Origin of the sequence: Streptomyces sp. KM273126, from assembly GCF_004337435.2 — a bacterium.
Taxonomy (GTDB): Bacteria; Actinomycetota; Actinomycetes; order Streptomycetales; family Streptomycetaceae; genus Streptomyces; species Streptomyces acidicola.
This window is the reverse complement of record NZ_SJXB02000001.1, coordinates 3210515-3438593: the sequence shown is the minus strand read 5'-3', so window position 1 is coordinate 3438593 and position 228079 is coordinate 3210515. Positions and strand designations below refer to the sequence as shown.

198 protein-coding genes and 11 pseudogenes (1 of these 209 only partly in view) are annotated in these 228079 nt (G+C 70.3%); 96 read left to right on the top strand and 113 right to left on the bottom strand.

All coding sequences use genetic code 11. The features are described 5' to 3' along the window. Nucleotides 1-9: 9 nt before the first annotated feature. A complete protein-coding gene (locus tag E0500_RS14870) occupies nucleotides 10-756 on the top strand; it encodes a TetR/AcrR family transcriptional regulator (protein WP_131560560.1) in 747 nt (248 codons plus the stop codon). A 12-nt stretch (nucleotides 757-768) separates the two neighbouring features. After that, on the top strand, nucleotides 769-1491 hold the full coding sequence (locus E0500_RS14865) for a Mut7-C RNAse domain-containing protein (RefSeq protein ID WP_181587004.1): 723 nt from the start codon (nucleotides 769-771) through the stop codon (nucleotides 1489-1491). 30 nt (nucleotides 1492-1521) lie between these two features. On the opposite strand, the gene E0500_RS14860 is transcribed toward E0500_RS14865, so the two are convergent. The 14 genes from E0500_RS14860 to E0500_RS14795 all read right to left on the bottom strand — a co-directional run bounded on the left by E0500_RS14860 (nucleotide 1522) and on the right by E0500_RS14795 (nucleotide 20775). Next, complete coding sequence (locus E0500_RS14860; RefSeq protein ID WP_181587003.1) at nucleotides 1522-3924, bottom strand: galactose oxidase-like domain-containing protein; 2403 nt, start codon at nucleotides 3922-3924, stop codon at nucleotides 1522-1524. A gap of 44 nt (nucleotides 3925-3968) precedes the next feature. After that, nucleotides 3969-5171 carry a glycosyltransferase gene (locus tag E0500_RS14855; protein ID WP_131560564.1) on the bottom strand — a complete coding sequence of 401 codons (1203 nt, stop codon included), beginning with the start codon at nucleotides 5169-5171 and terminating at the stop codon, nucleotides 3969-3971. Beyond that, nucleotides 5168-6811: a phospholipid carrier-dependent glycosyltransferase gene (locus E0500_RS14850; protein ID WP_131560566.1), complete on the bottom strand. Its 1644-nt coding sequence runs from the start codon at nucleotides 6809-6811 to the stop codon at nucleotides 5168-5170. Before E0500_RS14850 ends, E0500_RS14855 begins: the two co-directional genes overlap by 4 nt. Beyond that, nucleotides 6808-8070 carry a glycosyltransferase gene (locus E0500_RS14845; protein WP_131560567.1) on the bottom strand — a complete coding sequence of 421 codons (1263 nt, stop codon included), beginning with the start codon at nucleotides 8068-8070 and terminating at the stop codon, nucleotides 6808-6810. Before E0500_RS14845 ends, E0500_RS14850 begins: the two co-directional genes overlap by 4 nt. Before the next feature lie 220 nt (nucleotides 8071-8290). Further along, nucleotides 8291-10324: a thioredoxin domain-containing protein gene (locus tag E0500_RS14840; protein WP_131560569.1), complete on the bottom strand. Its 2034-nt coding sequence runs from the start codon at nucleotides 10322-10324 to the stop codon at nucleotides 8291-8293. A gap of 124 nt (nucleotides 10325-10448) precedes the next feature. Further along, nucleotides 10449-11879 carry a hypothetical protein gene (locus E0500_RS14835; RefSeq protein ID WP_131560571.1) on the bottom strand — a complete coding sequence of 477 codons (1431 nt, stop codon included), beginning with the start codon at nucleotides 11877-11879 and terminating at the stop codon, nucleotides 10449-10451. 67 nt (nucleotides 11880-11946) lie between these two features. Further along, on the bottom strand, nucleotides 11947-13260 hold the full coding sequence (locus E0500_RS14830; RefSeq protein WP_131560573.1) for an MFS transporter: 1314 nt from the start codon (nucleotides 13258-13260) through the stop codon (nucleotides 11947-11949). 7 nt (nucleotides 13261-13267) lie between these two features. Beyond that, complete coding sequence (locus E0500_RS14825; protein WP_131560575.1) at nucleotides 13268-14359, bottom strand: ThiF family adenylyltransferase; 1092 nt, start codon at nucleotides 14357-14359, stop codon at nucleotides 13268-13270. Next, entirely contained in the window at nucleotides 14352-16286 is a 1935-nt protein-coding gene (locus E0500_RS14820; protein ID WP_131560577.1) for a radical SAM protein, read from the bottom strand. Before E0500_RS14820 ends, E0500_RS14825 begins: the two co-directional genes overlap by 8 nt. Next, the gene (locus tag E0500_RS14815) at nucleotides 16283-17041 is read right to left on the bottom strand and encodes a 2OG-Fe(II) oxygenase (protein WP_165934897.1); all 759 of its coding nucleotides are present in this window, start codon (nucleotides 17039-17041) and stop codon (nucleotides 16283-16285) included. The genes E0500_RS14820 and E0500_RS14815 overlap by 4 nt, the downstream gene beginning before the upstream one ends. Before the next feature lie 110 nt (nucleotides 17042-17151). After that, entirely contained in the window at nucleotides 17152-18561 is a 1410-nt protein-coding gene (locus E0500_RS14810; RefSeq protein WP_131560581.1) for an ABC transporter substrate-binding protein, read from the bottom strand. Nucleotides 18562-18793: 232 nt separating this feature from the next. Further along, nucleotides 18794-18931, bottom strand: a complete 138-nt coding sequence (locus E0500_RS14805) for a hypothetical protein (protein ID WP_165934898.1) — start codon at nucleotides 18929-18931, stop codon at nucleotides 18794-18796. A 350-nt stretch (nucleotides 18932-19281) separates the two neighbouring features. Continuing rightward, nucleotides 19282-20286, bottom strand: a complete 1005-nt coding sequence (locus tag E0500_RS14800; protein WP_309505061.1) for a LuxR C-terminal-related transcriptional regulator — start codon at nucleotides 20284-20286, stop codon at nucleotides 19282-19284. A gap of 318 nt (nucleotides 20287-20604) precedes the next feature. Further along, nucleotides 20605-20775 carry a hypothetical protein gene (locus tag E0500_RS14795; protein WP_165934899.1) on the bottom strand — a complete coding sequence of 57 codons (171 nt, stop codon included), beginning with the start codon at nucleotides 20773-20775 and terminating at the stop codon, nucleotides 20605-20607. A gap of 283 nt (nucleotides 20776-21058) precedes the next feature. Between E0500_RS14795 and E0500_RS14790 the strand changes: the two genes are divergently transcribed. Together E0500_RS14790 and E0500_RS14785 are read left to right on the top strand one after the other, a co-directional pair. Beyond that, nucleotides 21059-21250 carry a hypothetical protein gene (locus E0500_RS14790; RefSeq protein WP_131560583.1) on the top strand — a complete coding sequence of 64 codons (192 nt, stop codon included), beginning with the start codon at nucleotides 21059-21061 and terminating at the stop codon, nucleotides 21248-21250. 315 nt (nucleotides 21251-21565) lie between these two features. Further along, nucleotides 21566-24772: a tetratricopeptide repeat protein gene (locus E0500_RS14785; RefSeq protein WP_131560585.1), complete on the top strand. Its 3207-nt coding sequence runs from the start codon at nucleotides 21566-21568 to the stop codon at nucleotides 24770-24772. A 174-nt stretch (nucleotides 24773-24946) separates the two neighbouring features. Here the strand turns inward: E0500_RS14785 and E0500_RS14780 are convergent, their stop codons facing one another. Continuing rightward, the gene (locus E0500_RS14780; protein ID WP_181587002.1) at nucleotides 24947-25216 is read right to left on the bottom strand and encodes a hypothetical protein; all 270 of its coding nucleotides are present in this window, start codon (nucleotides 25214-25216) and stop codon (nucleotides 24947-24949) included. Further along, complete coding sequence (gene mca / locus E0500_RS14775) at nucleotides 25209-26090, bottom strand: mycothiol conjugate amidase Mca (RefSeq protein WP_131560588.1); 882 nt, start codon at nucleotides 26088-26090, stop codon at nucleotides 25209-25211. The genes E0500_RS14780 and mca overlap by 8 nt, the downstream gene beginning before the upstream one ends. 201 nt (nucleotides 26091-26291) lie before the next feature. Here mca and E0500_RS14770 point away from each other — a divergent pair, with 201 nt between their 5' ends. Beyond that, entirely contained in the window at nucleotides 26292-26690 is a 399-nt protein-coding gene (locus tag E0500_RS14770; RefSeq protein WP_131560590.1) for a DUF4307 domain-containing protein, read from the top strand. Nucleotides 26691-26855: 165 nt separating this feature from the next. Then, complete coding sequence (gene greA / locus E0500_RS14765) at nucleotides 26856-27353, top strand: transcription elongation factor GreA (protein ID WP_131560592.1); 498 nt, start codon at nucleotides 26856-26858, stop codon at nucleotides 27351-27353. Between the two features lie 134 nt (nucleotides 27354-27487). Here greA and ilvA read toward each other — a convergent pair whose 3' ends face one another. After that, entirely contained in the window at nucleotides 27488-28717 is a 1230-nt protein-coding gene (ilvA, locus tag E0500_RS14760) for a threonine ammonia-lyase (protein ID WP_131560594.1), read from the bottom strand. 163 nt (nucleotides 28718-28880) lie between these two features. Between ilvA and E0500_RS14755 the strand changes: the two genes are divergently transcribed. From E0500_RS14755 to E0500_RS14745, 3 genes are all read left to right on the top strand, one after another. Next, on the top strand, nucleotides 28881-29387 hold the full coding sequence (locus tag E0500_RS14755; RefSeq protein WP_181587234.1) for a MarR family winged helix-turn-helix transcriptional regulator: 507 nt from the start codon (nucleotides 28881-28883) through the stop codon (nucleotides 29385-29387). A 260-nt stretch (nucleotides 29388-29647) separates the two neighbouring features. Next, nucleotides 29648-30142: a sigma factor-like helix-turn-helix DNA-binding protein gene (locus tag E0500_RS14750; protein WP_131560596.1), complete on the top strand. Its 495-nt coding sequence runs from the start codon at nucleotides 29648-29650 to the stop codon at nucleotides 30140-30142. 19 nt (nucleotides 30143-30161) lie between these two features. Further along, nucleotides 30162-30410, top strand: coding sequence for a hypothetical protein (locus E0500_RS14745; protein WP_131560598.1), 249 nt, complete (start codon nucleotides 30162-30164; stop codon nucleotides 30408-30410). Here E0500_RS14745 and E0500_RS14740 read toward each other — a convergent pair whose 3' ends face one another. Continuing rightward, entirely contained in the window at nucleotides 30411-31565 is a 1155-nt protein-coding gene (locus E0500_RS14740) for a cystathionine gamma-synthase (RefSeq protein WP_131560600.1), read from the bottom strand. A gap of 399 nt (nucleotides 31566-31964) precedes the next feature. On the opposite strand from E0500_RS14740, the gene E0500_RS14735 reads away from it, so the two are divergent. From E0500_RS14735 to E0500_RS14725, 3 genes are all read left to right on the top strand, one after another. Continuing rightward, nucleotides 31965-33083 (top strand): hypothetical protein, encoded by a 1119-nt coding sequence (locus tag E0500_RS14735; RefSeq protein ID WP_131563240.1) that lies wholly within the window; start codon nucleotides 31965-31967, stop codon nucleotides 33081-33083. Nucleotides 33084-33278: 195 nt separating this feature from the next. After that, nucleotides 33279-34907 (top strand): M48 family metalloprotease, encoded by a 1629-nt coding sequence (locus E0500_RS14730; RefSeq protein ID WP_131563239.1) that lies wholly within the window; start codon nucleotides 33279-33281, stop codon nucleotides 34905-34907. Continuing rightward, nucleotides 34904-36022, top strand: coding sequence for a hypothetical protein (locus tag E0500_RS14725; RefSeq protein WP_131563238.1), 1119 nt, complete (start codon nucleotides 34904-34906; stop codon nucleotides 36020-36022). The genes E0500_RS14730 and E0500_RS14725 overlap by 4 nt, the downstream gene beginning before the upstream one ends. Before the next feature lie 135 nt (nucleotides 36023-36157). On the opposite strand, the gene msrA (E0500_RS14720) is transcribed toward E0500_RS14725, so the two are convergent. Continuing rightward, nucleotides 36158-36670, bottom strand: coding sequence for a peptide-methionine (S)-S-oxide reductase MsrA (gene msrA / locus E0500_RS14720; protein WP_033323708.1), 513 nt, complete (start codon nucleotides 36668-36670; stop codon nucleotides 36158-36160). A 301-nt stretch (nucleotides 36671-36971) separates the two neighbouring features. Here msrA (E0500_RS14720) and E0500_RS14715 point away from each other — a divergent pair. After that, a protein-coding gene (locus tag E0500_RS14715) for an IS5 family transposase (protein WP_131563245.1) occupies nucleotides 36972-37846 on the top strand; the annotation gives its coding sequence in 2 pieces (ribosomal slippage) (nucleotides 36972-37329 and nucleotides 37329-37846; 876 coding nt in all). 12 nt (nucleotides 37847-37858) lie between these two features. Here the strand turns inward: E0500_RS14715 and E0500_RS14710 are convergent. Then, nucleotides 37859-38365 (bottom strand): DinB family protein, encoded by a 507-nt coding sequence (locus E0500_RS14710; protein ID WP_131563237.1) that lies wholly within the window; start codon nucleotides 38363-38365, stop codon nucleotides 37859-37861. Nucleotides 38366-38605: 240 nt separating this feature from the next. On the opposite strand from E0500_RS14710, the gene E0500_RS14705 reads away from it, so the two are divergent. Beyond that, nucleotides 38606-39199 (top strand): DUF4291 domain-containing protein, encoded by a 594-nt coding sequence (locus tag E0500_RS14705; protein WP_131563236.1) that lies wholly within the window; start codon nucleotides 38606-38608, stop codon nucleotides 39197-39199. A 534-nt stretch (nucleotides 39200-39733) separates the two neighbouring features. Then, nucleotides 39734-39877: a hypothetical protein gene (locus tag E0500_RS43835; protein ID WP_258572779.1), complete on the top strand. Its 144-nt coding sequence runs from the start codon at nucleotides 39734-39736 to the stop codon at nucleotides 39875-39877. 243 nt (nucleotides 39878-40120) lie between these two features. Here the strand turns inward: E0500_RS43835 and E0500_RS14695 are convergent, their stop codons facing one another. Together E0500_RS14695 and E0500_RS14690 are read right to left on the bottom strand one after the other, a co-directional pair. Then, entirely contained in the window at nucleotides 40121-40780 is a 660-nt protein-coding gene (locus E0500_RS14695) for a hypothetical protein (RefSeq protein WP_131563235.1), read from the bottom strand. A 509-nt stretch (nucleotides 40781-41289) separates the two neighbouring features. Beyond that, complete coding sequence (locus tag E0500_RS14690) at nucleotides 41290-42513, bottom strand: RNA-guided endonuclease TnpB family protein (protein ID WP_131563234.1); 1224 nt, start codon at nucleotides 42511-42513, stop codon at nucleotides 41290-41292. Nucleotides 42514-42538: 25 nt separating this feature from the next. On the opposite strand from E0500_RS14690, the gene tnpA reads away from it, so the two are divergent. Both tnpA and E0500_RS14680 read left to right on the top strand, forming a co-directional pair. Beyond that, a complete protein-coding gene (tnpA, locus tag E0500_RS14685) occupies nucleotides 42539-42955 on the top strand; it encodes an IS200/IS605 family transposase (protein WP_131563233.1) in 417 nt (138 codons plus the stop codon). Nucleotides 42956-43334: 379 nt separating this feature from the next. Then, on the top strand, nucleotides 43335-45152 hold the full coding sequence (locus E0500_RS14680) for a glycoside hydrolase family 15 protein (RefSeq protein WP_131563244.1): 1818 nt from the start codon (nucleotides 43335-43337) through the stop codon (nucleotides 45150-45152). A 137-nt stretch (nucleotides 45153-45289) separates the two neighbouring features. Here the strand turns inward: E0500_RS14680 and E0500_RS14675 are convergent, their stop codons facing one another. Further along, nucleotides 45290-46129, bottom strand: coding sequence for an SDR family oxidoreductase (locus E0500_RS14675; protein ID WP_309505060.1), 840 nt, complete (start codon nucleotides 46127-46129; stop codon nucleotides 45290-45292). Between the two features lie 652 nt (nucleotides 46130-46781). Between E0500_RS14675 and E0500_RS14670 the strand changes: the two genes are divergently transcribed. From E0500_RS14670 to E0500_RS14660, 3 genes are read left to right on the top strand one after another with little or no spacing between them, the layout of a single operon-like run. Next, entirely contained in the window at nucleotides 46782-47009 is a 228-nt protein-coding gene (locus tag E0500_RS14670) for a ferredoxin (RefSeq protein ID WP_131563232.1), read from the top strand. Then, a complete protein-coding gene (locus E0500_RS14665; RefSeq protein ID WP_131563231.1) occupies nucleotides 47006-48397 on the top strand; it encodes an NAD(P)/FAD-dependent oxidoreductase in 1392 nt (463 codons plus the stop codon). The genes E0500_RS14670 and E0500_RS14665 overlap by 4 nt, the downstream gene beginning before the upstream one ends. Nucleotides 48398-48424: 27 nt before the next feature. After that, the gene (locus E0500_RS14660) at nucleotides 48425-49645 is read left to right on the top strand and encodes a cytochrome P450 (protein ID WP_131563230.1); all 1221 of its coding nucleotides are present in this window, start codon (nucleotides 48425-48427) and stop codon (nucleotides 49643-49645) included. 19 nt (nucleotides 49646-49664) lie between these two features. Here the strand turns inward: E0500_RS14660 and E0500_RS14655 are convergent, their stop codons facing one another. Further along, nucleotides 49665-50207, bottom strand: a complete 543-nt coding sequence (locus E0500_RS14655; RefSeq protein WP_131563229.1) for a GAP family protein — start codon at nucleotides 50205-50207, stop codon at nucleotides 49665-49667. On the opposite strand from E0500_RS14655, the gene E0500_RS14650 reads away from it, so the two are divergent. The 5 genes from E0500_RS14650 to E0500_RS14630 all read left to right on the top strand — a co-directional run bounded on the left by E0500_RS14650 (nucleotide 50206) and on the right by E0500_RS14630 (nucleotide 53801). Further along, a complete protein-coding gene (locus E0500_RS14650; RefSeq protein ID WP_131563228.1) occupies nucleotides 50206-50658 on the top strand; it encodes an SRPBCC domain-containing protein in 453 nt (150 codons plus the stop codon). The genes E0500_RS14655 and E0500_RS14650 overlap by 2 nt on opposite strands. A 285-nt stretch (nucleotides 50659-50943) precedes the next feature. Continuing rightward, a complete protein-coding gene (locus E0500_RS14645) occupies nucleotides 50944-52143 on the top strand; it encodes an alginate lyase family protein (RefSeq protein ID WP_131563227.1) in 1200 nt (399 codons plus the stop codon). A 213-nt stretch (nucleotides 52144-52356) separates the two neighbouring features. Continuing rightward, the gene (gene msrA / locus E0500_RS14640; RefSeq protein WP_220140512.1) at nucleotides 52357-52977 is read left to right on the top strand and encodes a peptide-methionine (S)-S-oxide reductase MsrA; all 621 of its coding nucleotides are present in this window, start codon (nucleotides 52357-52359) and stop codon (nucleotides 52975-52977) included. A 102-nt stretch (nucleotides 52978-53079) separates the two neighbouring features. Beyond that, nucleotides 53080-53577: a DUF2975 domain-containing protein gene (locus E0500_RS14635; RefSeq protein ID WP_131563225.1), complete on the top strand. Its 498-nt coding sequence runs from the start codon at nucleotides 53080-53082 to the stop codon at nucleotides 53575-53577. Next, nucleotides 53577-53801, top strand: coding sequence for a helix-turn-helix transcriptional regulator (locus E0500_RS14630; RefSeq protein ID WP_131563224.1), 225 nt, complete (start codon nucleotides 53577-53579; stop codon nucleotides 53799-53801). The genes E0500_RS14635 and E0500_RS14630 overlap by 1 nt, the downstream gene beginning before the upstream one ends. A 155-nt stretch (nucleotides 53802-53956) precedes the next feature. On the opposite strand, the gene E0500_RS14625 is transcribed toward E0500_RS14630, so the two are convergent. After that, entirely contained in the window at nucleotides 53957-54340 is a 384-nt protein-coding gene (locus E0500_RS14625) for a VOC family protein (RefSeq protein WP_131563223.1), read from the bottom strand. A 205-nt stretch (nucleotides 54341-54545) separates the two neighbouring features. Between E0500_RS14625 and E0500_RS14620 the strand changes: the two are divergent. Further along, nucleotides 54546-54776: pseudogene (locus tag E0500_RS14620) on the top strand (IS30 family transposase); the annotation flags it as partial. An 85-nt stretch (nucleotides 54777-54861) separates the two neighbouring features. On the opposite strand, the gene E0500_RS14615 reads toward E0500_RS14620, so the two are convergent. Beyond that, nucleotides 54862-55905 (bottom strand): NAD(P)-dependent alcohol dehydrogenase, encoded by a 1044-nt coding sequence (locus E0500_RS14615; RefSeq protein ID WP_131563222.1) that lies wholly within the window; start codon nucleotides 55903-55905, stop codon nucleotides 54862-54864. Nucleotides 55906-56094: 189 nt separating this feature from the next. Here E0500_RS14615 and E0500_RS14610 point away from each other — a divergent pair, with 189 nt between their 5' ends. Beyond that, nucleotides 56095-57057 (top strand): helix-turn-helix domain-containing protein, encoded by a 963-nt coding sequence (locus E0500_RS14610; RefSeq protein ID WP_131563221.1) that lies wholly within the window; start codon nucleotides 56095-56097, stop codon nucleotides 57055-57057. Nucleotides 57058-57097: 40 nt separating this feature from the next. Here the strand turns inward: E0500_RS14610 and E0500_RS43830 are convergent. From E0500_RS43830 to E0500_RS14595, 3 genes and pseudogenes are all read right to left on the bottom strand, one after another. Beyond that, a pseudogene (locus E0500_RS43830) lies at nucleotides 57098-57412 on the bottom strand (putative quinol monooxygenase); the annotation flags it as partial. A gap of 29 nt (nucleotides 57413-57441) precedes the next feature. Further along, the gene (locus E0500_RS14600) at nucleotides 57442-57735 is read right to left on the bottom strand and encodes a DUF397 domain-containing protein (RefSeq protein WP_131563220.1); all 294 of its coding nucleotides are present in this window, start codon (nucleotides 57733-57735) and stop codon (nucleotides 57442-57444) included. Then, nucleotides 57707-58570, bottom strand: coding sequence for a helix-turn-helix transcriptional regulator (locus E0500_RS14595; protein ID WP_181587001.1), 864 nt, complete (start codon nucleotides 58568-58570; stop codon nucleotides 57707-57709). The genes E0500_RS14600 and E0500_RS14595 overlap by 29 nt, the downstream gene beginning before the upstream one ends. A 176-nt stretch (nucleotides 58571-58746) precedes the next feature. Between E0500_RS14595 and E0500_RS14590 the strand changes: the two genes are divergently transcribed. Both E0500_RS14590 and E0500_RS14585 read left to right on the top strand, forming a co-directional pair. After that, complete coding sequence (locus E0500_RS14590; RefSeq protein ID WP_131563219.1) at nucleotides 58747-58950, top strand: hypothetical protein; 204 nt, start codon at nucleotides 58747-58749, stop codon at nucleotides 58948-58950. Beyond that, nucleotides 58947-59336: an ATP-binding protein gene (locus tag E0500_RS14585; RefSeq protein WP_131563218.1), complete on the top strand. Its 390-nt coding sequence runs from the start codon at nucleotides 58947-58949 to the stop codon at nucleotides 59334-59336. Before E0500_RS14590 ends, E0500_RS14585 begins: the two co-directional genes overlap by 4 nt. Nucleotides 59337-59633: 297 nt before the next feature. Here E0500_RS14585 and E0500_RS14580 read toward each other — a convergent pair whose 3' ends face one another. From E0500_RS14580 to E0500_RS14560, 5 genes are all read right to left on the bottom strand, one after another. Beyond that, nucleotides 59634-62954, bottom strand: coding sequence for a S8 family peptidase (locus tag E0500_RS14580; protein ID WP_131563217.1), 3321 nt, complete (start codon nucleotides 62952-62954; stop codon nucleotides 59634-59636). 228 nt (nucleotides 62955-63182) lie between these two features. After that, nucleotides 63183-63878 (bottom strand): ABC transporter ATP-binding protein, encoded by a 696-nt coding sequence (locus E0500_RS14575; RefSeq protein WP_131563216.1) that lies wholly within the window; start codon nucleotides 63876-63878, stop codon nucleotides 63183-63185. A gap of 39 nt (nucleotides 63879-63917) precedes the next feature. Beyond that, on the bottom strand, nucleotides 63918-65402 hold the full coding sequence (locus tag E0500_RS14570) for an ABC transporter permease (RefSeq protein ID WP_131563215.1): 1485 nt from the start codon (nucleotides 65400-65402) through the stop codon (nucleotides 63918-63920). 219 nt (nucleotides 65403-65621) lie between these two features. Further along, nucleotides 65622-66875 carry an Ig-like domain-containing protein gene (locus tag E0500_RS14565; RefSeq protein WP_131563214.1) on the bottom strand — a complete coding sequence of 418 codons (1254 nt, stop codon included), beginning with the start codon at nucleotides 66873-66875 and terminating at the stop codon, nucleotides 65622-65624. 282 nt (nucleotides 66876-67157) lie between these two features. After that, the gene (locus E0500_RS14560) at nucleotides 67158-67502 is read right to left on the bottom strand and encodes a hypothetical protein (RefSeq protein ID WP_131563213.1); all 345 of its coding nucleotides are present in this window, start codon (nucleotides 67500-67502) and stop codon (nucleotides 67158-67160) included. A 109-nt stretch (nucleotides 67503-67611) separates the two neighbouring features. On the opposite strand from E0500_RS14560, the gene E0500_RS14555 reads away from it, so the two are divergent. Next, entirely contained in the window at nucleotides 67612-67995 is a 384-nt protein-coding gene (locus E0500_RS14555; RefSeq protein ID WP_131563212.1) for a hypothetical protein, read from the top strand. A 113-nt stretch (nucleotides 67996-68108) separates the two neighbouring features. Here the strand turns inward: E0500_RS14555 and hutH are convergent, their stop codons facing one another. The 3 genes from hutH to E0500_RS14540 all read right to left on the bottom strand — a co-directional run bounded on the left by hutH (nucleotide 68109) and on the right by E0500_RS14540 (nucleotide 71817). Continuing rightward, nucleotides 68109-69662 (bottom strand): histidine ammonia-lyase, encoded by a 1554-nt coding sequence (gene hutH / locus E0500_RS14550; RefSeq protein ID WP_165934980.1) that lies wholly within the window; start codon nucleotides 69660-69662, stop codon nucleotides 68109-68111. A gap of 140 nt (nucleotides 69663-69802) precedes the next feature. Beyond that, entirely contained in the window at nucleotides 69803-70951 is a 1149-nt protein-coding gene (locus tag E0500_RS14545; RefSeq protein WP_131563211.1) for a GGDEF domain-containing protein, read from the bottom strand. A 59-nt stretch (nucleotides 70952-71010) separates the two neighbouring features. Further along, nucleotides 71011-71817 (bottom strand): enoyl-CoA hydratase/isomerase family protein, encoded by an 807-nt coding sequence (locus E0500_RS14540; protein WP_131563210.1) that lies wholly within the window; start codon nucleotides 71815-71817, stop codon nucleotides 71011-71013. Between the two features lie 195 nt (nucleotides 71818-72012). Between E0500_RS14540 and E0500_RS14535 the strand changes: the two genes are divergently transcribed. Then, nucleotides 72013-72705: a hypothetical protein gene (locus E0500_RS14535; protein ID WP_181586999.1), complete on the top strand. Its 693-nt coding sequence runs from the start codon at nucleotides 72013-72015 to the stop codon at nucleotides 72703-72705. Between the two features lie 20 nt (nucleotides 72706-72725). On the opposite strand, the gene E0500_RS14530 is transcribed toward E0500_RS14535, so the two are convergent. Further along, complete coding sequence (locus E0500_RS14530; RefSeq protein WP_131570663.1) at nucleotides 72726-73928, bottom strand: adenylate/guanylate cyclase domain-containing protein; 1203 nt, start codon at nucleotides 73926-73928, stop codon at nucleotides 72726-72728. A gap of 344 nt (nucleotides 73929-74272) precedes the next feature. Further along, entirely contained in the window at nucleotides 74273-75181 is a 909-nt protein-coding gene (locus E0500_RS14525; protein WP_131570662.1) for a biotin--[acetyl-CoA-carboxylase] ligase, read from the bottom strand. Between the two features lie 161 nt (nucleotides 75182-75342). On the opposite strand from E0500_RS14525, the gene E0500_RS14520 reads away from it, so the two are divergent. The 4 genes from E0500_RS14520 (at nucleotide 75343) to E0500_RS14510 (ending at nucleotide 78155) form a co-directional block, all read left to right on the top strand. Continuing rightward, on the top strand, nucleotides 75343-76959 hold the full coding sequence (locus E0500_RS14520; RefSeq protein WP_131570660.1) for an acyl-CoA carboxylase subunit beta: 1617 nt from the start codon (nucleotides 75343-75345) through the stop codon (nucleotides 76957-76959). Nucleotides 76960-77037: 78 nt separating this feature from the next. Further along, on the top strand, nucleotides 77038-77253 hold the full coding sequence (locus tag E0500_RS14515) for an acyl-CoA carboxylase subunit epsilon (protein ID WP_131570658.1): 216 nt from the start codon (nucleotides 77038-77040) through the stop codon (nucleotides 77251-77253). A gap of 104 nt (nucleotides 77254-77357) precedes the next feature. Beyond that, nucleotides 77358-77486, top strand: a complete 129-nt coding sequence (mmpB, locus tag E0500_RS43825) for a morphogenic membrane protein MmpB (protein ID WP_131570656.1) — start codon at nucleotides 77358-77360, stop codon at nucleotides 77484-77486. Nucleotides 77487-77534: 48 nt separating this feature from the next. Further along, nucleotides 77535-78155, top strand: coding sequence for a nucleoside triphosphate pyrophosphatase (locus E0500_RS14510; protein ID WP_131570654.1), 621 nt, complete (start codon nucleotides 77535-77537; stop codon nucleotides 78153-78155). Here E0500_RS14510 and E0500_RS14505 read toward each other — a convergent pair. Next, the gene (locus E0500_RS14505) at nucleotides 78124-78564 is read right to left on the bottom strand and encodes a hypothetical protein (RefSeq protein ID WP_181586998.1); all 441 of its coding nucleotides are present in this window, start codon (nucleotides 78562-78564) and stop codon (nucleotides 78124-78126) included. The two genes, E0500_RS14510 and E0500_RS14505, sit on opposite strands and share 32 nt — an antisense overlap. Before the next feature lie 386 nt (nucleotides 78565-78950). Here E0500_RS14505 and E0500_RS14500 point away from each other — a divergent pair, with 386 nt between their 5' ends. Further along, a complete protein-coding gene (locus E0500_RS14500) occupies nucleotides 78951-80726 on the top strand; it encodes a biotin carboxylase N-terminal domain-containing protein (RefSeq protein ID WP_131570652.1) in 1776 nt (591 codons plus the stop codon). 304 nt (nucleotides 80727-81030) lie between these two features. Then, nucleotides 81031-81588 carry a TetR/AcrR family transcriptional regulator gene (locus E0500_RS14495; RefSeq protein ID WP_181587233.1) on the top strand — a complete coding sequence of 186 codons (558 nt, stop codon included), beginning with the start codon at nucleotides 81031-81033 and terminating at the stop codon, nucleotides 81586-81588. Nucleotides 81589-81651: 63 nt separating this feature from the next. Here E0500_RS14495 and E0500_RS14490 read toward each other — a convergent pair whose 3' ends face one another. After that, a complete protein-coding gene (locus E0500_RS14490; RefSeq protein WP_131570648.1) occupies nucleotides 81652-82608 on the bottom strand; it encodes a DeoR/GlpR family DNA-binding transcription regulator in 957 nt (318 codons plus the stop codon). A gap of 169 nt (nucleotides 82609-82777) precedes the next feature. Then, nucleotides 82778-82927 (bottom strand): annotated as a pseudogene (locus tag E0500_RS14485) (NAD(P)H-quinone dehydrogenase); the annotation flags it as partial. Nucleotides 82928-83277: 350 nt separating this feature from the next. Between E0500_RS14485 and E0500_RS14480 the strand changes: the two are divergent. Further along, the gene (locus E0500_RS14480; protein ID WP_131572229.1) at nucleotides 83278-83940 is read left to right on the top strand and encodes a hypothetical protein; all 663 of its coding nucleotides are present in this window, start codon (nucleotides 83278-83280) and stop codon (nucleotides 83938-83940) included. A gap of 129 nt (nucleotides 83941-84069) precedes the next feature. Further along, nucleotides 84070-85968, top strand: a complete 1899-nt coding sequence (locus E0500_RS14475; RefSeq protein WP_181586997.1) for a hypothetical protein — start codon at nucleotides 84070-84072, stop codon at nucleotides 85966-85968. Nucleotides 85969-86026: 58 nt separating this feature from the next. On the opposite strand, the gene E0500_RS14470 is transcribed toward E0500_RS14475, so the two are convergent. Beyond that, nucleotides 86027-87475 carry an NAD(P)H-quinone dehydrogenase gene (locus E0500_RS14470; protein ID WP_181586996.1) on the bottom strand — a complete coding sequence of 483 codons (1449 nt, stop codon included), beginning with the start codon at nucleotides 87473-87475 and terminating at the stop codon, nucleotides 86027-86029. Between the two features lie 94 nt (nucleotides 87476-87569). Here E0500_RS14470 and E0500_RS14465 point away from each other — a divergent pair, with 94 nt between their 5' ends. From E0500_RS14465 to E0500_RS14450, 4 genes and pseudogenes are all read left to right on the top strand, one after another. After that, nucleotides 87570-88007: a gamma-glutamylcyclotransferase gene (locus tag E0500_RS14465; protein WP_131572228.1), complete on the top strand. Its 438-nt coding sequence runs from the start codon at nucleotides 87570-87572 to the stop codon at nucleotides 88005-88007. A 52-nt stretch (nucleotides 88008-88059) separates the two neighbouring features. After that, on the top strand, nucleotides 88060-88341 hold the full coding sequence (locus tag E0500_RS14460) for a type II toxin-antitoxin system RelE/ParE family toxin (RefSeq protein ID WP_131572227.1): 282 nt from the start codon (nucleotides 88060-88062) through the stop codon (nucleotides 88339-88341). A gap of 104 nt (nucleotides 88342-88445) precedes the next feature. Then, entirely contained in the window at nucleotides 88446-89270 is an 825-nt protein-coding gene (locus E0500_RS14455) for a purine-nucleoside phosphorylase (RefSeq protein ID WP_131572226.1), read from the top strand. Between the two features lie 477 nt (nucleotides 89271-89747). Further along, nucleotides 89748-91398, top strand: a pseudogene (locus E0500_RS14450) (phospho-sugar mutase). A gap of 118 nt (nucleotides 91399-91516) precedes the next feature. Here the strand turns inward: E0500_RS14450 and E0500_RS14445 are convergent. Beyond that, nucleotides 91517-92290, bottom strand: a complete 774-nt coding sequence (locus E0500_RS14445) for a PH domain-containing protein (protein ID WP_131572300.1) — start codon at nucleotides 92288-92290, stop codon at nucleotides 91517-91519. 208 nt (nucleotides 92291-92498) lie between these two features. Between E0500_RS14445 and deoC the strand changes: the two genes are divergently transcribed. The 3 genes from deoC to E0500_RS14430 all read left to right on the top strand — a co-directional run bounded on the left by deoC (nucleotide 92499) and on the right by E0500_RS14430 (nucleotide 95957). Further along, complete coding sequence (deoC, locus tag E0500_RS14440) at nucleotides 92499-93458, top strand: deoxyribose-phosphate aldolase (RefSeq protein ID WP_131572090.1); 960 nt, start codon at nucleotides 92499-92501, stop codon at nucleotides 93456-93458. Between the two features lie 92 nt (nucleotides 93459-93550). Continuing rightward, nucleotides 93551-94996 carry an aldehyde dehydrogenase family protein gene (locus tag E0500_RS14435; protein ID WP_131572091.1) on the top strand — a complete coding sequence of 482 codons (1446 nt, stop codon included), beginning with the start codon at nucleotides 93551-93553 and terminating at the stop codon, nucleotides 94994-94996. Next, nucleotides 94989-95957, top strand: a complete 969-nt coding sequence (locus E0500_RS14430) for an aldehyde dehydrogenase family protein (protein WP_131572087.1) — start codon at nucleotides 94989-94991, stop codon at nucleotides 95955-95957. Before E0500_RS14435 ends, E0500_RS14430 begins: the two co-directional genes overlap by 8 nt. A 59-nt stretch (nucleotides 95958-96016) precedes the next feature. On the opposite strand, the gene E0500_RS14425 is transcribed toward E0500_RS14430, so the two are convergent. Then, entirely contained in the window at nucleotides 96017-96421 is a 405-nt protein-coding gene (locus tag E0500_RS14425) for a hypothetical protein (RefSeq protein ID WP_131572088.1), read from the bottom strand. A 127-nt stretch (nucleotides 96422-96548) separates the two neighbouring features. Between E0500_RS14425 and E0500_RS14420 the strand changes: the two genes are divergently transcribed. Next, nucleotides 96549-97184 (top strand): uridine kinase, encoded by a 636-nt coding sequence (locus E0500_RS14420; RefSeq protein WP_131572089.1) that lies wholly within the window; start codon nucleotides 96549-96551, stop codon nucleotides 97182-97184. Nucleotides 97185-97459: 275 nt separating this feature from the next. On the opposite strand, the pseudogene E0500_RS14415 reads toward E0500_RS14420, so the two are convergent. Then, nucleotides 97460-98219: pseudogene (locus E0500_RS14415) on the bottom strand (SigE family RNA polymerase sigma factor). A gap of 344 nt (nucleotides 98220-98563) precedes the next feature. Between E0500_RS14415 and afsQ1 the strand changes: the two are divergent. The 5 genes from afsQ1 to E0500_RS14390 all read left to right on the top strand — a co-directional run bounded on the left by afsQ1 (nucleotide 98564) and on the right by E0500_RS14390 (nucleotide 102406). Then, a complete protein-coding gene (gene afsQ1, locus E0500_RS14410) occupies nucleotides 98564-99241 on the top strand; it encodes a two-component system response regulator AfsQ1 (protein WP_181586995.1) in 678 nt (225 codons plus the stop codon). Further along, nucleotides 99139-100806, top strand: a complete 1668-nt coding sequence (locus tag E0500_RS14405; protein ID WP_131570965.1) for a HAMP domain-containing sensor histidine kinase — start codon at nucleotides 99139-99141, stop codon at nucleotides 100804-100806. The genes afsQ1 and E0500_RS14405 overlap by 103 nt, the downstream gene beginning before the upstream one ends. Further along, nucleotides 100803-101438, top strand: a complete 636-nt coding sequence (locus E0500_RS14400; RefSeq protein ID WP_258572778.1) for a hypothetical protein — start codon at nucleotides 100803-100805, stop codon at nucleotides 101436-101438. Before E0500_RS14405 ends, E0500_RS14400 begins: the two co-directional genes overlap by 4 nt. A gap of 113 nt (nucleotides 101439-101551) precedes the next feature. Continuing rightward, nucleotides 101552-102103, top strand: coding sequence for a VanZ family protein (locus E0500_RS14395; protein ID WP_131570968.1), 552 nt, complete (start codon nucleotides 101552-101554; stop codon nucleotides 102101-102103). Nucleotides 102104-102205: 102 nt separating this feature from the next. Beyond that, nucleotides 102206-102406 (top strand): PspC domain-containing protein, encoded by a 201-nt coding sequence (locus tag E0500_RS14390; RefSeq protein ID WP_131570971.1) that lies wholly within the window; start codon nucleotides 102206-102208, stop codon nucleotides 102404-102406. Nucleotides 102407-102536: 130 nt separating this feature from the next. Here the strand turns inward: E0500_RS14390 and E0500_RS14385 are convergent, their stop codons facing one another. Further along, nucleotides 102537-102899, bottom strand: coding sequence for an ATP-binding protein (locus tag E0500_RS14385; protein WP_131570974.1), 363 nt, complete (start codon nucleotides 102897-102899; stop codon nucleotides 102537-102539). A 133-nt stretch (nucleotides 102900-103032) separates the two neighbouring features. Next, nucleotides 103033-104199, bottom strand: a complete 1167-nt coding sequence (locus tag E0500_RS14380; protein ID WP_131570977.1) for an adenosine deaminase — start codon at nucleotides 104197-104199, stop codon at nucleotides 103033-103035. A gap of 115 nt (nucleotides 104200-104314) precedes the next feature. On the opposite strand from E0500_RS14380, the gene E0500_RS14375 reads away from it, so the two are divergent. Beyond that, nucleotides 104315-105085 (top strand): prolyl oligopeptidase family serine peptidase, encoded by a 771-nt coding sequence (locus tag E0500_RS14375; RefSeq protein ID WP_131570980.1) that lies wholly within the window; start codon nucleotides 104315-104317, stop codon nucleotides 105083-105085. A gap of 75 nt (nucleotides 105086-105160) precedes the next feature. Here E0500_RS14375 and E0500_RS14370 read toward each other — a convergent pair whose 3' ends face one another. After that, nucleotides 105161-106114 (bottom strand): LysR family transcriptional regulator, encoded by a 954-nt coding sequence (locus E0500_RS14370; protein WP_131570983.1) that lies wholly within the window; start codon nucleotides 106112-106114, stop codon nucleotides 105161-105163. Between the two features lie 63 nt (nucleotides 106115-106177). Here E0500_RS14370 and E0500_RS14365 point away from each other — a divergent pair, with 63 nt between their 5' ends. Both E0500_RS14365 and E0500_RS14360 read left to right on the top strand, forming a co-directional pair. After that, on the top strand, nucleotides 106178-107509 hold the full coding sequence (locus E0500_RS14365; protein ID WP_181586994.1) for an MFS transporter: 1332 nt from the start codon (nucleotides 106178-106180) through the stop codon (nucleotides 107507-107509). A gap of 782 nt (nucleotides 107510-108291) precedes the next feature. Continuing rightward, on the top strand, nucleotides 108292-109299 hold the full coding sequence (locus E0500_RS14360) for a sigma-70 family RNA polymerase sigma factor (RefSeq protein WP_131564539.1): 1008 nt from the start codon (nucleotides 108292-108294) through the stop codon (nucleotides 109297-109299). On the opposite strand, the gene E0500_RS14355 is transcribed toward E0500_RS14360, so the two are convergent. Continuing rightward, on the bottom strand, nucleotides 109192-109545 hold the full coding sequence (locus tag E0500_RS14355; RefSeq protein WP_399119163.1) for an STAS domain-containing protein: 354 nt from the start codon (nucleotides 109543-109545) through the stop codon (nucleotides 109192-109194). The two genes, E0500_RS14360 and E0500_RS14355, sit on opposite strands and share 108 nt — an antisense overlap. Before the next feature lie 193 nt (nucleotides 109546-109738). Between E0500_RS14355 and E0500_RS14350 the strand changes: the two genes are divergently transcribed. Beyond that, entirely contained in the window at nucleotides 109739-110659 is a 921-nt protein-coding gene (locus tag E0500_RS14350; RefSeq protein ID WP_131564535.1) for an AEC family transporter, read from the top strand. 160 nt (nucleotides 110660-110819) lie between these two features. Here E0500_RS14350 and E0500_RS14345 read toward each other — a convergent pair whose 3' ends face one another. The 10 genes and pseudogenes from E0500_RS14345 to E0500_RS14300 form a co-directional block, all read right to left on the bottom strand. After that, nucleotides 110820-112103 carry a thymidine phosphorylase gene (locus E0500_RS14345; protein WP_131564533.1) on the bottom strand — a complete coding sequence of 428 codons (1284 nt, stop codon included), beginning with the start codon at nucleotides 112101-112103 and terminating at the stop codon, nucleotides 110820-110822. A gap of 94 nt (nucleotides 112104-112197) precedes the next feature. After that, the gene (locus tag E0500_RS14340; protein ID WP_131564531.1) at nucleotides 112198-112608 is read right to left on the bottom strand and encodes a cytidine deaminase; all 411 of its coding nucleotides are present in this window, start codon (nucleotides 112606-112608) and stop codon (nucleotides 112198-112200) included. Continuing rightward, nucleotides 112605-113870, bottom strand: coding sequence for an ABC transporter permease (locus tag E0500_RS43820; RefSeq protein ID WP_131564529.1), 1266 nt, complete (start codon nucleotides 113868-113870; stop codon nucleotides 112605-112607). The genes E0500_RS14340 and E0500_RS43820 overlap by 4 nt, the downstream gene beginning before the upstream one ends. After that, nucleotides 113867-115006, bottom strand: coding sequence for an ABC transporter permease (locus E0500_RS14330; RefSeq protein ID WP_131564527.1), 1140 nt, complete (start codon nucleotides 115004-115006; stop codon nucleotides 113867-113869). The genes E0500_RS43820 and E0500_RS14330 overlap by 4 nt, the downstream gene beginning before the upstream one ends. Nucleotides 115007-115302: 296 nt before the next feature. Next, nucleotides 115303-116889 (bottom strand): annotated as a pseudogene (locus E0500_RS14325) (ABC transporter ATP-binding protein); the annotation flags it as partial. 180 nt (nucleotides 116890-117069) lie between these two features. Continuing rightward, nucleotides 117070-118122 (bottom strand): BMP family protein, encoded by a 1053-nt coding sequence (locus tag E0500_RS14320; RefSeq protein ID WP_131564525.1) that lies wholly within the window; start codon nucleotides 118120-118122, stop codon nucleotides 117070-117072. 345 nt (nucleotides 118123-118467) lie between these two features. After that, entirely contained in the window at nucleotides 118468-119523 is a 1056-nt protein-coding gene (locus E0500_RS14315) for a BMP family protein (RefSeq protein WP_131564523.1), read from the bottom strand. A gap of 341 nt (nucleotides 119524-119864) precedes the next feature. Then, entirely contained in the window at nucleotides 119865-121085 is a 1221-nt protein-coding gene (locus tag E0500_RS14310; RefSeq protein WP_131564521.1) for an amidohydrolase, read from the bottom strand. Nucleotides 121086-121506: 421 nt separating this feature from the next. Then, nucleotides 121507-122271, bottom strand: coding sequence for a Uma2 family endonuclease (locus tag E0500_RS14305; protein ID WP_258572776.1), 765 nt, complete (start codon nucleotides 122269-122271; stop codon nucleotides 121507-121509). Nucleotides 122272-122288: 17 nt separating this feature from the next. Beyond that, nucleotides 122289-122810, bottom strand: a complete 522-nt coding sequence (locus E0500_RS14300; protein ID WP_131564519.1) for an ATP-binding protein — start codon at nucleotides 122808-122810, stop codon at nucleotides 122289-122291. 188 nt (nucleotides 122811-122998) lie between these two features. Between E0500_RS14300 and E0500_RS14295 the strand changes: the two genes are divergently transcribed. Both E0500_RS14295 and E0500_RS14290 read left to right on the top strand, forming a co-directional pair. Beyond that, nucleotides 122999-123850 (top strand): helix-turn-helix transcriptional regulator, encoded by an 852-nt coding sequence (locus E0500_RS14295; protein ID WP_131564517.1) that lies wholly within the window; start codon nucleotides 122999-123001, stop codon nucleotides 123848-123850. A gap of 9 nt (nucleotides 123851-123859) precedes the next feature. Beyond that, nucleotides 123860-124063: a DUF397 domain-containing protein gene (locus tag E0500_RS14290; RefSeq protein WP_131564515.1), complete on the top strand. Its 204-nt coding sequence runs from the start codon at nucleotides 123860-123862 to the stop codon at nucleotides 124061-124063. 87 nt (nucleotides 124064-124150) lie between these two features. On the opposite strand, the gene E0500_RS14285 is transcribed toward E0500_RS14290, so the two are convergent. Both E0500_RS14285 and E0500_RS14280 read right to left on the bottom strand, forming a co-directional pair. After that, entirely contained in the window at nucleotides 124151-124531 is a 381-nt protein-coding gene (locus E0500_RS14285) for a peptidase inhibitor family I36 protein (protein WP_131564513.1), read from the bottom strand. 174 nt (nucleotides 124532-124705) lie between these two features. Then, nucleotides 124706-125800, bottom strand: a complete 1095-nt coding sequence (locus E0500_RS14280) for a hypothetical protein (protein WP_131564541.1) — start codon at nucleotides 125798-125800, stop codon at nucleotides 124706-124708. 225 nt (nucleotides 125801-126025) lie between these two features. Between E0500_RS14280 and E0500_RS44970 the strand changes: the two genes are divergently transcribed. Together E0500_RS44970 and E0500_RS14270 are read left to right on the top strand one after the other, a co-directional pair. After that, nucleotides 126026-126490 carry an effector-associated constant component EACC1 gene (locus E0500_RS44970; protein ID WP_131564511.1) on the top strand — a complete coding sequence of 155 codons (465 nt, stop codon included), beginning with the start codon at nucleotides 126026-126028 and terminating at the stop codon, nucleotides 126488-126490. Next, entirely contained in the window at nucleotides 126487-128520 is a 2034-nt protein-coding gene (locus E0500_RS14270; protein WP_131564509.1) for a caspase, EACC1-associated type, read from the top strand. The genes E0500_RS44970 and E0500_RS14270 overlap by 4 nt, the downstream gene beginning before the upstream one ends. Before the next feature lie 37 nt (nucleotides 128521-128557). On the opposite strand, the gene E0500_RS14265 is transcribed toward E0500_RS14270, so the two are convergent. From E0500_RS14265 to E0500_RS14250, 4 genes are read right to left on the bottom strand one after another with little or no spacing between them, the layout of a single operon-like run. Further along, the gene (locus E0500_RS14265; RefSeq protein WP_131564507.1) at nucleotides 128558-129652 is read right to left on the bottom strand and encodes a hypothetical protein; all 1095 of its coding nucleotides are present in this window, start codon (nucleotides 129650-129652) and stop codon (nucleotides 128558-128560) included. 43 nt (nucleotides 129653-129695) lie between these two features. Further along, the gene (locus E0500_RS14260; protein ID WP_131564505.1) at nucleotides 129696-130634 is read right to left on the bottom strand and encodes an N-acetylneuraminate synthase family protein; all 939 of its coding nucleotides are present in this window, start codon (nucleotides 130632-130634) and stop codon (nucleotides 129696-129698) included. A gap of 12 nt (nucleotides 130635-130646) precedes the next feature. Continuing rightward, entirely contained in the window at nucleotides 130647-131954 is a 1308-nt protein-coding gene (locus E0500_RS14255) for an N-acylneuraminate cytidylyltransferase (RefSeq protein WP_131564503.1), read from the bottom strand. 44 nt (nucleotides 131955-131998) lie between these two features. Beyond that, the gene (locus E0500_RS14250; protein WP_131564501.1) at nucleotides 131999-133321 is read right to left on the bottom strand and encodes a DUF6716 putative glycosyltransferase; all 1323 of its coding nucleotides are present in this window, start codon (nucleotides 133319-133321) and stop codon (nucleotides 131999-132001) included. Nucleotides 133322-133519: 198 nt separating this feature from the next. Between E0500_RS14250 and E0500_RS14245 the strand changes: the two genes are divergently transcribed. The 4 genes from E0500_RS14245 to E0500_RS14230 all read left to right on the top strand — a co-directional run bounded on the left by E0500_RS14245 (nucleotide 133520) and on the right by E0500_RS14230 (nucleotide 138275). Next, nucleotides 133520-134497 (top strand): glycosyltransferase family 2 protein, encoded by a 978-nt coding sequence (locus tag E0500_RS14245; protein ID WP_131564499.1) that lies wholly within the window; start codon nucleotides 133520-133522, stop codon nucleotides 134495-134497. After that, nucleotides 134494-135828, top strand: a complete 1335-nt coding sequence (locus E0500_RS14240; RefSeq protein WP_131564497.1) for an alpha-2,8-polysialyltransferase family protein — start codon at nucleotides 134494-134496, stop codon at nucleotides 135826-135828. The genes E0500_RS14245 and E0500_RS14240 overlap by 4 nt, the downstream gene beginning before the upstream one ends. A gap of 4 nt (nucleotides 135829-135832) precedes the next feature. Next, on the top strand, nucleotides 135833-137044 hold the full coding sequence (locus E0500_RS14235) for an acyltransferase (protein WP_131564495.1): 1212 nt from the start codon (nucleotides 135833-135835) through the stop codon (nucleotides 137042-137044). A 268-nt stretch (nucleotides 137045-137312) separates the two neighbouring features. Then, nucleotides 137313-138275 carry a class I SAM-dependent methyltransferase gene (locus E0500_RS14230; RefSeq protein ID WP_181586993.1) on the top strand — a complete coding sequence of 321 codons (963 nt, stop codon included), beginning with the start codon at nucleotides 137313-137315 and terminating at the stop codon, nucleotides 138273-138275. A 40-nt stretch (nucleotides 138276-138315) separates the two neighbouring features. Here E0500_RS14230 and E0500_RS14225 read toward each other — a convergent pair whose 3' ends face one another. Continuing rightward, on the bottom strand, nucleotides 138316-139896 hold the full coding sequence (locus tag E0500_RS14225; protein WP_131563899.1) for a methylmalonyl-CoA mutase: 1581 nt from the start codon (nucleotides 139894-139896) through the stop codon (nucleotides 138316-138318). Nucleotides 139897-140150: 254 nt separating this feature from the next. Between E0500_RS14225 and E0500_RS14220 the strand changes: the two genes are divergently transcribed. Beyond that, a complete protein-coding gene (locus E0500_RS14220; RefSeq protein WP_181586992.1) occupies nucleotides 140151-141107 on the top strand; it encodes a L,D-transpeptidase family protein in 957 nt (318 codons plus the stop codon). Nucleotides 141108-141410: 303 nt separating this feature from the next. On the opposite strand, the gene E0500_RS14215 is transcribed toward E0500_RS14220, so the two are convergent. From E0500_RS14215 to E0500_RS14200, 4 genes are all read right to left on the bottom strand, one after another. Beyond that, nucleotides 141411-142421 (bottom strand): hypothetical protein, encoded by a 1011-nt coding sequence (locus tag E0500_RS14215; RefSeq protein ID WP_258572772.1) that lies wholly within the window; start codon nucleotides 142419-142421, stop codon nucleotides 141411-141413. Then, nucleotides 142421-143083: an RNA polymerase sigma factor gene (locus E0500_RS14210; protein WP_131563900.1), complete on the bottom strand. Its 663-nt coding sequence runs from the start codon at nucleotides 143081-143083 to the stop codon at nucleotides 142421-142423. The genes E0500_RS14215 and E0500_RS14210 overlap by 1 nt, the downstream gene beginning before the upstream one ends. A 524-nt stretch (nucleotides 143084-143607) precedes the next feature. Continuing rightward, nucleotides 143608-144549 (bottom strand): hypothetical protein, encoded by a 942-nt coding sequence (locus E0500_RS14205; protein WP_165935009.1) that lies wholly within the window; start codon nucleotides 144547-144549, stop codon nucleotides 143608-143610. Beyond that, on the bottom strand, nucleotides 144546-145163 hold the full coding sequence (locus tag E0500_RS14200; protein WP_165935010.1) for an RNA polymerase sigma factor: 618 nt from the start codon (nucleotides 145161-145163) through the stop codon (nucleotides 144546-144548). Before E0500_RS14200 ends, E0500_RS14205 begins: the two co-directional genes overlap by 4 nt. Before the next feature lie 347 nt (nucleotides 145164-145510). Here E0500_RS14200 and E0500_RS14195 point away from each other — a divergent pair, with 347 nt between their 5' ends. Beyond that, nucleotides 145511-146914: an FG-GAP-like repeat-containing protein gene (locus E0500_RS14195; RefSeq protein ID WP_258572771.1), complete on the top strand. Its 1404-nt coding sequence runs from the start codon at nucleotides 145511-145513 to the stop codon at nucleotides 146912-146914. Between the two features lie 61 nt (nucleotides 146915-146975). On the opposite strand, the gene E0500_RS14190 is transcribed toward E0500_RS14195, so the two are convergent. From E0500_RS14190 to E0500_RS14170, 5 genes are all read right to left on the bottom strand, one after another. Then, entirely contained in the window at nucleotides 146976-147326 is a 351-nt protein-coding gene (locus E0500_RS14190) for a hypothetical protein (protein ID WP_131563920.1), read from the bottom strand. A gap of 274 nt (nucleotides 147327-147600) precedes the next feature. Continuing rightward, nucleotides 147601-148215 carry a hypothetical protein gene (locus E0500_RS14185; RefSeq protein WP_131563903.1) on the bottom strand — a complete coding sequence of 205 codons (615 nt, stop codon included), beginning with the start codon at nucleotides 148213-148215 and terminating at the stop codon, nucleotides 147601-147603. Nucleotides 148216-148310: 95 nt separating this feature from the next. Next, the gene (locus E0500_RS14180; RefSeq protein WP_131563904.1) at nucleotides 148311-148829 is read right to left on the bottom strand and encodes a hypothetical protein; all 519 of its coding nucleotides are present in this window, start codon (nucleotides 148827-148829) and stop codon (nucleotides 148311-148313) included. Nucleotides 148830-148931: 102 nt separating this feature from the next. Then, a complete protein-coding gene (locus E0500_RS14175; protein ID WP_131563905.1) occupies nucleotides 148932-149702 on the bottom strand; it encodes a DUF4328 domain-containing protein in 771 nt (256 codons plus the stop codon). A gap of 175 nt (nucleotides 149703-149877) precedes the next feature. Further along, nucleotides 149878-151485 carry a glycoside hydrolase family 20 protein gene (locus tag E0500_RS14170; protein ID WP_309505057.1) on the bottom strand — a complete coding sequence of 536 codons (1608 nt, stop codon included), beginning with the start codon at nucleotides 151483-151485 and terminating at the stop codon, nucleotides 149878-149880. Nucleotides 151486-151709: 224 nt separating this feature from the next. Between E0500_RS14170 and E0500_RS14165 the strand changes: the two genes are divergently transcribed. From E0500_RS14165 to E0500_RS14145, 5 genes are all read left to right on the top strand, one after another. Next, on the top strand, nucleotides 151710-152345 hold the full coding sequence (locus E0500_RS14165; protein ID WP_181586991.1) for a 2-oxo-4-hydroxy-4-carboxy-5-ureidoimidazoline decarboxylase: 636 nt from the start codon (nucleotides 151710-151712) through the stop codon (nucleotides 152343-152345). A 289-nt stretch (nucleotides 152346-152634) separates the two neighbouring features. Continuing rightward, complete coding sequence (gene sdhC, locus E0500_RS14160) at nucleotides 152635-153015, top strand: succinate dehydrogenase, cytochrome b556 subunit (protein ID WP_131563907.1); 381 nt, start codon at nucleotides 152635-152637, stop codon at nucleotides 153013-153015. 5 nt (nucleotides 153016-153020) lie between these two features. Continuing rightward, nucleotides 153021-153512 carry a succinate dehydrogenase hydrophobic membrane anchor subunit gene (locus tag E0500_RS14155; protein WP_131563908.1) on the top strand — a complete coding sequence of 164 codons (492 nt, stop codon included), beginning with the start codon at nucleotides 153021-153023 and terminating at the stop codon, nucleotides 153510-153512. 23 nt (nucleotides 153513-153535) lie between these two features. After that, on the top strand, nucleotides 153536-155290 hold the full coding sequence (sdhA, locus tag E0500_RS14150; RefSeq protein ID WP_131563909.1) for a succinate dehydrogenase flavoprotein subunit: 1755 nt from the start codon (nucleotides 153536-153538) through the stop codon (nucleotides 155288-155290). Beyond that, nucleotides 155290-156060, top strand: a complete 771-nt coding sequence (locus E0500_RS14145) for a succinate dehydrogenase iron-sulfur subunit (protein ID WP_131563910.1) — start codon at nucleotides 155290-155292, stop codon at nucleotides 156058-156060. Before sdhA ends, E0500_RS14145 begins: the two co-directional genes overlap by 1 nt. A gap of 103 nt (nucleotides 156061-156163) precedes the next feature. Here E0500_RS14145 and E0500_RS14140 read toward each other — a convergent pair whose 3' ends face one another. Beyond that, nucleotides 156164-156619 (bottom strand): ATP-binding protein, encoded by a 456-nt coding sequence (locus tag E0500_RS14140; RefSeq protein ID WP_131563911.1) that lies wholly within the window; start codon nucleotides 156617-156619, stop codon nucleotides 156164-156166. Between the two features lie 241 nt (nucleotides 156620-156860). Between E0500_RS14140 and E0500_RS14135 the strand changes: the two genes are divergently transcribed. After that, nucleotides 156861-157712 carry a helix-turn-helix transcriptional regulator gene (locus E0500_RS14135; protein ID WP_131563912.1) on the top strand — a complete coding sequence of 284 codons (852 nt, stop codon included), beginning with the start codon at nucleotides 156861-156863 and terminating at the stop codon, nucleotides 157710-157712. A gap of 10 nt (nucleotides 157713-157722) precedes the next feature. Further along, nucleotides 157723-157923 (top strand): DUF397 domain-containing protein, encoded by a 201-nt coding sequence (locus E0500_RS14130; protein WP_131563913.1) that lies wholly within the window; start codon nucleotides 157723-157725, stop codon nucleotides 157921-157923. A gap of 24 nt (nucleotides 157924-157947) precedes the next feature. Here E0500_RS14130 and E0500_RS14125 read toward each other — a convergent pair whose 3' ends face one another. The 4 genes from E0500_RS14125 to E0500_RS14110 all read right to left on the bottom strand — a co-directional run bounded on the left by E0500_RS14125 (nucleotide 157948) and on the right by E0500_RS14110 (nucleotide 167058). Next, nucleotides 157948-158670, bottom strand: coding sequence for a DUF4253 domain-containing protein (locus tag E0500_RS14125; RefSeq protein WP_165935011.1), 723 nt, complete (start codon nucleotides 158668-158670; stop codon nucleotides 157948-157950). 529 nt (nucleotides 158671-159199) lie between these two features. Then, a complete protein-coding gene (locus E0500_RS14120) occupies nucleotides 159200-159430 on the bottom strand; it encodes a bacteriocin immunity protein (RefSeq protein WP_258572770.1) in 231 nt (76 codons plus the stop codon). A gap of 94 nt (nucleotides 159431-159524) precedes the next feature. Beyond that, a complete protein-coding gene (locus tag E0500_RS14115; RefSeq protein ID WP_131563915.1) occupies nucleotides 159525-159938 on the bottom strand; it encodes a hypothetical protein in 414 nt (137 codons plus the stop codon). Further along, on the bottom strand, nucleotides 159892-167058 hold the full coding sequence (locus tag E0500_RS14110; RefSeq protein WP_309505056.1) for a polymorphic toxin-type HINT domain-containing protein: 7167 nt from the start codon (nucleotides 167056-167058) through the stop codon (nucleotides 159892-159894). Before E0500_RS14110 ends, E0500_RS14115 begins: the two co-directional genes overlap by 47 nt. A gap of 553 nt (nucleotides 167059-167611) precedes the next feature. On the opposite strand from E0500_RS14110, the gene E0500_RS14105 reads away from it, so the two are divergent. Next, nucleotides 167612-171103: a DNRLRE domain-containing protein gene (locus E0500_RS14105; RefSeq protein WP_131563917.1), complete on the top strand. Its 3492-nt coding sequence runs from the start codon at nucleotides 167612-167614 to the stop codon at nucleotides 171101-171103. A 54-nt stretch (nucleotides 171104-171157) separates the two neighbouring features. On the opposite strand, the pseudogene E0500_RS14100 reads toward E0500_RS14105, so the two are convergent. Continuing rightward, a pseudogene (locus E0500_RS14100) lies at nucleotides 171158-171713 on the bottom strand (Uma2 family endonuclease); the annotation flags it as partial. Between the two features lie 127 nt (nucleotides 171714-171840). On the opposite strand from E0500_RS14100, the gene E0500_RS14095 reads away from it, so the two are divergent. The 5 genes from E0500_RS14095 to E0500_RS14075 all read left to right on the top strand — a co-directional run bounded on the left by E0500_RS14095 (nucleotide 171841) and on the right by E0500_RS14075 (nucleotide 174900). Further along, complete coding sequence (locus E0500_RS14095; RefSeq protein WP_131563918.1) at nucleotides 171841-172248, top strand: VOC family protein; 408 nt, start codon at nucleotides 171841-171843, stop codon at nucleotides 172246-172248. A 158-nt stretch (nucleotides 172249-172406) separates the two neighbouring features. Further along, the gene (locus E0500_RS14090; RefSeq protein ID WP_131571100.1) at nucleotides 172407-172814 is read left to right on the top strand and encodes a hypothetical protein; all 408 of its coding nucleotides are present in this window, start codon (nucleotides 172407-172409) and stop codon (nucleotides 172812-172814) included. A gap of 18 nt (nucleotides 172815-172832) precedes the next feature. Then, entirely contained in the window at nucleotides 172833-173354 is a 522-nt protein-coding gene (locus E0500_RS14085; protein ID WP_131571103.1) for a thiol-disulfide oxidoreductase DCC family protein, read from the top strand. A gap of 10 nt (nucleotides 173355-173364) precedes the next feature. Beyond that, nucleotides 173365-174201, top strand: a complete 837-nt coding sequence (locus tag E0500_RS14080; RefSeq protein ID WP_309505055.1) for a TetR family transcriptional regulator — start codon at nucleotides 173365-173367, stop codon at nucleotides 174199-174201. A gap of 90 nt (nucleotides 174202-174291) precedes the next feature. After that, complete coding sequence (locus tag E0500_RS14075; RefSeq protein ID WP_131571097.1) at nucleotides 174292-174900, top strand: Uma2 family endonuclease; 609 nt, start codon at nucleotides 174292-174294, stop codon at nucleotides 174898-174900. Here E0500_RS14075 and E0500_RS14070 read toward each other — a convergent pair. After that, nucleotides 174893-177315: pseudogene (locus tag E0500_RS14070) on the bottom strand (MMPL family transporter). The gene E0500_RS14075 and the pseudogene E0500_RS14070 sit on opposite strands and share 8 nt — an antisense overlap. A 252-nt stretch (nucleotides 177316-177567) precedes the next feature. Between E0500_RS14070 and E0500_RS14065 the strand changes: the two are divergent. Beyond that, nucleotides 177568-177763: pseudogene (locus tag E0500_RS14065) on the top strand (response regulator); the annotation flags it as partial. A 53-nt stretch (nucleotides 177764-177816) separates the two neighbouring features. Next, complete coding sequence (locus E0500_RS14060) at nucleotides 177817-178056, top strand: hypothetical protein (protein ID WP_165935225.1); 240 nt, start codon at nucleotides 177817-177819, stop codon at nucleotides 178054-178056. A 210-nt stretch (nucleotides 178057-178266) separates the two neighbouring features. Here the strand turns inward: E0500_RS14060 and E0500_RS14055 are convergent. Together E0500_RS14055 and E0500_RS14050 are read right to left on the bottom strand one after the other, a co-directional pair. After that, nucleotides 178267-179597, bottom strand: a pseudogene (locus tag E0500_RS14055) (metallophosphoesterase). Nucleotides 179598-179613: 16 nt separating this feature from the next. Beyond that, complete coding sequence (locus tag E0500_RS14050) at nucleotides 179614-179856, bottom strand: SCO4848 family membrane protein (protein ID WP_131571092.1); 243 nt, start codon at nucleotides 179854-179856, stop codon at nucleotides 179614-179616. Nucleotides 179857-179947: 91 nt separating this feature from the next. Between E0500_RS14050 and E0500_RS14045 the strand changes: the two genes are divergently transcribed. Then, nucleotides 179948-181228, top strand: a complete 1281-nt coding sequence (locus E0500_RS14045; protein WP_399119145.1) for a D-alanyl-D-alanine carboxypeptidase family protein — start codon at nucleotides 179948-179950, stop codon at nucleotides 181226-181228. Between the two features lie 219 nt (nucleotides 181229-181447). Here the strand turns inward: E0500_RS14045 and E0500_RS14040 are convergent, their stop codons facing one another. The 3 genes from E0500_RS14040 to E0500_RS14030 form a co-directional block, all read right to left on the bottom strand. Continuing rightward, on the bottom strand, nucleotides 181448-182521 hold the full coding sequence (locus tag E0500_RS14040) for a YihY/virulence factor BrkB family protein (protein WP_131572305.1): 1074 nt from the start codon (nucleotides 182519-182521) through the stop codon (nucleotides 181448-181450). Between the two features lie 108 nt (nucleotides 182522-182629). Further along, nucleotides 182630-183571, bottom strand: a complete 942-nt coding sequence (locus E0500_RS14035) for a decaprenyl-phosphate phosphoribosyltransferase (RefSeq protein ID WP_181586990.1) — start codon at nucleotides 183569-183571, stop codon at nucleotides 182630-182632. After that, entirely contained in the window at nucleotides 183564-184130 is a 567-nt protein-coding gene (locus E0500_RS14030) for a phosphatase PAP2 family protein (protein WP_131572350.1), read from the bottom strand. The genes E0500_RS14035 and E0500_RS14030 overlap by 8 nt, the downstream gene beginning before the upstream one ends. A 144-nt stretch (nucleotides 184131-184274) precedes the next feature. Between E0500_RS14030 and E0500_RS14025 the strand changes: the two genes are divergently transcribed. Together E0500_RS14025 and E0500_RS14020 are read left to right on the top strand one after the other, a co-directional pair. Beyond that, nucleotides 184275-185741 carry an FAD-binding oxidoreductase gene (locus tag E0500_RS14025; protein ID WP_181586989.1) on the top strand — a complete coding sequence of 489 codons (1467 nt, stop codon included), beginning with the start codon at nucleotides 184275-184277 and terminating at the stop codon, nucleotides 185739-185741. A gap of 173 nt (nucleotides 185742-185914) precedes the next feature. Beyond that, nucleotides 185915-186670 carry a decaprenylphospho-beta-D-erythro-pentofuranosid-2-ulose 2-reductase gene (locus E0500_RS14020; protein ID WP_131572241.1) on the top strand — a complete coding sequence of 252 codons (756 nt, stop codon included), beginning with the start codon at nucleotides 185915-185917 and terminating at the stop codon, nucleotides 186668-186670. A gap of 41 nt (nucleotides 186671-186711) precedes the next feature. Here the strand turns inward: E0500_RS14020 and E0500_RS14015 are convergent, their stop codons facing one another. The 3 genes from E0500_RS14015 to trpS form a co-directional block, all read right to left on the bottom strand. Next, nucleotides 186712-187920, bottom strand: coding sequence for a hypothetical protein (locus tag E0500_RS14015; RefSeq protein ID WP_131572240.1), 1209 nt, complete (start codon nucleotides 187918-187920; stop codon nucleotides 186712-186714). 51 nt (nucleotides 187921-187971) lie between these two features. Then, on the bottom strand, nucleotides 187972-188556 hold the full coding sequence (locus E0500_RS14010; RefSeq protein WP_131565452.1) for a 2'-5' RNA ligase family protein: 585 nt from the start codon (nucleotides 188554-188556) through the stop codon (nucleotides 187972-187974). 225 nt (nucleotides 188557-188781) lie between these two features. Further along, complete coding sequence (gene trpS, locus E0500_RS14005; RefSeq protein ID WP_131565454.1) at nucleotides 188782-189795, bottom strand: tryptophan--tRNA ligase; 1014 nt, start codon at nucleotides 189793-189795, stop codon at nucleotides 188782-188784. Nucleotides 189796-189895: 100 nt separating this feature from the next. On the opposite strand from trpS, the gene E0500_RS14000 reads away from it, so the two are divergent. The 3 genes from E0500_RS14000 to E0500_RS13990 all read left to right on the top strand — a co-directional run bounded on the left by E0500_RS14000 (nucleotide 189896) and on the right by E0500_RS13990 (nucleotide 192497). After that, entirely contained in the window at nucleotides 189896-190498 is a 603-nt protein-coding gene (locus E0500_RS14000) for an RNA polymerase sigma factor (protein WP_181586988.1), read from the top strand. Beyond that, nucleotides 190491-191606 (top strand): hypothetical protein, encoded by a 1116-nt coding sequence (locus E0500_RS13995; protein ID WP_309505054.1) that lies wholly within the window; start codon nucleotides 190491-190493, stop codon nucleotides 191604-191606. The genes E0500_RS14000 and E0500_RS13995 overlap by 8 nt, the downstream gene beginning before the upstream one ends. A gap of 246 nt (nucleotides 191607-191852) precedes the next feature. Beyond that, on the top strand, nucleotides 191853-192497 hold the full coding sequence (locus tag E0500_RS13990) for a hypothetical protein (RefSeq protein WP_131565458.1): 645 nt from the start codon (nucleotides 191853-191855) through the stop codon (nucleotides 192495-192497). Between the two features lie 141 nt (nucleotides 192498-192638). Here E0500_RS13990 and E0500_RS13985 read toward each other — a convergent pair whose 3' ends face one another. The 4 genes from E0500_RS13985 to E0500_RS13970 all read right to left on the bottom strand — a co-directional run bounded on the left by E0500_RS13985 (nucleotide 192639) and on the right by E0500_RS13970 (nucleotide 197639). Further along, entirely contained in the window at nucleotides 192639-194093 is a 1455-nt protein-coding gene (locus tag E0500_RS13985) for a glycine hydroxymethyltransferase (protein ID WP_131565461.1), read from the bottom strand. A 292-nt stretch (nucleotides 194094-194385) separates the two neighbouring features. Next, nucleotides 194386-195591, bottom strand: a complete 1206-nt coding sequence (locus tag E0500_RS13980; protein WP_131565463.1) for a glutathionylspermidine synthase family protein — start codon at nucleotides 195589-195591, stop codon at nucleotides 194386-194388. 30 nt (nucleotides 195592-195621) lie between these two features. Next, on the bottom strand, nucleotides 195622-195981 hold the full coding sequence (locus tag E0500_RS13975) for a hypothetical protein (RefSeq protein WP_131565465.1): 360 nt from the start codon (nucleotides 195979-195981) through the stop codon (nucleotides 195622-195624). 209 nt (nucleotides 195982-196190) lie between these two features. Next, a complete protein-coding gene (locus E0500_RS13970) occupies nucleotides 196191-197639 on the bottom strand; it encodes a PLP-dependent aminotransferase family protein (protein WP_181586987.1) in 1449 nt (482 codons plus the stop codon). 47 nt (nucleotides 197640-197686) lie between these two features. Between E0500_RS13970 and E0500_RS13965 the strand changes: the two genes are divergently transcribed. The 3 genes from E0500_RS13965 to E0500_RS13955 are packed head-to-tail and all read left to right on the top strand — an operon-like array spanning nucleotide 197687 to nucleotide 199436. Further along, nucleotides 197687-198235: a carboxymuconolactone decarboxylase family protein gene (locus E0500_RS13965; RefSeq protein ID WP_131565469.1), complete on the top strand. Its 549-nt coding sequence runs from the start codon at nucleotides 197687-197689 to the stop codon at nucleotides 198233-198235. Beyond that, nucleotides 198232-198708, top strand: a complete 477-nt coding sequence (locus tag E0500_RS13960) for a carboxymuconolactone decarboxylase family protein (RefSeq protein ID WP_131565471.1) — start codon at nucleotides 198232-198234, stop codon at nucleotides 198706-198708. The genes E0500_RS13965 and E0500_RS13960 overlap by 4 nt, the downstream gene beginning before the upstream one ends. Continuing rightward, nucleotides 198705-199436, top strand: a complete 732-nt coding sequence (locus tag E0500_RS13955) for an isocitrate lyase/phosphoenolpyruvate mutase family protein (RefSeq protein ID WP_131565473.1) — start codon at nucleotides 198705-198707, stop codon at nucleotides 199434-199436. The genes E0500_RS13960 and E0500_RS13955 overlap by 4 nt, the downstream gene beginning before the upstream one ends. An 87-nt stretch (nucleotides 199437-199523) precedes the next feature. Here E0500_RS13955 and E0500_RS13950 read toward each other — a convergent pair whose 3' ends face one another. The 9 genes from E0500_RS13950 to E0500_RS13910 form a co-directional block, all read right to left on the bottom strand. Continuing rightward, complete coding sequence (locus E0500_RS13950; RefSeq protein WP_131565475.1) at nucleotides 199524-200513, bottom strand: ABC transporter substrate-binding protein; 990 nt, start codon at nucleotides 200511-200513, stop codon at nucleotides 199524-199526. Nucleotide 200514: 1 nt separating this feature from the next. Continuing rightward, nucleotides 200515-202476, bottom strand: coding sequence for a proline/glycine betaine ABC transporter permease (locus E0500_RS13945; protein ID WP_131565477.1), 1962 nt, complete (start codon nucleotides 202474-202476; stop codon nucleotides 200515-200517). Continuing rightward, the gene (locus E0500_RS13940; protein ID WP_258572768.1) at nucleotides 202476-203666 is read right to left on the bottom strand and encodes a glycine betaine/L-proline ABC transporter ATP-binding protein; all 1191 of its coding nucleotides are present in this window, start codon (nucleotides 203664-203666) and stop codon (nucleotides 202476-202478) included. The genes E0500_RS13945 and E0500_RS13940 overlap by 1 nt, the downstream gene beginning before the upstream one ends. Further along, entirely contained in the window at nucleotides 203666-205333 is a 1668-nt protein-coding gene (locus E0500_RS13935) for a GMC family oxidoreductase (RefSeq protein ID WP_258572767.1), read from the bottom strand. The genes E0500_RS13940 and E0500_RS13935 overlap by 1 nt, the downstream gene beginning before the upstream one ends. 142 nt (nucleotides 205334-205475) lie before the next feature. Then, complete coding sequence (locus tag E0500_RS13930; protein WP_131565479.1) at nucleotides 205476-206987, bottom strand: aldehyde dehydrogenase family protein; 1512 nt, start codon at nucleotides 206985-206987, stop codon at nucleotides 205476-205478. Nucleotides 206988-207228: 241 nt separating this feature from the next. Continuing rightward, nucleotides 207229-208212: a hypothetical protein gene (locus E0500_RS13925; RefSeq protein WP_131565481.1), complete on the bottom strand. Its 984-nt coding sequence runs from the start codon at nucleotides 208210-208212 to the stop codon at nucleotides 207229-207231. A 10-nt stretch (nucleotides 208213-208222) separates the two neighbouring features. Then, complete coding sequence (locus tag E0500_RS13920) at nucleotides 208223-208588, bottom strand: hypothetical protein (RefSeq protein ID WP_131565484.1); 366 nt, start codon at nucleotides 208586-208588, stop codon at nucleotides 208223-208225. Then, the gene (locus E0500_RS13915) at nucleotides 208575-210458 is read right to left on the bottom strand and encodes a hypothetical protein (RefSeq protein ID WP_399119135.1); all 1884 of its coding nucleotides are present in this window, start codon (nucleotides 210456-210458) and stop codon (nucleotides 208575-208577) included. The genes E0500_RS13920 and E0500_RS13915 overlap by 14 nt, the downstream gene beginning before the upstream one ends. A gap of 106 nt (nucleotides 210459-210564) precedes the next feature. Beyond that, nucleotides 210565-211116 carry an NUDIX hydrolase gene (locus tag E0500_RS13910; protein WP_131565486.1) on the bottom strand — a complete coding sequence of 184 codons (552 nt, stop codon included), beginning with the start codon at nucleotides 211114-211116 and terminating at the stop codon, nucleotides 210565-210567. Between the two features lie 60 nt (nucleotides 211117-211176). Here E0500_RS13910 and E0500_RS13905 point away from each other — a divergent pair, with 60 nt between their 5' ends. Continuing rightward, on the top strand, nucleotides 211177-212112 hold the full coding sequence (locus E0500_RS13905) for a helix-turn-helix domain-containing GNAT family N-acetyltransferase (RefSeq protein ID WP_131565488.1): 936 nt from the start codon (nucleotides 211177-211179) through the stop codon (nucleotides 212110-212112). Here E0500_RS13905 and E0500_RS13900 read toward each other — a convergent pair. The 5 genes from E0500_RS13900 to E0500_RS13880 all read right to left on the bottom strand — a co-directional run bounded on the left by E0500_RS13900 (nucleotide 212109) and on the right by E0500_RS13880 (nucleotide 218083). After that, nucleotides 212109-212501, bottom strand: a complete 393-nt coding sequence (locus E0500_RS13900) for a hypothetical protein (RefSeq protein WP_131565490.1) — start codon at nucleotides 212499-212501, stop codon at nucleotides 212109-212111. The genes E0500_RS13905 and E0500_RS13900 overlap by 4 nt on opposite strands. Nucleotides 212502-212701: 200 nt before the next feature. Further along, nucleotides 212702-213691 (bottom strand): malate dehydrogenase, encoded by a 990-nt coding sequence (locus E0500_RS13895; RefSeq protein ID WP_131565493.1) that lies wholly within the window; start codon nucleotides 213689-213691, stop codon nucleotides 212702-212704. A gap of 819 nt (nucleotides 213692-214510) precedes the next feature. Next, nucleotides 214511-215779, bottom strand: a complete 1269-nt coding sequence (locus E0500_RS13890) for an XRE family transcriptional regulator (protein ID WP_181586986.1) — start codon at nucleotides 215777-215779, stop codon at nucleotides 214511-214513. Nucleotides 215780-216648: 869 nt separating this feature from the next. Next, a complete protein-coding gene (locus E0500_RS13885; RefSeq protein ID WP_399119132.1) occupies nucleotides 216649-217239 on the bottom strand; it encodes a DUF3017 domain-containing protein in 591 nt (196 codons plus the stop codon). Next, complete coding sequence (locus E0500_RS13880) at nucleotides 217229-218083, bottom strand: bifunctional methylenetetrahydrofolate dehydrogenase/methenyltetrahydrofolate cyclohydrolase (protein WP_131571940.1); 855 nt, start codon at nucleotides 218081-218083, stop codon at nucleotides 217229-217231. The genes E0500_RS13885 and E0500_RS13880 overlap by 11 nt, the downstream gene beginning before the upstream one ends. 266 nt (nucleotides 218084-218349) lie before the next feature. Between E0500_RS13880 and E0500_RS13875 the strand changes: the two genes are divergently transcribed. From E0500_RS13875 to E0500_RS13865, 3 genes are all read left to right on the top strand, one after another. After that, nucleotides 218350-219063, top strand: coding sequence for an RDD family protein (locus tag E0500_RS13875; protein WP_131571939.1), 714 nt, complete (start codon nucleotides 218350-218352; stop codon nucleotides 219061-219063). Between the two features lie 155 nt (nucleotides 219064-219218). After that, entirely contained in the window at nucleotides 219219-220031 is an 813-nt protein-coding gene (locus tag E0500_RS13870; protein WP_131571938.1) for an FHA domain-containing protein, read from the top strand. After that, nucleotides 220028-221665, top strand: a complete 1638-nt coding sequence (locus E0500_RS13865; RefSeq protein WP_181586985.1) for a protein kinase domain-containing protein — start codon at nucleotides 220028-220030, stop codon at nucleotides 221663-221665. The genes E0500_RS13870 and E0500_RS13865 overlap by 4 nt, the downstream gene beginning before the upstream one ends. 134 nt (nucleotides 221666-221799) lie before the next feature. Here the strand turns inward: E0500_RS13865 and purH are convergent, their stop codons facing one another. Continuing rightward, nucleotides 221800-223422 (bottom strand): bifunctional phosphoribosylaminoimidazolecarboxamide formyltransferase/IMP cyclohydrolase, encoded by a 1623-nt coding sequence (gene purH / locus E0500_RS13860; protein WP_131564455.1) that lies wholly within the window; start codon nucleotides 223420-223422, stop codon nucleotides 221800-221802. Continuing rightward, nucleotides 223419-224057, bottom strand: coding sequence for a phosphoribosylglycinamide formyltransferase (purN, locus tag E0500_RS13855; protein WP_131564457.1), 639 nt, complete (start codon nucleotides 224055-224057; stop codon nucleotides 223419-223421). The genes purH and purN overlap by 4 nt, the downstream gene beginning before the upstream one ends. Nucleotides 224058-224441: 384 nt before the next feature. Here purN and E0500_RS13850 point away from each other — a divergent pair, with 384 nt between their 5' ends. After that, nucleotides 224442-225206, top strand: coding sequence for a hypothetical protein (locus E0500_RS13850; protein WP_131564459.1), 765 nt, complete (start codon nucleotides 224442-224444; stop codon nucleotides 225204-225206). A 32-nt stretch (nucleotides 225207-225238) separates the two neighbouring features. On the opposite strand, the gene E0500_RS13845 is transcribed toward E0500_RS13850, so the two are convergent. Then, nucleotides 225239-225430, bottom strand: coding sequence for a hypothetical protein (locus E0500_RS13845; protein ID WP_181586984.1), 192 nt, complete (start codon nucleotides 225428-225430; stop codon nucleotides 225239-225241). A gap of 440 nt (nucleotides 225431-225870) precedes the next feature. Next, a pseudogene (locus E0500_RS43095) lies at nucleotides 225871-226914 on the bottom strand (DUF6350 family protein); the annotation flags it as partial. Nucleotides 226915-227314: 400 nt separating this feature from the next. On the opposite strand from E0500_RS43095, the gene E0500_RS13835 reads away from it, so the two are divergent. Continuing rightward, a protein-coding gene (locus tag E0500_RS13835) for an RNA polymerase subunit sigma-70 (RefSeq protein WP_309505053.1) crosses the window boundary here: on the top strand, nucleotides 227315-228079 show its 5' portion. The gene runs 237 nt beyond the window's last position; the window shows 765 of its 1002 coding nt (coding positions 1-765); the start codon lies at nucleotides 227315-227317; its stop codon lies off the right edge, out of view.

The following is a 228079-nucleotide window of genomic DNA, read 5'->3' as shown; positions in this document are numbered from 1 at the left end:
ATGAAGGACATGACCACGGCACGAACCCCTGTTCCGGACACGGCCCGGCGGCTCCCGGAGGCGGAGCGCCGGCTGAGCCTGCGGGAGCGGAAGAAGCTCAAGACACGCACCGCGATCCGGGACGCCACCTACCGGCTCATCAAGGAACAGGGGTACGAGGCGACGACCGTCGAGCAGATCGCCGACGAGGCCGAGGTCTCTCCCAGCACCGTCTTCCGGTACTTCCCCACCAAGGAGGACATCATCATCACGGACGAGTACGACGTCCTGGTGGAGGAGATGCTGCGGTCGCGCCCCGCGGACGAGCCGGTGCTGGAGTCGGTGCGGTGGGCGATCCGGCAGTCGATGGCCATGCAGGTCGCCGACACCCCGGGCTACGAAGAGGAGGACTTGAAGCTCCGTTCGGGGCTGATCGTGTCGGTGCCCGCGGTGCGCTCCCGCGCCATGGAGAGCATGTCCGTCACGGGCCGCCTGCTGTGCCGGGCGATCGCGGACCGCACCGGACGCGACCCGGACGACCTGGAGGTACGGGTCTACGCGATGGGGCTGATGTCCGCCCTCTTCGAAGCGGTGATCTACTGGGCCGAACGCGACTACCGGGACGACGTGGTCGACCTGGTCGACCGCACCCTCAGCACCTTCAGGGACCTGGCCCGCCGGCCACCGGACGATGGCCCGGACCATGGCCCGGGCGTTGCCCCCGTCGAGGCCCCGAAGGCCTCCGAAATGCACGGGCCTGCCGCACCGCAGCCATGACATCCTGACCGGGTGAACGGACCGGAGATCCACGTCGAGTTCGCCCCCGAGCTGGGGCTCTTCCTCCCGCAGGGGCGACGGAGGGGCGCCACGAAGGTCGTCACCGACGGCGTCTCGACGCTCGGCCACGTCATCGAGTCACTGGGCGCCCCCCTGACCGAGGTCGGCGCGCTGGTGGTCGACGGCCGTGAGGTACCGGTCTCCCACGTCCCCGGGCCGGGCGAGACCGTGGAGGTGCGGCCCGTCCCCCGCCCCCAGCGCGTCCCCGGCGCCCCGCTCCGCTTCCTCCTCGACGTCCACCTCGGCACCCTCGCCCGCCGGCTGCGCCTCCTCGGCGTCGACGCGGCCTACGAGTCCACCGACATCGGCGACCCCGCCCTCGCTGCGCGCTCCGCCGCCGAGCGACGGGTCATGCTCAGCCGGGACCGGGGGCTGCTGCGGCGCCGCGAACTGTGGGCAGGGGCGTTCGTGTACAGCACGCGCCCGGATGAGCAACTCCGGGACGTACTGGACCGGTTCGCACCCGAGCTACGGCCCTGGACGCGGTGCACCGCCTGCAACGGGCTCCTCAAGGAGGCGGCGAAGGACGACGTCGTGGACCAGCTGGAGGGCGGGACGCGGCGGTCGTACGACGTGTTCGCGCAGTGCGGGGAGTGCGGGCGGGCGTACTGGAAGGGCGCGCACCACGATCAGCTGGAGACGATCGTGGTGCGCGCCGTCGAGGAATTCGGGTAGCGGAGACAGAGCCAGCCCCCTGCCGGGACGCTATCGCTTCCGCACATCCGCCTTTCCGCACGCCAGCCCGTCCCCGTTCGGGTCCAGCCCCAGGGGATCATCCTTTCCGTTCACCTTCAGGCGCCCGTAGTCGTGCTCCTTAAGCCATGTACAACGCGCCTTCGTCGTGTCCTTGACCTCCGGCGGGAAGGCCGTCGGCACACACACGTTGGCGGAGCCGTAGTGGCGGTCGCAGCCGGAGATCGTGGTGCTGACCTTCTGGGACGTGCGCTTCTTGCCGGGGCCCGTGACCTTGCCCGTCAGGGAGTCGGCGAAGGAGTGGATGTGGGCGTCGGGCGTGGTGGCCGCGGCCAGCGCCGACGGTCCCTGGAGGTGGACCCACTTCGCCACCGACGGCACGCCGTTCGCGTCGACGGCGAAGAGCATGTACCAGCCGGGCGGGGCCAGGTTGGGGTTGCTCGTCACGTTCAGGTCGACGTTGTTGCCGTCCACCGACAGGGGCAGGTCCACGAAGCGCTGGTTCGGGTCGGAGGAGTGCGTCACCGCGGCCGGACGGATCAGCTCCGCCTTGGCGATGGGACGGTCGACCGTGATGCGCTGCGTGTCGCCGTACTGCCATTCGGTGTCGATGACCGAGGTGATCGTCGGGCGGGGTCCCTTCAGCAGGTACGGCGGCGTGTAGAGCGACACGTCGTGGTTCCATGTGCCGTTGCCCGGGTTGTCGCCCGTCGCCATCACCCGGCCGTCGGGCAGCAGGAACGCGGACGAATGGTAGCCACGGGCCTCGGGATCGGCGGCCACCGGGTCGAAGGTGTTCGTGGCCGGGTCGTAGACCGACGACTCGTACACCGGATCGGCCCGGTTGTGCAGCGCGCCGCCCGTCTCCAGGACCTTGCCGTCCGGCAGGAGTACGGCGGAGACGTACATCTTGCCCTGGTCGCCGGTCTGCGGGACGGGACCGGCACCGACGTCGACGGTGCCCTGCGGCAGCGGCGGGCCCGCGACGTACGAGGGGTTCGCGGCCTTCAGGTCGATGACGTCGGTGAGGCGGTTCGCCTCGGGGTTGGAGTCGATGTTGCCACCGCCGATCGTGAGGACCTTCTGGTCCTGGGCCGGGGGCAGCAGCACGCTCGCGGACTGGTCGCGCTCGTCCTTGTTCTGCAGGCCGGGGATCTGGGTGACCGTGTTCGCGTCGTAGTCGTACACCGCCGAGCCCGTGCCGGGAATGTTGTTGCCGAAGACGTGGCTGCCCGAGTAGAAGAGCCGCCCGTCCTGCATGAGGATCATCGACGGGTACAGGCCCCAGAACGACCAGGTCTGGTTGACCTTCCACAGCGGCTGCCACTGCTGCTCGGCGTCCGACCACAGCTCGGTGGTCACCGAACCGGAGGAGTCCTCGCGCAGCCCGCCGAACGAGATGACGTCACCGTTGCCGAGTGCGGTGGCCGACGGGTACCAGTGGCCGTCGTTCATGTCGTTGGTCTTGCTGTAGGCCTCGGTGACCGGGTCGAAGACGTACGAGTCCTTGTAGCCCTCGTAGCCGTGCCCGCCCGCGACCGGGTACGCCTTGTTGCCGCTCATCACGAGCACACGCCCGTCGTCGAGCTGGACGTGCCCGGCGCAGAACATGTCCTTGGGCGTGGGGATGACCTTGTACGTGCCGGCCACCGGGTCGTAGACAGCCGAGGTGAACGTGCCCGCCTCGAACATCGTCTCGCTGTTGCCCGAGCCCGCGATCAGCAGCACCTTGCCGTTCCTGAGGACGACCGAGTGCATGGAGCGGACGGGGTTCTGCGTGGGCAGGACGTCCCACCTGCCGTTCGCGCACTCCTCGGCCGTGCCCGTGCAGGTCGGCTCGGGGACGGGGTCGGCGACCTGTTCCATCGTGTAGTCGTCGGTGGTCACGGACCCGGTGCCGTACACCGAGACGCCCCAGGTGATGCGGTCGGTGCCGGCCGGGACGGCCGGCGTGCGCACCGAGGCCCGGGTCCAGGTGCCCGCCTGCTCCAGCGTCTTGAGGTCGGTCCAGTACTGCCAGCCCGCCGTGGCGTCGTGCCGGAAGAGGGTGACCGCGGTGTCGGGGGTGGTCGACTTGTACCAGAGCGACAGGTCGTACTGCCTGCCCACCGAGACCACCGGTGCGCACTCGGTCGACTCGGTGATCAGCACCTTGCGGTCGCCGTCGACGCGCCGGGGCAGCTCGACCTTCATGGCCCTGGAGCCGGAGTGGGCGTCGGCGACGGTGGAGTAGGTGACGTCGTTGTCGCCCCAGCCGGACTTCTCCCAGCAGTAGGGCATGTCACCGGTGCCTGCGGTCTCGAAGCCGGGGTTCTTCACCAGGTTGGCGGCGGACGCGGGCTGGGGCACGGCGAGCAGCAGGCCCGCGGCCAGGGCGCCCACGCCCAGCAACGATGTTCTCCGCGTCGGTCTCATCCGGAGTTCGGGTCTCATCCGGGGTGTCGGTCCGATCCGAACTCTCATGCGGTTCTCCTCGGTGTGCGGCTCCCGCGCCCGGCCTTGTTCCTGCGCGGCAGATAGACCAGCGCTTCGGTGCCGGCGAAGCGCAGGACGAACGTCGTCACCAGCGCGAGCGCGGTGGCGGGCAGCACGCCCATCCCGGACCGGCCGACCAGCAGCGCGATCAGCGGGATGCGCAGCACGAGATCGGCATTGGCGAGCAGGGCGAAGCGGCCGACACGGTCCCAGCGGGCCCGGTGCCGGCGCCGTTCTCTGAACAGCAGGTGCTCGACGAGGCAGAAGTTCCAGGCCACCCCCAGCTGGTTGGCGAGGATCTCGGCCGGTAAGTAGTGCATGCCGAGCGCGGTGAGCGCGTACAGGCCGAGCAGGTTCGGTACGAAGCCGGTGGCGCCGATCAGACCGAAGGCCACCATGCGGGCGACGGGCGAGGCGGTGCGCAGCCCGGCGAGGTGGCGCAGGAACCGCAGGCCCTCCCGCGCGGTCGACTTGGACTCCCCCGCGAACCGGTCCTGGAAGACGAACGGCACCTCGGTGACCTGGCGCGGACGGCTGCGCACGGCCAGTTCCAGGAGGATCTTGTAGCCGAGCGGCTGGAGGATCGCGGCCGTGACGGCACTGCGGCGGATGGCGAAGAAGCCGCTCATAGGGTCGCTGATGCCGTGCAGCCGGCGCGGGAAGAGGGACTTGGTCAGCCAGGTCGCCGCGCGTGAGACGGCGACGCGGTAGCTGCCCGCGAGCCCGGCGCGGCTGCCGCCCTTGATGTAACGGGAGGCGACGACCAGTCCGGCGGCGGCCCGCTCACCCGTCGCCACCAGCTCCGGCACCAGGGACGGTGGGTGCTGGAGGTCGCCGTCCATGACGACGATCCAGTCGGACGTGGCCGCCTTCATGCCCTCGACGACCGCCCCGCCGAGCCCGCCCACCGGTTCGTCGCGGTGCAGCACGGTGACGGGGAACGGGCAGTCCTGCGCGGCCTTGGCGATCACCTCGGGCGTGTCGTCGGTGGAGTCGTCGACGAAGACGACCTCGCAGGGCAGCCTGCCGGGCACCGACTCGGTGATCCGGTGCAGCAGTTCCCGTACGTTGGCGGACTCGTTGAAGGTGGGGACGACGATGGTGACGGCACCGGGCTCGGGGACCTCGGCGCCGCGTACGGCCGGATCGCCCAGCTCGTCGGGGACGGTGGACTCGTAGCCGGTCATCGGTCGCCTCCCGCGGCCTGGATCTGACGGATCTCGATACGTTCCTCGCCGGTGCCGAAGGTGGCGACCGGCGTCGAATGCTCCATCGCGGCCTTGACGGTGGGCAGGTCGACGGCGTCGCGCCGTACCGTCGGCGAGGCGACCACGTAGTCGAGGTCGCGCCAGCCGCGCGGCATCGTCTTCGTCACCGCGGGGTCGAGGTCGGCCTTGTAGAACCAGATGACGCCGAGGCCCGGCTTGTAGCCCTCGTGCACGAGGTCGAGCCAGAGCGCGTCGTCGACGAGCACCCGGGCCTTCCCCGGGTTGTCCACCTCGCTGCCCAGCCACTCGGCGGCAGCCCGGTAGGGGGCGTTGGCGTCGGCGGTCACCGCGGTGCGGTTGCCGTCGTACCAGCGCGGGACGACGTACGCGGCCGAGGCGCCCACGAGCGCCGCCGCGACCGCGTACCGCCCCCAGGTGAGGTACGTGCGCTCGCCCGTGCGCCGCCCACGGCGCAGTACCGCGTGGGCGACGCTCGCGGTGCCGCCCGCGAGGACCAGGGCGAGGAACGGCAGCGCCTGGATGACGTACATCGCGGGCAGGTAGCCGGGGCGCATCGCCATCCCGGCGAGGATCGCCACGGCGAGCGCTGGTCCGGCGAGCGCCCGCGCGGTCACCGACCAGCGCCAGGTGACCAGGAGCAGCAGCGCGGCGGCGAGCCCGCCGACGGGCAGCACCCGGTCGTAGTACAGCCACGACTGGAACACCGCGTACGAGCCGGAGCCCGGGTCGAGGATGAAGCCCGAGCCGGGCCGGGTCATCTGGTACTCGATCCCGTCCCAGAGCGAGACGTGTCCCGGGCCCGGGAACAGCTCTCCCTTGAGCAGGGCGAGCAGCGGGTACGAGACACCGATGAGCGCGCACGCGGTGATGGCGCCGGTGAGGGCGAACTTCCTGGTGTCGGGGTGGCTGTGCCGCCACATGGTGACCATCACCGCGGGCAGCACGATGAGCATCGTCTCCTTGGTGAGGACCGCCGTCGCGGCCGCGATCCCGGCGCCGAAGTGGTGCCAGAGGTGGCGGCTCGGCGAGGCGGCCAGGCAGAACGCGAGCAGCGTCCACATCACCGCGAGGTTGTCGAGGAAGATCTCCCGCTGGAGGACCACTGACAGCGGGGAGAGCCCGAACAGGACCATGCCGAGGCCCGCGGCCCAGCGCGGCAGCGACAGGCGGCGCGCGAGGACGTAGACGAGGACGGCGCTGACCGCACTGATCACCAGCATCGTCGCCCGCATCGAGCCGACGGTCATCGACCCGGGGGCGAAGTGCGCCGGGATCCAGGTCAGCACGGCTATCTGGATCCAGCCGAGCGGCGGGTGGTCGTACCAGTACGTGTAGTGGGCGAGGCCCCGGCCCTCCTGGACGGCCCAGGCCTGGGCGAGGTAGGTGCCCTCGTCGTCGCTGAGGGTCGGGTAGTCGGCGATGTTCCAGCCCTGGACGACGAGGATCGCCACCAGGAGGACAGCGCACAGGACGAGGTCGGGGCGCGAGCCGCGCAGGCGCTCCGGCGATGTTGTCCGACGGGTCGAACCGGGTGGTGGCGCAGCTGTCCGCTGCGCGGGGACCGTGGCTCCGGTCACCGCGGGAAGGGTGGAGGTCACGCAGGAACGTCCTCTCGGTTCACGTGCGCGAGATGTGCGCCGACGTGGCTGGTCAACTCCCAGTCGGTGCGGCCGCGTTGCTCACGCCATACGGCGCGGACGGCGGCCCCGGCGAGGAGCACCTGGTAGAAGGGCCCGCCCACGATGAGCTTGAGGTAGTGCACGAAGCGGACACGCAGGCCGTACTGCTTGCCGAAGTCGTGCAGTCCGACGATCTCGAAGACGAAGGTGACGAGAGCGGTGACGGCCGGCAGGAAGGTGACGAAGGCGATGCCCACCGGCACGTCGAGGAAGAGCGCGATGGCCACGTTGAGCGGGATGACCACACCCGAGACCGCCTGAAGGTAGGGCGTCATGAGGGTGTAGCGGGCGAGCAACCGCTGGCCGAAGCCGGGCAGTTGCTTCCAGTCCCGCTTCCGGTAGACCTGGAGGAAGCCCTGGTTCCAGCGGGTGCGCTGCTTCATCAGCGACATCAGGCTGCCGGGGGTCTCCTCGCGGGTGACCATCTCGGAGTCGTACGCGACGACGACCTTTCTGCCGGCGCTGGACAGCCGGACGCCCAGGTCGCAGTCCTCGGCCAGGCAGTGGGGATCCCACCCGCCGGCGTCGCGCAGGACGCCGGTCCGTACGAAGACGGTGTTGCCGCCGAGCGGAATGAACCCTTTCTGCGCGTGCAGATGGAGCCGCGACCGGAACCAGAAGAAGTACTCCAGGCAGTTGCGCAGGCTGTACCAGCTGGAGTGGAAGTTGATGAGCTGCACGCCGCCCTGGACGACGTCCGCGCCGGTGGAGCGGAACGCGTGGTCGACATGGGCCAGCAGCTCCGGGTGGACCTGGTCCTCGGCGTCGAAGACCCCGACGACGTCGCCGCGGCAGTGCGGCAGCGCCGTGTTCATGGCCTTCGGCTTGTTCTTCTTCTCGTGGGTGTCGACGACGACGCGGACGCGCGGGTCGCGGTCCGCCGCCTTCCGGGCCACCTCGGTGGTCTCCGGGTCGTCGTGCCCGACGATGACGATGATCTCGAAGTCCGTGTGTGTGGATTCCAGCAGGCGCTGGACCGTGTGGTCGAGCACGGCCTGCTCGTGTCTCGCCGGCAGCAACAGCGAGAAGGAGACGTGCTCGTCCCCGTCCGGTCTGCTGAACCGGGTGGAGGCCAGCACCTCGGGCGTGCGCCACGCGTGCATCTGCCACCACAAGGTGAACGCCGCCATCCAGAACAGGGCGAACGAAACGACAGCGATGAAGACAGACGTCAGCAAAGATCCCCCCAGATCTCCGAAACCCCCTGTCGCGACAGGGGCGTCACTCGACCAGTGCGAGCCACTCCCGTCGCGTCCCCGTGCAGAGACTAGGGGGAAACTGTGAAACCCAAGGGCACTTCCGATAAATAGACTGTTTCGGATCGGTCACCCGTGTAGTCCGAAGTATCCGAACACACGCCCATTCGGCCTGGTTCTGCAACCGCTTTCGCCCCGTGTTTCAGCCGCTCAGCGCCGCCCGAAGGCGGTCCGCGTCGGTCGTCGGGGCGTCGCAGGCGAAGTTACGGCAGACGTACGCGGTCGGTTCTCCGTCGATGAGCGTACGGCCGGCCAGCAGCGGCAGTTCGTCACTGTCCGGAGCCCCCGCGGCGACGACCGCGCCGGGCGCCGTGCCCAGAAGTGCCGTGCGGTGCAGGGCCTTTGTGCCCGGATGGCCGGCGGCCGGACCCACGACGGCGACCTCCCGCGGTCCGTCGAGCAGCGCCTCGGCCGTCGCGAGCCCCCACCCGATGAAGCGAGGCGCACGCGGCCCGAGGGCCTTCACCACACCCAACGCCCGCTCGGCGGCGGTGCGATGGCGTTCGGAGCCGGTGTGGGCGGCATACCCGAGCAGGGCTCCGGCGGCCGCGCACCAGCCGGACGGGGTGGCGTTGTCGGTGGGGTCCTGGGGCCGCCGGATGAGCTGTTCCGCGTCAACCGCCGTGTCGTACAGGGCGCCCGACTCCTCGTCGGTGAACGAGGTCAGCACGTGGTCGAGCAGGAACCCGGCGAATTCGAGCCAGACGCCCTCTCCGGTGACGGAAGCGAGCGCGAGGAACCCTTCGGCGACATCCGCGTAGTCCTCCAACACGCCTGCGTTGCCGCCGACCTGCCCGTCCTTGCTGGTCCGGGAGAGCCGTGCGTGGTCGTCGAGGTGCAGCCGTACGAGGAGGTCGGCGGCCGCGAGCGCCGCCTCGACGAGGTCGGGGCGCTCGAAGTACGCACCGGTCTCGGCCAGCGCGGCCACGGCGAGCCCGTTCCAGGCGGCGACCACCTTGTCGTCGCGGCCGGGAGCGGGGCGCGTGGAGCGCGCGTCGAGGAGCCGCCGCCTGATGGACTCGATCCGGTCGGCGTCGAACACACCCTCGTGCTGCGGAAGCTGCAGGACGGACTGCCCGTGCTCGAAGGTACCCTCTTCGGTGACGCCGAAATGGTGCGCGGCGAGTTGCGCGTCGTCGTCCCCGAGGACCTCGGCGAGCCGGTCCGGGGTCCACACGTAGTAGGCGCCCTCGACATGCCTGCCGCTGCCGTCCTCACTGTCGGCGTCGAGCGCGGAGGCGAACCCTCCCTCGTTCGTCCGCAGCTCGCGCACCATGAAGTCGGCGGTCTCCAGGGCGACCCGCCGGGCGAGCTCGGAGCCGGTGGCGCGCCAGAGATGGGCATAGGCGCGACACAAAAGAGCATTGTCGTAGAGCATCTTCTCAAAGTGGGGCACAACCCAGTCCCGGTCGACCGAGTACCGCGCGAACCCGCCCCCGAGCTGGTCGTAGATGCCACCGCGGGCCATGCGCTCGCACGTGTCCCGCGCCATCTGCAGGGCACCCTCGGAGCCGGTCCGGGCGTGGTGCCGCAGCAGGAACTCGATGACCATGGAGGGCGGGAACTTGGGCGCCCCGCCGAACCCGCCGCGGGAGGCGTCGTACTCCCGGGTGAGCCCCAGCAGCGCCTGCGCGATCTCCTCCTCGCCCGGCACGTCCATCGGGCCGTACTTCAGCTCCCGCGCGGCCAGGTCCCGCACGATCTTCCCGGCGACCTCGGCGACCTCGTCCCTCCGGTCGGCCCACGCGGCCCGTACGCCTTCCAGGACCTGACGGAAGGAGGGCATGCCGTGACGGGGGGCGGTCGGGAAGTAAGTTCCAAAGTAGAAGGGCTCGGCGTCCGGGGTCAGGAAGACGGTCATGGGCCAGCCGCCCTGCCCGGTGGCGGCCTGCACGGCCTCCATGTAGACGGCGTCCACGTCGGGGCGCTCTTCGCGGTCGACCTTCACGCTCACGAAGTGCTCGTTCAGATACGCGGCCGTCGCCTCGTCCTCGAAGGACTCGTCAGCCATGACGTGACACCAGTGACAACTCGAGTAGCCGACGCTGAGCAGCACCGGCGCGCCTCGCTTGCGCGCCTCGTCGAAAGCCCTGGATGACCAGGGCCACCAGTCGACGGGGTTGTCGGCGTGCTGGAGGAGGTACGGGGACGTCTCGTGAGCCAGTCGGTTCGGCATACGTCAATCCTCGCGCACGCGGCGAAGCCCCGCAGACACGGCTCACGGGGCACCGGCGTGGCCCCACCGCCCAGCACTGTCCGGCCGCTTCAGGCCGGATCCCGTGCGGCACCCCCGGCAGGCCCTAGGCGGGAGCCACCGGCATTTCCAGCAAGGGGCCCAGGCCCGTCCCCCACAGCCTCTCCGACAGGCCGAAGCCACTGGCCGCGCGGGCGGCCAGGCGGCGTTCCTCTCCGAGGAGCGACGGGCTGGGGATCATGATGACGATGCTGCCGGTGTGGAGCGGGTCCTGCACCAGGCAGGCGTCGCTCTGCTCGTCCTTGCGGCTGAGGCGCAGTCCGTCGCCGTCCGCGGTGAGCCAACGGGCGCGCCCGGGGGTCGTGCAGGGCGTGGCGGAGTGCAGGGCGACGGCCGCTCCGCGCCGTTGCTCGACGGCGCCCAGCAGGACGCGTTCGACCTCGTGGGCGGGGATGCCCAGGTCGTGGCCGCCTGCGACAGCGCCTTGGAGCAGGCCCCAGGGCAGACCCGGGGTGGCGGTGGACATGACACGGTGGGCGGTGTTGCCGCGTGGCAGCAGGTCGAGCGGGACGAAGCCGTTCGCGGTCTGCACGCCACCGATGCTGAAGGCCCCCCGGAATCCGGTCTCGCGGTGCATCAGCGCAGCCACCCTCCGGGCCAGGTCCCGCATCCGGTCGTGGACGGTCGGCGGGGGGTCGAAGTACGTGGAGCAGCCCGCGTAGACCAACTGCGAGTGCTCCGGGCCACGCAGCACCAGTTCCTCGAACGGACGCAGTACGACGACGCCGTCGGCCAGGACGAACCCGTTGATGCCGCACGGCGTTCCGGCGAGGAACGGTGTGACCTTCACCTGCAGACACTCCCGTGCGACGGCCGTCGTGGCTTCGGCGAGGCCCGCGGCGTCGCGCACCCAACGGGCCTGTTCGAAGGTGACCTGGACCCCGCTGTTCATGTCGCGGTACCAGACGGTGCCCTGACCGAGGTCGAGCCGCTGGTGCGCCGCGTGCAGCGCCTCGGGTGTCGCGGGGACGACCTCGGAAGGCAACCGGTCGACGTTCAGCTCATCCCAGATCCGCTCCAGTTTGATCTTGTCCTCCAGCTCGGCCCAGGCAGGCGGGCGGCCGTCGGCGACCTGCCTGCCGTCCATCTCGTTGCGCGTGACGTTGGACTCCGCGAGGACGATCGCGGTGCGGTCCGGATCGTACGCGTCGAGGGCTCGACGCACGTTCGGGGGCGGGTCGGCGAGCAGCCGGTCGGTGGCGCGGGCGGTGTCGGTGAAGCTGACGGTGCCCAGTTCGACAGTGGTCCAGTCGGCCACGCCCGCCGGGATGTCACCGTGTCCCGCGCCGTTGCCGATGATGAACGGCGCCTGGGAGCCCATCGCCGCCAGCGCCTGCACCCGCAGCCGGTACTGGGGCACCTCGCGCCCGAGCAGCACCACTTTGCGGCCGCGGTAGAAGCGGGCCACGGCCTCGGTCAGTTCCGCCCATTCAGGGGTGGGGGTGGCCGGTTGCTTGCTGGCTTCCTGGCTGTTCACGCCGTTTCCTTTCCTGGGTGGGTTTCTCTGTGCTGCAGCAGGTGTCGTGTCCTGAGTGGACGTGCGGTCACTGCGCTCGTGCACCGGTCACCGGGTCCGTGCCGTCCGGGGCGTCGGTGCCGTCGATGTCGCTGTCCTGGTCGCTCCCGGGCAGCGTGCGCAACTTCCGCGCGGGGCCCACGAGCGGCCACAGGGCCGAGGCGAGCACCCCGAGCCCGGACAGCACAAGCGTCGTCCGCAGCCCGAGCAGCCCGGCGCCGAGCGCACCGGCCAGGAGGGCGCCGAAGGGCTCGACTCCCCAGCTGATGAAGCGCACCGAGCCCGTGATCCGGCCCAGCATGTGATCGGGGACCAGGGCCTGCTTTATGGTCTCGCTGAGGATCAGGTTGACCACGACGGCCAGCACCCAGCCGAACTGGGAGAACCCGACCAGCACCAGGGCTGCGGCCTTCCCCTGCCCCTCGGCGAGCGGTACCAGCAGGCCCGCGGCGCCGGGTGCCGCGTAGGCGAGGGCGAGCGGGACGCCGTAGCCGAAGCGCTCGCTGATGCGGGCCGCGGTGGCCGAACCGAGGAGAGCCCCCACCCCCCCGGCCGCGCTCAGGACGCCGAGCAGGGCGGGGCTCAGCCCCAGGGTCTTTACGACGTACAGGGTGTACAGGGTGTAGAACATCGCGCTGAAGAAGTTGAAGTGCGCGGCGGCCAGGGCCAGGGAGCGCTGGACGGGGTCGCGCATCAGCAGTTTGAGGCCGGTCAGGGCGGCCCTCAGGTGCTTCTCACGGGGGCCGTCGGGGGCGCTGGGCTCGGCTCGCGGCAGCCCACGCAGGGCCAGTGCGCTGGCCGCGTAGCTGGCGGCGTCGACCGCGATCGCCAGCGGGGCGCCGAGGAACTGCACCAGCACGCCTGCAGCGCCCGGCCCCGCGACCTCGCCGACGGCTGAACTTCCCTCCATCCACGCGTTCGCGGGGCCCAGCTGCTTCTTGCCGACGAGCCGCGGCAGATACGCGGACATGGCGCTGTCGAACAGCAGACTGAGCGCCCCCACAGTGAAGGTGACGGCGAGCAGCACCCAGATGGTCAGCGCGTCCAGCAGCCACAGCACCGGGATCACGGCGAGGGCCAGGCCGCGCACCAGGTTGGCGAACTGCAAGAGCCTTCGGCGTTCGAAGGAGTCCGCCCACACTCCGGCAGACAGGCCGAACAAGAGGGTCGCGGCCGATCCCGCGGCTGCCAGCAGACCCATCTCCCAGCTGCCCGCGTCAAGGACGAGGACGGCGATGAGCGGCGTAGCGAAGTAGGTGATCTGGGAGCCGGCGAGGGAGAGGGTCTCTCCGGTCCAGAGCCGGAAGAAGCCGGCCTTCCGCAGCTCGGGGGAGATGGGCATGGAATCCTCAGCAATCAGTGGAGCGGTCGTCGGCGCGGCAACGGCAACTGTCGGGGCCCGCGTGCCGTGTCAGGCGCCCGGTGTCGAAGGCCATCAGTCCCCGGGCGCCCAGAGTCAGAGCGGTCCCCGAGGCCAGCCAGCGCAGGGCGTCGTGGGCGAGAAGGGCGGCGATGGCGGAGTTCGACGGCCCGAAGGAGTACGGGGTGGGTGTCGTGTCCGCATCCTCCAGCCGCAGTTCGTCGGGGCCACAGCGGCCGCGCCGCGCCTCCTCGAAGCAGCGCAGACAGTGGCCGAGCGCCGGGTCGAGCAGCGGACCCCAGTAGCCGCTGTCCAGTCCGACTGCGGCGGACGTTATCGCACTGCCCCGGGCAGCCGCCCAGGTCCAGCACACCTCGGTGATCCCTGCGGGCGTGTCGGCGCCGAGGACCAGCAGGTCGATGCCGTCCGGCAGGATGTCGAGGTCCTCGGGGGTGAGGACGCGCCGAACATTGCCGGTGACACGCACGTCGGGTGCCAGGGCGCGCAGCCGGGCCGCGGCGGCGTTCACCTTGGGCGTGCCCACGTCGTCGAGGGTGTACAGGTGCTGCCGGTTGAGGTTGTGCGTCTCCACCCGGTCGGGGTCGATCAGCCAGAGCTCGCGCAGCCCGGCGGCGACGAACTCGCGGGCGGCGAGGGCCCCGATGCCGCCGATGCCGACGACGGCGACGCGTGCGGTGTCGAGACGGCGCTGCATACGTACGGGTTCCGGGCCGAAGAGCTCCAGGTAGCCGAGCTGCCGCTGGTGTGGAAGCCCGTCGTACGCGGCGGGGGGCGGGGCGGGCTCGGTGGTGATCCAGCCCATCCGGCCGAGCTCGCCGACGAGCCGCCCGAGTGCGCTGCCCGCCGCCGGTTGTGCCGTGCCGGCGCGCAGTTGTTCCAAGGCTCCGGCCAGCCACGCCTGCGGGCCACGCACTTTCAGGGCCTGTCGGCCCCGGCTGAGCAGTACTCCGTCGCCGAGGCCCACGACATCGACGGTGGCCGGCAGCCGCACCGGGGTGCGGCTCTGCCGTGACGCTGTCTGCCGTCGCTCGGGGGCGTGCTCCGCGTGTGTCTCAGCCACGGCCGGCCTCGGCGAGCAGTCCGGAGCGGCGCAGGTTGGTCACGAGGACGTCGGCGACCCGCTCACCGTGGACCGCCGCCAGCTCGCGCGGGGTGAAGGGGCGGCCGTCGAGCAGGTGGGTGAGCCGGGCACGGGCAGCGGGGGGCAGGGTGATGCGTTCCTTGGTCCGCAGGTTGACCAGGTACAGACGACCGTCGGCGGTGCCGCCCGCGGTTCTCGTCCCGGTCCGGCCGGCCGGCACGCCGTCCTGGTCGGCCGTGTACAGGTCCAGTTCCTCGACAGGGATGCGCAGGGCAGCGTCAGGTGTGATCCGCACGTCGCGAACGACCCGGTCCTGGGCGCCGTTGACACGGTCCGCGAAGGAGACGTAGCGGCGGTGGACGTCGGCCCGCTGCTCGGGCGTCATGGCGGGATCGCTGTTGGGGAGGTGGTTGAGGGCGTACTGGGACTGCCAGTTGCCCTCCTGTGATCCGGTCACGACGAGGCCGAAGGCTTCGGGGTCGCGGCCGACGCGGGAGGAGCGGGTCGCCTCGAAGGGGAACACGGACACGGACTGGACGCAGTGCGCGAGTTCCTCGACGTCGGCGAGGGCTTGGAGTGCCTCCTCGTAGGTGGTGGAGGGCAGGTCCGGGATGAGGTTCACGACAAGCCGCACGCCCGCCGCGTGGGCATCGCGCAGGAAGCGCAGATTCTCCTCGCGGTCCGCGGACTTGTGCACGAGCTTCAGGACGCGCGTGATGGTGGTCTCCATCCCGACGACCAGGAACTCGCAGCCGGCCTCCGCCATCAGCGCCAGCAGGTCCCGGTCGAAGCGTCGGTCGACCATCACGAACGACGACCAGGTGATGTCCATGCTCCGTTCGATCAGGAGCCTGCTCATCCGGCGGGCGAAGGCCGGAGGGATGGACTCGGTGACGAAGCTGAAACGACGGGTGCCGTGCTCCCTTGCCAGGTGGTGCAGTTCGTCCAGGAATGCCTCGGGGCGGCGGCCCCGGAAGGAGGGCGACCCATCGTACAGTTCGACGAAGTCGCAGTAGTCGCACTTGCCCCAGTAGCAGCCGCGTGCCTGGGTCACACCGAGGACCGGGTCGGACAGCCGCGCCATGGCCTCGGCGGGAAAGACCGGGTGCGGCAACGTGTTGAGGTTGGGGCCCGGGGCCGGGTCCTTGGTGTGCGGGGTGCCGTCGGCCAGCAGGCAGGAGACTCCGGGCACCCGCTCGGGTTCCCAGTCCCCTGCCTCGGCCTGGCGGGCGAGCGACAGCAGCGGGAACTCGCCGTCGAAGCGGACGACCGCGTCCACCTCGGGGAAGTCGATGAGCAGTCGCTCCAGTTCGGGCAGCAGCATCAGGCTGAGCGCGGGACCACCGAGCACCACCCGCAGGGCCGGACGCATCGCCTTGAGCCGCAGGGCGAGCAGCAGCGTCGGTACGAGCTGGGGGCCCATCGGCACGGAGATGCCGACCAGACTGGTGCCCGCGAGGGGGGTGCGGCCGCCGTCATCGCTCACCCATTGGTCGTAGAACCGCCCGAACACGCCGTCGGCGGCCCGCTCGACGGCCTCGCGCCGCAGCGTCGCCTCGTCGGGGTCGATACGGAACGGGACTGCCAGGGTCTCCACGATCCGCCCCGTGTGCCGCCCTGCCCCGAACAGGTGCCGGCCGTCGGCACCGACCATCATGTCGGGCTCGCGCAAGGCCCAGCGGGCCGCTGACGCGGTGTACGAGTCGTACGCCACCCCGGGCACCCGGCCCGCGGCGAGCGGCGTCAGCTCCGCCGGGCCGAGCAGGAACTCGGCGAATTCCTCGTTGAGGTCGCGTTGCCACACGTCCAGGCCGCGGTTGTCGAGGAAGCCGGCGAGGACCGCGGTGGACGGGTAGAAACTGCCGAAGTTGGACTCGACGAGGGGCGGGAAGACCAGGCCGATCACTCGCCCTCCTCCCACCGCACTTCGTGCGGCCGGCCCAGGAGATGCTGGCCGATGCTGACGGTGTACCGGCCGGTGCCCTCGCCGGAGAACGGCTCGACCCAGTGCCAGCACTCCTCACGGACCGGAATCATCGAGAAGGTGTTGAACAGCGGGTCCACCAGTTCGTCGGTGCTGGCCTCGTTGCGGAAGCCGAGCCGTCCACCGGTGCCCGGCCGGTAGGTGGCGTCGAGGTAGAAGTTGACGGCCATCACCCGCCCCGGGAACAGGTCCTGGTGGCGCCGGATGCGGTCGCCCTGCCCGTAGGCGGCCAGTTCGACGCTGGTGCGGGGCTCCAGCGGGAAGCCGACGCCGGCGGCGATGAAATCCCTCAGCGTGTCGGTCAGCACGCAGAAGGCGAGGAACTGCTCGATGGTCCTGCGGTGTTCGTCGACGACGATGCCGTTCTGCAGAGCCTCGCCGAGCGGTCGGGCGACGAAGTGGCGGGCGGCCCGGTGCGGGTGGTCCGTCCACTCTTCCTCGGGGATCTCCGCGCTGTCGCGGGAGTTGGTGTAGACGGTGGCGCAGCGCGACCACACCGGAAGAGCACGCATCGCTGCGTCCATGGCCTCGGCCCACTCGGGCCGCAGGAAGTTCCGCAGGACGAACGGGCGGCCCGGCTCGGCGGTGTACCACTCGCGCATCTCCCGCCACACGGCCGGTGTCAGATGGCGCTCGTCGACGAAGCGGCGGGCGCGGGCGAGAGAGGATTCGGACATGGCGGGAGCAGCGGAAACAGTCATGTCGCCTTCGCAATCGGTTTCGGTGGGTGCGCGGGTGGCGGTCGTGGTCCGGGTGGCGGGTGACGGCTGGCCTTGTGGAGGGTTCCTCAGCGGCGTACAGCCGGCCGGGCCGACAGGCCCTGCGGCGGGACGAGTCCGCTCGGGGTCAGCCCCGCCGCACGCACCCGAGGGCTCGCCAGGTAGTGGGCGCGGACCCTCAGCAGCGGTACGCGCGGCATCAGGTACAGCCACCGCTGCTCGGCCTCCAGCCAGGCCTCTGGCCCGTCCGTACCGGTGGTGGCCCGAGCGGCAGCGAACAACCGGTCGAAGGCGGCGTCCGTGAAGCCGGTGGTCCGGCCGTACGTCCCGCCCGCCGCCCAGGGACCGAGGAGAGCGGCCGGGTGCGGGAAGTCGGCGGTGGTGAGGGTGTAGAGGAGGGCGTGGTTGCCGGTCAGTGCGGCGCGTACGTACGCGCCGTACGACAGTGCCCGCGGCCGGACGTCGAGACCGAGGGTTTCGCGCAGCCGGGCGCAGATCCCCTCCACGACTGTCCCGTTGGGCACGAAGTCCGCGTAGGCCACCTCCATCGGGCCCGCTCCCGCGTACGCGGCGCGGACCGCCCGTATCTCCTGGGCACCGGGTGCGGCGGGCCGGGGCGAGCCGTCCCGGCCGAGCAGCGAGGCCACCGGAGCGGGTGCCGCTTCAAGGAGTCCGCCCGTCCGCGCGGCCAGTGCCTCGGGGTCCAGCGTGGCGGCGACGGCTGCGCGCAGTCCGGGCGCCTGCCGTACGCGGGGTGCCCGCCGGCCGAACTCAAGGCTGCCGAACAGCGTGACGGGAGCGGTGACGAGGTCCGGGTCGTTCGCATGGCTCTCGATGTCCGGCACGTCGAAGCTCGTGGTGGGCGTGGCCTGGACAAGGCCGCTGCGGAAGGCGCCCACAGCCCTGTCCAAGTCCGCGAGGACCGGGAACCTCAGTTCCTCGGGGAGCCCTTCGGCCTGGGCGTACGGTTGCAGCCTGAGCCGGGGGCCACCGTCGCGTCCGTTGCGCCCCGCGGGCAGGTACGGCCCGAGAAACCCGTCGAAGTGCGGTCGTATCGGCGAGAGCTGAGGGAGCGTCAGGAGAGCGGGGAGGAAACCGGTGGGTTCCCGCAGCCGTACTTCCACCCGGCCGTCGGGGAGTTCGGCCGCGGCCTCATCGCCGTCAGCGAGGAAGCGGCCGGTCTGCCGGTCCCGTACGGCGGCGTCCCGGATGCCCGCGACGAGATGCGCGGTCCGCAGCGGGGTGCCGTCCGACCAGCGCAGCCCCTCGGCCGGACACATGCGCCAGCGCAGTCCGTCATCCACTGCCTCCAGGCCGTACGCCGCGTGCGGCAGCGGTTCGGCAGCACCGGGCGCCTCGCGGTACGGCGTCGCCAACACGGCTTCGGCAACCAGACGTGCGTTGTAGTCGACCGGCCGTCGGACATCGTTGCCCAGCGGCTCGGCGTCCAGGGCGAGGGCGAGAGTGTCGAGGGGCATGGATCCGTCCTTCAGCGAGTGTCCGCCGCTGTTTCCGCCGCCCGGCCAGGGGCGGCGGAAACAGCGGACGGAAACCGTCAGCCTTCGAAGCTCCGCACATACGGGGTGCGAGGCTCCGTTTGCGAGCCGGGCGATGCCCCGCTCATCAGCGCCGGGGCCTCGCTGTAGCGAGTGGTGCGAGACCCCCGCCCTGGCGGTTCATGGCACCGGATGCGCGTGAGGCGATGCTCCGTTACGAGCGGTGCTTGACGGCAAGCAGGTCGTTCAGGGTCTCGCGGTCGAACTCCAGTTCCTCAGCGAGCACCTCCTCGGCGACCTCGACGGTCTGCGCGTCCTGCGCCTCGGTGGTTGCGGCGAGTTGCTGCGACATGGGCCATCTCCTTCCAGAAACAAGGGAATTCGGACCGACGGCCACTCAGCGGAAGAAGTATTCCGATCCTGGCCGACGGAGCTCACCCTGCCTTCCGTCCCACCTCGGCAACCAGACCTCTCCCCTGGCCGGATCCGGTCCCGTCCCGAACCGTCCGTGGGCTTTCGTGGGCCCCCGAACGGCGAGGCGGTCCGGGGTCCGACGGCGCCCCCACGACCGGCTTCGCTCACGCCGGGGACCCCCATCGCGTTGACGCCCTGCTCCGCCTTACAACTGCACGCACCAAGCCCCGCTCACCGGCGGTCACAAGAAGCCCTGGCCCGAAGCCGACATGACCCGAACGACAGGCCCTAGGCCACCTCGATGCCGCGTCCTCCCTGTTCGCGCAGCCAGCCGCAGGTCGCGGCAAGGGCACCCGCCTGGAAACGACTGCGCGCCCCGAGGCGCTCCATCAGCGTGCTCGCGATCCGGCGAGCCGTACGCGCGGAGACGCCGAGCCGCTTGGCGATGGCCTCGTCCGTGTGCCCCCCGGCGAGGAGCCACAGCACCATCCGCTCCTGGGACGACAGGCCCTGCTCGTCCGCCCGCCGCTTCGGCGCCTCGCCGAGCGGGGAGGCGCTCTGCCACACCAGTTCGAACAGGGCGCTCAGGGCACCCAGCACGCCCGTTCCGGTCAGCACGACCGCGCCCTTGGCCGAGTTCTCGGGGTCGACGGGCAGCACAGCCAGCCTCCGGTCCGCGATGATCATGCGCGTGGGCAGCGAGGGTGCCGTCCGCACCCGACCGCCCCGCTCGGTGAGCCACGTCGCGTGCGTCACGGTCTCCGGACTGTTGCGGATGCTGTCCAGATAGATCGTGCGCATCCGAACGCCCCGGTCGAGAAGCTGCTGATTGAGAGGCTGGGCAGCGGACCGGTTCGCCTCCGTCTGCGCTCCGTCGGGCGCGAACGAGAGCACCTCCTCGCATACCTCGCGGGTGATCTCCACGAGCCTGTGCCGTACGGTCTCCACTCCGAGTAGCACCTCGACCTCGCCCTGGTTCTCGTAGGGGCGCATCTGGTGGTACTCGGCCGCCAGACGCGAGGCCAGTGCCTCGCTCTCCGCCAGACGCTTTTCCTGAGCGGCCAGTTCGGCGCGCTGCTGGGCGAGCAACGCGTCCATGCCGACCTCCGGGTTCACCGCGCGCACCCCGCCGGGTGCCTGCGCCGTGTGACGGACCAGCGCCAGAGCGCTCAACCGGTCCATGGCCCGGCGGATGCGGGCCTCGTCGAAGCCCAGGCGCCGGGCGAGGTCGGTCACTCCGTCCTGGGGGTGCAGCAGCATGGCGCGATAGACGTCGTGCGCGTCGTGATCCAACTCCGGCCCAACCCACTCCCCGCCGGTGTCACCCGCCGTGCGGATCGGCGTATGAAACGCCTCCCACGCGCCCCGTACACCCTGTGCGCCCGCCGCCCCCCGTTCGTTCCGGTCGCGGTTTCCGTGCCCGTTCCCCCGGGCAGTTCCAGTCAGGTCCACCGCCACACGTTCCTCCCCTTCCGGCCCCGCGCGGCATCACGGTCGGTCTGCTCCGCTCGGCATCGCTCGGACCCCCGTTAAGAAAGTCCGATCATCTCACGTATGGCCGTTTCCGGCCCGGGCCGGAAACGGCCAGTACCGTGGCCCACCCGCTCCTCGTCACCGTTGGCACAGTTCCGTCGCGTGTTCCATGTTCTTGTCGGACTGCGCGCCTCCGACGACCGCCCGCTGCCCGCCGATGCCGCAAGCCGAGTCCAGGACAACGGCGTTGAGCACGTCTGCGTCCACGCCTGCGTCCGCCCCGAACCCGCTCTCGGCGTCTACCTCCATGCCTCCTCTCCGGCCGCCGCGGAACGCCGGGCCGCCGCCGCCTGCCGCACCGCCTTGTGCGGCTGGCGCATCGTCTACGCCCGGGCCACCGACCAGAAGCAAGTGTTTGGACACCTTGGGCCATGACCCTTTGCGGCCAGGGCTCTCCCCTTTTTTTGCGTTGCCGCTCCGACAGAGACTCCTGCCTGCGGTCGCGTCTGCCGACGATCCCCCGCGGGTTCGCACGGCCGATCGAACGCTCCATGGGCTCAAACCCGTCATACCCTCCAGGAAAGGCTCGCGTATGACCCGCACGATCAGCAGTCGCCCTCACACTGCGCTGCTCGCCTCGGCTTTCCTGGCGGCCGCGACGACGGTTCTGCTCAGCGCTCCGGCGGCGGCCCCGCACTTCCCCTCCCTCGGCGCCCAGGCCCAGCGCACCCACCCGACCGGCCACGGCCACGACTCCGCCCAACACGACATGGGCTGGCAGTAGCCATGGGCCGGCAGTAGCGCTGCCCAACGTCCTTCATCGCTCACACGGGCCGATCGGTTCGCTTGCCTCCACCGGTCACACCTGATCCCACGTCAGGTGCGGCGGCCTGGCCCCGAGCACGTCGGCTCACGCGCCGGTGATCCGACACCCGAGCCCGGTACGCGCATCCGGGGACACGACCACAAGGCCACGGCCGCACAGAGTCACAGGGCCCGCTCGGACCACAACCATTCGTGAGCGTCGCCCTCTCGCGCTCCCGTACCGCCCGAAGGACACTCATAGGCAACGGAGTTGCCGCGGGGAGGGGGACGTGTCATGCGGGACGGCCATCGGGTGGAGGCCGAGCGACTGCTGGCGAGGGCGGTGGAGGAAGAGGTCCGGCGGTCGGGCGGCCGTACGGACGGCGGCGTACTGCTCTCCCGGGCACGCGGCGCGCTCGACGCCATGGCTCAGGCGGCCGCCGAGGAGTACGAGGCCTACACCCGTGCCCTCGACGAGGCCGGGGCCGGTCAGGTCACCTTCGCCCAGCGGTACGCCAAGGAGGGCGCCGGAACCCCCCTGATGGTCGCTGGCGTGGCCGCGGTCGCGGCGGCCGTCGCCGACCTGGCCCTCGGCACGGGCGCCGGCACCGCCCTCGGCGCCGGCGTCACGGTGGGCGTCGTCGGCGCGGCCGCCACCGTCCTGAAGGTGACCGCCGCCCACTTCCCGGCCGCCCACCACCGCGCCGGGGCGCTGGGCCAGCCCGGCGGCCCCGAACAGCTGCGGCTCCAGTGGCTGACCGCCCTGGAGGTGCGCGGCATCCGCCCGTTCCTGGACCAGCAGCGCGTCCTGAGCGCGAGCACGAGCACCGGCGCGAAGAAGGGTGCGCCCCAGCTGCGCCGTACCGACAAGAGCGCGGCGGCGCGCAGGAGAAGAGTGCTGGAGCAGTCGTTCGGGCAACTCCCCGACGCGGACGGCCCGTTCGCGGGGCGACGTACGGAGATGGCCCGGGTCCGGCAGTGGGTGCAGGCCGCGCGGGCCAGTACGGAGACCCGTTCGACCGTGGTCGTGCTGCACGGCGCCCCCGGTTCGGGCCGTACGACGCTCGCCGTGCGCGCGGCCCACGACCTGAAGGACCAGTTCCGCGGCGCGTGCGTGGTGGACCTGCGCGGTGACGGCGCGGGAGAGCCACCGCTGTCCACCCGGGACGCCCTGCTGCATCTGCTGAACCGTCTCGGCGCTCCGCGTGAACAGCTCCTCTTCCGCGAGCGCTCCTCCCCCGACCAGCAGGTCAAGCGGCTGAGCGAGCTGTACCACCAGCATGTGACGGGCCTGCCGGTCACCATCATCCTGGACGACGCCTCGGACCCCGAGCAGGTCCGCACCCTCGTCCCCGACCGCTCCGACAGCCTCGTCCTGGTCACCGCCCGCAAACCCCTCGATCTGCCCGCCGACCTTCCCGCCTGGGTGCACCAGCTCCCGGTCGAGGCCCTCGACGAGGCGGGCGCGGAGGAGTTGCTGGGCGCGGCGGCCCAGGACAGGTCGGCGCCGTACGACGCGCAGTCCTCCGAGCGCATACGGGAGCTGTGCGGCGGCCTCCCCCTGGCTCTGCGCGTCGCGGGCTCGTCCCTCGGGACGCGCACGCCCCGCCGGCTGGCCACGGACCTGGGCGCGTACGGACCGGTGGAGCCCGTCGAACGCGCCCTCTGGCTGCGGTACACCGACCAGCCGGACCCGGCGCGGCGGCTGCTGCGGCGCCTGGCCCTGGCGGGACGGGCGTCGCTGGGGGCCGCCGCGGCGGCCTCGCTGCTGGCCACGGACGAGCCGGAGGCCACCCGGCATCTGACGGCGCTCGCCCGCGCGGGCCTGATCGACCACGTACGGGGCAACCGGTACCGCCTCCACGACCTGGTCCGCGCCTTCGCCCAGGCCCGCCTGCTGGACGAGGAGGAGCCGGCGGAGCGGACGGCGGCCCACGAGCGTCTGATCGTCACGTACGCGGAGCTCGCCGACTCGGTGCTCCGCCTGGTCGACGGCAAGATGTCGACCCGCTCGGACCGTTTCGGTCCGCACGGCTTCACCTCGCTGGACGAGGCGCTGCGCTGGCTGGACGACGAGTCCAGCTTCATCACGGCCGCCCTGCGGCACACGGAGGGCGTGAACCAGGCGGCCGTACTGAACCTGCTGGGCGCCCTGTGCGACTACTGCCTGCTGCGCGGCGACCTGTACCGCCTGGGCGAGATCAGCGAGCTGGCCCGCGCGGTCGACCAGGGTCTGCTGGTCCGCTCGGTCCAATGGCGTACGGGCATCGCGGCCCGCCAGCTCGGCGAACTGGACCAGGCCCGCACCACCCTGACCTCCGTCGTCGACCTCTACATGGAGGCGCACCACGACGCGGGCGCGGCCCGTGCCCTGTGTTCCCTCGGCATCACGCTCCATCACCAGGGCAACCTGACCGAGGCGGCGGCGAAACTCCGGGAGGCCCTGGACCTCCAGGCGGCGCCGGAGCTGTCCGTGGACCGGGCCTGGACGATGCACGCACTGGCGGCGGTGGAGCGGGACCGGGCGAGGCTGGCGGAGGCCCTCGATCTCCTCACCCGGTCCCTGGTGCTGCACGGCGAGGGCGAGTCGGTGCACGGCCAGGCGTGGGCGCACTTCCAGCTCGGCCAGCTGAAGCTGCGGATGGGTGACGTGCCGGGCGCGGAGGAGGATCTGCGTACGGCCCTGGATCTGTACGGCCGCACCCGCGACGCCCGCGGCGAGGCCTGGGCCATGACCCAGCTCGCCCGTGCCCGTCTGGTCGCCGGCGACGCGTCCGCCGCGGTCGACAGCCTGCGCCAGGCGACGGCACGCCATCAGGACAACGAGGACGCCCGCGGGGTGGCCTGGTCCGTGTACTACCTGGGTCAGGCGCTGGAGGAGGCGGGCAATCTGGACCAGGCGGTACGGGAGCTGGAGCGGTCGAGGACGATGTTCTCGCGCATGCGGGACGTGTACGGGCTCGCCTGCGCCCGCCACCACTCGGCTCGTGTGACCCGTGACCAGCGAGCCGTCCAGACGGGTTCGCTGCGTAATTCGGGCTTCGCCCGCCAGCTGCTGGTCGACGCCCGCGCCGACTTCCAGCGCGTCGGCGTCGCCCACGGCGAGGCGTGGACCTGCCTGGAGCTGGCAGTGGTCGATGCCGGCAACGCCCGCACGCAGCAGGCCCTGTCCCTGTGCGACGACGCCGTGTCGCTCTTCGCCTCGTACGGCGACCTCCGGGGCGAGGACTGGGCCAGGTTCCTGAGGTGCACCCTGCTGCCCTACGCGGCGCCGGGCGGTGTCGAGATCGGCACCGCGGTCGCCCAGGAGGAACTGACGCAGCTGTCCCGCGCCACGCACCCTCTGCGCGACAGCAAGCTCGACGAGTACGTGGACGCGTACCAGCTGCTCCTGGAACGCGGGGTCGATCTGGACGCCGGGTGGCGGGCCTGGACCCTGGGGATGGTGCCGGACCGGCACGCCCGCGAGGTCATGGGGGTGCCGGTGGCGGCCCGGAAGTGACAGCTGTCACCGGGCCCTGTCTGCCGGTGACCCGCCGTGCCCTGTCGTCACACTCGGGGGGTGGGTGAGACCTCCCGCACCCGTCAGGCAGTGGGTGAGGGAGTTCGACGACAGGGCCCGGTGCCCGAACTCAGCCCTGCTGTGGCTCGGGCTCAGCCCTGTTGTGGCTCGGGCTCAGCCCTGTTGTGGCTTGGGCGTGCCCGAGGCCTTGCCCGCGGCCTCCGCAGTTGTCTTGCCGGAGGCGCCGGGCTGGTCGTCCGATGCCTCCTCGAAGTCGACCTTGCCCATGTGCTTGCTCATGGACTTCATCAGGGCCCATACCGCCAGGGCCATCACCGCGAACACGATGAAGCCGAGGACGCCGGGGGTGACCTTGTCCTCGTCCAGTTCCTTGGCGAGGGGGACGAGGTGTGTCAGTGCAAGGCTTGCGCTCATGTCATGCATTGTCGCGGATGCCCGCGAAGAGGTCGTCCTCGGGGAGGGAGGTGTCCACGAGTGACTTCGCCAGCTCGTACTCCTCCGTCGGCCAGACCTCCTTCTGGAGCTCCATGGGAACCCGGAACCAGCCGCCGTCGGGGTCGATCTGGGTGGCGTGTGCGATCAGCGCCTTGTCGCGGATCTCATAGAAGTCGGCGCAGGGGACGTGGGTGGTGAGCGTGCGCTCGGTGCGCTCGAACTCGTCCCACCGCTTGAGCCAGTCCCCGTAGGGCGACTCCAGGCCGCGGTCCAGCATCGCCTGGTGCAGCGCCTCGGTGCGCGGGCGGTTGAAGCCCTGGTTGTAGTAGAGCTTCTGCGGCTGGTAGGCGGGGCCGAACTCGCCCTCCGGGTACTTCTCGGTGTCGGCTGCCCCCTCGAACGCCACCATGGAGATCTTGTGGGTCATGATGTGGTCGGGGTGCGGGTACCCGCCGTTCTCGTCGTAGGTCGTGATCACCTGTGGGCGGAACGAACGGATCTGCCTCACCAGCTCGCCGGCCGCCTTGTCGACGTCCTCCAGGGCGAAGCAGCCCTCGGGCAGCGGCGGCAGCGGGTCGCCCTCGGGCAGGCCCGAGTCGACGAAGCCGAGCCACTCCTGCTTGATGCCGAGGATCTCGCGTGCCTCGTCCATCTCCTTCTTGCGTACTTCGTGGATGTGCTCCTCGATGTATGCGTCGCCCTGCAGCTTGGGGTTGAGGATGGAGCCGCGCTCCCCGCCCGTGCAGGTCACCACCAGCACGTCCACCCCCTCGGACACGTACTTCGCCATGGTGGCCGCACCCTTGCTCGACTCGTCGTCGGGGTGCGCATGCACGGCCATCAGTCGCAGCTGGTCAGTCAAGACTCATTCCCTCGTAAGTCGGCGCCCGCTCTGAACTCGGTGACTGGTGTGACACGCCCCGGCGTGACCCCGGGTGTCGGGCGACTTCTATAGTGACCGAATCGGGGGACGAAAAATTCCGGGGCCGGTCCCCGGGGTCCCTTTCAGGACCCTGGTCCGGGTCCAGGACCTTGGTCAGGGCCCCTTTCCGAGAGGACGATCATGAGCACGGCGAGCACGCAGCTGCCCGAGGGCCGGTACGGCCGCTCCGCGGACGAGCGCGCCGACCGCAAGCTCAAGATCCTCGGGGCGGTGCTGGGCACCGGCCTGCTCGTCCTCATCGGCTGGTTCGCCTCCTACTACGTCGGCGGCAACAAGATCAGCGCAGAGGTGATCGCCTTCGACACCTCGGCCAGTGAGGTCAAGGTGCACCTGGAGGTGCGCAAGGACGCGGGCGCGAGCGGCTACTGCACCGTGCGCTCCCAGGCCGAGAACGGCGCCGAGGTCGGCCGGGCGGACTTCCGCTTCGACGGGGACGCCACCCGTATCGACAAGGTCGTCACGCTCCGTACCACGACTCGTGGCACCACGGCCGAACTGCTGGGCTGCCACGCCGACTGAGCCTCCGGCACCTATGGCGCTGACCTGCGATGACGTAATTCTGGTGGCTTATGTCCTCCCCCTTCCGTCGTTGAATTGTTAGGCTCGTGGTTTCGCCCACTCTTGAAGGAACATTCTTCTGGGTAGGGCGATGCTTTGTATTCCCAGCACCTACGAGGAGCACCTGTGACCCAGACCAGCGAGAACGTCACCTGGCTGACCCAGGAGGCGTACAACAAGCTCAAGGTCGAGCTTGAGTACCTTACTGGTCCTGCGCGCACGGAGATCGCCGCCAAGATCGCGGCCGCGCGCGAGGAGGGGGACCTGCGCGAAAACGGCGGGTACCACGCGGCCAAGGAAGAGCAGGGCAAGCAGGAGCTCCGTGTGCGGCAGCTCACCCAGCTTCTGGAGACCGCCAAGGTCGGTGAGGCCCCGGCGGCGGACGGTGCGGTGGCACCGGGCATGGTCGTGACCATCGCTTTCGACGGTGACGAGGACGACACGCTGACGTTCCTGCTCGCCTCCCGCGAGTACGCGAGCTCCGACATCGAGACCTACTCGCCGCAGTCCCCGCTGGGCTCCGGCGTGATCGGCAAGAAGGTCGGCGAGGACGCCGAGTACGAGCTGCCGAACGGCAAGCTGGCCTCGGTGAAGATCCTCAAGGCCGAGCCTTACCAGGGCTGACCGCACGGACCGGTTTCCGGCGAGCCCTCGATGCCCACAGCGGCACCGGGGGCTTCGTCATACCCCGGGGTACCGGCGTACGTACCTGGCGTATCTGGCGTACCTGTGGCGGTGCCCGCCGACGCGGACTGTCGTCAGTCCATGACCGTGTAACCCGCCTCACGCAGTGCCTGGCCGACCTCGGCGCAGTGCTCCGGGCCCTTCGTCTCCAGGTGCAGCTCGACCTCTGCCTCCGTGAGCCCGAGCCGTGGATCGGTCCGTACGTGACTCACGTCGAGGACGTTGGCGTCGACCACTGACAACACCCCCAAAAGCGTCGCGAGGGCGCCCGGCCGGTCCGTCAGACGCAGTCGAACAGCCAGGTAGCGGCCCTGCGCGGCCATGCCGTGGCGCAGCACGCGCTGCATCAGCACCGGGTCGACGTTGCCGCCGGACAGCACCGCGACCACCGGCCCCTCGAAGGCTCCCGGCCCGCTCAGCAGCGCCGCGACCGGGCTCGCCCCAGCCGGCTCGACGACGAGTTTGGCCCGCTCCAGGCAGAGCAGCAGCGCGGCCGACAGCGCGTCCTCGGAGACCGTGCGGACCTCGTCGACCAGCTCGCGGATGATGCCGAACGGCACGTCACCCGGCCGCCCGACCTTGATCCCGTCCGCCATGGTCGCCGGATTCCCGATCGCCACCGGGCGTCCGGCCGCCAGCGAGGGCGGGTACGCGGCCGCTCCCTCCGCCTGCACGCCCACGATCCGTACGTCCGGGCGCAGTGCCTTCACCGCGACTGCGATGCCCGCGGCCAGCCCGCCCCCGCCGATCCCCACGACGATCGTGCGCACTTCGGGGCACTGCTCCAGGATCTCCAGGCCCACCGTGCCCTGGCCCGCGATGATGTCGTGGTGGTCGAAGGGGTGGATGAACACCGCGCCCGTCCGCGCCGCGTGCTCCTGAGCGGCGGCCAGCGTCTCGTCGACGACCAGGCCGTGCAGCCGTACGTCGGCGCCGTACTCGCGCGTCGCGCTGATCTTCGGCAGGGGCGCGCCCTTCGGCATGAAGACGGTGGCGTGGACTCCGAGAAGCGCGGACGCCAGGGCGACGCCCTGCGCGTGGTTGCCCGCGCTCGCCGCGACGACCCCCGCGGCGCGTTCCTCGGGCAGCAGCCCGGCGATGCGCACGTACGCGCCGCGGAGCTTGAACGAACCGGTCCGCTGAAGGTTCTCGCACTTGAAGTGCACCGGCGCGCCGACCAGCTGCGACAGATGCCTGCTGCCCTCCATCGCGGTGACCCGCGCGACACCCGTGAGCATCTTCTGGGCCCCCCGCACGTCGTCGAGGGTCACTCGCGCCAGGGAGTCGGCCGTGCTGTAGCTCATGACCACCAGTCTCGCAGTTCACAGCGGCACGACACGGGAGTGACCAAGGGGCGAAACTGGTTTGCACAGCGCCCGTACGACGTGCCTGTCCGCCGCGTACTCTTTCCCCAACCCAGCACCCTCGCAATGAAGTGAGCCCTCGGCCATGCCCACAACACCTGACATGTCGATGAACATGACGACCGTCGGTGACACCGGTCTCCTCGACGCGCTGCAGCATGAGGTCGCGGTGTTCGCGCGCCGTGCCGAACAGACCCGGCTCGGCGGCGTCGGACAGGTGCGCAACTCCATGGACCGCGCCGCGTATCTGCTGCTCAACCGCCTCGACAAGGAAGGCCCGATGGGCGTCAAGGCACTCGCCGCGAGCATGGGGATCGACTCGTCGACGGTCACCCGTCAGGTGGCCCCGCTCGTCGACACCGGGCTCGTCAAGCGCACCTCCCACCCGGAGGACGGGCGCGCGGTGGTGCTCCAGCTGTCCCCGCGCGGGTTGTCCCGCCTGGAGGAGGTCCGGTCGTCGAGGCGCCAGCTGATGGCCGAGCTGACCCATGACTGGGCGCCGGAGGAGCGCGAGGCGTTCTGCAGCCTCCTCACCCGCTTCAACACGGCCCTCTCCGCCCGCATGGCCGTCACGGGTGTCGGGGTGGGGGATTCGTCGCCCACCTCCTGAGCGGCGCCCGTCCCGTCCACAGCGTGCCCCCGCGCGGTCGGCGATCGTCCTCCACGCGCGCGTGAGGGGGACCGTTTCCCCAGTGCCGCGTGGCGGCGGCCGGCTCCGGTGCTGCGCGGCTCTTGACCGTGGGGCCGCCCCCGGTCTGATATGAGACGGGGCCCTTGTCGTACGGCTGTCGCGTTTCCGTACACGGCTGTCGCGTTTCCGTGCCCGGCCGGGGCCCGTTTTCCGTCAGGGTGCCCTCAGCGGGAGGCGCGGTGCGAGATCGGCAGGCGTCCCAAGGCGCCCGCCGGGCCCGGGAGTTCGAGGCATTCGTCGCGGGCGCGGCTGGGCGGCTGCTCCATGCGGCGACACTGCTCACGGCGGAACCGCCGACCGACAACCCACGCGCGCGGCGCCTGCTGACCCTGGCCCTCGCCCACACGTACGCGTCCTGGGACCGGCTGCGCGGCGAGGACCCGTACGACCGGACACGCCAGCAGCTGGCCCTGCGCTTCGCGCGCGGGGCGTGGCACCAGTACGGCCGGTTCCGGCCCGCTCCGGCGAGCGTTCTGGCGGGGCTCGGCCCTCAGGAGCGGCTGATCGTCGTCCTCAGGCTGTACGAGGGCGTGGCCGAGGAGCAGACGGCGGCGTTGCTGGGGCTTCCCGTCGAACGCGTGCGCACGATCTGCGCCCGTGCGATGGCGACGCTGCTCCATCCGCCGCGCAGGCCCGCGCCGGCGGCAGTGGAGGCGGAGGTGGCGCCGTCATGAGGCCCGGCGGAGGCGGCTCATGAGCCGGCACGAGCGGGAGGCGGCCGTGCGGCGGATGCTGGAGCGGACGCCGCCCCCGGTGCCGCCCGAGCTGTACGGGGACGCGCTGCGACGCGGCGGGCGCATGCTGCGCCGCAGGGCCGCGGCCCGCCGCCTCATGTGGCTGGTGCTGCTGGCCGCGGTGGTCGCGTTCCTCGTGTGGGCATCGATGACGCGCCCCTGGGTGGAGCCGCCGTCGGACACGACTCCACCGGTCCCCGGTTGGTGACTAGCCCAGGGCCTGCTGCAGGTCCTCCAGGAGGTCGTCGACGTTCTCGATGCCCACGGAGAGGCGTACGAGATCGGCGGGGACCTCCAGCGCCGAGCCGGCCGCGGACGCGTGTGTCATGCGGCCCGGGTGCTCGATCAGGGACTCGACGCCGCCCAGGGACTCGCCGAGCGTGAACACCTTGGCGCGGTTGCAGACCTCGACGGCCGCCTCCTCGCCGCCCTCCACCTGGAACGACACCATGCCGCCGAACGCCTTCATCTGCTTGGCGGCGACCTCGTGCCCCGGGTGCTCCGGAAGGCCCGGGTACAGCACGCGCGTCACGCGCGCGTGCCGGGTGAGCATGTCGGCGACCCTGGTGGCGTTGTCGCTGTGCCGGTCCATGCGCACGGCTAGCGTCTTCGTCCCGCGCAGCACCAGCCAGGAGTCGAAGGGCCCGGCGACCGCGCCCATCGCGTTCTGGTGGAACGCCAGCTCCTCGCCCAGTCCCTGGTCGCCGACGACGAGCGCGCCGCCGACCACGTCCGAGTGGCCGCCCATGTACTTGGTCAGCGAGTGCACGACGACGTCCGCGCCGAGCGCGAGCGGCTGCTGGAGGTACGGAGTGGCGAAGGTGTTGTCGACGACCAGCCTGGCACCGGCCTCACGGGCGACCTGGGCGACGGCGGCGATGTCGGTGATGCCGAGGAGCGGGTTGGAGGGGGTCTCCACCCAGACGACCTTGGTCTTCGGGGTGACGGCCGCTCGTACAGCGGCGGGATCGCTGGTGTCGGCGACCGACCATTCCACCCCCCACCGCGAGACGACCTTCGCGAACAGGCGGAACGTACCGCCGTACGCGTCGTTCGGGATGACCACGTGGTCGCCGGGGCTGAGGAGCGTACGCAACAGGCAGTCCTCGGCGGCCAGCCCGGACGCGAACGCGAGACCACGGCGGCCGCCCTCCAGGGCGGCGAGGTTCTCCTCCAGCGCCGTCCGGGTGGGGTTCGCGCTACGGCTGTACTCGTAGCCGCCACGCAGGCCGCCCACGCCGTCCTGCTTGTAGGTCGAGACCTGGTAGATCGGCGGGACGACCGCGCCGGTGAGGGGATCCGCGGTGTTGCCCGCGTGGATCGCGAGAGTCTCGAAGTGCTGACTGATGTGCCTGTCGCTCATGAGCACCGAGCGTAGTGTGCGCGGCGTGTGGATGGCGGCGGGCGGTGACCAGCGGACAGCGCGGGTCGGGACCGGATGGGATGGGACCGGAAGGGGTAGGTCCGGGCCGGGCCGGACTGGGCCGGACTGGGCCGGACTGGGCCGGACTGGGCCGGACTGGGCCGGACTGGGCCGGACTGGGCCGGACTGGGCCGGACTGGGCCGGACTGGGCTGGGCCGGACTGGGCTGGGCCGGACTGGGCTGGGCCGGACTGGGCTGGGCTGGGCTGGGCCGGCGAGCGTGCGGTCACCACCCCCGTCGCCCGCCCTCCCTGCCCCCGCACGGGAACTCCGAGCAGGAACGAAGTCGTGACCCGGCCGGGTTGGCCAATTGTCAGACCTGTCTGGTTCGCTTGAGGCATGGAGATTCTTTGGGTCCTGATCGCGCTGGTCATGATGGGCTTCGTCATCGGCCCGATCGCAATGCGCAGGCGTGCCGGAATCCAGCAGGTGTCGCCCGGCGACCCGGACGCCGCGGACCCGGCGAACTACGGCTTCGTCCAGCAGGAGGAGCTGGACATCCGCATGCCCGGCCCCGACCAGGACCTGCTGGACGTACTGGACGTGGTGCAGGGCACGCAGAACTACCGTGCGGCGTCGCAGCTGCTCGCGGGCACCGAGGCGGAGGGCGAGCGGCGGTGGCAGCGCGTGCAGGCCTTCGCGGGTGCGGCCGCGCTGGAGCTGCAGCAGCGTCCGGGCGGGGTGAGTGATTCTCCGGGCGGGCAGTGGCTGCGCGTGTGGCGGGCCGAGGCGCCGAAGGACGCGGGCGGGGCGGCGGTGCACGCGGAGTTCCTGGTGCAGCAGGCCTGGCGGACGTCGACGCCGGGCACGGACGACTTCCGGATCATCATGGAGGAGGCGAAGGCGGCCTGCGGCGAGGCGGCACTGCTGGCTCCGGGTGACCCGATCCCGTACATCATCGAGCTGTCGGTGGCACGCGGACTCGCGTACCCGCAGCCGGAGTTCGAGAAGCTCTGGCTGAAGATCCTGGACCGTGCGCCGACGCACATGGGCGCACACCTGGCGGCGTTGCACTACTGGTGCGAGAAGTGGCACGGCTCCCGGGAGCTGGCGTACACGTTCGCGGAGTCGGCCGCGGCTCGGGCACCCCAGGGCTCGCTCCTCGCGGCCATGCCGCTGTTCGCGGTCTTCGAGCACCTGCCCGAGGTGAATCTGGTCAGCGGCTTCTACCAGAGCGAGGTCGTGACGAAGGCGGTCCACGGCGCCCTGTTCGCGGTGCACGCAGCCCGCCCGGACGACCCGATGCTGGCCCATGTCCGCCACCTCCTGGTGTGGTTCCTGGTCCGCAGTGAGCGCTGGGCCGAGGCGATGAGCCAGCTCGTCCACGTCGACGGCCATGTGGGCGCCCTGCCGTGGACCCTCACGGCGGACCCGGCCGCGGACTACGCGATATTCCGGGCGCTGGCCGTGGCGGGCTACGAGGCGAACGGCGGCAACCCCGCGACGCTGCTGCGCTGAGGCCGTGCCGGTGGCGAGGCGACCGCTCGTTTTGCCACCGGGCACACCGCCCCGGACGTGCTGGGTCATCGACCACTCGTTTTTTGCCACCGGGCATGCCCATGGCTCATACTCCACCCTCGCAGATCTTCGTCATGAGCATGTCTCACGACTGCCTGCTTCCTTGATCGTTTCCTGTGGGGGGACCTCTGATCGATGGGCGCGACCCTGCGCGCGCTGCGCGCTTCTGTGCTGCTCGCCGGCTTCTATTTGCTCGGCGTGTTCCTACTGGCTGCCCTCGCGGGCGCCGACTACCTGCTGTACCTGTATGCCCCGGCGAGCATCGCCGCCAAGCTGTACTTCGTCTCCGCGCTGCTGGCGATTCCGCTGGTGCGTGGCTTGTTCATGCTGCGCGCTCCGAAGGGCGAGGAACTCCCCGGCCGGCCGGTCACGGAGGCCGACGAGCCCGCCCTCTGGCGGACCGTGAGGGAGCTGGCCGAACAGGTCGGAACCCGAGCCCCGTCCCGGATCGTGCTCACGGCCGACGTCAACGCCGCCGTCAGTGAGGACGCCCGTCTGCTCGGACTGCTCCCCGGCCCGCGCCGCCTCTACCTCGGCATCCCTCTGATGCAGGGGCTGACCGAGGCCCAGCTGCGCGCGGTCATCGCCCATGAGCTGGGCCACTACTCGAACTCCGACACCCGGCTCGCCGCCATCACCGTACGCGGCCGCGCACAGGTGCTGCGCACGATCGCGCACTTCGAGGAGCGGGCCGACAGGACCGTGGCGCGCGAGCGGACCCAGCAGGAGAAGCGGAACGCCAAGGCCGAGGCCAAGGGGAAGAAGACCAAGGAGGTCGACACGACGGGTGCGGGCATCACGTACCGCACGATGGCGAAGATCTACATCGGCTACGCCAAGCTGTACTTCCGCGCCACGCTGGCCACTTCCCGCCGCCAGGAGTACGCCGCCGACGCCACGGCCGCCCGGATCGCCGGACGCGACGCCTCCGCATCGGCACTGCGCGAGATCCCCGCGCTGGACGCGGCGTTCGGGTTCTACATGGGCAGCTACGCGACGCTGGGGTCCGAGGCCAGGCTGCTGCCGCCCCGCGGCGAGGTCTTCGGGGGCTTCGGCCGGATGCTGAGCGCCCGCCGGCTCGAACTGGTCGGCCTGCGCACCGAACTGCCCACCGAGCCCTCCTCGCCGTACGACTCGCACCCTCCCATCGCCGACCGGGTCCACCGCATCGAGGCCCTGCCCGCGGACGGGCGCACGGAAGAGGCCAAGGGCGCGGCCCTCGCCCTCCTCACCGATCCGGAACGCGCCCTGGCCGACCTGGAGGACGCCGTCCTGACGGACGAGGTACGGCGGTTCCGGCGCACCGGCGACTGGCAGGAACTGCTCGACGGTGCGATGACAGAGGGACTCTGCGACCTCAGCACCCCACTGCACCGAGCGCTGGCCTTCTACACCAAGGACCGGCCGACGCTGCCCGCGCTGCTCCAGGTGATCGACGACGGGCAGCTGTGGCAACTGGCCCGGCGGCTGCCGATGTCCGAGGAGGCGGCCTCGGCGAGCGGCCGTGCCTTCCGCGAGTTCGCCCGCCCCGTCATGCAGAAGTCGCTGAACAGCATGGCTCTCGCCGACCTCAGCGCCCGCTCCCGGCTGCGCTGGGAGTTCTCCTGGTCCGAGGCCGCCACCGCGCATGTGCTGCCCGCGCCCGACGGCACCGAGGCCGACCTCGGCTCCGCGGTCGCGGCAGCGGTCGCCGACCACCCGGACACCGGTCCGCTGCGCGCCCTTCTCGCCTCCGCTCCCCGAGAAACGGACACTCCTCGATGACCGTGCTGCTGTGGATCTTCGGCATCCTGGCCCTGCCCTTCGTGCTCTTCGCCCTGTACCTGGCCGGAGTGTTCGTCAAGGAGCTCTTCTCCCCCAGTGACGACTCCGAGGCGGATTCCGAGGCAGCCGCGGAGGCCGCGGAGGCAGCCGGGAAACTCGGCCTGCTGCCCGCGGAGCGGCAGAACACGGAGTACGCGGGCCCGCTGCCGGCCGACTGGGAGAAAGCGCTCGGGGCCGTGCGCGGCGGCGACTGGAAGGCCGCCGCCGAACTGATGCAGGCCATCGGCCGCGACTGGGAGCGCCGGTCGGCGGCCGCCTACCTCCTGGCCGAGATCGCGGCCGAGGAGGACGGCTGGCTGCTGGCCTGGGAGGCCGACCGTCCCGAAGACCCGGACGCGGCCGTGGTGCGGGCTCGCAGCACGGTCATCCTCGCCTGGGAGCTGCGGGGCGCGAAGCGGGCCAAGCACACCACGGACGAGCAGTTCGCGGGGTTCCACCGGACACTGCAGGGCTCCCGCGAGGAGATCGCGCGGGCGGCGGAGCTGAACCCCGACGACCCCACGCCCTACATCACGGAGATCTGGGTCGCACTCGGGCTCGGCTATCCGCACTCCCAGATGGACAAGCTGTGGACGGAGATCACGGCCCGCGCTCCGCACCACTACGAGGCCCACTTCTCGGCACTGCAGTACTGGTGCAAGAAGTGGCGGGGCTCGGAACGCCTGGCCACCGAATTCGCCGAGCGTGCGGCGGCGGCCGCGCCCCTGGGCGGCCTGCTCACCGTTCTGCCCCTCATCGCCCACTTCGAGCACGACGAGTCGGACGACACCAGCACCGACCGCACCCCCGAGATGGTGGCCCGGGTGGACGCCGGCCTCGCCGATGCCGCCGCGGCCGACCCGGACCACCACCGGCTGCCCGAGTTGCGGCACCTGCTGGCGTACTACCTGTCGCTCCAGGACCGGGACGAGATGGCGATCGAGCAGTTCAAGCTGGTCGACGGGTACGTGAACGCGGTGCCCTGGCGCTACCGGGGCGACGCCGCCGCGATAGCGGAGTACTACTGCCGCATCCGCAACTCAAGTGCTCAGGTGGTGGCCGCCGACGCCGACTGAGGCGCCTGTGCGGCACCCTTCGTCCACAGCGGGGCCGGGGCCGGGGCGGCCCCGGCCCCGTGGGCGCAAGCGCGGCCCGGCGGAAGTCGGAGCCTCGGCCGGTCGGCCTCCGCCTTCCGCCGGGCCGCCTCGCGGTCAGCCCTCCGCGCGGGCGGGCAGCCGCCATCCCGGGCGCGGGAAGTGGCAGGTGTAGCCGTCCGGGTAACGCTGCAGGTAGTCCTGGTGCTCGGGCTCGGCCTCCCAGAAGGGGCCGACCGGCTCCACCTCGGTGACGACCTTGCCGGGCCACAGTCCAGAGGCGTCCACATCCGCGATCGTGTCCTCGGCGATCCGCTTCTGCTCGTCGTCCACGTAGTAGATCGCCGAGCGGTAGCTGAGGCCGATGTCGTTGCCCTGGCGGTTCTTGGTGCTCGGGTCGTGGATCTGGAAGAAGAACTCCAGGATCGCGCGGAAGTCGGTCTTCGCGGGGTCGAAAAGGATCTCAATGGCCTCCGCGTGCGTGCCGTGGTTACGGTACGTCGCGTTCGGCACGTCACCCCCCGTGTATCCGACACGGGTCGCCGTCACGCCCGGGAGCCGCCGGATCAGTTCCTCCATCCCCCAGAAGCATCCGCCAGCCAGCACGGCCCTCTGCGTCTGCGCAGCCATTACGGCCCCTCCAATGTGTGTCAGCTCGGTCACTCGGGCTACTCGGCTCGCACACCACCGGCATCCCATGCGCACTGTTCTCAACGCGCGAGGGTTCCGAGCGATTCCGTGCCCGCCAAACCCGCCCTGCGGTCGCCGACCACCGGCCACCCCGAGGAGCGCACCGACCTGTTGCCCACCCCCACGCCGGTGCCCTCATCCGGAGAGCCCTACTCCCCATACGGCTACTGCGGCGTCGACATCACTAGGGCCTGTCCGGCGGATCATGTGACTGTTGCGAGTTCAGCTCGTTGGCATGTTCATGGGGCGGGGAGATCTCACGAGCGCGGAATGGGCCCGGCTGAAGCCGCATCTGCCGAAGTCCGGTCACCGGGGCGGCCGTTGGGCCAGCCATCGCAGGATCATCAACGGGATCTTGTACCGGAATCGCACGGGGGTGCCCTGGCGGGATCTGCCTGCACGTTTCGGCAAGTGGAAGACCGTGTTCGAGCGGCACAGACGATGGTCGGCGGACGGCACCTGGGACAGCCTCTTCGCGGCCGTCCTGGCCGACGCCGAGGGCCGCATCGACTGGTCGATGGTGAGCGTGGACTCCACCTCCTGTCCGGCCCACCAGCACGCCGCCGGAGCCCGCAAGAGACGCCCGCGGGTGCCGGGAAAAGAACAACGCCCCGGCAGCACCGCCCCGACGAGGGACTCGGACGCTCCCGGGGCGGCCTGACCTGCAAGATCCACCTTGCCGGTGAGGGTGGACGCCGCCCCCTGGCCCTGCTGATCACGCCGGGCCAGTGGGGCGACGCTCCGCAGCTCATCCCGGTCATGGAACGCATCCGTGTCGGCCGCCTCGGTGGCGGACGCCCGCGCACCCGGCCCGACCATCTCGGCGGTGACAAGGCGTATTCCTCCCGCCGCAACCGCCGCTACCTGCGACGACGCCAGATCAAGCACACCATCCCCGAACCGAGGAACCAGAGGGCCAACCGTCAACGAAGAGGCAGCAAGGGCGGCCGGCCCGCAGGCTTCGACAAGACGATCTACAAGCGCAGGAACGAAGTCGAGCGGACGATCAACGCGTTGAAGAACTCCCGGGCCGTGGCCACGAGGTTCGACAAGCACGGCTACATCTTCCACGGCACCGTCACCGTCGCCTCAATCCGATTCTGGCTCCGCCCGTGATCTCCGCCGGATCTAGCCGCCGGTCGTGCCGTCGAGCATCTCGCGCAGGATGTCCAGGTGGCCGTTGTGGCGGGCGGTCTCCTCGGTGAGGTGGAGGAGGATCCAGCGCAGGTCGACGTGGAGGCCATTGCGGATGGTTCCCTCGGCCTGCTTGGCCAGGTCGTTCCCGGCGACCAGTTCTCGGTAGCGGGCGCTCTGTTCGGCGTATTCGTCGAGCAACTGCGTGAGCGGGAACTCGACGGCGATACGCATCTCGCGGTCCGGGTCCTCACCCGTCATGGGGGCCCGGTCTTCCTCGCCGAGGAAGACCACTTGGAACCAGTAGTACTCGACCCAGCGGAGATGGTTGATCACTCCGCTCATGGTCATCAGCGGTGAGCCCGGCAGGAGCGCCTTGCGGGCGTTCTCCGCGGAGACGCCATCGCACTTGGCGCGGGCGGTGTCCCGTGCGTAGTCGAGAAAAGTGGTGAGCTGGGTGCGCTCGTCCCACGCGGGCGGCGTGTCGTCAATTCTGGGCATCGCACGAAGCGTCCCCGATCACCGCGACCGATGTCGAGGCATTTACGACGGGCCCAACCTGCTCCACTCAGCTCCTTGTCCGGTGGGTCGCTGCAGCCGTTCAGCGCCGGTGGGCCGCCCGGCATGATCCGCCGGACAGGCCCTAGCCTCGCACGGCGGTGCCGCCGCCGCTCTCCGTCGCGGCGAACGGCAGTCGAAAATCAGTGGCCGCCGGAACCGGCCGACTCCACGCTGTACGCCATGGAAGAACCGCAACGCAGGATCCGCGCGGCCCACTCGGAATCCACGATCACCGTCTACCAGGCGTACTCCCCGGAAATCGGCCTGCCCACCGTCCACGACGGCCGTTTTCCCGCAGCGTGGAAGCGGGACAGGATGACGTGGATCAAGCCGTCGTTCCTGTGGATGATGTACCGCTGCGGCTGGGGCACCAAAGCGGGTCAGGAGACCGTCCTGGCCGTCGAGATCACCCGCGACGGCTTCGAATGGGCGCTGCGCCACGCATGTCTGTCAAGCTACGTCCGCGGGGTGCACCCCGACCGAGCCACCTGGCAACGTCAGTTGAAGCATGCGCCCGCTCGTGTGCAGTGGGACCCCGAACGGGACCTCCACCTACAACCCCTGCCCTACCGGTCCCTGCAACTCGGCCTCTCCGGTGAGGCCGTACGCCGCTACGCGGACGAGTGGACGGTCGGCATCCGCGACATGACCCCGCTCTCCCGCGAGATCCATGCCCTCGTCAGCGGTGGTGACCTGGACTCCGCCGCCCGGCTGTTGCCCGAGGAACACCCTTATCCCAAAGACGACGAACTTCTTGCCCACCTACGGGGATGACGGGCTGGTGCACCGACAGACGGGTCACCTGCCGGCACGGGCTCGGCGGGACTGGGGTGTCCTGCCCGATCGGGTCGCGAAGGCGGACAGATGACCGCGGACGTCACCCCCGCGCTGCTGGCGGGGCTATGGCAGGAACGTCGGTCGGCTGATCCGCCCGTTGCCCACACGTTCCGCGGTACGTACGCGGAGCACTGGGTGCGCTTCCACAGCCTCCCTGGCTCAAAGCGCCACCCGGAGTCCGAGGACGAGTACGCGATAACCGGTACAACACGATCCTCGACGAGCTGTTCGCGGGCATGGACATTTTTGTGGTGACCATGGACTGGTCGTACACGCCGGACGGTCCCGCCGGCTTCCCGACACCACGACAGACGCTGCACCCCGACGGCAACCGCTGGTGGACCGAGTCGGACGAGGACGACCCGGACCCGGAGTTCCACTCCCACACGTCTGTACGCCGACCGGCGCCCGTGGGAACGCGGCTGCGTCGACGATCTGCTCCGCGCCGTCGCGGACGACACGCTGGGCGACGTGTTCTTCACCGATACCGAACTGCTCCGCATCCACCATCCGTACGACGGCGGTGCGGACGTCATCCTCGCCACGCCTGGGGAACGAGACCGGCTCCGCGACCGGCACACCGACTGGCTCTCCAGCCACCCGGCGGGTCTGTGACAGACGAACGGGTATCGGTTGTTCTCATATATCGAGGGCTGACACCAGCAGTACCTCGACAAGAACCCGGCGGGGTACTGCGGGCTGGGTGGGGCGGGGGTCAAGCTGAGTACGCCGTTCGAGACAAACTGGGGTGCGTCGTGCCAGCGCCCGAGGCAACGGACAAGTTAAGGCCATGACGGGAAGTGCCGTGTACGGGGCCGTCGAAATTCAGAGGCCGTAGTCGCATGTGATGACTCCTCCCTAGCCGTCCGTGCCGTACAACTCGGCGCGGATCCGCTGGGTGGCCCTCGCAGCGAGCGAGATTGCGGTACCCCTGTCAGCACCGGCTTTCACCATGGCGAGCACGCCACCGACGCGCACGTCGACGGCGTACGACGGGCTGCCGTCGTACTCATCGCCGCCAGTGACTCGCAAGATGTCCAGCATCGCTTCGTCGCCGAGGGCGGCGATTTCCTGGGTCTCGTGGTGCTCCTGAACGGGGGCGGCCTCCGTGTCAACGGTGACCTCGGGACAGATCTCACGAAGTCGGCGCTGAATCTCGAAGTAGCGCACGGCCCGCGCGGCGGGCATCGACACCAGCTGGACGGTGATCACTTGAGCGTCCTCAGTAACCGGTCCGAAGCGCACCGTCTGCATGGCGCTGGCGCCGTCAAAGCCGTTCAGTTCCTCAAGCAGGTCCTCCGCCGGCTCACACCCGCCCCAGTCGCCGTGGCCGTACGGGCCGAAGGGGGCCAGATCAGTGGCGGTCACCTTCACGCGCTCGCCGAACGCCTCGGCGGGCAGAAGCGCAGCCTTCAGCCTGGCTTCGGTGAAGATCCGGTCCGGGTCGGCCTCGCCATCGACCCCGGGCGCTGTGGAAGGGGTCCGCGACGGGTCCTCCGACGCGGCCGAGCGCCCCACGTCAGACGGTGCCCCCGTGCCGCCACAACCGGCGAGAAGGGTCGCCAACGTAACGGCCCAAGCTGCGATTCCTGCGTGTATGGCCGCTCGCACGACGCCTTCCCCTGGTTCGGTGAACTTCGGCTCACAACCTGTCGGCTCCACGCAGTACGCCATGCGTCAGTTCAGCGCAGGTGGTGAGGGTACACGGGGGACCGCGGAGTTGGGATCGAAGCCCGCGAAGGCCAACCCGTTGCCCGCGGATCGGTCGTCGGCGCTGTCTGAATGAGACCGCGTTTGAGACCACGAACCAGTCGGCGCGATGACGAAACCCGCCGCCTCCTCCAACTGACGGGCGCGATCCAGCGCCCCCAGAATCGCCGGGGAGTCACATTGGCACCGCAGGCCCGGCGGGACGGGCCTGACCTGCCCGATCGGGGTGGCCCCCGCACCGCAGAAGGCTGATCAATTGACTTGCACCTCGGGCTGAAGCCCGAGGATTCTGGCCTTCTCGACTTGTTGCTGTGCTGCTACGCGGCACGGGGTTCGGTCGGGAATCCGTGGCTTCCTGTTTCTTCGCGCTGTGCCGGGATTGCTCCTGGTCTTACCGGCGCTCCGCAGGCCGATACCGCCAGTCCGGCGGCCGTCTTCACGTTGATCGCGGCATTGGTGTCCCGGTCGTGGACGGTGCCGCAGGCGGTACAGGTCCATTCCCGGACGTTCAGGGGTTTGGGTCCGTCCTTGACGCCGCAGGTGGAGCAGGTCTGGGACGTCGGCGTGAACCGGCCGATCTTGACCAGGGTGCGGCCGTACCGTTCCGCTTTGTACTCCAGCATGCTGATGAACGATGACCATCCGGCATCGTGTACGGACTTGGCCAGCCTCGTGCGGGCAAGTCCCACCACCGATAGGTCCTCCACGGCGATCCCTTGGTTCTCGGAGATCAGCTTCGTGGAGAGCTGGTGGTGGAACTCACGGCGCGCGTCAGCGACTTTGGCGTGGGCGCGGGTGACCTTGAGGCGGGCCTTGGCCCGGTTCTTTGATCCCTTCTGCTTGCGGGACAGCTCCTTTTGGCCCTTCTTCAGTTTCTTCTCCGCGCGCCGCAAAAAGCGCGGAGAGTCAATCTTCGTGCCGTCGGAGAGGACCGCGAAGTGGGTGAGGCCGAGATCGATGCCGATGGTGCGGTCGGTCAGAGGCATCCAGGTCGCGTCGACGGCGGGGTCGGTGTCGATGACAAAGGAGGCGAAGTACCGCCCGGCCGCGTCCTTGATGACGGTGACGGAGGTGGGGGTGGCGGGCAGGGAGCGGGACCATTTCACCTTCACCGCGCCGATCTTCGGCAGGTTCAGACGGCCACTGTCGGTGATGTTCCAGCGGGCGTTGGCGGTGAACCGGATCGACTGCCGCGTGTCCTTACGGGATTTGAACCGTGGTGCTCCCACCTTCGGTCCCTTGCGGGTGCCCTTGAGGGAGGCGAAGAAGTTGCGGTACGCCTTCTCGGCGTCCCGCAGGGACTGCTGGAGCACCACCGCGGAGACCTCACCCAGCCAGGACCGCTCGACTGTCCGCTTCGCCTCGGTGATCAGCTCCCGGGACAGCTGACCGGCCGTCGGGAACGGCTGCTCGGCCTTGCGGGCCTCTTCACGGGCGCGGACCGCGTCGTTGAACACGACACGGGCGCACCCGAACGCCTTCGCCAACGCAGTCTGCTGACCGGTGTCCGGGTACAGGCGGAAGCCGTACCTGAGCTGCATGACCGTCACCCTACGTACTTGGGTTATGGGTGAGATGCAGGAGATCAGAACTGGTCGTCACTGTGCTTTCGTGATGCATGTGCACTTGGTCTTCGTGACCAAGTACCGGCACAAGGTGTTCACCGATGCCCACTTGAGGCGGACGGAGGAGATCATGCGGTCGGTGTGTACGGACTTCGAGTGCGACCTGGTGGAATTCAACGGCGAGGACAACCACGTCCACCTGCTGGTGAACTTCCCGCCCAAGGTCGCCGTGACCAAACTGGTCAACTCCCTCAAGGGCGTCTCGTCCCGCCGCCTCCGTCAGGAGTTCCCCGACCAGGTGCGCCACTACTGGCGGGCCAACAAGCTCTGGTCCGGGTCCTACTTCGCCGGAACCGTCGGCGGCGCCCCGCTCTCCGTGGTCAGGCAGTACATCGAACAGCAGAACCGGCCGGTGTGAGCACCGCCCGGCTCCGCCGGGAGAAGACCTCACGACGCTCCGCGGCGCAGGCGAAGAACCGCGGTGTCCGGCCCGCCGGACCTGAGTCTGCGACGCTCCGCGTCGCCACTGCCAGATTCGCTTCACCACCGGCCTGAGGGCCGATGCACTGCGAATGAATTCCAGTAGCGGCCGGCCCCTTACTGGGGCGGGCCTGGCGAGCGGCCAACTGATGCCACTCGTGGGTATCGGCGTCCTCGCCTCCTGACAGCGGTCCTCGCACGCCCTCCGCTCTCGTTCCGCGTCCCGTGGCACCCCCGTCGCACAAGGCGGACAGTGGGAGTAGGGGCATCAACAGTGGGAGCAAGGGCCTCAGGGGCATCAGGGAGGCGAGATGATCGTGGAACGCTACCCGCCCATCGCCGACCATGGCCTCGTCGGTGACCTGCAGACCGCGGCTCTGGTCTCGTCCCAGGGAGTCGTCGACTGGTTCGCGGCTCCCCGGTTCGACTCGCCCAGTGTCTTCGCTGCCCTGCTCGACCACGACCGGGGCGGCTACTTCCTGTTGGCGCCGGAGGACCGGAACACCATCTGCAAGCAGCTCTACTACCCCGACACCGCGGTTTTGGTGACGCGGTTCATGTCGCCGGACGGGGTCGGCGAGATTTTCGACTGCATGTCACCGGACCGCACCGGCACCCCCACGGACAGGCATGTGCTGCTGCGCGGCGCGCGAGCCGTGCGCGGCACGGTGCACTTCACTTTGGAGTGCCGTCCGCGGTTCGACTACGGCCGGGCCACCCACCAACTCGACGTGCGGGACGGTACCGCCACGTTCCGGGCACCGAACGTCACCGCCTACCTGCAGAGCACCTTCCCCCTGCAGCCGGACGGCACGGACATGCGGGGTGAGGTGACCTTGAGGCCGGGTGAGCTGGCCGCGGCGGTGTTCACGGTCGACGGGCCCGATGGCGACACCCCTCCGCCGGTCAACCCGGGCCATACGATGGAGCAGTTCTGGGACGTGGTGGACTTCTGGCAGCACTGGGTGCGCTCCTCCCGGTACCGCGGCCGGTGGCCGTATGTGGTGCACCGCTCGGCCATCACGCTCAAGCTGCTCACTTACGCACCCACGGGTGCCCCCGTCGCCGCCGCCACCATGGGCCTGCCCGAGCAGGTGGGCGGTGAACGCAACTGGGACTACCGCTACACCTGGGTCCGCGACGGCTCCCTGTCCGTGCGCGCCCTGCTCGATCTGGGGTTCGCCGAGGAGGCGGCGCAGTTCACGCACTGGCTGGGTGACCGTCTCCAGGCCCGGGAGCGCATCGACGGCGAACCGCTGCAGATCATGTACCGCGTCGACGGGGACCCCGAGCTGCCGGAGGAGGTTCTCCCTCACTTCGAGGGCTATCGCGGTTCGTATCCGGTGAGAGCGGGGAACGCGGCGGCCGATCAGCTGCAGCTGGACATCTACGGGGAGGCGCTCTATGCCCTGTCGGAGGGGCGTGAGATCGCCATGGGAAGCAGCTACCACGGCTGGAAGAACCTCGCCCGGACGCTTGACTGGCTCGCCGATTCCTGGGACCGCCCCGACGAGGGCATCTGGGAGACCCGTGGCGGGCGCCAGGACTTCACCTTCAGCCGGATCATGGCGTGGGTGGCCCTGGACCGGGGGCTGCGCCTGGCGCGCGAGTACAGCCGTCCCGCCGACGCCCCTCGTTGGACCGCGGCTCGCGACGCGATCCTCGAACAGGTGATGCAGCGGGGCTGGAACGAGAAGGAGCAGGCCCTCGTCCAGCACTACGGAGGTGATGTCCTCGACGCTTCACTGCTGCTCGTCCCGCGCCTCGGGTTCCTGGCACCCAGGACGGTGAGCTGGCTGTCGACCCTGGACGCGATGGAGCGCACGCTGGTGTCGGACAGCCTCGTCTACCGCTACGACCCCGCGGCCTCCCCGGACGGTCTGCAGGGCTCCGAGGGCACCTTCAGTCTCTGCACCTTCCTCTACGTGGATGCTCTCGCCCGTGCCGGCCGGATCCGGCCGGCACGCTATGCCTTCGAGAAGATGCAGACCTATGCGAACCACGTCGGCCTGTTCGCTGAGGAGATCGGCCCCACCGGCGAGCAGTTGGGCAACTTCCCGCAGGCCTTCACACACCTGTCGCTGATCATGGCCGCCACCACCCTGGACGACGCCCTCGACCAGCAGCGCGGCTGAGAACCACGGCGGAGAACCACGGCTGAACGACGCTGAACGACGGCTGAGCGCGACTGCTGGGCACGACGGCTGAGCCCGACTGCCGAGAACTCCCGACGCAATGGGACGAAGCGTGCCGCCCGAGGTCGCGCAGCGGTTCAGCCACCTGTGGCGAAGCCGGGGAAGAGGGTCATGCCGCCGTCCACGTAGAGAGTGGCGCCCACCACGTAGTCCATGAGGTCCGAGGCGAGCCCGACGGCCGCGCGGGCGATGTCCTCGGGATCACCGACCCGTCCGTACGGAATCAGCTGCAACAGGTCCTTCTCCGCCGTGGGAGTGTCCCACGCGCTGCGGTTGATGGGCGTCCTGATGGCTCCGGGAGCGATTGCGTTGACCCTGATCCGGTGGGGCGCGAGCTCCTGGGCGAGCGTCTCCATCATCATCTGCACGCCGCCCTTGGAGGCCGCGTAGTTGACGTGGCCGGCCCAAGGGATGAGCTGGTGCACCGAGCTCATGCAGATGATCTTCCCGGCCGCACGCGACACCTCGGGGACGACCCCCCGCCTCAGGAACTCCTTCGCCGCCTCGCGCGCGCACAGGAACTGGCCGGTGAGGTTGACGTCCAGCACCTTCTGCCACTGGGCCATCGTCATCTCCGTGAGCGGAGCGTCACGCTGCAGCCCGGCGTTGGCCACGAGGATGTCGATGGTCCCGAACTCCTGAGTCATCCGCTCGATCATCGCGACGACCTGGTTCTCCTGCGACACATCGGCCTCGTACGCCGCCGCACGCACTCCGAACCCGGAGATCTCCTCGACGACCTGCTCGGCCTGCTCGCGCCCGGCGACGTAGTTCACGACCACGTCGGCTCCGGCGCGCCCCAGGCCGATGGCCGTCGCCCTGCCGATGCCCGAGTTCCCGCCGGTGACGAGTGCCTTCTGGCCCTTCAGCAGCTGGGCGGGAATGACGCCCTGGGGGGCTTCCTGAGTCACGCTCACGCCGGTTCTCCTCCTCAACTGGCTGACGTCACGGCCCAATGTGGGTCGGGTCGGGTTCGGGTCGGGTCGGGTCGGCTCCTGTCGCCACCGAATCATCCGGAGGCCCGGTCCACACGCCGGGCGTGGGCCGATTGCGCCGATCGGTCGAAGACGGCCGAGCCGGGAGGGCAGGTGGCTCCCGCGCCCATCGGCAGGACGCGCCGCCCGTCGGCAGGACGCGCCCGCCCGTCGGCAGGACATCCCTCTCCCGCCGCGCGGCCGACTCCCCCCAGGGGTGCGGGCGACTCTTCCGGGGTGCGGGCGATATGTGCGCGGGATAGCCTGATTGAGAGGAAAGTCAGGATCTCCAGGCGGTTTTACAGACGCCGGTCGCCTCGTGCGTCTTATGCGTCTGCACGCCTTGTGCGTTTTGTGCATTGCGTGCCTTGCACGTCTTGCACGTCCTGTACGTCTTGTACGTGGTGATCAGTTCTTTCTGCGGAGACCCGCCGAGCGCGGTGCACCCCCTCGCAGTTCGCAGGCAGAGGTGGGCAACGGCCCATTCCCTCTCCGTCAGCCCGTCTCGCGCTTTGCGCGCCACAGTAGCGCCGGAGTAGCGCCGGAGTAGCGCCGGCTTCAGGGTCCGCAGCTCGCAGTACCTGCGGAGGTCGGGATGAGAATTGTCGTTGATCTTTCCCGATGTGAAGGGTATGCGCAGTGCGCCTTCCTGGCTCCGGACGCGTTCCGGATGCACGGCGAAGAAGCGCTGATGTACGACCCGAGCCCTGACGACGCCCGGCGCGACCAGGTGCTGCGCGCCGCGGCGGCCTGCCCGGTCCAGGCGATTCTGGTCGACCAGTTGGAGGGACGGGACGCACCGGTGGAGGCGTCGAGGTCATGACCAGCGCCGACAACCTGCGAGCGTTCAAGCGCGACGGCCGCATCGTGGTCGTCGGGGCGTCACTGGCGGGACTGAGGGCCGCGGAGGCTCTGCGCGCCGAGGGCTTCACCGGATCGTTGACCATGATCGGCGACGAGTTGGGCGAGCCCTACGACCGGCCCCCCTTGTCCAAGCAGGTACTGACCGGGTGGGTACCGGCCGGGGGCACCACGCTGCCGCGACGTCGTGACGTCGATGCGGAGTGGCTGCTGGGTGTGCCCGCCAGCGGGCTGGACCTGGCGACCAACCATGTCCGTCTCGCCGACGGACGCGAGGTCCCCTTCGACCGAGTGCTGATCTCCACCGGGGTACGGGCCCGGCCTTGGTTCGTGGAGAGCGAGGCAGCCCTGGACGGCGTGTTCGTCGTCCGTACGCGAGAGCACGCCGAGAGCCTGCGGCAAGCCCTCGCCGCCGGGCCCTCCCGTGTGCTGGTCATCGGTGCGGGATTCACCGGCTCCGAGATCGCCTCCGTCTGCCGTGAGCGGGACATCCCCGTGACCGTCGCCGAACGCGCGCCGGCCCCGCTGGTCGGAGCGCTCGGCGCCATGATCGGCGAGGTCGCGGCGGACATGCAGCGCGCTCACGGTGTCGACCTGCGTTGCGGTGTCAAGGTCACCCAACTGGAGGGCGACGCACAGGGGCGGCTCCGCCGCGCTCACTTCGACGACGGAAGCACGATCGACGCCGATGTGGCGGTGGTGGCGCTCGGAGGCATCCGCAACACCGAGTGGCTGCGGGATTCGGGCCTGGCGGCGGGCGTCTGGGGCATCGCCTGCGACACGGGCTGCCGCGCCCTCGACCTCAACGGCCTGGTCACCGACGACGTCTTCGTCGCCGGAGACGTGGCACGCTGCCCGAACCCGGTCTACGAGTACCGGCTCATCTCGCTGGAGCACTGGGTCAACGCCGTGGAGCAGGCCGAGGTCGCGGCGCACAACATGGTCAGTGGCCAGGCGGACCGCTGGCCGCACCTGTCCATCCCGCTGTTCTGGTCGATCCAGTTCGGCGTCAACATCAAGTCCGTCGGCGTGCCGACCTTCGCCGACGAGGTGGCTGTCACCCAGGGGTCGGTGTCCGACCACCGTTTCGTCGCCTCATACGGCTATCGGGGCCGCGTCACCGCGGCGGTGAGCTTCGACAACGCGAAGTGGCTGGACCACTACCGGCGGCTCATCGAGACGGCCGCACCTTTCCCGCCGCCCTGCCCCACGCCCGACCAGCCCGTCGACATGAAACCGGTACCCGTCGACTTCCCCGGCCCCACCCTGCTCGCCGAGGGCGCCACCGTGGTCGTCACCGGTCATGACCCGGGTGAGCGGCGCGTCACGTCCGCGCAGCAGCACCCGTAGGAGGGAAGGGAACAGGAGGAAAGCGAGATGACCACGATCCAGAGGCCCGACACGCTGCACCGGATTCTCGACTACTCCTCCCGCGCCGACCCGTACCCGCTGTACGCCGAGCTGCGCAGGACGCCGGTGGCTCGGCAGGAGGACGGCAGCTACGTCATCAGCACGTATCGCGAGCTCACGGACATACTGCACAACCCGCACCTGAGCTCCGACGTCCGCAATCTGGCGCATCCGATGCCCCTGTATGAGGAACGCACCACGCCGTCGTTCATCAACCTCGACCCGCCCGAGCACGACCGCCTGCGCCGTTTGGCGATGCGTCATTTCGGCCCCCCGCACACCCCGGGGCTGGTGACCGGCCTGGAACCCGCCCTGACCGCCACCGTCAGCAGTCTGGCCGACGGCTTCGCGGGCAAAGGGCAGATCGACATCGTCGACGACTTCGCCTACCCGTTCCCCGTCACTGTGATCTGCCACGTGCTCGGCGTGCCCCGCGAGGACGAACCGAGGTTCCACGTGTGGGTGGACGCCATCGTCAACTCGATCGACTACGACCCCAAGACCGACCCGAAGGAAAAACTCGACAACGGCGTGCAGGCCACCAAGGACCTCCACCAGTACCTCGGCGGGCTGCTGGAACAACGCCACGCCCGGCCTACCGACGACCTGTTGTCGCGGCTGGCCAACGACGACGGGCCGGACGGGCGAATGACCGACGACGAAATCGTCAGCACCGCCCACCTGCTCCTCATCGCCGGCCACGAGACCACCGTCAACCTCATCGCCAACGGCATGCTGACGCTGCTGCGCCACCCGCAGGTCCTGCAGCGACTGCGTGACGAACCGGGCCTGGTCGTACCGCTGGTAGAGGAACTGCTGCGTTACGAGCCGCCCGTGCACATCATTCCCTGGCGGGCGGCGTACAGCGACATCACCGTCGCCGACACCGTCATCCCCAAGGGCTCGCAGATCATGCTGATGCTGGCCTCGGGCAGCCGCGATCCGAACCGCTTCCACGATCCCGACCGCTTCGACCCCGATCGGCGTGACAACCAGCACCTGGGATTCGGCAGCGGCATCCATCTGTGCTTCGGCGGCCCGCTGGCCCGGCGGGAGACCCAGATCGCGCTGACCGAGCTGGTACGCCGCCTCGATCGGCCCAGGCTGGTCACCGATCCGCCTCCGTACCGGCGCAGCCCTGTCCTTCGCGGTCCGATCCACCTTCACGTCGAGCAGGGTGGCGGCTGACCCGAAAGCGCGCAGGTTCTCAGGTGGCGAGGATGCTGATGCCGTCGCCGAGGAGCTTGAGGCCGAGCACGAAGAAGAGGACGGCCAGGACGGCGTCGTTGTGCTGCGCGGCCCAGTCCCGCCAGTTGCCGAGGATGCTTTTGGCGCGTTCGCCCATGACCAGGTAGACGGCGAGTGGTGCGAGCACTCCGAGGGAGGCGATGACCACGAAGATCGCGAGTGTTCCGATCTGCTGTGGCACGGGGAGCCCGGCGGAGCTGATCGAGGCGCCCGCGGCGATGGTCAGGGGCGCGTTCTTGAGGTTGGCCGCCGAGAGCAGCAGCGCCAGGCCGAGGATCTTGACGGGAGTGAAGCGGTCGATCGCCGCCATCCACTTCGGAAGCTGTGCCTGGGAGGGGTCTCTGGGGCGGCGGCGCCACTGACGGGCACCGAAGAGGGCGCAGACCGATGAGTTTCCGCGTCGGCGGGCGTCTACCGGTGTGACAGTCCCGACCAGGCATAAGCCAGGCAAGCCAGGCAGAAGCCAGCACAAGCCAGGCACAAGAACGAGGAGACGAAGCATGAGCACCGAGCAGACCACCCCGGCCGACGGCTTCTCCTACAAGCTGACCCGGACGCTCGACGCCCCTGCGGTGAAGGTGTGGCGTGCGTGGACCACCCCCGAGCAGTATGCCCAGTGGGCTTACGCTGCTGCCGGCTCCGTCGAGATGGACGTACGGCCGGGCGGAGCGTGGAAGGCCACGATGGTCACGCCCGACGGCGGGCAATTCCCGCTGACCGGCTCGTATCTTGAGGTCGCCGAGAACCGCCGCCTGGTGGTCGGCATGGACGTACCCGGCAAGCCCGCGCCCGCGGCCATGACCGTGGAACTCGACGAGCAGGACGACCAGCACACGCAGATCGTGCTTCACCAGACCTGCGACACCGCCGAGGAACGCGACATGGCCGAGCAGGGCAGCACCATGCTCCTCGACAGCCTGAGCGCCTTCCTGGCCGGTGGGGCGAGGAACTGAGCCCTGTTCAGAAACATCAACCGGCCATGGATCAAAAGGGGTCGCGAACAGGGCTTGGCTTGGATCGCCAAGCCTCGTTCACGGCCTTCTCGTCGCGAGGTCTGCGTTGGGCAGGGGTTGGCACCGCGTACCGCGACCGGTCAGCGGTGGATCACCTCGCGGGCTACATGGCTGCGAGGACTCAGCACGCGCGCATGCATTGACATGTTCACGGTACATCCTTATGGTCCGGACCAATCCTTCCATATTCGGAACTGCGTTCCCATTCGTGAATGAGGTCATCGGATGGCACGAACCAGAACCGCACTGCTCACTGTTCTAGCTCTACTGGCCGGCCTGTTGAGTCTTCAGTTCACCGGGCCGGCCCCACGGGCGGCGGCCGCGTCGGCCGCACCGGCCACCTTCACCCACCCCGGCGTGCTGGTGAGCCGGGCCCAACTCGACTTCTCCCGTTCGAAGGTGCAGGCCGGCCAACAGCCGTGGAAGGCCGCGTACGACGGCATGATGGCGAGTTCCTACGCCTCGTTGTCGCGTACGGCCAAGCCACGGGCCGTGGTGGAGTGCGGGTCGGGGTCCAACCCCAACTACGGCTGCACCGACGAGCGTCAGGACGCCATAGCGGCCTACACCACCGCGCTCGCCTGGTACTTCACCCGGGACAGCAGGTACGCCAAGAAGTCGATCGAGATCATGGACGCCTGGTCCGCGACCATCACTGATCACACGAACAGCAACGCCCCACTGCAGTCCGGCTGGTCCGGGGCGACCTGGCCGCGCGCCGCCGAGATCATCAAGTACACCTACGACGGAGACTGGTCCAACGGCGGCCGCTTCGCGACCATGCTTCGCACCGTGTACCTCCCCGAGGTGATCAACGGCGCGGCGACCAAGAACGGCAACTGGGAACTCGTCATGACCGAGGCGGCGATCGGCATCTCGGTCTTCATCGAGGACCGCACCAGCTACGACAAGGCAGTCAGCACCTTCCTCGCCCGCGTCCCCGCGTACGTCTACCTGACCAGTGACGGCGACCTGCCCAAGCCGCCCGCGGGCAGCAGCATCGACACCAGCGCCGAGATCATCAAGTACTGGCAGGGCCAGAGCACCTTCACCGACGGCCTCGCCCAGGAGACCTGCCGCGACTTCGGGCACACCGGCTGGGGCATCGCCTCCATCGCGGACATCGCGGAGACCAGCCGCATCCAGGGCCAGGACCTCTATCCGAGGATCCAGGACCGGCTGCGCCACGCACTGGGCTTCCACACCTCCTACGAGAACGGCACCGCCGTGCCGTCCTGGCTGTGCGGCGGCTCGATCAGCCCGGGCCTCGCCCGGGTCACCGAGGTCGGCTTCAACGCGCTCCACAACCGCCTCGGCATCGCCATGTCCAACACCCAGAAGTACACCGAGGCACACCGGCCCTCCGGCACGGACAACTACTTCAACGCCTGGACGACCCTCACGCACGCGGACAACCCGAACTGACGACCTCCGACCACCGCTCCCGTTGCGGCTACGGCGCCTCGCATCCCGGGCGCCGTAGCCGTTTCCGCCCGCCGTGCCGCGAAGTCGGCCGATCACTGCCCTGTGCCGGGCCGCGTCGGCCCCGGAGAATGGGAAGCGGACGTTTCGCTTGGGTGCGTCGGTACCGGAAGTCGAGGGGGAGCCGTGCTGTTCGGTCGGAGTCGTGAGCTGCGCATGCCCACACCCGAGGAGGCGCCCCCGGGGCGCCCCTCGCTCGCGTACGAGGTGCCCGAGCGGCATGCCGTGCTCGGGACGGCGTTGCGGGGGCCGTACCCCGAGGGCTCCGAGGTCGCGGACTTCGCGCTCGGGTGCTTCTGGGGTGCCGAGCGGAGGTACTGGCAGCTTCCGGGCGGGGTGTGGACGACGCTGGTCGGCTTCCAGGGCGGATACACGCCCCACCCCGTGGACGACGAGGTGCGTACGGGGCTGACGGGGCACGCGGAAACGGTGCGCGTCGTGTTCGATCCGGACAGGGTGTCGTACCGCGATCTGCTCACCCTCTTCTGGGAGTCCCACGACCCCACCCAGGGCTTCCGCCAGGGCAACGACGTCGGCACCCACGTCCGGTCGATCCTCTTCACCCGCTCCCCCGCCCAGCGCGCCGCGGCCGAGGAGACCCTCGCGGCCTACCAACGGGCCCTGTCGGCCGCCGGATACGGCGAGATCACCACGGAGATCCTTCCGGCCGAGGAGTACCCCTTCTATCCGGCGAGCGCGCTCCACCAGCAGTACCTGGCCAGGAATCCGTCCGGGTACTGCGGGCTCGGCGGGACGGGGGTCACGCTGGTGCCGTGAACGCATGAGGTCGCCGGGCGTGCCGCGCCGTTTCACACCCTGACATCGATCAGTCGGGCGGGATCGATTGATTTTCGATCGAAAGCGATCGATAATCGATGCATGCACAGCTTCCTCATAGCCGCGCTCCGCGCCGGCATCGTCGCAGCGTTCGCATTCGGTCTCTTCGGTCAGATCGTGGTCATCCCCACGATGGCGGCCGACGAGGTCGACCGCTTCCCTCCCTACGCCCCGTTCGCCGCGCCCTACGTGACAGTGGCGATCATCGGCGTCGTCTGCATCCAGGTCGCCCTCGCCGCGGTGTGGATGCTGCTCACCATGGTCCAACGCGACGCGATCTTCACAACGAAGGCCTTCCGATGGGTCGACATCATCATCGGGGCATCGATCGTGGCGACGCTGATGGCGATCGGGGCCGCCGGGCATCTGGCTCTGGCCGAAATCCCCTCTCCCCAGGACGGCATGGACATCATCAGCGCGCTGATCGCGGCTGTCGCGAGCGTCGGTGTGGGGGTGGCGTTCGCGATGCTCGTTGTCGTCCTGCGCAGTCTCCTGCTCAAGGCGACGGAGCTGCAGACCGAGATCGCCGAGGTGGTCTGATGGCGATCATCGTCGAGCTCGACCTCCAGCTCGCCAAACGCGGCTTGTCGGTGGGCGAGTTCGCCGATGCCGTCGGCATCACCCCCGCCAACATCGCCGTACTGAAGAACGGTCGCGCCAAGGCGGTACGGTTCACGACCCTTGACGCGATCTGCCGCACACTCGGCTGCCAGCCCGGCGACGTACTGCGCTGGGTGCCGGACGATGACGCGGACGACGGCTAGAAGGTCTGGAACGTGTTGAGAACGAGCCCTTCGCGGAGTGCGGGCACGCGGAGGGCCGGGGATCGCCCGCCCGGAGGCGGAAGACGATCCCGCTCCCCCGCCCCTCCGCCCGGCGGGCGGAGGCCGGTGACCGGCAGGAGAGGGCGGACGAGCCGTCAGCCTCCGCTGCCGTACGGCCTGGTCAGGATCTCCAGCCTGTGGCCGTTCGGGTCGTCGAAGTAGGCGCCCCGGCCGCCGTCGTTCCTGTTGATCTCCATTGAGCGGCGGTGGTACGGGTCCGCCCAGTAGGTGAGGCCGGCCGCCTGCACGCGGGCGAAGATCTCGTCGAAGTCCGCCTCCGAGACGAGGAAGGCGTAGTGCTGGGGCGTGATGGGCCCGGACGTGTCCGCGTAGTCGAGGGTCACGCCGTTGGTGATCTCGACCGGGATGAACGGACCGAACTCCGGACTCACCTCCAGCCCCAGGATGTCGGCGAGGAACTGGGCCGACGCCTGCTTGTCATGGGCGGCGACGATCGTGTGGTTCAGCTCGACGGACATGGCGAAGACTCCTCGGCACGAGTGGGGTGCGCACGACATCGCGGCGCTGCCCGTACGACTTCAAGGACACTTCCCACGCTAGGCACCCGCTCCGGCGAGCACCATCCGTCCTCCGACCCCATCCGCTCCGTCTCACGAACGGGGACTCGGGTCCTAGGCGAGACTCGGGCAGGCCAAGGTAAGCCTTACCTTAGCGAGGGTTCACCTTGCCACCGACATCCCGGTCTACTTCTGCGACCCCGCCAGCCCCTGGCAGCGCGGCTCGAACGAGAACACGAACGGTCCGCTGCGGCAGTATTTCCCCAAAGGCACCGATCTCTCGGTCCATAGCCCCGAACACCTGGCCGCTGTCGCCGACCAGCTCAACCGCCGCCCACGCAAAACGCTCGGCTGGGAAACCCCAGCCGAGCGCCTGCATAAACTGCTCGCGGCCTGATCAACACGACCACGTGTCGCAGCGATCCCTAGAAACCGCCTCACCGGCCCCGGCCCTCAGAAACGTCAGGAACGCCACGCGAAGATCAGATCGTCGCCGTGTCGATCACGAACCGGTACCGCACGTCACTCGACAGCACCCGCTCGTACGCGACGTTGATCTCGGAGGCCTCGATCAGCTCGATCTCGGCGCCCAGGCCGTGCTCGGCGCAGAAGTCCAGCATCTCCTGGGTCTCGCGTATGCCGCCGATCATGGAGCCGGCGAGGGTCTTGCCGCCGCCGATCACCGAGAAGAGGTTGAGCGAGACGGGCTCCTCGGGCGCGCCGACGTTCACGAAGGCGCCCTCCGCCTTCAGCAGGGACAGGAAGGCGTCCAGGTCCAGCGGGGCGGACACGGTGGACAGGATCAGGTCGAAGGAACCCCGGAGCTCCTCGAAGGTCTTCGGGTCGCTGGTCGCGTAGTAGTGGTCGGCGCCCAGCCGCTCCCCGTCGTCCTTCTTGCGCAGGGACTGGGAGAGGACCGTCACCTCGGCGCCCAGGGCGTGCGCGATCTTGACGCCCATGTGGCCGAGGCCGCCGAAGCCGAGGACGGCGACCTTCTTGCCGGGGCCCGCGTTCCAGTGCTTCAGCGGGGAGTACGTGGTGATGCCGGCGCACAGCAGGGGCGCGGCCACATCCAGCGCGAGCCCGTCGGGGATGCGTACGACGAAGGACTCGGCGACGACGACCTTCTGGGAGTAGCCACCGTAGGTGGGCTCCCCGTCCTTGCCGATGCCGTTGTACGTCGGGATGTTGCCCTTGAGGCAGTACTGCTCCAGGCCTGCCTTGCAGTTCTCGCACTCACGGCAGGAGTCGACCATGCAGCCGACGCCCACGCGGTCGCCGACCTGGTACTTGGTCACGCCGGAGCCGACCTCGGAGACGACACCGGCGATCTCGTGCCCGGGCACCATCGGGAAGATGGCCTCGCCCCAGCCCTCGCGGGCCTGGTGGATGTCCGAGTGGCAGATGCCGGCGAACTTGATGTCGATCAGTACGTCGAACTCACCGACCTCGCGGCGCTCGATCGTGGTGCGCTCCAGCGGAGCCTTGGCCGCGGGAGCAGCGTATGCAGCGACAGTGGTGGTCATGCGGGGGGTACTCCTAAGAAACAGCAGAGGATCATCCTGCTCGGGCTCCCGGCCTGCCTTCGGGCCGGGCGCGACTTCCAGCCTGCCTCAGCCACCAGGGTTCGCCCAGGTCACAGCTTTGCGTACGTCCACTGGTCCTACTACTGGCGGGGTCAGGCTCACGGTCGTACGACCGTGAATACTGGAGGCATGGACGAGAAGCCCGAGACCGTGCCGGCCGGCGGCCAGGGGCCCGCCGGCGATGCCGGGGGGACCCTGGACCGGCGGGCCGAGCTCAGCGAGTTCCTGCGCACCCGGCGCGCCCGGCTGAAGCCGGAGGACGTGGGGCTGCCGGACTTCGGCCGGCACCGCCGGGTGCCCGGGCTGCGCCGGGAGGAACTCGCGCAGCTGGCGGGCGTCTCGGTGGCGTACTACACGCGGCTGGAGCAGGGGAACGGGCGCAATGTGTCGCCGGAGGTGCTCGACGCGATCGCGCGCGCCCTGCGGCTGAGCGACGCCGAGCACGCGCATCTCACGCATCTCGCGAAGGGGAAGGCGCACAAGAAGAAGCCGTCGGCGCGGACGGAGCAGGTGCGGGGCTCGCTGCGGCAGCTGCTGGACCTGCTGGACGGTGTCCCCGCGTACATCACCGGGCGGCGCTCGGACGTCCTGGTGTGGAACCGGATGGCGGCGGCCGTCTTCGGGGACTGGTCCGAGCTGCCCGCCCAGGAGCGGAACTGGGCGCGGATGGTGTTCCTGAAGCCCGAGTACCGCGAGCTGTTCGTGGAGTGGGACCGCAAGGCGGCCGACGTGGTGAGCTATCTGCGTATGGACGCGGGCTGCCATCCGGACGACCCTCGGCTGTCCGCGCTGGTCGGGGAGCTCTCGATGAAGAGCGAGGAGTTCCGGCGGCTGTGGGCCACGCACGACGTCAGAGAGAAGGGCCACGGGGTGAAGCGGCTGCGTCATCCCCTGGTCGGTGAGCTCACCCTGTCCTTCGAGACATTCCGGCTGCCGGACGACGGCGAGCAGGCTCTGATCACGTACCACGCGGAGCCGGGCTCACCGTCCGCGGAAGCGCTGCGTCTGCTGGCGAGCTGGGGCGCGGACGCGAGGGCCTCCGGCCGGAGCGCGTCCGCTCTCGGGGGCCCCACGGTTGGCCGACCGGAGTAGCGGCTGCGGGAGGTGTCCGGGCGGCCGCCGCCCCCTCCCCTGCGCCCGTGCCCCGCACGACGGTCGGCTTGTAGTGGCGCATCTCCTCGATGTACGGCGCGTACGGCTGGATCTCGGCGAAGAAGTCCTGGAACAGCTCCGACTTCCGGAAGCCCTCCAAGTGGTCCTCGGTCGACGTCCAGGTGATGCGGAGGATGAAGTGCTCGAAGTCCTCCTCGCAGCGGGCCAGTTCGTAGTCGACGCACTGCGGTGCCTCCGCCAGCGGGGCGGCGGCCTTGGCGTAGGCGGACAGGAACTCCGCCGACCGCTCCTCGGGAATCCGGTACCGGATGTACTCCACGGTCGATGTGGTCATACGCCCACGGAAACACGAACGGCGAACGTTCAGCCAGCCAGCCCGTCCACCTTGAGCGCCGCGACGAACGGGGCCCAGGCGTGGGCAGTGAGGACGAGGACGGGCCCGTCGGGGGCCTTGGAGTCGCGTACGGGGACGAGACCGGGGAGGTTGTCGGCGATCTCCACGCAGTTGCCGCCGTCGCCGTTGCTGTAGCTCGACTTGCGCCAGAGGGCGGCGCCGGGGAAGTCGCTCGCGACCTCCACGCAGTCGCCGCCGTCACCGTTGCTGTGGCTGCTCTTGAACCAGAGCGCGTCACTCAAGTCGATCCGGTTGCTTGCCATTTCGGTAATCCTCCGCCGCTGCCTTGATCATGGCCAGGGACGCCTCCGGAGCGAGTGCGACGGCCCTGAGCCGATCGTATGCCTTGCGGTACTGCTTCACGAGGGCCGGATCGTCGATGGTGTCTCCGCTGTACGACGCCTCGATGTAGACCAGTGGCGGCGCGTCGGGGAAGGTCATGACCTTGATGGAGGCGGCCATCAGGGGATACGCGCCGCACTTCCGCGGAACGATCTGCGGAGTGATCCGGTGCCGCTCGGCCAATCCCACGATCCGGTCTAGCTGTTCGGCCATGTCGCGCGGCGGCAGGATCACGTCGGTGATCAGCGACTCGTGCAGGACCGCCCAGTACTCAGGGGTGGAGTGATCGTCCTCGAAGAGGCGGGCGCGAGCCAGACGGGCCTGTACCTTCTCCTCCACCTCCTCGTCGGAGGCCGTCGGGTGGGCCGACCGGACCAGCGTCCGCGCGTAGGGGGCCGTCTGGAGCAGCCCGGGGATGGTGCTGGGGCACCACTCCTCGATGGACTCCGCGTGCCGCTCCGCCTCCAGGACCTTCTCGAAGTACCAGGCGTGCGGCCCCCTCCGCGCCCTCCGCACATCCTCACAGTTCCGCTCGAAGAACCCGTTCGTCTTCAGGACCTCATCCACATGCCGGGCCAGATCCAGCGGCATCCGTCGCTCCCCCCGCTCGATGTCGCTCAGGTGGGACTTGCCGTAGAAGCTGCCCGCGACAAGTTGCTCCAGGGAGAGCCGGGCGGCTTCCCGCTGCCACCTCAACTCCTTGCCGTAGAAGGTCGGGACGCTCATCGAGCCGTCGATGTCCTTGCGTCGTGCCATTACTCACCGCCGTGGGGGGTCTGTGCGGCCGGACTGTTCCACTTCCGCGGTTTCCGCAACGCTCCCCGCCTGATCCGCAGTTGGGGGCGCGTACGCGAAACCTCTTTTACGGTACCGGGCTTGACGCCACAGTGTGAGTGATTCATCACAGAGCGCAACCAGCAAAGGCGTCACTCATGCCCGACGACATGTCCCGTTGCGTGGAGGAACTCCGCGCGGCCCTCGCCCTTCACGGCATCACGCTTCCCTCGCTCCGCGTGGACCTCCCGACCTTCGCCGGCACGTACGCGCCACCCGCCGGTCTCATCACGCTCGGGAACTGCAACACCGCCACGGCCCGCGCACTCGCCGCCGCACTCCGGAAGGCGGCCGGGCAGTGACGTTCGAACTCAGCCTGCTCGCGGTCCCGAAGTCCGTCCCGGAACTACGCCACCATCTCCGTCACCACAGCTTCGACGTCCGCCTCTGCGTCAGCGAGTTGGTGACGAACGTCATCGATCACGTCGGCGAGGGAACCCCGGTGACCGTCCGCGTCCTGTCCACGGACACCGGCGGCACCCGCGTCGAGGTCACGGACCCCGATCCGCGCGCACTGCCCGTGCTCCTGCATGCCGCCACCACCGACGAATCCGGCCGCGGTCTCGCCCTCCTCGGTGCGTGCGCCCGGCGGTGGGGCGTGGAGGCGGGGGCAGACCGCAAGACCGTTTGGTTCGAGTTGACGGCACCGGATCAGGAGTCCGTCACACCCTGGCGCGGTTCACGGTAAGCGTGTGGCCCCGGCCCTGCTTCACCAGGAAGCGGGGCCGGGGCCAAGCTGCGGGAACGCGACACCTACTACAGGCGGCTCCAGAGGATGCCCCCTACGATGCCGATGGCGACGATCGCGGCGATGACGTACAGGACGACTCTCGTGAGGGTCTGTGCCATGAGTTCTCCTCGGGTGGACGTCTGCCTCACGGCTACATGCACTCCGCGGACAGGCCTCTCCAGCCGGACTTGGGCTACGTCGAACGGGCCGCCGTCCTGTTCGCCGACGGCCCATTCGACAACCATCAGTGCGAGGTCACTTGCCGTAGTAGGCGTTGTAGACCGACACCGTCGACTTGTTGCCCTTCTTGTCGGCGATCTTGGCGTGGAACGAGATGCCCTTGCCCTTCGCCGGGTTCTTGACGGTGATCTTGCCGTCCTTGACGGTGAGCTTGGTCCACTTCTGGCCGTAGTCGTACGACACGTACACGGCCAGCGACTTGAGGTTGCTGCCCGCGGCCGCGCCCTGGACGGTGACCGGGAAGCTGACCTTCTTGTTCTCCGGAGCGCGGCTCCAGAGGTCGAGGGGCGCGCCGAAGCGGGCCGTCGAGACCGGGAGCTTCGCCTGGGAGCTGGTCTTCTTGGACTTGAACTCCCAGCTCGTGTCGACCCGGGTGGAGGCCGCGGCCACCTTCACGGACCGCTTGATGGACGTGGTCAACTTGTACGTGGCCTCGCCGGCCGGGACCTTGAACTCGCCCCCGCCCTCCAGCGCGTCGTCGTTCTCGACGATCTTCGTGCCGTTGCGGTACAGCGTCGACTTCACCGAGGTGTAGAGCGACCCGCCGGCGTGGGTCTTGCCGTCGGCGAACATCGGCAGGAAGCCCCTGACGGTGTTGCCGTCGCGGGTGATGCCGTAAAAGCCGCCGATCCGGGGGCCGAAGACGCCGGTGTTGAACGTCTTCTCGTAGGTCTGGCCCGCCTTGAACGTCTGCTCGGCACCGAGCGTGTAGCTCGCGTCGACGATCGGCCAGCCGTCCTCGTCGGCCCCGGCGGTCTGCTCGAAGTCGAGGCCCCACTTCACGCCACCCGTGGCGGACAGGTACAGCGTCCGGGTGCCGGGCAGCTTCTGCTCGATGCCGATGGCGGAGGCGCCGGAGCTGTCGGGCAGGTAGCCCCACGCCGTGACGGAGCCCTTCTTGTCGCTGCTGGAGGCGCCCAGGTTGACCTTCACCGTGGACAGCTCGCTCTTCTTCCAGTGCTTTGTGTAGCCGGTGGCGAGCTGCTTGACCTTGGCGCCGGTGACGGCGTCGTACTCGGTGCTGGTGCCCTTGGTCCAGTGCCCGTCCCACTGCTGGTACACCGAACCGTCGGTGATCTGCGGACCGACGTGAGCGCTGCGGAAGCCCTGGTAGGAGTCCAGCCACCAGCCGAACGAGTAGCTGCCGTCCGGCACGTCCACCGTGTAGTCGGCCGACGCGAACTGGGACTCGGCGGCCGCCTCGGGCACCGTGATGTCGACCGGCTTGGCCTTGCGGGCGTCCAGCGTGATCGTGGTGTCCTTGGTGACGGACAGCTTCGGCTGGGCCAGCCAGTCGGCGCCCTTGGTGAAGTCCTCCGGGTCCACGAAGAGCGAGGAGTTGAGGATGTAACCACCCTTGGGCACACGGACCTTGACGGTGCCGGAGGCGTCGTACGGGGAGAACCACTTCTCCGTGGCGAGGCCGGAGACGCCCGCCAGGTTGATGTTGTAGTTCACGGCGGGCTTGCCGTCACGGTCGATCGCCTTGAGCGTGACGGTGTACGACTCCACCTCGCGCTGCACAGCGGCGGCGGCGCGCACGGTCTGGCCGCCGCCCGTGGCCGTCACGAACGCCGAGTAGGCGCCGTCCACGGTGCCGCCCAGCTTGGTGTTGACCGTCAGGTCGACGGAGGCCGTGCCGCCCGCCGGGACCTTCACGGTCTTCGCGGCGAGGGTGAAGAAACCCGTGGGAGCGGCCTGGCCCTTGGGGTTGGTGCCCGCCACGGTCAGGTCGAGGGTGACGTCGTCCTTGCCGGTGTTCTTGTACGTCACCGGCTTGGTGACCGGCGTGTCGTCGGTGTGCGGCCACTGCTGCGTACCGAACGTCACCGACACCGGGTCGGCGAACACGGTCTGCTTGATGGCCTTGTCCACCTGGATCCGGCCCGAACCCTGCTGGAACGCCGTGTACGCGCCGCCCTTGGTCGACCCGGTGAGGGCGCCCTTGAGCTCGGCGTACGTCCAGTCCGGGTGCTGCTGCTTCAGGATGGCCGCCGCGCCCGCCACGTGCGGGGTCGCCATGGACGTACCGGAAATCGTCAGGTAGCCGGGCGGGTTCTCCCCGACCTCCTGCTCGATGACGCTGCCCTTGGCCGAGGCGGCCGTGATGTCCACGCCCGGCGCGGTCACGTCCGGCTTGATCTGGCCGTCGAGGCCGGGACCGGTGCTGGAGAAGTCCGCCAGCTTGTCGTTGTCGTCGACGGCGCCGACGGTGAGCGCGGCGGCCGCCGTGCCGGGAGAGCCGACGGTCTGCTCGCCCAACTCGCCGGAGTTACCGGCCGCGACCGCGAAGAGGACGCCCTTCTCGGCGGAAAGCTTGTTGATCTCCGCTTCCATCGGGTCGACCTCGGGTGTGTCGCCGCCGCCCAGGCTCAAGTTGATGACGTCGGCGCCCTGTGCAACGGCCCACTCCATGCCCGCGATGATGCCGGAGTCGTCACCGGAGCCGGTGTCGTCGAGGACCTTGCCGTTGAGGATCTTCGCGCCCGGGGCGACGCCCTTGAACTTCCCGCCGGACTTGGCGCCCGTGCCCGCCGCGATCGAGGCGACGTGGGTGCCGTGGCCGTACTTGTCGCTCGCGTCCGCGGCCGAGGTGAAGTTCTTGGACTCGATCACCTGGTCCTTGAGGTCCGGGTGGGTGGTGTCCACGCCGGTGTCCAGGACGGCGATCTTGGTGCCCTTGCCGTCGTAACCGGCCGCCCATGCCTTGGGGGCGCCGATCTGGGGCACGGACTTGTCGAGGCTGGCCTTGCGGACGCCGTCGAGCCAGACGTTGGCGATGCCGGAGGCGGTGGTGCCGTCAGTGTCGGTCACCGCGTTCCACAGCTTGGCCGCGTCGTCCTTCGGCGTGAGAACCGCGTCCGCGTTCAGGGTCCTGAGGGTGCGGCGGACGGTGGTGTCACCGGCGTCGCGGACGTCGGCGCGGGCCCCCGTGGCGGCTCCCTTGTAACCGACGATGAGCTTCAGGCCCTTCTTCTGGGCCTTGCGGGTCGCGGACTTGTTCAACTCGGTGATGTCGAACAGCCGCTGGTCCAGCTTGCCGCCGGCTATCAGGCGGGCCGCGTCGGCCGGTATCACGAGGGTGTGACCGTCGGCCTTGCGTATCTGGACGGGTATCCCGTCGCGGCCCTCCGCGCGCTCGAAGCCGACGGGGCGGCCCTTGGCGTCGACCACGACGCGGTCACCGGTGATCAGTGTGATGCGCTGCTTGGCCGCGAAGTCGGCCGCCTTCGAGCCGGTCGCGAGTTCGGGCGCCGCGGACGCCGGGCTGGTCATACCCGCCGTCAGGGCCACGGCCGCAGCCATGGCGATCGCGGTCGCGTTCGCTCTCTTCATTTGTCTGCGCAATTCTCCCCCTGGAGCTGAGGTCCGGGCGAAGCAACCGTTCGCCCAGCCAGGGGACACCTCGTACACGCATGCGCGTACACCCCCCGGAATACGCAGTATGCCGAGGGGTTGACGCACGCTCAATAGTGAGGCGGTTGTTAACAGTTGACGGTTTACTTCCACTTACGGCTGGAATTGAACGGCCACGCCCGGAAGACGAATCAACCCGCCAGACACTTACGACAAAGCGCCCCGAGCATCGCGCTCCGTCACCGTGACCCTTCCCTTGCGGATCGTCACGAGGCGTGGCGCCTTCTTCGCGATCGACGAGTCGTGGGTGACCATGACGAAGGTGAGCCCGTGCTCCTTCCACAGGCGCTCCAGGACGTCCATGATCTCGTCGCGCATGGACTCGTCGAGGTTGCCGGTGGGTTCGTCGGCGAGCAGCACCTTCGGACGTTTGACCAGCGCCCGCGCGATGGCCACGCGTTGCTGCTGTCCGCCGGACATCTCCGAGGGCAGATGCCTGAGCCGCTCGCCGAGCCCGACCGACTCCAACGCCTGAGCTGCCCGTTCACGCCGCTCCCCCGTCTTCACGCCGAGCGGGACGAGCGCGGTCTCGACGTTCTCCTGGGCCGTGAGCGTAGGAATCAGATTGAAGCTCTGGAAGACGAATCCGATGTTCTCGCTGCGCACCCTGGTGAGCTTGGCCTCGGACAGTTTCGCCAGGTCCGTGCCGTCGAGTTCGACACTGCCCCCGGTGGGCTTGTCGAGCCCGCCGAGCATCTGGAGGAGCGTGGACTTGCCGCCGCCCGTGGGGCCCTGGATGACGAGGCGGTCCCCGTCCCCGATGGTGAGGTCGACGCCGTCCAGCGCGTGGACGGTGTCCTTGCCGCGCGTGTAGCGCTTGGTGACGCCTCTGAGTTCGTACATCGTGCAACTCCTGGGATACGTGAGGGGGATGGGCGTCGGCTACTCGACACGGCGCAGGGCGTCGGCGGGGCGCAGCCGGGAGGCACGCCAGCCGCCGAAGGCGCCCGCGACGAGACCACCCGTGACGGCGAGGCCGACCGCGAGGGCGATGGTGGAGAGGCTGACCGGTGCGGTCAGCGCGACCTTGAGGGCCTCGGTGGCCGCCTGCCGCCGGAAGCCGCCGCCCATGCCGCCGGGACCGCCGCCACCGGGACCGCCGCCCGGACCGGCCGTCCCACCACCGGAGGCACCCACCTGCGCCTCAAGGGTGGGGCTGATCGCGGTCACGACGTACGCGCCCAGCAGGCCGAGCGCGATGCCCAGCGCCCCGCCGACGAGCCCGTTGACGACGGCCTCACCGACGACCTGCCGGGTCACCCGGCCGGACGTCCAGCCCAGCGCCTTGAGGGTCCCGAACTCCCGTACGCGGCGGGAGACGGCCGCGGAGGTGAGCAGTCCGGCCACGAGGAACGCGGCCACCAGCACCGCGAGGGACAGCCACTTGCCCACGTTGGCAGCGAGGTCGGAGGCCGTGGACAGGGAACCGGAGACGGTGTCGGCGAGATCGGCGGAGGTGGTGACCGTCGTTCCCGGGATGTTCTCCTGGATGCTCGACTTGACGGAGTCGATCTGCTGCGAGTCCGAGGCCTTGACGTAGATCGTGGTGACCTCGTCCTTGGAGTCGCTCAGGGTCTGGGCCTGTTTCAGCGGGATGTAGAGGTTGGCGGCGGCGTCCCCGCTGTCGGGGGTCGCGATGCCGATGACCTCGAACTTGGTGCCCTTGATGGTGACGGTGTCACCGACGGCGAGCTTCTTCTCCTTGGCGTACGACGTGTCGGCGACGACCACCTCGGCGTCGGTCTCGGAGGTCTTGAACGTACGACCGCTGGTGATCTTCGAGGAGGTCAGCGGGCCGAGAGCCGGCTTGGTGACGTCCGTGCCGTACACGGAGTAGTTGTCGACCTGGAAGTCGGCACCACCGCCCTGGACGCGGCCCTGGGGCTCCCCGCCCCGGTCGCCGCCGGGCTGCCCGCCGCCGTACTGTCCCTGGCCCGGCTCCTGCTGGAACTCACCCTGCCGGAACTCCCCGCTCACCTTGAGGACCTGCAGGCTGAGCCCTCCGACGGCGCCGGAGACCCCCTGCTGCGCACCGACCTTGCTCACGGTGTCCGCGGCCAGGGTCTGGAAGCCCCGGACCATCACCCGGTCGCTGCTCTGCTCCTCGTCGGAGTCGTCGTTCCGCGCGTCGAACTCGAACCTGGGGCCCTGGTTCTGTCCTGACTGGGCCTCAGCGGCCTTCGTGACGGTCATGTCCGTGCCGAGCCCGTACAGCGACTGGAGGACCTTGCCCTGCGCCTTCTCCATGCCGGAGGACACGGAGCTGACCACGATGACGAGGGCGATACCCAACGCGAGCCCGGAGGCGACCACGAGGGCCGCCTTTCTACGGCGGCGCAGTTCGCGCCTCAAGTAGGTGAAGAACATGGCGGCAAGCTAGGGACGCCCCGTGATGAACGAATAAGCCCGCCATAAGAGCTGGATGAGAAGCCCGTGCCCGGCCCGGACCCGACGACAACGACGAAAACGACAACGACGGCGGCACGGCCCCCAGGGCCCGTGCCGCCGTCGTCAGGAAGTTCAGGAAGTTCAGGAAGTTCGGGAAGGTCAGATGTTCAGATGGTCAGCCTCGCCGGAGCGTGGGACTCAGACCGCCGAACCCGCCTTCCACGAAGCCCAGTCCATGTTCCAGCCGTTCAGGCCGTTGTCGGGCTTGATCGTGGCGTCGCCGGTGTTCTCGACCACGACGACGTCACCGACCATCGAGTTCTTGAAGAACCAGGCACCCGGTGTGTTCGGGTCGTTGGCGCCCTTGGTGTCCGAGAGACCGATGCACCCGTGGCTGGTGTTCACGCTGCCGAAGATCGACTTGGCGCCCCAGTAGTTGCCGTGGATGAAGGTGCCGGACGTCGACAGGCGCTGGGCGTGCGGCACGTCCTTGATGTCGTACTCGCCCTTGCCGTCGTCGTCCGTGAAACCGACCGTAGCGCCGTTCATCCGGGTCTCCTTGAACTGCTCGGAGATCACCATCTGGCCCTCGTACGTCTTGTTCTCGGGCGAACCGGCGGAGATCGGGATGGTCTTGATGACCTTGCCGTCCTGCGTGACCTTCATCTGCTTGGACTGGGCGTCGACGACCGAGACCTGGTTGCGGCCGATCTTGAAGGTGACCGTCTTCTGCTGCACGCCGTACACACCGTCGGCGCCCTCGACGCCGTCGAGCGCGAGCTTCAGCGTGACGGTCGAGCCCCCCTTCCAGTACTCCTCGGGCCGGAAGTCGAGCCGGTTCGGGCTGAACCAGTGGCCGACGACCTCCTGTCCGGAGCTGGAGGAGACGGTGATCCCCTTCTGCACGGCGGCCTTGTCCGTGATCGCCTTGTCGAAGTTGATCGAGACGGGCATGCCGACGCCGACCGTGGAGCCGTCCTCCGGCGTGAAGTAGCCGAGGAAGCTGTTGTCCGGTGAGACGGTGGTGAACGTGGCGTTCTCGTGGGCCGCGCGGCCCTCGGAGTCCTCGGCGGTCGCCGTGATCTTGTACTGGGTCGCCCGCTCCAGCTGACCGGTCGGCGCCCAGCTCTTCTTGTCCGCGGATATCTCGCCGGCGACGGCGGTGCCGTCCTCGGTCTTCATCTCGACGGACGTGAGCGTGCCCTTGGCCACGGTGACCTTGGCGGCGCTGTTGATGGACGCGTTGTCGGAGCCGTCCTTCGGCGTGATCTTGATTTCGGCGACGGAGGTCTTCTTGGCCGCCGCCTCGTCGGCCTTGGCCTGCGAAGTGTCACCGTTGCCGGAGTCCGACGCCTTGCTGTCGTCGCCTCCGCTGCACGCAGAGAGCACCAGCACCCCGCCGAGCAGTGCGGACGCGACCGCGAGGCCCTTGCGCCGCTTACTGTTCGTCATCACACGCTTCTCCATCGTTGCCGAATCCCCAAAGCCCAGAGAATCCCCGTAGGAACTTAAACGCCACGACCGGTTCTTCCCGTTCCACATCCCGAGGATGTGTGGGGCACGCCACTTTCGGTCCGCTCCGGCCGACTGTCTGGCGCTGGGACCCTGTTGCCGAACTCCCGCCTTCCGGGCGGACAACGGGAGTTCGACGACAGGTGGTCAGTGCGCGTCATGAGACGACAGAACCCCGGGCCGCGGTTGCCGCCCGGGGCTGTGATTCTCACCCCGCGCGGGTCAGCGGACCCGGTCGTCCTCTTCGTCCTCGGCGACATCATCCTCGTCCAGGTCCCAGTCAGGCGAGTCCGGGTCGTAGTCGATGTGCTCACTGCTCCAGGAGGCCTGGGCCAGATCGACCCCGGGCACCTCACTGACCAGGTCGAACGGGTCGACGAGGTAGGAGAGGGCCTCCGATGTGTCCTGCGTCACCGCGCTCTCGGCGTGCACGCGCTCGTCCGCCGCCAGGTCGACGTCGGCCTCGATACGGTCCAGCGCGGCCTTGGTCAGCGCGTCGGCGCTCTCGATCTCGACCACCAATTCCACCCGAAGGCGGATGAACTGTGATGTCTCAGAAGTACTCATAGGCGGAGCGTAAGGCTCACAGCTCGCGTGACTTTCCCGTGACCCGCGATTTTCACTAACATCGCCCCACACGGCCAATTCGCCAGCTCCACAAGGGGATCGATATTTCGTGTCCGCCGCACGTCGATCGTCGTCCACCGCACGCCGCACGCTGCTGACCGCCGCCGCCGCGGGAACCCTCCTCACGGCCCTGTGGTTCGTCCCGTCCGCGGAGGCGACCCAGGACGGAACAGAGGACGCGACAGGGCAGCAAGCGCTGACGTCCATGAACACGGACACGACGACCGAGACGTCCACCGACGCGGTCACCACCTCCGGCACCGACGCGGTCACCACTTCGGACTCGTCCCGGTCCACGGGCCCGGGCACCCAACTCGCCGACACCGGCGGCGTGGACACCACGCCGTACCTCGTCGGCGGCACCGTGTTCCTCGGCCTGGGCGCGGGGTTCGTGGCGTATTCGGTCCGACGGGAACGCATGGCGCTCTCCTGACCCGGGGGTGGAGGGTCGGCCGCTGATCCGCGCGTGAAGGGGGCCGCGCACCCTCACGCGCCCACGGCCCCCGAGTCCACCGCCCTCAAGCCACCACCCTCAGGCCAGCGCCCTCAGGCCAGCGGCCCCGTCACCGGCTCCACCGCCGCGACCAGGCGGCCCTGCCGGACGAAGGTGTCGGCCGCCGCCAGGTCGGGGGCGAGGAAGCGGTCCGGCCCCGGACCCTCGACGCCCGCCTCGCGGACGGCCTCCAGCACCGCCCGGGAGGCGGGGGCGGGGGTCAGCCCCTCACGGAGTTCGATGGCGCGCGTGGCGGCGTACAGCTCGACGGCGAGCACACGGGTCAGGTTGTCGACGGCCGTGCGCAGCTTGCGGGCCGCGGACCAGCCCATCGAGACATGGTCCTCCTGCATGGCCGAGGAGGGGATGGAGTCGGCGGAGGCCGGGACGGCGAGCCGTTTCATCTCGCTGACCAGGGCGGCCTGCGTGTACTGGGCGATCATCAGCCCGGAGTCGACGCCCGCGTCGTCCGCGAGGAACGGCGGGAGCCCGTGGCTGCGGTTCTTGTCGAGCAGGCGGTCCGTACGGCGCTCCGCGATCGAGGCGAGGTCGGCGGCCGCGATGGCGAGGAAGTCGAGGACGTAGGCCACAGGGGCACCGTGGAAGTTGCCGTTGGACTCGACGCGGCCGTCGGGCAGTACCACCGGGTTGTCCACCGCCGACGCCAGCTCCCGCTCGGCCACCGTGCGTGCGTGGGCCATCGTGTCGCGGCCGGCGCCCGCGACCTGCGGCGCGCAGCGCACCGAGTAGGCGTCCTGGACGCGGGGCGCGCCCTCCTGGTGGTGGCCGGTCAGGCCCGAACCCTTCAGGACGGCGAGCATGTTGGCGGCCGAGGCGGCCTGGCCGGGGTGCGGGCGGATGGCGTGCAGCTCGGGCGCGAGGACCTTGTCCGTGCCGAGCAGGGCCTCCAGGGTCAGGGCCGCCGTGACGTCCGCGGACTTGTAGAGCAGCTCCAGGTCTGCGAGGGCCATGACCAGCATGCCGAGCATCCCGTCCGTGCCGTTGAGGAGGGCGAGCCCCTCCTTCTCGCGCAGCTCGACCGGGGCGATGCCGTTGGCGGCGAGCAGCTCATCGGCCGGCCGTACGGCACCGTCGGGGCCCTCGGCCTCCCCCTCGCCCATCAGTGTCAGGGCGCAGTGGGACAGCGGGGCGAGGTCGCCGGAGCAGCCCAGCGAGCCGTACTCGTGGACGACCGGGGTGATGCCCGCGTTCAGCACGTCCGCCATGGTCTGCGCGACCTCTGGCCTGACCCCCGTGTGCCCGGAGCAGACCGTCTTCAGGCGCAGGAACATCAGCGCCCGGACCACCTCGCGCTCCACGCGCGGACCCATGCCGGCGGCGTGCGAGCGGACGATGTTGCGCTGGAGCCGGCCGCGCAGCTCCTGGCTGATGTGCCGGGTGGCGAGGGCGCCGAAGCCGGTCGAGACGCCGTAGACGGGGTCCGGCTTGGCCGCGAGGGCGTCCACGACGCCGCGGGCCGCGGCGAGCGCCGTCACGGCCTCCTCGGAGAGCTCGACCCGGGCGCCGCCACGCGCCACGGCGACGACGTCGGCCGCGGTGACACCGGACGTCCCGAGCACCACCGGGTCCACAGAATGCATATCCATATTCAGGATCGTAGGGATTGAATCGCCGAATGTCACGACCGAATGAGGGAGGAGCTCCTTACCGGCCCGGGACCACTCGGCACAGGCCCGGAACCCGCTCGGCACAGGCCCGGAACCGCTCTGCACCGTTCCGGGACCGCTCAGCGTCCGCGGATGCGGCGCCGCTCCCCCGTCGCCGCGTCGGCCGCCGGAGGCCGGTCGGCGAGGCGGACCACCGGGTCGCCCGGACCCGCCCGGCCGGCCACCACCGGTCCCAGCGAGCCCTCGGCCTTGGCCCGGTACTGCGCGGCGTCCGCCAGGCGGAACAGCCTGCGCGGCGACCGTACGGGACCGATCGGGTCCTGCGTCGAGGCCACCCCGCACGCGACGCCCTCGCCGAGGTCCAGCCCCGCCGCCCGGTGGCAGAGTTCACCGGCGACCTTGACCACGTCGTCCGCCGGGGGGCCCACCGCCAGCAGACAGAACTCGTCGCCGCCGAGCCGCGCCGCCAGAATGCCCGGCAGTATCGCCCCGCACAGCGACAGCACCGACCCGAAGCGCTCCAGCAGACGGTCACCGACCGCATGGCCCTGTGTGTCGTTGACCCGCTTCAGCCCGTTCAGATCGCAGACCACCAGGCTGACGACCGTCCCGTCGGCCTTGTGCCGCTCCACCGCCTCACCGAGCCGGACGTCGACGGCACGGCGGTTGGCGAGCCCCGTCAGCGGGTCGGTGAACGCCAGCCGACGGGCCTCCTCCAGCCGCTCGGACTGCGCGATCCCGGCCGCGACGACGGCCGCGAGCACGGTCGCGAACTCCGCGTCCCGCGTACGGAACACCTCCGCGCCCGCCGGACGCGCCACGTACAGCTCGCCCCAGGCACGGCCGTGCAGCACGACCGGGGCGATCACGCAGCTGCCCCGGCCGCGCCGGCGCAGGGCGGCGACGCGCTGGTGGCAGTACCCCTCCGTACCGGGCCCGGCCGGGCCCTCGACGGTCTCGACCCACGCGCTGGGCCCGACCCCGCCCGCCCAGCGCTCATGCAGGAACTCCGTGATCTCCGGGAACTGGTGCACGGGGTAGGACTCGCCATCGGGGAACTCCTCCTCGTCGGGAGCCCTCTTCCCCACGTTCACGAGCACCTTCAGCCGGCCCAGGTCGCGTTCCCACACCGACAGCGCGGCGAAGCTCCCGGCGAGCGCACGGCACGCACCCGCGGCCGCGGCCCGCCACGACTCGCGCGGCGTCTGCGCGGCCGCCATCGCCTGCGCCAGCGCCACCACGGCCCGCAACCGCTTGTCCTCACCCATCACTCCAGGCTAGGTAGTTTTGCGGTGTTTTGGAGGATTGGGTGACGATCTGATGACGTCTACTCGCCCGGCCACTTTGGCGCCCGCTTCTCGTTGAACGCCGCCACACCCTCCGCCCGGTCCCCCGAGAACGCGACCGACCGCCACGCCGCGTCCTCGACCTCCAGCCCCGCCCGCAGATCCAGCCCGTGCCCGAGGCGCAGCGCACGCTTGGCGGCGCGCAGACCGACGGGCGAGTTGGCGGCCATCCGGGCGGCCAGCGCCAGCGCCTCCGTACGGTCCTGCCCCTCGTCCACCAGCTGGTCGACCAGCCCCGTCTCCCGCGCCTCGACCGCCTCCACGCGCCGCGCGGTGAAGATCAGCTCGGCGGCGCGTGCGGCCCCGACCCGGCGCGGCAGCAGCTGGGTGCCTCCCCCGCCCGGGATCACGCCCACGGACACCTCGGGCAGCCCCACCACGGCCGTACGGTCCGCCACGATCACGTCGCACGACAGCGCCAGCTCGAACCCGCCGCCCAGCGCGAAGCCGTGCACGGCGGCGACGGTGGGCACGGGCAGTTCCAGTACGCCGGTGTACGCGGCGCGCGCGACGGGCCGCTGACGCACCAGGTCGGCGTCGCTGAACGAGTTCCGCTCCTTCAGGTCGGCCCCCACGCAGAAGGCCCGCTCATGGGTGGAGGTCAACACGACCACGCGGACGTCCCGGTCGGCGGCCAGGGCCTCGCAGGCGCCGACGATCGATCGGGCCATGCCGGTCGAGACCGCGTTCATGGCCTTCGGCCGGTCGAGGACGAGCTCCGCGACGTGGCCGTGCCGCCGCACGACGACGTGCTCCCCGAACCGCCGCTCGTCCCCTTGCTCCACCATGACGCCCTCCGGTTAACGCGGGTTAACTTCCGTTGCCCCGATCATCGCAGCCGGGCCCCACCTCGGGGAAGTACGGATGGGCCACCCCGTTCGAGTGACACCGCACCCAACTCCCGCCCCAGCGTCCGGCAGGGGCGCATAGCGTGCGCACGCACAGCGCAACGGGGGCGCAGGGCGCTTCGAGGAGGAACGGCCGTGACGCAGAGGACGAGCAGGGCAGTCAGGGCAACCAGGGTGACCGGGGTGACCGGGGTGACCGGGGCAACCACAGCCGATCCCGAGGCCGACGCCCTCCACCCCCACCCGCGGCCCACCCGCGGGCGCCACCGCAAGCCCCGTCCACGACGGATGCTGTTCGCGGTGGGCGGGCTCGCCCTGGCGGCGGGAGCACTCAGTTTCGTGCGGCTGGTGCCCGAGTCGGTCGGCGGAGGCGGCGCCGGGGTCACGGAGGCGGAGCCGAGGGCCGCCGCCGACGGGGTTTCGGAGGGTGCGACCAACACGGCGGCGACCATGAAGGCCGCGGGGCCCCCGGCCGGGTCCGCGGGTCCCGGCACGACCACCGCGCACGTCGTCGTCGGAAGCGGGCCGTCCCCCCGTACGACGACGGGGGCGACCCCGTCCTCCGGGGCCATGTCACCGGGCCCGACGGCCCCGCCCGCCCAGTCGCCCGGCATCCCCACGACGCCCGCCAACAAGGCCCCGGCGACCACCGCACCCGCCGCGCCCCGGCCCACGCAGAGCACCGCCGCTCCGGCTCCCCGGCCGGGCCACCCGGACGAACGGGATCAGCGCGACGACCGGGGCCTGTGCCTCCCGGTCATCAAACTGTGCCTCGCCGGAGACGGCGGCGGCAGCAGCAACGGCAGGCGAGGCGGCCCGCTCGGCTGACGGCCCGCTCGGCTGATGCGCTAGCGGGACGCGCCCGCCCGGCGCGAGAGCATCCACGGCTCGACGACGCCCAGCCCACGCACCGGCCGCTGCCACATGGGCTGGAGCCCGAAGCGGTAGGACGGCGGCTCCTCGCCCTCCTTCTCGGCGGCGGCCGCGGCCTCGGCGGCCTCCGCCTCGGAGGCGGGGGCGTCGCCGGTACGGATGACCTCCTCGGCGAACGCGGAGTCCACCAGCACCGTGTCCTTGGGCGCGATCGACGTCAGCCGGGAGGCCAGGTTCACCGTCGTACCGAAGACGTCGCCCATGCGCGTCGTCACCGTGCCGAACGCTATGCCGACGCGCAGCTCCGGCATCGTCTCGTCGTTCTCCATGGTCTCGATGAGCCGGAGCGCTATCTCGGCGGCGATGCCCGCGTCGTCCGCCGCGTACAGCACCTCGTCGCCCAGGGTCTTGATGAGCCGGCCGCCGTGCGCGGCCACCAGGTCGGCCGCCGTGGTCTCGAAGGCCTCGACGAGCTCGCCCAGCTCCTCTTCCTCCATGCGGCGCGTCAGCCGGGTGAAACCGACCAGGTCCGCGAAGCCGACCGCCAGCCGCCGGTCGACCATCTCCTCGTCGTCGGCGGTCTGCACGACCCGGCCGGTGGCGGCAGCGAGCTGACGCCGCCAGACGTAGACGATGAACTCCTCCAGTTCCGGCAGGAGCAGTTCCACCAGGGGATACGTGACCTCGGTCCGCGTCATGCCCGGTTCCGGCGGCTCGGTCAGGCCCTCCAGGAAGGAGTCGATCTGCCATTCGGCCAGCCGGGCCGTGGTCTGACCGGTCGAGCGGGCCACCTGCACCGCCATCGCCTCGCTGAGCAGCCCCGCCTCGACCAGACCGGCGAGCCGCCGCAGGGCGAGGACGTCGGCCTCCGTGAGGGCCTTGGCCTGGCCAATGTCCGCGAAGCCCATGGCGCGCCAGAAGCGGGAGGCCAGCTCCATGGAGACGCCCGCGCTGCGGGCCGCCTGGAAGGGGGTGTACCGGCGCTCGGCGCCGAGGATGAGTCCTTCGAGGCGCAGTGCCAGGGGGTTCTCGACGGGGTCGTCGCCCTGCGCGTCCCCGCGCCCGCGTGGCTCGGCCCGGTCACCCGGAGCGTCGCTGGCAGACCCGACGGTACGGTCCGGATCGGCGTCGGGACCGGGGTGTGCGCCCGTGCCGGAGCCCGTGTCGTCGACGGTCACGCCTGCTGCCCTTCCGATCTGCCACGGTCAGGTATCGACCGGCCTCAACTCTACGGCAGGTGTGCGCTGGCTCACTCGCCTGCCGAGGGCCGACAACCCTTGTCGGCTGGGGGGTCCGGGGGTTACCCCCCGGGTCAACACAGCACGGCAGGTGTGCGCTGGCTCACTCGCCTGCCGAAGGCCGACAACCCTTGCCGGCCGGGGGTCCGGGGGCCCGCGGAGCAGCCGCTCATGTCACGGCCCCGGGTCGGGCGCCCCGTGCTCGGGGTCGGCCCCCAGACTCGTACGACTTGATCGTCCCCAGCGTTCACCGGGCCGCTTCGGGTACCCAGTCGTCCCCTGCGTCACTCGGGTCGCAGATGGATGATGTCGCCCGCCCCCACCGGCTCCTGCACACCCTCCGCCGTGGCCAGAACCAGCCGGCCGTCGCCGTCCACCGCGACCGCCTCCCCGACGATCGAGCGGTCGCCGGGGAGCTCCGCGCGGACCGTGCGGCCGAGCGTGGAGCAGCCCGCCGCGTACGTCTCCTGGAGGCCGCTGAGGGCGGGATCGCCGCCGGCGTCGCGCCACGTGCCGTACCACTGCTCCAGGGAACGGAGGACGGCCCGCAGCAGCGGGTCACGGTCCGTGTTCGCGGCGCCCGCCAGGGAGAGGGAGCCCGCCGTGGGCACGGGCAGTTCGTCCTCGCGGAGCGTGACGTTGATGCCGATGCCGACGACCACGCCGTCCGGGCCCGCGCGCTCGGCGAGGATGCCGCCGGCCTTGCGTTCCTCGCCGCCCAGGGTCACCAGCAGGTCGTTGGGCCACTTGAGGGCCGTGTCCACGCCCGCCGCGCGGGCCAGCCCCGTCGCCACCGCGACCCCGGTCAGCAGCGGCAGCCAGCCCCAGCGGTGCACGGGCACCTCGGCCGGCTTCAGCAGCACCGAGAAGAAGAGTCCGGAGCGCGCCGGGGCGCTCCAGGTGCGGTCCAGCCGCCCGCGCGCCGCGTTCTGCTCCTCGGCGACGAGGACCGCGCCCTCGGCCGCCTTGCCCGCCTCGGCGAGGGCCACGAGGTCGGAGTTCGTCGACCCGGTGCGCTGCACCACCTCCACCTCGGACCACAGCGAGCGCTCCCGCACCAGTGCGCGGCGCAGGGCGGTGGCGTTGAGGGGCGGCCGTTCCAGATCGGACCAGCGGCCGCCGCCCGTACCTTCGCCCGGACCGTCGCCCTTGCCGCCGTTGTCGTGCGCGTCTGATGCATCTCGCGGGGTCATGAAACCCACCCTAGGTGTGGTCAACGCCGCACTGCTGAACCGCAGGCACACCACTACGCTACGGATGAGTAGCCATACCCACTTGTGAGCACGTCCCTGAGCAGGTACCTGAGTACGTCACCCTCACGTCCCCCACTGAGCAGGCAGGGAGCCGCATCCCGATGTCCGAGCCGGAAGAGCTGGAAGAGCGCCAGACGGTCGACGAGATCGACATCCACACCACCGCGGGCAAGCTCGCGGATCTGGGGCGCCGCATCCACGAAGCGACGCACGCCGGCTCCGAGCGCGCCGTGGAGAAACAGCACGCGAAGGGCAAGCTGACGGCCCGTGAGCGGATCGGGCTCCTCATGGACGAGGGCTCCTTCGTGGAGTTCGACGAGTTCGCCCGGCACCGCTCCACCGACTTCGGCCTGGAGAAGAACCGCCCGTACGGTGATGGCGTCGTCACCGGTCACGGCACGGTGGACGGCCGTCCGGTCGCCGTGTTCTCGCAGGACTTCACCGTCTTCGGCGGGGCCCTGGGCGAGGTCTTCGGCCAGAAGATCATGAAGGTGATGGACTTCGCGCTGAAGACGGGCTGCCCGGTCATCGGCATCAACGACTCCGGCGGCGCCCGCATCCAGGAGGGCGTCAGCGCGCTCGGCATGTACGGCGAGATCTTCCGCCGCAACACCCACGCCTCCGGGGTGATCCCGCAGATCAGCCTGGTCGTCGGCCCGTGTGCGGGCGGCGCGGTCTACTCCCCCGCGATCACCGACTTCACGGTCATGGTCGACCAGACCTCGCACATGTTCATCACCGGCCCGGACGTCATCAAGACGGTCACCGGGGAGGACGTCGGCTTCGAGGAGCTGGGCGGCGCCCGCACCCACAACGCCACCTCCGGAGTGGCCCACCACATGGCGGGCGACGAGAAGGACGCCATCGAGTACGTCAAGCAGCTGCTGTCGTACCTGCCGTCCAACAACCTCAGCGAGCCCCCGGCGTTCCCGGAGGAGGCGGACCTCTCCCTCACCGACGAGGACCGCGAGCTGGACACGGTCGTGCCGGACAGCGCGAACCAGCCGTACGACATGCACACGGTGATCGAGCACGTCCTGGACGACGCCGAGTTCTTCGCGACGCAGCCGCTGTTCGCGCCGAACATCATCACCGGCTTCGGCCGGGTCGAGGGCCACCCGGTGGGCATCGTCGCGAACCAGCCGATGCAGTTCGCGGGCTGTCTCGACATCGACGCCTCCGAGAAGGCCGCGCGCTTCGTCCGCACCTGCGACGCCTTCAACGTCCCGGTGATCACCTTCGTGGACGTCCCCGGCTTCCTCCCGGGCGTCGACCAGGAGCACACCGGCATCATCCGCCGCGGCGCGAAACTGATCTACGCCTACGCGGAAGCGACCGTCCCCCTGATCACGGTCATCACCCGCAAGGCCTTCGGCGGCGCGTACGACGTCATGGGCTCCAAGCACCTCGGTGCGGACCTCAACCTCGCCTGGCCGACCGCCCAGATCGCCGTCATGGGCGCCCAGGGCGCGGTGAACATCCTGCACCGGCGCGCCATCGCCGCCGCCCCGGAGGAGGAGCGCGAAGAGGTGCGCGCCCGCATGATCCAGGAGTACGAGGACACGCTCCTCAACCCCTACACGGCAGCCGAGCGCGGCTACGTCGACGCGGTGATCATGCCGTCCGACACCCGCTCCCACATCGTGCGCGGCCTGCGTTCCCTGCGCACGAAGCGGGAAAGCCTCCCTCCGAAGAAGCACGGCAACATCCCCCTGTAGCCCCGGCCGGACGCGGACCGGGCCGGACCCGGTCAGTCCCTGTTCCCTGTCCCCTGTTTTCGAACCCTTGGAGCCGTCATGACGATCAAGGTCGTACGGGGCAATCCGACCCCGGAGGAGTTGGCCGCCGCACTGGCGGTGGTCCGGGCGCGCGCCGCGGCGGCGGCCGCCGAGCCGTCCGGCGCGCCCCGCCCCCGCGACTCCTGGGCCGACCCGTCCCGCCTCGCCGCCCGCCGCCTGCCCCAGCCGGGGCCGACGGCGTGGGGCCGCACGTACTGGCCGAGCCAGGGCTAGGGATCCAGTCCCGAGCCAGGGCCGGGGATCTGGTCAGCACGGACCCGACAAGTTGAGTACGCGTACTCAGGCGCCGGGCCGCCGGCGGCCGCAGCATCGTTGTCATGCTGTGGTCCGATCCCGAGAACGAACCGCCCAAGGAACTTCGCGACACGCAGGACATGTTGCGGCGGCTGGGCGTTCTCGTGGCGTTGGCCATGGTGCTGGCGATGCTCGTGCTCGGTATGCGGTGAGCCGGTGCCCCGGGCCGTGGCCCCGGGCCGCGCCGATACCCTGGCCGCATGACTGATCAGCCGCGCCGCCGACTCGTGCTCGCCTCCCAGTCCCCCGCCCGGCTGGGCCTGCTCCGCCAGGCGGGGTTCGACCCCGAGGTGATCGTCAGCGGGGTCGACGAGGACGCCGTGACCGCCCCCACCCCCGCCGAGCTCGCGCTGGCCCTCGCCGAGGCGAAGGCCTCCGTCGTGGCGGCGAAGCCCGAGGTCAAGGGCGCCCTGGTGATCGGCTGCGACTCGGTCCTCGACCTGGACGGCGAGGCGCTCGGCAAGCCCGCCGACGCCGAGGAGGCCACCGCGCGCTGGAAGTCGATGCGCGGCCGGGCGGGCACCCTCCAGACCGGGCACTGCGTCTGGGACACGGTGGGCGAGCGGTACGCCTCCGGCACCGCGTCCACCGTGGTCCGCTTCGGCGACCCGACCGACGAGGAGATCGCCGCGTACGTCGCCTCCGGTGAACCCCTCTACGTGGCCGGGGCGTTCACGCTCGACGGGCGCTCGGCGCCGTTCATCGACGGCATCGACGGGGACCACGGCAACGTCATCGGGATCAGCCTGCCCCTGGTGCGGCGCCTGATGGCCCAACTGGGCGTGGGCATCACGGAGTTGTGGACACCGAGGGAGACGTGACCGCGTCGGCCGGACCCGTCTGACGGTCGTCCGCCATCAGCGTGAGCAGGACAAGGCCGAGCACGACCATCATGAACGTGAACGCGCCCCAGCCCACCAGGCCCACGGCGAACGCGCCGAGCAGCCCGTGCACCACGGCCGCGCTGATCAGCAGGACGCGCCGGACGCCGGTGGCGGGCCGGCCGCGCAGGGCGACGAGCAGCGCGGAGAGGCCGCACAGGGCGAAGTAGAGGCCGAAGACCAGGCCGCCGGCCTTGGACGAGGTGGACATCGCGTCCGGGTCGAGTCCGGCGAGGGACATGTCCTGGCGGTCGACCACGATGCCGAGGAACCAGTTGAGCCAGGCGACGGCCCCCGCCTCCACGAAGAGCACGATCGCCGCGACCATCGCCACCGGTCTCCGTATCACCGGGCCCACCCCATTTTCGCCGCCGCCGTCCGTCACCCCGGGCACACGACGCCCGCCACCGTCGGCGCCGCCGGGACATCACGAACGCTACTAACGGGTAAACCGAGGGACAAGGGTTCTCACGAAGGCAAAGAATCATTGGGCCATTAGTAGGGACTCCACAAAGAAACCGATCCGGGCGCAGCGCGGCCTCATAGAGACCTTGACCACATGGGACGGCTAGGGTTTTCCGGTGGAGTCCTGCGGAGTGCGGTGCGACAAGGGATTTCGCAGGTCGAGCGAGCCTCCCCTCACGCTCCGTGTGGGCAAGCTCACCATTGAGGACGGGTCGAAACGCCGTGTCGGCAGTCCCTAAACTTCGCTTGTTTCAAGGAGAGGGAGCCATCGTGCGCAAGGTGTTGATCGCCAACCGTGGCGAAATCGCTGTCCGCGTCGCCCGGGCGTGCCGGGATGCGGGGATCGCGAGCGTGGCCGTGTACGCCGACCCGGACCGGGACGCCCTGCACGTCCGCGCGGCGGACGAGGCGTTCGCCCTGGGCGGTGACACCCCCGCCACCAGCTACCTGGACATCAGCAAGGTGCTGCAGGCGGCCAAGGACTCCGGCGCGGACTCCATCCACCCCGGTTACGGCTTCCTCTCCGAGAACGCCGACTTCGCCCAGGCGGTGCTGGACGCGGGCCTGATCTGGATCGGCCCGCCGCCGCAGGCGATCCGTGACCTCGGTGACAAGGTCGCCGCCCGGCACATCGCCCAGCGCGCCGGCGCCCCCCTCGTCGCCGGCACCCCCGACCCGGTCTCGGGTGCCGACGAGGTCGTGGCGTTCGCCGAGCAGCACGGCCTGCCGATCGCGATCAAGGCGGCGTTCGGCGGTGGCGGCCGTGGTCTGAAGGTGGCCCGCACCCTGGAAGAGGTCCCCGAGCTGTACGAGTCGGCCGTCCGTGAGGCGGTGGCGGCCTTCGGCCGGGGCGAGTGCTTCGTGGAGCGCTACCTGGACCGTCCGCGCCACGTGGAGACCCAGTGCCTGGCCGACACCCACGGCAACGTGGTCGTGGTCTCCACCCGTGACTGCTCCCTCCAGCGCCGCCACCAGAAGCTGGTGGAGGAGGCCCCGGCACCGTTCCTCTCCGAGGCCCAGAACGCCGAGCTGTACCGCGCCTCGAAGGCCATCCTCAAGGAGGCCGGCTACGTCGGCGCGGGCACCTGCGAGTTCCTCGTGGGCCAGGACGGCACGATCTCCTTCCTGGAGGTCAACACCCGCCTTCAGGTCGAGCACCCGGTCACCGAGGAGGTCACCGGCATCGACCTGGTCCGCGAGATGTTCCGCATCGCCGACGGCGAGGAGCTCGGCTACGACGACCCGCCGTTGCGCGGCCATTCCTTCGAGTTCCGTATCAACGGCGAGGACCCGGGCCGCAACTTCCTCCCCGCCCCCGGCACGGTCACGACGTTCGCGCCGCCCACCGGCCCCGGCGTGCGCCTGGACGCGGGCGTCGAGTCCGGCTCGGTGATCGGCCCGGCCTGGGACTCCCTGCTCGCCAAGCTGATCATCACCGGCGCCACCCGCCAGCAGGCTCTGCAGCGGGCCGCGCGGGCGCTGAACGAGTTCCGGGTCGAGGGCATGGCCACGGCCATCCCGTTCCACCGGGCCGTCGTGACCGACCCGGCGTTCGCGCCCGAACTGACCGGCTCCACCGACCCGTTCGCGGTCCACACCCGCTGGATCGAGACCGAGTTCGTCAACGAGATCCCCGCCTTCGCCGCCCCGGCCGACGCCGCGGAGGCGGAGGACGACACAAGCCGCGAGAACATCGTGGTCGAGGTCGGCGGCAAGCGCCTGGAGGTCTCCCTCCCCGCCTCCCTCGGCATGACCCTGGCCCGTACCGGCCTCGCGGCGGGCGCCAAGCCCAAGCGCCGCGCGGCCAAGAAGTCCGGCCCGGTCGCCTCCGGTGACACCCTCGCCTCCCCGATGCAGGGCACCATCGTCAAGATCGCCGTGGAGGAGGGGCAAGAGGTCAAGGAAGGCGACCTGGTCGTCGTCCTGGAGGCCATGAAGATGGAGCAGCCCCTCAACGCCCACAAGGCCGGCACGATCAAGGGCCTGGCCGCCGAGGTCGGCGCCTCCCTCACCTCCGGCGCCGCGATCTGCGAGATCAAGGACTGAGGTCGGCACTCCGGCGGTCGGGCGCGTGCGCGTTCTCGACCGCCGGGTTCTGTCCGTGGGCGGCTGCAGATCTCTCGTGGTGGCCGGTCCCGCCCACGGGCAGCCACGCTCACGGACGACGGCGGAAAGCCACCCTCGAACCTCAGACGCCCCGCGTACCGTGCCGTGAGCCGCGGTGGCATGCTGGAGGCCGACCCGGCGCGGTGGAGGAGAGCAGGTGGGCGCCATGGTGAGCACGTCCCCGGGTGAGGCCGCTCAGGCCCTGGAGGCGGGCCCGCGGCCGTACGGGACGCCCCCGCGCCCGATGCGGGCGGACGCGCGCCGCAACTACGAGCGCCTCCTCACCGAGGCGCGCGCCGCCTTCGCCGCGCACGGCACGGACGCGCCCCTGGAGGACGTGGCGAAACGCGCCGGCGTCGGTATCGGCACGCTCTACCGCCACTTCCCGAACCGGTACGCGCTGATGAGCGCGGTCTTCGAGGACGCCGTTAGGCAACTCCTCGCCCGCTCCCGCGAGTTGCTGGACGACCCGCAGCCGTGCGCTGCCCTCGTGACCTGGCTGCGCGACATCATCAGGCACGCGGGCGAGTACCGCGGACTGTCGCGGGCACTCATGACGGTCTCGTACTCGGCCTCGTACGACGACGGTTCGGAGCTCGGCCGGTGCAGCGGCCCGATCCGTGAGGCGGGCGGCGCCCTGCTCACCCGTGCGCAGGAGGCGGGCGCCGTACGTCCCGGGGTCTCGATCGGCGATCTTCTCCAGCTGACGAACGCGATCGCCCTCGCAGCCGAGGAAACCCCCGCCGATCCCGACCTGGCCGACCGCCTCCTCACGCTCACGGTCCGGGGCCTGAAGCCGTAGAGGCCTGAAGCCGTAACGGAACGGGGCGGACGCGCAGTTGCGCGCCCCCGGGGTGCCGGTCGTTCAGCGGCGGCGGAGGTCCGCCACCCTCGCCCGGTCCGCACCGGGTGGCTGTTCACCCGGGACCGCCGCCGGGCGGAGCAGCGGACCGGCGCCGGGAACCTGACGGCGCGGGCCGGGGAGGGACACGTCCCGGCGCCGACCGGGCGCCGGGACGGGATCACCTCCCGCGTTTCCCGAGGCTCCGGCGACCGCGATCTGGACGCCCTGATCCGCGAGCGCCTGGAGTTCGGTGGCCGCGCGGTCGTCGTGGGCGGGCGGCTCGTCGGTCACGAGCCGGGTGATCACATCGGTCGGCACGGTCTGGAACATCGTGTCCGTACCGAGCTTGGTGTGGTCGGCGAGGACGACGACCTCGGCGGCCGCCTGGACGAGCGCGCGGTCGACGGACGCCGACAGCATGTTGGAGGTGGAGAGCCCCCGCTCGGCGGTCAGCCCGCTCCCGGAGAGGAAGGCCCGTGAGACCCGCAGCCCCTGGAGGGACTGTTCCGCTCCCGAGCCGACCAGGGCGTAGTTGGAACCGCGTAAGGTGCCGCCGGTCATCACGACCTCCACACGGTTGGCATGGGCCAACGCCTGGGCCACCAACAGGGAGTTGGTGACGACGGTCAGCCCGGGGACCCGCGCGAGCCGGCGTGCCAGCTCCTGCGTGGTGGTCCCCGCCCCGACCACGATGGCCTCGCCCTCTTCGACGAAGCTCGCGGCGAGGTCGGCGATGGCCGTCTTCTCGGCGGTCGCGAGATGAGACTTCTGCGGAAAGCCGGACTCCCGCGTGAACCCGCCCGGCAGTACCGCACCGCCGTGCCGGCGGTCGAGGAGTCCTTCTGCCTCCAGTGCGCGCACGTCCCGCCGTACGGTCACTTCGGAGGTCTGGACGACGCGGGCGAGCTCACGGAGCGACACGGCCCCGTTCGCTCGCACCATTTCGAGGATCAATTGACGACGTTCTGCAGCGAACACGAAACTGACAGTAACGCGGGCGACCGTCTGCTTTCAGCAGTTTGCGCCGAATAACAGAAGTTGTTCGCATGACAGGACGCGGAGTGGTATACGGCGTCCTCGCGAACCGCCCCTGCCTCCCGGGAGACCCACAACTCCCCACGACCGACAGGAAATCGGCGCCCGGCGCTCAGGCCTCGCCGCTTGTCTTCCGGGTGTGCAGCTGCCGTGCCACCTCGGCGATCGAGCCCGACAGGGAGGGGTACACGGTGAAGGCGTTCGCGATCTGTTCGACGGTCAGGTTGTTGTCGACCGCGATCGAGATGGGATTGATCAGTTCCGGAACGAGCAAACCCCAGATGCCCCACCGATCGCGGTTGCTGCCCAATCTTCGTCCCTTGTAGTCTAGTTGAACTAGCGTTACACACGGATCGATTACCCCGTACGCACGAGAGCGTCTCACCAGCGGCTTCACCGACATTCAGTCGGTCAGACACTCTCTCCTTCACGCCTGGCGGGCAAGTTCCTCTGAGGAACCGCTCCCGTCCAGCCTGTCGTCGGCGTACGACTCCCTCGGTCCACCACTGGAAATGCGCGAGCGACGAGTGCCCTCACGCAACGAAGTGCAGGAAGACGGACCTTCGCGGTCGGCCTCCTGCGTAGAGCCGAAAGGCTCCGAGGAGGCTGGACATGCGTGCTGCCCATCCGTACGACGTCCCCGACGACCTGGGGACTGGAACCATCGCCCTGTGCGACGAGTCAATGCGTCATGACCGTGGGTCTGGCGGCATCTATCTACTGTCCTCGGTCATCGTGCCGCTGACCGCGCTACCCGCGGTACGTGAGCGCATGACCGAGCTGCGTATGCCGGGTCACCGCAGGAAGCTCCACTGGCGTGACGAATCCGCACCCCGGCGATCGCTGGCCGCCGGCAGGCTGGCCGCGCTGCGTGCGGACATCGTGATCGCAACCTGGTGCGGGTTGAGCCACCACAAGCAGGAGCGCGCCCGCCGCAAGGCGCTGGAGACGCTGCTGCTGGATCTGGCCCGCCGATGCGTCCGGCGTGCCCTGTTCGAGTCCCGGGGACCGGATCGTGACCGGGCCGACGTGGCCGCGTTGGCCGGACTGCGCAGATCCGGGATACTGCCGCCCTCTCTGCGGGTGGACCATGCGCCCGGCAATGACGAGCACGCCCTCTGGTCCGCCGACATCGCGGCTGGCGCCTACAGTGCCGCGGTAGCTGGTACGCCGGAGCACTGGACGACGGCTCTCCAGGGCAGCAAGGGGACGGTGCTGACATGCGGGGCCTGCGGGACGCCTCACACACCCGATGGGGCAACCGGATCCGGCTGAGGAAGCGCGAAGGCCAGGCGTCCGTCGTCCGGCGGATGGCCTGGCCTCACTTCCGGCCCCTCCTGGGGTCGGCGATACACCCACTTTGCCTCCCCGTCTGTCGGGGGTCAAGCGGAAGGTCTGACACGTATGAGTGACATCGATCCCCCCTATGAACTGCCCGAAGACGAATACCACAACCGCGTCCGTGTTCTGGCCGACCGGCTCACGGACCTGCAGATCCGTGACACGAGAGCGGTCCGAGCGGCGGCCGAACGCATCGTGGAGCACCCGAACGGTACGACACACACGGTCGATTCAGCCGCCCAGCTACTCACCGTGGCGGTCGATCCGCGGGCGGTCCGCCCCAACCAGATACGGTCGCAGCGCGTGCGCGGTGGACGCATACTGCAGCTTCTGCGCGCCACCGTGTGGACGCCACTGCTTCTGGTCGACGCGACGAACGGCCGTTTCGTGGTGGGGCAGACCTACCTCTCGGACCCCGAAGTCACTCCTGGTACGTCGTCGAAGGTGGCGCTCGCGGCCCCGGACTCCTACGGGAGCGTTCCCTCTCTCGTCTACCGCGGCACCCGGCAGGCCATCGCTACCGCGCTGGACGAGAACGCCGACTACGTGCGTCAGGTGAACTCCTGGGAAGCTGACATCCGGGTCAACGGGATTCTGATGCCTCTACTCGCCGGGCATGTGGAATACCGCTTCACCGACGCACCACCGCGCCCCGCCGTCGGTGTCGTGGACGGGACGTCACGTACCGCCTCGGCTCACAGGATCCTCGGTCTGGCCGAGTCCGACATCGTCGCCGCCACGCCCGAGTCGCTGCGCAAGTGGCTCGTCCGTTTCGTAAAGACGCTGGCGCAGGACGTCAAGGCGCTCGCCTCCGCCGTCGGACCGGACCCGGAGGGGCTGCTGGCCGCGGAGAGCGCGGTGAACGCGTTGACCGCGGAGGCCGATCTGATCGTTGGCTGGGGCTGGGACGAGCACGTGGCAGGCCGCCCCGCCAACGTCGATCCAACCTACGCGAGCACGCTGAACCTGGCTCTCGGTGCACAGAACATCGAGCCCAAGTCCTTCTCCGCGGAGGCCCAGGGCACACTCCTCGCGGAACGGTCCGTGAACACGCTTGCGGACTACGGACTGATCAGCTCCACCGAGCTCGTGTACGCGCTCGGCCGTGAGGACGTCACGAAGGTTGCCGATGATCTGGGCTTCAGCCGGCACCGAGACGAGCGCTGCGCCTGGCTCATCCGCCTCATGACATCGCCCGAACCGAGACTTCGCCGGGTGCTCAATGAAGCCCTCGGAGCGAAGGCATTTTCAGCCAGGAATCGCTCCCGCCCCACCATCGAGTTGGCACTGCGTTCATTCTCCGGCCATGATCACCAGTACCTGGACCGCGCCCGCAATGCCGCGGTGCATGCCTTGTGGACAGACGTGGGGTCGGCGCCATGGAAAGTCAGTCCGCGCCCTGATGCCCCGGCCCTCGACGAGTTGGAGGCCGAGGCTCTGACCGAGGTGCGAAACGGTCAGCCCAGTGCCCACTGTCACGAGGTCGCGGCAAGAGGCGTCGTCCCACTCCTCGCCCTGGGCGGTCTGGGCGTCGACCGCGGTTCTGCACGCTTCCGAGGCCAGCCTGCCGTGGTGATCGGCCGCATGATGAAGAACGAGTGGGGAATCCGGCAGCTCATGGCCACCGTACGGGCCTCCCGCGAGGGGCGTCCCTTCCCACGGCTGGACCCCGAGGGCAGGGAACTGCCCGAGGACGCACGACTGAACACACCGTCGTACAACAACGACTGGCTTCGCGAGCGGGTGCTGAGCGAGGACGTGACCACGCCTGTCACCCAGGCAGAAGAGCCGGAGAAGTTGCTGTTCCAGTCGCTGCAGTCCGCGTGGGATGCGTTCGAACGGTTCCGGGAGCTGAAGGATCCGCCATACGACTCTCTGAACGACGACAAGTGGCGGGACGCAGCCAAGACAGCCAGCCGCTTGTCCAAGAACATCAACAAATACGTACGGGAAGAGGACTGAGCCGCAGCACACACCCGGTGCCGGGACACCCGACCGCTGGGCCCGGCACCGCAGGGTGTTACGCCTCGCCGCTGGTCTTCCGGGTGTGCAGCTGTCGTGCCACCTCGGCGATCGAGCCCGACAGGGAGGGGTACACGGTGAAGGCGTTCGCGATCTGTTCGACGGTCAGGTTGTTGTCGACCGCGATCGAGATGGGATGAATCAGTTCCGAGGCGCGCGGCGCGACGACGACACCACCGACGACGATCCCCGTGCCGGGCCGGCAGAAGATCTTCACGAAGCCGTCGCGGATGCCCTGCATCTTGGCGCGCGGGTTGCGCAGCAGCGGCAGCTTCACGCCCCGGGCGTCGATGAGCCCGGCGTCCACATCGGCCTGCGAGCAGCCGACGGTCGCGATCTCGGGGTCGGTGAAGACGTTGGACGAGACGGTCTTCAGGTTCAGCGGGGCCACCGCGTCGCCCAGGAAGTGGTACATGGCGATACGGCCCTGCATGGCGGCCACCGACGCCAGGGCGAACACTCCGGTCACGTCACCGGCGGCGTACACACCGGGAGAGGTGGTCCTGGAGACCTTGTCGGTCCAGATGTGCCCGGACTCGCGCAGCTTGACGCCGGCCTCCTCCAGCCCCATGCCCGCGCTGTTGGGAATGGCGCCGACGGCCATCAGACAGTGCGTGCCGCTGATGACGCGCCCGTCGGAGAGCGTGACCTCGACCCGGTCCCCCACGCGCTTGGCGGACTGGGCACGGGAGCGGGCCATGACGTTCATGCCGCGTCGGCGGAAGACGTCCTCCAGCACGGCCGCGGCGTCCGGGTCCTCACCCGGCAGCACACGGTCCCGGCTGGACACGAGGGTGACGCGCGACCCGAGCGCCTGGTAGGCCCCGGCGAACTCGGCACCGGTGACACCGGACCCGACCACGATGAGCTCCTCGGGCAGCTCGTCGAGGTCGTACACCTGCGTCCAGTTGAGGATGCGCTCCCCGTCGGGCTGGGCGTCGGGCAGCTCGCGCGGATGCCCGCCGGTGGCGATGAGCACGGCGTCGGCGACGAGCGTCTCCTCGCTGCCGTCGGCGGCCCGCACCACGACCTTCCGGGACCCGTCGAGGGCCTGCTGCCCCTCCAGCCGCCCGCGCCCGCGCATGACCCGCGCGCCGGTGCGCGTCACGGACGCCGTGATGTCGTGCGACTGGGCGAGCGCGAGCCGCTTCACACGCCGGTTGACCTTGCCGAGATCGACACCGACCACGCGCGCGGGCGTGTCGATGTGGGGGGTGTCGTCGGCCACGATGATCCCCAGCTCCTCATAGGAGGAGTCGAAGGTGGTCATCACCTCGGCGGTGGCGATGAGCGTCTTGGACGGCACGCAGTCGGTGAGCACCGACGCGCCGCCCAGACCGTCGCAGTCGACGACGGTCACCTCCGCACCGAGCTGAGCGGCCACCAGGGCCGCTTCGTATCCGCCGGGTCCGCCACCAATGATCACGATCCGAGTCACGTACCCCATTGTCCCGCACGCCCCGAAGTGGCACTGAATCGGGGGCCCGGTGACACCCGTGTGACAGGAGGGGCGCACGGCGCGGCTGCCGTACCCTCGGTCCATGTCGCTCTACGCCGCGTACGCCGGCAATCTCGACGCGCGGCTGATGTCCCGCCGCGCCCCGCACTCGCCGCTGCGCGCCACCGGCTGGCTCAGCGGATGGCGGCTGACCTTCGGCGGCGAGCACATGGGATGGGAGGGTGCCCTCCCGACGATCGTCGAGGCCCCTGACTCCCAGGTCTTCGTCACGCTGTACGACGTCGCCGCCATGGACGAGGCCTCCATGGACGGCTGGGAGGGCGTGGGCCTGGACGTCTACCGCCGCATGCGCGTCCACGTCCAGACCCTGGAGGGCCAGGAGCAGGCCTGGACCTACGTCCTCAACGGCTACGAGGGCGGCCTGCCCTCGGCCCGCTACCTCGGCGAGATCGCCGACGCGGCCGAGTCGGCCGGGGCTCCCCACGATTACGTGATGGAGTTGCGGAAGAGGCCGTGCTGATGCGCCCGACCCCTAAACTTGGGCGGGATCGACGCACGAGCGGGAGGCCGCGATGACCCCCATGACGTACGACGTCTACTACACGGTGCAGGCCGCTGCCGCCCGGGACAGGCTCGACGACCGTCAGCGCATCGCGTTCGACAAGGGCATCGCCATGCTGGCCCGCGATCCCTTCCTCTCCGTGTCCCGCCCCATAGGTTCGACCGGAGACGACCGCACGATCCGGCTCACGCAGAACATCCTGGTGGAGTACACGGTGAGCCGCGGCCGGCTGCTGATCTTCATCGTCGAGGTCTTCAACGACAAGGACGTCCTCATCACCGACGAGGACTGATCCCCCTTTCTCCAGGAAATCTCCCGGAAACGACAAGGCAACGGTCACACTCCCGTGACCGCATCCATCTACGCGCGTAGGCTCAGACCAGCTACCCTCATCGCGTGAACGCATCTCTTCTTCCGGACGACATCCAGGGCGACCCGTACGAGGCCGCCGACGCCGCAGCCGCGCGCCTGCGCGAGCTCACGGGCGCCGAGACCCACGACGTCGCCCTCGTGATGGGCTCCGGCTGGGCCCCGGCCGTGGAGGCGCTCGGCACGCCCGAGACCGAGTTCCAGGTCACCGACCTGCCCGGTTTTCCGCCCCCGGCGGTCGAGGGCCACGGCGGCAAGGTCCGCTCGTACCGCATCGGTGACAAGCGCGCGCTCGTCTTCCTGGGCCGGACCCACTACTACGAGGGCCACGGCGTCTCCGCCGTCGTGCACGGCGTCCGCACCGCCGTGGCCGCGGGCTCCAAGACGGTCGTCCTGACCAACGGCTGCGGCGGTCTGCGCGAAACCATGCGCCCCGGCCAGCCGGTCCTGATCAGCGACCACATCAACCTCACGGCGACGTCCCCGATCGTCGGCGCCAACTTCGTCGACCTCACGGACCTGTACTCGCCCCGCCTCCGCGCCCTCTGCAAGGAGATAGACCCCACCCTGGAGGAGGGCATCTACGCGCAGTTCACCGGCCCGCACTACGAGACGCCTGCCGAGATCCGCATGGCCCGCGTCATCGGCGCGGACCTCGTGGGCATGTCGACGGTCCTGGAGGCCATCGCCGCACGCGAGGCGGGCGCCGAGGTCCTGGGCATCTCCCTGGTCACCAACCTCGCCGCCGGCATGACGGGCGAGCCCCTCAACCACGAGGAGGTCCTCCAGGCCGGCCGCGACTCCGCCACCCACATGGGAGCGCTCCTGACCCAGGTCCTGTCGCGTCTGTAGCGTCCGGCGGTTGTGTGCGGGGGTCGCCTCCGGCGGTTGGGCGGGGCACGCCTCGTCTGCCGGATTCTCTGCATGGACGGCTGCGGGTTCGTGGTGGCCGGCCGCGCAGTTCCCCGCGCCCCTTAGAAGCACGGGCGCAACCCGGCACCACAACGCACCGCCAAACCCGTACGCGCCGAAGGCAACCGGGCGGGCGACATCCGCCCCCACCGGGCCGCAGCCGCGTACGCACGGCAGGGGGTGTGCCGGGAGGTGTCCGCCCGCAGCGGCCGGCGTCCGCCGCCGAGCACATACGACACCCCACAGACCCGCCGGACCGAGGACGGAGACCTCCCGGCGCGCCCCCGACCCACGAACAAACGCGTAGGCGCCCAAGCCGCCACGGCGGGAAACCCGACCCCCGCAGACACCAGGCCACACACCCAGGCACTCTGGAACACCCCCGCACCGCACGAACAAGAGAGGTTGGACCCCGACGTGCAGGACGAACTCATCGCACGGGCCCAGGCGTGGCTGACCGAGGACCCCGACGCGGACACCCGCGAGGAACTCGCCAAGCTCATCGACGCCAAGGACACCGCAGAGCTCGCCGCGCGCTTCAGCGGCACCCTCCAGTTCGGCACCGCGGGCCTGCGCGGCGAACTCGGCGCCGGCCCCATGCGCATGAACCGCTCCGTAGCCATCCGCGCCGCCGCAGGCCTCGCCGCGTACCTCAAGAAGAAGGGCGGCGGGCAGGCCCGGAACAACGAACAACCCGCCCTCGTCGTCATCGGCTACGACGCCCGCCACAAGTCCGCCGACTTCGCCCGCGACACCGCCGCGGTGATGACCGGCGCCGGCTTCCGGGCCGCGCTCCTCCCCCACCCCTCCCCACCCCGGTCCTCGCCTTCGCCATCCGGCACCTCGGAGCGGTCGCCGGCGTGGAGGTCACCGCCAGCCACAACCCGCCCCGCGACAACGGCTACAAGGTCTACCTCGGCGACGGCTCCCAGATCGTGCCCCCGGCCGACGCCGAGATCGCGGCCGAGATCGCCGCGGTCACCACCCTCACCACGGTCCCGCGCCCGGACACCGGCTGGGAGACCCTCGACGACACGGTCCTCGACGCCTACCTGGCCCGTACGGACGCGGTCCTCGCCCCCGGCTCCCCCGCACCGCCCGCACGGTCTACACGCCGATGCACGGCGTCGGCAGGGACACCGTCCTCGCGGCCTTCGCCCGGGCCGGCTTCCCGGCCCCCGCCCTCGTCGCCGAGCAGGCCGACCCCGACCCGGACTTCCCCACCGTCGCCTTCCCCAACCCGGAGGAGCCGGGCGCGATGGACCTGGCCTTCGCGAAGGCCCGCGAGACGAACCCCGACCTGGTCATCGCGAACGACCCGGACGCCGACCGCTGTGCGGCGGCGGTCAGGGACGGCGACGACTGGCGCATGCTGCGCGGCGACGAGGTCGGCGCCCTCCTCGCCGTCCACCTGGTAACCCGCGGAGCGACCGGCACCTTCGCGGAGTCGATCGTCTCGTCCTCCCTCCTCGGCCGGATCGCCGAGAAGGCGGGCCTGCCGTACGAGGAGACGCTCACCGGCTTCAAGTGGATCGCCCGCGTCGAGGACCTGCGCTACGGCTACGAGGAGGCGCTCGGCTACTGCGTGGACCCGGAGGGCGTGCGCGACAAGGACGGCATCACCGCGGCGCTCCTGATCACGGAACTCGCCTCCGTCCTCAAGTCCGAGGGCCGCACGCTCCTCGACCTGCTGGACGACATCGCGGTCGAGTACGGCCTCCACGCCACGGACCAGCTCTCGGTCCGTGTACAGGACCTGTCCCTGATCGCCGACGCCATGCGCCGCCTGCGCGAACAGCCCCCGACCCGCCTCGCGGGCCTGCCCATCACCGGGTCGGAGGACCTGACCCGGGGCACGGACAGCCTCCCGCCCACGGACGGGCTGCGCTACACGCTGGACGGCGCCCGCGTGATCGTCCGCCCGAGCGGCACGGAACCCAAGCTGAAGTGCTACCTGGAGGTCGTGGTCCCGGTCGCCTCGCACACCGACCTGCCCGCGGCGCGCGCGAAGGCGGCGGACCTGCTGACGACGATCAAGCAGGACCTCTCGGCGGCGGCAGGCATCTGACCCACCCGTGGCGAAGCCCCGGTCCGTCAGCGGACCGGGGCTGAACGCTCAACCCACCACGCTCAACACACCGCGCCCAGCCCACCGCACTCAACCCACCACGAGCAGCCCACCACGCTCAACCCACCACAAGCAGGACCACCAGCAGCACCGCTCCCACGACAGCCGGCGCCATGATCTCCCACGACCACCGCACACTGGGCTCGCCCTGGGAGTCCGCGGCCTTGGCCCGCGCCTCGCACAGCTGGCGCAGGTCGTCCATGATCTGGTCGGACGGAGCGCGCACGGGCCCGGTCTCCAGAGACGTCTGCCCGCTGAGGTCCCTCCGGACGGGCGCCCGGCCGTCGTCCACGCGGGCCTGCCGCCGCTGGGCCTTCTTGCGGGCGCGGAGCGAGACGGGGAGGGACCAGAGCTGGTACTTGGTGCCGGACTCGTCGATCACCTCGTTCGAGTATCCGGAGCGCAGCGAGGCGACCGAGCCCCAGGGCAGCACGATCACCCGAAACGGGTTGCGCACCCGCAGCCGGTCGTCGTTCGCGAAGACGGCAGGCCGCACCGCGAAGGCGATCACCAGAGGGACGAGGCACAGCAGCGTGGCCAGCGCCAGCCACGGGGTGCGGCCGTGGCCCGTGACGATCGCGTCGACGCCGAGCCAGCCCGCGATGGCGAGGAGCAGCACACCGCCCGCGATCCCGCCGGGCGAGCGGTAGGCCCGGTCGTTGTAGGCGGGCTTCGAGGACTTCACAGAATCCGGCACGGACCCCGAAGACTTCACGGAATCCGAAGACACGGAATCCGAAGACTCCACGGAATCCGAAGACTCCGCGGACTCCGAAGACTCCACGGACCGCGAAGGCTCCGGCTCGGGTGACTGGTGGTCGGAGGTGCTCATAGCCCCGATTCTGCCCGACGCCTCCAACAGCACCCCGCCCGCGGTGCCCCATGGCACCGCTCCCCGCCCTGCTCGCCCTCCTAACTCCCCCGCTCACCGCCCTGCTCGCCCCCTACTCACGCTCCGCTCACCACCCCACTCCCCCATCCCGCTCCACCCCTCAGGGCTGTACAGCCGCTACGCGCGTAGATATGCTCACCTGGTGACCATGCCCATCCATGCACCTGCCTCGCACGCACTCACCGATGTGACCGCGTCCGACAGCACGCTGCGCCGCTTCCTCCACGGACTGCCCGGCGTCGACGCGGTCGGCCTGGAGGCGCGCGCCGCCTCGCTCGGTACCCGCTCCATCAAGACGACCGCGAAGGCGTACGCGATCGACCTCGCCATCTCGATGGTCGACCTGACGACGCTGGAAGGCGCGGACACCCCGGGCAAGGTCCGGGCGCTCGGCGCCAAGGCGGTCCGCCCCGACCCGACCGACCGTACGGCGCCGTCGACGGCCGCGGTCTGCGTCTACCCCGACATGGTGGCCGTCGCCAAGGAGGCCGTCGCGGGTTCGGACGTGAAGGTCGCCTCGGTGGCCACGGCGTTCCCGGCGGGTCGCGCCGCGCTGGCGGTGAAGCTGGCCGACGTGCGCGACGCCGTGGCCGCGGGCGCGGACGAGGTGGACATGGTGATCGACCGCGGGGCGTTCCTCGCGGGCGACTACATGAAGGTGTACGACGAGATCGTCGCCGTGAAGGAGGCCTGCGGGACGAGTTCCCGCCTGAAGGTCATCTTCGAGACCGGCGAGCTCTCCACCTACGACAACATCCGCCGCGCTTCCTGGCTCGGCATGCTGGCCGGGGCCGACTTCATCAAGACCTCGACGGGCAAGGTGGCGGTGAACGCGACCCCGGCGAACACCCTCCTCATGCTGGAGGCGGTGCGCGACTTCCGGGCGCAGACCGGGGTACAGGTCGGGGTGAAGCCGGCCGGCGGCATCCGTACCTCCAAGGACGCCGTCAAGTTCCTGGTCCTGGTCAACGAGACCGTCGGCGAGGACTGGCTGGACAACCACTGGTTCCGCTTCGGCGCCTCCTCGCTCCTGAACGACCTGCTCATGCAGCGTCAGAAGCTGGCCACCGGCCGCTACTCCGGCCCCGACTACGTGACGGTGGACTGATCACCATGAGCACGGACAACGCGAACAACATGGACAAGCGGTCATCAAGCGCGGACAAGCAGTCATCAAGCATGGACAAGCGGTCATCAAGCATGGACAAGCGGTCATCCGCGTTCGAGTACGCACCGGCACCCGAGTCCCGCGCGATCGTCGACATAGCGCCCTCGTACGGCCTGTTCATCGACGGCGAGTTCACGGAGGCGGCTGACGGCAAGGTCTTCAAGACTGTCTCGCCGTCGACCGAGGAGGTCCTCTCCGAGGTCGCCCAGGCCGGTTCCGAGGACGTGGACCGTGCCGTCGGGGCCGCCCGCAAGGCGTTCGAGAAGTGGTCGGCACTGCCCGGCTCCGAGCGCGCCAAGTACCTGTTCCGTATCGCCCGCATCATCCAGGAGCGCAGCCGCGAGCTGGCGGTCCTGGAGACGCTGGACAACGGAAAGCCCATCAAGGAGACAAGGGACGCCGACCTCCCCCTGGTCGCGGCCCACTTCTTCTACTACGCGGGCTGGGCCGACAAGCTCGGCCACGCGGGCTTCGGCGCGAACCCGAGGCCGCTGGGCGTGGCCGGCCAGGTCATCCCCTGGAACTTCCCGCTCCTGATGCTGGCGTGGAAGATCGCCCCGGCCCTGGCGGCGGGGAACACGGTGGTCCTCAAGCCCGCGGAGACGACCCCTCTCTCGGCTCTGTTCTTCGCGGACATCTGCCGTCAGGCGGGCCTGCCCAGGGGCGTCGTCAACATCCTTCCGGGATACGGCGACGCGGGCGCCGCGATCGTCGCGCACCCGGACGTCGACAAGGTCGCCTTCACCGGCTCCACGGCGGTCGGCAAGGAGATCGCGCGGACCGTCGCCGGCACCCGCAAGAAGCTCACCCTGGAACTCGGCGGCAAGGGCGCCAACATCGTCTTCGACGACGCCCCGATCGACCAGGCCGTCGAGGGCATCGTGACGGGCATCTTCTTCAACCAGGGCCAGGTCTGCTGCGCGGGCAGCCGCCTGCTGGTCCAGGAGTCGGTCCAGGACGAGCTGCTCCACTCCCTGAAGCGCAGGCTCTCCACGCTCCGCCTCGGCGACCCGCTGGACAAGAACACGGACATCGGCGCGATCAACTCGGCCGAGCAGCTGGCCCGGATCACCGCACTCGCCGAGCAGGGCGAGGCGGAGGGCGCCGAGCGCTGGTCCCCGGCCTGCGAACTGCCGTCCGCCGGCTACTGGTTCGCCCCGACGCTCTTCACGAACGTCACCCAGGCACACACCATCGCCCGCGACGAGATCTTCGGCCCGGTGCTGTCGGTCCTGACCTTCCGCACTCCGGAGGAGGCGGTAGCCAAGGCCAACAACACCCCGTACGGCCTCTCCGCCGGCATCTGGACGGAGAAGGGCTCCCGCATCCTCGCGGTCGCGAACAAGCTCCGCGCAGGCGTGATCTGGTCCAACACGTTCAACAAGTTCGACCCGACCTCGCCGTTCGGCGGCTACAAGGAGTCGGGCTTCGGCCGCGAGGGCGGCCGCCACGGCCTGGAGGCGTACCTCGATGTCTGAGAAGCCCAAGAACCCCAAGAACACCGAGAAGGCGGGGCCGCAGCGCCTGAGCGTCTTCAAGACCTACAAGCTGTACGTCGGCGGGAAGTTCCCGCGTTCCGAGAGCGGCCGGGTGTACGAGGTGACGACAGGGACATCAGCCGCCGGCGCGGCGGGGAAGGGCACGTGGCTGGCGAACGCGCCCCTCTCCTCCCGCAAGGACGCCCGTGACGCGGTCGTGGCCGCCCGCAAGGCGTTCGGCGCCTGGTCCGGAGCGACGGCGTACAACCGCGGCCAGGTCCTCTACCGCGTGGCGGAGATGCTGGAGGGCCGCAAGGCGCAGTTCGTCCAGGAGGTCGCCGACGCCGAGGGCCTGTCGAAGCCGAAGGCGACGGCACAGGTGGACGCGGCGATCGACCGCTGGGTCTGGTACGCGGGCTGGACGGACAAGATCGCCCAGGTGGTCGGCGGCGGCAACCCGGTCGCGGGTCCGTTCTTCAACCTCTCCTCCCCGGAGCCGACCGGTGTGGTCGCGGTCCTCGCCCCGCAGGAGTCGTCCTTCCTGGGCCTGGTGTCCGTCATCGCCCCCGTGATCGCGACCGGCAACACGGCGGTGGTCGTGGCCTCCGAGAAGTCGCCGCTCCCCGCCCTCTCCCTGGGCGAGGTGCTGGCCACCTCCGACGTGCCCGGCGGTGTCGTCAACGTGCTGTCGGGCCGTACGGCGGAGATCGCGGCCCCCCTCGCGGCACACCAGGACGTCAACGCGATCGATCTCGCGGGCGCCGATGACGTACTCGCGAAGGAACTGGAGATCGCGGCGGCGGACAACCTGAAGCGGGTTCTCCGTCCACAGCCTGTGGACGACACGGACGGCGTCGACTGGTTCGCGACCCCGGGCATCGAGCGCATGACCGCGTTCCTGGAGACGAAGACGGTCTGGCACCCGACGGGTTCGCTGGGCGCGTCCGGCTCGTCGTACTGACGCGGAGCGCCCCTGAACGGGGCCCGGGGCGGGGACGGGCTCCCCGCCCCGGTCGGCCGTCAACCGTGCAGCAGCCCCGGAATCTGCCCCAGCAGCGGAATGCCGCTCACCGACGGCGCCTGGGCCACGGGACGCGTCACGGCCCGGGACGTCACCGGCTTGAAGTCGGCGACCTGCGTGCCGACGCCGTTGTCGAGCGGGTCGACGCCCGTACCCGCCAGCGGGTTGGGCTTGAGGCGTTCGACCGGGCTGGTGACGTGCCGCGCGGACTTCGTCACGGCCTCGGCCCCGGCCGCGGGCTCGACCCTGCCGAGGGCCACGGGCCGGGTGAACAACGGGTCCTGGCCGGGTCCGGCATCGGCGGCGGTCGCGGTGGCGCCCACACCGAGGCCGAGTCCCGCGGTCGTGAGGGCGAGCACCGCGCGCCGGGCGGTCGAGGGGCGGGGGGCCGAGTGTCGTGCCATCGCTTGTGCCACCTTCTGCTGCTGAAAGTAAACAGATGAACACGTAGGGTAGTTGAGATGTGATGTGCGCTCCAACGGCGACCCGCTGTCTCGGCGGGAGCCGCGCGATGCCTCACACTGGACTCTCGTGAGTTCGCATCCTCCGACACCGACCCGAGTCGTCCTGCTGTCCGGCCCGTCCGGGTCCGGCAAGTCCCTTCTCGCCGCCCGTTCCGGCCTGCCCGTGCTCCGGCTGGACGACTTCTACAAGGAGGGCGACGACCCGACACTGCCGCAGGTGGCGGGGAGTTCGGACATCGACTGGGACCATCCGCTGTCCTGGAGCGCGGACGACGCGGTCGCGGCCATCGAGGAGCTGTGCCGCACGGGTTCGACGACCGTCCCGGCGTACGACATCTCCCTGAGCGCCCGCACCGGCACGGAGACCCTCGCCATAGGGCGGACTCCGGTGTTCATCGCGGAGGGCATCTTCGCCGCGGAGATCGTCCTGCGCTGCCGCGAGGCGGGCGTCCTGGCCGACGCCATCTGTCTCAGCCGAGGCCCGCTCACCACGTTCCGCCGCCGCTTTCTGCGCGATCTGAGGGAGGGCCGCAAGTCCGTTGCCTTCCTGCTGCGCCGCGGCTGGCGCCTGATGCGCCTGGAGCGCTCGATCGTGGCCCAGCAGACGGCACTGGGCGCGTATCCGTGTGACCGGGACGAGGCCCTCGGGCGGCTGGCCGCGGCGGCCGCGGGGCGGGTCGCACAGACGCGGACGGCCGCGTAAGGCCCCGCACACGCCCTCCATACACGAAAGCGGGACTGGACGGACCCCCCGGCCCTCCAGTCCCGCTCTTCTCCTGCCCCCCGTTTTCCCCGTTGCTCCCCGATTTCCCCGTTGTTCCCCCGCGATCCCCGCGTTCCCCGTACTCCCCGTTCCCCTTACCCCTCGGGCGTTGCTCCCCGTGGACCCTGTCGGACGCCGTTCCCCCGTCGTCCTCCAGGCAGTACGGCGGCGCTCCCCCGCGCCACCACCCCCGCTACCGGTTCCCCTCCAGGCCTTCAGGCGACGAGTTCGCCGAAGGACTCCTCCTCGTCACGGCCGAAGCTGAGGACCTCGTCCTCGCGCAGCCGGCGGAGCGACCGCCAGATGCTGGACTTCACCGTGCCGACACTGATGTCGAGGATCTCCGCGATCTCCGGGTCCGTGCGGCCCTCGTAGTAGCGCAGGACCAGCATGGTGCGCTGGAGTTCGGGAAGCCGGGCGAGCGCCTGCCACAGGACGGCGCGCAGTTCGGTGCCGCGCATCGCGTCCGTGTCACCGGCGGTCTCCGGCAGTTCCTCGGTCGGGTACTCGTTCAGCTTGCGGCGGCGCCACGCGCTGATGTGCAGGTTGGTCATGGTGCGGCGGAGGTAGCCCCCGACCGCGGCCTTGTCACTGATCCGGTCCCATGCCTTGTACGTCGAGAAGAGGGCGCTCTGGAGCAGGTCCTCGGCCTCGAAGCGGTCACCGGTCAGGTGGTAGGCGGTTGCGTACAGGGAGGCGCGGCGTTCCTGGACGTAGGCGGTGAACTCCGCCTCCGACACCGAACGACGTTCCCCCGTGGCCTCCCCGTACGCGGCTCCCCGTGCGCCGCCGCCCCCGTTCCCCCGTGGGTCCCCCCACGTGGGCGTCAACCACCGTCATGAACGTGGTGTGCTGACGCCCGGTGCCGCGAGCGCACCCCCGCCCGGTCACGGCACCGGACTTCTCCGTGCTCCTGGCGACATCGTGGAGCCGCGTGACAACTGCGCCAGTCCTGGTGCTTTGCAGCGTGTTCATCTCGCGCCCCCCGTCGTGGAGTTCCGGTTTTCGGTGGCTCGGCGGCCCCTCCCTCTCGTTCCCCCGGGGCGGCGCCTCCTTGCCTGTGCCGAAAAGCTTGCCGAGCCCACTTCATGGCCGTGTCCGCCGACTGTCACAGGCCTGTCACAGGGGTCACCCTCAGCCGGATCGAAGCCGGAGCACAGCCGGATCGCAGTCGGATCGCCGTCGGATCGCCGTTCGGATCGCCGTCGGATCACAGAGAAGAGCCGTACGGCTACACAGACGGCAGGATCATGTGCGGGTGACGAGCAGGAGCCCGTCAACAGTCGATAGAGCACCTCACCATGGGCCAGAATGAGCGCGTGCCTTCCCTGTTGCTGATCGAGGACGACGACGCCATCCGCACGGCCCTGGAGCTCTCACTGACGCGCCAGGGACACCGTGTCGCCACCGCCGCCAGCGGTGAGGATGGTCTCAAGCTGCTGCGCGAACAACGCCCGGACCTGATCGTCCTGGACGTGATGCTGCCCGGTATCGACGGTTTCGAGGTATGCCGTCGGATCCGGCGCACCGACCAGTTGCCGATCATCCTGCTGACGGCGCGCAACGACGACATCGACGTCGTGGTCGGGCTGGAGTCCGGCGCCGACGACTATGTCGTGAAACCCGTGCAGGGGCGGGTGCTGGACGCCCGCATCCGGGCCGTGCTGCGGCGCGGCGAACGCGAGGCCAACGACGCGGCGGCCTTCGGCAGCCTGGTCATCGACCGGGCCGCGATGACGGTGACCAAGAACGGCGAGGACCTCCAGCTGACCCCCACCGAGCTGCGGCTGCTCCTGGAGCTGAGCCGGCGGCCCGGTCAGGCGCTGTCGCGCCAGCAGCTGCTGCGCCTGGTCTGGGAGCACGACTACCTCGGTGACTCGCGGCTCGTCGACGCATGCGTGCAGCGGCTGCGCGCCAAGGTCGAGGACGTACCGTCGTCGCCGACCCTGATCCGTACGGTCCGCGGCGTCGGCTACCGGCTGGACACGCCTCAGTGAGTGATCGGCAAGGAGGGTTCCGCGGCTGGTCCGCGGCGCGCAGGGCGGTCTCGTCGGGTCTGCGCTTCACGAGCCTGCGGCTTCGGCTCGTCGTCGTGTTCGGGCTCGTGGCGCTCACGGCCGCGGTGTCGGCGTCGGGTATCGCGTACTGGCTCAACCGCGAGGCCGTACTGACGCGTGCGCAGGACGCGGCGCTGGACGACTTCGAGCGCGCGATGCAGAGCCACGCCGGCACGCTGCCCGTACACCCGACCGAGGGACAACTGGCGTACGCGGCACGACAGATGGGCGACGGCGGCCAGCGGTTCAGCGTGCTGCTGATAGCGGAGGGCAAGAACGGCGAGACCGTACAGGGCAGTTCGGGCGAGTCGGCGCTGGACGGCTTCACCCTGAGGGACGTGCCGGCGTCCCTGCGGAAGGCCGTCACCGAGAAGCAGGAGCTCACCTCCGGCAACAAGAACGAGTACCACCTGTACTGGCAGCGGGTCGTCGACGGCGGCACGCCGTACCTGGTGGGCGGTGCCAAGGTGATCGGCGGCGGCCCGACCGGCTACATGCTCAAGTCGCTGGAGCCGGAGGCGAAGGACCTCAACTCGCTCGCCTGGTCGCTGGGCATCGCCACGGGACTCGCCCTGATCGGCTCGGCGCTGCTCGCGCAGGCCGCCGCGACGACCGTGCTGAAGCCCGTGCAGCGCCTGGGTGTGGCGGCCCGACGGCTCGGCGAGGGCAAGCTCGACACCCGGCTGCGTGTGTCCGGTACGGACGAACTGGCCGATCTTTCCCGGACGTTCAACCGTGCGGCGGAGTCCCTGGAGAAGCAGGTCGCCGACATGAGTTCCCGTGACGAGGCGTCCCGTCGCTTCGTGGCGGACATGTCCCACGAGCTGCGCACACCCCTGACGGCGATCACCGCCGTGACGGAGGTGCTGGAGGAGGAGCTGGACGCGGAGACGGGCAGCGTCGACCCGATGATCGAGCCGGCCGTGCGCCTGGTCGTCAGCGAGACGCGCCGCCTGAACGACCTCGTGGAGAACCTCATGGAGGTCACCCGCTTCGACGCGGGCACGGCCAGGCTGGTGCTGGACGACGTGGACATCGCCGACCAGATCACCGCGTGCATCGACGCGCGCGCGTGGCTGGACGCGGTGGACCTGGACGCCGAGCGCGGCATCATGGCCCGCGTCGACCCGCGCCGCCTGGACGTGATCCTGGCCAATCTGATCGGCAACGCGCTCAAGCACGGCGGCTCGCCGGTCAGGGTCTCGGTCCGCGAAGACGCCGACGACCTCCTCATCGAGGTGCGGGACAACGGACCGGGCATCCCCGAGGACGTCCTCCCGCACGTCTTCGACCGTTTCTACAAGGCGAGCGCCTCCCGCCCCCGTTCCGAGGGCAGCGGCCTGGGTCTGTCCATCGCGCTGGAGAACGCCCACATCCACGGCGGCGAGATCACCGCGGCGAACTCCCCCGAGGGCGGAGCGGTGTTCGCCCTCCGCCTCCCCCGGGACACCTCCCCTCTGATCGCGGAGGACCAGCCCAAGGCCACAGAGGGGAACGGCGTATGACGTCACGGATAGCGTCGGCCCGGCCGTGGCTTGCGGCCCGGCCATGGCTTGCGGCCGGGGTGCTGGCGGCTGTGCTCTCGGGGTGCGGGATCCGGGCCACGCAGGTGCCGACGGACTTCGGGCCGGCTCCGTCGCGGGTGCCGTGCACACTGGCGGGCACGGACATCGCCCCGCAGAGCTCACAGGGGATCCCGGTGCAGGTCTTCCTGCTCTGTTCCCGGCAGTTGGTCGCGGTCGGCCGTGCCGTGAGCGTCCCCGACGGCACCCCCGACGCCCAGCGGCGCGTCCTCGTGGCGCAGGGGCTGCTCGACCAGCTCTCCGAGCGGCCCTCCGCTGCCGAGGACCAGGCCGGGTACGACACGGACGTCCAGAGCGGTCTGCGGGTGAGCGGTCCGCGGCCGGGTGACCCCGAGGACGCGCTGCGGCTGTCCACGGCCCCCGAGCGGCTGTCGGAGTACGCCCTCGCCCAGATCGTCTGCACCTTCGCCGACTCGGCGGCGGCCCAGGGCGACGGCTCGGTGGTCCTCGGGGGCCCCGGCACCGAGTCGCTCCGACGCTACAAGTGCACCACGGAGGTCCGCTCGGAGCCGGGCGCCCGGAAGCCGCCCTCCTCGGAGGTCGGGACGTCCTGAGGGGCGTGGGCGGGGGCGCCCGCTGCCGTAGGTGTGGCGCATCCCTCACCCGGTCGGACCAAGTGGGGCGCCGGCGCGGAACCGATCGTGCCGGGGGGCGCGTCTTGGGGTGCGTGCAGCGTCAAGGTTCGAACGGCGGCAGCGCCGGGATCCGCGTCCGTGCGACGGGAGGTGTCCTCCTCGTCGCACACCTCGCGCTCGTCGCCTGGATCACGCTGCGTCCGCTGGACGTCCCCTGGGTGAGTGCCGCCAATCTGACGCCGTTCGCCGGGATCAGAGCCGATCTGGCGCTGGGATGGCCGGAGGCGGCCCGCCGCATCGGCGAAGGGCTCGCTCTGCTCGCGCCCCTGGGCGTCCTGCTGCCGATGGCGGACGGCAGACTCATCGTCTCCCCGCTCGCCTCCCTCACGCGTACGGTCGCCGCCGGCTGCCTGCTCTCGCTGGGCATCGAACTGCTGCAGACCGGGGTGCCCGGTCAGGTCGTCGACATCGACTCGATCCTGCTGAACACGCTCGGTGTGGCCCTCGCCCACCTCGCGATCGTCCCCGCCGGACGAGTCCGGCTGCGCCGCAGGGCCGAGACCAGGCACCGGGCCGCCCACCCCAGGGAGGAAGCACCTCAGGGTCGCACCCCGACGATTCCCAGGGTCGGAATAGCTCCGTAGAGTGACGCTTCGTCCGCTTCGTCACCGTAGCGTTGAGGGTGTTGAGGACGACGGGGCCGCCAACGGGGAGGCCTCCGTCCCTGGCTGACGAAGGAGCCCTCCATGAGCCGCCTTGCCCGCCCCACCGACGGCCGGATGATAGGCGGAGTGTGCGCAGCGCTGGCACGGCGCTTCGGCACCTCCTCGACCACGATGCGTGTGATCTTCCTGCTGTCGTGCCTGCTCCCGGGCCCGCAGTTCCTGCTCTACATAGCCCTGTGGATCCTGCTGCCCTCGGAGGACAAGGCCCGCACGGCTTGGTGACCGGCACCGACCGGTGACCGATACGACGCTGGGGCGCACCCACCAAGGGTGCGCCCCATGCTCGTCCCTACGAGAACCGGGAACCGAGAGCCAGGTGCCGAAGAGCGCCGGCACCAAGAAGAGGTACGGCTCAGACGGCACCGCCGAGCGGCAGTCCGCTCACGCCCTTCCCCTTGCCGGACAGGGCCTTCACGGGCAGACCGCCGAGCAGCTTGGCCGCCGGGTTGGTCGGGCCTCCGGACACCACCTTGTCGGTGGTGGGCTGCGCGGACTCCAGGCCGGCGCCGAGGGCGGACTGGCCCTGGGTGACGACCCCACCGGCAGCCGGCACCGCCTTCGAGACGTTCTGCGCCGGCAGCGCCTGAGTGACGGTCCCCAGCGCCTGAGGGGCGGCGGGGACGCCCGGGGCGGCGTTCGCGGCGCCCGCGCCGACGGCGGCGACGGCGGTACCGAGGGCGGCGACTGTGAGGGTCTTGGCAGCAGACTGCTTCATTTTGGATGCGTCCTTGAATGCGTGATGACGGGGATCTGAGCGGTCTTGAAACGTAAACACCAAAGACCCGGCCGAGGCAAACACGGAAAAGCGGCCGGGCCACCGCGACCCAACCGCTTCCCGGAACCGTCAATCAGCCCTTGTCCACCACGGAACCGCTGGTCGAAGCGGACTGGCGAAACAGCCATTCGGATTTCAGCTCGGCATATCCGGGCTTGATGACGTCATTGATCATCGCCAGTCGTTCATCGAAAGGAATGAATGCTGACTTCATAGCATTGACGGAGAACCACTGCATGTCGTCGAGCGTATAGCCGAAGGCATCGACAAGGTGCTCGAATTCCCGGCTCATACTGGTGCCGGACATCAGGCGGTTGTCCGTGTTCACGGTCGCCCGGAAGTGCAGGCTGCGCAGCAGCCCGATGGGGTGCCCTGCGTACGAGTCGGCGGCGCCCGTCTGGAGGTTGGAGCTCGGGCACAGCTCCAGCGGGATGCGCTTGTCGCGGACGTACGAGGCGAGCCGGCCGAGCTTCACCGAACCGTCCTCGTGCACGTGGATGTCGTCGATGATCCGTACGCCGTGGCCGAGCCGGTCGGCACCGCACCACTGGAGGGCCTGCCAGATGGAGGGCAGCCCGAAGGCCTCGCCGGCATGGATGGTGAAGTGGTTGTTCTCGCGCTTGAGGTACTCGAAGGCGTCGAGGTGGCGGGTGGGCGGGTAACCGGCCTCGGCACCCGCGATGTCGAAGCCGACAACACCCAGGTCGCGGTAGCGGTTGGCGAGTTCGGCGATCTCCAGGGCGCGGGCCGCGTGCCGCATGGCGGTGAGCAGGGCGCCGACGCGGATGCGGTGGCCGTTCGCCTTCGCCCGCCGCTCCCCTTCCCGGAAGCCCTCGTTGACGGCCTCGACGACCTCTTCGAGGCTGAGCCCCGCCTCAAGGTGCTGCTCGGGGGCGTACCGCACCTCGGCGTAGACGACCCCGTCCTCGGCGAGGTCCTCGGCGCACTCGGCGGCGACGCGGACGAGCGCCTCACGGGTCTGCATGACGGCACAGGTGTGGGTGAAGGTCTCCAGATACCGCTCCAGGGAGCCGGAGTCCGCGGCCTCGCGGAACCAGACACCGAGTTTGTCGGGGTCGATCTCGGGGAGGCTCGTATAGCCGGAGGCACGGGCGAGGTCGACGATCGTGCCGGGGCGCAGCCCGCCGTCGAGGTGATCGTGCAGCAGAACCTTGGGCGCCCGGCGGATCTGGTCCGAGCTCGGGAGGGCAGCACCGGTTGGGGCAGTCTGGCTCGTCATGGCCGCACTGTAGCGCCTACGCGCGTAGATGTCCCGGTAACGAAGATCCGCCGATACCCAACGGTGACCGTCCGGCCAGGTGTCGTACACCGCGACTTCTGACACTGTTTCTGTCATGTCACAGCAAGCAACGCCGTTGCGCAGCCCCAGACTTGGGCGAGTCGTGGGGCCTGAGCCGTCGGCCGTGAGCGGGGTCGTGCTGCTCCTCCCCAGTGGCGACGAGGTCTCGGAGCGCAGACCCACTCCGATGATGGCGGCGGCCTCCCTGCGCGCCCTCGGCCGCCGTCTCGCCCGCACCGGGCACGACGAGGGTCTGGCCGCGCACGTCGTGCACTACCGCTACCGCGGCTGGAACGGCGGCGAGGCCCATCTGGCGCACGACGCCTCCTGGGCCGCCGACGAGGTCGTACGGCGCTACGGGGACGTACCGGTCTGCCTGGCCGGAGTGGACATGGGCGGGCGGGCGGCGCTGCACGCGGGCGGGCACGCTGCCGTCAACTCCGTCCTCGCGATCGCCCCCTGGCTGCCCGAGGACGACGTGGCCGTGCCACCCGAACCGGTGAAGCAACTCGTCGGCCGCCAGGTCATGATCGTGCACGGCACCAACGACCAGCGCACGGACCCGGAGCTGTCCTTCCGGCTCGCTGCCCGGGTGAAGAAGGCCAACCGGGACATCTGCCGGTTCGAGGTGCACTCCGACGGGCACGGGCTGCATCAGCACCGGGACGAGGTGCACGCGCTGGCGGAGGACTTCGTGATGGGCACGTTGTTCGGGCGCGTGTTCGCGCGCCCCGTGGAGGATGCGCTGGCGGCTCCGCCGCCGTTGGGGCTGCGGATGCCGTTGGCCTCCGGCTTCGGTCGGTCGCGCTCCGGGAGGGGTGGCTGAGCGGTGTTTCGCGGCTGCGGGTGCGTTGTGGTTGCGGGCGCAGTTCCCCGCGCCCCTTGGTGCGCGGGGGCGCCCTCAGTCCGGTAGGAGCCGGCCCCTTCGTGACAGCAGGAACCTCTTGAAGGCCGCCACCGGAGGTGTGTCCGGGTGGCCCGCCAGCCAGGCGACGCCGATTTCCCGGGCTGCGCGCGGGGCCGTGACCGTCAGCTCGGCCACTCCCGGGCGGGGCACGGCCGGGGGTGGCAGCAGGGCGACGCCGAGGCCGGCCGCGACCAGGCCCCGCAGGGTCTCCGCCTCCTCGCCCTCGAAGGCGATGCGGGGCTTGAAGCCGGCCTGCCGGCACAGGTCGTCGGTGATACGACGCATGCCGTAGCCGGGTTCGAGGGTCACGAAGGTCTCGTCGGCGGCCTCGGCGAGGCGGACGCGCTTACGGGAGGCGAGGCGGTGGTCGGCCGGGACGACGAGGCGCAGTTTCTGTTCGTCGAGGCGGCGGGCGACGAGGTCGGGCGCGTCCGGGACGGGCGACGTCAGGCACAGGTCCAGCTCCCCGGCCCGTAGCCGTTCGATCATGGCCTCGCCGTAGTTCTGGACGAGGCTGAAGCGGACGCGCGGATGGTCCACGCGGAAGGCACGGATGAGCCCGGGGACCGTCTCCGAGCCCATGGTGTGCAGGAAACCGAAGGCGACCTTGCCGGTGGCGGGGTCCGCGTCGGCGCGCACCTCCTCCGCGGCGCGTGCGATCTCGGCGAGCGCACGCTCGACGGAACCGAGAAAGGTGCGTCCGGCGGGAGTGAGGGAGACTGTGCGTCCCCGCCGGGCGAACAGGTCGACACCCAGGTCCTGTTCGAGCCGGACCATGGCCCGGGACAGCGTCGACTGCGGGACCTGCATCTCCTGCGCGGCACGGGTGACGTGCTCGGTGCGGGCGACACCGGCGAAGTGGGCCAGGCGCGGGGCGAGTACGGAAACGATGTCTTCTGTGTCACTGGATGGTGACAGGTGAGCTTCTGACCTCTGCTGATGCACCATGGGAACGATTATGGGGGTTCCATGCATTGGACGGATGAGTCGCCCTGTCCGTACGTTCGAGGCATGCCTTCCGTCAGTACCGAGGCGTCCACCACCGTGGGCGCCGGACCGACCGCTCCTGCTTCCGACTCCCAGACCCACTCCCACCCCCAGTCCGACTCCCGCTCCAACCTTCCTTCCGACACCCGTATGACCCCGGGCGGGCCCGGCTACCGCCGGATGAGCCTGGCGCTGTTTCTCGCCGGTGTCGCGACCTTCGCGCTCCTCTACTCCACTCAGGCGCTCCTGCCGCTGGTCTCCGGCGACTTCGGGGTGACCGCGAGCGCGGCGAGCTGGACGGTGTCCGCGGCGACGGGTGCGCTGGCCCTGTTCGTGCTCCCGATGAGCGCTCTGTCCGAGCGGTTCGGGCGGCGTACGGTGATGACGGCGTCGCTCGCGGTCGCGGTGACGGTCGGGCTGCTGGTTCCCTTCGCCCCGAACCTGTTCGTTCTGGTGGTGCTGCGGGCGGTGCAGGGTGCGGCGCTCGCGGGGCTTCCGGCGTCGGCGACGGCGTACTTGGCGGAGGAGGTCCGCCCGAAGGCCCTCATCACCGCGATCGGGCTGTTCGTCGCGGGCAACAGTGTCGGCGGTATGAGCGGCCGGGTCATCACCGGCTGGGTCGCGCAGGAGTGGGGCTGGCGGGTCGCGGTCGGGGTGATCGGCGTCGTGGCGGTGGGGTGCGCGGTGGCCTTCCGGCTGCTGCTGCCGGCGCCGAGGCACTTCACTCCGGGTTCGCTGCGGCCGCGTGTGCTGGCCCGTACGGTTCGTGACCATCTCTCGAACCCGCTGTTGCGCCGGCTGTACGCGATCGGTGCGCTGTTCATGACGGTGTTCGGCGGCGTGTACACGGTGATCGGTTACTGGCTGACCGAGGCGCCCTTCTCGCTGCCCCAGGGCATCGTGGGCTCGATCTTCCTGGTGTACCTGGTGGGTACGGTGTCGGCCTCGACCGCCGGGAAGCTGGTGGGGCGGCTCGGGCGGCGTGGGGCGCTGTATCTGGCGGGCGGTACGACGACGTCGGGGCTGCTGCTGTCCCTGTCCGACGCCCTGCCGCTGGTGTTGCTGGGGCTGGTCCTCATCACGGCCGGTTTCTTCGCGGGGCACGCGGTGGCGTCGTCCTCGGTGAGCCACACCGCGACGCACGGGCGCGCGCAGGCTTCCGCTCTCTACCAGTCCGCGTACTACGTCGGTTCCAGTGCCGGGAGCACGGTCGGTGCGGTGGCGTTCCACGCCGGGGGCTGGGCCGGGACCGTGGGGGTCGGGCTGCTGGCCGTGCTGGGCGTGGTGACGATCACTGTGGTGGGGTCGCACGCGGCGCGGGTGCAGGCGCGTCGGGGGGCGGTGGCGGTGGGCTGAGGGGGTTCGGGGGCTGAGGGGGGCTCAGGGGGTTCCGGGCGGGGTCGCTCCGCGGGTTCGCGGGTTCGCGGGTTCGCGAGTTCGCGAGTTCGCGAGTTCGCGAGTTCGCGAGTTCGCGAGTTCGCAGTTCGCAGTTCGCAGTTCGCGGGATTTTTCCTCGCCCCCGCCGCCCCTACCCGTCCCATCCCCAGGGGCTCCGCCCCTTCGACCCCGGCCAAGGGGGCCGCGCCCCTGGACCCCCGGTTTCGGGGCTGCGCCCCGGACCAGTCCCTCAGGGCTCCGCCCCCGGCCCCCTCTTCGGGGCTCCGCCCGGACCCCGTTTCGAGGGCCGGCCCCGGACCCTCGCTCCTCAAACGCCGGAGAGGCTGGAATGGGCTGGCCGGCGCTGGAATGTGCGGCCGGGGCCGGGACCTTCCGGCCGGGGGCTGGGACCCTCCGGCCGAGGGCTGGGACCCTCCGGCCGAGGGCTGGGACCCTCCGGCTGAGGGCTGGGGCCCTCCGGCTGGGGATTTCCAGCCGAGGCCAGGCACCACCCAGCCCGTCCGGCGATTGAGGACGAGGCCGTTCAGGCCGACAAGCGGGGGTCTGGGGGCGGCAGCCCCCAGGGAAGGGACGGGAATGGGTAGGGGCGGCGGGGGCGAGGAAAAACCCTGGGCGAGCGGACACTCGCCTGACCTGCACCTTCCTCTGTCAAGGGGCCGTTGTCAGTGGGCTGCGGTAGCTTCCGAAGTGCTGGGCGTGAAGACGCGCGCCAGGGAGCAAGCCACAGGGGTGGGTGGACGATGAGCAAGGGCACGGCGACAACAGCAGACCTCGACCTCCAGTTGGAGAAGTACCGGGTCGAGCTGACCGGTTACTGCTACCGGATGCTCGGCTCGTCCTTCGAGGCGGAGGACGCGGTGCAGGACACCCTGGTCCGGGCCTGGCGGAGCTACGAGAAGTTCGAGGGCCGCTCCTCGCTCCGCTCCTGGCTGTACCGCATCGCGACGAACGTGTGCCTGGACATGCTGACGGCAGGCAACAAGCGGGCACGCCCCGTCGACCTCAGCGACTCCACCCCCCTGGCCCAGGCGGCGCTCTCCCCCCGCCCGGACAACACATGGCTGGAGCCCGTCCCCGACGCCCGCGTCCTGCCCACGACCAGCGACCCCGCGGAGGCGGCCGTGGCGAAGGAGTCCGTCCGGCTGGCCTTCGTCGCGGCCCTGCAGAAGCTGCCCGCCAAGCAGCGTGCCGTGCTCATCCTCCGCGAGGTGCTCGCCTGGAAGGCGAGCGAGGTCGCCGAGCTGCTCGAAACCTCCGTGGCGTCGGTGAACAGCGCACTGCAGAGGGCACGGGCGACGCTGGCCGACACGGGCGGCCAGGACGCGGAAAGCGCCGTCTCCGACCCGCTGAACGAGGAGCAGCAGAAGCTCCTCGACCGCTACATGGCGGCGTTCGAGGGGTACGACATGGCAGCGCTGACCGCGCTGCTGCACGAGGACGCGGTCATGACGATGCCGCCGTTCGACCTGTGGCTGCGCGGCACGGACGACATCACCGGCTTCATGACGACGCTGGGCGCACCCTGCGCGGGCTCGCACCTGGTGCCGGTCGCCGTGAACGGCCTGCCGGGCTTCGCCCAGTACAAGCCGGATCCGGAGAAGGGAGGCTTCTCCCCATGGGCGATTCAGGTCCTGGAGATATCAGAGGGCCGGATCGCCGGGTTCCACTGCTTTCTCGACGCAGTGCGCCTGTTCCCGCTCTTCGGGCTGCCCCTCCATCTCGAAGGCGAGGCCGACGAGACCGAGTAGCGCGCGCAGCGCCGGGTCGGGGCCGCGCAGCCGGATGCGGCCCCCGGCACGCCGTGCGGTGAGCTGAAGCCGGGCGAGTACGTCGACGGTGGCCAGCCCCGCCGGTCCGATCCCGGCGACATCGCACACGACGACCTCCGCCCCCGTCGCCGTCAGCAGCGCGCGCACGTCGGCACAGAGCCGGGGCACCTCGTCCTTGGCGACGGGTCCCAGCAGCGTGAGTACAGCGGGTGTCGTGGCATCCACGTTCGGTAGACCGTTCTGGGGCTCGTGACTCATCGCGGGCCGTGCACCGGATCGATCCAGAGGGGCGCGCCCGCGCGGTCCGCCAAAGATCACATTGACCTGTGCCCTGCCTTCCCCGGAGGGTTGGGTGTATGCCCCATGGATCCGCACCGCCCGCGATACCCGACGGCCTCCTTCCCGCCGAGGAGGCCCTGTGCAGGGGGTGCTGACGGGTTTCGCGGTGATCGCCGTCGTCATCGGCGTCGGCTTCGTCATCGGACGCCGCGGATATCTCGGCGAGCACGGACGGGAGGTGCTGACCAAGCTCGCGTTCCATGTGGCCTCACCGGCCCTGTTGTTCACGACGCTCGCCGAGGCCGACCTGTCCGTGATCTTCTCCAACCGCCTGCTCGTCACCGCACTGAGCACGGCAGCGGCGGCCGGAGTGTTCGTCGCGGTCGGTGTCGTACGGCGCTGGGGCGTCGGCCGGACGACCATCGGCGCGCTGTGCTCCAGTTACGTCAACGCCGGCAACCTGGGCATCCCGATCGCCGTGTACGTGCTGGGCGACGCCTCGCTCGTGGCGCCGGTGCTGCTGTTCCAGGTGATCGCGCTGACACCGATCGCGCTGACGATCCTGGACCTGTCGGGCCAGGGCGAGAAGGGCCCGCTGTGGCGACGGCTGATCACGCCCCTGCGCAACCCGATCGCGGTGGGCTCGCTGGCGGGGGTCGCGGTCTCGGCGTCGGGCCTGAGGGTACCGGGGCCGATCATGGATCCGCTGACGCTCATCGGGAACATGTCGGTGCCCGCGGTCCTGCTCGCCTTCGGTATCTCCCTGTGCGGCAGCACCGTCCCGGGCCGCGGCCCCGACCGCCACCTCGTGCTGCTCTCGGTCGCCCTCAAGTCGGTGGGCCAGCCGGCCGCGGCCTGGGCGCTGGCGGCCGGGGTCTTCGGGCTCCGCGGCGCACCCCTGCTCGACGTCGTCGTCACCTCGGCGCTCCCCGCCGCGCAGAACCTCTTCACCTTCGCGAGCCGCTACCGCGTGGGCGAGGTACTGGCCCGGGAGTCCATCCTGCTGTCGACGATCCTTTCGGTGCCGGTGCTGGTGGTGATCGCGGCGTTGCTGGGGTGACGTGCGTTGGGCCAACGCCGTCGATCACCTTCACGGGACCGGCCCGTACGTCGACGAACGGGACTGGCGCCGGTCCGCCCCGGTCCACCGGTCCCGTTCACTGGTCCCGTTCGCCGATCCCGTTCGCCGATCCCGTTCGCCTGAACAGGGAAACTCCGGCTCAGCCGATGCGTTCCAGCACCACCGGCGACGGTGTGAAGTCCGTTCCGGCCGCCCCGATGTCGTACGAACCCTCCACCGCCTCCAACGCGTAGGCGAACCGTTCCGGCGTGTCCGTGTGCAGGGTGAGCAGGGGCTGGCCCTCGGTCACCGGGTCGCCCGGCTTGGCGTGCATCTCGACGCCCGCCGCCGCCTGGACCGGGTCCTCCTTGCGGGCGCGGCCGGCGCCGAGGCGCCAGGCGGCGATGCCGATGTCGTACGCGTCGAGGCGGGTCAGGACGCCCGAGGAGAGGGCGGTGACGACATGCTGTTCCCTCGACGTCGGCAGCGGAGCGTCCGGGTCGCCGCCCTGGGCCTTGATCATGCGGCGCCACACGTCCATCGCCGAGCCGTCGGCCAGGGCCTTCGCCGGGTCGGTGTCCCGCAGCCCGGCGGCGTCGAGCATCTCTCGGGCCAGGGCCAGGGTCAGTTCGACGACGTCCGCCGGGCCGCCGCCCGCGAGTACCTCCACCGACTCCCTGACCTCCAGGGCGTTGCCCGCGGTCAGGCCCAGGGGGGTGGACATGTCCGTGAGCAGGGCGACCGTGCGTACGCCGTGGTCCGTGCCCAGGCCGACCATCGTGGAGGCCAGTTCACGCGCGTCCTCGATCGTCTTCATGAAGGCACCCGTGCCGACCTTCACGTCCAGGACGAGCGAACCCGTGCCCTCGGCGATCTTCTTCGACATGATCGAGGAGGCGATCAGGGGGATCGCCTCGACGGTGCCCGTCACATCGCGCAGCGCGTACAGCTTCTTGTCCGCCGGGGCCAGTCCGTCGCCCGCCGCGCAGATCACCGCGCCCACACCGTCCAGGACGGACAGCATCTCCTCGCCCGAGAGCTGGGCGCGCCAGCCGGCGATCGACTCCAGCTTGTCCAGGGTGCCGCCCGTGTGGCCGAGGCCCCGGCCCGAGAGCTGCGGCACGGCCGCTCCGCAGGCCGCCACGAGCGGGGCCAGCGGAAGCGTGATCTTGTCGCCGACGCCGCCCGTGGAGTGCTTGTCGGCGGTTGGGCGGGTCAGGGACGAGAAGTCCATGCGCTCACCGGAGGTGATCATCGCGGCCGTCCAGCGGGCGATCTCACGGCGGTCCATGCCGTTGAGCAGGATGGCCATTGCGAGCGCCGACATCTGTTCGTCGGCGACCTCCCCGCGGGTGTACGCGTCGATGACCCAGTCGATCTGTTCGTCGCTGAGCTCACCGCGGTCCCGCTTGGTACGGATGACGGAGACGGCGTCCATGGCCATGGCTTTGCTTTCCTTCCGAGGTTCCGAAAGTGACTTCCGGGGTTCCGGAAGTGCGCGGCCCCTGAAGACCGGTCGTCAGGAGGGGCCGCACGCGTTACTTGGTGAGATGCTCCGGGCCGAACGCCTGCGGCAGCATCTCCGACAGCGGCAGGACGCCCTCCGGGGTCTCCAGGAGCATGTCCGGCCCCCCGAACTCGTACAGCAGCTGGCGGCAGCGACCGCACGGGACGAGGATGTCGCCCTGCCCGTCCACGCACGTGAAGTGCGTCAGCCGCCCGCCGCCGGTGTTCTGCAGCTGCGACACCAGCCCGCACTCGGCGCACAGCCCGAGGCCGTACGAGGCGTTCTCGACGTTGCAGCCCGAGACGATCCGCCCGTCGTCGACCAGGGCGGCGACGCCGACCGGGTAGCCGGAGTACGGGGCGTACGCCCGGGACATCGCGTCCCGGGCCACCACCCGCAGCTCGCCCCAGTCGACGTCGTCGACGCCGGCGGGCGATGTCACTTGCCCTGTCCCTTCCGGTACGGCAGACCGTCCGCCTTGGGCATCCGCAGCCGCTGCGCGGAGAGCGCGAGGACGATCAGCGTGATGACGTACGGCGTGGCGGAGACGACCTGGTTCGGAACCTCGTCGGTGGTCACGTACCAAGTGAACAGCAGGGCGCCGATGAGGACGGTGATCGCGGAGGCGGTGTACTTCTTCCGGACCGCAAGCCAGACGGCGCCGATGACCAGCAGGAGGGCGCCGAGCAGCAGCAGCGCGTGGACGTTCTCGGCGCCGCCGCGCAGGTTGAGGCTGTCGGTGTAGCCGAACAGGCCGGCGCCGAGGGCGAGTCCGCCCGGCATCCAGTTACCGAAGATCATCGCGGCGAGACCGATGTAGCCGCGGCCGCTGACCTGGCCCTCCAGATAGAAGGGGTTGGCCACGATGGACAGGAAGACACCGCCGAGGCCGGCCAGTCCGCCGGAGATGACCACGGCCAGGTACTTGTACTTGTAGACGTTGACGCCGAGTGATTCGGCGGCCACGGGGTTCTCACCGCAGGAGCGCAGACGCAGGCCGAAGGCGGTGCGCCACAGGATCCACCAGCTGCCGGGGATCAGCGCGACGGCGATCAGGGTCAGCCAGGAGACATGGGTGACCAGGCCGCCGAGCAGGCCCGCGACGTCGGAGACCAGGAACCAGCCCTTGTGGTTGAGCTCCTGGAGCGCATCCGAGAGCCCTGGCACGGTGAAGTCACCGAGGGACTCCACCGGCGGGGACTGCTTGGCCGAACCGCCCGACTTGCCCTCGAAGGCGAGGGGGGCCAGATAGCGGGTGGCACCGAGGGCGAGGATGTTGATGGCCACACCGGAGACGATGTGGTTGACGTTGAAGGTGACCGTGACGAGGGCGTGCACGAGGCCGCCGATGGCGCCGCCGGCTATGCCGACGAGGACGCCGGTCCACGGGCCCCACTGGTAGCCGGCCCAGGCCCCGAACCAGGTGCCGAGGATCATCATGCCTTCGAGGCCGATGTTGACGACACCCGCGCGCTCGGCCCACAGGCCGCCGAGACCGGCCAGTCCGATCGGGACGGCCAGCTCCAGCGCGGTGGACATCTGGCTGACGTTGGTGATGCCGTCGGCGCCCGTGACGATACGGACGAGCGAGGTCAGCGCGAGGCCGCCGGCGATGATGATCAGCAGGACGGGCAGCGACAGTCCCCGGCCGGCCGGGGCGGCGGGCTGCAGCGTGGGCTGGTTGACCGCGGTCGCGGTGGTCATCGGCCAGCCACCTCCTTCTGGGCGTTGTTGTCGGTGGCGTTGTCGGTGGCGCCGAGGACGTGACCCGCGGCGAGCTCCGCGCCGACGCGGCGCTGCTGGCGGCGCAGACCCCACTCGCGCACGGCCTCGTAGGAGACGACGACCGCGAGCACGATCAGGCCCTGCATGATGACCGCGATCTCCTTGTCGTAGTCGTGGAAGTCGAGCTCGGGCGAGGCCTTGTCGAGCCAGGCCCACAGCAGGGCCGCGAAGGCGATGCCGGTCGGGTTGTTCCGGCCGAGCAGGGCGATGCCGATGCCGAGGAAGCCGATGCCGGTGGGGAAGTTCAGGCTGTAGGTGTGCGTGTCGCCGAGGAGGATCGGCAGGCCCGCGAGACCGGCGATGCCGCCGGAGATCAGCATCGCGGTGAGCACCATCCGCTTGGGGTCGACACCGCTGGCCGCGGCGGCGCTCTCCGAGGCGCCCGAGGCCCGCAGGTCGAAGCCGAAGCGGGTGCGGTTGAGGACGACCCAGTAGACGACGCCGAGCAGGACGGCGAGGAACACCAGGCCGTAGATCTCGCCGGCCGCGCCCAGGTCGATACCGGGCACCCAGCCGGACTCGTGCATCTCGCCGGTGGTGTTGTTGTTGCCGACCTTGACACCGAAGACGGAGGGCAGCCACAGGTAGGCGATCACGGATGTCGCGATCGCGTTGAGCATGATCGTCGCGACGACCTCGCTGACGCCGCGGGTGACCTTGAGGACACCGGCTATGCCGGACCAGAAGGCGCCGGTGAACACCGCGGTCAGGAGCAGCAGCGGGATCTGGAGGAACGCCGGCAGGTTCACATGGGCGCCGACGACCGCCGCGATCATCGCGGCCAGCTGGTACTGGCCGTCGACGCCGATGTTGAACAGGTTCATCCGGAAGCCGATGGCGACCGCGAGCGCCGCGATGTAGTACATCGAGGCCTGGTTGATGATCAGGACCTGGATGTCGGAGAACGAGGCCTGCTCGAACATCAGGGTGTACGGCTCGACCGGGTTCTTGCCCGAGGCGATCAGCACCACCGAGGTCAGGGCGAAGGCCACGGCGAGCGCGATGACCGGCCCGGCCACCGCGAGGAGCACGCGCTCCTTGTCGAACTTCTTCATCAGCGGGCCTCGTCTTCGGGGGCGTCTGCCTGGGTCTTCGCCGGACCTTGGGAGGGGATGTGCGCCGGACCGTCGGCCGGGCTGTCGGCCGGGGTCTCGACGGGGTCGCCGGCCTGGGCCTCAGCGGGACCGTCCGCCGGGGTCTCCCCCCGGGCCTCCGCCGGGCTCACGGACGGGGCCTCCGCCGGACCGTTGGCCCGGGTCTCGGCGGGACCGTCCGCCGGGGACTCGGAGCCGTCCGCCGGGGTCTCCTCGGCACCGTTCGCCGGGTTGTCGGCGGCGTCCTCCGCCGAGGTCTTCGCCGGCCCGTCCGCCGAGGGCTCCTCGTGTTCGAGGTGGCCCGTGGCCGCGCCGGTCATGGCCGAGCCGAGTTCCTCCGGGGTGATCGTGGCCGGGTCGGCGTCGGCGACCAGCTTGCCGTTGTAGATCACCCGGAGCGTGTCGGACAGGCCGATCAGCTCGTCCAGGTCGGCGGAGATCAGCAGCACGGCCAGACCCTCGCGGCGAGCCTCCCGGATCTGGTCCCAGATCTGGGCCTGTGCGCCGACGTCCACCCCGCGGGTCGGGTGGGCGGCGATCAGGAAGCGCGGCTTGTGGCTCATCTCGCGGCCGACGATCAGCTTCTGCTGGTTGCCGCCGGAGAGCGAGGCCGCGGTGACGTCGATGCCCGGGGTGCGGACGTCGTACGCCTCGACGATCCTCCGCGTGTCCTCCTGGGCGGACTTCGGGTCCAGCCAGAAGCCCTTCGCGTTGGGCGCCTCGGTGACGTGGCCGAGGATACGGTTCTCCCAGAGCGGGGCTTCCAGGAGCAGTCCGTGGCGGTGGCGGTCCTCGGGGATGTAGCCGATGCCCTGCTCGCGGCGCCTGCGGGTGGGCCAGGCGGTGATCTCGTCCTCGGCCAGCGTGATGACGCCGGAGTCGGCGTGCTTGAGGCCGATGAGCGCGTCCACGAGCTCGGTCTGGCCGTTGCCCTCGACACCGGCGAGACCCAGGACCTCGCCCGCGTGGATGGTGAAGCTGATGTCGTCCAGCAGCGCCTTGCCGCCGGGGGCCTCAAGCCGGAGCTTCTCGACGGTCAGTACGGGGCGGTCGGTGACCGTGGACTCGGCGGTCTGCGGGGTCGGCAGCTCACTGCCGACCATCAGCTCGGCGAGCTGGCGCGGGCTGGTATCGGCGGGCACGGCCGTGCCGACGGTCGTGCCGCGGCGTATGACGGTGATCTCGTCGGCGACCGACAGCACCTCGCCCAGCTTGTGGGAGATGAAGATGACCGACAGGCCCTCGGACTTCAGCTCCCGCAGGTTGGCGAAGAGCGCGTCGACCTCCTGCGGCACGAGCACCGCGGTGGGCTCGTCCAGGATCAGGGTGCGGGCGCCGCGGTAAAGGACCTTGAGGATCTCCACGCGCTGACGGGCGGCGACACCGAGTTCCTCGACCAGGAGGTCGGGGCGCACCCCGAGGCCGTAGCGGTCGGAGATCTCCTTGATCCTGCGGCGGGCCTTGCCGCCGATGCCGTGCAGCTTCTCGCTGCCCAGCACCACGTTCTCCAGCACCGTGAGGTTGTCGGCGAGCATGAAGTGCTGGTGGACCATGCCGATACCGCGGGCGATGGCGTCGGCCGGCGACGAGAAGGTGACCTGCTCGCCGTCGATCGCGATCGTGCCCTCGTCCGGCTTCTGCATACCGTAGAGGATCTTCATCAGCGTCGACTTGCCGGCGCCGTTCTCGCCGACGAGGGCGTGCACGGTGCCCTTGCGGACGCTGAGGTGGATGTCGTGGTTGGCCACGACGCCCGGGAATCGCTTGGTGATCCCGGCGAGTTCGACGGCGGTCGCCTGACCGTTGACCGCCGCGCCGGCCGGAGGGCTGCTGGACGCGTTGATGGCGCACTCTCCTGTGGAAGGGGGTCGCCTACGCGTGTGGCACCCCTATGGCAACGAAAGGGGTGACGTACCGTCGACAACGGGGTACAGGGCGAAAGAATCCCCGTACCCCGTTGAGCGGAGGTAACCCCGCGGTTACTGGCTGCTTGAGGCCCTGCTGAGTCAGCTGGTCCTGCTGAGTCAGCTGGTCCTGACCTTGATCTCGCCGCTGATGATCTTCTCCTTGGCCGTTTCAATGGCTTGCTGGAGCTCGGTGTCGTCCTTGAACTTGGGGTTGGAGTCCGCGAGGCCGACCTCACCGGTCTTCAGATCGCCCCGTACGATACCGGTCTCCGGCTTGCCGTCCTCGACCGACTTCGCAAGGTTGTACACCGCCTTGGCCACGTCCTTCGTCGCCGAGGTGAGGATGTAGTCCTTGTACTTCGCGAGGGCCTGCTGCCCGTACTGGTCCGAGTCGACGCCGATCGCCCACACCTTGTTGGCGGCGGCGGCCTCGATCACACCCTGACCGGACAGGCCGGCCGCCTGGTAGACGACGTCGGCCTTCTTCTCGATCTGGCTCTCGGCGGCCGTCTTGCCCTTGTCGGGGCTGGAGAAGCCGCCCTCCTCCGCGGTCTGCGTGAGGTACTGCGAGAGGACCTTCGCCTTGGGGTTGGTGTCCTCGACGCCCTGCTTGAAGCCCGCCTCGAACTTGTGGATGAGCGGGATGTCCACGCCACCGACGAAACCGACGGTGTTCGTCCTGGTCGCCTTGGCGGCGGCGACACCGGCGAGGTACGAGGCCTGCTCCTCGGAGAAGACCAGGTCCGCGACGTTCTCCGCCTCGATGGTGGAGTCGTCGACGATGCCGAACGTGACGTCCGGGTACTTCGCCGCGGCCTCCTTCACGGCCGCCGCGTAGGCGTAGCCGACACCGATCACCGGGTTGTAGCCCTGCTTGGCCAGCGAGACCAGGCGCTGGGTCTTGTCGGCGTCCGTCTCGCCGTCGGTGGGCTCGACGTCGGTGGTCTCGTAGCCGAACTCCTTCTCCGCCTTCTGCAGGCCCGCGTACGCGGCGTCGTTGAAGGACTGGTCGCCCTTGCCGCCGACGTCGTACGCGATGGCGAGGCCCTTGTCGCCCTTCGCGTCCTGGGAGGAGGAGGCCTCGGTCGAGGTGCCGCCGCAGGCGGAGAGGGCGAGGGCGAGGGATGCGGTCGCTGCGCCTGCGACCGTGAGGCGGGAAACCCGGCGCATTGGTGTGCTCCTGTCGTACTGCGCCGTACGGTGGTTCTTCACGGCTTCGGCGCGTGGTGGCTCCGCCGCAGAGTAACGCGCGTAGACCTGCGGGTGAAAGCCTGCGGTACGGCTTGTTATGGGGCCGATACGCTCCGCGGGGGCGCTCCGCTGGTTGGGCGGGTTCTGGTAGCGCCGTTGTGTTGTGGCGCCGTCCAGGGCTGCGGGTTGGTTGTGGCTGGTCGCGCCCACGCGGCTGAGCCGTATATGTCACAGCCCCGCGCCCCCTGCGGGGCGCTGCCCCGCCAACTAGAAGCGGGCGGGCACCGGGGCGCCCGCCCGTTTCCAGGAACCTTCGACTACCGACTACTCGGTCTTGACCTTGATGGAGCCGTCGACGATGCCTTCCTTGGCCTTGGTCACGGCGTCCGTGAGACCGGGGATCTTCGCGAACTCGGGGTTGCTGTCGGCCAGGCCGACGCCGTCCACCTTGAGGTCGAAGGTCTGCGTGCCGGTCAGCGGCTTGCCGTCCTCGACGGACTTGGCCAGCGCGTACACCGCGTCGCCGATGTCCTTCGTCGCCGAAGTCAGGATGTAGTCCTTGTACTTGGCGAGGGCCTCCTGCTCGTACTGGTCGGAGTCGACGCCGATCGCCCACTTCTTGGCGGTGGCGGCTGCCTCGATCACACCCTGACCGGAGAGGCCGGCCGCCTGGTAGACGACGTCGGCGTTCTTCTCCAGCTGGGCCTCGGCGGCGGCCTTGCCCTTGTCCGGGCTGGAGAAGCCGCCCTCCTCGGCGGTCTGCGTCAGGTACTGCGACAGGACCTTCACCTTGGGGTTGGTGTCCTCGACGCCCTGCTTGTAACCGGCCTCGAACTTGTTGATCAGCGGAACGTCCACACCGCCGACGAAACCGACGGTGTTCGTCTTGGTCGCCTTGGCGGCGGCGACACCGGCGAGGTACGAGGCCTCGTTCTCGGCGAAGACCAGGGAGGCCACGTTGTCGCCCTCGACGACCGAGTCGACGATGCCGAAGCTGACCTTCGGATACTTCTTGGCGACCTCTTCCATCGCGGGGCCGTACGCGAACCCGACACCGACGATGGGGTTGTAGCCCTGCTTGGCCAGGGAGGTGAGGCGCTGCACCTTGTCGGCGTCGGTCTCGCCCTCGGTCGGCTCGATGTCGGCGGTCTTGTAGCCGAACTCCTTCTGCGCCTTCTCCAGGCCGGAGTACGCGGCGTCGTTGAAGGACTGGTCGCCCTTGCCACCGATGTCGTAGGCGATGGCGAGCCCCTTCGCGTCGCCGCCGCTCTCGCCGCCGTCGCTCCCGGCTTCGCTGCTCGTACCGCCACAGGCCGTGGCCGCGAGGGCCAGCGACGCGACCCCCACCGCGACGCGGGTCAGTTTGGATATCCGACGCATCCTGAAGTTCCCCATTCTCCCTAGCCCCGCAGTGGGTGCTGGTTCAGCCCCCGCCGTGGGTGCCGAGTTCGGCGCACATTAACGCGCGTAGACCATCGAGGGAACGGGGTATCGCTTGGCTGTTATCCATTCGTGCCGATGGCCGGTTAAGTCCGCGTGAACCACGCCACCAAAAGGCACGAATGACGCATAACACCCCGAGCGCTGCTCACGCTCCGTGCCCGCGGCACGACTCGTACGTGCCGGTGGAACACGTGCCGTACGGGGCGGGGAGAGACGCCGTACGAAGCGGGGAGAGGCGCCGGCAGCGACCGCCGGCCGGTCGCCCCTCCAGGCCGCGACTACCGTCCGGCGTCGAGGAGGGCGGCCGCGGTGAAGAGCTCCACGCCGACAGTGATGGCGTGCTCGTCGGCGTCGAAGTCGCCCTGGTGGAGGTCGCGGACCAGACGGTCGCCGGGCCGGCGGACACCGAGGCGGGCCATGGCGCCCGGGACGTGCTCCAGGTACCAGGAGAAGTCCTCGCCGCCCAGGCTCTGGTCGGTGTCCTCGATGGACTGCGCGCCGCGGCGCGCGGTCATGGCATCGCGCAGCAGTTCGGTCACGACCGGGTCGTTGACGACCGGCGGAACGCCCCGGACGTAGTTGATCTGGGACTTGGCGCGGTGGAGGGTGGCGACCTCGTCGATGGCCGCGTGCACCAGGTCGGGGGCCTGCCGCCAGGCCTCGATGTCGAGGCAGCGCACGGTTCCGGAGAGCTCGGCGTGCTGCGGGATCACGTTGCAGGCGTGGCCGGACTCGATGCGTCCCCAGGTGACAGCGAGCCCGCTGCGGGCGTCGACGCGGCGGGCCACCAGCGCGGGCACGTCGGTGGCGACGCGGGCGGCGGCGGTGACCAGGTCGGTGGTGAGGTGGGGGCGCGCGGTGTGGCCGCCGGGCCCGTCGAGTGCGACTTCCAGCCGGTCGCAGGCGGACGTGAGGGGCCCGTTGCGCAGCCCGATCCGCCCGGCCTCCACCCTGGGGTCGCAGTGCACGCCGATGATCCGCCCCACGTTCTCCAGCGCGCCGGACTCTATGGCGTCGGGCGCGCCGCCGGGCAGTACTTCCTCGGCCGGCTGGAAGATCAGCCGCACGGGCCGGGGCAGCCGCCCCTTCCGGTGCAGCTCGGCCAGGACGAGCCCGGCGCCGAGGACGACGCTGGTGTGCACGTCGTGGCCACAGGCGTGCGCGCGGTCGGGCACGGTGGAGCGGTAGGAGCAGTCGACCTTCATGTCGGGAATCGGCAGGGCGTCGATGTCGGCCCGCAGGGCGAGCATGGGCCGCCCGCCGTCCCAGTCACCGATGTCACACAGGAGCCCGGTCCCGGTTTCGAGTACGCGCGGCGCGAGCCCGGCCTTCTCCAGACGGGCCTTGATCGCGGCGGTGGTACGGAACTCCTGGTTACCGAGCTCGGGGTGCATGTGCATGTCGCGGCGGAAGGCGACAAGTTCGGTGCGCAGGGCATCCGGCAGGGCGCCGGGAAGCGCTGCTTCCCCGGGCAGATCGGCCTCGGACTCTCGGGACATCAGTTGGTTCACCCTATGAAGAGTAGGGCGATCGGGCGGTCGACTAACCCGCGATCAACAAAAATTCAGCCCGTTAGAGAAGAAAATCTGACCGGTCGGCGCATGGGGATCAAGCGGGGTGGGTACACTCGCCCGGCTTTTCGGGACGATTGGGCTTTGGCAGCGACCTTGATCGATACGTACCGACACCTGCCGAGGTGCGACGAACCTTGGTGTTGTTCCGATCGGGTCGGCTCGCGTCGACTCGGGTCGGCTCGGGTCGGCTCGGGTCGCGGCCGCTGGGACCGCACCCCCGGGGATGCGGGGCGCGGAAGTGCGACAGTTTCCGGAAATCTGTCGCACTCGGCGGAGAAGTGGCCGCCGAGTCCCTCCGGCCGCGTCCGCGCCGAGCCGCACGACGCCCATGCGGGCGGCCGCCGGGTCAGGCCGGTCCGCTGGTTGCCGTCCCCCGGCCTTCGCTCTCACCCTCCGTGTTCTCCGGTGGCACGGCGAACCCGGAGGTGTCGAGATCGAAGTCGAAGGGTGCGGGGACGTGGAGGGCTCGCCCGAAGGGCACGGTCGTGCGCGAGCGGTAGCCCTTGGGTGACGGGTCCCAGAACGCGGTGATCTCCTGGACCTGCATGTCGAGGACGAGGTACACGGGGACCACGCGTCCGTAGGTGTCCAGCTTGTCGAGCCAGTCGGTGTCCTTGGTGGACAGGGAGGTCAGCTCGGCGACCAGGGAGAGCGCGGCGCCGTCGGCGTGGCGGCCTTCGGTGTCGAAGGCGGCTTCGTCGGCGACGAAGAGGTCGGGACCGAAGCCGCGCTCGGACGAAGGGAACGTGAAGAGGAAGGGCGAGGTCTCCGTGACGTGGCCCTCCGGCGCGTATGCCTCCACTTGACTGCGCAGCCGCCGCATCGGGCGCAGGTAACGCAGCTTCGACCACGGCGACACGACGATCTTCCCCCGGATGAGCTCGGCCTTGTAGCCGTCAGGTGTGTCCAGTTCCTCGACGGTCCGGAGCATGTCCTCGAACGCTCCGGACCCGGATGCGTCTATGGCCGCCGGGCGCTCGATCATGGTGGTCACCACGGTCCTCCGCTGAGTACAGGGCGTGTCGATGCCTCCACCGTAGTGCCGGGCGAGACGCGCGGCGCGGCTTGCGTTCCGCTCCACCCGTACGAGGTAGCTCACCGTGACGGGCATGTCCCGAACTGCGCCACTCACGCCACGACCTGCACGTCCGTCGCCGACCGGTTCTCCAGCTCGAACCAGAGCAGCTTCCCGCCACGTCCGAACAGATCGTCACCGAGCTGGCACCCGCCCCAGCGATCGGCCCACTCGCGTACGAGGACCAGCCCGCACCCGCCGAGGGATCGCTCGTCCGCCTGTTCAGCCTGCCCCTGCCCGGCGCCTGGCGGACCGCGCCGCGCGGGCGGCTTGTCGAACGGCGAGGGCACGTAGGGGTCCGTGTCCCACACAGTGACCCGCACCCCGCTCCGGGGCTCGGCATCGAGCCCGTCAAGCCCGCGCAGCCGCAGGAATGCCGGCCCTTTGGTGTGCTGGTAGGCGTTGGTGACCAGCTCGGAGGCCAAAAGTTCGGCGGTGTCGAGCAGTTCACCCATCCCGTACGCCGGAAGCACCGCCCGCAGGGTCATACGGGCGATGCGCGGGGCGCGTGGGTCGTGGGGCAGGTGCAGGGCGTAGGACCAGGCGGGGGTCGGTGACGGCGATACGGTGGCCATGAACGCCTCTTTCGAGGAAGGGACTTGGATCGCTCGTCGGCCTTCGGTTTGCGGGCGTAGGTCGTTGAGCGGGGTGAGTCTCACCGTAGGCCCGAGATTGGCCTACATTCCACAAAAGAAGAGGAAGAGAGGCCATTAACGCTCGTGTGGGTGACATGGCCGCTCGCTCCCGGCGCGAAGGGACATCGATGCCGCCCAGCAAGACCCCGACCCTGCGTCAGCAGCGCCTCGGCGCCGAGCTGCGCAAACTCCGCGAACGAGCGGGCCTGTCCACGATCGAGGCGGCAGCCCTCCTTGGCGTCAACCAGTCACGCATCAGCAACATCGAAGCGGGGCGCTACGCCGTCAGCGCCGACCGCGTACGGGCCATCGCCCGCAACTACGCCTGCTCGGACAAGGCACTCATCGAGGCACTGACCGGGATGACGGGCCGCAGGGCGCGCGGGTGGTGGGAGGACTACCGAGGACAACTGCCGCACGCCACGCTCGATCTGGCGGAACTCGAACACCACGCCACAGCGCTACGCGTGACCCAAGCCCTGCACATTCCCGGCCTGCTGCAGACGACGCAGCACGCGCGGGCACTCTTCGGCGACGCGGTGCCGCCGCTGCTTCCGCACGAGGTCGAACACAGGATGTCGTACCGGATCAAACGTCAGGCCGCGCTGTACCGCGATCCCCCCTTCCCCTACACGGCGCTCATCCACGAGGCAGCGCTCCACATGCGGGTGGGCGGCCCGACCGTCGCCGCCGAACAGCTCACCCACCTCGTCGAGATGAGCCAGCGCGACAGCATCACGATCCTGGTCGTCCCCTTCGGCCGGGGCGCCTTCCCCGGCTCCGGACAGGGCATCGACTACGCGTACGGCCCTGTCCCTCAGCTCGACACCGTGCAGCTGGACACTGAGCACGGCAGCGAATTCATCGACGCCGCAGCCCAGTTGGAGCGCTACACGGCGGTGCTGGACCGCCTGGAGAAGCTGGCCCTCCCAGCGGAGGAATCCCGCAAACTCATCCACAACATCGCCCACGAGGCCTGAAGGAGGCTCATGTCCACCAAGCCACCCCTCACCTGGCAGAAGTCGTCGCACAGCTCGGAGGCCTCCTCCTGCGTCTACGTCGCCACCACCCCCGACACCACCCTCCGCCTCCGCCTCCGCGAGAGCGACGAACCGGACATCGTCCTCCACACGAGCCGTGCGGCACTGGCTGCCCTCATAGCAACCGTCAAGCAGGACGCCGTGAAGGCCTGACGAGCGAACGCAGCCGGACCCGCTTACCGAGCCCGGTCATGAGAACAGGGCGCCTCCGCCGAGGCGCCCTGCGGTCAGACCACAGCCCTACTGGGGCTTGAACGAACGGATCTGGTAGTTGCCCTGCAGGTTGCCGCCCGCGCCCGCGGGGGTGGAGCCGACACGGGACTGGTAGTTGGTGCCCTTGTAGTACTGCTTACGGTGCCCGGTCCCGTTCCACAGCGAGCGTACGTTCTGCCCCCTGCGGATGAAGGAGCAGTCGTCGGCGGTGTTCGCCCTCCTCTCGCTCTGCCACTGGCAGCGGGTCCCGCCGCCGTCCCAGTCGCTGTAGATGCAGAAGTATCCGGGGGTGCAGTTGTAGGCGGCCCGGCTGCCGGGTGCCGCGGGGGCCGCGTTCGCGGCGGGTACGACACCCAAGGCCGTGACCAGGGCGGCTGCGGCGACGGCGAACGAGCGGATGCGACGCATGGAGTCCTCTCCTCTTCCTCGCTGACGGTATGGAGGAGCCACACCGACCCCGACATACTGAACAAACCAGACAGCGGGTAAACCACCGAACAAGTGGACGAGGTATCCCCAAACGGAGGAACAGGAGAAAACCGACGGCGACGGCGACCTGGCCGTCGCATGAGCCACCGCCGCTTACGACCGTGTGGCGGTCCCGCACCCCTCGTCGTCGGCGTCCCGCATGCGCTCGTCCATCGAGTCGCTCCGGTCGTACGGATCGACCTCGCGATCGTCTCCCTGGCCCGAGGTCGCGCGCTCGGCCCTGAACTCGGGGTTGAAGTAGCCGGTGAAGGTGTCGCAGCCGCCGTTGGTGGTGTCCACCTTGTAGGACACGAAGGAGAACGTCCCCGGCTCGACGATCACCTTGGCCGGGTCGTCCCAGCTCATCACGACCTCGCGGCGCACGATGGTGCGCGCGACTTCGTCGCTCCCCTCCGCGGTGCGTACGACCGGATAGACGTACGTGACATCGGTCGTCACCTCGACCGCACCGCGCTCGCCTTCCCGGAACGTGATCCGTCCTCGCGTCTTGACCACGTCACCGACCAGCCGCACCTTCGAATCCTCGAACCGGCTGAACAGCAACAGAGGATCGTCCTCGCGGCTGGGCGCGCGGAACGCGGCAGCCAGGTAGTCCTGGACATCCTGCTGATGCGGATTGATCAACGCGATCGCCTTCCGCGGCCGCTCCCCGCTCAGCACACCGGCATCCAGACTGGACTCGGCAAGGAAGTCCCGACTCCGATCGAGCGCCTTCTCGACCTGCTCCTTGCTCATCCAACCGGTCGCCCGTGCGGCCGGCAGATGGATCCCGGCCGCACCGTCGGCCCAGCGCACGGCCGGCGATCCCCTGAACGGCTGCTCCACTGTGGGAAGTTGGGCGGTCTCCGTCGCCGGCGGTTTGCTCGGACGTTGCGACTCCGCGGCGAGCGGCGCACTTTCGCCGTCTCCGCTCGCGATCCATCCGGCCACCCGCTCCGGAGCCACTGCCACCACCAGCAGTCCGGCCGCCACCAGCAGTCCGACCGCGTGCCAGCCCTTGCTCCGTCGCCGCCGGGCCGGTTGGTGAGTTCGCCACCCTTCCGGCGGACCGGGCTGTTCCCGCAGCCGCCGCGCCACCATCCGGGCCCGCGCCGAGGGCTCCTTGGGCCCACCCTGAGTCCCGGCCTCGGCCTCTCGCAGGAAGCGCTCCCACTCCTCGTCCGGTATGGACCCCCCGTCCTTGCCCACTCTGCGCTCCCGCCCTTTCTCACGCACCCGGTCCCTCCCCGGGGCGGCTATTGTCCGTGCATCATCACACAGCTCAGCCACACCACCGATCGGCTCCGCGAAGGGGACCCTTGCCGCCGCTTCCGACTTCTTCACCTCAACTTCCCCTTGCTGCCACCATGTTGTGCGAACCTTCAGAGCGGACGTGTGGTGCGCAGGGCGGCCGGACGGGCGGGGGAGAAACAAGTGGAGATCAGGTTCTGGGCCGGGGGCAGTGACCAGGACGAGGATCAGAGGCAGGACGTACGGTCACTCCACGAGTGGCTCAGGGACGATCGCGATCTGCGGCTCGCCGGCGTGCGGATCGAAGCCGTGGTCGGCGCGGCGCAAGGGCGGATGGGGATCGGGCCCGAGGAGATCGGGGCGCTGTGCGGAGCACTGTCCCTCGGGCTCCAGCTCGTGGACAGCGTTCGGGCGTGGCGGCAGGGACGTCGGCCGACCACCACCATCAATGTCACCGTCCTCGGAGGAGATCCGGGACAGGCGGAACAGCTCGCGGCGGCGCTGCGCGCTGCCGGGCTCGTACCCCAGGACCGCGACGAGTCCCATGAACCGACCGTCTCCCCCGGAACCCAGCCCGCCGACCACAACCGTGATCCCGGCGACAGCAGCGACGACGGAGACGGCGGCGGCAACGGGGACAGACGGTGACCGAGCCTGTCGTCCCCGCGGCCTCGTCTCCTGACTCCGCTGACTCCACCGCGGCACGAACGCCCGGGGCACCCCAGCGGCTCGACCCGGCCCGGTCGGTCTGCCTGCTGATCGGGGTCGACGCCTACAGCGGCCCCGCACATGACGGCCTGGAGAAGCTCAACAGCGTCAAGCACAACCTCGCCGGCCTCCGGAAGGTCTTCCTCGACCAGGACATCGGAGGGTTCCCCGAGGGTCGCGTCATCACCCTGCCCAATCCGGCCGAGGCGCCCGAGATCATGGACGCCGTCGAAGAGGCGGGCGCGCGTGCCGAGGACACGCTGATCGTGTACTACGCGGGTCACGGGCTGCTGGGCACCGATCAACGTCTGTATCTGACCCTGCCCAAATCGCGGCTCCGCCGTCCGGCGGGTTGGGTCGACACCCGCCACCTCCGGGGCGCGATCGAGAAGAGCTCCGCCCGGCGCGTCGTCCTCATCCTCGACTGCTGCTTCAGCGGCAAATGGATCCGGGACGAGGGAGAGTCGTACTCCGCCCCGGACAGCGCCGAACTGGCGTTGAGCACCCTGACGCAACTCGACGCCGGGACGTACGCGTTGACGTCCACGGCACACAACCGCCTCTCCCACGCCCCCGACCCCGACAAGTGCTCCGCGTTCACCGGGGCCCTGGTGGACGTCCTCAGCAAGGGCGACACCGGCGGCGGCGAAGTGCTCACCCTGGGCGAGGTGTTCCGGCTCGTCCGGAAGAAGATGAGCACCCTGAAGCTGACCGAGCCTCAGGAAGCGCGCGCCCAGGACGAGAACGGGCTCTCGGGCCTCGGCTTCGTGCGCAACGCGGCGAAACGTCCCGTCCCGGAGCACACGCCCACGCCTGCGGGGGTTCCGGCCCTGCCACCCGGCCGCCTCCGCCGCAGACTGCTCATGGCACTCGCCTCGGGACTCGCCGCCGGCGTAGCCATCGGTCTCGCGGCACCGCCCGCATGGGACCGCCTGCGCCCGCCCACGGCGGCCCGCGGCGACTGCTCCTCCCGGGCCGCCCTGCTGGACCACTCCGACGCGCTCGACAAGAAGGAGGTCGACAACGAGAAGGTCGTCGGCCTCTCGGGCCTGGCCTTCGCTCCCAGCCGCTATGGCAGAGCGTACGCGATCACCGACAACGAAACGGGACGGATCTTCCCCATCGACATCGGCACCCCCGAGGCCCTCCGGCCACAGGCCGGGAGGGCCACGACCCTGCGCAAGGCGAACGGCAGCGAGTTCGGCCCGTGGTTCGACGGGGAAGCACTCGCCGTCGAGAAGGGTGGGCGGACAGCGCTCGTCGCCTCCGAGACCGGGCCCGCCATCCGCCGCTTCAATCTCGACAGCGGCCATCAGGTGGGACCCGAGCTCCCCCTGCCCAAGAGTTTCCAGATCTGGCCCGACGGCGGCGCCATGGCGGGCCGCACGATCGAGTCCCTCGCCCTCACACCGAGCGGCAAGTACCTGTACGTCGGACTGGAATCACCCCTCGCCCAGGACGGCGACGACCGGGGCACGAACCTCCTGCGCATCCAGCGCTACACCGGCACACCCGGCGGGGCCTACACCCCGGACCACCAGTACGCCTACCGCACGGCCGAGGGGCTGAGCCTGGTGGAGCTGGTGGCGGTCGACGACAACCGGCTCCTGGCCCTGGAGAGGCAGTACTCGGCGGGCCTGGGCAACGCAATACGGGTCAAGGACGTCACCCTGGGTCCCGAGGCCCGGGATGTGACAGGAAAGAAGTCGCTGTACGACATGCCCTCGGATGAATCCCTCACCAGCACGCTGCTGTTCGACCTCGCCGAATGCCCCGCGGGCAGCCCGGGTGAGGTGGCGGTCAAGGGGACGCAGACCAACCCGCTGCTGGGCAACGTCGAAGGCATGGCACTGGGCGGCACGCTGAGCGACGGCCCGTACCGGGGGCGGCGTTCCCTGCTGATGGTGGTCGACGACAACGACAACGCACAGCAGATCACCCGCTTCTACTCGGTCGCCGTGCGCCTCTGAGAACCGCGACGGACGGACAGCGACGGACCGCGAGAGCCTACGCCGACGTCACCGCCGACAACCGATGCACATCCCGCGCCGTCCCCGTCACCCCGGACAGGAAGCCCTGCGCCCTGGGCGAGGCGTTCTCCGTCAGCCAGGTGGGGTCGATGTCGCAGACGGCCACCTTGACGTCCGTGCCTGCCAGGGCGAGCGGCAGGGTGTGGACCACGGTCGACGGGAAGCTCAGGATCGTGCTGCCGATGGGGCCGCGGCGGGCGATGAGTTCCAGGGGGAGGTCCGGGCGGACCACCTCCAGGCCCGTCTCCTGGGCCAGCCGGTGGAGCTTGTCGGTGCTCTCGCGGCGGTGGGCGAAGTAGCGGGTCGCGCCGTGGGCGCGGGCGAGGGCCCGGACCGCCTCCAGGTAGCGGTCGCCGTCCACGACGCCCGTCTCGACCAGGGACGTACCGACCATGTCGGCGCCCTTGGTGATGCGCGGAGGGCCGAAGCGGGCGCGGGTCCAGGCGAAGCCGTTCGCGGTGACCGTGACGCCGTCGGGGATCTCGTCGATCGGCATGGAGGAGAAGACCTCCACGTGCCGGTTCTCACCGGGGGTGAGGCGGTGGCGGGCCTTGGAGGAGACCGGGGCGAAGAGCAGGTCGCGGGGGCCGGGGCGGCCGCCCTTGCGGTGCCAGCGCACCAGGCGTTCGCCGCGGGCGAGCTGGGAGACGAACTCCATGGTCGCCGTGCCGTCGTCCACGACCACCAGGTCCTGGGCGCGGGTGATGGTGAGCAGGAGTTGTACGTAGCGGGAGAACGGGTCGCCCATGACGACCCGTTCCGCCTTGCGCAACAACGGCGCCAGGCCCGCGATCGTGTGGAACGGGGCCGTCGTGCCGCCCCGCGCCTCCTCCCACCGCACCTCGTACCCCTCGTCCCGCGCCAGCTCCGCCATACGGCGCAACTGGCCCCGGGTCATGGGGTCGTTGGGTGAGAGGACGACAAGGGTGAGCCCCGCGCCGGGTGCCCGCGCGGAGTCTGACTCCGTGCCGAGGGCGTGGGCGTGCGCCCACTCCAGCACGTTCAGGAGCTGGACCGGACTCTCGACGAAGGCGAGAGTGTGGAGGCCGGCGGTTCCGGCGCGGGGGCTCATCGACGTACGACCGTCGCTTCCCTTGGTGTGGGGGTGGAGGGGATCAGACCGAGACCGGCTCGCCCGCCGCCGCGGCGATCTCCGCCTCGGCGACGACGCCCTGGACACGGCGCAGCTTCTTCATCGGGCCGAGCTCGGAGTCGTACACCTTCTTGACGCCGTCGCCGAGGGACGCCTCGATGGTGCGGATGTCGCGGACGAGGCGCGTGAGGCCCTGCGGCTCCACGGACGCGGCCTGGTCCGAGCCCCACATGGCGCGGTCGAGGGTGATGTGGCGCTCGACGAAGGTGGCGCCCAGGGCGACCGCGGCGAGCGTGGTCTGCAGGCCCGTCTCGTGACCGGAGTAGCCGATCGGGACGTTCGGGTACTCGGCCTGCAGGGTGTTGATGACGCGCAGGTTGAGCTCCTCGGCCTTCGACGGGTACGTCGACGTGGCGTGGCACAGGAGGATGTTGTCGCTGCCCAGGACCTCGACCGCGTGGCGGATCTGCTTCGGGGTCGACATGCCCGTGGAGAGGATGACCGTGCGGCCGGTGGAGCGCAGGGCGCGCAGCAGCTCGTCGTCGGTCAGGGAGGCCGAGGCCACCTTGTGGGCCGGGACGTCGAACTTCTCCAGGAAGGCGACGGCCTCGGTGTCCCACGGGGAGGCGAACCAGTCGATCCCCTTCTCCTTGCAGTGCGCGTCGATCTGGCGGTACTCGTCCTCACCGAACTCCACACGGTGGCGGTAGTCGATGTAGGTCATGCGGCCCCAGGGGGTGTCGCGCTCGATGTCCCACTGGTCGCGCGGGGTGCAGATCTCCGGCGTCCGCTTCTGGAACTTGACCGCGTCGCAGCCGGCCTCGGCGGCCACGTCGATCAGCTTGAACGCGTTCTCCAGGTCGCCGTTGTGGTTGATGCCGATCTCGCCACAGACGTAGACGGGCTGACCCGGACCGGCGGTACGCGAACCGAATGCACGCAGGCGGGAGTTGGAGCTCATGAGAAACGTTCCTTACTTGTCGAGAGGGTCGAGAGAGTCGAGAGAGGGTCCGAGGATCCAGCCGGCGATCTCTCGGATCGCGCCGTCGCCACCGGGGACGGTGGTGACCGCGCGTGCGGCGCCGCGCACGACGTCGTGGGCGCTCGCGACCGCCACGGGCCAGCCGACGAGGGCGAAGCACGGGAGGTCGTTGACGTCGTTGCCGACGTAGAGCACGCGCTCAGGCGCGATGCCCTGCTCCTCGCACCACTGCTTCAGTGCGAGGTCCTTGCGGTCGATGCCGTGGAGGACCGGAATCTTGAGCTTCCGGGCCCGGGCGGCGACCACAGGGTTCTGTTCCGTGGACAGGACCAGCATCTTCAGGCCGCTCTTGCGGAGGGCCGCGATGCCGAGGCCGTCCCCGCGGTGCACGGAGACGAACTCCCGTCCCTCGGAGTCGATCAGCACCCGGTCGTCGGTCTGGGTGCCGTCGAAGTCGAGGACGACCGCGTCGACATCCTGAGCGGTCGGCAGCGAACCGGGGAGGTCCGCGTCGAAGAGGGGAGCCAGCGCGCGGGCGCGGGCCAGGTCGTGCGGGTCGTCGATCTCCAGGACCCGCGCGGGGTCGGTGCGCACGAGTTCCGTACGGCCGAAGAAGCGGTGCTGGTGCTTGCGCAGACCGGCCGCGTCCATCGCGTAGGCGGCACCGGTCTCCAGGAGGTCCTGGGGGCGGTCCTGGCGGCGGGGGCGGAACGACTTGTCGTGGTTGACGCCGTAGCCGCCGTCGGTGTCCGTGGAGTGGGTGACCGTCGTCGTGCCACCCACGGCTCCCGTACGGGCGGGCTCGACGACCGAGGGGTCGTCGGCGGCGTCCCGCCAGATGAACCCGTGGAAGGGGGCGACAGTGAGGGCGGTGTCGGCGCCGTTCTCGACGATCGCGGCCGCGACACCGTCGATGTCCTCGCGGACGATGAACGGGCTGGTGCACTGGACCAGCAGGACGACGTCCACCGAAGCGCCGTGGCGGGCTTCGTGCGCGTCCACCGCGTGCAGGACCGCGGCCTCGGAGGTGGCGGTGTCACCCGCGATGGCGGCCGGGCGCAGCACGACCTCGGCGCCGGCCTCACGGGCGGCGGCCGCGATGGCCTGGTCGTCGGTGGAGACCACGACGTCCGTCACCAGCCGGGCGGCCCGGCACTCGCGCACGGCGCGGGCGACCAGCGGGACGCCGCCGACCGGGGCGAGGTTCTTCGCGGGGACGCCCTTGGAGCCGCCGCGCGCGGGGATCACGGCGAGCACGCGGCGTGCCGAAGCAGCCGGGCCCGCTTCCGGGTTGGGCATGGGATGTACTCCTTGCGACGGGTTCACGGCATACGCGGGCACGCTCACAGCTCCCCCATCCGCCGGATGACGGGTGCCACCCGCTGCACCCCGTGCCGGTACGCGCCGCGTGCCGCCCGGCGCACGATCTGCCGTACGGGGCTGGGCTCCTTGTCGGCGACGGGGGCCCCGGGCAGCGGTGCGCCGTCCGGGCCGAGGTGGTGGCGGGCGAGGATGCCGGGCAGGTAGCCGGGCGCGGTGACGGGCGTGTAGTACGGGTCGAGGGGCGGGAGCTCGGCGGCGAGCAGCTTGCCGATGCGGGCGCGCGCCGTGTCGAAGGCCGTCTCGTACGACCCGTAGGCGGCGACCCCCTGGCGGGTGACCCACGCGGCGTCGGGCGACGGCTCGTGCCCGGCGTCGAGCTGGTCCCAGGAGGCGAGGCAGCCGGAGCCCACGAAGTGGTGGTTGCCCAGCGCCTCGCGGATCCCCAGGTCGGTGAGGACCACGGTGGGGATACGGCGGTGCAGGGACTCCAGGGCGGCCGTGGAGCTGACCGTGACCAGCAGGTCGGTCCGGTCGAGGACCTCGCCCATGTTGCCGTACACCAGGCGGAAGTTGTCCGGCAGGTCGAGCCGCTGGGCCAGCTTCTGGTACGGCAGTTCCTCGATGTGCGTGGTGTGCTCGCCCGGCTTGGAGCGCAGTTTCAGTAACACCTCGCGCTCGGGGTGCAGCCTGGCGTGCTGGACCAGCCGGTTCAGCAGGTACGTGCGGTCCTTGCGGCTGTCCGGCACGGAGGGCTGGGCAGCGAAGACAACGGTGTAGGGGTCGTGCTTGGTGTACGGGGCGCCCCCCAGGAAGGGCAGGGCCACCTCGGTCACCGACGAGGCGTCGGCGCCCACTCCCTCGTACACGGCCCGGAACCGGTCCGCGTCCTGGCGGGAGTTGGCGAGGACGAGGTCCGCGCCGTGCCGCAGCAGCAGGCCGTCGGCGAGCTTCTCGTAGACGACACCGACGTAGCCGGTGACGACGACGGGCCGCCGGGTCCGCGCGCCCCAGGCGTTCCTCAGTCCGTGCAGCATCGCCTGGACGCCGCCCCCGACGAGGGAGAGCACGACGAGGTCGTACGGCGGCTCCTCGTCGTCGGCCGCCCCGCCCATCACCCGCAGGAACTCGACGCCGGTGACCTCGCGGAGCGAGTCCGCGCGGACGCCGACTTCTTCGAGCTGGCGGGCCGTGGGGGTGGCACGGCCCCGCAGGAGGTAGCCGTCCAGACGGATGTCCGAGTCATCCGGAGCGAGACGGTTCGCGGTGAGCGCGCCCCATTTCCACCGGGTGTCGGAATCCGCGAGAACGGCGATCCGCAGGGTCTTCCTGGTACTTGCTGGCACGCCGAAGACGCTAGGAAGCCATTTCGCCCCGCAGCCCAACCAGAATCCAACAAACGGTTAACAGCGCGTCGACGAATGGCGAATCAGGCCATGATCGGCGCGGAATATCGCCTGGTTCACGGTACCGCCACGTGTCGTTCACCTGGCATCAAGCCGGGAGTCAAGACGAATGCCGGGCCGCCCCCTAACGTCGGGCACGTGGTCAAGCTCTCCGTCATCGTGCCGTTCTACAACGTGCAGCAATACGCGCCCGACACCCTGAAGAGCCTGCGCGCCAACGCGCGGGACGACTTCGAATTCATTCTCGTCGACGACTGCTCGCGCGACGAAACCCCGGACATTCTCGCGCGTGCGGAGCGCGAGCTCCCGGGCGCGGTGTATGTCAGACACGAGAAGAACGGAGGACTGGCAACCGCCCGCAACACCGGGATCGACAAGGCGCGCGGCGAGTACCTCACGTTCCTCGACGGGGACGACTGGCTCGCCCCCGGCTACTACCCGCAGCTCCTCGCCGCAATCGAGGACCTGGGCGTCGACTTCGTCCGCACGGACCACGTCCAGTGCACCGCGCGGGCGCGCTCCATCCACCGGGTGCCGCACGGCCGGCGGGGGGTCGTACTGCGGCCGCGGGACATCATCCTGCCCGCCGACCGGTCCACGTCCGTCGACTACGCGTACGCGTGGGCCGGCGTCTACCACCGCCGGCTGGTCGACCGCGGACTGCTGCACTTCACGGACGGTCTGCGCACCGCTGAGGACCGGCCGTGGATCTGGAAGCTCCACCGGGAGGCCGAGTCCATGGCCGTGGTGGGGCTGCTCGGCGTCTACTACCGGCGCGGGGTGGCGTCCTCGCTGACCCAGATCGGGGACGTACGGCAGCTCGACTTCATTCGCGCGTTCGACCAGGTCATCACGGAAACCGCCGCCGACCCGGACGCGTCGAAACTCCTCCCGAAGGCCGTGCGCACGTACTGCGCGATCATTTCCCATCATCTGGGATCCATCGAAAGGTTCGAGCCACAGGTGGCACGGAAACTGAAGGCGATGAGCGCCGGTGCGCTGCGGCGCATGCCGCAGGACGTGCTCGACGAGGCCCTCGACTCCATGGACGTCCAGCGCGCGACGAGGCTGCGCCGGCTGCGCCGCCGTCCCGCCGCCGCGGGGGTGGCCGCGTGACCACCCAGATCTTCCTCTCCTCCACCCTGTACGGCACGGCCACGCTCGCCGCCGCGCTGGACACCGACTGCTTCGGGCCCGCGGACCGGCGGATCCTGCTGGTCTCCAACAACGCGTCGACGCCCGAGACCTCGCCCTCGCTGGACGAGATGCCCGGCTTCGAGCGGCTGCGCGGCCGGTTCGACGACGTGATCTCGTGGAACGAGACCATCTCCCCCTTCCACCCCGGCGGCTGGCAGCCCCGCCAGGACGACGCCCCGCTGTGGGAGCGGCACCTGCGGCTCGCCTGGAACCTGGGCGACGACGACATCGAGCTGGCCGTGGAGTCCATCCAGGTGCAGCCGGCGCTCGGCATCGCGCAGATCTTCATGGGCGCGCCGGTCACCGTGTACGCGGACGGCCTGATGAGTTACGGCCCCACCCGTAACAAGATCGACCCGCTGGTCGGCACCCGCGTGACCCGGCTGCTGCACCTGGACCTCGTGCCGGGTCTGACGCCGCTGCTGCTCACCGAGTTCGATGTGGAGCCCGAGATCGTCCCCACGGACGCGTTCTCGAAGGTGCTCGCCGAGCTTGAGGACACCGGCGACGCGCTGCCCGCCGTCGACGAGCCCGCGCTGCTGCTCGGCCAGTACCTCTCCGCGCTCGGCATCCTCACCGCCACCGAGGAGGAGGACCTGCACGTACGGATGCTGAAGGGCGCCGTCAAGCTGGGTCACACCCGCGTGGTGTTCAAGCCGCACCCCAGCGCCCCGGCCCGCTGGTCGCGCGGCCTGGAGAAGGAGGCGGAGAAGCTCGGCGCCGATCTGACGGTGGTCGACACGCCGGTCCTCGCCGAGGTGCTCTACCAGCGGATGCGGCCCGCCCTGGTCGTCGGCTGCTTCTCCACGGCACTGCTCACCGCGTCCGCGCTGTACGGTCTGCCGGTCGCCCGCATCGGCACGGAGACCCTGCTGGAGCGCCTGACGCCGTACGAGAACAGCAACCGCGTCCCCGTCACCATCGTGGACGCCCTGCTGCCGGAGCTGACGGACCGCGCCGCGGTGACCGAGCAGAAGCAGGGGCTCGACGCGGAGGAGCTGACCGGTCTCGTGCGGGCCGTCGGCTTCGCGATGCAGCCGAAGATCTACCCGGAGCTGCGGCCGGAGGTCGAGCGCTACCTGACGGACCGGCTGAACCAGCACACCTGGCGCTACTTCAAGCGCCGCCGCCTCACCTCGCTGGCCCTGCCCGGCGCGGTCCCGTCACAACTGGCATTCATCCCCCGCAACGCGACGGTCCGAAGAGTCGCCCGTCGCGCCCGGTCATTGAAGAGGGCGACGCTCGGTTGATCTGATGAATACACCTGCGAAGACAGCACCCCCCACCTCGTCCTCACAGGAAACGAACCCCATAGGAGCACCACGGCCGGGCATCCGGCCGGGTGACCCCTCGCGGAGAGCGGGACCGGACACGGTCCGCGTCCCGCCCCGCACCACCCGTCGGGCCGCCGCCCCACGCCTGCGCGCCCTCGACGGGCTGCGCCTGATCGCCGCCCTGATGGTCGCCGCCTATCACTACGGCGGCCGTGACGGCGAGATATCCCAGGCGTGGGGCACCTCGTCCAAACAGCAGTTCCCCACACTGCACGAGTGGTTCTCCTACGGCTGCCTCGGCGTGCAGATCTTCTTCGTGATCAGCGGCTTCGTGATCTGCATGAGCGGCTGGGGCCGGCCGCTGCGGTCCTTCTTCGTCTCCCGCGCCTCCCGGCTGCTGCCCGCGTACTGGGCGGCGGTGATCCTGGTGACGGTGGTGTTCGCGCTGCCGACGGTCGCGTACAAGGCGGTCTCGCCGAGCGACGCGCTCCTGAACCTGACCATGCTGCAACAGCCCCTGGGCGTGGACCGGGTGCTGGGCGTCTGCTGGACGCTGTGGGCGGAGGTCCGCTTCTACGTACTGTTCGCCCTGTGCGTGGTCCTGCCGGGCGTGACCCGCAGACGCGTGATCATGTTCTGCGCGTGCTGGACCCTCGCGGCCGCCATCGCCCAGTCGGCGAACGAGCCGCTGCTGGACACCGTGCTGATGCCCGAGTACGCGCCGTTCTTCATCGGCGGCATGGGCCTCTACCTGGTCCACCGCGACCGGCGTGATGTGTACGCATGGGGCATCGTGATGGTCAGCTGGCTGATCGGCCAGCATTACGCGGTCCAGGAGTTGTGGCACGCCCCCAACCCGGACGCCTTCTCCTCCCGCACGTCGTACGGCATCGTCCTCGTCGTCACGCTGGGTTTCGCGGCGGTGGCGGCGATCGCCCTCGGCTGGCTGAACCGGATCAACTGGTCCTGGCTGACGGTGGCGGGCGCGCTGACGTATCCGTTCTATCTGGTCCACGAGCACCTGGGCTGGGTCTCCGTGGATGTCCTGCACCAGGGCCTGGGCCTGTCGTCGGGCGCCACGCTCGGGCTCACCCTGCTGGGGATGCTGGTCCTCGCATGGGCGCTGCACCGCGGGGTGGAGGTACGACTGGGGCCCGCGCTGAAGAGATCGCTGGAGCGCAGCCGCGACTAGGGGGCTCCTGACGGATCTCCGCGGGAATTCCCCGGCAATCGCCGACTTCTCCGGGACGCCGCCTTGGGGACGCCTCCGGGAATCCATCGGTGATTATCGGGGAGTTTCCGCGGAATTCATCTCGCCCGTCGTTTGAGGAGCCTCACACGGGTGAGCAGCGCAGCATTCCTTGACCGCACCACAGACGTCTCATAGGTTCCAACGACTGTTCGGTCCCGCCCCGGTAACGCCAGCACGTCACGCCCACGCGAGAGAGTGTTTTCGCCTCATGACCGTTGCACCAGGCATGACCCGACCGCCCCGCGAACTCGCCGATGTCCCCGGCTGGTTCCCCGTACTCGACCAGATGCTGTTCACCTGGTTCCTGGACCGGCAGGAGGCCCGCGAAACCCGCGGAGACCTTCTCGAAGTCGGCGTGTACATGGGCAGAAGCGCGATCCTCCTGGGGCACCACCGGCAGAAGGGCGAGCAGTACACGGTGTGCGACCTCTTCGAGGGCGACGCGCCGGACGACGCGAACCGGGCCGAGGCGAACAAGTCGTACTCCCGGCTGACCCGGCAGATCTTCGAGGAGAACTACCTCTCCTTCCACGACGAGCTGCCGCGCGTCCTCCAGGGCCCGAGCTCGATCGTCCCGGACGAGGTCGACCCCCGTTCCTGCCGTTTCGTCCACATCGACGGCTCGCACCTGTACGAGCACGTGTACGGGGACATCGGCGCGGCCCACGACACCATGCTCCCCGAGGGCATCGTGGTCCTGGACGACTTCCGCTCGGAGCACACGCCCGGCGTGTCCATCGCCGCGTGGGAGGCGGTGCTCAACCGCGGGCTGCGGCCCATCTGCCTCAGCACCCAGAAGCTGTACGGCACCTGGGACGACCCGGAGCCCGTACAGGAGGAGCTCCTGGCCATGCTGCGGGAGCGCGGCGACTGCCATCTGAGCGTCCAGCCGGCGGCGGGCCACCGCATCATCCGCCTCAAGTCCAAAGGGATGTCCGCCCCGCCGTTCCCGCACTCCAGGCACTACGAGGAGACCCCGGAGACCCCGGAGACCCCGGAGCCTCCGGCTCCCGCTCCCGCTCCCGCCCCAGCTCCTCGCCCCGAGTCGGCGGCCCCGCGCCCCCGCCCTCGACGCAGCCGCGCCCGCCGGCTCGCCGTGGACCTCCTACCGCCCGTCGTCACCCGGGCCATACGCAGGGCCCGGGCGAACGGGCACCCGAGCAAGGCCTGACCGTCACCGCAGGAGAGCGCACCCGACGCGACCGCGCTACTCAGAACACATCGCTCGGCACGTAGGTCCCCCACACCTCGCGCAGGGCGTTGCACACCTCGCCCACGGTCGCCCGCGCCCGCAGGGCCTCCTTCATCGGGTAGAGGACGTTGTCCGTGCCCTCGGCGGCCTTCTTCAGGTCGGCGAGGGCCGCGTCGACGGCCGGCTGGTCACGCTCGGCACGAAGCTTGGCCAGCCGTTCGGCCTGCTGAGCCTCGATGGCCGGGTCGACGCGCAGCGGCTCGTACGGCTCCTCCTCGTCGAGCTGGAAGCGGTTGACGCCCACGACCACGCGCTCGCCCGAGTCCGTCTCCTGGGCGATCCGGTAGGCGCTGCGCTCGATCTCGTTCTTCTGGAAGCCCCGCTCGATCGCGTCGACCGCGCCGCCGAGGTCCTCGACCTTCGTCATCAGCTCCACGGCCGCGGCCTCGACGTCGTCGGTCATCTTCTCGATGACGTAGGAGCCCGCGAAGGGGTCGACGGTCGCGGTCACGTCCGTCTCGTGGGCGAGGACCTGCTGGGTACGGAGCGCCAGCCGCGCGCTCTTGTCCGTGGGGAGCGCGATGGCCTCGTCGAAGGAGTTCGTGTGCAGCGACTGGGTGCCGCCGAGGACCGCCGCCAGTCCCTGGACGGCGACCCGGACCAGGTTCACCTCCGGCTGCTGGGCGGTCAGCTGCACGCCGGCCGTCTGGGTGTGGAAGCGCAGCATCAGCGACTTGGGGTTCTTCGCGCCGAACTCCTCTCGCATCACCCGCGCCCAGATCCGCCGGGCCGCACGGAACTTGGCGACCTCTTCGAGGATGGTCGTGCGGGCCACGAAGAAGAAGGAGAGCCGGGGCGCGAAGTCGTCGACGTCCATGCCCGCCGCCACCGCCGTGCGGACGTACTCGATGCCGTCGGCGAGGGTGAACGCGATCTCCTGCGCGGGAGTCGCGCCCGCCTCCGCCATGTGGTAGCCGGAGATCGAGATCGTGTTCCACTTCGGGATCTCGGCCCTGCAGTACTTGAAGATGTCGGCGATCAGACGGAGCGAGGGCTTGGGCGGGAAGATGTACGTCCCGCGCGCGATGTACTCCTTCAGCACGTCGTTCTGGATCGTGCCGGTCAGCTTGTCCGCGCTGACACCCTGCTCCTCGGCCACCAGTTGGTAGAGGAGCAGCAGCAGCGCGGCCGGGGCGTTGATCGTCATCGAGGTCGACACCTTGTCCAGCGGGATCCCGCCGAACAGCACCCGCATGTCGTCGACCGAGTCGATCGCCACGCCCACCTTGCCGACCTCGCCGTGCGCGATCGGGGCGTCGGAGTCGTGGCCCATCTGGGTGGGCAGGTCGAAGGCGACCGACAGACCCATGGTGCCGTTGGCGATGAGCTGCTTGTAGCGGGCGTTGGACTCGGTCGCCGTCCCGAACCCGGCGTACTGGCGCATCGTCCACGGCCGTCCGGTGTACATCGACGGATAGACGCCGCGCGTGAAGGGGTACGCCCCCGGCTCGCCCAGCTTCTGAGCCGGATCCCAGCCTTCCAGGGCGTCCGGACCGTACACGGGCTCGATGGGCAGTCCGGACTCCGACTCGCGCGCCATGGTGTGCCTCCGCGTTGCTTGGTTACCCGCTGGTACGACGACCCTCGCTGACGGACTGTAGCGGCGGCCGTGCTCCCGGTGGAGGGGCCCACGCTGGGACCTTGCTCACAAGGGTCCGCCCCCTGCTCGTTCCCCACAATGTCGCGGGTTCGCGACCGGTCACGAACGGGGAACATCTCAGGGGAACATCTCAAGGGGCACAACCGGACATCGAGCGGGATCCCGGGGCACGGTGAGACGGCTGGGGGGCCGGTATGCGTATCAGGGGCATGCGGAGACCGGTGGCCGTGCTGGCGGCGCTCGTCGCGGTCGGCGGATGCACGGCCCAGTCGGTGGACGTGGAGAACGGCCGGCGCCAGCCGATACGCATCGACATCACGGCCACGCCGGACGGAGCCCGGGGAAGCGGCGAGAACGGCGACGATGCCGGTACGGACCAGAAGGGCGGGGGAAGCGAGAAGAGCGACAACGGGGACGGGAGCGGGATCGGAAGCAGGAACGGGAACGGGAACGGGAACGGCGGGAAACCGCCGACCACCTCGGCCTCCTCGCCTCCCCCGCTTCCCTCCGCTCCCCGGCCCCAGGTCCTCTGGCACCGGGGCGACAAGGGCCTTGGCATACGTGAGATACAGGCCCGGCTGCGGCAGGTCGCCTGGCTCTTCGACGGGCCCACCGGCGTGTACGACGACCTGACCGTCCAGGCCGTGAAGGGCTTCCAGGGAAAGCGCGGGCTGCCACGGACGGGCGCGACCGACAGCGTGACCTGGGCGCGGCTGCTGGCCATGACCCGGGAGCCGACCAAGTGGGAGCTGTACGCGTTCGGCGGGCAGTCGGCCGCCCAGCCCGATCCGCGGTGCATGACGGGCCGGGTGCTGTGCGTCAGCAAGACCAGCCGGACCCTGCGCTGGATGATCGACGGGCGGACGCTGTCGACGGTCGAGGTGCGGTTCGGCTCCGAGTACACGCCGACCCGCGAGGGTGTGTTCAGCGTCTCCTTCAAGTCCCGCCACCACTGGTCGACGCTCTACGACACTCCCATGCCGTACGCGATGTTCTTCAGCGGCGGCCAGGCGGTCCACTACTCCTCGGACTTCGCGGCCCGCGGCTACTACGGGGCATCCCACGGCTGCGTCAACGTGCGCGACGAGGCGAAGATAGCGGAGCTGTTCGCGCAGGTGCGGACCGGGGACAAGGTCGTCGTCTACTGGTGATCCGCTGGGGATACGAGGGAAGTGCGGGCGCGGGCGGGACCGGGGGAACGTGTCCCGCCCGCGCCGATGTGCACTGAGCTTGGGGTACGGGGGGAACCCCGGCTCTGTGCGACGGCCGATGACCAGTCGGCTCACTGAGTACTGCGCTCCGGCAGCCGAAAACGTCACACCCGGCCGGAAAAAATTCTGCCGCGCCACAAAATCGCAGGTCAGGACGGGGGCAGAGGAGAGGAGCTGACGAGGCCGCCACTGCCGTAATGGCCGTTGCCGTGATGGCCGTCGCCGCCGGGCACGGTGCCGGAGCTAGTCGTCGTTCCCTTGGCCGTTACCGCCCTTGCCCTGGGCGCCGTTGCCCTTGCCGTTGTTCCCCTGGCCGTTGTTGCCTTGACCGTTGTTGCCTTGGTCGTCATTGCCTTGACCGTTGTTGCCCTGGCCGGAGCCCGTACCGCCGTTACCGGTGGTGCCGGCCTTGCCCGAGGAGCCCGTGCCGGTGCGGCCGCCCTGGCTGCCCAGGATGGCCGCGCAGTACTGCTTCACCTTGCTCTTGCCGCCCGCCGCGTCCTCCAGGTTGCGCATGCGGCCGAGACCCAGGTTCTTGCCGTCCCTGATGTCGCGGCAGGCCGTGAGAGCCCCACCGCGCCATCCGCGGCCGGTGCCCTGCCAGTCCTTCCCGGAATTCTTGGAGCCCGGCTGCTGGGAGCGGTCACCACCGTGGGCCGAATCGTTCCGGGCGCCCCCGGGGTTCGCTCGGCCCGTGCCGTCGCCGGGAGACGGTTCACCGGACGACCCGTTCGCGGTGGACTCGGGCGACGGCGACACGAACGGCCGGTCCGGCGGCGCCGGAGCCGACACCGTCGAGGCGGGCTCCGGCCGGTCGTCACGGAACGGAGTCGGCAGGACACCGGTTCCTGCCGCGACGGCGACCCCGCCGAGCATCCCGGCGGCCAGCGCCGCGGCCATCGCGAACCGCACGGGACGGCCCCAGCGGGCCCGCCGCTCCTCCGGCTCAGGCCACCCGAACCGCACCAGACCGGCGTCGGCGGACCCCTCCGTGGCATCCGTACGGCCACGGCTGGAGAGTGTCGTGTCCTCGCCGTCCCGCTCCGCACGCGCTTTTCGGAAGGCGGCCAACGCCGCTTCCTCGCCGGGGAGTTCGGCATCCGTGGAGGGAAGGTCGGCGGTCAGTGCGTCCAGGGCCCCGGTGAGCCGGCCAACGGCTGTGCGGGCGTCGGCATCGACGGCTTCGAGCGGCTCACCACGCAGCAGGCTCTCCGCGGCGTCGCGGTCAAGCCACTTGTACTGCTCGTCGGCCATCACATGTCCTTCTGCGTCCGCGACCGGATATGCGTCACACCGGCGGACGTCACCGCGCGTGTCCGCGGTTCTCTCTGTGGGGGTACGGCGTCGAGCGAACCGGTTGATTCCGGGTCCGCGCCGAGCAGCTCCGCGAGCCGCTTCAGTCCGCGGTGGGCGGCGGTGCGCACGGCGCCGGGCCGCTTGCCCAGGGTCTCGGCGGCCGTCTTGGCGTCGAGGCCCACGACGACGCGCAGGACGACCGCCTCCGCCTGGTCCTGCGGGAGCTGGGCTATCAGTGAGAGCGTGCGGTCGGTGGCGAGCGCCTCGATGGCCTCGCCCGCCGTGTCCGACTCGCCGGCCTTTCCGGTCAGTTCGGTCTCGTCACCACCGATCGCCGGGCGCCGGCCGCGCATGCGTATGAGGTCGAGCGCGCGGTTGCGGGCGATACGGGCGGCCCAGCCCCGGAACCGGTCCGCGTCCCCGCTGAACCGCTCCAGGTCCCTGGCTATCTGCAACCACGCCTCGGAGGTGACGTCCTCCGCGTCCGGGTCGCCGACCAGTGTCCGAACGTATCCGAGCAGTCTTGGGTGCACCGCGCGGTACACAGTCCGGAACGCGGTCTCGTCCCCGTCCTGTGCCGCAAGTACGGCGGCGGTCAGCTCCGCGTCGTCCCCCAGCACCTGCGCGCGCCCCTTTTTGCGCCTAAACCGGCGCCGCTCTCGCGGATCCGGTTCTCGCCGTCGTGGTTCCTCAATTGATGGTTGCGGTTTACAGGCCGTAGGTGGTTGCGGTGGTCGTCCGCCCCCCGCGCTCCGGCGCGAAACGCACGTTACGGCCTGAAACCGCTCCCCGTCCATGTCCGTCGAGCCTGCAACTAACTCGTGATGCCCTGGGGTGTGACAGAAAACGAGCCCACGGCGCTGTAGAGAGTACGGGTCGCCGCGCGGCCCGTGCCGTGCGACGGCCGGGGCCTCTCCTGTGGGGGGTGGCGGCCCCGGCCGTTGCCGTCGGCGGAGTTGGCCGGGTGTCTTGCAGGTACGGGGGTCTTGCGAGCACGCCGGCCTTACTTCTTTCCGGACTTCCTGGATTATCTGAACTACCTGGACTTCCCGAACTTCTTGGACCACTCGGACTTCCCGAGTTCCCCGGACTTCCTGGACTGTCTGAACTGTCCGGTCTTTCGGGATGTTTCCGGCGCTGGACGCTAGTCCTTCTTGGACTTCCCCGTCTCGGGAGTCGCGGCGCGCGTGGAGGCGGCGGGGTCGCCCGCGCCTCCGGTACCGCCCGTGCCGCCAGTGCCTCCGGTGCCGCCCGTGCCACCCCCGGCGCTGGACGCTGCTGACGGGCCCGCGCTGTTGCCCTGACCCTGACCCTGGCCCGGGCTCTGCCCCTGCCCCTGCCCGTTGTTGTCGCCGTCGCTCTCGCTCAACTGCTCGGCGCAGTACGCGCGCACGTTCGCCTCGCCGCCCGCCGCGTCGATCAGGTGCCGCCAGGCGGTGGCCTCCATGGCCTTGCCGCGCCGCTTGACCTTCTCGTAGGCACGGCAGTGGGCCTCGGTGTCCTTGGCCTGCGAGGGGTGGTCCGAGGGGACGCCCGGCGGAGAAGCTCCCGGAGTGGGCACCACCGCGCCGACCGATTCCGACGGCGTGGCCGTGGGCCGCTCGGGGGCACGGCTCGACGGGCCGCCGCGCCCGTTCCCCTCGCCGTCGCGGTCGCTGTCCGACGAGACGCCGATCGCGGCCACGGCGACTCCGCCGAGGGTCACGCTGGCCAGCAGCGCCGCGAGCGTGGCCCGCAGCGAACGCCCGGCCCGCCGCTCGACGTGGGGACTCCAGTCGTCGCGTCGCCGGGTGTGGGCCGTGTGGGCCCCCCGCGCGCGTGCCGCCCGGAACGCCGCGACGGCCTGCGCCTCGCGCTCGCTGTCCACGTGACCGGCCCGCACGGCGGCGAGGAGCACGTCCACAGCGGCGGACGAGGCGCCCGTGGGGAAGTCCCCGCCCGTGGGGAAGTCCCCGCCCGTGGGGAAGTCCCGCGGGGCGTCCGCCCCGGGACGCGCGAAGTGGTGGCCGGATGGCGTGCTGTCGCCCTGTTGTCCGCCCATGCCCACGTCACCTCCACCCGACGGCAGCCTGTCGTCGCCGTTCATCTCGACTCCCCCAGCGTCTGGGGGCCCTCATCCGTCACACCCTCCCCGCCGAGCAGCCGCGCGAGGCGTTTGAGGCCACGGTGAGCGGCGGTACGAACCGCGCCCGGGCGCTTGCCCAGAACGCGGGCGGCGGCGGGCCCGTCCAGGCCGACCACCACCCGCAGCAGCACGGCTTCCGCCTGGTCGCGAGGCAGCCGGGCCACCAGTTCCAGGGCGTGCTGGGTGGCGAGGGACTCCAGGGCCTGCTCGTAGGTGCTGTGGGTGCCGGGCAGGTCGAGGACGTCGTTCTCCAGCGCGGTCGCCCGGGGTCGTACCTTCTGCCGGCGCAGATGGTCCAGGGCCCGGTGCCGGGCGATGGTCGCGGTCCACCCGCGGAAGCCCGCGCCGTCCCCCTTGAACCGCCCGAGGTCCCGCGCGATCTCCAGCCACGCGTCGGACGCGACATCCTCCGCGTCGTTGCCGACCAGACCCCTCAGATAGCCGAGCAGGCCCGGCTGGACGATCCGGTACGCCACGGCGAAGGCGGCCTCGTCCCCCTCCTGGGCCCGCGCGACCGCAGCCCCCAGCTCCCCGTCGTACGCCTGTACACGACGGGGTTCCCCTTGCTGGCCCACCACTGTCCTCGTTTGCACCGAGATCGAGTTCCGCGTCCTCCGGTCCGGCCGGACGTGGTCACATCCGGCCGCGCCCACGCCCTCCAAGGTCATCAGCGTCGGGCCTCACAGAAATGTCACAGTTCCCCGGCGGCCCCAGGCGTCGCACGAACCGGTCACCTGAAGGTCATCTCCTGGTGATGTCGCACACATCTGGTGTTCTCGATGATGATGTGAAGCCCTCCCTGTGTGCTCAATGGAGGGCTGCCCGTACGCCGGGCGGTTTGTTTGTGTGGCTTTTCCAGGGGTCGGGGATTTGGGTGGGGAGAATGAGTCGTCGTAGGACTCACGCGTACAAGCCGCTCGGCATGAGGCGGAGAGCGTGGCTGACGCTGGGGGCCGTCGTGATGGGCGGGTCGGGCGTAGTGACGTACGCCGTCGCCAGTCCGGGCGGCGGGCCGACCGCCGACTACACGGGAGACGGCGTCAGTGACCTCGTGGCCGCCACACCCGAGACCGGCAGCGGCTGGATCACCCTCGTGCCGGGCGGCGCCGGCGCCCCCGTCTCCTCGTCGAAGCTCCGCCTCAACCAGGCGAGTCCGGGTGTCCCGGGCGCCGCGGAGTCCGGCGACCAGTGGGGCGCGGCCACCGCGTGGGGCGACATCAACGGCGACGGCTACGCGGACCTCGCGATCGGCGCGCCCGGCGAGGACGACACCACCGGGCACAAGGACCGGGGGGCGGTGACGATCCTGTACGGCCCGAAGTTCGACACGGACGCGGACACCATGGCGCTGGGCGACGACTACAACCCCAACAGCGCGAAGTTCGGCTCGACCGTGGCCGTGGGCGACTTCAACTCCGACGGCAGGGCCGACGTCTTCACCGCGGCCACCGGCACCGGCGGCAACTGGGCCGCCCGCTTCGACGACGGCCACGAGGTGGCGGGCGACCTCACGACGGTGACCGGCTCCCTGGCCTACGCCGACGCCACGACCGGTGACTTCAACCGGGACGGCTACGCGGACGTGGCCCTCAACTACCGTGACGCGTCCGGCGTCGGCAAGGTCGTCTGGTTCAAGGGCTCCAAGTCGCTGGGTCTGACCAAGGTGTCCACCCTCAGCGTCAAGGGCGGCCGCTCCATCGCCTCGGGCGACATGAACGGCGACGGCTACGACGACATCGTCATCGGCCAGCCGTACACCTCCGAGTCCGGGGCCAAGGCGGGCGGCCAGGTCACGATGGTCCTGGGATCGTCCACCGGCTTCACCACCACCGGCATGAAGACGATCCACCAGGACACGAGCGGCGTGGCGGGCGCCGCCGAGGCGGGCGACGCCTTCGGCACCTCCGTCTCGGTGGGGGACTTCAACGCCGACGGCTACGCGGACGTCCTGACCGGCGCCCCGAACGAGGACATCACCCGCGACGGGAAGAACCGCTCCAACGCGGGCGCGGTCTGGCTCCTCAAGGGCACGTCCTCCGGCCTGACGGGCACGGGCTCGCTGTCCCTCTCCCAGGACTCCCCCAACGTCCCCGGCGCCACCGAGACCGACGACAAGTTCGGCTCCGCCGTCTCACTGACCGACCTCACGGGCGACGGCTACGCCGACCTCACCATCGGCACCGAGGGCGAGGACAACGGCAACGGCACCCTCCTCTGGGTCCCGGTCCCGAACGGCACGGTCACGACGACCAAGTCGACGTACTACGGGCTGACGCAGTTGGGGACGTCGACGGGGGGCAGGTTGGGCCAGGTACTGACGCCGTAGCGCGCCGGTCACTGGTTCAGGCGGGACTGGTTCAGGCGGGACTAGTTCAGGCGGGACTGGTTCAGGCGGGGGCGAACCCACCCAACGCGTCCAGACAGAGCAACCGCAGCGACCCCTCACCCGCATAACACCGCCGGGCCTCATCGATCGGATCCCACAACCGACCGTCCGGCGTCCGCACCCACAGGTCCCCGCCCTCCGACACCCACTCCCCACCACTCTCGCGGACGATCACCTCACCCGCATACGCGCCGAAGCCCCGCAGCACCCGCTCGGCAGCAGCCCACGGCGTACCCTCCCGCCGTATCGCCTCGATCATCCGGTCCACCCGCCACAGACTCCGCGCCGAGTAGTCGAGACGCACCCGCGCCCCTTCGCGCATCGTCCCCACCACGTCAGCCGCCCACCGAATGGGCTTGCCCGCGGAATGGTGCCGTGTCCCGTTCTGCGTCCCTGTCGTCGCTGTCGTGGCTGTCGTGGCTGTCGCCGCCGTCCCCGTCGTCGTCGCCGTCCATGCCGTCTGCTGTGCGTCGTTCACACTCGGAAGAGCGCCCTCCGCGCGCGACGCGTCACACGAATCCGGCGGATGCGCGACACCGGCGCGGAAACGCCACAGCGACCGCAGGAAGGTCACAAGATCCTTGCGCCATAAGGGGTTTGCCCTGCGGCCAACACCCCGTCACGTATCAGACCCTGCCCCGCGCCCGCCGTGACACGACCGCCCGCAACACCCGCCGCCCCTCCGTCGACACGTCGAGTGCCTGCCGCACCCCGTTCGCCCCGTGCCCGGCGAGCAGTTCCAACACGGTGACCTGACGGCGCAGTTCGGCGGCGACGAGCGGGGACATGCCCTCCGTACGCCCCTCACGGCGGGCCGTCACCGACGAACCGCCCTCCTCCGAGCCCTTGTCCATGGGGTCGAGCAGCCGGTGTATCCGCAGGGCGGCCACCGAACAGCCGTCGGCCCACTCCCGGAACGCCCTCGCGGACCGCTCACCGGGCACGGCGGCGAGCATCCGCCGGGCGAGCAGAGCGGCCTCGTCCTCGACGGAACCACTGCCGGGACCACCGCCGGGACCACCGCCCTCGCCCCAGGCGTCCCCCACGTCCAACTCCCCGCGCACCTTGGTGACCCGCTCTTCCCAGTCGCCCCAGGCGTCCGCGCCCGCGAGGCTCGCCCACAGCGGGCGCAGCACCTCGTCGTCGCCTCCGAGCAGTGGAACGCAGCGATCCAAACAAGCCAGTCCGCTGGCGGCCAGCCCGCGTTCGTCGGCCTGTGCGATCAGTTCCACCAGGCTCATCACGCCTCCTCGAACTCGCTCGAACTCGCTCGACTGGGCGCCTGCGCTTGATGGAGCCCGCACTTCCCCTTACTGCGTGCGACGGCCCGGGAGTGTCACAGGGGTACGACCCCGAGCCGGTCCAGTAACTGGAACAGCAGGTTTTCGGCCACCGGAGCGGCCGGGTCGGGCTCCATGGCCAGCAGGTCGGCGAGCCGCTCGGCACTCGCGGTGTGCCCGGCCTCCGCGGCCCAGGCGACGGCCCGCTCGGCGGCGTCGTGCGGCTCCAGGAAGTAGTCCTCGACGGTGAGCCCGTCGTCGGCGCCGCCCAGGTACCCGGCCATGGCCCCGCGTGCCAGACACGTGGTCCAGCCGCCGCTCTCGGGGGCGGCGGCCTCGACCGCCACGCAGTCGCTGTTCATGACATAGCCGAAGAGCGCGGGCGCCCCGGTCTCGCGGGCGAGCGCCTGCATGCTCCCGACGTCACCGGAGCCGTCCTGGTTCGTGTACTCCCAGACCTGCCAGCCGTCGTCCCCCGTCGAGAGCAGCGACATGCCCTCGGCCCCCGCCAGCGCGTCGAGCTCCACGAGCGGCCGCTCGCTTCTGCCCACGACGTAGTAGCCCCAGTAGCCCATCCCGGCTCCCCCCGTCATCTCGGCACGACTCGCGCCGACTCCACCACAGGCGTACGGCAGTTCGCCCCCGGAATCGGGCAATCCGCCCCGGCGCACCCGCGGTCAGCCGGAGACGGGCACGGGCGCGCCCGGCCCGCTGCGCGCCTTGGTGTCCTGCATGCGTGTCAGGGTGAGCACGAAGATGATCGCGAGGACGGCGGCGACGACGTCGACCACGTCCGCGAACAGGATCTGCCCCACGGCCCGCGCGATCTCCGGCGCCGTCTCGGCCCTGCGGTACGCGGTGGAGGCGAGCCCCCCGGCGACCTGACTGATCACCCAGGCGGCCCACCAGGCGTTCACGAGCGCGTGCGAGCGGGGCGCGTTCCAGGGGGTGCTCGCGTCCCAGATGTCGAGCGCGATCCGGCGCGGGAACCACAGGTTCACGATCGGCACGAACCAGCCGCCCACCGCCCAGCCGCGCTTCTTGCGGTGCCCGAACGGGTGGAACACCTCGGCGTTCACCCGCACCCGGTGGAACCAGACGAGGAAGACGACGGCGGTGGAGAGCAGAGCGGCCGTCTGCACGGACCCGGCCGCCGCGAACAGCGAGTCCGCGGAGTCGGCCCTGCGCTGCACAGCGGCACCGGTTTCACCGTCGGCAATGTCGCCGATCACGTCGTACGACACGAGGTCCGACCAGATCGCGAACAGATCGGCGGCGACGACCGCGCCGAGCAGCACGGCGACGGCCCGGCCGAGACCGACGGGCGAGCTCAGCCAGGCGCCGCGCCCGTGCGGCGGGGCCACGGGCGCGGCGCCGGCCGCGGCGCACTGTGCGCAGATGACCCCGTCAGGTGTGGCGTCGAAGTGTCGGCACCGCGTGCAGAGCATGGTGAAGTGGCCCCCGTGTCGGATCGGACAGAACCGCACGGGGCCCTCCCCAGAACCTCACGCGCGGCACGCGGAACATACGGCGCACCGGCCGCGCACGTCCACCGGTTTCAGACTCCCCCGGCTGCGCACGTCCACCGGTTTCAGCCCGTACGAACGCCCGGCGCGCCACGCGTCAGCTGACCCGCTCCGCCAGCTTCTGGAACTCCGCCCAGGACAGGGTGGGCTTCCCCGGATCCCACAGCTTCTGGCTCAGCGCCCGCAGCGGCATCCGTACGCCCGCCGCCACCTGCGCCTCGGTCTGGGAGTTCGACAGGTCGCACCACACCGCGAAGGACCCGCCCAGGATCTGGTCGTCGTACTGCTCGGCCACCGGTGTCGTGCCGCGCAGCACGAGCGGGGTCCACTGCTCGTAGATCCGCTCGCCGGTCGGGTAGACGAACTCGTTGGGTTCGCCGAGGACGTAGTACAGGAACTCGTCGTTGTAGTTGACCACCCGGCGTCCGGCGCTCAGGTATTCGTCCGGCTGCCGGGCCCCGATCTCCTTGCCGGTCCAGTACGCGACCTGGATGTCGCGCGACGGCTGCACCTTGGTGTCGCGGAAGAACCCGTCGTTCCAGGCCCGCATCGTCCGGTCGTGCTTGCGGATCGTGTCGGCCCGGTCGTCCATCCAGCCCGTCGCCAGGTCGGCCACGGTCGCCCCCGCCCCGTACCGGGCCCGTGCCGCGGCCGCCAGCTGCGGATACGAGGTCTCGGGGTCCGAGACCATCAGTGCCCTGTACTCGTCGGCGCCGAGGTGCCAGTAGGGCCCGGGGAACAGATCCGCGTACTCGTTCAGCAGATCGTCGACGATCTTGGCCGCCGCGGGCTTGGAGATGTCCACCGCGCCGGAGGCGGCCACGCCGCTCGCGTTGCGCAGCTGCAGGTCCGGGTAGGCGGCGATCACCGCGCCCAGGTGGCCCGGCGAGTCGATCTCGGGGACGACCTTGATGTGGCGGCTCGCCGCGAGGTCCACGATGCGCCGCACCTGCGCCTTGGTGAGGTGCTGCTTCGACACCACCTCGGGGTGCGTGTCCGACTCGATGCGGAAGCCCTGGTCGTCGGAGAAGTGCAGCCCGAGCTGGTTGTACTTCAGGTCGCCGAGCTCACGGATGCGGTCCTCGATCCAGCCCGCCGTGAAGTGCTTGCGCGCGGTGTCCAGCATGAACCCGCGCTGGGGCTTGGCCGGCTCGTCCCGTACGACGCCCTCGGACGCCGTACCGCCGTCGCGCACCTCCTGTTTGAGGGTGCGCGTGCCGTAGAAGACGCCCGTGTCGGTGGCCGCGGAGATCCGTACGCGCCCGTTCCGCACGGTCATCGTGTACGCCTCGGAGTTCGGCTGGTTCTTGCCGGTCAGCGTCAGCTGTACGTCCCCGTCGCAGGGCTCGGCCTCTCCGGCGTACGTGAGACCCAGCTCACGGGCGGTGAGCTTGCCCTCGTCGGCCAGCTTCTTGTCGCCGATCACAAGCCGGGCGCCGTCGGAGGGTCGCCAGCCGGGGCCACGGGCGGGCGTGTGCTCACGCACCGCCGGGATCGTCTTGGGCTTCTGGGACATCGGGTACGAACGCGACGGCGAGGACGACGCGGACGGGGAGGGGCAGTCGCTGCTCCCCGCACCCACCCCCGTCGGCTGGGAAGCGTTCGTCTCCCCCGTGCCACCGCCCGGCCAGACGGTCACACCGAACACGACGGCACCCCCCGCCAGAGCAACCCCCACGAAGGGAAGCAACCACTTGGGCGCCACGGGCGTCCTTCTACGGGGTGCCCGGCGCCGACCACGGTTCACGACGCGCCTCCGGTTGCTCTTTCTATCCGCATTCGCCCCATTGCACGTACCTCCACTCACGCACCTCCGCCGTCGAACCTACGACGTCCATCCAGCCCGACTGTCCACCACGGTTTCCGAAACTCTTCCCTCCGGGTGAATTTCGGGCATCGTTCAGACAGTCGTTGACCGCCCTCGATAACGTGACGGCACATCTCACACCCCACCCCCAGCCGACCCGTACGCGAGGTCCACAAGACCTCGCCACACACCGCCGAGGACCCACGCTGCCTTCGCACCGTCTTCCGCACCTCCCCGGCCAGGTCGCCTTCCCGGAGCAGCCCCGCACCGCCCCCGGCCCCATGGCCCTGGAGGGGTTCAACACCGCGCCCGCCACCGACGCCGAGCAGGCCCTCCTCACCTGCTGCCGGAGTCCGCGCTGGGCCCACCGCGTCGCCGAGCACAGGCCCTACCCGGACCTGGAGGCGCTCCTCGCCGCGGCCGACGAGGCGTCCTACGACCTGACGCCCGCCGACGTCGCCGAGGCCCTGGCCGCCGAGTCACTCACCCTGCTCCCGGCCGGCGCGTACTCCGCCGCCCATACCGCACTGAGCGCCGCACACGCCGCGTACGAGAGCCGCTTCGGGCACGTCTTCGTGATCTGCCTGGACGACATCCCCGCCGCGGAGGCCCTCGACCGGGTCCTCACCGGCATCCGGTCACGATTGACAAACGATCCGGAGGAAGAACGCCTCCTGGCAGCGGAGGAGCTCCGCCGCCTGGCACGGGGAAGGCTGAGAAGGATCGTAGGGGACTTTTCATCCCAGCCGGTGCCTTAGGGACGCGGAGCGCCTTTTAGGGGCGCGGGGCTGTTTCTGATATGCGGCTCCGCCGCGTGGGCGCGACCAGCCACAATCAACCCGCACCCGACAAAAAAGACAAACCCCCACCCCGGAAGCCGCCCACCACTACCCCGTACGCATGCCTGTTTGATCACACCCACGGCCCCCGAGTAAGCACCACAGGCACACGTCGCTACGATGCTGGGGGCCGGTGGACCGTACCCGGCCGGGCCCGACCGACACAGAAGCCGGCAGGCCCCAGTCCCCGCTCCCGGAGGGTTCTTCCGTGCCGGCTGGAACGCTGTACCGCGGCCGGGAAGGAATGTGGTCCTGGGTGGCTCATCGAGTCACCGGCGTCCTCATCTTCTTCTTCCTGTTCGTACACGTGCTGGACACCGCTCTCGTGCGTGTCTCCCCCGAGGCCTACGACACCGTCGTGGCCACGTACAAGACGCCTCTCGTCGCGCTGCTGGAATACGGCCTCGTCGCCGCCATTCTCTTCCACGCGCTCAACGGCCTGCGCGTCATCGCCGTCGACTTCTGGGCCAAGGGCCCGCGCTACCAGAAGCAGATGCTCTGGACCGTCGTCGGCGTCTGGCTCGTGCTGATGATCGGGGCGCTGTACCCCGTCCTCGGCCACGCCGTTCGTGAAGTCTTCGGGAGCTGAGGCACATGTCCACCACTGAGACCACCGAATCCGGAATCGGCCCGGTAGAGGGCGCGGGCGAGCTGTCGGGCTACAGCCCCGAGAACCCGGCTCCCGTCATCGAGCCGCCCCGCAAGCGCACCACGAAGACCCCGAAGTCGACCCGCGGCAACTTCGAGATGTACGGCTGGCTGTTCATGCGCCTGTCCGGCATCGTCCTGGTCGTCCTGGTCATCGGCCACCTGCTGATCCAGCTCGTCCTCGACGGCGGCGTCTCCAAGATCGGCTTCGCGTTCGTCGCGGGCCGCTGGGCCTCGCCGTTCTGGCAGACCTGGGACCTGCTGATGCTGTGGCTGGCGATGCTGCACGGCGCGAACGGCCTGCGCACGATCATCAACGACTACGCGGAGCGCCCGAACACGCGCCTGTGGCTGAAGGGCCTGCTGTACACCGCCACGGTGTTCACCATCCTGCTGGGCACGCTGGTGATCTTCACCTTCGACCCGAACATCCGCTAGGCACGGGGCTGAGGTATCCACTCATGAAGATCCACAAGTACGACACCGTCATCGTCGGCGCCGGTGGCGCCGGTATGCGCGCCGCCATCGAGTCGACGAAGCGCAGCCGCACCGCCGTGCTGACGAAGCTCTACCCGACCCGCTCCCACACGGGCGCCGCACAGGGCGGCATGGCCGCCGCGCTGGCGAACGTGGAGGAGGACAACTGGGAGTGGCACACCTTCGACACGGTCAAGGGTGGTGACTACCTGGTCGACCAGGACGCCGCCGAGATCCTGGCGAAGGAGGCCATCGACTCGGTCCTCGACCTGGAGAAGATGGGCCTGCCGTTCAACCGCACCCCGAACGGCACCATCGACCAGCGCCGCTTCGGTGGGCATTCGAGGAACCACGGTGAGGCCCCGGTCCGCCGCTCCTGCTACGCGGCCGACCGCACCGGCCACATGATCCTCCAGACGCTGTACCAGAACTGCGTGAAGGAGGGCGTGGAGTTCTTCAACGAGTTCTACGTCCTGGACCAGCTGATCACCGAGGTCGACGGCGTCAAGAAGTCCGCGGGCGTGGTGGCCTACGAGCTGGCCACCGGCGAGATCCACGTCTTCCAGGCGAAGGCGGTCATCTACGCGTCCGGCGGCTGCGGCAAGTTCTTCAAGGTGACGTCGAACGCGCACACGCTGACCGGTGACGGTCAGGCGGCCGTGTACCGTCGCGGGCTGCCGCTGGAGGACATGGAGTTCTTCCAGTTCCACCCGACCGGCATCTGGCGCATGGGCATCCTGCTGACGGAGGGCGCCCGTGGTGAGGGCGGCATCCTCCGCAACAAGGACGGCGAGCGCTTCATGGAGAAGTACGCGCCGGTGATGAAGGACCTGGCGTCCCGAGACGTCGTGTCCCGCTCGATCTACACGGAGATCCGCGAGGGCAGGGGCTGCGGTCCCGAGGGCGACCACGTCTTCCTCGACCTCACCCACCTCCCGCCGGAGCAGCTCGACGCCAAGCTCCCGGACATCACGGAGTTCGCGCGCACCTACCTCGGCATCGAGCCCTACACGGACCCGATCCCGATCCAGCCCACCGCGCACTACGCCATGGGCGGCATCCCGACGAACGTCGAGGGTGAGGTCCTGATCGACAACACCACGGTCGTCCCCGGCCTGTACGCGGCCGGCGAGGTCGCGTGCGTGTCGGTGCACGGCGCGAACCGCCTGGGCACGAACAGCCTCCTGGACATCAACGTCTTCGGGCGCCGCGCGGGCATCGCCGCCGCCGAGTACTCCCAGAAGGCCGACTACGTCGAGCTGCCGGAGAGCCCGGAGTCCCTGGTCGTCGAGCAGATCGAGCAGCTGCGTTCGTCCACGGGCAGCGAGCGCGTGGCGGACCTGCGCCGCGAGCTGCAGGAGACCATGGACGCGAACGTCATGGTGTTCCGCACCGAGCAGACGATCAAGACGGCCGTGGAGAAGATCACGGAACTCCGCGAGCGCTACAAGAACGTCTCGATCCAGGACAAGGGCAAGCGGTTCAACACCGACCTGCTGGAGGCCATCGAGCTCGGCAACCTCCTGGACCTGGCCGAGGTCATGGCCGTGTCGGCGCTGGCCCGCAAGGAGTCCCGCGGCGGTCACTACCGCGAGGACTACCCGAACCGCGACGACGTCAACTTCATGCGCCACACCATGGCGTACCGCGAGGTGGGCGACGACGGCACCGAGTCCATCCGTCTCGACTACAAGCCGGTCGTCCAGACCCGCTACCAGCCGATGGAGCGTAAGTACTGATGGCTACCCCTGTTATGGACAAGGCCGAGGCCCAGGGTTCGGCGTCCGCTGCCTCTCCGTACATCACGGTCACGTTCCGCGTGCGCCGGTTCGACCCGGAGGTCGCCGCCGAGGCGTTCTGGGAGGACTTCCAGCTGGAGATCGATCCCAAGGAGCGCGTCCTCGACGGCCTCCACAAGATCAAGTGGGACGTCGACGGCACCCTGACCTTCCGCCGTTCCTGCGCCCACGGCATCTGCGGCTCGGACGCGATGCGGATCAACGGCAGGAACCGCCTCGCCTGCAAGACGCTGATCAAGGACATCAACCCCGAGAAGCCGATCACGATCGAGCCCATCAAGGGCCTCACGGTCCTGAAGGACCTGATCGTGGACATGGACCCGTTCTTCCAGGCGTACCGGGACGTGATGCCCTTCCTGATCACGAAGGACACGAACGAGCCCACGCGGGAGCGCCTCCAGTCGTCGGAGGACCGGGAACGCTTCGACGACACGACGAAGTGCATCCTCTGCGCGGCCTGCACCTCCTCGTGCCCGGTCTTCTGGAACGACGGCCAGTACTTCGGCCCGGCCGCCATCGTCAACGCGCACCGCTTTATCTTCGACTCGCGTGACGAGGCGGGCGAGCAGCGCCTGGAGATCCTCAACGACAAGGACGGCGTGTGGCGTTGCCGCACGACCTTCAACTGCACGGACGCCTGCCCGCGCGGTATCGAGGTCACGAAGGCCATCCAGGAGGTGAAGCGAGCGCTGATCACGCGCCGCTTCTGATCCGCTGAGCCGCCTGGCTCCACGGTGCAATGGGCCCCGTCTCCCGGTTGTGAACTGTCACGTGCCGGGGCGGGGCCCATACGTATCTCTCCGGCCGTGCCGCCTAGGGAGCCCGCCACTCGGCCCACACCTCCTTCCCTCCGCCGTCACGACGCCCGTTGACTACGAGAAAGTGCCCCCACTCATCGGCACACGCCCGCGTCAGCCAGAGCCCGCGCCCGCTCTCCTCGTCGAGCCCCGGCCGCGGGCTCTCGCGCGGAGGGCAGGAACTGCTGTCCCACACGCTGAGCCGCAGCCGCCCGTCCGCGCGCATGAGCCGCACGGCGATGGGGTCCCTCGTACTCCTCGTACCGGCAAGGGAGTTGGTGACGAGTTCGGAGGCGACGAGCTGGGCGTTGTCGAGGACGGTGCGTTCGGCCCGGTACCGGGTGAGCACGGTCCGGACATGGGCGCGGACGATGCCGGGGCCGAAGGGTGAGTGGGGGATGCGGAGGGTGTACTCCCAGTCGGTGTCGAGCGGGGAGTGAGTTGCGGACTTTGTCCGGGCGAGTTCGGTCATGGCCGTAACTCCTCTTCGGGGAAGGGGGGTTGGATCGGGTGGACCATTCAGTGGGATGACGGGTGACACACGCGGTGGCTCCGCCGCCACTGCCGTGCGCTGCGCTCGGGCAGGGCGGTGCGCTTCCGGGAACCCCGGCATCACGTTGGGTGGTTGATGCGATACACAACGTAGAGCATGCGGAGTAGGCTTACTACCTACTACGTCAAACCACTACCCCTAAGAGTGAGAGGGACGCGGCATGCCACCAAGGGCATCAGCGACCGTACGCCAGCAACGCCTCGGCGCTGAGCTGCGGAAACTGAGGGAAAGAGCAGGCCTGACCGCCCGCGAGGCGGGCGAGTTGCTGAACGTCAACGCGGCACGCATCAGCTCCATTGAGGCCGGCCGCTTTGGCGTCAGCGCTGACCGGGTCCGCATGTTCGCCCACAGCTACGGCTGTTCGGACGAGCCGTACATCGAGGCCTTGGCCGCCATGACTGCGGGACGCGGCCGTTACTGGTGGGACGAGTACCGAGAGACTCTGCCCTCAGGCCTCCTCGACCTGGCCGAGCTGGAGCACCATGCCACCGCGATCCATACGGCCCAGATCGCCCACCTTCCAGGCTTGTTCCAGACGGTGGACTACGCACGCCTGATCTTCCGCCAGTCCATCCCGAAGCTGTCCCCTCCGGAGATCGAGCACCGCGTCACCCACCGCATCAAGCGGCAGGGCATCCTTTTCGCCGCCTCGCCGACTCCGTACACGGCGATCATTCACGAGGCGGCCCTGCGCATGCGGTTCGGGGGCCGGGACGTGACGCGCGAACAGCTGAAGCAGGTCATCGAGATGAGCGAGTTCAACCACGTGACCGTCCTGGTGATCCCCTACGACGCCGGCATCTTCCCCGGTGCCGGACAGACCGTGCTCTACGCCGAAGGCCCTGTCCCGCCGCTGGACACGGTCCAACTCGACGCCGAACATGGGTCCGTATTCCTTCACGCGGACCTCCAGTTGGAGAAGTACCGCACGTTCATGACGCGCTTCGAGGCGGTCGCCCTCAAGGAGTCCGCCTCGCGAGACCTGATCCACGAGATCGCCAGCGACCTCTGAAAGGCCCCAAGTGCTCACAACTCTCCACTGGCAGAAGTCTTCGTACAGCAGCGAGGGAAACAACTGCCTCGAACTGGCCCCAGCCCCCGACGGAACCATCCGCCTCCGCGAATCCGACGAACCAACCGTCAGCCTCGCCTTGCAAGTTCCCGGCCTCAACTCCCTGCTGCACGCGGCTCGCCGAGGAATACGCTCGGCCCGCGCCACCTGAAGCCTCCCAAGACCCAGCGCAATCTCAGTCCCACCAGAACGTCCATACGGTCGAACGGATCTCGCCGTCCCCCAGCACCGGCAGGTCCGGAGAATTGTCACAGCAGTAGGAGTACCGCTCAACGGCCGCACGGGCCGCTGCCTCCGGAGTCAACGGAGGACGGTCCACGGCCAGCCGCATGTTACTGCCGTCCATGTAATACGGATCCGCGCCGAAGCGCTCATGCCAGCTACGCAGGAAGGCCAGATGATCCGAGGGCTCAAGCCCCCTTTGAACCTCGTCCACCCACCAGTTGGGCGTGTGCGGCAGCCCGGGCAGAAGCACCGGGAGCTCGTAGCCGTGACGTGCCTCGACCAGGCAGAACCAGAACTCCGGGTCCCACGACAGAGAGCCCTTCCACGGATCGCCTGGCCGGGGTGCGCTGAGCGGGCCCGCCAACGACTCGGCCAAGCGCTGCGGCGTCAACTCCGCGATCCACTCGTCCATGGCCTCTTGGTCCGCCGACTTGTCAAGCGCGTCGACCAGGAAGGCAGCCATAATCTCGTCGATGATTTCGTCCGGGTTACGGGAAACCGCCGAGACCACCGCCTCACGGCCACCCCGAGGGATGGCATCCGGCGCGTTCCAAACCAACTGCCGCGGATTCACCTCGGAAAGTACCGGATACCACCCCGAGCCGACCGCATGGCGCTCGCGCCACAACCTCCATACCTCGAAGGCCCGCGTGCGCGACACGAGAAACCCCATGGCTCGGACACCGTCCGGTGATACGGCCGCAGTCACCACCTCCGGAGGGACCACGTATCCGACTCCGGCCATGACAGCGCTCACCTCGTGTGGACCGAGTCCACCCGTTTCCGCGCCGCTGCCAGGCATGTTCTCCCTACTTCCGAAGAGCCAGTGTGGAGTCGTAACCGCCGCCCTGAAACGGGGTCTTCGAACTTGACCGATGTACGGATCACCGCAGTCGAGGTCGTGACCGTCTCCAAGGCTGGTGATTGGCAGATTTGGGCCAGCTCGGACGGCCGTGAAAAGGTCGAGAGTGGCCCAGATCTGCCAATCCCGCGACGGACCCCGCCGCTCAACTTCGAAGACCCCTGTAACGCCATCCATTCGCCGAGGGCCGCGACTGAACCGCGGACACGTCCAACGGCATCCTGACCGCCATCCCCTTGTCCTCGGCGCAGACATGAACTCCGCGTCGGCCCCGAAGGCAACGGCCGCACCCTCCGACCGTTCACTGGCGATCTCCTGAGGCCGCGACCTCACCACGAGATCAAAGCTCGATGGGCTCGTACGACAGGGCGGCATCGACGATCTGTTCTGCCGTCAGCTGAGCCTCCTGAAAACCATCCAGGTGCGGGTGAAAGATGAGGTCGAGGACACGTGGATGAGGCACGTTGTTTTCAAGGGCTTCAACAAGCCTTCCGTGCTCATCTTCCGCACCCTCGCCGCCCATGATCCTTTCGACCAAAGCAACCAGCTCGACCCTGCTCATGATTTCCATCGCAACACACCTCGCGACTGGACCAGCCACATCGGGCGGTCGAGCCTTCGCCGTGTCACGCCTGCTCCATTTCGCGCACTGCAGGACTACGAGCTCACGACCCAGCGAATCTCACATAAAGATCGCGGTCGCGCCAGGAGTCAGAGAAGGAGTCCAACATGGCCTCGTAAAGCCGAATATTACTGACGTTCCCCCTGGGATGATCGATCCTTTCCCCGACCGCCTCTCGGACGGCTTCCCAGCGCAGCTCGTGCATCAGAAAAGAGATAATTTCGACAACGCCTTCCTTTGGGGAATCAATAAGAGCAATCATCCGGGTCTCGAATTCCCCCCTCGATTCAGGGTTCCGCTGCAGAATCGCTAGCGCACGCTCCAGGCCCGGCTCCAGCTCCTCGGTACCAAAGGTCTCTTCTGCAGCGGCAAGGACCTCCTGGACGGCCTTCATGAACTCTGCGACCGGATCAGCAGCTGGGTCGCCATGCCTCGATGTACTTCCCATCTGCGCCAAGTCCATTCCTGTTAAAAGCATCCGTTGCCGCCTTTTGAGCGTGAGCTCCGTAAGGCTGATAATGGCCAGATTTGTTATCGAGGTAAACGACTTGACCACCCTTAGTCTTAAACTCTCCGGCAGCCAGCACATCCCTCCCCTGGGCGAGGCTCACGTGGCCAGCCGTACGCTTCCCGATAACTAGCTCACCATCTCCCGTCACTACATATGCATAGTTGCCTGAACGGGACAGCACGGTGCCAGGAGCGATCGGCTTGAACCACTCAGGAGTATCTTCCGGTATCAAGTTCGAGAAAGAGCGGGGGTCATCCCCCGCATTGCTGTTGTGAACGAGGACCGGAGTGGCCCCCGCCAGCACATAGTACGTATGCAGGTCGTCAACCGTAAGGTTGTAGGTACGGGCGTACCTGGTGAAGGCGCGGTTGCCCGTGACGATGACCGTGTCGCCGTCATCGGTGCGCAGGGTCATGCCCGGCCTGAGCTTTCCTGCCTCAATCCAGTCGCGTTCGGACGGGGACCAGAAGGGGTGCTCGTGAGTGGCCGTGAGTTTCTCGATGCCGTCTTCCGTAGCGATCGACAGCTCGTTGAAATACTTGTCATCCTCGGTGCGGATGAGGCGAGTGACTTTCCTGGGGCCGGTCTTACCTGTTTTCGGGTCAGTGGCCAGGACCCTGTCCCCGACTTTGATGTCCTCGATGTCCTTTGTCGAGCCGTCAGCCATCAGGACGTCGGTTCCGGCCAGGAAGCACCGGCAGCCCCACTTGACCTTTCCCGCCCTGCCCGCGCCGAGGCGGGCTGTGATCGCCTGGAAGCCCACGTTGCCACATGCAGGGCACGTGTCGACGGCGTTGATGCTGTCTACGTGTTTCCAGCCTCCGTAGAATTTTCGTAGTTCACTGCACCCGTCGTTGAAGCTGAGGCTACAGCGCTCCCGGAAGTAGAGTTCCACCATGAGTGCATAGCTGAGATCGGGGAAGTAAGCGCCGTTCTGCCGCAGCTGCCCGATCCCGGGAAGTTTGTTCTGGTACAGCTGGTAAAGCTTCTTGGAGGGCAAGGCGGGCTTACCGTATCCGAGATCAACGATGACTGGAGTTCCCCCCGAGTTCTTGTTACTCGAACCGGACGAACTTCCCTTTGTCGCTCCACCACCACCAGGCTGGAGCGGCGTCTCGTTGGTGTTCTGGCCGCCGTCCGGACACAGGTCCTTCGGGCACAGCCCGGTCGGGTCGCTCTTGCTGACCGGGCTGTTGTTGCTGTAGGCGTACCCGTTCATCTGGAGCGGGTCCGCGATGTCGATGATCGGGTCCGCCGAGAGGAAACGGCCCGAGTTCTGGTCGTACTCGCGGGCGCCTATGTGGGTCAGGCCTGTCGCCGCGTCGTCAATGCCCACGCCCAGGTAGCTGCGCTTGTTGGGCCACGTGGACGGCTTGGGTCCGCGCACCTCGCCGTACGGCTTGAAGGCACGGCGCGTGACCTCCTGGCCGCTCGACACCTTCACCGACGTGGTCGCCGTGCCGAGGTGGTCCGCGAGCATGACGCTGCGCTGGTGGCCCGTCGTCGCGCCGTTGCTCGTGGTGCGGGTCACCGTCGGGGCGCCGGGGTGCGCGTAGGAGCGGGACGCCCGGGTGACCGTGCCGGACGCGTCCGTCGTCACCTCCGTCTCGCCCATGTACAGCGTCGAGCCCGACGGGGAGTTCTCCAGGATGCGGTTGCCGGCCGCGTCGTAGACGTACGTCGTCTTCTTGCCGTCGTCCGTGATCGTGGCGAGCTTGTTCTCGGACGTCCAGGTCAGGTCCTGCGTCGTGGCGGGCAGATCGCGGGACTCGGTGTTGCCCACCGCGTCGTACGCGTAACTGCTGCCTTTGCCCGACGGGTTGGAGCTGATCCACTTCATGGTGTGCGGCTGCGTCGTCCCGTAGCCGTACGTGAAGGTGACGTTCTTCGTCGCGTCCGCCGGGTCGGGCTCCGTCATCGTGGCGCGGTTGCCGAGCCAGTCGAAGGTGAAGGACTGGCGGTACGCCGTCGTGCCTGTCGAGACCGAGGCCGCCTCAGGAGCGGTGGCCGCCAGCGTGGACGTCAGCGAGGCGTCCGGGCTCGACACGTCCGTCGATGCGTCCGGGGCGTCGGCCACCGGGCCGGACGAGGCCACATAGTCCGTGCGATAGCCCCACGTCGTACCGTTCGACGACTTGCAGCCCGTGCCACTGCCACCGGGCGTGATGTTCGACGTCCAGGCGTTCACCAGCTCGCCCATCACGTCGTACGTGAAGCACTGGGTGTCCCACGTCGTGCCCGAAGCCTCCGACAGCTTGCGCGCGTTGGACGTGATGGTCCCCGACTTGTCGTAGGAGTAGTAGCTGTCCGAGATGCGGTGCGGGCCCGACGTCTCCCGGTCGGCCACCGTGCGCTGGAGACGGCCGGTGTGCGGGTCGACGAAGTTGGTCGTCCAGACCCGGTACGGCTGCGCGGCGGAGACCGTGCGCAGGGGCTCGCCGTACGGCGAGTAGGTGACATCGGACGTGTACCAGGCGAGGCCCGAGGTCGACTCGGCCAAGCCGTCGCCGTTGTAGCGGGTGACGACCTTCTCCTTCGCCAGCCCGCCCACCGCCGGCAGCGTGACCGTCTGGGGCTTGCCGGTCGGGGTGTAGGTGTACGCGTACGCGTACGTGCCGGAGAAACCCGTCGTCATCGTGTTGGCGGGGATGACCGTCTCGGTGCCGGTGGGGCGGTAGTCGGTGTCGTAGCCGGTGACGCGGTTGATGTAGTCGCCGTTCGGCGTGCGCCGGATCGAGGCGACCGGCTGGCCGAGTGCGCCGGACAGGGTGTCGTACGTGAACTCCTTGACCGGTGTTGCCGTCTCGGAGCCCTCGCGGACGTACGTCACCCGGCCGAGGTCGTCGTACTGCGTGTACGTCGTCGTCGATTTCGCGTCCGTGACCTTGACCGGCCGGTCGGCGTCGTCGTACCCGGTCTCCGTCCTGCCGGTGTCGGGGTCGGTGGTCGAGGTCACCCGGGCCCGGGCGTCGTACGTGTACGTCCAGGCGTTGCCTGCCGGGTCGGTCACCTTGCTGCGGTTGCCGCGAGCGTCGTACTCGTAGACGGTGGTGCGCCCTTGGTCCGTGCTTCCGTCGTCCTTGTAGTGGCGGATCGAGGTGACGCGGCCGAGCGCATCGGTGAAGGTGCGGGTCCGCGGGGCCGTCGAGCCGGCCGGGTTCACGTAGGTGCTGGTGTCGCTGTGGGTCGTGTAGGTCGCGTACACGTAGTCGCCGTCGTGGTACGTCGACTCGCGAACCCGGCGCTCCAGGCCGTCGTAGCGGTACTTGACCCAACTCGGTATCAGCGACTTGGACCTCGGTTCGAAGAGCTCGGCGGCCGGCTCGCCCTTCGCGAGGTAGGCACCGGTCTGCTCGTCGACCAGACCATGGTCGTCGTAGGTGGTGTCAGTGACGATGCGGCCGGGGCCGTGGGCTTCGGACTGGGTCTGGACCTGGCGCATCAGGCCGTCGTAGATCGTCACCTGGCGGCTGTAGGAACCGTCGTCCTTCAGTGCCTTTGTGGTGACGGCGGCGGGGCGCGTCGTCTGGGAGGTGGCGATCGCCGCCTGGTACACGATCTCGACGTCCGGCGACTTGCCACCCGAGGAACGGGACGGAGACCAGCCCTTCACGAGGCGCCCGAGATCGTCGTACTCGTTACGCGTGACCCGGCCGTTGGCGTCGGTGACCGTCAGCGCCAGGCTGCGGCCCGGGTCGAAGGTCGTCGTGACGGAATGGCCCTTGGCGTTGATCGTCTTGACGGAGGTGACCGGGCCGCCCGCGTCCCCGGGTGTGTACTGCGTCTCGGTCGTTCCGGTGCCCGGCTTCGTGACGGTGCGGACGCGACCCAGCGGGTCGTACGTCGTCTTCGTGACGATCGAGTACGAGGTCCCGGCACCGTTGATGTCGGCGGCAGAGGTGACCAGGCCCTTCGTCGGTGTCTCGCCGTACGCCAAGCCGTCGTAGCTGTTGCGGACCGCTTTCACGAGCTTCGTGGACGGGTCCGCTGCATCGTGATCGGCACACGACGTGCCCGTGGTCCGCTGTTCCTTCGGCAACCCGATCAGCCACGCCGACGTGTTGTGCACGTACGACGTCCTGGTGCAGGTCTGGTCGGACAGCGTCTCGCCGGACCCGTTCGGCTTGACCACGGCCGTCTCGACCTCGATCGGGAGCCCGTATGTGTCGTCCACCGTGGTCGACGTCCGTACGGCCTGCCAGCTGCTGCCGACCGTCTGGATGGCTTCCGTGCGCTTGACGCCGCTGCGGTGCGCGAGGAGCGGGTCCATGTCCGTGCCGTTCTCGGCCTCGCGGGCACGGGATGCGGTCTGCTTGGACCAGGGGTACGTCAGCTCCCTCTTCTTGACCGCCTTGTCGGAGTCGAGGTACGTGATGGTCTCCGCCGTCATCCCCGCGTACTGCGGCGCGTCATCGGCGAGCAGCGTGTACTTGCCCGTCGAGTCCTTGACCTCCCCGCCGACGCCCTGGAAGTACCGCGTCTCGGAGTACGACTGGGACAGCGGATCGCCCTGCTGGGAACTGGACCGGCTGCCCTTGGTGACCGCGACCTGGCGATAGCCGCGCCAGACGCTGTACGTGCGCAGGGACGGGCGGGTGAACTCGTCGTCGTTCTTGGCCCAGGCGGAGTCCGCGTACTTGTACGTCGTGTGGACGGGCCTGCTCTGGGAGGTGACCTTGTCGGTCTCGGTGACGGAGGCGACGACGTACTTGTTGAACCAGGCCTTGGCCGGCGTCCTCTCGTCACCGTCCGGCGACCAGCGGACCGGGTAGCAGGTGCCGTTGTTCTCGCCCTTGTCCTCGGCGGGTTCGGACGCGCAGCCTCCCCTGTACTCGACCTCGATGTCGCCGCCGTACTCGGTCGCGACCGTGCCGATGCGCGGTCGGGTGAAGCCGGGGCGCTGGTCGTTCGGGCCGCTGGGGACCAGGTTCGGGAGCTGGCGGTCCTTGAGGCGGGCGCGCAGGGGCGAGGTCGCTCCGACCGTGTACTCGGCGAAACTGACGCCGTCCTTGGACTGGAGGGTGCCGGTCGTGTCGCCGGGGGCGAAGCCGCGGCGGGTGATCGAGTTCAGCCAGAGGCCGGGGGACGTGTCGTACCAGTCCTCGGGGAAGGACTGGTGGAGCTCGTACGTGTCCACCTTGCCCAGGCCGGTCCGGCCGGCGCGGGCGGCCTTCGTCGTCACCGTGTCCAGGCGCATCTGCGTCCAGAAGGACGGGAAGGGCGGGCACAGCTTGGACGTGGACTTGCAGTTGAGGTTGCCGGGGGTGTCCCACCAGGGGCGGTACGCTCCCGGGTCGTCGGTCTTGGCGAAGTTGGCCGAGTCGCAGGCCGTCTCCGACTTCAGGCAGCGCTGCTGAGCGCCGAACTCGACCGTCGCGGACGGCTTCGTCAGGTCGGAAGAGCGCATGCCGTACTCGATGGTCGTCGGGTAGGCGTAACGGTCGTACTTCTCAGGGGACTTGAACTTCTTCTTTACGGCGTAGTAGTTCGTCTCCTGCTTCCAGTTGACGACCATCACGTTGCCGTGCACGTCGACGACCTTGTCCAGGCCCCAGCGCCAGGCCTGCTTCTTGCCCGCGCCGCAGCGGGAGTCGGCGAAGGCAGTGGCGTGGCAGGGCTCGCCCGGGTGGTTGCCGAAGACGGGGACGGTGGAGACCGAGTTGGTGTCGGAGTGGCCGCCGCCGACCTGGTTGAGGCCGAAGTGGTACTTGGTGCCGTCGGCGGTGGTGACGATCCAGTACTCGCCGTTGTTGTCGCCGTTGCTGCCGCCGGTCCTGCGCTCGACGCGGGTGCCGTCGTCGCTCTGCGGGCGGTAGATCTCGGTGTCGGTCTCCGGGTCACTGCTCGTGGGCGCGTCCCTCACCAGCTCGACGGTCCTGCCGCCGAGCGACATCACCGCGTTGTACGACACCCAGCACAGGTCGGACGTCTTGTCCTTCTTGGTCGTGTTGTTGGGCGTGCCGGAGTTCAGGTTCTTACGGTCGTCCTTGCAGGTGCGGTAGCGGCGCTCGATGTGACCGGGGTCGTAGTCCCAGCCCTCGCCGATCCAGGAGGACTGGGGAGAGGAGACCGCCGTACGGCCGTCCACGGTCTGGGAGTTGTAGTTGAAGGAGATGGCCGGGGCCGGGCCGGCGGGGGCTGCCGGGATACTCAGCGGGTACGACCACGTGAACGCGCCCGACGAACCGCCTGCCTCCCACTTGCCGTTGGAGGCCAGGGGCGTGGCCTTGAAGGAGCCGCCCTCGGCGCCACCGGAGTCGACCGCTCCGAGGACCGCCCTGTCGCCGGTCGCCGCGACCGGTGTCGTAGCAGCCCCGTAGGAGGCCTGGGCAATCGATCCGCCGTCGGACTCACGGAGGTTCGCCGAGGCCGGGGTGACCGTTCCGTCCGCCGCCGTGTCGACCGTGGCCGTGATCGACTGGGTCCTGGTGTCATTGGTGGTCTCCAGCTCCTCGTACTCCTGGCACGCCTCGTCGTCCGGCGTGTCCAGGTAGCACTCGGGGAACTGGACGAACCGCAGGCGGGAGGCCCAGTCGGCGCCGTAGAGGTTCCTGAACTTGGCGTAGTCGAGCCTGACCGAGATCGGCACGGAGCCGGTCGCCGGAGCCTGGACGGTCACGACGGCACCGTCGACTCCCTGCGATACGGGCGCGGTGCGTGCGGCGACGGAGACCTGCCACGTACCGGTGGGCGCGGGCTGGTCCGGGGCCTGCCCAAGACTTACCGGAAGATCCTCAACCGGGGTCAGGCCGACCTGTTGGGCGTTGGTACCCATGCGCGCCGCAGCCGGAGTGACACTCGCGGAGGAGCCGAAGCTGACCGTCCCCGAGTCGGCGACCGGAGCCGTCGCCGTACCCGCCGGAGCCTGTTCCTGGTCCTCAGGGACCTCGACCTTCAAGGTCTCCAGGTCCCGTTCGAAGGCCTCACCCGATATGGGCTCGTCCTGGTCGAGCTTTTCCAGGTCAAGCGTTTCGCGACCCTGGTCGGCGGCGGTCGGGTCGGGCGGCAGCGCCACCGACTGGGCGGGGAGGAGCCCCACGAGCAGGGCTGCCCCGAGCGTGGGCACGAGCGTCGTGCGCAGACGCCGCAAACGGCGCGGACGGCGAAGGCGGGCATGCGAAAAGCGACCGAACACGACGAGGTCCCCCCGGACCACTGAGGCGGGACCAGGTTCGGACCACGCGTGATGGCGTTTCAGATGACGCAGATTTTGTGTGGCTCCTGTGAAGTTCCGCTAGAGCACCTGTGCGAATGTGATGACCGTCACGGTATGTAGCGCAGCACGACAGTTGGTAACACCCAAACTTGATCACATCCGAGGTTGCGGGCACTTCCGCCCCTCTGCGGGCTTCTCATGCAATTCATCAAGTCACTTGACAAAGGTGGTTCAATCTCCAGGCGCTTTGAGCGCCTTCGCCACGATTCGCACCCAAGCCCGCCCAGCACCCACGCAGTTGCCCGCCTCAGTGCCCAACCATCCATACGGACCGGGTAGTTGATCCACTCAATGACGCGTGCCGCACGCGAAGGGTGACGACGGCTCGCTGATGGGTCATCATCGGCTGGCCCGGCCGCGCCCTGCATCGCGCCGGTTCCAAGGGGGAAGGGGAACTCGCCCGATGACGCGCACGACGCGGAACTGGTTCCGCGTGCCCGCGAGACGGACAACAGCCGCCGCGCTCACCACGGCTCTCGCTGCCACTGGTATCGCCTTTGTGGGCCTCGGCCTGGGCGATTCCGGCTCCGGAGACGGGCCGAGCCGCGACCGGAGGACAAGGCCAGTCACTGAAGCGGCAGCCCTCACCCGGGCTGCGAAGACGGGAAAGTCCGTCGAGGTCACCGCCCTGCGCGCCGCGCGCTCCACCACCTGGGCCCGCCCTGACGGCCTCATGGCCAAGAAGCTGTACTCCTCCCCGGTCCGGGCCAAGGTGGGCGGCGAGTGGAAGGACATCGACTACGACCTCCACCGCACCAGGAACGGCTGGGAACCCAAGGCCACCACCACACAGGTGGTGTTCTCGGCCGGCTCCGAAGGCGCTTCCGGAGTGCGTGGCAAGGAGGAGCGCGCCTCACGCGCCGGCGCCCAACGCGTCTCCCTGCTCACGGGGCTCCAGGACGCCACCACGGCCGACGAGACCGCGAGTCCCTTGGTCACCCTGACCGTCGACGGCCACGACATCCAGCTCACCTGGCCCGGCCCCGTCCCCGCCCCGATCATCGACGGCTCCCGGGCCCTGTACCCGGAGATCTTCCCGGGCGCCGACCTGGTGCTGACAGCCGACGACGACGGGTTCGCCCAACTACTCGTGCTCAAGAACCGCCAGGCCGCGGCGGATCCACGCGCCCGGCAGCTGTCCTACGGCATCACCTCCGCGGACCTCACCTTCCGCCTCGACCCGCTGACGGGCGTCGTCACCGCCGAGAACGCCTACGGCAACGAGGTCGCGATGTCGCCCACACCGCTGATGTGGGACAACAGCGGTGCCCCGGCGGTCACCGACGGGAACGTGGGCGCCACCGCACAGCCGACCGAGTCCGAGAGCCCGGAACCCACCGAGCCGGCGGACGACGGGCCGAGCGACAGCCCCAGCCCCACCGAAGAGACCGTCGAGAGCGACGAGCAGACCGACACCAGCCCCGAAACGCTCCCGGCAGCCACCGACGGCCCCGAACCCACCGTGTCGGAGTCCCCGCTGCCGTCCGCTCCGGCCGAGCCGACACCCGCGCCCTCGCAGAGCGGCTCGGCAGCCACCCTCAGCCTGCCCGGACTCGACGGCCCCTCTCCCGACTCCCGTGGCGAGCTCGTCGAGGCCGGCTTGTCCGAAGCGAACTGGGTCCTCACCCCTGACCAGGACTTCCTGCACGACCCAGCAACCACCTACCCGGTGTTCATCGACCCCTCGGTGAAGAAGCACACCCAGAACTGGACCACCGCCTACAGCCGCCACCCCAGCGCCACCTTCTACAACGGCAAGGGCTTCAACAAGGGCGGTACGCACGAGGCCCGTGTGGGCTTCGAGTCCGACACCTGGGGTACGTCCCGCTCGTACTTCAACATCGACTTCGACAAAGGCCTCAAGGGCACGAAGATCACCAGCGCGAAGCTGCGGATGCTGGAGACCTACTCCTGGTCGTGCAGTCCCCGCTCGATGAGCGTGCACCTGACCGGCAAGATCAACGGACACACCAACTGGCGGAACGCGCCCAAACTCCACAACGGCAACAAGGTCGCCACCAAGAGCTTCGCGCACGGCTACAAGTCGCAGTGCCGGGACGCGTACGAGGCCTTCGACGTGAAGAAGGCCGCACAGAAGCAGGCCGACCAGGGCAAGGACACCATCACGTTCGGTCTGCGGGCCCGCGACGAGCACTCGCAGTACGCGTGGAAGAAGTTCCAGGCCAACGGGGAGAACGCACCCGTGCTGGAACTCGTCTACAACCGCAAGCCGACCATCGACTCCAAGTCGCTCGACCTCGGCCCCGACGGCAAGTGCACCACCACCGAGCCGTACGTCCGCATGGGCTCGGGCAACCTGACGTTCACCGCGCGGGCGTCCGACAAGGACAAGAACCTCGACTACCTCGACTTCATACTGTGGCCCACGGGGAAGTGGGGCACCACCGGTGATCTGCTCGGCTCCACCGGCAAGGTCTCCGTCGGCGGGGACAAAGACACCGCGCTGCGCACCACCAGCTCCTTCCCCACCAGCAAGCTGACCAACGGCACGGTCTACTCCTGGCAGGTGCGGGCCGTCGACGACGCGAACAGCAGCTCCGGCTACACGCCGGCCAAGACGCCCTGCCGCTTCGTCCTCGACACTTCGGCGCCCCGGCCACCAAAGGTCAGTTCCACCGACTTCCCCAACGCCGACGGCAGCGAGAACGGCTTCGGCAACGACGCCGAGGACGCGAACTGGAGCACGAAGAAGTTCGGTGAGGCGGGCAGCTTCACCGTGCGGGCGCTCAACAGCGACGTCCTACGGTATGAGTACGGCTTCAACTCGCCCAGCTATCCGTTCTCGCTCGCGCGGACGGCCGGTACGAGCACGAGCGTGAGCGCGACCCTCCAGAACGCGAAGCCGCCCACGGCCGGCCCCAACGTGCTGTACGTCAGAGCGGTGGACGGCGCCGGCAACGTCTCCGAACCGACGAAGTACTTCTTCTACGTCACGCCTCGCGACCAGGCCGACTCGCCCGGCGACTTCACCGGCGACAAACTTCCCGACCTGATGGCGGTCACCGAGGGCGGCAACCTGTCCCTCTACCCCTCGCAGGCCACCAACGATCTCTCCAAGGGCTCGGGCGACCTGGACTACTCGATGCCCGGCGCCTACCGGAGCAACCCCGACAAGGACCCCAACGGCGACGAGCTGCCGCCGTACGTCGCTCCGCCCTCCGGCCATTTCAAGGGGGCACTGATCACCCACAACGGCGACATCTACGGCGGTGACGGCCTCCAGGACCTCGTCGTCCGCGTCGAGGGCAAGCTGTGGGTGTATCCGGGCGACGGCTACGGTGCCGTCAACATCGACAAGCGCCGCGAGATCCTGCTGCCGGACGGCGCGCCCAGTCCCGCCGACCTGACCCAGTTCGTGTCGGCGGGCGATGCCACCGGAGACGGCCGGACCGACTTCTTCGCCACCATCGGCGACGAGTTGTGGATCTTCACCGGCTACCACGGGGCGACGATCGACCAGGCGACCCGGCTGTGGTCGTCGGGCTGGACCGCACGCGACATCGTCACCGCACAGGACATCTCCGGCGACGGTGTCACCGATCTCGTCTACCGCTCCGACCCCGCGGCCAAGCTGATGCTCCGCAAGGGCATCTCCGACGGCGACGGAGGGGTCGACCTGGACTCGCTGGCCTCGGCCGGCAACTCCGCGGGAGGCAACGACAGCGAATACGGTTCCGCGGGCTGGTCAGTCGGCAACGTGCCCCTGCTGATCGGCACCCCGGACGCCAACGGCGACTCCATCCCCGACGTCTGGGCCGTACGCTCCGACGGTTCCGTGCGCTTCTACGCGGGCGGAAGGACGACGCTGCCCGGGTCCGGCACGGAGATCATCAGCCCCAGGTCCTACTGGCGGACGCGGATCGCCATCGGCTGAGGGCACCTCGCGAACGGGCTCGACCGCGTCGTGCGGTCGAGCCCGTTCGCCTTGTCACCTCTGCTTCACCTGCCGCGTTGTGCCAGGGCGCCGGTTGATGGCCGTCAGGTCGATCTCGATGTCGAAGGGCACTGTGACCTTGAGACGGTCGTGGAAGATGCCGGTGAGGGCGTAGGACTCGGTGGCCGGGTCGAGCTCGTAGACGTAGACGACCGGGAGGCCCTTGTCCTCGTCCTCCTCCACCCGCCAGAGGTGAGGGAAACCGGCCGCCGCGTACTTGCGGGGCTTGACCTGGCGGTCACGTTCGCGAGAGTCGAGGGAGGTCACCTCGGCGGCGAGGAGGACACCCTCAGGGCGGTACCAGGTCTGGTCCGGGCTCGTGTTCGCCTCCATGGGGAGCACCATGAGGTCCGGCTCCGGACGGTTCCACTTGTCCAGCTTGACCGTCATCTCGCGGGCCACGTCGAGGTGGTCTGGCGCGTACTCCAACAGGGAGTTCTCCAGGAGACGCAGGCAGCGGACGTGGAACGTGGAACCGGGTCTGCGGGCTCCTGAAGAGCAGCGCGCCGTCCAGCAGTTCCGTGTGGGGAGGCAGGTCCGGGATGCGCTCCCATGCGGCGGAGTCTCTCTGGCGTGCAACGCAGCCGAGGACCAGGACAGCGTTCCGGGACACGGCACCCGAGTGACACCTTCGTGGGCTCCCCGGCCATGCCCGCACCTGGATCTAATCTGATGCCATGTCAGATGACGAGTCGTACGAGCTGCTCGGTTTCGACAACGTGCTCCTGCCCGTCGGCGACCTCGACGAGGCCGTGGCCTTCTACGGGAGGGCCGGGTTCGGGGTGGCGTTTCGGCTGGACGAGGCCGGGATCGCGCTGTTGAAGGTGGGGAAGGAGACGCCCGGCCTGTTGCTCCGGATGGAGGAGGCGCTGGGGCAGCGACCGCCGGAGTGGGCCTCACCCCGGGTGTGGCTGGAGGTGCGGGACGCGCGGGCCGCCGGGCGGGCCCTCGAAGCGGCCGGAGTACAGCCGCTCGACGCACCCTTTTCCGTGGCCACGGGGTGGACCGTGGAGTTCGCCGACCCCTGGGGCAACGTCATCGGGCTCACCGACTACAGCAAGCGGCCGGAGCTGGGGCGGGGCTGACGCCCAGCACCCGCAGCGCCCCCAGCGCCCCCAGCACCCCCAGCGCCCGCCATTGCCCGCCCCAACCCCACCCCCACCCCTTCCCTTGAACGTGTTCAAAAAGAGGAGTACGGTTCCTGACAAGAACCTTTTGAACGTGTTCAAGAAGGGGTGGGGACATGGACCTCACGGTCGTCGCGTATGCCATTTACCTGCTGGTCAGCGTGGGGCTGACGGTCTGGGTGGCACGGACGCTGAGCCACAACGGGCGGATCTTTCTCGGCGATGTGCTGCGCGGGAACGAGAAGCTGGCCGACGCCGTCAATCACCTGCTCGTAGTGGGCTTCTACCTCGTCAACCTGGGGTTCGTCGCTCTCTACCTGAACCAGGACGGAGCGGTCGCCGACCCGCGCGGGGTCTTCGAGGCGGTCTCGTCGAAGCTCGGCGTCGTGCTGCTCGTGCTCGGCGCACTGCACCTGGGCAACGTGTTCGTGCTGAACAAGATCCGGCGGCGTGGAGTCATGGAGCGGGAGCAGGTGCCCCCCGTGGCGCCGCAGGACTGGGTCGCCCCCTCAGCCAGGGCGTGACGAGACGTGACGACGCCGATGGACGCCATCGCCGTACGCGACCGGGACGCCGCACGCGTCCCGGTGCGCGGGCTCACCGTGCTGTACGACGCCGAGTGCTCGCTGTGCCGGTCCGTCCGGGAGTGGCTGGGGCGGCAACGGCAGCTGGTGCCGTTGGAGTTCGTGGCGGCGGGGCAGGAAGAGGCCCGGCGCCGTTTCCCCTCGCTCGATCATCGGGCCACCCTCGACGAGATCACCGTCGTGGGCGACGCGGGGCAGGTGTACCGCGGGCCCGCCGCCTGGATCGTGTGCCTCTGGGCGCTGCGTGAGCAGCGGCCGCTCGCCCACCGGCTGAGCACCCCGGCCGGGGCGCGGCTGGCCAGGGGTGCCGTCCTGGCCGCGGCCAAGTGGCGTCAGGCGCAGGCGCAGGCGCAGGCGCACGGCGGGAACCGGTGGGGCGGAGGCGTGTACCGGCGTGGTGACGGCTGGGCCTACGACCCGCAGTACGGGTGGACGTACAGCCCACCGGGCTGCGACAGCGGTACCTGCGCGACTCGTTAGGCTCTGTTCCGTGTCAGCAGTTCGCGAAGCGGCCGACGCGGGCGACGGCCCCCGGCCCGAGAAGGACCCCAGCCAGAGCCCCAGCCCGAGCCCCGGCTCCGCCCAGGGCCCGGACTCCGGCTCCGCCCCGGCCTCGCCGCGTGGTCCCGCCAAGTCCGAACAGACCCGCGCGCTCATCCTTGAGACCGCACTGCGGCTCTTCCAGGAGCGCGGGTACGACCGGACGACGATGCGGGCCATCGCGAAGGAGGCCGGGGTCTCCGTCGGCAACGCGTACTACTACTTCGCCGGCAAGGAGCACCTGATCCAGGGGTTCTACGACCGGATCGGCGCCGAGCACCTGGCGGCGGTCCGGCCGGTGCTGGAGCGGGAGACCGATCTGGAGGCGCGGATAGCCGGGGTGCTCAAGGCGTGGCTGGACGTGGCCGAGCCGTACCACGAGTTCGCGGCGCAGTTCTTCAAGAACGCGGCCGATCCGGACAGTCCGCTCAGTCCCTTCTCGCCGGAGTCGGAGAAGCCGCGGAAGGAGGCCATGGCCCTCCACCGGGAGGTGCTGGCCGGGTCGAAGGCCAAGGTGCCCGACGAGCTCCGCGAGGTGCTGCCCGAGCTGATGTGGCTGTCCCAGATGGGGCTGGTGCTGTACTGGGTGTTCGACCGGGCGGAGGGACGCGAGCGCAGTTACCGGCTCGCCGAGCGGGGGGCCCGGCTCACGACGCGAGGCGTTTCACTGGCACGGTTCCGGGTGCTGCGGCCGCTCGTCCATGAGGTGCACGAGCTGTTCAGGGACTTCTTGCCGGGGATGACCAGGGCGTTGCCGGATCCTGGGGGCAAGGGGCGGGCGGGTTGATCACTTTCGGGTGAAGCGGTTCGAACGGGACACCTGGCATGCGACCTGCCTACGATGATGCTCTCGACACCAGCCCACAGGAGGCACGTGATGTCCGCAGCATCCGTCGAGCGGCCCCATGGAGACCGTCCGCTGATCGCGGAAGCCAACCGGCTCATGGACCGCAATCCGGGCTACCGCGTCGAGATCATCGGAGGCCAGATCCTCGTGTCCCCGCCGCCCGACGGCCCGCACGCCGTAGCCCTGACCGACCTCATGCTGCCTTTCGTGACCTCCGGTCTCCACGGGATGGAGTCGAAGGTTGTTCAGGGCATCGGTCTCTGGCTGCCGACCGGCACCGAGGACTACGCGATTCCCGACCTCTCCGTGGTCGATGCCGACTACCACGACCACTACGTCGAGAACAACTGCTACGACCCCGTCTGTTTCCGCCTGGTCCTGGAGGTCACCTCCAGCAACTACCGGACCGATCTGCGCGACAAGGTCAAGGCCTACGCCAGCGCGAAGATCCCGGTCTACGTCATCGTCGACCGCAAGCACCAGCGCCTCCACGTCCTGACCGAGCCCGCCGGGGTGGAGTACGAGAACCACCGCCCGCACTCCCCCGGCGAGATCGTCACCCTGCCTTCAGACATCGGCGGCCAGGTCACCCTGAACGTCGACGAAATCCTCAAAGCCGGTCAACCGAAAGCTAATTGACCACGCCCACCTCTCCCTCGGCCACCTCCAGGTCACACACCACCGGCCCTTCGGCCACCACCACCTGCCGCGCCCGCGCGCCCAGCCCGGCAGCCGTCGTCGCCAGCAGATACTCCCCCGCCCCCGGCACCGCCACGATGTACGAACCGTCCGCCGGCGACGCCACCCGGTCCAGCTGACGCCCGCCCTCCGAGAGCAGGGTCACCGCCCGCCCCGCACCGGTTCGCCCTCCTCCGTGCGGACGAAGCCGTGGATCACCGAAGTGGGACCCCCGGTCGGCGCGGTCTCGGCCCCGGCCTCCTCCCCGGACTCCTCCGTGGGCTCCACCGTCAGGTGCGGCAGCCGCTTGTCCAGCCCGGCGGGCAGCCACCAGTTGGCGCGGCCCAGCAGGTGCATCGCGGCCGGGACGAGGGCCGTACGCAGGATGAACGCGTCCAGGGCCACCGCGGCCGCCAGGCCGACGCCGGACATCGCGCCCTCCAGTTCGCCGCTGAGCACGAAGGCCGAGAACACACAGATCATGATCAGAGCCGCGGAGTTGATGACCCGGCTCGTCTCGGCGAGACCGACGCGCACGGCCCGCGCGTTGTCCTTGGAGCGGACCCACTCCTCGTGCATCCGGCTCACCAGGAACACCTGGTAGTCCATCGAGAGGCCGAAGAGCAGCGAGAGCATGATGACCGGGAGGAACGCCGAGATGGGGCCCTCCTTGCCGATGCCGATCAGCTCCAGGCCCCAGCCCCACTGGAAGACCGCCACCAGCACACCGAAGGACGCCGCCGCCGCGACGAGGTTCATCAGCGCCGCCGTCAGCGGGACCACCAGGGAGCGGAAGGCCAGGAGCAGCAGCAGGAAGCCGAGCGTGATGATCGCCGCCAGGAAGTACGGCAGCCGGTCGGCGGTCACGGCCGCGAAGTCCTTGAAGACCGCCGTGACGCCACCCACATGGGCCTTGGCCCCGGACTGCGGGATCACCTCGTCCCGCAGGCGGTCGATCAGCTGGTCCGTCTCCTCCGACTGCGGTGACGTCGCCGGCACCACCTGGATCAACGAGACGCCGTTCGCGGGCGGGACGGCGACCGCCCGTGCCACGCCATCGGTGCTCTCGATGGCCGGGAGCAGCTTCTGGGGTGCCGAGCCGTCCACGACCACCTGGAGCGGCCCGTTGAAGCCGGGCCCGAAACCCTCGGCGAGCAGGTCGTACGCCTGCCGCGTCGTTGTCGGCTCCTGGTGGTTGCCCTGGTCGGTGGCGCCGAGCCGGATCGACAGGACGGGGATGGCGAGCACCGCCATGACGACCACCGCCAGTGTCGCGAGCGAGCGCGGGCGCCGCTGCACGTACGACGACCAGCGCGCCGCCAGACCGCTCGCCTCCTCCGGCTGGGGTCCTGCCTCGGCGAGCCGGCGCCGCTGCCGGCGGCTGAGCACCCGCATGCCGAGCAGCCCCAGCAGGGCGGGCAGCAGCGTGACGGCCGCGAGCACGCTCAGCACCACGGTCAGCGAGGCCGCGAGGACGACCCCGTTCAGGAACTTCAGGTTCATCACCAGCATGCCGGCGAGCGCGATGCACACCGTGCTGCCCGCGAACAGCACCGCGCGCCCGGAGGTGTTGAGGGCCGTCGCCGCCGCGTCCTCGGGCTTCACCCCGCGCAGGATGCCGCGCCGGTGCCGGGTGACGATGAACAGCGCGTAGTCGATACCGACGCCCAGGCCGATCAACGAGCCCAGCAGCGAAGCGATTTCGGGCACGTCCGTGACATGGCTGAGCAGCGCCGTCGACATCATGCCGGTGCCGACGCCGGCGATCGCCACCACGATCGGCAGCAGCATCGCGAAGAGCGAGCCGAAGGCGAGGAAGAGGACGACCGCCGCCGCCAGAATGCCCACCAGCTCGGCCAGGCCCTGCGGCGGTTCCTGGACGCGGGCGATGGCCTGGCCGCCCAGCTCCACCTGGAGGCCGGCCCGTTCGGCGCCGCGGGCCGTGTCGACGACGTCCTCGATCAGCTCCTTGGGGATGGCGTTCGACTGCTCGGGGAAGGTCACCTGGGCGTACGCGATCCGCCCGTCCTGGCTGATCTGTCCGGCGCCGCCACCTCCGGCCGCGTACGGGCTCGTGACCTGGCCGACGCCCTTCATCCCCGCGATCTCCTGGAGCGCGGGCTCGATGCGCGACCGTACGGACTCGTCCCGTACGGATCCCGTGTCCGTCTTCCACACCACCGTGTCGGTGTCGCCCGCGCTCTGCGGGAACGCCTTCTCCATCAGGTCGTTGGCGCGCTTGGAGTCCGTGTCCGGCAGGGTGAAGACGTTCGCGTAGTCCGTCCCGGCGGACGAACCCGCCGCGCCCAGACCGAACAGCGCCCCCACCCACAACAACAGGACCACCAGCCGGTGCCGATAGCACCACCGTGCCAATGTCGCCACGATCAACACTCCTTGTACGACGTGTTCGACAGTCGATTGGTCCCCCGGGTCCTGGACAACAGCATTGGCGGAGGCGGGGACGCGGGGACATGAGCCGGCCGTGGCTCTCAAGGAACTCCAAGGCTCTAAAGGAACTCCAAAGCGGGAGCGGCCGCCCGTGTTAACCCCCGTGCGGATGCCGAGGTCATGAGCGGAAACGAAGGTGCCGGAAAGGAAGGTGCCGGAAAGGAAGGTGCGGAGACCGCAGGCACCGTCCGTGAGGCGCTCGCCCTCGCCGAGCGCACCCGGCCCGACGCGACCCTGCTCGACGTGATGCTCCCCGACGGCGACGGCCGGGCGCTGGGGCCGTGAACTGCCGATGAAGCAGCCGGAGCCGGCGCTGGTGTTCCTGACCGCGCGGGACTCGCCCGCCGAGATCGTGGGTGCCCTCGGTCGCGGCATCCCCTCCCTGCGCGGCAAGCTGACGCTGACCAATGTGGCATCCGGCAGAGGATGTCGCCCGCCTCCTCGGTGGAGGACACCGCCTCCCCTGTCCGGGACGGGGTGTTCACGGCCCTGGACGAGAAGGAGGAGCCCCTGGCCCTCGTCGGTTTCGCGCCGACCGCCCGGCAGCGCGCCCTCGACGACGCCGTCGACGACCCGGCCGCACTGGCCGAGGACGACGAACCGCACGACGTCAGCGTGAAGGGCTCTCCCTCGGGACGCTGCTGCCGGCCCTGCTCGCGTGCCTGACGATGATCGGTGTGAGCCGTCGTCTGCGGCCCCTGGAGGACCTGGTGGAGACCTCGTCGGCGATCGCCGAGGGCGACCTCATCTGGCGCGTCCCCCTATGACGCCGGGTACGGCGCCGGCGTATGGGGCCACCATTCCACCAGAGTGATGGTTCGGGGCCTCCCCACCGCCACTGGCCGTACCCACCTGGCCAGGTCGCGCCGAGCCCGCTCAGGCCTGCTTCGACGCCAGTTCAACCACCGTGATGTCCGAGGGCGCTCCCACTCGCACCGGCGGCCCCCACGCGCCCGCGCCGCGGGTGACGTACAGCTGGGTGTCGCCGTGGCGTTCGAGTCCCGCCAGGGTCGGGTTGGCGGCGTCCGCGACGAAGTTCACGGGCCACATCTGGCCGCCGTGGGTGTGGCCGGACAGCTGGAGGTCGACGCCGTGGTCGACGGCCTCGTTGATCTGGACCGGCTGGTGGGCGAGGAGGACGACGGCCCGCGAGGTGTCCCGGTCGCCCAGCGCCTTGGCGAAGTCCGGCCCCTGGCCGTCGTCCTCGCCCGCCACGTCGTTGACGCCCGCGAGGTCGAAGGCGGGCAGCTCCCGGCGCGCGTTCTCCATCGGGGTCAGGCCCAGCCGCCGTACCTCGTCGACCCACTGCTCGGCGCCGGAGAAGTACTCGTGGTTGCCGGTGACGAAGTACGCGCCGTGGCGGGCCGTCAGCTGCGCCAGCGGGGCCGCCGCCGGGCCCAGGTCCTCGACCGTGCCGTCCACCAGGTCGCCGACGATCGCGATCAGGTCGGGCTGGGTCCCGTTGATCGTGTCCACGACCTTCTGGGCGAAGCCCCGGCCCAGCATCGGCCCGAGGTGGATGTCGCTGACCACGGCGATCCTGAACCCGTGGGCGGCACGCGGCAGTTTGGCCAGCGGCACGGTGACCCGCTTCACCTTGGGGCCGCGCACGACGCTGTACGTGCCGTACCCGACGGTCCCGACCGCGGCGGCGGCCACGGCTCCGCCGACCACGCGGGAGACGAAGAGGCGACGGGAGGGGTCGGTGGGCGCCGGGTCCGCGGACGTGGTGGATTCCGCCGGGGCCGCGGGAGTGGTGGGTTCAGTCGGGGCCGGGGGTCGGTGGGTTCCGTGGGCTTGGGGCCGGCCGGGACGGGCTCGGCCTCCCTCACCGGCACCGGCACCGGCTCCGTCGCGGTGGCGGGTGCGGGTGCGGGCGCCGCAGCGCGCCGCTCCACCAGACGCCGCACCAGCGGGCGTACGAGCTCTCCCACCAGCAGCGCCAGCAGCAGGTACAGCGACAGCGCCAGCCACAGGAAGCCCGGCCAGCCCAGCACCTGCTGGAGCCAGAAGGGGGCGCCGCCGCGCTCGGCCCCGAACGCCGCGAACAGCAGCACCGGCCCGGCCACGAACACCGCCGCGCCCACCCGGCGGGCGGTTCCGGGCCCGGCTGTCGTGTCCCGCACCAGGCGGCGCCAGGCGTACCAGTGCAAGGCACCGAACGCGGCCAGGACGACCAGGGCCGCGAGTATGAAGACAATCACCATTCCGCCGTATTCCCCACTATGACGTCGGACGCAGTGCGCGCAGTCCGCGCAACCCGATGACCCCGATGGCCGTCCCAAGGACAAACGAGACGACGGCGAGCGTCAGGTGCACCCAGAAGTAAGCCGTCGGATCACCCGCGTCGTCGAACGCGAGCCCGCTGCCGTCGTTCCAGAGGTTCTTGACGAAAGTGATCCAGATGACCCAGCTCCACACCCCGAAAGCGAGCAGGAACCAGGAGAGGGGGCGGCTGAGCTTCATGGGCCCAGTATTACCTTTGGGCGTTGGGCTTCGCCGACCGGGTGGGGGCAGCGGTAGGACTAGTCGGTCGGAGCCATGTACTTTCTCGGTCGTGCCCGCCTCCTTGAAGACCGCCAGGCGATCCCTGCTGGTCGCTTCCGCCGTGTCGTTGCCCCTGTCGTTGTCCCTGTCGCTGACGGTGGCCCCGGCCGCCCTGGCCGCCGACAAGCCCTCGCCCGGTGCGTCGCCGTCGGTCACGCCCCCGGCGAAGATGTCCACCGTGGGGGGCGAACGGCTCGGCACACCGGGCACCCAGGCCGACCTCGGTGCCGGCGCCCCGGTCCTGCCGAAGGACATCACCGCGCGCTCCTGGATCGTCGCCGACGCCGAGTCGGGTGATGTGCTGGCCGCCCACAACGCGCACTGGCGGCTGGCGCCGGCGAGCACCCTGAAGATGCTCTTCGCGGACACGCTGCTGCCGAAGTTCAGCAAGGAGGAGGAGCACAAGGTCGTGCCCTCCGACCTCGCGGGCATCGGCGCGGGCTCCAGCATGGTCGGCATAAAGGAGGACGAGACCTACACGGTCCACGACCTGTGGCTCGGCGTCTTCCTTCGCTCCGGCAACGACGCGGTGCATGTGCTGTCCGCGATGAACAACGGCGTCGACCAGACCGTCAAGGACATGAACGCGCACGCCGAGGAGCTCCAGGCCCTCGACACGAACGTGGTCAGCCCGGACGGCTACGACGCGAAGGGGCAGGTGTCGTCGGCGTACGACCTGACCCTCGTCGCCAGGTCCGGCCTGCAGAAGAAGGACTTCCGCGAGTACTGCTCGACCGTGCGGGCCGACTTCCCCGGCGAGACCAAGAAGAACAAGAAGGGCAAGACGACCCGGGAGTCCTTCCAGATCCAGAACACCAACCGGCTACTGACCGGTGACACGGGTCTGGACGCGTACCAGGGCATCGCGGGTGTGAAGAACGGCAACACGACGAACGCGGGCTCCACCTTCACGGGGGTGGCCGAGCGCGACGGCAGGGTGCTGCTGGTCACGGTGATGAACCCGGAGAAGGACGAGTACAACGAGGTCTACAAGGAGACCGCCCGCCTCTTCGACTGGGGCTTCCAGGCTGCGGACAAGGTGACGCCGGTGGGTGAGCTGGTGCCGCCGAAGAGTGCGGACACCGGGAGCGGTGGGCAGCAGGGGGCCACGGCGTCCCCGTCCGCCTCGGGCGCCACGGAGGGCGAGCCGATGGCCGCGGGTACCTCCGGGTCCAGCGGTATCGGGGTTGCTCTGGGGATCGCCGGGGGTGTTCTGGCGCTTGTGGCGGGTGGGGCGTTTCTGGTCAATCGGCGGTGGCCGCTGCCGGAGCTGATGCGTCGCCGTCGGTGACGGTTCGCTCCGCTGCGGTTAGGGCCCTTCTGGTGGATCTCCGTGGAGGAAGGAGCGGCGTCCGGTGCGTGCGCTCGGCGTGCGGTGTGGAGGGTCATGTGGCGGAGCCACCTGTCCCTTCGCGCCGTGCGGCATGGGGTTCCCCCCGCTCGAGCGAAGCCGAGAGTGGGGGAGTGCGTGCCGGGCGTCGCGACGCCGCGGAGATCCACCAGAAGGGCCCTACGGGGAGCGGTGGTGCAGCGAGGAGTGGGAGGAGTGGTCGGGGCGCTTGTCGGGCTTCTCGTCCGTGCCGGCTGCGCCTTCCTCCGGACGGTCCGTCCGCTCCTGCTGTTCCGCCGGCTGTTCCACCTCCTGTTCCGCCGGCTGTTCCACCTCCTGTGCCGCCGGCTGTTCCACCTCCTGTGCCGCCGCCTGTGCCGCCGTCTGTTCCACCGTCTGTCCCGCCTCCTTGCTGTCCGTCGCCGTCCAGGCCGCGCAGTACAGGAGCAGTTTCACGGTGAAGTTGATCCAGAGGAGAAGGGCGATGGGGACGCCGAAGGCGCCGTACATGCTCTTCGAGGCGACGCCCTGCATATAGCCGCTGAGCAGCAGCTTCAGGAGTTCGAAGCCGACCGCGCCCAGCAACGCGGCCACCATCAGGCGACGGCGCGGCGGACGGACGCCGGGCAGCAGGGTCAGGACGTACAGCAGGATCAGGAAATCGGCGAGGACGGCGATGGCGAAGGCGGCGGCCTGGAGCAGTGCGCCGCCCCAGCCGCTCCGGTCGAGGCCGAGTTGCTCGGTGATCCGGCCGACCATCGCCGAGGCGACGGTGGAGACGGCGAGACTCACCAGGAGCGCGCCGCCGAGGCCGAGAAGCACGCCCGCGTCCTTGGCCTTGCCCAGGACCGGGTTCTCCTCGGGGTCCGGTTTCTCCCACACGGTACGCAGACAGCCCCGCATCTCGCCGACCCAGCTGATGCCGGTGAACAGCAGCAGGGCACCCGCGATGATCCCCACCGTGCCCGCGTTGCTGACGAGCGCTCCGATGTCGAGTTTGCCCGCGATCCCCGGCACCTGCTCGGCGATCTTGTGTTCGAGTTCCTTCAGCTGGTCCTTGCCGAGGGTCGCGGCGACCAGGGTGGCGACCAGGGTCAGCAGCGGGAACAGCACCAGGAAGCTGATGAAGGTCATCGCCGCGGCCAGCCGCGTCCACTTCACGCGGTCCAGCCGCTCGTAGGACCTCCACGCGTGCGTGGTCATCAGCCATGCCACCACCGGGCCGATCACTGGGAGCTTCTTCAGCCAGTCCATGATCCCTCTCAGTTTCCTCTGCCTCTGCCCCCGCTCCGGAAGACCATGTCCGGGTACCCCGAAAGCCGCAGGACCGGGGCCGTCACCAGGGTGCCGAGGAGCGGACCCTCACCAGTGGGCCACCGCCAGGCCGTACATCGCGATCCACACGGCCCCGATGACTGCGAGCGCACGGTCGCGGAGCACCACGTCCTCGGGCTGGCCCGCGGTGCCGCGGTCGGCGAAGACGGCGTACCTGAGGATCGCCAGGACGAAGGCGACCACGGACAGCTGGCGCCACGGCAGCAGGCCCGTGTGCGGCAGCCCGCCCTCCTCCAGGGCCCACAGGCAGTAGCCGAGCACCGCGACCCCGGCGGCCAGCTGCCACACGAAGCGCAGGTATCCGACGGTGTACTCGGTGAGGAGCACGCGCGTGGCCCCCTGCTTCCCGGCCATCTGAAGGGCCTCGGAGTACCGCTTGGCGGCGACCATGAACAGCGCGCCGAAGCCCGTGGTGATCAGGAACCAGCGTGAGAGCGGGATGCCGAGCGCCAGCCCGCCGGCCATGGCCCGCATCAGGAACCCGGTCGTGACGACGACGAGGTCGACGACGAGGACGTGCTTGAGGCTGAAGCAGTAAGCGAGCTGGAGCCCGAGGTACGCGATGAGCAGAGCCGCGGTCCGTGGCGAGCAGAGCCAGGCCGCGGCGGTGGGCGCGAGTACGGCGAGGGTGCCTCCGACGGCGTACGCGACCGGTACGGGAACCTGACCGGCGGCGACCGGGCGGTGGCGCTTGACCGGGTGGGCGCGGTCGGCCTCGGCGTCCCGGGCGTCGTTGACGAGGTAGACGGCGGCCGCGCAGGCGGTGAACAGGACGAAGACGAGCGGGAGTTGGATCAGGGCGCGGGCGGAGAAGAGTTCTCCGGCGGAGGCGGGGGCGGCCACGACGAGGACGTTCTTGGCCCATTGGCGGGGGCGGGCGGTGCGCAGGAGACCGAGGGCGAGGCCGCGGGGACGGGGCGCGGGGGCGGTCGTCGGGCTCGGTTCGGGGAGCGTGGTGGGTTCAGCCATAGTCACCGCACCCAGTCGCGGGCGCCGCCGGGGCCGCCACCGCCTCGGTCATCCAGCGGGCGCCGAGCCGCGCCGTGGCCGCGCCGAGCGCCACGCCCGCCGCCACGTCCGACGGGTAGTGCACGCCGACCACCAGCCGCGAGACGCACATTGCGGCGGCCAGCGGGGTTACGAGGGAGCCCAGCAGAGGCGCACGGAGCGCCCCGCACGCCACCACCGCCGCTGCCGCCGAACTCGCGTGCGAACTGGGGAAGGAGTGCCGGCCGGCGGTACGGACCAGGGGTTCGACATGGGCGGGCCGGGGGCGGCGCACCACCCGTTTCACGCCCATGCTGACCAGGTGTGCGCCCGCGGTCAGCGCGGTACCGCGCAGCCAGGCGCCGCGTCGCTCCCGGTCGACAGCGGCACCGGCCAGGCCGGCCGCGAGCCACAGGGCGCCGTGTTCCCCGGCCCGGGACAGGGCGCGGGCGGCGATGGCGACCCGAGGGTCCGCCCCGTACCCGTGGAGCACCGAGAGGAGCCGCCGGTCCAGGTTGGGAACGTCGTCAACATCGTCCATGTGACGCCACTCTTCTAGGGAAGCGGTCCAGAACTACGGAAATCTTGACTGACATCCCATTAATCACCCATTTCGGTGAGGGGTGCGGAGCGCGCTCAAGGGATCGCGGCGATATGTCCCTTTGTTGGCGATACCGTCGCGGGCATGCCAGCCGACCCGGTCCCTTCGACGACCTCCGCCCCTACTCCCACCCCTTCTCTCGCCCCTTCTCCCGCCGCCTCCTCTGTCTCCGTCCCGGTCTCCGGCCTCGTCTCCGACCCTGTCACCGTCCCGGTCACCGGCTGGGGCCGCACCGCTCCCACCGTCGCCCGTTTGATCCGCCCGCACACGTACGAGGAGGTCGCGGCCGCCGTCCGGGCGTGGGGGGTGCGTGGGGCGCGTGGGGGGATCGCACGCGGGCTCGGGCGGGCGTACGGGGACGCGGCGCAGAACGCGGGCGGCGCCGTGCTCGACATGACGGGTCTGGACCGCATCCACGCCATCGACGTGGACGGCGGGACCGTGCTCTGCGACGCGGGCGTGTCGCTGCACCGGCTGATGGAGGTCCTGCTGCCACTGGGCTGGTTCGTGCCGGTGACGCCCGGGACGCGGTACGTCACGGTCGGCGGCGCGATCGGCGCGGACATCCACGGCAAGAACCACCACGTCTCGGGTTCGTTCTCGCGTCATGTGCTGTCCCTGGAACTGCTGACGGCGGACGGCGAGATCCGTACCGTGAGCCGCGGGACGCCGCTGTTCGACGCGACGACGGGCGGCATGGGCCTGACCGGTGTGATCCTCACGGCGACCGTCCGGCTGCTGCCGGTGGAGACCTCGCTGATGTCGGTCGACACGGAACGCGCCCGCGACCTGGACGACCTGATGGTCCGCCTCACCACGACGGACGACCGCTACCGCTACTCCGTCGCGTGGATCGATCTCCTCGCACGCGGCGCGTCGACGGGCCGCTCGGTGCTGACCCGCGGCGACCACGCGCCCCTGGACGCACTGCCCACGCGCGCGCGGAGAAATCCGTTGGAATTCCGGACCCACCGGCTCCCCGCCGTCCCCGCCCACGTTCCGGAAGGGCTGCTGGGCCGCACGACCGTGGGCGTCTTCAACGCGCTCTGGTACCGGAAGACGCCCCGCTCGCGCACGGGCGAACTGCAACGGATCGCGAGCTTCTTCCACCCCCTCGACGGGGTCCCCCACTGGAACCGCGTCTACGGCAGATCCGGCTTCGTCCAGTACCAGTTCGTCGTCGGCTACGGCCGCGAAGAGACCCTGCGGCGGATCGTGCAGCGGATCTCACGGCACCGCTGCCCGTCCTTCCTCGCCGTGCTGAAACGCTTCGGGGAGGGCGATCCGGGGTGGCTGTCCTTCCCGATGCCCGGCTGGACGCTGGCCCTGGACATCCCCGCGGGCCTGCCGGGCCTCGCTGCCTTCCTCGACGAGCTGGACGAGGAGGTCGCGGCGGCGAACGGCCGCGTCTACCTGGCGAAGGACGCCCGGCTGCGGCCCGAGCTGCTGGCGGCCATGTACCCCCGGCTGGCCGAATTCCGGGAACTCCGCCGAACGTTGGACCCACGCGGCGTCTTCGTGTCGGACCTGGCCCGACGGCTCGACCTCTGAGGCCGCCGAGGCCTCCTGAGACCGCCCAGACCTCCTGAGACCGCTGAGTCTGAGACCGCTGAGACCGCTGAGGCTTCTGCTCTCAGTTCCTCCTTCTGCCGCTGAAGGACCTGTTCGCTGCCCCTTTTACCCCTCCCACTCCCACCCCCACTCCAAGATTCCCAGGAGCTGTCATGAAGGACGCCTTCGGTACCCCCCAGTCCCTGCTGGTCCTCGGCGGCACGTCGGACATCGCGCTGGCCACCGCGCGCCGCCTGATCACCCGCCGCACGCGCACGGTGTGGCTGGCCGGACGCCCCTCGCCCGACCTGGACGAAGCGGCCGCCCACCTGCGCGGCCTGGGCGCCGATGTGCGCACCGTCGCCTTCGACGCGCTCGCCCCCGCCTCCCACGAGACGGTCCTCGGCAAGGTGTTCGCCGAGGGCGACGTCGACATGGTGCTGCTCGCCTTCGGGGTGCTCGGCGACCAGGCGAACGACGAGCGGGACCCGGTGGCCGCGGTGCGCGTCGCACAGACCAACTACACGGGCGCGGTCTCGGCCGGGCTCGTGTGCGCACGGGCACTCCAGGTCCAGGGGCACGGATCGCTCGTGGTGCTGTCGTCGGTCGCGGGCGAGCGGGCCCGCCGCGCCAACTTCATCTACGGCTCCAGCAAGGCCGGTCTCGACGCCTTCGCCCAGGGCCTCGGTGACGCCCTGCACGGCACGGGCGTCCACGTCATGGTCGTCCGCCCCGGCTTCGTACGCTCCCGGATGACGGCCGGCCTCCCGGAGGCCCCGCTGGCGACGACCCCCGAGGCGGTCGCGTCCGCCATCGAACTGGGGCTCCGCCGCCGCTCGGAGACGGTGTGGGTGCCCGGGACGCTGCGCCTGGTGATGTCGGCACTGCGCCACGTGCCGCGGCCGCTGTTCCGAAAGCTGCCGCTCTAGCCGCGGGAACGCGTCGGCCACCCACACTCGGGGCGGACCCGCTACCGGTTGAGGGAGACCACCACGGCCTTGCTCATCGGGTTCCCGCTCTGGTTGACCTGCACGTGCCCCACCCCGATCACCTCGTCCGTGCCGGGCAGCCGGGCCAGTTCCTTCAGCCACAGCGACTGCTGCGACGTACTGCGGACCCCGTCCTTGTTCGGCAGCCGGGAACGGGTGATCTTCTGGCAGGTGCCGTCCGCCGTGAGGTACCAGTTGCCGTGCAGGAAGAGCCCGTTGGCATCGTCGCTCAGCACGGGGATCCGCTCGGCGCACCGGCCCGGCGCCTGAGGCTGCTCGGCCCAGCGTTCGCCGTCCCAGCGCAGCCGTATCGCCTCGTCGTCCGGCTCGTCCTCGACTTCGCCGTGGTTGAAGCTGTGCGTGCCGTACGCGCGTATGTCGTCCTCCGCGAGCGCGACGACGGTGTCGAGCCAGGCGCCGGGCTCGGGCGGCACCGGCTCCGGGAAGTGGTACTCGGGAGTCTCGGCGCGGCTCCACGTACGGCCGTCCCAGTGCACGGCCACCGGTTGGGTGTACTCGCTCTCTCCGGGGCCGTCGGTCGTGCGGGTGTCGCGGTACCCCACGGCCCACAGGTCGTCCGTGGCGGTGCCGTCGAGCGAGGCGAGACCGTCGGCGGGCACGCGCATGACGGTCCACCGGGTGCCGTCCCAGTGCTGCACGCGGCTCTCGCCGGTCAACACCCAGACGTCGTCCGGGGCGAAGGCCTTGATGTCTTCGATGCGTTCACTCGGCGACGGTTCCAGCGGGGACCAGCATGTGCCGTCCCAGCGGACGATGCGCGTCTCGCCGGTGGAGCCGGTCGTCGCGTCGGTCAGCCAGACCTCGCCGGAGCCCACCGCGGTCAGCGTGGCCGCCTGGACCTCCGTGCCGAGGGCCTCCGGCAGGGGCTGTTCGCGCCAGTCCTTCCCGTCGTAGCGGACCAGGAAGGGGTCGCCCGTCCCGTCCGCGCGCCGTCGGCTGCCGTAGGCCCAGATGTCGTCCTCGGAGACCACGGCCATGTCGCCCAGGGCGGCGGATCCGTCGAGGATGCGGTCGTACGACCAGGACAGGCCGGGCTCGCCGGAGCCCTTGGCTCCCGAGGACCGCTCAGTGCCCTCCGCCCCGTCGTCCGAGCCGCTCTCGTCCTGCCCGCCGCAGCCGGCCACTGCGAGAACGAGCACGGCGAGCAGCGCCACGGTCCTGCGCATCATCCCCCTCGTCCCCCTCGTCCCCCTCGTCCCCTTCAGCATCCCCCCGGTGCCTCAGCGCGTCGGCAGGGTGGTGTCCCTCTCGGTCGGCGCCCCCGCCTGCGGCGGCACGACCGCTCCGCCGAAGGCGAACTCCCGGAGCTTGCGCCACACTCCGTCCGCGCCCTGTTCATAGAGCGCGAACCCGGTGCAGGGCCACTCCGCCTCGTACTCGGAGAGCTCTTCGTACGCCCGGTCCATCGCCTCGTCGGAGATGCCGTGCGCCACCGTGACGTGCGGGTGGTACGGGAAGGCGAGCTCGCGCGCCACCGGACCCGACGCGTCCCGGACCTGCTTCTGCAGCCACGTACAGGCCTCCGCCCCGTCGGCGACCTGTACGAACACAACCGGCGACAGCGGCCGGAAGGTTCCCGTGCCGGACAACCTCATCAGGAAGGGGCGCCCGGCGGTCGCGACGTCGGTCAGATGGTCCTCGATCGCGGGCAGTTCCGAGTCGTCGACCTCCGTCGGCGGCAGCAGGGTGACGTGGGTGGGGATGCCGGAAGCCGCGGGGTCGCCGAAGCCCGCGCGCTGCTCCTGGAGCAGGCTGCCATGAGGCTCCGGGACCGCGATCGAAACACCGATCGTTACGGTCCCCACGTCGTCTCCTGTCGTCTGGTGTCGTCTGTGTGGTCGGTTGGGTCCGTCGTCCGCGTCCGTCGTCCGCGTCCGTCGTCCGCGTCCGTCGTCCGCGTCCGGGTCCGGGTCCGGGTCCGTCGTCCGCGTCCGTCGTCGCGTCCGAGCGGTCGGCAGGCAGGGGTGATTGAGGCCTGGCTATCGACTGTACGGTGATGCGGCTCGACGCGGGGAGGGCGGCCGGGCGGCTCAGTGCTTGGCGGGCAGGAAGCCCACTCTCGCGTACGCCTGCGCGAGTGTCTCCGCCGCGACACCGCGCGCCTTCTCTGCGCCCTTGGCGAGGATCGAGTCGAGCGTCTCGGAGTCGTCCAGATACTGCTGGGTGCGCTCCCGGAACGGAGTCACGAACTCCGTCATGACCTCGGCGAGATCCGTCTTGAGCGCGCCGTAGCCCTTGCCCGCGTACTTCTCTTCCAGTTCCGCGATTCCGGCCCCGGACAGGGTCGAGTAGATGGTCAGCAGATTGCTGACGCCCGGCTTGTTCTCCGCGTCGTAGCGGATGACCGTGTCGGTGTCGGTGACCGCGCTCTTCACCTTCTTGGCCGTCACCTTGGGCTCGTCGAGCAGGTTGATCAACCCCTTCGGGGTTGATGCCGACTTGCTCATCTTGATCGACGGGTCCTGAAGGTCGTAGATCTTCGCCGTCTCCTTCAGGATGTACGGCTTCGGGAGGGTGAAGGTCTCCCCATAACGGCCGTTGAAGCGTTCGGCGAGGTCGCGGGTCAGCTCGATGTGCTGGCGCTGGTCCTCGCCGACCGGGACCTCGTCGGCCTGGTACAGCAGGATGTCCGCGACCTGGAGGATCGGGTACGTGAAGAGGCCGACGCTGGCCCGGTCGGCGCCCTGCTTGGCGGACTTGTCCTTGAACTGGGTCATGCGGGACGCCTCGCCGAAGCCGGTCAGGCAGTTCATGATCCAGGCGAGCTGCGCGTGCTCGGGGACATGGCTCTGGACGAACAGGGTGCACCGCTCGGGGTCCAGCCCGGCGGCGAGCAGCTGGGCAGCGGCGAGCCGGGTGTTGGCACGCAGCTCGGCCGGGTCCTGCGGAACCGTGATCGCGTGCAGGTCGACGACCATGTAGAACGCGTCGTGGGACTCCTGCAGGGCCACCCACTGGCGCACGGCGCCGAGGTAGTTGCCGAGGTGGAACGAGCCTGCGGTGGGCTGGATTCCGGAGAGCACCCGGGGTCGATCAGAGGCCATGCTCACCATTCTCTCAGGTGCCGGGGCCCACTCCGGAACTGGTGGGAAACAGATGTGACACAGGTGGGAACCGATCCCCGTCGGCCGGTGTAACAAAGACGTGAGAACGCGGGAGGGGGGCCGCATCGTCGATGAGGCCGCGGTGATCGCACGCGTACGCACCGGTGATCCGGAGGCGTACGCGGACCTGGTGCGCGCCCACACGGGCATCGCGCTCAGGGCTGCCCGCGCGCTCGGAGCGGGTGCGGACGCGGAGGACGTGGTGCAGCAGGCCTTCTTCAAGGCGTACTGCTCCCTGGGGCGCTTCCGGGACGGCATGGCGTTCCGGCCGTGGCTGCTGTCGATCGTCGCCAATGAGACGAGGAACACAGTGCGGGCGGCGGGCCGCCGACGCACGCTGGCCGGCCGGGAGGCGGCACTGATCGAGACGGAGCCGCTGATACCGGACTCGGCGGACCCGGCGGCCGCGGCCCTGGAGATAGAGCGCCGCGTGGCACTGCTGCGCGCGCTGGAGAAGCTGAGCGAGGAGCACCGTCTGGTCGTCACGTACCGCTATCTGCTGGAGATGGACGAACCCGAGACCGCGGAGGCCCTCGGCTGGCCCCGGGGCACGGTGAAGTCCCGTCTGAGCCGCGCCCTGCGCAAGCTGGGGCGGCTGCTGCCGGAGTTCGAGCCGAGGGAAGGAGGTGAGGAGGGTGAGTGAGCGGTACGGAGATGAGGACGCCGAGGTCGAAGGCGGCAGGGCCGGGCGCGGCGATGTCGGGCACAACGATGACGGGCACGGCGATGTGGGGGGCCGTGATGTCGGGTGCGGGGAGACCGGGGACGGGGGCCGGATGGCTTCGGGCGGCTCCGGGGCCGAGGAGACCGGGGGCCCGGCGCGGCGCCCGGGCGGGGACGCGGGCCGGGGCGGCCGTGATCCCGGGGAGCCCGGCGGATCGCGTCAGCGGCCGGCTCGCGCCGCCGATCGACGTGCTTCCCGGTTGCCCGAGGAGCTGACGGCGCTCGGGAGGTCACTGGACCGGCCGGGGGCCGACGGGGACGACGGGTGCGAGACGATGGTCGAGCGCGTCCTTCAGCAGATACTCGCCGAGCAGGTGCCGACTCCGACCCCGGTGGCCGGGCGCCCCGGTCCCGGCGAGCGGCTGCGAAGGGTGCGCCGCTGGTCCCGCGCGCACTGGCGCACGCTGACGGCCGTGCTCTGCGGGCTGCTCACCGCCCTCGTGCTCACGCCTCCGGTGCGGGCGTCGGTGGCCGACTGGTTCGGCTTCGGCGGCGTCGAAGTGCGGTACGACCCGTCGGCGGTGCCCACGCCCGGGGCGTCGGTGCCGGGGTGCGGGACGTCCGTCTCGCCGGCGGAGGCCGAGCGGCGGGCGGGGTTCACTCCTCGTGTGCCGGAGGCACTGGGCACGCCGGCCGCGATGGCGGTGACGCGCCAGCCACACGACCGGTACCTGATCAGCCTGTGCTGGCGGGAGCAGGGGCACACGGTCCGGCTCGACGAGTTCCCGGCCCGCCTCGACATCGGCTTCGTCAAGGGCGTCCGCGAGCAGCCCGACTGGGTGCCCCTGAGCCGGCCCGACGACGCGGGCGACGGCCTCTCGGACACCGCTCTGTGGTTTCCGCGCCCGCACCTGCTGACCTTCTGGCTGACCGACGAGAACGGCGACCGGTTCGTCCGCTCCGAGCGCACAGCCGGCCCCACGCTGCTGTGGACGCACAGGCAGGTGGACGGCAGCGACCTGACGCTGCGCCTGGAGGGGGTGGCGTCGAAGACACGGGCGCTGGAGATCGCGAAGTCGCTCGGCTGAGGAAAGTTCGGGCGGAGTGGGAACCCCGGCGGGTCGAGCGGTGTACCAGGAATGACACTGCGGGTGCGGGCGGTCCGCACCGAGCCTGATGGGGGGTGTCCGATGCGCTGGACGCGTGACTGGGTGGTGCATGACTGGGTGCATGACTGGCTGCGTAAACCGGGGGTGCTGTTAGGCGCACTGGCGACATCTTTCGCCCTTGTGCTGCTGGGGGCGCCGTCCTCGGTGGCGGGAGGACCGACAAGCGTGTTGCTGGCCTCACCCACCAGCAGCCAGACAGCCTCGCTGTACTCGACGGATGATGACTACAACCTCCTGGAAACACTCCTCGGCCGCACGGGCGGCGACCTCGACCGCGGCGAGGAGAAGCCGCCGAAGCTGGACGAGACCATAGGCCACTCGGTCAACGTCACCTGGCTGATCCACGACGTCAACCCATGGCGCGTGGACCAGATTTACCCCCTGGTGCCCGAGACCCGGGGCGTCTGGATCCACACGACGATGGGCGTCCCGAACGGCAAGGACGGCATCTGGCACAAGGCGGAGCGCCCGGAGGAGCTGCGGTCGCTGCTCACGGATCTCGGAGTCATGGGCAAGGCGCCGAAGAGCGAAGGCGAGGGCGCGAACGCACCGGCAGGCCGACCGTCGCACGACGATGTCACCCCCGCCCCCGCAACCAACGACAGCCCTCCCACCAGGGCAGCCGCCGCGAGCACGGGCCTCGGCACCAACTGGTGGTGGGCGATACCGGGACTGGCAGTCGGCGCGGCACTGGCCCTGGCGCTGCGCCCGCTGGCGGTACGCGCCGGATGGCCCCCGTCCACGCAGTGGCGGACCGGGTGGAGGCACCGCCGAGAGCCCGGACCACGGCAGGAACTGCGGGATATCTGACCTGGCCCTGGGCTGGGGCGGCACTTCGGAACGGCACCCTGCGGATACGCCGCGCGGCGGCCTGGCACGAGTCCGGGCCGCCGCGGGAACCACGACCGGAGGCGACCGGCGGGTGAGACCGGCGGTCGCCGCTCGGTGGCCTCAGCCGAGGTCGATCTCCGGGTACAGCGGGAAGCCGGCCACGAGGTCGGTGGCCCGGCGGGAGATCTCGTCCGCGACCTTCGGGTCGAGCACATGCTGGGCCTTGGAGGGGGCGCCCTTGGAGGTGGTGCCACGCTCCGTGGTGGTGAGGACACGGTCGATGAGGCCGGCGACCTCGTCCATCTCCGCGGTGCCCAGGCCTCGCGTGGTCAGCGCGGGCGTGCCGATGCGGATGCCGGAGGTGTACCAGGCACCGTTCGGGTCGGACGGGATGGCGTTGCGGTTGGTGACGATGCCCGAGTCGAGCAGTGCGGACTCGGCCTGGCGGCCGGTGAGGCCGTAGGAGGAGGCGACATCGATCAGGTTGAGGTGGTTGTCGGTGCCGCCGGTGACGAGGGTGGCGCCACGACGCATCAGGCCCTCGGCGAGGGCGCGGGAGTTGTCGACGACGGCCTGGGCGTAGTCGCGGAACTCGGGACGGCGTGCCTCGGCGAGCGCGACGGCCTTGGCGGCCATGACGTGCGGAAGGGGGCCGCCGAGGACCATCGGGCAGCCGCGGTCGACCTGGTCCTTGAGGGAGTCGTCGCACAGGACCATGCCGCCGCGCGGGCCGCGCAGCGACTTGTGGGTGGTCGTGGTGACGATCTGGGCGTGCGGAACCGGGTCGAAGTCGCCGGTGAGGACCTTGCCGGCGACCAGGCCCGCGAAGTGGGCCATGTCCACCATGAGCGTGGCGCCGACCTCGTCGGCGATCTCGCGCATGATCCGGAAGTTCACGAGACGGGGGTAGGCGGAGTAGCCGGCGACGATGATCAGCGGCTTGAACTCGCGGGCGGAAGCACGCAGGGCCTCGTAGTCGAGGAGGCCGGTGGAGGGGTCCGTGCCGTAGGAGCGCTGGTCGAACATCTTGCCGGAGATGTTCGGGCGGAAGCCGTGGGTGAGGTGGCCGCCGGCATCCAGGGACATGCCGAGCATGCGCTGGTTGCCGAAGGCCTGGCGGAGTTCGGCCCAGTCGGCGTCGGAGAGGTCGTTGACCTGGCGGACGCCGGCCTTCTCCAGGGCGGGAGCCTCGACACGCTGGGCGAGGACGGCCCAGAAGGCGACGAGGTTGGCGTCGATGCCGGAGTGCGGCTGGACGTAGGCGTGCTGGGCGCCGAAGAGCTCACGGGCGTGCTCGGCGGCGAGGGACTCGACGGTGTCGACGTTGCGGCAGCCGGCGTAGAAGCGGCGGCCGACGGTGCCTTCGGCGTACTTGTCGCTGAACCAGTTGCCCATGGCCAGGAGGGTGGCCGGGGAGGCGTAGTTCTCGGAGGCGATCAGCTTGAGCATCTCGCGCTGGTCGGAGACCTCCTGCCCGATGGCGTCGGCGACGCGGGGCTCCACGGCCCGGATCACGTCGAGGGCGGCACGGAAGGCGGTGGACTCGGTGGAGAGAGGCGCAGAGTTGTCGGACATGAGGACCTCCGGACGTGGCGTTCGGCGTGCACGGTACGGCCCAGGCGCACGGCACTCGCATGCTCGGGCCGCTCCCCGATGGTCGGTCCCATCCTTGGACCCCTGCCGTCACGGCAGGGTCCGGCGCGCCAGTCACGGCCCGCCGCTCACCCTACCGGGCACGCCGGAGCAGCGGGTTCGCACGTCCAGCATGCGAGCGTCAAGTGGTACGACGCCCTCGACGTGGACGTGTATGTACCGGACAAGGCCTGGCCCGACTCCGCGTCGCACGGCAGGCGGGTCGGAATTCGGGTCACAGAATCACGTGGGGCAGGAACCGTGCGTACTCGTCCGTGACCAGTCCCGACGACTCGCGGATGCCGAGCCCCGCCGACTCGTTCTCCACGACCCACGCGCCGAGCACCACCCGGTTGCCGTCGAAGGAGGGCAGGGGTGCGAGTTCCTGGTAGCAGCAGGGCTCTTCCCGGGCGGTGCCCCGGGCACCTCGGGTGGTGTCCGGGGTGCCCGGCTCGTGCACCGTTACTCCCGCGCCCTCCCGCCCGAGCAGCGGCTTGGCCACGTATCCGTTCCCGGAGGCCAGCTCACGGGGCCCGTCCAGGTAGGCGGGGAGCAGGTTCGGGTGTCCCGGGTACAGCTCCCACAGCACCGCCAGCAGGGCCTTGTTGCTGAGGAGCATCTTCCAGACGGGTTCGATCCACAGCGTGGTGCCCGTGCCGCCGCCGTTGTCGAGGGTGGCGAGGACGTGTGGGGCGAAGCGGTCGGTGGTCAGCCACTCCCACGGGTACAGCTTGAAGATGCCCCGGATGAAGCGGAGCTTCTTGTCGACGAAGCGGCCGGACAGGCGGTCCCAGCCGATGTCCTCCATGGAGATCCAGTCGGTGTCGAGGCCGGCCTGTTCGGCGGTCTCCTTCAGATACGCGACCGTCATCAGGTCCTCGCCGAGCTCGTCCGCCGCGGAGTGGGCGAAGTACAGCGGGCCTCCCGGCGGAAACAAGGTGGACTGGTTCCTCCAGGCGTCGACGAGGCGTTCGTGGAGGGAGTTCCACTGGTCGGCGCCCGGGAAGCGTTCCTCCATCCAGAACCACTGGGGGCTGGCGGCCTCGACGAGCGAGGTTGGGGTATCGGCGTTGTACTCCAGCATTTTCGCCGGACCCGTGCCGTCGTAGCGCAGGTCGAACCGGCCGTAGACGGAGGGGAGTTCGGCTCGGCGGTGCCAGGCCTCGGCGACCAGTTCGGCGAGCCGGGGGTCGGTGATGCCGAGGTCGGCGAACCGGTCCTGCTCGACGATGTGCGCGGCCGCCGCCAGGCACATGCCGTGCAGTTCCTCGACGACCTCCTCCAGCGCCTCGATCTCGGAGAGCGAGAAGACGTAGTACGCGCTCTCGTCCCAGTACGGGCGCAGGGAGCCGTCCGGGTAACGGGTCAGTGGGTAGATGAGGCCCTGTTCCTCGACGGTCTGCTGCCAGCCGGGGCGGGGCTCGATGGTGCGGCGCTCCACGGTTCCGGGTCCGTCCGTCCGCGCGCCTGCTCAGCCGCCGCCCGAGCCGGAGCCCGAGCAGCCGAAGCCGTCGCGGTCGACGGCCTCGCTGCGGCTGAAGGTGCCGTAGTCGGCGTAGCGGCCGGTGACGTCGGCGTCGTAGTACCAGGCGGCGTCCGTGGTCCGGCTGCCGCTGCTCTTGCGCTTCTTGGCGGACGACGTGGAGCCCGACCCGGACGACGTGCAGTTCTTGTCGGAGATGATCTTGTAGCCGTTGGCGAAGCTGTAGCTGTCGCGGTCCACGCAGCGGCGGTCCGGTTCGGAACCGCAGGATGTGAGGGCCGCCGCTATGACGCCCATGCCCCCGAGTACGACCGTGCTGGACCGCAGGCGCCTGCGCTGCTCTGCCATGTTCTCTCCCCCGTTGGATGTACACCTCGCATGTACATATGCGGGCCGATGCGCGGCACGTGTCCGGCGACCGACCGGCGCTCACACTAGTGATCGGACCGAGCGGTTGCCCAGCCGGTTCCCCGTACCGGTACGCGCACGCCGGTGCGGGACGCCCGCCGGTGCGAGGCGCCAGTTGGTGCGAGGCGCCCGCCGCTGCGAGGCGCCCGCTATGGCAGCACCCTGCACAACGTGTCCAGCGCCCCCGCCCACGCGTGGTCCGGCGGGGTTCCGTAGCCCACGACCAGGGCGTCCAGCGGGTCGGCGGTCGCCCGGGGGTGCCGGTAGCGGGCGAGGCCGTGCACATCCAGGCCCTGCCCGGCCGCCGCCCGGACCACCGACTCCTCGGTGCCGGGCGGGAGTTGGAGCACCGCGTGCAGACCGGCCGCGATGCCGGTGGGGCGGACGCCGGGGGCGTGTTCTCGCAGGGCGTCGACCAGCGCGTCCCGGCGGCGCCGGTAGCGCAGACGTACGGAGCGCACGTGCCGGTCGTACGCCCCCGATGTGATGAACTCCGCGAGCGTCAGCTGGTCCAGCGCCCCGCAGGACCAGTCCGTGCCGCCCTTCGCCGTGAGGACCTCCGGGGTGAGGGACGGCGGCAGGACCAGCCAGCCCAGGCGCAGTCCCGGCGCCAGGGACTTGCTGGCCGTTCCCAGGTACACCACGTGGTCGGGGGCGAGGCCCTGCAGCGCGCCGATCGGCTGGCGGTCGTACCGGAACTCACCGTCGTAGTCGTCCTCCAGGACCAGCCCGCCCGTGCGGCGCGCCCATTCGACGACGGCGGCGCGGCGGTCGGGGTGGAGCGGCGCCCCCATGGGGAACTGATGGGCGGGGGTGAGCAGGACGGCCCGTACGCCGGTCAGGTCGTCGGTCAGGTCGTCGGTCCGCGTGCCGAGTTCGTCGTACGGGAGCGGGACCGTCCCGAGACCGGCCCGCGACAGCAGCCTCCAGTGGACGTCGAGTCCGTACGACTCCACCGCCGGCGAGTGGCCGCCCCGGCGCCGCAGCACCGTGCCGAGCAGCATCAGCGCGTGGGAGATGCCGGAGGCGATCACGATGTGCTCGGGGTCGGCGCGGACACCGCGGGTCCGGGAGAGGTAGTCGGCGAGGGCGGTACGCAGTTCCACACGGCCGCGCGGGTCGCCGTAGCCGAGGGCGTCGTGCGGGGCGGAGGTCAGGGCGCGGCGAGCCGCCTTGAGCCACTCGGTGCGCGGGAAGGACGCCAGATCGGGGCTGCCGGGGATGAGGTCGTACACCGGACGGCCCGGTTCCGGGCGGGGCGGAGGGGGCTGCTGCCCGCGCCGGGCACTCTGCGGGACGGCGCCGTCCGCGACGCGGGTGCCCGAGCCCTGGCACGCGGTGAGCCAGCCCTCGGCGACAAGGTCCCCGTACGCACCGGCGACCGTGTTGCGCGCGATGCCGAGGTCGGCGGCGAGGATGGGGTTCCCCCCGCTCGAGCGGAGCCGAGAGTGGGGGAGGGAGGAGGGCAGCCGGGCGCCGGAGGCGAGACGGCCACTGCGCACCGCCTCCCGGAGCGCGTCCGTCAGGCCCTTGCGCACGCCAGGACCGGACGGTTCGACATGCAGGTCGACGCCATGAGTGGCCCACGGTTTCGCCATGGAAATGGACCATACCTCTGGGCTGCCTCGCTCCTAAGGTCGAGGTCATGACGACGACGAACGACGAGACGAGCGACGAGACGAAAGTGGAGTACGCCCCTCAGACCGGCCCGCGCCTGCAGTGGGCCCAGCTCGCCCCCGACGTCTACAAGGCGATGATCCGGCTCGACACGGCCGCCCGGCAGGGGCTCGACCCGACGCTGTACGAGCTGGTGAAGATCCGCGCCTCCCAGATCAACCGCTGCGCCCTGTGCATCGACATGCACACCAAGGACGCGCTCGCCGCGGGTGAGCGGGTCGAGCGGATCATCCAGCTCAGCGCCTGGGAGGAGTCGCGGCACTTCTACACCGAGAGGGAGCTCGCGGCGCTGGAACTGACGGAGGCCGTGACGGTCCTGACTGGGGGCACCTCCCAGGCTTTCGGCTCTGGGGGAGGCTTCGTACCCGACGAGGTGTACGAGAAGGCCGCCCAGCACTTCGAGGAGGCCGAACTGGCCCAGCTGATCTCCGCCATCGCGGTGATCAACGCCTGGAACCGCTTCGGCGTGACCGCCCGGATGACGCCGGGCCACTACCGGCCGGGGGCGCACACGTGACGGTCCGGACACAGCTCCTCGACCAGGCGGTCGGCCAGGCCATGTCGGCGCTCAGCGCGGCCGCGAAGAAGGGGCTCGGCGACCCCGCCCTCGCCGAACTCGTCATGATCCGGGCCTCGCAGCTCAACCACTGCGCGTTCTGCCTCGACATGCACCTCAGCATCGCCCGCAAGCACGGCGTCAGCGACAAACAGCTCGACCTCCTGGCCGCCTGGGAGGAGGCCGGGGACGTCTTCGACGAGCGGGAACGGGCCGCGCTCGCGCTGACGGAGGCCGTGACGGTCCTGACCGGGGGCACCTCCCAGGCTTTCGGCTCTGGGGGAGGCTTCGTGCCGGATGAGGTGTACGAGCGGGCAGCCGAGCACTTCGACGACGTCCGTCTCGCCCACCTCCTCGCCGTGATCACCGCCATCAACAACTGGAACCGGGTGATGGTCAGCCGCCGGATCCCGCCGGGGGGTTACACACCATGAGTGACGTCGGCAAGGTCGATCTCTTCCGCGCCCTGCACCGCGGCCGGACCCCGGAGGACCCTCTCGTCCTGCCGGGTCCGTGGGACGCGGTCAGCGCCCAGGTCCTCGCCGAGGCCGGGTTCCCTGCGCTCGCCACGCCCAGCGCCGGGGTCGCCGCCTCGCTCGGGTACGAGGACGAGGACGTTCCCGCCGACGAGATGTTCGCGGCGGTCGCACGGATCGTACGGGCCGTGGACGTGCCGGTGTCCGCGGACGTCCGGGACGGGTTCGGGCTGCCGCCGAAGGAACTGGTGGAGCGGCTCCTGGAGACCGGTGCCGTGGGCTGCAACCTGGAGGACTCCAGCGGAGGCGAACTCAAGGACCCGCGGGAGCACGCCGACTGGCTCGCGGAGGTGCGGGCGGCGGCGGGCGGGGCGCTGTTCGTGAACGCGCGCATCGACACGTTCGCCCGCGAAGTCCCCGATCCCGGCCGGGCCATCGAGCGGGCGGCGCTGTACGTCGCCGCGGGTGCCGACTGCGTGTACCCGATCTACGCCCCGCCGGAGGTGCTGCCCCTGCTGCGGTCCGGGATCCAGGGGCCGGTCAACGTGTTCGCCCGGCTGGACGGCAAGGGCCCCTCGCCCACCGAACTCGGTGGACTCGGGGCCACTCGCGTCACCTTCGGGCCGGGACTGCAGCGCTGGGCGGCGCAGGCACTGCGGGGGATGGCCGACCAACTCCGACGGTAAGGGCGTCGACCTTCCCAGACGGTAGGCGTGTTCGGAGTTCAGCCCTCAGGACTCGGAGTTCAGCCCTCAGGGCTCAGGGCTCGGGGCTCAGGGCAGCCACGCCCTCCACGTGGACTCGTGGCTGTCCACCCACTTCTTCGCCGCCTCCTGAGGCGTGAGCTTCTGGTCGGCGATCATGAGGGAGACCTGGTTCTGGTCCTCGGTGGTCCACTTGAAGTTCTTCAGGAGGGCCGCCGCCTCGCCGCCGTTCCGGGCGAAGTCGGCGTTGAGGTACTTCTGGAGGGGCGTGTGCGGGTACGCGCACGCGACCTTCTCCGGGTCGGCATCGCAGCCCTCCTTGTACGGCGGGAGCTTCACCTCGGTCATCGGGACCTTCTCAAAGAGCCACTGCGGTGTGTACCAGTAGGTCAGGAAGGGCTTCCTCTCCTTCGCGAACTGCCGGATCTGGGTGATCTGCGCGGCCTCCGAACCGGCGAACACCACCTGGTAGTCCAGGTCCAGGTTGCTCACCAGCGCCTTGTCGTTGGTGACGTACGACGGGGAGCCGTCCAGCAACTGGCCCTTGCCGCCGCTCTCGGCGGTGCGCAGGTCGTCGGCGTACTTGTTGAGGTTCTTCCAGTCCGTGACGTCAGGGTGCTGCTCGGCGAAGTACGTCGGCACGAACCAGCCGATGTGCCCGGTGACCCCGAGGTCACCGCCTCGGGCGATCGTCTTCTTGTCGTCGACGTACCGCTGTTCCTGGTCGGGGTGGCCCCAGTCCTCCATGATCGCGTCGACGCGGCCCTGGCTGAGCGCGTCCCACGCGGGGACCTCGTCGACCTGGACGGTGTCGACGCGGTAGCCCAGCTCGTGTTCGAGCAGGTACTGGGCGACGGCCACGTTCGCCTGCGCGCCCACCCAGGACTGCACGGACAGGGTCACCGTCTTCGCGCCCCGGGCGTTCGCGAAGGGCGAGGCCTGCTTGGTCATGTCGGCGGCGCCGCAGCCGGTGAGGACCAGCAGGGAACACACGGTGGCCAGGGCGCCCGTCAGGCGCGTACGGCTGAAACGTGTACGGCTGACTGCAGAGGTACGCATGTCACGCTCCCTTCTTCGCTCGGCGTTCCGTCGGCTGCGTGACCCGGTCCAGCACCAGGCCGAGGCAGACGATCGCGACGCCGGCCACCAGCCCGGTCGCCAGGTCGCCCTGGGCCAGGCCGAAGACGACGTCGTAGCCGAGCGCGCCGCCGCCGACCAGGCCGCCGATGATGACGACGGCGAGGACGAGGACGACGCCCTGGTTGACGGCGAGCAGCAGCGCCGGGCGGGCGAGCGGGAGCTGGACCTGGCGGAGCTGCTGGGCGCCGGTCGCGCCGAGCGAGCGTGCCGCCTCCAGCGCGGCCGGGTCGACCTGGCGCAGCCCCTGGGCGGTGATGCGGACGACGGCGGGCAGTGCGTAGACCACGGCGGCGGCCACGGCGGGGGCGCGGCCCACGCCGAAGAGCGCCACGACCGGGATCAGGTACACGAACTGCGGCATCGTCTGGAACACGTCCAGGACCGGGCGCAGCAGCCGCTCCACCCGGTCGCTGCGGGCGGCCGCGATGCCGGTCGCGAAGCCCAGGACGAGCGTCACGGCGACCGCGGCGAGCACCTGCGACAGCGTGTCCAGCGACGGCTCCCACACACCGAGCACACCGGTCGCGGCCATCGCGAGGACGGCGGTGAGCGCGGTGCGCCAGGTGCCGATCAGCCAGGCGAGGGTGGCCACGATGAACAGGACGGACCACCAGGGCAGCCCCTGGAGGCCGGACCGCAGCGGGTCGAGCACCCAGGTGGTGAAGTGGCCCGCCCAGTCGGCGGTGCCGCCGAGGTACGGAACGCCGGAGTAGAGGTGGGCGGTCATCCAGTCGACGGCCCGGTTCACGGGCTCGGCGATGTTCACGGTCCACGCCTCGGGCCACTCCGGGCGGCCGGCGAGACGCACGGCGCCCGCGACGGCCACGGCGAGGACGGCCGCACCGCCCCACAGCAGGGCACTTCGCCGGCCGGAGATCTCGGGGCCGTCGCCGCCCAGCCGGCGGCCCGCCGCGCCGGTGACCCGGTCGAGGACGACCGCGAGCAGCACGATCGGGATGCCGGCAGCCAGTGCGGCGCCGACGTCGACCGACGCGAGCGCCTGGTAGACGCGGTCGCCGAGGCCGCCCGCGCCGATGACGGACGCGATGACGGCCATGGACAGCGCCATCATGATCGTCTGGTTGAGGCCGAGGAGCAGTTCCCTGCGTGCCAGCGGCAGCCGGGCGGTCACCAGGCGCTGGCGCGCGGTCGCGCCGAGCGAGGCGACGGCCTCCAGGACGCCCGGGTCGGCGCCGCGCAGCCCGAGCGCGGTGAGCCGGGCCATGGGCGGCGCCGCGTAGACGACGGTGGCGAGCACGGCCGCGGGGACACCGATGCCGAAGACCAGCACGACGGGCAGCAGGTACGCGAACGCCGGGAGCACCTGCATGGTGTCCAGTACGGGCCGCAGCGCGCGGTACGTACGGTCCGACAGCCCGGCGGCGAGGCCCAGCAGCGCGCCGAGGACGACCGACGCGAGGACGGCGACCGCCATGAGTGCCAGCGTCTGCATGGTGGGCACCCACATGCCGAGCAGCCCGCAGGCGAGGAACGCGAGGGCCGTACCGAGCGCGAGCCTCACACCGGCCACGCGCCAGGCGACGAGTGCGGCCGCCGCGGTGACGCCCGCCCAGCCGGCCGCGAGCAGCACGAGGTAGACGGCGCGCACACAGAGCACGACCGCGTTGCTGACGTGGCCGAGGAAGTACAGGAACAGCGGGTGGCCGTCCCGGTTGTCGATGATCCAGTCGCTGGCCCTGCCGAGCGGCTCGGACAGGTCCACGGTCAGCGCGTCCGGCCAGCTGCCGCTTGCCCAGCGGGCGGCGGCGACGGGCACGATGACGGCCGCCGCCAGGGCCAGCAGGGCGAGCTTGGCGAGGGCACGGCGCCTGAGGAGGCCGGGCAGGCCGGGGCGGACGGTGGGTGCGGTGACGGCGGCCATCACACCGCCTCCCCGCCGGCTTCGGCGTCGGCCTCCTTGCCGGTGGCCTGCGGGGCGACGCCGGTGGCCTGCGTGGGAAGGGCAGCCACCGGCTTCGGGGCGACACCCGGGTGCGTGCCCGCGACCACGCCGAGGAGCGCGTCGGAGTCGACCACCCCGAGGCAGCGGCCGTCGTCCACGACCCGCGCGGGGGTGCCGGTGCGGGCCACCGCCTCGATGGCCTCCGAGACCGTCACGTCGGGTGCGACGGCTGGTCCCTGGCCGGCCTCCTCGGCGGTCGCGGGCGCCCGCATCGCGGTGCGTACGGTCATGACCTGCTCGCGGGGCACCTCGCGCACGAACTCCCGTACGTAGTCGTCGGCGGGTGAGCCGACGATCTCCTCGGGGGTGCCCAGCTGCACGACCCGGCCGTCGCGCATGAGGGCGATGCGGTCGCCCAGTTTGAGCGCCTCGTTCAGGTCGTGGGTGATGAAGACCATCGTGCGGCCCTCCTCCCGGTGCAGCCGTACGACCTCCTCCTGCATGTCCCGCCGGATCAGCGGGTCGAGCGCGCTGAACGGCTCGTCGAACAGCAGCACCTCGGGGTCGACCGCGAGCGCCCGGGCGAGCCCGACGCGCTGCTGCTGGCCGCCGGAGAGCTGGCCGGGCCGGCGCTTTTCCATGCCCTCCAGGCCGACCTTGGCGACGACTTCGCGGGCGCGGGAGCGGCGCTCGGACCTGCCGACGCCCTGGATCTCCAGGCCGTACGCCACGTTGTCGAGGACGGAGCGGTGCGGCAGCAGGCCGAAGTGCTGGAAGACCATCGACGCGCGGTGGCGCCGCAGTTCCCGCAGCCGTGCCTTGTCCATGCCGAGGACGTCCTCGCCGTCGATGGCGATCCGGCCGGACGTCGGCTCGATCAGCCGGGTGAGGCAGCGCACCAGTGTGGACTTGCCGGAGCCCGACAGCCCCATGACGACGAAGACCTCGCCCCTGCGCACGTCGAAGCTCACGTCCCGGACGGCGGCCGTGCAGCCGGTACGGGAGCGCAGCTCGGCGGGCGCGAGCGCGGTGAGCTCGGGGTCGGCGGGCACGCGGTCGGCCTTCGGCCCGAAGACCTTCCACAGGCCCTCGACCGAGAAGACGGGGGGACCGGCGGCGGTGCTCGTGGCCTTGCCGGTCGCGGTGTCCGTGGGGGTGGCCGCGTTCATCACGCCTCACCCCCGGCCGTGGCAGCGGCAGTGGAAGTGGCAGTGGAAGTGGCGGTGGAAGTGGCGGTGGAAGTGGCGGTGGAAGTGGCGGTGGAAGTGGCGGTGGCGGTGGCACCGACGAGGTCCGCGCACCTCTCCCCGACCATCAGCACCCCGATCATCGGGTTCACGGCGGTCATCGTCGGGAAGACGGACGCGTCTGCTATCCGGAGTCCGTCGAGTCCGCGGACCCTGAGCTCCGGGTCGACGACGGCGAGCGGATCGTCGGGGTCGCCCATGCGGCACGTACCGGCCGGGTGGTACACCGTGTGAGCGACCTTCCGGGCGTACTCGCCGAGCTCCTCGTCACCGGTGACGTCGGGCCCCGGGCACACCTCGCGCCGGAGCCATCCGGCCAGCGGCTCGGTCTTCGCGATCTCGCGGGCGATGCGGATGCCGTCGACGAGGGTGCGCCCGTCGTAGTCGTCCTCGTCGGTGAAGTACCGGAAGTCGAGGGCGGGTTTGACGGCCGGGTCGGCGCTGGTCAGGTACAGCCGGCCGCGGCTCTTCGGCTTGGGGATGTTGGGGGTCATCGAGACGCCGTGCACGGGCCGTTCGTACCCGAGGCGCTCCGGGTTGTCCGTGAACGGGATCTGGTAGAAGTGGAACATCAGGTCGGGGCCCGCGCGTTCGGGGTCGCGGCGCACGAACAGGCCGGCGTCGCTGTCCATGGCGGAGTTCTCCGGGATCGGCCCGTTCGTCTCCCACACGATCACCGACTCCGGGTGGTCGAGCAGGTTCTCGCCGACGCCGGGCAGATCGTGGGTGACGGGGATACCGAGCGCCTCCAGGTCCGCGCGGGGTCCGATGCCGGAGTGGAGCAGCAACCGGGGCGAGTCGACGGCACCGGCGCACAGCAGCACCTCCCGGCGGGCCCGTACGAGAAGTTCCTCGCCGTCCTTGGTGCGGACGTGCACGCCCTCGGCGCGCGTCCCGTCCAGCTCCAGCCGGTGCGCCCAGGTCTCCAGGAAGACACGGAGGTTCGGCCGCTCGTCCATGACCGGGTGCAGATACGCGACCGACGCGCTGGAGCGCTTGTTGTTCTCGGGGTGGTAGGCGAGGTCGAAGAAGCCGACGCCGTCGTTGAAGGGCTCCTTGTTGAAGCCCTCGACGCGGGGCACGCCCAGTGCGGTCCGCGCGGCGTCCACGAAGTCGCGGGCGATGGCGTTCCGGTCCTTCTCGTCGACGGGGACGATGTTGTTCTTCAGCCGCGCGTAGTACGCCTCCATCGGCACCGAGCCCCAGCCCTTGGCGCCCGCCGCCTCCCACTCGTCCCAGTCGGAGGGCAGCGGCTTGAACGCGATCAGCGTGTTGTGGCTGGAACAGCCGCCGAGGACGCGGGCGCGGCTGTGCCGGATGTGGGAGTTGCCGCGGGGCTGCTCGGTCGTCGGGTAGTCGTAGTCGAGCTCGCCGCCGAGGAGCCCCATCCAGCGGCGCAGGGTGAGCACGTCGTCCCGGCCGACGTCGCTGGGCCCGCCCTCGATGACGGCGACGGTCACCTCGGGGTTCTCGGTGAGGCGGGAGGCGATGACGGAGCCCGCGGTGCCGCCGCCGATGACGACGTAGTCGTACGTGAGGTGGTCGTACGTGACGTGGTCGCCCGTGTGCTGCTGCGTGTCTCGGTGCATGGGGACGCTCCAGGGTGGGGGAGGTGATCGGACCGGAGAGGCCGGCGAGGCCGAAGAGACCGAAGAAGTCGGAGAGGCCGGTCTGATCGGTCCGGTCGGTCCGGTCGGTCTCGGGGAGTGCTGCGGGGACTGCGGCGGGGCCTCAGCCCGCGAACCACCGCACCGGCTTCGGAGCCAGGTTCTGGTAGACGTGCTTGGTCTCGCGGTACTCGGCGAGGCCGCTGGGCCCCAGTTCGCGCCCCACTCCGCTCTTGCCGAAGCCGCCCCACTCGGCCTGCGGGAGGTAGGGGTGGAAGTCGTTGATCCAGACGGTGCCGTGCCGCAGCCGCCCTGCGACGCGCCGCGCCCGCCCCGCGTCGGCGGTCCAGACGGCGCCCGCGAGCCCGTACTCGGTGTCGTTCGCGAGGGCCACGGCCTCGTCCTCGGTGCGGAAGGTCTCCACCGTCAGGACCGGCCCGAAGACCTCCTCGCGTACGACCCGCATCTCACGGTGGCAGCGGTCGAGGACGGTCGGCTCGTAGAAGTACCCGGTGGCGGGCCGCTGCGCCGACGGCTCGGGCCGCTTGCCGCCCGTGCGCAGCACCGCGCCCTCGGCGAGCGCGGACGCGACGTACGCCTCGGTCCTCTCCCGCTGCTGCTCGGACACGAGGGGGCCGCACTCGACGCCGTCCTCGGTGCCGCGCCCGAGCCGGATACGGCTCGCCCTGCGGGCCAGCTCGGCGACGAACCGCTCGCGCACGGACTCCTCGATGATCAGCCGTGCCCCGGCCGAGCAGACCTGGCCGCTGTGGATGAACGCGGCGTTGAGGGCCTGGTCGACGGCGGTGTCGAAGCCCTGCTCCGTCTCGCAGGCGTCCGCGAAGACGACGTTCGGGTTCTTCCCGCCCAGTTCCAGGGCGACCTTCTTCACTCCGACGGCGGCGGCCTGCGCGACCTTCGTGCCGCTGACGAGTCCGCCGGTGAACGACACGAGATCGACGCCCTCGTGCTCGGCGAGCCGCGCCCCGACCGAGTGCCCCGGCCCGGTCACGATGTTGGCGACGCCGTCCGGCAACCCGGCCTCGACGAGCAGTTCGACGAGGGCGACGGTGGTCAGCGGCGTGATCTCGCTGGGCTTGACGACGAAGGTGTTCCCGGCGGCCAGCGCGGGCGCGATCTTCCAGCTGGCCTGGAGGAGCGGATAGTTCCAGGGCGTGATCAGCGCACAGACACCGACGGGCTCGTGCACGACGACGCTGTGGATGTCCTCGGAGCCCGCGTCCACGACACGGCCGCCGCCCTCGCCCACGACGAGGTCGGCGAAGTACCGGAACGCGTCCGCGACACAGTCGATGTCGACGCGCCCCTCCTCCAGGGTCTTGCCGGCGTCACGGCTCTCCAACAGCCCGAGGGCTTCGCGGTCGCGTACCAGGAGATCGGCGACCCGGCGGAGCAGGGCGGCCCGCTCGGCCACGGGTGTACGTGCCCACGTGCCCTCGTCGAAAGCGTGCCGCGCGGCGGCGACGGCCGCGTCCGCGTCCCGCTCGTCACCCTCCGCGACGACCGCGAACGGCTTGGAGTCCGCCGGGTCGAGGATCTCGCGCGTGGCACCGGAGACGGCGTCCAGCCACTCGCCGCCTACGTGGATGCTGCGCTGCGCCTGCTGTCCTGCCATGTTCGGTGTTGCCTTCCGTTCCGGGTCCGTGCCTCTGTGTCACAGCGGTGTGACTCCGGGGGCCGTGAGCGCCTGCCCGCGCCCCCGGAATGCATGCATGATCGGCGGCTTGAAGTGCCTGGCGTCACTGACCATGCGGGCAAAGGGCGTGAATCGGAAGGGAGTGGAGCACGGAAACCCGTGCGTGGTCAGCCGTGAGCCGCCGGATCAGCCCGCGCGGGTGGTCAGCCCGCGCAGGTGGTCAGCCCGCGCAGGTGGCGCCCGGCGGGCAGAACCAGCCCACCGCTGTGTCGGACATGGCGATCTCGTCGCTCCGGCCGTCGGCGTCGCGGCCGTACACGGCCACCGCGTAGAGCGTGCCGTCCGTTGCCGCGAAGCGCGTGTCGACGACATGCCAGGTGCCGCCGTCGGGCTCGCCCCGGATCGAGTCGACCAGGTACTCCAGCCGCTCCCCCGCGAAGTCGCCGTCGCTCAGGTCCTGCCGTCCGAGCTCCCGGAAACTGTCGGACTTCGGGGTGTCCGGCGACAGGAACAGGTCGAAGGACTCCTGCGGGGTCGCCTCGGCCACCTGGAACACCTGGATGCGTTGTTCGCCGTCCGGGCTGCGGAAGTTGACGACGTCCATGCCGTACTGGGACGGCATGCTGTCGCGCTCCCAGCCCTCGGGCACGGCCGTCCGGAACCCCTCGGGGTCGTCGAACGACTCGTAACCCGTGGGGAGCTGGGCGGCGGTCAGGGTCGGCGAGGACGTCTCCTGGGGCACTTCCCCGGTGGGCGACTCCGACGTGTACGTGCTCGCCGGGTCCGTGGGGGTCACTGATCCGGCGGCCTTCTGGTCCCGCCCGCTGTCGTCGCCGTCACTGCTCGTCTGCGTCAGCACCAGGCCCACGGTGACCCCGACCACGGCGGCTCCGGCCACCACCGCCGCCCACACGCGCCGCCGGTCGAACCGCTCGAACCGCTCGAACCGGTCCGCCGTCGGCGCCGACGGCTGGTCCGCGGGAGGCCAGCCAGGGCCGGACGGCCAGGGCGCCGGAGGCGGCGGGGTCACCGGCGGCTCCGATCCCGCCGGGGGCAGGATCCCCTCGTCGTCGCCGGACGGTACGACCACCGTCGGTTCGTGGTCCGGCCTGCCGGGCGGTGGCGGGGTGGCGTGGGCCGTCTCCCGGGTGCCGTCCTCCCAGCGCTGTGTCTCCTCGTTCCAGTACCGCTGTCCCCCGTTCATCGCGTCCCCCTCACATCCCGAGCAGTCCTGCCACGGCACCGGCCACGGCTCCGGCCGAGGCGAGCAGGCTCACCAGGGCCTCGGAGTCCGCGAGCAGCCGGCGCAGCCGCTGCAGTCTGCTCTCGCCGACCGTGCCGGTACGGCTGATCTCGTCGTCGGTGTCGGCCAGTTCGGCGTCCAGTTCGCGGGTCCGCTCGTCCGCCCGCACCCGGGTCAGGTCGGCGCGCAGCTCGCGCACCGCCTTCAGCAGCTCCTCCGCGGCGGCGTCGCGCGGGCCGCCCGTGCCGTGGTGGCTCTCGGCGTGCGCGTGGCTGCCGATGGCGAAGGTGCTGTGCGAGACGTCGCCGATGCGGACGTTCGGCTCATCCGTGGCCATCGCTGTCGGTTCCCTTCTGCTTCCGCGGCGCGGAGCCGCCGCTCGTGGTGGAGGAGTCGGAGGACGCACCGGAGGCGGAGGAGGCACGGGCGTGGGAGCCGACGGCGAACGTGCTGTTGTCGACGGAGTCGATGTGCACGCCACCGCCGCTGATGTTGACCACCTTCTGCACGAACTCGCCCGTCTGGTAGCCGTGGTCGGCCAGCGCCGTACGCACCCCGTTCGCGATGCGGTCCTGAACGCTCCTGAGGTAGCGGTCGACGTCCATCTGCTGGAACAGCGACCCGGCCCGTGCCGAGCCCAGCTCGCGCACCGACATCGCGGGGCCGTCGGGCAGCGCGTTCCCGTAGCCGCCGGTGAGCAACTGCCAGCCGTAGGCCGCCCCGTGGCCCAGGGTGACCAGGGAGCCGATCGCGGAGCGGGGCACCTGGCCGACGGCCCAGGTGGCCTTGCCGAAGGTGCTGTTGCTGCGGAACCGGTGGGCCGTGCGGTCGGCGTCCTTGAAGTCCGCGCGGATCGGCTGCAGTACGTGCGGGGCGATCTCCAGCATCAGCATGCGGCCCTGGGTGTGGATCCGGACGTAGACGGTGACGACCAGTTCCTCCTCCCAGCCGCCCACGCGGACACGCAGGAAGTGCCGCCGCTTCTCGGCGCCCTCCTCCACCGCGCGGGCCCGGTGCTCCTCGAACGCCTCCTGGCTGTACGGGGCGTCCTCACGGCTGCCGAGGCCCTCGGCGGGCAGGAACACGCACTCGTCGATCTCCAGCCAGCGCAGCCGGTCGCGCACGGCGTGTCCGGCGTACTCCGAGGGCAGCCGCAGCCCTTCGACCAGCGGTCGGACGACGTCCAGGATCGTCCGGTTGCTCATCGGCCGGACCTTCTCCATGCCGTCGGGCCGCAGCTCGACGGCGAGCACCCAGGTGTCGTAGGCCGCACCTGCCCCGCAGAACGGACGGGACTCGTGGTACATGATCAGCGGCGCGCGCTGCTCCAGCCGGATGCGCTGCTTCAGCCGCTGGAAACGCCGGTTGTCCTCGCTCTCCGCGGGGTCGGAGGCGGCGTCCGGGAATCGCTCCGGGGACAGCTCGCCGCCCAGGGCCCGGGCGAACTGGCTGCGCTGGGCGCCCGTGCACAGGGCGACGCCCACGAAGAGCACGAGCGCGAGCCAGGCCTGGAGCGCCTGGACCGAGGCGTCGCCGCCGACCAGTTCCGACAGGGCCGGCAGCAGCCCCTTGAGGAAGTCCCAGAAGCCCGGGCCGTCGTCGTAGGAGTACGACTGGCAGTAGCCGTTGGAGTCGTACGAGTCGCAGGAGGGCTCGGACGACGAGCCGCTGTCGGAGCCGGAGAACGCGAAGACGACCGTGGCGACCAGGAACAGGCCGAACACGATCCGGCCCAGCCAGCGGACGACGAACGCGGCCAGTCGCCGCGGGAACGGCGGGCGGTCGTCGTCGCCCCGGATCGCGGTCCCCATCGCCAGCAGGGCGCTGGGCAGGAGGTAGCCCGCCAGCAGGAAGTCGGTCACCAGCAGGCCCACCACCCACAGGCCCACGATCGCCCCGGCCCAGGCCAGTTCCAGGCGGCGGGCACGCAGGGCGTGCGCGAGGACGCGGGCTGCGTCGAACCCCAGGGAGGGCGCCACGATCCGCTGCTCGTTGAGGTCCAGCTCCTCGATGACCCGGTCCCGGTAGGCGGAGTCGAGGTAGGCCCCGGCACACAGCAGACGGCTGGCCTCGCTGGCGTGCGGTGGGATGGGCGGCGGGGCCGACGGGGTCGGTGGCGCCGCGGGTGTGGCCGATGCGGCGGGTGCTGTCGTTGATGTCGGCTGTGGCTGTGGCTGTGGCTGTGATGGCACGCTGGCGGTACTCACACCATCTCCCCCGATGTGTGAACTGGCTTGCGCTACAGGCCAAGTGAGAAACCATCAGCATAGAGGGGCCGCAGGAACAGCGGTAACTGTTTCGCACGGCCGACGGTCACCGCACAGACGTGCCATAAGGGCGCTGGTCCAGGTACCGGCGGAGCGCGTCCCTGCCGTCGCTCACGAACGGCCGGCGCCGGACCGCCTCCTGGAGTTCGTCCTCGGTGAGCCAGGCGTACCAGGAGATCTCCGCCGGGTCGGGGGTGACCGGGCCCGTCAGGACGGTCTCGTGGACGCCGAGCCAGTAGGGACTGATCTCCCCGCGGCAGAGGTACTTGAACAGGAAGCGGGGTGCGGCGGACACGACCCCCAGCTCCTCTCCCAGTTCGCGGGCCGCCGCCTGTTCGTAGGTCTCGCCGATGTCGACGGCCCCGCCTGCCAGCCAGTGGTACTGGCCCGGAAAGCGGGACATGTCGTTCGCGCGGCGGTGGACGAGGATGCGGCCTTCGGGGTCGCGGCAGACGGTGGTCGCTATGCGGTGCAGCCAGTGGCGTGAGATCGCCTCGGCCCGGTCGACGACCCCCACCACGCGGTCCTGTTCGTCCACCCGCTCGATGAGTTCGCGGAGTTCGCGGAGTTCGCGGAGTTCGCGCCGAGGAAGGGCCATGGCGGCAACGTACCATCGACACACCTCATTTCTTTGACTAGGGTCAAAGAAATGAGGGCCATGCATCCCGTGACGGTGAACACATCGACCGTGGCCGCGGAGGACATCGCGAGTCTGCGGCACTTCAACCGCTACTTCACGCGCCGGATCGGCGCGCTCGACGACCACTACCTCGGCCAGGACCGCCCTCTCGGCGAGGCACGGCTGCTCTTCGAGATCGGGGAGGACGGAGCCTCGCTGCGGGACCTGCGAGTGCGGCTCGGGCTGGACGCCGGCTATCTGAGCCGGATGGTGAAGGCGCTGGACGCGGAGGGTCTCGTACGGGTCAGCGTGCATCCCGGTGACAGCCGGCTGCGCATCGCCGAGCTCACACCGGCCGGGCGGGTCGAGGTGACGGAGCAGAACCTGCGGGCCGACGCGCTGGCCGCAGGGTTGCTCAAGGGACTCACCCCCGGCCAACGGGACCAGCTGACGGGCGCCCTCGGGAGTGCACAGCGGCTGCTGCGGCTCGCCGCGATCCGTGTCGAGGTCGTCGACGGAGGACATCCCGACGCCCGGGCCTGCCTCGACGCCTACGCCGCCGACATCGACGAACGGTTCCCCGAGGGCTACGACCCGGCCACCCTCGTCCAACCCGGCGAGGTGTCCGGGGAGTCGGGTGCGCTCCTTGTCGCGTACGAGGAGAAGCGGCCCGTGGCCTGCGGGGCACTGACACGGTTCGACGAGGGCGGCCGGATCGGGGAGATCCGGCACGTGTGGGTGCACCCGGACGCCCGCCGGCTCGGGCTCGCCCGGCGGCTGCTCGGGGAACTGGAACGGCAGGCCGAGGAGCGGGGGTACGACGTCGTACGCCTCGACACGCACGCCTCGCTGACCGAGGCCCAGTCCCTGTACCGGGCGTGCGGGTACAGGGAGATCCCCCGCTACAACGACGACGTCTACGGGGCGCACTTCTTCGAGAAGCGGCTCGGCGCGGAACGACCCTGGGGTCCTTAGCCCTGGTCCTGGCCCCGGCCCTGACCTTGGCCCTGGCCCTGGCCTTGGCCTTGGCCTTGTCCGGAGGCCGCCGCGGTCTTCGCCAGTTGTGTCGCCGTCAGCAGACTCAGGCCCGGTTCCGCCTGCCGCAGCGCCTTGATGCCCGCGACGGAGTCGGGGGCGCCCTCGTATCCCGCCGCCGCCAGCCGCTCGTGCACCCAGCGGGCGCGCAGGTCGTCGTCGTGCGCGGCCGCGGCCTGCTCGATCAGGGCGGCGGCCCACTCAAGACCCGGGCGTTCCTCCTCGCCCGCCTCGGCGAGGGCCTGGCGCACGGACGCGGCGATGACGTCGGCGTCGCGCAGCACGAGGACGTTCAGCTGGTCTTTCCTGCTTCCGAGTGAACCGAACATGCCGGTCATCCTGTGGGCGGACTCCCTTGCGGATCAAGCTACTTGAGGACCATTTGAGCCCGTAGCCGACGATCGCGCGGCGGGCGGCCAGGCGGGCCCACACACCAGACAGGCCCCGTCCCGGGCGGACCGGGACGGAGCCTGTACGGGGTGGTGTTCGGATCCCTCTGATCCCTCCGACTCTCGGATGAGGCCGATTCTCAGATGAGGCCGAGCGCGCGGACCGCCTCGCGCTCCTCCGCGAGCTCCTGGACGGAGGCGTCGATGCGGGCGCGGGAGAAGTCGTTGATCTCCAGGCCCTGGACGATCTCGTACTTACCGTCCTTCACGGTGACCGGGAAGGAGGAGATGAGGCCCTCGGCCACACCGTACGAACCGTCCGACGGGATGCCCATGGAGGCCCAGTCGCCCTCGGCGGTGCCGTTGACCCACGTGTGGATGTGGTCGATCGCGGCGTTGGCGGCGGAGGCGGCCGAGGAGGCGCCGCGGGCCTCGATGATGGCGGCGCCGCGCTTGGCGACGGTGGGGATGAAGTCCTCGGCGAGCCACTTCTCGTCGTTCACGACCTCGGCGGCGTTCTTGCCGGCGACCGTGGCGTGGAAGATGTCCGGGTACTGGGTGGCGGAGTGGTTGCCCCAGATCGTCAGCTTCTTGATCTCGGAGACCGGGACACCGGTCTTCTTCGACAGCTGGGTCAGCGCACGGTTGTGGTCGAGGCGGGTCATCGCGGTGAAGCGCTCGGCCGGTACGTCCGGAGCGGCGGCCTGGGCGATGAGGGCGTTGGTGTTGGCCGGGTTGCCGACGACGAGGACCTTGATGTCGTCCGCGGCGTGGTCGTTGATGGCCTTGCCCTGCGGCTTGAAGATGCCGCCGTTGGCCTCCAGGAGGTCACCGCGCTCCATGCCCTTGGTGCGGGGGCGGGCGCCGACGAGCAGTGCCACGTTCGCGCCGTCGAAGGCGACGTTCGGGTCGTCCGTGATGTCGATGCCCTGAAGGAGCGGGAAGGCGCAGTCGTCGAGCTCCATGGCGGTGCCCTCCGCGGCCTTCAGCGCCGGGGTGATCTCCAGCAGGCGCAGCTTGACCGGCACGTCCGCGCCGAGCAGCTGGCCGGAGGCGATGCGGAAGAGCAGGGCGTAACCGATCTGGCCGGCCGCGCCGGTGACGGTGACGTTCACGGGAGTGCGGGTCATGGCGTTCTCCGTATGACAGCTGGCGGTGGGGCGGTCCCTGCCCCGGGTGGGACGTACAAATGATCGATCTCTTGGCGTCAAGAGAGATCAGCGGTCAGGCTATCGCGCATCCAGGATCTCGTACGGTCCGGTGTGTGTGGCCCGTCCCACAGCGGCAGGGGGGCCACGAAGAGGCGGCCGCCGTCCGGGAGAGGGGGACGAAGCGGCCGCCATGTGGGGGCGCCGGGCCAGGAGTGGGTCTCGGTCTCCCGGGCGGCCGGACTCCCGTGGGGGTACTGTCCGCATGCCCCGGCCGGGCGAGGGCATTCCCCTTGCCCGGCGATTACTTTGGGTGGCGGGAGTGTCACGGCTGGGCGCGCCGCTCCACCTGGCGCCTGCACCCCCGCCGCCCCTACCCGTCCCATCTTCGAGGGCTCCGCCCCTTCGACCCCGGCCAAGGGGCTCCGACCCCTGGACCCCCGGCTCCGGGGCTGCGCCCCGGCCTCGCCTTCGGGGCTCCGCCCCGGACCCCGCTTCGGGGGCCGGCCCCGCACCCCGCTCCTCAAACGCCGGAGGGGCTGGAATGTGCGGGCGGCGCTGCAATGCGCAGGGCGGGACTGGAATGTGCGGGCGGGCTGGAATGCGCAGGGTGGGGCCGGGCTTTTGCCGACCGGGGCTGAAAGCCTCCGGCTGGGGTTTCCGGCCGAGGCCAGACACCCCCAGCCCGTCCGGCGTTTGAGGACGAGGCCGTTCAGGCCGATGCGGGGGTCTGGGGGCGGCAGCCCCAGGAAAGGGACGGGAATGGGTAGGGGCGGCGGGGGCGAGAAAACCCGTCCACCCCTACTGCGTACAGCCCTCCTCACCCGCCGCAAGCGTCACGCACGCCGTCGCGTCACCCGCGTCCTTCACGGCGACCATCGGGGTGTACGCGGTGGTGTCACCGACCGTCTCGACGGTGGCGGCCTGCTTCGTTTTGCCCACGCTCACCCGCACCTCGTCCCCCTGCGCGGCGGCAGTGATACGCGCCCAGGCCGCGCCACAGGTCTCGCTGTAGCGGACCTCGACCTGGGTCGTGCCCACGGTGACGCTGTCGGTGGTCTGCACAAGCTCGCCGCTGCACCCCATGACCTCGGCGTCCTTGCCGGTGCAGCTGTTACCGCTGCACTCCACACCGGGCGGCAGATCGGGGTCGGAGCCGGCGGAGGTCGCGGGCGTGGACGGCCTGTCGTCGGCCGCGTTCTCGTCGCCGCCGCTCGTGAGGAAGAAGGCCGCCGCGACCACGACAGCCGCACCGACGACACCGGCGAGGAACATGGTCAGCCGCCGCTTCCCCCCTCCCCCGCCGGGCGAACCGCTCCCGCCCGGCCGGGCGTCCTGCGGAGTCCCAGCCGGACCGAACCCACCAGGCCCACCGGGCGCACCGGGCGCACCGGGCCCACCGGACGTGCCGGCACCAGGCGACCGCCCGGGCGGATACGACGGCGATGCGGCAACTCCCCAACCGCCGCCCCGGGAAGCCCCGCTCCCGGCCCCACCGCCCCCGGAAGCCGCACCGTACGAGCCCGCGGACGAGCCCGCCGACGACCCTCCGTACGGCCACTCCCTCCCCCGGCGCCGTCCCCGGGACGGAGCCGAGGGCGGGACCGTGGGCGCCACGCCCGCCGGGCCCGCCACACCCGGCGTCGCGGTCGCGCCGCGGCCCGCCCTGCCGCTCTTGCCCTTGGCGGGCGGCGCATTCGTCCCGAGCGCCCCGAACTCCCCGAGCTCTCCGGTTTCCCCGAGCGCGGCGCGCGCCTGGGAGATGCGGATGGCCTCCATGGTCATGTCGTGGCGCATCTCCGAGCGGCTCCAGGCCCGCTCGGCCAGTTCCCACATGGTGGTCAGGTGCACGGGATTGGTCCCGGTCACCTCGGCCAGCGCGACGATCGCACCCTTGGGCGCGAGGAGCCGGCCGTTCAGATAGCGCTCCCAGGACGTCTTGCTGTAACCCGTGCGGTCGGCCACCGCGGCAATACTCAGCCCGCTGCGGTCGACGAGCCGGCGCAACTGGCCGGCGAACTCCTTGACCTGCGGATCGAGTTCATCGGGCAGATCCCTCCAACGAGGCATTGCTCCCCCCTCTTTCCCCCCGAACGTGCCTGATCTTTCCCCCCGTACTGCTTCTCCCGCGCATGGTGCCCTCGCCGTGTTCGAGCGTCCGCGCGTCCGAGTCCGCGTTCGTCATTCTCGACCGTCCCGAGAGCGCTCCGAAGCGTTCCGGACATCTCGTTACGTCTCGTTACGTTCTTACGTCTCGTTACGCTCTTACGTCTCGTTACGTTCGTTGCGCCCGCTCCGGACCACCCTGTGGGATGCGCCTGGTCAGGATGCCAGTTCCCGAAGTGCGGGCGCGCACGGAAGCATTCGGGCCAAGGCATGCGCCGTCGCACACCCCCCTGGCCTGCGGTCCAGTGTCCCATCGTCACCCTGCGCCCCCAGACGGAGCCCTGACGGGCCCGCGGGAGTCACCGGACCACCCCAATTGACCACGTTATCCCTGCCGTTGAGCGCTCTCGCCACAGTTCCCGAACTTGTCAACACATCGACACAATGGGGACACATGCACAGAAACAGGAGGATCAGGGGGGATCACCTGCCTCACAGGTGTGCCCGACGGGGGCGGAACAGGGCGACGACCGCCCGCCCGGACGGAGAAACCGTGCCGGAATGGTCACCTCCGTGCCACAGCGCGCAGACAGCTGTTGAACGCCGTCTTCGCCGTACCCGAGTGTTGACCCCGACGGCGGTCCGTCCTGACTCGGGGGAGAGGTCGGGCCGCCGTCCTGGGTTCCAGCCTCTGTGGGTGAGAACGGCAGGGACTCGTACTGCCACGACGGCCTGCCCACGCACAACTGACGGGCCCGCCGGTCCCTGAGAACAGCGGTGGCCCGTTCCTCACCCGGAGGTGTGGACGGGCCACCGCGGTGCGCGCTGCCGCGTCACCTGATCGTGAAGTGGAGCGTGTCGTCGAGGAACGGTATCTCCAGCCACGGGTCCGGCTGGGCCATCATCGCGAGCAGGACGATCCCGGCGCCGAGGACGCCGTACGTGACCATGTCGGTGAACCGGGAGCGCACGGCGAGCATGCCGACGTCGGGCAGGGCCCAGCGCAGGACGGCGCCGGCGATCAGGGCGGCACCGACCAGGATCGTGCCGAACCGGAACACGTCCAGCGCGGTCAGCAGCAGTCCGAGCCCGACGCCGGAGAGCACGGCGAGGATCGGCCACTGACGGGCCGGTGCCGGGGCGTCCCGGGGCGCCGCGCGGCCGCCGCCCTCGGGGCGCGCGGTGTCACGGGTGAACCGGGGGAAGCGCCGGGTGGCCCGTTTCGGCTCCCCGGTGGCGTCCGGCGCGCTGATCGCGTCCCGTACGGTCTGCTCCGCGTTCTGCTCCGCGTTCTTCTCCGCGTTCTTCTGCGCGTTCGTCTCCGGGGAGCCGGCGCCGTTCTCCAGCCCGGCCCCGGAGGTCTCGTCCTCGCGGGTCCTGTCCTTCACCGTGCCCTCCGGCTCGCTCGTCGCCTCAGCCGACACCGCGCTCCGCCGCCTCGACCACGTTCACCAGCAGCTGGGCGCGGGTCATCGGGCCGACACCGCCCGGGTTCGGCGAGATCCACCCGGCGACCTCGGCGACACCCGGGTGGACATCGCCCACGATCTTGCCCTCGGCGGACCGCGAGACGCCGACGTCCAGGACGGCGGCGCCCGGCTTCACGTCCTCGGGCCGGATCAGGTGCGCGGAACCGGCGGCCGCGACGATGATGTCGGCCCGCTTGAGGTGCGCCGACAGGTCGCGCGTGCCGGTGTGACACTGCGTCACGGTCGCGTTCTCGCTGCGCCGCGTCAGCAGCAACGGCATCGGGCGCCCGATGGTGACGCCGCGGCCGACGACCACGACCTCGGCGCCCTTGATCTCGACGCCGTACCGGCGGAGCAGGGTGAGGACGCCGTTCGGGGTGCAGGGCAGCGGCGCGGGCTCGTTCAGTACCAGCCGGCCCAGGTTCATCGGGTGCAGGCCGTCCGCGTCCTTGTCCGGGTCCATCAGTTCCAGGATGCGGTTCTCGTCGATGCCTCTCGGCAGCGGCAGCTGGACGATGTAACCGGTGCACGCGGGGTCCTCGTTCAGCTCCCGCACGACCGCCTCGATCTCCTCCTGCGTGGCGGTCGCGGGCAGTTCGCGCTGGATGGAGGCGATCCCGACCTGCGCGCAGTCGCGGTGCTTGCCGGCGACGTACTTCTGGCTGCCGGGGTCGTCACCGACCAGGACCGTGCCGAGCCCGGGTGTGACCCCCTTCTCCTTCAGGGCCGCCACGCGGGCGGCCAGGTCGGACTTGATCGCGGCTGCGGTGGCCTTGCCATCGAGAATCTGGGCGGTCATGGGCCCCATCCTCGCCGATGACCTGCCCCCGGTACCAATCCGGGCACCCGCCGACGCCACCGGGGTACCGGTCACCTCGTATCCGCCCATGATCAGTGATGTTGCACTTGCACAACACATAGTGAATGCCGCTGGACAAATAAGCCGGGCCTAAAGAACGATGAACGGCGCAGTGCCGCGGGCAGTGCCGGGGGGACGAACCGCATCACATGAACCTTCCTCCGAACGTGCCGCGCGTCGTCCCCATCAACGGAGGAAACACCGCCATGAGTTTCGGCGACCCGAACAACCCGTACGGGCCCCCGCAGGGCCAGCAGCCCGGCTATCCCCAGGCCCCGCAGCCGCAGCCCGGTTACGGCTACCCCCAGGGCGCCCCGCAGGGTGTGCCGCCGCAGCAGCCCGGTTACGGCTACCCGCAGGCCCCGCAGGGTGTGCCGCCGCAGCAGGGCTACGGCTACCCCCAGCAGCCGGGCTACCCGGGCGGGCCCGCCGCTCCCCGGCCGGCCTCGATGGGTCGCCGCTTCGGTGCCCGTCTGATCGACGGCGTGGCCTTCGCCGTCATCTACTTCATCCTCGGCGCCATCGGCGTCGGCGGTGCCATCGGTGCGGCCCAGGACTGCGACCCGAACGCCGCCGACTACAGCACCTGCATCAACGACGCCAGTTCGAACTTCGCGGCCTCGTTCGGCGCCGCGATCGGCATGCTCGCGATCGTCGGCCTGCTCTACGAGTGGCTGATGACCGGCCTGGTGGGCGCGACCCTGGGCAAGCTCGCCGTCGGCATCCGCGTCGTGAAGGTGGACACCGGCCAGAAGCCCGGCCTGGGCTCCTCGTTCATCCGCTGGATCATCCCGCAGGTGGGCAGCTTCGCCTGCGGTGTCGGCGCGCTCCTGGTCTTCCTGTCCCCGTTCTGGGACAAGTCGGGCCGCCAGCAGGGCTGGCACGACAAGGCCGCGAGCACGATGGTCGTACAGAACTGACGCTCGGCACCTGACGACGTCGCGTTCGCGCCATTCACCCCTGGGGCCGTGCCTCTCCCCCATCGAGGAGGGGCACGGCCCCGGTGCGTCCCCCTAGGCTGTTACAGGTAGCCCGCGAGGCACGGATTCAGCCGCGAGGCACGGGGAGACACACCTTGTACAGCATCATCGTGGTACCTCCGCCGACCACGGAGGACGAGCGAACCAGCCGCCGCACCGACCTGCCCGACAGCCCTGGGAGCAGCCCCCAGTTCCGGCTCGCCCCGGGCGAGCGGCTCTCGTTCGGTCGGTCCACGGCCGACAACGACCTGACGATCCCTCACGAGGGCGTCTCCCGCGCGGCCGGTGAGATCACCGCGCACAGCGCGTTCTGGATACTGAGCAACCTCTCCACGTCCCAGACGTACGTCGTGGAGAACCCGGAGGGCGCGGGCGAGCACATCAAGGTCGGGCCGGGCCGCCTGGACGCGCCGGTCCCCTTCGAGTTCTCCCGCATCGTGCTGCCCGCCGCCGGCGATCTGCTGGCCATCGAGGTGTGGGCGCCGCGCCACGACTACCTCAGCTCGCCCGGCGGACTCGACGGCGCCACCACGGCGCCCGCGTTCTCGGTGGACCGCTCCAAGCGGTACTTCGCGGTCCTCGCCGCCCTGTGCGAGCCACGCCTGCGCGGTGAACCGCACGCGCCCCTGCCCACCGTCGACCAGGTCGTCGAGCGGCTGCGCCCCCACTGGCCCGCGGCCTCCCGCACCTCCGTCCAGTGGAACATCGACTACCTCGCCGTGAAGCTGAGGCTGAAGCCCGGCCCGGACACGGCCGATACGGGCCCCCGCCTCAACGGCAAGAAGGAGTCCCTGGTCTCCCTGGCCCTCCGTTTCGACCTCGTGCGCGAGGACGACCTGGCGGTGCTGGCGAGATCCTCGGTCCGGGCGTCCGCGCACGACGCCCCGTCGAGCGGGGCGGCCCGGTGACGGAGGCGTACGCCGTGCGGGTGCCCAAGGGGTACCGCGTGGGCGGCTGGGAGGTTCGGGAGCCGATCGCGACGGGGGCGTTCGGGAGCGTGTACGCGGCGCGGCGCGCGGAGGCCGACGAGCAGCCTCGGGTCCCGCCGGCCGACGAACTCGCCGGCGACCTGCCCGCTCAGAATCTGCCCGCACACCACCCGCCCGCACTCGATCTGTCCGCTCACGACCTGCCCCGCACCGCCGCCCTGAAGTTCCTGCCCACCGGCACCGGCACCCCGCGCCAGCTCGCCCACCTGCGTGAACTGACCGAGCGGGAGCTGGAGTTGCACCGCCGGCTGAAGCGCCCGCGCCTGATCCGCATGTACGAGACGCTGACGGTGGACGACCCGGCCCACCCCGACCTCGACGGCGCCACGGTCCTCGTCCTGGAGAAGGCGGAATGCTCCCTGGCGTCGCTGCTCGCCCGCACACCGCGCCCACCGGACGGTCCCGCGCTCCTCGCCCAGATCTGCGAAGGGCTGGCCCAGCTGCACCGCGCGGGCTGGGTGCACGGCGACCTCAAACCGGCCAACGTACTGCTGATGAAGGACGGTTCGGCCCGTCTCGCCGACTTCAACATGGCCGCCGAACTGGAGGGCACCCACGCCTACACCCCCGCCTTCTCCACCCCGGACTACACCCCGCCCGAACTGCTCTGGTCGGAGATCGGCGAACGCGGCCGCCGTATCCGCCCCTCCGCCGACGTCTGGGCCTTCGGCGTCCTCGCCCATCTCGTCCTCGCCGGCTCCTTCCCGCTGCCCGGCGGCACCCCGTCGGCCCGCCGGGACGCGGCCGTGGCGTACGCGCGCGGCACCGACGAGCTGCGCCTGTCCCCCGGACTCCCGGACGTCTGGCGGGAGATCGTCCGCGACTGCCTGGCCCGTACGCACGGCGAACGCATCGGCGTGGACGCGCTGCTGCGAAGGGTGGAGGCGGCCGCGGGGACCCCGCGCTCCCGGCGGCCGTTCCCACAGCACGTCCGCCGTACGGCGGTGCTGGGCACGGCGGCCGCCGCGGCGGCGGCCGCCGCGCTCTCGTACGGCGTGACCGCGTGGACCGGCGACGGCGGCGACAACCGCTCCGGGACGGAGACGAAGAAGGTCGTTCCGGCGACGTACGGCCAGTCCGAACTCCGCACCGACAAGGGCGTTCCCGGCGCGTACCGCCCGCTGATCGTCGACTCGGCCCACGACTGCGTGCAGGCCGAGGTCACGCCCGCGCTCATCGCCGCGATGCTGAAGGCGGAGAGCGGCTTCGACCCGAACCTCTCCGATCCGGACAACGACGAGTTCGGGATCGCCCGCTGGACCCCGCGGGTACTGCGCTGGTGGATCCGGGACGACGGCATGCCCGCGAAGACCATCCCCGAACCCCCTTTCCCGCCCGCCCAGTCCATCCCCGCCATGAGCCGCTACCTGTGCTTCATCGAGCCGCGCCTGAAGTCCGGTCTCCCCGGCGACCGACGGGTGCTGATCGCCGCCGCATACCGGACGTCGTACGAGGTCGTGAACGACACGGGCGGAGTTCCCCCGAAGTACCGCGACTACGCCGACCGCGTCGCTCACTACCTCAAGGAGTACACGCCCCCGGGTGAGAAGTGACCCTGAGACTTCCGAGGTACCTCTGACTCCGCGCCCGCGGCACTGTGAGCACGAAGCGGCCTCCGGCTCCCTCGGGGGAGGGCCGGAGGCCGCTTCTGTGTGCTCGCTCGGTTCCCTCGGTTCTCCCGGTTCGCTCAGTGGAAGAAGTGGCGCGTTCCCGTGAAGTACATCGTGATGCCCGCCTTCTGCGCGGCCTCGACGACCAGTTCGTCGCGGACGGAACCGCCGGGCTGCACGATGGCCTTGACGCCGGCGGCGCTCAGGACGTCGATGTTGTCCGGGAACGGGAAGAACGCGTCCGACGCGACGTACGAGCCCCGGGCGCGCTCGGCACCGGCCCGCTCCACGGCCAGCTTGCAGGAGTCCACACGGTTGACCTGCCCCATGCCGACGCCCACCGAGGCGCCGTCCTTGGCGAGCAGGATCGCGTTGGACTTGACGGCCCGGCACGCCCTCCAGGCGAAGGACAGCTCGGCCAGCTCCTCGGGGGAGAGCGCCTCGCCGGTCGCCAGGGTCCAGTGGGCGGGGTCGTCGCCGTCGGCCTGAAGGCGGTCGGTGACCTGGAGGAGGACACCGCCGTCGATGTGCTTGGCCTCCACCCGGTTGCACGGGCCGTCCGGGGCCTTCAGGACACGGATGTTCTTCTTCCTGGTGAGGGCCTCCAGCGCGCCGTCCTCGTAGTCGGGCGCCACGATGACCTCGGTGAAGATCTCCGCGACCTGCTCGGCCATCTCCTTGCTGACCGGCCGGTTGACGGCGATGACCCCGCCGAACGCCGACAGCGGGTCACAGGCGTGCGCCTTGCGGTGCGCCTCGGCGACGTCGGAACCGACCGCGATACCGCACGGGTTGGCGTGCTTGATGATCGCGACGCAGGGCTCGGCGTGGTCGTACGCGGCACGGCGGGCGGCGTCCGTGTCCGTGTAGTTGTTGTACGACATCTCCTTGCCGTGGAGCTGCTCGGCCTCGGCGAGGCCGCCGGCCGGGCCGCCGCCGACGTAGAGGGCGGCGGGCTGGTGCGGATTCTCGCCGTAGCGCAGGGTGTTCTTGCGCTCGTAGGTGGCGCCGAGGAAGTCCGGGAACGGGCCCGCGGCGGAGCCGCTGTCAGCTGCGGCGTCGGCCGGCGCGTAGGAGGAGGCGAACCAGGAGGCGACGGCCACGTCGTACGCGGCGGTGTGCTGGAAGGCCTCCGCGGCGAGCCGCTTGCGGGCAGGGAGGTCGAAGCCGCCGTCCTTGAGAGCGGCCAGGACGTCGGCGTACCGGGCCGGGCTGGTGACGACGGCGACGGACGGGTGGTTCTTGGCGGCGGCCCGCACCATGGAGGGCCCGCCGATGTCGATCTGCTCGACGCACTCGTCGGGGGTGGCGCCGGAGGCGACGGTCTCGCGGAACGGGTAGAGGTTCACCACGACGAGGTCGAACGGCTCGATCCCGAGCTCGGCGAGCTGCCGCTGGTGGTCGTCGAGGCGCAGGTCGGCGAGGATGCCGGCGTGGACCCTTGGGTGGAGGGTCTTGACCCGGCCGTCCAGGCACTCGGGGAAGCCGGTGAGCTCCTCGACCTTGGTGACGGGGACGCCGGCGTCCGCGATGCGGGCGGCGGTGGATCCGGTGGAAACGATCTGGACCCCGGCCTCGTGCAGCCCACGCGCGAGCTCGCCGAGCCCGGTCTTGTCGTAGACGCTGACGAGCGCACGGCGGATGACGCGCTTGGTGCCGCTCCCGGCCGTCGCTGTGCTCTCGGTGCTCTCGGCGGTCACTGGATAACTACCTTTCGTCCCTCAATGCGATAGCCGTTGCGGGCGATCCGCCCCACGACATCGACGAGCAGCCTTCGCTCGATGTCCTTGATGCGCTCGTGCAGAGCGCTCTCGTCGTCCTCGTCCCGGACCTCCACCACGCCCTGAGCGATGATCGGTCCGGTGTCGACGCCGTCGTCGACGAAGTGGACGGTGCATCCGGTGACCCTGACGCCGTACGCGAGCGCGTCACGGACGCCGTGGGCTCCCGGGAAACTGGGCAGCAGAGCGGGGTGGGTGTTGACGAACCGCCCGCCGAACCGCGCCAGGAACTCCTTGCCCACGATCTTCATGAACCCCGCGGACACGACGAGATCGGGCTGGTGGGCGGCGACGGCGTCGGCAAGGGCCGCGTCCCACTCCTCGCGGGTGGCGTAGTCCTTCACCCGGCACACGAAGGTCGGCAGCCCGGCGCGCTCGGCGCGGGCGAGCCCCTCGATGCCGCCGCGGTCGGCTCCGACGGCCACGATCTCGGCGCCGTAGGCATCGACACCCACCTCGTCGATGGCATCCAGCAGCGCCTGCAGATTGGTCCCGGAACCGGAAACCAGGACGACAAGGCGCCTGGCCGCGGACTTGACCACGGGCTCGGCCACGGCGGGGCCCTTTCTCGGGGAGTCTTTTGTACGGTCGTACGAATGCTTCGCGCCCCCTGATACGGGGAAGTGTACGAAGCGGTCGACCGCCAGCAACGATACCGGCACTCCGGACGGCCCCCACGGGACGGGGGCGTGGCCGGAAGGTACCGTCGGGGAAGCATCCGACCGGGGAACGCAGCTCAGCGAGGGGAACGCCTTGCCCGTCCGGGACGTTGACCAAGGACGGATACGACCGTTCCAACGGCACGGAAGTACCGAATCCAGAAGCCCAGATCTCAGAAGCCCAGAAGCCCAGATTTCAGACGTACAGATCCCAGACGTACTGATCCCGTCCAGAAGTACTGATCCCAGAACTTATTCCAAGGGGAAGACGCACACCTGATGCCGGACCGCAGTCTCCGACTTTCGCCGCTCCTGCTGCGCGAGCGGCGTTCTTCGCCCACCCCGCCGCGGGAGAGCGAGGACGCGCCCAACAGCGGTCAGGACGCCACCGGTGGGCGTGGGGCCCAGGCCCCGGCCGACGACAACCCCTTCGCGCCACCCCCGGAGGGGACGCCCGACCGCCCGTGGCGGCCGCGCCGCCCCGCGCGCGGCCAGGGAGAGGGCGACGAAGGGAACTCCCCCTGGGGCAGCCAGTGGAGCGACCGCCAGCCCGGCCGCTCGTCCGGCGGCGGCTTCGGCGAGCGCCCCCGCCCCTCCGGCGGTGGCGGACAGGGCGGCCCCGAGAGCGGTCCGGGCGGTGGCCTGCGCTGGGACCCCACGGACCCGGCCCAGCGCCGTGCGCGCTATGCCCTGCTCGCCGGCATGTGGGCGTTCTTCTTCTCCCTCTTCAGCTGGCCGTACATGGCGCTGCTGCTCGGAGCGCTGGCCCTCTACTGGGGCATCAGCGCCCTCCGTGCCAAGCCCCGCCGCCCCGACCCGGGCACTCCGGCCGCCGACTCGACCGCCCGCCCCCAGACCACGGCGGCGATCAGCGGTCTGGTGACCGCCTCACTGGCCCTGGTGATGGTGGCCGCCACCTTCACCGCCCAGCTGGTCTACCGCGACTACTACACATGCACCAACGACGCCCTCACCACCGCCTCGCAGAAGTCCTGCGACAAGCTCCTCCCGCAGGAACTCCGCGGCGTCCTGGGCACCCCCTGAGTCCACCGCCTGAGTCCCGACTGCTCGGGCGCTCAGGGGCGGATGCGGTCCGGGCGGGTGGGGTCCAGGCGGGTGCGGTCCCGCGAGTCCTCGGCGGACGTGGCTCTGCGGAGCGCCGCCCAGCGGGTTTCGCGGGAGCTGTCGTCGTGCCAGGGGGAGCCCTTGGGGTCGAGGGGGACGAAGTCGTAGGGCTCCACGCCGGGGCCGGAGCGAGTCGTCGGCATGCGGGACGGCGGGGAGCCGGGTGTCGCGACTCGGGCGACTCGGGTGGACCGTTTGCCGGGCCGCAGGACGCGTCGCCCGGACCTGCGTCGTCCGGCCCCGCGCTGTCCGCCGGGGGCCGGACCGGATGGCGCGGAAGGTGTGGACAGGTTGGTTTCGGGCGCCGCCGCGGTTTCCCCTCCCACGGGCCGCTCTCCCACGGTCCGCTCTCCCACGGGCCGCCGAGCCCTGCCCGTACGAGTGACCCGGCGCCCCTCCTGCTGCGGCCGTCGGGACCCGTGTGCACGGCTGACGTAACGCCGTCCCGTCTTCTCCGGGTCCCGAGCCCCGCGTACCCCCAGCGCCACCGGCACCCCCACCACCACGGTCCACGCCACCACCGCACCCCCACCTGCCACCACACCGGCCCGACGTGGGCCAGCGCGGCGTTGCCGAGGCCGCCCGCCGACAGGGCGGCGAGGGCGGCGAGGAGCAGACCGCACAGGACTGACGCGAGGACCGTCGTGGCGCAGGTCCGGCCACGGGACCAGGGCGCCGCCCCGCGGTCGGCACAGGCAGCGGCCCCCGCACACCAGCCGAGGGTCGCCGCCGCGGCCAGCGGCACCGCACCGGCCGCCCACTCCACCGCCGGTGCGCCACCGCCCGGTACCGCGGCCAGGAGGGGGAAGGACGGCAGGAGAGGGTCGGGCGGGGTCGTCGACAGAGGTGCCGTCACCTGCGCCGCTCCCAGTGAGAAACCGGGCCCGAGGGCGTAGGCCGCCCCCCACACCGCCGCGTTCGGCAGGAGCGCCAGACACAGCAGCAGTACGGCGCAGCGCCCCGACCACACCTCCGTCAACTGCAGCAAGGCGTCCCGCGCCGCACCGCCGTGCCACGCCAGCGACGCCACGACCAGGATCCCGCCGCCTCCGACCAGCACCGCCGCCCCCGCCCCCGCGGCCCGCCCGGCGGTCATGAGGCGTGCGCGCGTCACGGGCTTCAGGCCCCCGCCGAGCCACGCGGACAGCGAACCGCCCGGACGCCCGGACGCCGACGACACCCCCGCCCACGCCACTGCGCCCGCGAGCAGCGGCACGGACACGAGGGCCCATGTCCTGGAAGGCCGGAGTGCGCCGTTGGAGGCGTACACCGCGGCCGCCCCGCCGACGGCCGCATAGCCGAGTACGACGCCCGCCCACGCCGTACGGATCGGCCCCGCCACGCGGATCGGCGCCGCCATGCGGATCGGCGCCGCCATGCGGATCGGCCCCGCCGCACGGGGTGCGGCCTCGGCATCGTCCACCGCGTCCCGCGCCGCCCGCCGTACGAGCCCCATCGGCAGCGCGAGAAGCAGCAACGGAGTGACGCCGACCGGCGCCGGTACTCCGGACAGCGTCTCGGTGCGGACGAGTTCGACGCCGTGGGCGAGCAGCCACAGCGCCGCCACGACGTGCAGCGCCCCGTCCGGCCCGCTGTCGGGGTACGGCGAACTGATCCACAGCACCATCACGAGCACGGCGAACGCACCGAGCCCGAGCCCTGCCGCGAAGGCTCCCCCCAGCAGTGCCGCGCCCAGCCCGGACGGCCGCCTCCGCAGCCCCCCGCCGGGGAGACCGGTCCACCGACCGGACGGCCGGTCCGGCGCCGGCGGTGGAGGCGCAGGTGGAGGTGGGGGTGAGGTGAGGACCTTACCGGGCGGGCGGAGCGCCGGGAGTCGTCGATGCGAGGGGACTCGGCGGGACGAGGCCGACGCGCCGGGTCGGGCGGTTCGGCGGGGTGGGGGGACTCGCTCAGGTGCGTCACGGCCCCATGCTGCCAACGACACGCGCTTTGGCCGCGTAACGGGAGAATCGTGGATGTGTCGCTCAAGATACGTTTATGTGCTTTTCAGTGCGGAGGGCATACCCGTGACACAGAGCCCCGGAGCGTCGTCCACCCAGGCTGTCGAGCCGTCGACCCGCGCGACCGAGCCGTCGGCCGAGGACGCCGAGCCCTCACTCCCGGCCGCCGAGTGGTACGAACTGACACCCATCGAGGCCGCCGAACCCGCGCCCCCGTCGGGCCCGCTGACGCCCGCCCAGGCGTTCGACGCCCTCTACGCGTTCTGCGCCCCCACCCTCGTACGGCAGACCTACCTGCTCACCGGACGGCGCGCACTGGCCCGCGAATCGGTGGAGCGCGCCTTCCAGCTGGCGTGGCAGCACTGGCCCGAGGTGGCCGTCGACCGGGACCCCACGGGCTGGGTACGGGCCGCGGCACACGAGTACGCGCTCGCCCCCTGGCACCGGCTCCGCCCCCGCCTCTGGCGCACCGACACCTGGCGCACCCCCACGCTCTCCGCCTCACCCGACCAGACGGGCACCGCCCTCACCGACCGCGCCCTCATCCACGTACTCCTTAAGCTGCCGCCCCCGTACCGGCGCACGGTGCTGCTGTACGACGGCCTCGGCCTCGACCTGCCCGAGACGGCCGCCGAGACCGAGGCGAGCACCCCCGCGGCGGCGGGCCGTCTGCTGTACGCCCGCGAGGCGGTCGCCGCGCGCCTGCCGGAGCTGGCGGACAACGAGGAACTGCACCGCCGGCTCGCCGATGCCGCGAACGGGGAGGGCCCCTGGATCGTCAGGCCGTGCTCCCCGTTCGCCGCGCGCCGCCGCGGCGAACGCCGTGCCCGC

Bases quoted from the DNA above. Each gene is read 5' to 3' on its own strand.
- E0500_RS14015 (WP_131572240.1), bottom strand. From the start codon at position 187,920: ATGATGCGCAGGACCGTGGCGCTGCTCGCCGTGCTCGTTCTCGCAGTG.
- E0500_RS13985 (WP_131565461.1), bottom strand. From the start codon at position 194,093: ATGTCCGACAACTCTGCGCCTCTCTCCACCGAGTCCACCGCCTTCCGT.
- E0500_RS14295 (WP_131564517.1), top strand. From the start codon at position 122,999: ATGCCGCCCAGCAAGACCCCGACCCTGCGTCAGCAGCGCCTCGGCGCC.
- E0500_RS13945 (WP_131565477.1), bottom strand. From the start codon at position 202,476: ATGGCCGCCGTCACCGCACCCACCGTCCGCCCCGGCCTGCCCGGCCTC.
- E0500_RS14030 (WP_131572350.1), bottom strand. From the start codon at position 184,130: ATGGACGATGTTGACGACGTTCCCAACCTGGACCGGCGGCTCCTCTCG.
- E0500_RS14400 (WP_258572778.1), top strand. From the start codon at position 100,803: ATGACGTCACGGATAGCGTCGGCCCGGCCGTGGCTTGCGGCCCGGCCA.
- E0500_RS14615 (WP_131563222.1), bottom strand. From the start codon at position 55,905: ATGACCACCACTGTCGCTGCATACGCTGCTCCCGCGGCCAAGGCTCCG.
- E0500_RS14345 (WP_131564533.1), bottom strand. From the start codon at position 112,103: ATGGCCATGGACGCCGTCTCCGTCATCCGTACCAAGCGGGACCGCGGT.
- E0500_RS14630 (WP_131563224.1), top strand. From the start codon at position 53,577: ATGGCGATCATCGTCGAGCTCGACCTCCAGCTCGCCAAACGCGGCTTG.
- E0500_RS14075 (WP_131571097.1), top strand. From the start codon at position 174,292: ATGTCCGCAGCATCCGTCGAGCGGCCCCATGGAGACCGTCCGCTGATC.
- E0500_RS14375 (WP_131570980.1), top strand. From the start codon at position 104,315: ATGTCACAGCAAGCAACGCCGTTGCGCAGCCCCAGACTTGGGCGAGTC.
- E0500_RS14300 (WP_131564519.1), bottom strand. From the start codon at position 122,810: ATGGCCACCGTATCGCCGTCACCGACCCCCGCCTGGTCCTACGCCCTG.
- E0500_RS13935 (WP_258572767.1), bottom strand. From the start codon at position 205,333: ATGCACCGAGACACGCAGCAGCACACGGGCGACCACGTCACGTACGAC.
- E0500_RS14470 (WP_181586996.1), bottom strand. From the start codon at position 87,475: ATGGGGTACGTGACTCGGATCGTGATCATTGGTGGCGGACCCGGCGGA.
- E0500_RS14660 (WP_131563230.1), top strand. From the start codon at position 48,425: ATGACCACGATCCAGAGGCCCGACACGCTGCACCGGATTCTCGACTAC.
- E0500_RS14135 (WP_131563912.1), top strand. From the start codon at position 156,861: ATGCCACCAAGGGCATCAGCGACCGTACGCCAGCAACGCCTCGGCGCT.
- E0500_RS14590 (WP_131563219.1), top strand. From the start codon at position 58,747: ATGCCCGACGACATGTCCCGTTGCGTGGAGGAACTCCGCGCGGCCCTC.
- E0500_RS13940 (WP_258572768.1), bottom strand. From the start codon at position 203,666: ATGAACGCGGCCACCCCCACGGACACCGCGACCGGCAAGGCCACGAGC.
- E0500_RS14310 (WP_131564521.1), bottom strand. From the start codon at position 121,085: ATGTCCCGAGAGTCCGAGGCCGATCTGCCCGGGGAAGCAGCGCTTCCC.
- E0500_RS14330 (WP_131564527.1), bottom strand. From the start codon at position 115,006: ATGAAGAAGTTCGACAAGGAGCGCGTGCTCCTCGCGGTGGCCGGGCCG.
- E0500_RS14095 (WP_131563918.1), top strand. From the start codon at position 171,841: ATGTCAGATGACGAGTCGTACGAGCTGCTCGGTTTCGACAACGTGCTC.
- E0500_RS14475 (WP_181586997.1), top strand. From the start codon at position 84,070: ATGAGTGACATCGATCCCCCCTATGAACTGCCCGAAGACGAATACCAC.
- E0500_RS14740 (WP_131560600.1), bottom strand. From the start codon at position 31,565: ATGAGCGACAGGCACATCAGTCAGCACTTCGAGACTCTCGCGATCCAC.
- E0500_RS14665 (WP_131563231.1), top strand. From the start codon at position 47,006: ATGACCAGCGCCGACAACCTGCGAGCGTTCAAGCGCGACGGCCGCATC.
- E0500_RS14220 (WP_181586992.1), top strand. From the start codon at position 140,151: ATGCGTATCAGGGGCATGCGGAGACCGGTGGCCGTGCTGGCGGCGCTC.
- E0500_RS14315 (WP_131564523.1), bottom strand. From the start codon at position 119,523: ATGCGTCGGATATCCAAACTGACCCGCGTCGCGGTGGGGGTCGCGTCG.
- E0500_RS13850 (WP_131564459.1), top strand. From the start codon at position 224,442: ATGCCGGACCGCAGTCTCCGACTTTCGCCGCTCCTGCTGCGCGAGCGG.
- E0500_RS14085 (WP_131571103.1), top strand. From the start codon at position 172,833: ATGGACGCCATCGCCGTACGCGACCGGGACGCCGCACGCGTCCCGGTG.
- E0500_RS14495 (WP_181587233.1), top strand. From the start codon at position 81,031: ATGCGGGCGGACGCGCGCCGCAACTACGAGCGCCTCCTCACCGAGGCG.
- E0500_RS14595 (WP_181587001.1), bottom strand. From the start codon at position 58,570: ATGGCACGACGCAAGGACATCGACGGCTCGATGAGCGTCCCGACCTTC.
- E0500_RS14255 (WP_131564503.1), bottom strand. From the start codon at position 131,954: ATGCCCAACCCGGAAGCGGGCCCGGCTGCTTCGGCACGCCGCGTGCTC.
- E0500_RS14745 (WP_131560598.1), top strand. From the start codon at position 30,162: ATGAGCCGGCACGAGCGGGAGGCGGCCGTGCGGCGGATGCTGGAGCGG.
- E0500_RS13930 (WP_131565479.1), bottom strand. From the start codon at position 206,987: ATGGCAGGACAGCAGGCGCAGCGCAGCATCCACGTAGGCGGCGAGTGG.
- E0500_RS14290 (WP_131564515.1), top strand. From the start codon at position 123,860: ATGTCCACCAAGCCACCCCTCACCTGGCAGAAGTCGTCGCACAGCTCG.
- msrA (WP_033323708.1), bottom strand. From the start codon at position 36,670: ATGGCTGCGCAGACGCAGAGGGCCGTGCTGGCTGGCGGATGCTTCTGG.
- E0500_RS14430 (WP_131572087.1), top strand. From the start codon at position 94,989: ATGTCTGAGAAGCCCAAGAACCCCAAGAACACCGAGAAGGCGGGGCCG.
- E0500_RS14515 (WP_131570658.1), top strand. From the start codon at position 77,038: ATGACGATCAAGGTCGTACGGGGCAATCCGACCCCGGAGGAGTTGGCC.
- E0500_RS14725 (WP_131563238.1), top strand. From the start codon at position 34,904: ATGACCGTGCTGCTGTGGATCTTCGGCATCCTGGCCCTGCCCTTCGTG.
- E0500_RS14385 (WP_131570974.1), bottom strand. From the start codon at position 102,899: ATGAAGCAGTCTGCTGCCAAGACCCTCACAGTCGCCGCCCTCGGTACC.
- E0500_RS14140 (WP_131563911.1), bottom strand. From the start codon at position 156,619: ATGACCGAACTCGCCCGGACAAAGTCCGCAACTCACTCCCCGCTCGAC.
- mmpB (WP_131570656.1), top strand. From the start codon at position 77,358: ATGCTGTGGTCCGATCCCGAGAACGAACCGCCCAAGGAACTTCGCGAC.
- E0500_RS14560 (WP_131563213.1), bottom strand. From the start codon at position 67,502: ATGAGTACTTCTGAGACATCACAGTTCATCCGCCTTCGGGTGGAATTG.
- E0500_RS14445 (WP_131572300.1), bottom strand. From the start codon at position 92,290: ATGAGCACCTCCGACCACCAGTCACCCGAGCCGGAGCCTTCGCGGTCC.
- E0500_RS14025 (WP_181586989.1), top strand. From the start codon at position 184,275: ATGCCAGCCGACCCGGTCCCTTCGACGACCTCCGCCCCTACTCCCACC.
- E0500_RS14810 (WP_131560581.1), bottom strand. From the start codon at position 18,561: ATGCCCCTCGACACTCTCGCCCTCGCCCTGGACGCCGAGCCGCTGGGC.
- E0500_RS14580 (WP_131563217.1), bottom strand. From the start codon at position 62,954: ATGAAGAGAGCGAACGCGACCGCGATCGCCATGGCTGCGGCCGTGGCC.
- E0500_RS14180 (WP_131563904.1), bottom strand. From the start codon at position 148,829: ATGGGCTACTGGGGCTACTACGTCGTGGGCAGAAGCGAGCGGCCGCTC.
- E0500_RS14815 (WP_165934897.1), bottom strand. From the start codon at position 17,041: ATGTCCGAATCCTCTCTCGCCCGCGCCCGCCGCTTCGTCGACGAGCGC.
- E0500_RS14785 (WP_131560585.1), top strand. From the start codon at position 21,566: ATGCGGGACGGCCATCGGGTGGAGGCCGAGCGACTGCTGGCGAGGGCG.
- E0500_RS13955 (WP_131565473.1), top strand. From the start codon at position 198,705: ATGAGTGACGTCGGCAAGGTCGATCTCTTCCGCGCCCTGCACCGCGGC.
- E0500_RS14790 (WP_131560583.1), top strand. From the start codon at position 21,059: ATGACCCGCACGATCAGCAGTCGCCCTCACACTGCGCTGCTCGCCTCG.
- E0500_RS14040 (WP_131572305.1), bottom strand. From the start codon at position 182,521: ATGGACTGGCTGAAGAAGCTCCCAGTGATCGGCCCGGTGGTGGCATGG.
- E0500_RS14480 (WP_131572229.1), top strand. From the start codon at position 83,278: ATGCGTGCTGCCCATCCGTACGACGTCCCCGACGACCTGGGGACTGGA.
- E0500_RS14520 (WP_131570660.1), top strand. From the start codon at position 75,343: ATGTCCGAGCCGGAAGAGCTGGAAGAGCGCCAGACGGTCGACGAGATC.
- E0500_RS14260 (WP_131564505.1), bottom strand. From the start codon at position 130,634: ATGAGCTCCAACTCCCGCCTGCGTGCATTCGGTTCGCGTACCGCCGGT.
- E0500_RS13905 (WP_131565488.1), top strand. From the start codon at position 211,177: ATGCATCCCGTGACGGTGAACACATCGACCGTGGCCGCGGAGGACATC.
- deoC (WP_131572090.1), top strand. From the start codon at position 92,499: ATGCCCATCCATGCACCTGCCTCGCACGCACTCACCGATGTGACCGCG.
- E0500_RS14625 (WP_131563223.1), bottom strand. From the start codon at position 54,340: ATGTCCGTCGAGCTGAACCACACGATCGTCGCCGCCCATGACAAGCAG.
- E0500_RS14705 (WP_131563236.1), top strand. From the start codon at position 38,606: ATGGAAGAACCGCAACGCAGGATCCGCGCGGCCCACTCGGAATCCACG.
- ilvA (WP_131560594.1), bottom strand. From the start codon at position 28,717: ATGAGCTACAGCACGGCCGACTCCCTGGCGCGAGTGACCCTCGACGAC.
- E0500_RS14525 (WP_131570662.1), bottom strand. From the start codon at position 75,181: ATGACCCCGCGAGATGCATCAGACGCGCACGACAACGGCGGCAAGGGC.
- E0500_RS14870 (WP_131560560.1), top strand. From the start codon at position 10: ATGACCACGGCACGAACCCCTGTTCCGGACACGGCCCGGCGGCTCCCG.
- E0500_RS14435 (WP_131572091.1), top strand. From the start codon at position 93,551: ATGGACAAGCGGTCATCCGCGTTCGAGTACGCACCGGCACCCGAGTCC.
- E0500_RS13845 (WP_181586984.1), bottom strand. From the start codon at position 225,430: ATGCCGACGACTCGCTCCGGCCCCGGCGTGGAGCCCTACGACTTCGTC.
- E0500_RS14105 (WP_131563917.1), top strand. From the start codon at position 167,612: ATGACGCGCACGACGCGGAACTGGTTCCGCGTGCCCGCGAGACGGACA.
- E0500_RS14035 (WP_181586990.1), bottom strand. From the start codon at position 183,571: ATGGCTGAACCCACCACGCTCCCCGAACCGAGCCCGACGACCGCCCCC.
- E0500_RS14175 (WP_131563905.1), bottom strand. From the start codon at position 149,702: ATGCTCTGCACGCGGTGCCGACACTTCGACGCCACACCTGACGGGGTC.
- E0500_RS13875 (WP_131571939.1), top strand. From the start codon at position 218,350: ATGAGTTTCGGCGACCCGAACAACCCGTACGGGCCCCCGCAGGGCCAG.
- E0500_RS14650 (WP_131563228.1), top strand. From the start codon at position 50,206: ATGAGCACCGAGCAGACCACCCCGGCCGACGGCTTCTCCTACAAGCTG.
- E0500_RS14575 (WP_131563216.1), bottom strand. From the start codon at position 63,878: ATGTACGAACTCAGAGGCGTCACCAAGCGCTACACGCGCGGCAAGGAC.
- E0500_RS13920 (WP_131565484.1), bottom strand. From the start codon at position 208,588: ATGGCCACGGATGAGCCGAACGTCCGCATCGGCGACGTCTCGCACAGC.
- E0500_RS14120 (WP_258572770.1), bottom strand. From the start codon at position 159,430: ATGGAAATCATGAGCAGGGTCGAGCTGGTTGCTTTGGTCGAAAGGATC.
- E0500_RS14645 (WP_131563227.1), top strand. From the start codon at position 50,944: ATGGCACGAACCAGAACCGCACTGCTCACTGTTCTAGCTCTACTGGCC.
- E0500_RS14855 (WP_131560564.1), bottom strand. From the start codon at position 5,171: ATGACCGGCTACGAGTCCACCGTCCCCGACGAGCTGGGCGATCCGGCC.
- E0500_RS13965 (WP_131565469.1), top strand. From the start codon at position 197,687: ATGACGACGACGAACGACGAGACGAGCGACGAGACGAAAGTGGAGTAC.
- E0500_RS13950 (WP_131565475.1), bottom strand. From the start codon at position 200,513: ATGCGTACCTCTGCAGTCAGCCGTACACGTTTCAGCCGTACGCGCCTG.
- hutH (WP_165934980.1), bottom strand. From the start codon at position 69,662: ATGGATATGCATTCTGTGGACCCGGTGGTGCTCGGGACGTCCGGTGTC.
- E0500_RS13880 (WP_131571940.1), bottom strand. From the start codon at position 218,083: ATGACCGCCCAGATTCTCGATGGCAAGGCCACCGCAGCCGCGATCAAG.
- E0500_RS14125 (WP_165935011.1), bottom strand. From the start codon at position 158,670: ATGGGGTTTCTCGTGTCGCGCACGCGGGCCTTCGAGGTATGGAGGTTG.
- E0500_RS14840 (WP_131560569.1), bottom strand. From the start codon at position 10,324: ATGCCGAACCGACTGGCTCACGAGACGTCCCCGTACCTCCTCCAGCAC.
- E0500_RS14205 (WP_165935009.1), bottom strand. From the start codon at position 144,549: ATGAACGGCGACGACAGGCTGCCGTCGGGTGGAGGTGACGTGGGCATG.
- E0500_RS43820 (WP_131564529.1), bottom strand. From the start codon at position 113,870: ATGACCACCGCGACCGCGGTCAACCAGCCCACGCTGCAGCCCGCCGCC.
- E0500_RS14365 (WP_181586994.1), top strand. From the start codon at position 106,178: ATGCCTTCCGTCAGTACCGAGGCGTCCACCACCGTGGGCGCCGGACCG.
- sdhA (WP_131563909.1), top strand. From the start codon at position 153,536: ATGAAGATCCACAAGTACGACACCGTCATCGTCGGCGCCGGTGGCGCC.
- E0500_RS14405 (WP_131570965.1), top strand. From the start codon at position 99,139: ATGCGTGCAGCGGCTGCGCGCCAAGGTCGAGGACGTACCGTCGTCGCC.
- E0500_RS14235 (WP_131564495.1), top strand. From the start codon at position 135,833: ATGAATACACCTGCGAAGACAGCACCCCCCACCTCGTCCTCACAGGAA.
- E0500_RS14540 (WP_131563210.1), bottom strand. From the start codon at position 71,817: ATGGTGGAGCAAGGGGACGAGCGGCGGTTCGGGGAGCACGTCGTCGTG.
- E0500_RS14195 (WP_258572771.1), top strand. From the start codon at position 145,511: ATGAGGCGGAGAGCGTGGCTGACGCTGGGGGCCGTCGTGATGGGCGGG.
- E0500_RS14780 (WP_181587002.1), bottom strand. From the start codon at position 25,216: ATGCATGACATGAGCGCAAGCCTTGCACTGACACACCTCGTCCCCCTC.
- E0500_RS14305 (WP_258572776.1), bottom strand. From the start codon at position 122,271: ATGCCCGTCACGGTGAGCTACCTCGTACGGGTGGAGCGGAACGCAAGC.
- E0500_RS14320 (WP_131564525.1), bottom strand. From the start codon at position 118,122: ATGCGCCGGGTTTCCCGCCTCACGGTCGCAGGCGCAGCGACCGCATCC.
- E0500_RS14690 (WP_131563234.1), bottom strand. From the start codon at position 42,513: ATGCAGCTCAGGTACGGCTTCCGCCTGTACCCGGACACCGGTCAGCAG.
- E0500_RS14090 (WP_131571100.1), top strand. From the start codon at position 172,407: ATGGACCTCACGGTCGTCGCGTATGCCATTTACCTGCTGGTCAGCGTG.
- E0500_RS14145 (WP_131563910.1), top strand. From the start codon at position 155,290: ATGGCTACCCCTGTTATGGACAAGGCCGAGGCCCAGGGTTCGGCGTCC.
- E0500_RS14795 (WP_165934899.1), bottom strand. From the start codon at position 20,775: ATGGAGGTAGACGCCGAGAGCGGGTTCGGGGCGGACGCAGGCGTGGAC.
- E0500_RS14285 (WP_131564513.1), bottom strand. From the start codon at position 124,531: ATGCGTCGCATCCGCTCGTTCGCCGTCGCCGCAGCCGCCCTGGTCACG.
- E0500_RS13970 (WP_181586987.1), bottom strand. From the start codon at position 197,639: ATGGCGAAACCGTGGGCCACTCATGGCGTCGACCTGCATGTCGAACCG.
- E0500_RS14370 (WP_131570983.1), bottom strand. From the start codon at position 106,114: ATGGTGCATCAGCAGAGGTCAGAAGCTCACCTGTCACCATCCAGTGAC.
- E0500_RS14215 (WP_258572772.1), bottom strand. From the start codon at position 142,421: ATGGCCGACGAGCAGTACAAGTGGCTTGACCGCGACGCCGCGGAGAGC.
- E0500_RS14600 (WP_131563220.1), bottom strand. From the start codon at position 57,735: ATGGCAAGCAACCGGATCGACTTGAGTGACGCGCTCTGGTTCAAGAGC.
- E0500_RS14770 (WP_131560590.1), top strand. From the start codon at position 26,292: ATGAGCACGGCGAGCACGCAGCTGCCCGAGGGCCGGTACGGCCGCTCC.
- E0500_RS14390 (WP_131570971.1), top strand. From the start codon at position 102,206: ATGAGCCGCCTTGCCCGCCCCACCGACGGCCGGATGATAGGCGGAGTG.
- E0500_RS13910 (WP_131565486.1), bottom strand. From the start codon at position 211,116: ATGGCCCTTCCTCGGCGCGAACTCCGCGAACTCCGCGAACTCCGCGAA.
- E0500_RS14460 (WP_131572227.1), top strand. From the start codon at position 88,060: ATGACCCCCATGACGTACGACGTCTACTACACGGTGCAGGCCGCTGCC.
- E0500_RS14425 (WP_131572088.1), bottom strand. From the start codon at position 96,421: ATGGCACGACACTCGGCCCCCCGCCCCTCGACCGCCCGGCGCGCGGTG.
- trpS (WP_131565454.1), bottom strand. From the start codon at position 189,795: ATGGCCTCTGATCGACCCCGGGTGCTCTCCGGAATCCAGCCCACCGCA.
- E0500_RS14545 (WP_131563211.1), bottom strand. From the start codon at position 70,951: ATGGGTGAGGACAAGCGGTTGCGGGCCGTGGTGGCGCTGGCGCAGGCG.
- E0500_RS14755 (WP_181587234.1), top strand. From the start codon at position 28,881: ATGTCGATGAACATGACGACCGTCGGTGACACCGGTCTCCTCGACGCG.
- E0500_RS14060 (WP_165935225.1), top strand. From the start codon at position 177,817: ATGTCGCCCGCCTCCTCGGTGGAGGACACCGCCTCCCCTGTCCGGGAC.
- E0500_RS14735 (WP_131563240.1), top strand. From the start codon at position 31,965: ATGGAGATTCTTTGGGTCCTGATCGCGCTGGTCATGATGGGCTTCGTC.
- E0500_RS14565 (WP_131563214.1), bottom strand. From the start codon at position 66,875: ATGACGAACAGTAAGCGGCGCAAGGGCCTCGCGGTCGCGTCCGCACTG.
- E0500_RS14570 (WP_131563215.1), bottom strand. From the start codon at position 65,402: ATGTTCTTCACCTACTTGAGGCGCGAACTGCGCCGCCGTAGAAAGGCG.
- E0500_RS14155 (WP_131563908.1), top strand. From the start codon at position 153,021: ATGTCCACCACTGAGACCACCGAATCCGGAATCGGCCCGGTAGAGGGC.
- E0500_RS14610 (WP_131563221.1), top strand. From the start codon at position 56,095: ATGGACGAGAAGCCCGAGACCGTGCCGGCCGGCGGCCAGGGGCCCGCC.
- E0500_RS14510 (WP_131570654.1), top strand. From the start codon at position 77,535: ATGACTGATCAGCCGCGCCGCCGACTCGTGCTCGCCTCCCAGTCCCCC.
- E0500_RS13895 (WP_131565493.1), bottom strand. From the start codon at position 213,691: ATGACCCGCACTCCCGTGAACGTCACCGTCACCGGCGCGGCCGGCCAG.
- E0500_RS14380 (WP_131570977.1), bottom strand. From the start codon at position 104,199: ATGACGAGCCAGACTGCCCCAACCGGTGCTGCCCTCCCGAGCTCGGAC.
- msrA (WP_220140512.1), top strand. From the start codon at position 52,357: ATGCCCACACCCGAGGAGGCGCCCCCGGGGCGCCCCTCGCTCGCGTAC.
- E0500_RS14225 (WP_131563899.1), bottom strand. From the start codon at position 139,896: ATGGCGCGCGAGTCGGAGTCCGGACTGCCCATCGAGCCCGTGTACGGT.
- E0500_RS14050 (WP_131571092.1), bottom strand. From the start codon at position 179,856: ATGAAGCTCAGCCGCCCCCTCTCCTGGTTCCTGCTCGCTTTCGGGGTG.
- E0500_RS14805 (WP_165934898.1), bottom strand. From the start codon at position 18,931: ATGTCGCAGCAACTCGCCGCAACCACCGAGGCGCAGGACGCGCAGACC.
- E0500_RS14730 (WP_131563239.1), top strand. From the start codon at position 33,279: ATGGGCGCGACCCTGCGCGCGCTGCGCGCTTCTGTGCTGCTCGCCGGC.
- E0500_RS14830 (WP_131560573.1), bottom strand. From the start codon at position 13,260: ATGCCCATCTCCCCCGAGCTGCGGAAGGCCGGCTTCTTCCGGCTCTGG.
- tnpA (WP_131563233.1), top strand. From the start codon at position 42,539: ATGGGTGAGATGCAGGAGATCAGAACTGGTCGTCACTGTGCTTTCGTG.
- E0500_RS14655 (WP_131563229.1), bottom strand. From the start codon at position 50,207: ATGCTTCGTCTCCTCGTTCTTGTGCCTGGCTTGTGCTGGCTTCTGCCT.
- E0500_RS14230 (WP_181586993.1), top strand. From the start codon at position 137,313: ATGACCGTTGCACCAGGCATGACCCGACCGCCCCGCGAACTCGCCGAT.
- E0500_RS14860 (WP_181587003.1), bottom strand. From the start codon at position 3,924: ATGAGACCGACGCGGAGAACATCGTTGCTGGGCGTGGGCGCCCTGGCC.
- E0500_RS14465 (WP_131572228.1), top strand. From the start codon at position 87,570: ATGTCGCTCTACGCCGCGTACGCCGGCAATCTCGACGCGCGGCTGATG.
- E0500_RS14020 (WP_131572241.1), top strand. From the start codon at position 185,915: ATGAAGGACGCCTTCGGTACCCCCCAGTCCCTGCTGGTCCTCGGCGGC.
- E0500_RS14360 (WP_131564539.1), top strand. From the start codon at position 108,292: ATGAGCAAGGGCACGGCGACAACAGCAGACCTCGACCTCCAGTTGGAG.
- E0500_RS14265 (WP_131564507.1), bottom strand. From the start codon at position 129,652: ATGAGCCCCCGCGCCGGAACCGCCGGCCTCCACACTCTCGCCTTCGTC.
- E0500_RS14635 (WP_131563225.1), top strand. From the start codon at position 53,080: ATGCACAGCTTCCTCATAGCCGCGCTCCGCGCCGGCATCGTCGCAGCG.
- E0500_RS13900 (WP_131565490.1), bottom strand. From the start codon at position 212,501: ATGTTCGGTTCACTCGGAAGCAGGAAAGACCAGCTGAACGTCCTCGTG.
- E0500_RS13925 (WP_131565481.1), bottom strand. From the start codon at position 208,212: ATGAACGGGGGACAGCGGTACTGGAACGAGGAGACACAGCGCTGGGAG.
- E0500_RS13890 (WP_181586986.1), bottom strand. From the start codon at position 215,779: ATGCCTCGTTGGAGGGATCTGCCCGATGAACTCGATCCGCAGGTCAAG.
- E0500_RS13975 (WP_131565465.1), bottom strand. From the start codon at position 195,981: ATGGCAGAGCAGCGCAGGCGCCTGCGGTCCAGCACGGTCGTACTCGGG.
- E0500_RS14670 (WP_131563232.1), top strand. From the start codon at position 46,782: ATGAGAATTGTCGTTGATCTTTCCCGATGTGAAGGGTATGCGCAGTGC.
- E0500_RS14710 (WP_131563237.1), bottom strand. From the start codon at position 38,365: ATGCCCAGAATTGACGACACGCCGCCCGCGTGGGACGAGCGCACCCAG.
- E0500_RS14185 (WP_131563903.1), bottom strand. From the start codon at position 148,215: ATGAGCCTGGTGGAACTGATCGCACAGGCCGACGAACGCGGGCTGGCC.